The organism is Pseudomonas sp. Z4-7 (assembly GCF_051131965.1).
Classification (GTDB): Bacteria; Pseudomonadota; Gammaproteobacteria; order Pseudomonadales; family Pseudomonadaceae; genus Aquipseudomonas.
Window position 1 is genome coordinate 441,280 of record NZ_CP071642.1, and the last position, 230,686, is coordinate 671,965.

190 protein-coding genes, 2 tRNA genes, 1 pseudogene and 1 riboswitch (2 of these 194 running past the window's edge) are annotated in these 230,686 nt (G+C 61.9%); of the genes and pseudogenes, 107 read left to right on the plus strand and 86 right to left on the minus strand.

Annotated elements, in window-relative coordinates:
* Positions 1-296, minus strand: partial view of a bifunctional demethylmenaquinone methyltransferase/2-methoxy-6-polyprenyl-1,4-benzoquinol methylase UbiE gene (ubiE, locus tag J3P91_RS01920; RefSeq protein WP_434602576.1) — the beginning only. It extends 475 nt beyond the left edge of the window; the window shows 296 of its 771 coding nt (coding positions 1-296); the start codon lies at positions 294-296; its stop codon lies off the left edge, out of view.
* A 155-nt stretch (positions 297-451) separates the two neighbouring features.
* Between ubiE and J3P91_RS01925 the strand changes: the two genes are divergently transcribed.
* The 3 genes from J3P91_RS01925 (at position 452) to J3P91_RS01935 (ending at position 2,334) form a co-directional block, all read left to right on the plus strand.
* Entirely contained in the window at positions 452-727 is a 276-nt protein-coding gene (locus J3P91_RS01925; protein ID WP_434570176.1) for a polyhydroxyalkanoic acid system family protein, read from the plus strand.
* A gap of 271 nt (positions 728-998) precedes the next feature.
* On the plus strand, positions 999-1,421 hold the full coding sequence (locus tag J3P91_RS01930) for a phasin family protein (RefSeq protein ID WP_434602577.1): 423 nt from the start codon (positions 999-1,001) through the stop codon (positions 1,419-1,421).
* A gap of 10 nt (positions 1,422-1,431) precedes the next feature.
* The gene (locus J3P91_RS01935; RefSeq protein WP_434602578.1) at positions 1,432-2,334 is read left to right on the plus strand and encodes a phasin family protein; all 903 of its coding nucleotides are present in this window, start codon (positions 1,432-1,434) and stop codon (positions 2,332-2,334) included.
* Positions 2,335-2,525: 191 nt separating this feature from the next.
* Here the strand turns inward: J3P91_RS01935 and J3P91_RS01940 are convergent, their stop codons facing one another.
* The 10 genes from J3P91_RS01940 to J3P91_RS01985 form a co-directional block, all read right to left on the minus strand.
* The gene (locus J3P91_RS01940; RefSeq protein WP_434602579.1) at positions 2,526-3,146 is read right to left on the minus strand and encodes a TetR/AcrR family transcriptional regulator; all 621 of its coding nucleotides are present in this window, start codon (positions 3,144-3,146) and stop codon (positions 2,526-2,528) included.
* A gap of 61 nt (positions 3,147-3,207) precedes the next feature.
* A complete protein-coding gene (gene phaC, locus J3P91_RS01945; RefSeq protein WP_434602580.1) occupies positions 3,208-4,890 on the minus strand; it encodes a class II poly(R)-hydroxyalkanoic acid synthase in 1,683 nt (560 codons plus the stop codon).
* 112 nt (positions 4,891-5,002) lie between these two features.
* Positions 5,003-5,860, minus strand: coding sequence for a poly(3-hydroxyalkanoate) depolymerase (gene phaZ, locus J3P91_RS01950; protein WP_039592414.1), 858 nt, complete (start codon positions 5,858-5,860; stop codon positions 5,003-5,005).
* A 259-nt stretch (positions 5,861-6,119) separates the two neighbouring features.
* On the minus strand, positions 6,120-7,799 hold the full coding sequence (gene phaC / locus J3P91_RS01955; protein WP_434570167.1) for a class II poly(R)-hydroxyalkanoic acid synthase: 1,680 nt from the start codon (positions 7,797-7,799) through the stop codon (positions 6,120-6,122).
* 277 nt (positions 7,800-8,076) lie between these two features.
* On the minus strand, positions 8,077-8,454 hold the full coding sequence (locus J3P91_RS01960; RefSeq protein WP_434602581.1) for a gamma-butyrobetaine hydroxylase-like domain-containing protein: 378 nt from the start codon (positions 8,452-8,454) through the stop codon (positions 8,077-8,079).
* A 168-nt stretch (positions 8,455-8,622) separates the two neighbouring features.
* Positions 8,623-9,960, minus strand: coding sequence for an ATP-dependent protease ATPase subunit HslU (gene hslU / locus J3P91_RS01965; protein WP_305497360.1), 1,338 nt, complete (start codon positions 9,958-9,960; stop codon positions 8,623-8,625).
* Between the two features lie 43 nt (positions 9,961-10,003).
* Positions 10,004-10,534 carry an ATP-dependent protease subunit HslV gene (gene hslV / locus J3P91_RS01970; protein WP_003186641.1) on the minus strand — a complete coding sequence of 177 codons (531 nt, stop codon included), beginning with the start codon at positions 10,532-10,534 and terminating at the stop codon, positions 10,004-10,006.
* Between the two features lie 268 nt (positions 10,535-10,802).
* A complete protein-coding gene (locus J3P91_RS01975; protein ID WP_186639635.1) occupies positions 10,803-11,498 on the minus strand; it encodes an SPOR domain-containing protein in 696 nt (231 codons plus the stop codon).
* A 1-nt stretch (position 11,499) separates the two neighbouring features.
* A complete protein-coding gene (gene argS, locus J3P91_RS01980) occupies positions 11,500-13,236 on the minus strand; it encodes an arginine--tRNA ligase (protein ID WP_305497358.1) in 1,737 nt (578 codons plus the stop codon).
* 263 nt (positions 13,237-13,499) lie between these two features.
* On the minus strand, positions 13,500-15,719 hold the full coding sequence (locus J3P91_RS01985) for a primosomal protein N' (RefSeq protein WP_434602582.1): 2,220 nt from the start codon (positions 15,717-15,719) through the stop codon (positions 13,500-13,502).
* A 292-nt stretch (positions 15,720-16,011) separates the two neighbouring features.
* Here J3P91_RS01985 and rpmE point away from each other — a divergent pair, with 292 nt between their 5' ends.
* The 3 genes from rpmE (at position 16,012) to J3P91_RS02000 (ending at position 18,515) form a co-directional block, all read left to right on the plus strand.
* The gene (gene rpmE / locus J3P91_RS01990) at positions 16,012-16,236 is read left to right on the plus strand and encodes a 50S ribosomal protein L31 (RefSeq protein WP_305497356.1); all 225 of its coding nucleotides are present in this window, start codon (positions 16,012-16,014) and stop codon (positions 16,234-16,236) included.
* Between the two features lie 41 nt (positions 16,237-16,277).
* Complete coding sequence (locus J3P91_RS01995; RefSeq protein WP_434604970.1) at positions 16,278-17,069, plus strand: thermonuclease family protein; 792 nt, start codon at positions 16,278-16,280, stop codon at positions 17,067-17,069.
* Between the two features lie 177 nt (positions 17,070-17,246).
* Positions 17,247-18,515, plus strand: coding sequence for a malic enzyme-like NAD(P)-binding protein (locus J3P91_RS02000; RefSeq protein WP_434602583.1), 1,269 nt, complete (start codon positions 17,247-17,249; stop codon positions 18,513-18,515).
* 261 nt (positions 18,516-18,776) lie between these two features.
* Here the strand turns inward: J3P91_RS02000 and J3P91_RS02005 are convergent, their stop codons facing one another.
* The gene (locus J3P91_RS02005) at positions 18,777-21,221 is read right to left on the minus strand and encodes a penicillin-binding protein 1A (protein WP_434604972.1); all 2,445 of its coding nucleotides are present in this window, start codon (positions 21,219-21,221) and stop codon (positions 18,777-18,779) included.
* A 208-nt stretch (positions 21,222-21,429) separates the two neighbouring features.
* On the opposite strand from J3P91_RS02005, the gene J3P91_RS02010 reads away from it, so the two are divergent.
* The 12 genes from J3P91_RS02010 (at position 21,430) to J3P91_RS02065 (ending at position 38,115) form a co-directional block, all read left to right on the plus strand.
* Positions 21,430-22,494 (plus strand): pilus assembly protein PilM, encoded by a 1,065-nt coding sequence (locus J3P91_RS02010; protein ID WP_434570158.1) that lies wholly within the window; start codon positions 21,430-21,432, stop codon positions 22,492-22,494.
* Positions 22,494-23,060 carry a PilN domain-containing protein gene (locus J3P91_RS02015; RefSeq protein WP_434570156.1) on the plus strand — a complete coding sequence of 189 codons (567 nt, stop codon included), beginning with the start codon at positions 22,494-22,496 and terminating at the stop codon, positions 23,058-23,060. Before J3P91_RS02010 ends, J3P91_RS02015 begins: the two co-directional genes overlap by 1 nt.
* Positions 23,057-23,680: a type 4a pilus biogenesis protein PilO gene (gene pilO, locus J3P91_RS02020; RefSeq protein WP_434602584.1), complete on the plus strand. Its 624-nt coding sequence runs from the start codon at positions 23,057-23,059 to the stop codon at positions 23,678-23,680. The genes J3P91_RS02015 and pilO overlap by 4 nt, the downstream gene beginning before the upstream one ends.
* On the plus strand, positions 23,677-24,222 hold the full coding sequence (locus J3P91_RS02025) for a pilus assembly protein PilP (RefSeq protein ID WP_434602585.1): 546 nt from the start codon (positions 23,677-23,679) through the stop codon (positions 24,220-24,222). Before pilO ends, J3P91_RS02025 begins: the two co-directional genes overlap by 4 nt.
* Complete coding sequence (gene pilQ, locus J3P91_RS02030) at positions 24,219-26,291, plus strand: type IV pilus secretin PilQ (protein ID WP_434570151.1); 2,073 nt, start codon at positions 24,219-24,221, stop codon at positions 26,289-26,291. Before J3P91_RS02025 ends, pilQ begins: the two co-directional genes overlap by 4 nt.
* A 4-nt stretch (positions 26,292-26,295) precedes the next feature.
* Complete coding sequence (gene aroK / locus J3P91_RS02035) at positions 26,296-26,814, plus strand: shikimate kinase AroK (protein WP_181290818.1); 519 nt, start codon at positions 26,296-26,298, stop codon at positions 26,812-26,814.
* Between the two features lie 138 nt (positions 26,815-26,952).
* Positions 26,953-28,053: a 3-dehydroquinate synthase gene (aroB, locus tag J3P91_RS02040; protein WP_305497349.1), complete on the plus strand. Its 1,101-nt coding sequence runs from the start codon at positions 26,953-26,955 to the stop codon at positions 28,051-28,053.
* A gap of 10 nt (positions 28,054-28,063) precedes the next feature.
* Complete coding sequence (locus J3P91_RS02045; protein WP_434570149.1) at positions 28,064-29,650, plus strand: AAA family ATPase; 1,587 nt, start codon at positions 28,064-28,066, stop codon at positions 29,648-29,650.
* 350 nt (positions 29,651-30,000) lie between these two features.
* A complete protein-coding gene (gene gltB, locus J3P91_RS02050) occupies positions 30,001-34,449 on the plus strand; it encodes a glutamate synthase large subunit (RefSeq protein WP_434570147.1) in 4,449 nt (1,482 codons plus the stop codon).
* Positions 34,450-34,482: 33 nt separating this feature from the next.
* Positions 34,483-35,901: an FAD-dependent oxidoreductase gene (locus J3P91_RS02055; protein ID WP_305497346.1), complete on the plus strand. Its 1,419-nt coding sequence runs from the start codon at positions 34,483-34,485 to the stop codon at positions 35,899-35,901.
* 252 nt (positions 35,902-36,153) lie between these two features.
* Positions 36,154-37,221 (plus strand): uroporphyrinogen decarboxylase, encoded by a 1,068-nt coding sequence (gene hemE, locus J3P91_RS02060; RefSeq protein ID WP_434602586.1) that lies wholly within the window; start codon positions 36,154-36,156, stop codon positions 37,219-37,221.
* A 279-nt stretch (positions 37,222-37,500) separates the two neighbouring features.
* Positions 37,501-38,115, plus strand: coding sequence for a cytochrome b (locus J3P91_RS02065; protein WP_434602587.1), 615 nt, complete (start codon positions 37,501-37,503; stop codon positions 38,113-38,115).
* A 26-nt stretch (positions 38,116-38,141) separates the two neighbouring features.
* On the opposite strand, the gene J3P91_RS02070 is transcribed toward J3P91_RS02065, so the two are convergent.
* The gene (locus J3P91_RS02070) at positions 38,142-39,419 is read right to left on the minus strand and encodes an MFS transporter (RefSeq protein WP_434602588.1); all 1,278 of its coding nucleotides are present in this window, start codon (positions 39,417-39,419) and stop codon (positions 38,142-38,144) included.
* A 123-nt stretch (positions 39,420-39,542) separates the two neighbouring features.
* Here J3P91_RS02070 and J3P91_RS02075 point away from each other — a divergent pair, with 123 nt between their 5' ends.
* Complete coding sequence (locus J3P91_RS02075; protein ID WP_434602589.1) at positions 39,543-40,436, plus strand: LysR substrate-binding domain-containing protein; 894 nt, start codon at positions 39,543-39,545, stop codon at positions 40,434-40,436.
* 20 nt (positions 40,437-40,456) lie between these two features.
* Positions 40,457-40,723 carry a hypothetical protein gene (locus J3P91_RS02080; RefSeq protein WP_434602590.1) on the plus strand — a complete coding sequence of 89 codons (267 nt, stop codon included), beginning with the start codon at positions 40,457-40,459 and terminating at the stop codon, positions 40,721-40,723.
* A gap of 75 nt (positions 40,724-40,798) precedes the next feature.
* On the opposite strand, the gene J3P91_RS02085 is transcribed toward J3P91_RS02080, so the two are convergent.
* From J3P91_RS02085 to J3P91_RS02180, 20 genes are all read right to left on the minus strand, one after another.
* The gene (locus J3P91_RS02085) at positions 40,799-42,025 is read right to left on the minus strand and encodes a beta-ketoacyl-ACP synthase (RefSeq protein WP_434602591.1); all 1,227 of its coding nucleotides are present in this window, start codon (positions 42,023-42,025) and stop codon (positions 40,799-40,801) included.
* On the minus strand, positions 42,025-42,753 hold the full coding sequence (gene fabG / locus J3P91_RS02090) for a 3-oxoacyl-ACP reductase FabG (protein WP_434602592.1): 729 nt from the start codon (positions 42,751-42,753) through the stop codon (positions 42,025-42,027). Before fabG ends, J3P91_RS02085 begins: the two co-directional genes overlap by 1 nt.
* Positions 42,750-43,217 (minus strand): hotdog family protein, encoded by a 468-nt coding sequence (locus tag J3P91_RS02095; protein WP_434570133.1) that lies wholly within the window; start codon positions 43,215-43,217, stop codon positions 42,750-42,752. The genes fabG and J3P91_RS02095 overlap by 4 nt, the downstream gene beginning before the upstream one ends.
* On the minus strand, positions 43,214-44,410 hold the full coding sequence (locus tag J3P91_RS02100; protein WP_434602593.1) for a beta-ketoacyl-[acyl-carrier-protein] synthase family protein: 1,197 nt from the start codon (positions 44,408-44,410) through the stop codon (positions 43,214-43,216). Before J3P91_RS02100 ends, J3P91_RS02095 begins: the two co-directional genes overlap by 4 nt.
* A complete protein-coding gene (locus J3P91_RS02105; protein ID WP_434570129.1) occupies positions 44,407-44,889 on the minus strand; it encodes a DUF3261 domain-containing protein in 483 nt (160 codons plus the stop codon). Before J3P91_RS02105 ends, J3P91_RS02100 begins: the two co-directional genes overlap by 4 nt.
* Positions 44,886-45,614, minus strand: a complete 729-nt coding sequence (locus J3P91_RS02110; protein WP_434602594.1) for a class I SAM-dependent methyltransferase — start codon at positions 45,612-45,614, stop codon at positions 44,886-44,888. Before J3P91_RS02110 ends, J3P91_RS02105 begins: the two co-directional genes overlap by 4 nt.
* A 10-nt stretch (positions 45,615-45,624) precedes the next feature.
* The gene (locus tag J3P91_RS02115; RefSeq protein ID WP_434602595.1) at positions 45,625-46,872 is read right to left on the minus strand and encodes an NAD(P)/FAD-dependent oxidoreductase; all 1,248 of its coding nucleotides are present in this window, start codon (positions 46,870-46,872) and stop codon (positions 45,625-45,627) included.
* Complete coding sequence (locus J3P91_RS02120; protein ID WP_434602596.1) at positions 46,859-48,016, minus strand: sodium:proton antiporter; 1,158 nt, start codon at positions 48,014-48,016, stop codon at positions 46,859-46,861. Before J3P91_RS02120 ends, J3P91_RS02115 begins: the two co-directional genes overlap by 14 nt.
* The gene (locus J3P91_RS02125) at positions 48,013-50,352 is read right to left on the minus strand and encodes an MMPL family transporter (protein WP_434602597.1); all 2,340 of its coding nucleotides are present in this window, start codon (positions 50,350-50,352) and stop codon (positions 48,013-48,015) included. The genes J3P91_RS02120 and J3P91_RS02125 overlap by 4 nt, the downstream gene beginning before the upstream one ends.
* Complete coding sequence (locus tag J3P91_RS02130) at positions 50,336-50,929, minus strand: outer membrane lipoprotein carrier protein LolA (RefSeq protein ID WP_434602598.1); 594 nt, start codon at positions 50,927-50,929, stop codon at positions 50,336-50,338. The genes J3P91_RS02125 and J3P91_RS02130 overlap by 17 nt, the downstream gene beginning before the upstream one ends.
* Positions 50,926-51,351, minus strand: a complete 426-nt coding sequence (locus tag J3P91_RS02135) for an acyl-CoA thioesterase (RefSeq protein ID WP_434570118.1) — start codon at positions 51,349-51,351, stop codon at positions 50,926-50,928. Before J3P91_RS02135 ends, J3P91_RS02130 begins: the two co-directional genes overlap by 4 nt.
* Positions 51,344-52,888, minus strand: a complete 1,545-nt coding sequence (locus J3P91_RS02140; protein WP_434602599.1) for an HAL/PAL/TAL family ammonia-lyase — start codon at positions 52,886-52,888, stop codon at positions 51,344-51,346. The genes J3P91_RS02135 and J3P91_RS02140 overlap by 8 nt, the downstream gene beginning before the upstream one ends.
* Positions 52,869-53,807 (minus strand): glycosyl transferase, encoded by a 939-nt coding sequence (locus tag J3P91_RS02145; RefSeq protein WP_434602600.1) that lies wholly within the window; start codon positions 53,805-53,807, stop codon positions 52,869-52,871. Before J3P91_RS02145 ends, J3P91_RS02140 begins: the two co-directional genes overlap by 20 nt.
* Positions 53,804-54,538 (minus strand): glycosyltransferase family 2 protein, encoded by a 735-nt coding sequence (locus J3P91_RS02150; protein WP_434602601.1) that lies wholly within the window; start codon positions 54,536-54,538, stop codon positions 53,804-53,806. The genes J3P91_RS02145 and J3P91_RS02150 overlap by 4 nt, the downstream gene beginning before the upstream one ends.
* A gap of 143 nt (positions 54,539-54,681) precedes the next feature.
* Positions 54,682-56,364, minus strand: a complete 1,683-nt coding sequence (locus tag J3P91_RS02155) for an AMP-binding protein (protein WP_434602602.1) — start codon at positions 56,362-56,364, stop codon at positions 54,682-54,684.
* A complete protein-coding gene (locus tag J3P91_RS02160; RefSeq protein WP_434602603.1) occupies positions 56,361-56,906 on the minus strand; it encodes a hypothetical protein in 546 nt (181 codons plus the stop codon). Before J3P91_RS02160 ends, J3P91_RS02155 begins: the two co-directional genes overlap by 4 nt.
* Positions 56,903-57,157 (minus strand): acyl carrier protein, encoded by a 255-nt coding sequence (locus J3P91_RS02165; protein ID WP_434570106.1) that lies wholly within the window; start codon positions 57,155-57,157, stop codon positions 56,903-56,905. Before J3P91_RS02165 ends, J3P91_RS02160 begins: the two co-directional genes overlap by 4 nt.
* Before the next feature lie 9 nt (positions 57,158-57,166).
* Positions 57,167-57,424: a phosphopantetheine-binding protein gene (locus tag J3P91_RS02170; protein ID WP_434570104.1), complete on the minus strand. Its 258-nt coding sequence runs from the start codon at positions 57,422-57,424 to the stop codon at positions 57,167-57,169.
* Positions 57,405-58,214 (minus strand): lysophospholipid acyltransferase family protein, encoded by an 810-nt coding sequence (locus tag J3P91_RS02175; RefSeq protein ID WP_434602604.1) that lies wholly within the window; start codon positions 58,212-58,214, stop codon positions 57,405-57,407. The genes J3P91_RS02170 and J3P91_RS02175 overlap by 20 nt, the downstream gene beginning before the upstream one ends.
* A complete protein-coding gene (locus J3P91_RS02180; RefSeq protein WP_434570100.1) occupies positions 58,190-58,909 on the minus strand; it encodes a beta-ketoacyl synthase chain length factor in 720 nt (239 codons plus the stop codon). The genes J3P91_RS02175 and J3P91_RS02180 overlap by 25 nt, the downstream gene beginning before the upstream one ends.
* A gap of 358 nt (positions 58,910-59,267) precedes the next feature.
* On the opposite strand from J3P91_RS02180, the gene J3P91_RS02185 reads away from it, so the two are divergent.
* On the plus strand, positions 59,268-60,041 hold the full coding sequence (locus J3P91_RS02185; RefSeq protein ID WP_434602605.1) for a ParA family protein: 774 nt from the start codon (positions 59,268-59,270) through the stop codon (positions 60,039-60,041).
* 118 nt (positions 60,042-60,159) lie between these two features.
* Here J3P91_RS02185 and trxC read toward each other — a convergent pair whose 3' ends face one another.
* Both trxC and ycaC read right to left on the minus strand, forming a co-directional pair.
* Positions 60,160-60,582: a thioredoxin TrxC gene (trxC, locus tag J3P91_RS02190; RefSeq protein ID WP_434602606.1), complete on the minus strand. Its 423-nt coding sequence runs from the start codon at positions 60,580-60,582 to the stop codon at positions 60,160-60,162.
* A gap of 164 nt (positions 60,583-60,746) precedes the next feature.
* Entirely contained in the window at positions 60,747-61,373 is a 627-nt protein-coding gene (ycaC, locus tag J3P91_RS02195; RefSeq protein ID WP_018603387.1) for an isochorismate family cysteine hydrolase YcaC, read from the minus strand.
* A gap of 285 nt (positions 61,374-61,658) precedes the next feature.
* Here ycaC and J3P91_RS02200 point away from each other — a divergent pair, with 285 nt between their 5' ends.
* Positions 61,659-61,928, plus strand: coding sequence for a hypothetical protein (locus J3P91_RS02200; protein ID WP_434602607.1), 270 nt, complete (start codon positions 61,659-61,661; stop codon positions 61,926-61,928).
* 295 nt (positions 61,929-62,223) lie between these two features.
* On the opposite strand, the gene selO is transcribed toward J3P91_RS02200, so the two are convergent.
* From selO to J3P91_RS02225, 5 genes and pseudogenes are all read right to left on the minus strand, one after another.
* Positions 62,224-63,687: a protein adenylyltransferase SelO gene (selO, locus tag J3P91_RS02205; RefSeq protein WP_434602608.1), complete on the minus strand. Its 1,464-nt coding sequence runs from the start codon at positions 63,685-63,687 to the stop codon at positions 62,224-62,226.
* A 37-nt stretch (positions 63,688-63,724) separates the two neighbouring features.
* Positions 63,725-67,087, minus strand: a complete 3,363-nt coding sequence (mscK, locus tag J3P91_RS02210) for a mechanosensitive channel MscK (RefSeq protein WP_434602609.1) — start codon at positions 67,085-67,087, stop codon at positions 63,725-63,727.
* A 34-nt stretch (positions 67,088-67,121) separates the two neighbouring features.
* A complete protein-coding gene (locus tag J3P91_RS02215) occupies positions 67,122-68,864 on the minus strand; it encodes a potassium/proton antiporter (RefSeq protein WP_434602610.1) in 1,743 nt (580 codons plus the stop codon).
* Positions 68,865-69,147: 283 nt separating this feature from the next.
* A complete protein-coding gene (locus J3P91_RS02220) occupies positions 69,148-70,020 on the minus strand; it encodes a methyl-accepting chemotaxis protein (RefSeq protein WP_434604974.1) in 873 nt (290 codons plus the stop codon).
* A 30-nt stretch (positions 70,021-70,050) separates the two neighbouring features.
* A pseudogene (locus J3P91_RS02225) lies at positions 70,051-70,923 on the minus strand (MCP four helix bundle domain-containing protein); the annotation flags it as partial.
* A gap of 107 nt (positions 70,924-71,030) precedes the next feature.
* Between J3P91_RS02225 and J3P91_RS02230 the strand changes: the two are divergent.
* Complete coding sequence (locus J3P91_RS02230) at positions 71,031-71,261, plus strand: hypothetical protein (RefSeq protein WP_305497293.1); 231 nt, start codon at positions 71,031-71,033, stop codon at positions 71,259-71,261.
* Positions 71,258-71,560, plus strand: coding sequence for a cell division protein ZapA (locus J3P91_RS02235; RefSeq protein ID WP_305497292.1), 303 nt, complete (start codon positions 71,258-71,260; stop codon positions 71,558-71,560). The genes J3P91_RS02230 and J3P91_RS02235 overlap by 4 nt, the downstream gene beginning before the upstream one ends.
* A gap of 216 nt (positions 71,561-71,776) precedes the next feature.
* Here the strand turns inward: J3P91_RS02235 and J3P91_RS02240 are convergent, their stop codons facing one another.
* Positions 71,777-73,579: an acyl-CoA dehydrogenase gene (locus tag J3P91_RS02240; RefSeq protein ID WP_434602611.1), complete on the minus strand. Its 1,803-nt coding sequence runs from the start codon at positions 73,577-73,579 to the stop codon at positions 71,777-71,779.
* Positions 73,580-73,835: 256 nt separating this feature from the next.
* Positions 73,836-77,789, minus strand: coding sequence for a trifunctional transcriptional regulator/proline dehydrogenase/L-glutamate gamma-semialdehyde dehydrogenase (gene putA, locus J3P91_RS02245; protein ID WP_434602612.1), 3,954 nt, complete (start codon positions 77,787-77,789; stop codon positions 73,836-73,838).
* 462 nt (positions 77,790-78,251) lie between these two features.
* Here putA and putP point away from each other — a divergent pair, with 462 nt between their 5' ends.
* The 3 genes from putP (at position 78,252) to J3P91_RS02260 (ending at position 83,023) form a co-directional block, all read left to right on the plus strand.
* Positions 78,252-79,736 carry a sodium/proline symporter PutP gene (putP, locus tag J3P91_RS02250; RefSeq protein WP_434570081.1) on the plus strand — a complete coding sequence of 495 codons (1,485 nt, stop codon included), beginning with the start codon at positions 78,252-78,254 and terminating at the stop codon, positions 79,734-79,736.
* Positions 79,737-80,023: 287 nt separating this feature from the next.
* Positions 80,024-82,048, plus strand: a complete 2,025-nt coding sequence (locus J3P91_RS02255) for a type VI secretion system tip protein VgrG (protein WP_434602613.1) — start codon at positions 80,024-80,026, stop codon at positions 82,046-82,048.
* A gap of 135 nt (positions 82,049-82,183) precedes the next feature.
* Entirely contained in the window at positions 82,184-83,023 is an 840-nt protein-coding gene (locus J3P91_RS02260) for a 23S rRNA (adenine(2030)-N(6))-methyltransferase RlmJ (RefSeq protein ID WP_434602614.1), read from the plus strand.
* 245 nt (positions 83,024-83,268) lie between these two features.
* Here J3P91_RS02260 and msrA read toward each other — a convergent pair whose 3' ends face one another.
* The 5 genes from msrA to aceE form a co-directional block, all read right to left on the minus strand.
* Positions 83,269-83,916: a peptide-methionine (S)-S-oxide reductase MsrA gene (gene msrA / locus J3P91_RS02265; protein ID WP_434574299.1), complete on the minus strand. Its 648-nt coding sequence runs from the start codon at positions 83,914-83,916 to the stop codon at positions 83,269-83,271.
* 84 nt (positions 83,917-84,000) lie between these two features.
* Entirely contained in the window at positions 84,001-86,694 is a 2,694-nt protein-coding gene (locus J3P91_RS02270; RefSeq protein ID WP_434602615.1) for a putative bifunctional diguanylate cyclase/phosphodiesterase, read from the minus strand.
* A 194-nt stretch (positions 86,695-86,888) separates the two neighbouring features.
* Positions 86,889-88,280, minus strand: a complete 1,392-nt coding sequence (locus tag J3P91_RS02275; RefSeq protein WP_434602616.1) for an alkaline phosphatase D family protein — start codon at positions 88,278-88,280, stop codon at positions 86,889-86,891.
* A gap of 419 nt (positions 88,281-88,699) precedes the next feature.
* A complete protein-coding gene (aceF, locus tag J3P91_RS02280; RefSeq protein WP_434602617.1) occupies positions 88,700-90,346 on the minus strand; it encodes a dihydrolipoyllysine-residue acetyltransferase in 1,647 nt (548 codons plus the stop codon).
* Between the two features lie 11 nt (positions 90,347-90,357).
* On the minus strand, positions 90,358-93,003 hold the full coding sequence (gene aceE / locus J3P91_RS02285; protein ID WP_434570069.1) for a pyruvate dehydrogenase (acetyl-transferring), homodimeric type: 2,646 nt from the start codon (positions 93,001-93,003) through the stop codon (positions 90,358-90,360).
* Between the two features lie 382 nt (positions 93,004-93,385).
* On the opposite strand from aceE, the gene glnE reads away from it, so the two are divergent.
* The 11 genes from glnE (at position 93,386) to J3P91_RS02340 (ending at position 108,475) form a co-directional block, all read left to right on the plus strand.
* On the plus strand, positions 93,386-96,325 hold the full coding sequence (gene glnE, locus J3P91_RS02290) for a bifunctional [glutamate--ammonia ligase]-adenylyl-L-tyrosine phosphorylase/[glutamate--ammonia-ligase] adenylyltransferase (protein ID WP_434602618.1): 2,940 nt from the start codon (positions 93,386-93,388) through the stop codon (positions 96,323-96,325).
* A gap of 627 nt (positions 96,326-96,952) precedes the next feature.
* Positions 96,953-97,987, plus strand: a complete 1,035-nt coding sequence (gene waaF, locus J3P91_RS02295; RefSeq protein WP_305497279.1) for a lipopolysaccharide heptosyltransferase II — start codon at positions 96,953-96,955, stop codon at positions 97,985-97,987.
* Between the two features lies 1 nt (position 97,988).
* Complete coding sequence (gene waaC / locus J3P91_RS02300) at positions 97,989-99,047, plus strand: lipopolysaccharide heptosyltransferase I (protein ID WP_434602619.1); 1,059 nt, start codon at positions 97,989-97,991, stop codon at positions 99,045-99,047.
* Positions 99,047-100,168: a glycosyltransferase family 4 protein gene (locus J3P91_RS02305; RefSeq protein ID WP_434602620.1), complete on the plus strand. Its 1,122-nt coding sequence runs from the start codon at positions 99,047-99,049 to the stop codon at positions 100,166-100,168. The genes waaC and J3P91_RS02305 overlap by 1 nt, the downstream gene beginning before the upstream one ends.
* Complete coding sequence (gene rfaP / locus J3P91_RS02310) at positions 100,168-100,974, plus strand: lipopolysaccharide core heptose(I) kinase RfaP (protein WP_434602621.1); 807 nt, start codon at positions 100,168-100,170, stop codon at positions 100,972-100,974. Before J3P91_RS02305 ends, rfaP begins: the two co-directional genes overlap by 1 nt.
* On the plus strand, positions 100,974-101,708 hold the full coding sequence (locus J3P91_RS02315; RefSeq protein WP_434602622.1) for a lipopolysaccharide kinase InaA family protein: 735 nt from the start codon (positions 100,974-100,976) through the stop codon (positions 101,706-101,708). Before rfaP ends, J3P91_RS02315 begins: the two co-directional genes overlap by 1 nt.
* The gene (locus J3P91_RS02320) at positions 101,705-102,457 is read left to right on the plus strand and encodes a lipopolysaccharide kinase InaA family protein (RefSeq protein ID WP_434602623.1); all 753 of its coding nucleotides are present in this window, start codon (positions 101,705-101,707) and stop codon (positions 102,455-102,457) included. The genes J3P91_RS02315 and J3P91_RS02320 overlap by 4 nt, the downstream gene beginning before the upstream one ends.
* The gene (locus J3P91_RS02325; RefSeq protein WP_434602624.1) at positions 102,457-103,917 is read left to right on the plus strand and encodes a lipopolysaccharide kinase InaA family protein; all 1,461 of its coding nucleotides are present in this window, start codon (positions 102,457-102,459) and stop codon (positions 103,915-103,917) included. Before J3P91_RS02320 ends, J3P91_RS02325 begins: the two co-directional genes overlap by 1 nt.
* A gap of 628 nt (positions 103,918-104,545) precedes the next feature.
* Positions 104,546-106,294, plus strand: coding sequence for a carbamoyltransferase family protein (locus tag J3P91_RS02330; protein ID WP_434602625.1), 1,749 nt, complete (start codon positions 104,546-104,548; stop codon positions 106,292-106,294).
* Positions 106,287-107,192, plus strand: a complete 906-nt coding sequence (locus J3P91_RS02335; RefSeq protein WP_434602626.1) for a glycosyltransferase family 2 protein — start codon at positions 106,287-106,289, stop codon at positions 107,190-107,192. Before J3P91_RS02330 ends, J3P91_RS02335 begins: the two co-directional genes overlap by 8 nt.
* Before the next feature lie 23 nt (positions 107,193-107,215).
* Positions 107,216-108,475, plus strand: a complete 1,260-nt coding sequence (locus J3P91_RS02340) for a capsule biosynthesis protein (RefSeq protein ID WP_434602627.1) — start codon at positions 107,216-107,218, stop codon at positions 108,473-108,475.
* 16 nt (positions 108,476-108,491) lie between these two features.
* On the opposite strand, the gene J3P91_RS02345 is transcribed toward J3P91_RS02340, so the two are convergent.
* Positions 108,492-109,124 (minus strand): toluene tolerance protein, encoded by a 633-nt coding sequence (locus tag J3P91_RS02345; protein ID WP_434602628.1) that lies wholly within the window; start codon positions 109,122-109,124, stop codon positions 108,492-108,494.
* Between the two features lie 154 nt (positions 109,125-109,278).
* Here J3P91_RS02345 and J3P91_RS02350 point away from each other — a divergent pair, with 154 nt between their 5' ends.
* The 6 genes from J3P91_RS02350 to hldE all read left to right on the plus strand — a co-directional run bounded on the left by J3P91_RS02350 (position 109,279) and on the right by hldE (position 117,328).
* Positions 109,279-110,400 (plus strand): capsular polysaccharide export protein, LipB/KpsS family, encoded by a 1,122-nt coding sequence (locus J3P91_RS02350; protein WP_434602629.1) that lies wholly within the window; start codon positions 109,279-109,281, stop codon positions 110,398-110,400.
* Positions 110,401-110,477: 77 nt separating this feature from the next.
* The gene (locus J3P91_RS02355) at positions 110,478-111,560 is read left to right on the plus strand and encodes an O-antigen ligase family protein (protein WP_434602630.1); all 1,083 of its coding nucleotides are present in this window, start codon (positions 110,478-110,480) and stop codon (positions 111,558-111,560) included.
* 73 nt (positions 111,561-111,633) lie between these two features.
* Positions 111,634-113,424, plus strand: a complete 1,791-nt coding sequence (msbA, locus tag J3P91_RS02360) for a lipid A export permease/ATP-binding protein MsbA (RefSeq protein ID WP_434602631.1) — start codon at positions 111,634-111,636, stop codon at positions 113,422-113,424.
* Positions 113,424-114,320, plus strand: coding sequence for a GNAT family N-acetyltransferase (locus J3P91_RS02365; protein WP_434574297.1), 897 nt, complete (start codon positions 113,424-113,426; stop codon positions 114,318-114,320). The genes msbA and J3P91_RS02365 overlap by 1 nt, the downstream gene beginning before the upstream one ends.
* Positions 114,321-114,357: 37 nt before the next feature.
* Positions 114,358-115,791: a PIG-L deacetylase family protein gene (locus J3P91_RS02370; RefSeq protein WP_434602632.1), complete on the plus strand. Its 1,434-nt coding sequence runs from the start codon at positions 114,358-114,360 to the stop codon at positions 115,789-115,791.
* A gap of 115 nt (positions 115,792-115,906) precedes the next feature.
* On the plus strand, positions 115,907-117,328 hold the full coding sequence (gene hldE, locus J3P91_RS02375) for a bifunctional D-glycero-beta-D-manno-heptose-7-phosphate kinase/D-glycero-beta-D-manno-heptose 1-phosphate adenylyltransferase HldE (RefSeq protein WP_434570040.1): 1,422 nt from the start codon (positions 115,907-115,909) through the stop codon (positions 117,326-117,328).
* A 155-nt stretch (positions 117,329-117,483) separates the two neighbouring features.
* Here the strand turns inward: hldE and J3P91_RS02380 are convergent, their stop codons facing one another.
* The 4 genes from J3P91_RS02380 to J3P91_RS02395 all read right to left on the minus strand — a co-directional run bounded on the left by J3P91_RS02380 (position 117,484) and on the right by J3P91_RS02395 (position 121,017).
* Entirely contained in the window at positions 117,484-118,449 is a 966-nt protein-coding gene (locus J3P91_RS02380; RefSeq protein WP_305497250.1) for a metal ABC transporter ATPase, read from the minus strand.
* A 33-nt stretch (positions 118,450-118,482) separates the two neighbouring features.
* Positions 118,483-119,295 (minus strand): aldo/keto reductase, encoded by an 813-nt coding sequence (locus J3P91_RS02385; RefSeq protein ID WP_434602633.1) that lies wholly within the window; start codon positions 119,293-119,295, stop codon positions 118,483-118,485.
* A complete protein-coding gene (locus J3P91_RS02390; RefSeq protein ID WP_434602634.1) occupies positions 119,292-120,467 on the minus strand; it encodes an NAD(P)/FAD-dependent oxidoreductase in 1,176 nt (391 codons plus the stop codon). Before J3P91_RS02390 ends, J3P91_RS02385 begins: the two co-directional genes overlap by 4 nt.
* Before the next feature lie 217 nt (positions 120,468-120,684).
* Positions 120,685-121,017: a DMT family transporter gene (locus J3P91_RS02395; RefSeq protein WP_434602635.1), complete on the minus strand. Its 333-nt coding sequence runs from the start codon at positions 121,015-121,017 to the stop codon at positions 120,685-120,687.
* Positions 121,018-121,121: 104 nt separating this feature from the next.
* Here J3P91_RS02395 and J3P91_RS02400 point away from each other — a divergent pair, with 104 nt between their 5' ends.
* Together J3P91_RS02400 and waaA are read left to right on the plus strand one after the other, a co-directional pair.
* The gene (locus J3P91_RS02400) at positions 121,122-122,012 is read left to right on the plus strand and encodes a LysR family transcriptional regulator (protein ID WP_434602636.1); all 891 of its coding nucleotides are present in this window, start codon (positions 121,122-121,124) and stop codon (positions 122,010-122,012) included.
* Between the two features lie 22 nt (positions 122,013-122,034).
* Positions 122,035-123,309 (plus strand): lipid IV(A) 3-deoxy-D-manno-octulosonic acid transferase, encoded by a 1,275-nt coding sequence (waaA, locus tag J3P91_RS02405; protein ID WP_434602637.1) that lies wholly within the window; start codon positions 122,035-122,037, stop codon positions 123,307-123,309.
* A gap of 159 nt (positions 123,310-123,468) precedes the next feature.
* Here waaA and J3P91_RS02410 read toward each other — a convergent pair whose 3' ends face one another.
* A complete protein-coding gene (locus J3P91_RS02410) occupies positions 123,469-124,908 on the minus strand; it encodes a TolC family outer membrane protein (protein ID WP_434602638.1) in 1,440 nt (479 codons plus the stop codon).
* A gap of 157 nt (positions 124,909-125,065) precedes the next feature.
* Positions 125,066-125,172, plus strand: a riboswitch (TPP riboswitch).
* 175 nt (positions 125,173-125,347) lie between these two features.
* On the opposite strand from J3P91_RS02410, the gene thiC reads away from it, so the two are divergent.
* Together thiC and cytX are read left to right on the plus strand one after the other, a co-directional pair.
* Positions 125,348-127,237, plus strand: a complete 1,890-nt coding sequence (gene thiC, locus J3P91_RS02415) for a phosphomethylpyrimidine synthase ThiC (protein ID WP_434570031.1) — start codon at positions 125,348-125,350, stop codon at positions 127,235-127,237.
* 171 nt (positions 127,238-127,408) lie between these two features.
* Positions 127,409-128,701: a putative hydroxymethylpyrimidine transporter CytX gene (gene cytX, locus J3P91_RS02420; RefSeq protein WP_434602639.1), complete on the plus strand. Its 1,293-nt coding sequence runs from the start codon at positions 127,409-127,411 to the stop codon at positions 128,699-128,701.
* Here cytX and J3P91_RS02425 read toward each other — a convergent pair.
* Positions 128,670-129,416, minus strand: a complete 747-nt coding sequence (locus tag J3P91_RS02425; protein WP_434602640.1) for a DUF3298 domain-containing protein — start codon at positions 129,414-129,416, stop codon at positions 128,670-128,672. The two genes, cytX and J3P91_RS02425, sit on opposite strands and share 32 nt — an antisense overlap.
* A gap of 214 nt (positions 129,417-129,630) precedes the next feature.
* On the opposite strand from J3P91_RS02425, the gene J3P91_RS02430 reads away from it, so the two are divergent.
* From J3P91_RS02430 to cpdA, 3 genes are all read left to right on the plus strand, one after another.
* Positions 129,631-130,248 carry an NUDIX domain-containing protein gene (locus J3P91_RS02430; RefSeq protein WP_434570025.1) on the plus strand — a complete coding sequence of 206 codons (618 nt, stop codon included), beginning with the start codon at positions 129,631-129,633 and terminating at the stop codon, positions 130,246-130,248.
* Positions 130,239-130,691: a DUF1249 domain-containing protein gene (locus tag J3P91_RS02435; protein WP_003186471.1), complete on the plus strand. Its 453-nt coding sequence runs from the start codon at positions 130,239-130,241 to the stop codon at positions 130,689-130,691. Before J3P91_RS02430 ends, J3P91_RS02435 begins: the two co-directional genes overlap by 10 nt.
* A 98-nt stretch (positions 130,692-130,789) precedes the next feature.
* Positions 130,790-131,605, plus strand: coding sequence for a 3',5'-cyclic-AMP phosphodiesterase (cpdA, locus tag J3P91_RS02440; protein WP_434602641.1), 816 nt, complete (start codon positions 130,790-130,792; stop codon positions 131,603-131,605).
* A gap of 137 nt (positions 131,606-131,742) precedes the next feature.
* Here the strand turns inward: cpdA and J3P91_RS02445 are convergent, their stop codons facing one another.
* Entirely contained in the window at positions 131,743-132,675 is a 933-nt protein-coding gene (locus tag J3P91_RS02445; protein ID WP_434602642.1) for an IS110 family transposase, read from the minus strand.
* 1,076 nt (positions 132,676-133,751) lie between these two features.
* Here J3P91_RS02445 and J3P91_RS02450 point away from each other — a divergent pair.
* The 7 genes from J3P91_RS02450 to J3P91_RS02480 all read left to right on the plus strand — a co-directional run bounded on the left by J3P91_RS02450 (position 133,752) and on the right by J3P91_RS02480 (position 141,567).
* Positions 133,752-134,108, plus strand: coding sequence for a DUF6124 family protein (locus J3P91_RS02450; protein ID WP_434602643.1), 357 nt, complete (start codon positions 133,752-133,754; stop codon positions 134,106-134,108).
* A 243-nt stretch (positions 134,109-134,351) separates the two neighbouring features.
* On the plus strand, positions 134,352-134,960 hold the full coding sequence (locus tag J3P91_RS02455; protein WP_434602644.1) for a YqiA/YcfP family alpha/beta fold hydrolase: 609 nt from the start codon (positions 134,352-134,354) through the stop codon (positions 134,958-134,960).
* 41 nt (positions 134,961-135,001) lie between these two features.
* On the plus strand, positions 135,002-136,906 hold the full coding sequence (parE, locus tag J3P91_RS02460) for a DNA topoisomerase IV subunit B (protein ID WP_434602645.1): 1,905 nt from the start codon (positions 135,002-135,004) through the stop codon (positions 136,904-136,906).
* Positions 136,906-137,892: an esterase-like activity of phytase family protein gene (locus tag J3P91_RS02465; protein ID WP_434602646.1), complete on the plus strand. Its 987-nt coding sequence runs from the start codon at positions 136,906-136,908 to the stop codon at positions 137,890-137,892. Before parE ends, J3P91_RS02465 begins: the two co-directional genes overlap by 1 nt.
* Positions 137,889-138,410, plus strand: coding sequence for a retropepsin-like aspartic protease family protein (locus tag J3P91_RS02470; RefSeq protein WP_434570018.1), 522 nt, complete (start codon positions 137,889-137,891; stop codon positions 138,408-138,410). The genes J3P91_RS02465 and J3P91_RS02470 overlap by 4 nt, the downstream gene beginning before the upstream one ends.
* A gap of 10 nt (positions 138,411-138,420) precedes the next feature.
* Entirely contained in the window at positions 138,421-140,685 is a 2,265-nt protein-coding gene (parC, locus tag J3P91_RS02475; RefSeq protein WP_305497226.1) for a DNA topoisomerase IV subunit A, read from the plus strand.
* Positions 140,686-140,862: 177 nt separating this feature from the next.
* Positions 140,863-141,567 (plus strand): PqiC family protein, encoded by a 705-nt coding sequence (locus tag J3P91_RS02480; RefSeq protein ID WP_305497225.1) that lies wholly within the window; start codon positions 140,863-140,865, stop codon positions 141,565-141,567.
* Positions 141,568-141,804: 237 nt separating this feature from the next.
* Here the strand turns inward: J3P91_RS02480 and J3P91_RS02485 are convergent, their stop codons facing one another.
* A complete protein-coding gene (locus J3P91_RS02485) occupies positions 141,805-143,322 on the minus strand; it encodes an AhpA/YtjB family protein (protein WP_434602647.1) in 1,518 nt (505 codons plus the stop codon).
* Between the two features lie 133 nt (positions 143,323-143,455).
* Here J3P91_RS02485 and serB point away from each other — a divergent pair, with 133 nt between their 5' ends.
* Positions 143,456-144,670, plus strand: a complete 1,215-nt coding sequence (gene serB, locus J3P91_RS02490) for a phosphoserine phosphatase SerB (protein ID WP_305497223.1) — start codon at positions 143,456-143,458, stop codon at positions 144,668-144,670.
* 177 nt (positions 144,671-144,847) lie between these two features.
* Here serB and J3P91_RS02495 read toward each other — a convergent pair whose 3' ends face one another.
* The 6 genes from J3P91_RS02495 to J3P91_RS02520 all read right to left on the minus strand — a co-directional run bounded on the left by J3P91_RS02495 (position 144,848) and on the right by J3P91_RS02520 (position 151,900).
* On the minus strand, positions 144,848-146,608 hold the full coding sequence (locus J3P91_RS02495) for a molecular chaperone (protein ID WP_434602648.1): 1,761 nt from the start codon (positions 146,606-146,608) through the stop codon (positions 144,848-144,850).
* A gap of 129 nt (positions 146,609-146,737) precedes the next feature.
* Positions 146,738-147,316: a serine acetyltransferase gene (locus J3P91_RS02500; RefSeq protein ID WP_434570014.1), complete on the minus strand. Its 579-nt coding sequence runs from the start codon at positions 147,314-147,316 to the stop codon at positions 146,738-146,740.
* Positions 147,306-148,526, minus strand: a complete 1,221-nt coding sequence (locus J3P91_RS02505) for an O-antigen ligase family protein (protein ID WP_434602649.1) — start codon at positions 148,524-148,526, stop codon at positions 147,306-147,308. The genes J3P91_RS02500 and J3P91_RS02505 overlap by 11 nt, the downstream gene beginning before the upstream one ends.
* Positions 148,527-148,623: 97 nt before the next feature.
* The gene (gene asd / locus J3P91_RS02510; RefSeq protein WP_434570012.1) at positions 148,624-149,484 is read right to left on the minus strand and encodes an archaetidylserine decarboxylase; all 861 of its coding nucleotides are present in this window, start codon (positions 149,482-149,484) and stop codon (positions 148,624-148,626) included.
* 19 nt (positions 149,485-149,503) lie between these two features.
* On the minus strand, positions 149,504-150,319 hold the full coding sequence (locus J3P91_RS02515) for a rhodanese-like domain-containing protein (RefSeq protein ID WP_434602650.1): 816 nt from the start codon (positions 150,317-150,319) through the stop codon (positions 149,504-149,506).
* Between the two features lie 42 nt (positions 150,320-150,361).
* Positions 150,362-151,900, minus strand: a complete 1,539-nt coding sequence (locus J3P91_RS02520) for an HDOD domain-containing protein (protein ID WP_434570010.1) — start codon at positions 151,898-151,900, stop codon at positions 150,362-150,364.
* Positions 151,901-152,067: 167 nt separating this feature from the next.
* Between J3P91_RS02520 and motA the strand changes: the two genes are divergently transcribed.
* Both motA and motB read left to right on the plus strand, forming a co-directional pair.
* Positions 152,068-152,919, plus strand: a complete 852-nt coding sequence (motA, locus tag J3P91_RS02525) for a flagellar motor stator protein MotA (protein WP_305497215.1) — start codon at positions 152,068-152,070, stop codon at positions 152,917-152,919.
* Positions 152,920-152,922: 3 nt separating this feature from the next.
* Entirely contained in the window at positions 152,923-153,969 is a 1,047-nt protein-coding gene (gene motB / locus J3P91_RS02530) for a flagellar motor protein MotB (RefSeq protein ID WP_434602651.1), read from the plus strand.
* Between the two features lie 219 nt (positions 153,970-154,188).
* Here motB and rsgA read toward each other — a convergent pair whose 3' ends face one another.
* Positions 154,189-155,220, minus strand: coding sequence for a small ribosomal subunit biogenesis GTPase RsgA (rsgA, locus tag J3P91_RS02535; protein ID WP_217861119.1), 1,032 nt, complete (start codon positions 155,218-155,220; stop codon positions 154,189-154,191).
* Between the two features lie 109 nt (positions 155,221-155,329).
* Here rsgA and orn point away from each other — a divergent pair, with 109 nt between their 5' ends.
* Both orn and J3P91_RS02545 read left to right on the plus strand, forming a co-directional pair.
* On the plus strand, positions 155,330-155,872 hold the full coding sequence (orn, locus tag J3P91_RS02540) for an oligoribonuclease (RefSeq protein ID WP_305497212.1): 543 nt from the start codon (positions 155,330-155,332) through the stop codon (positions 155,870-155,872).
* 245 nt (positions 155,873-156,117) lie between these two features.
* Positions 156,118-156,729 carry a trimeric intracellular cation channel family protein gene (locus J3P91_RS02545; RefSeq protein WP_305497211.1) on the plus strand — a complete coding sequence of 204 codons (612 nt, stop codon included), beginning with the start codon at positions 156,118-156,120 and terminating at the stop codon, positions 156,727-156,729.
* Here the strand turns inward: J3P91_RS02545 and queG are convergent.
* Positions 156,711-157,790: a tRNA epoxyqueuosine(34) reductase QueG gene (gene queG, locus J3P91_RS02550; protein WP_434602652.1), complete on the minus strand. Its 1,080-nt coding sequence runs from the start codon at positions 157,788-157,790 to the stop codon at positions 156,711-156,713. The genes J3P91_RS02545 and queG overlap by 19 nt on opposite strands.
* Positions 157,791-157,853: 63 nt before the next feature.
* Here queG and J3P91_RS02555 point away from each other — a divergent pair, with 63 nt between their 5' ends.
* From J3P91_RS02555 to J3P91_RS02610, 12 genes are all read left to right on the plus strand, one after another.
* On the plus strand, positions 157,854-159,353 hold the full coding sequence (locus tag J3P91_RS02555; RefSeq protein ID WP_434602653.1) for an NAD(P)H-hydrate dehydratase: 1,500 nt from the start codon (positions 157,854-157,856) through the stop codon (positions 159,351-159,353).
* On the plus strand, positions 159,341-159,808 hold the full coding sequence (gene tsaE, locus J3P91_RS02560) for a tRNA (adenosine(37)-N6)-threonylcarbamoyltransferase complex ATPase subunit type 1 TsaE (protein ID WP_434602654.1): 468 nt from the start codon (positions 159,341-159,343) through the stop codon (positions 159,806-159,808). The genes J3P91_RS02555 and tsaE overlap by 13 nt, the downstream gene beginning before the upstream one ends.
* A gap of 3 nt (positions 159,809-159,811) precedes the next feature.
* Positions 159,812-161,242, plus strand: coding sequence for an N-acetylmuramoyl-L-alanine amidase (locus J3P91_RS02565; RefSeq protein ID WP_370871022.1), 1,431 nt, complete (start codon positions 159,812-159,814; stop codon positions 161,240-161,242).
* Positions 161,239-163,152 carry a DNA mismatch repair endonuclease MutL gene (gene mutL, locus J3P91_RS02570; RefSeq protein ID WP_434602655.1) on the plus strand — a complete coding sequence of 638 codons (1,914 nt, stop codon included), beginning with the start codon at positions 161,239-161,241 and terminating at the stop codon, positions 163,150-163,152. Before J3P91_RS02565 ends, mutL begins: the two co-directional genes overlap by 4 nt.
* Complete coding sequence (gene miaA / locus J3P91_RS02575) at positions 163,152-164,123, plus strand: tRNA (adenosine(37)-N6)-dimethylallyltransferase MiaA (RefSeq protein WP_434602656.1); 972 nt, start codon at positions 163,152-163,154, stop codon at positions 164,121-164,123. The genes mutL and miaA overlap by 1 nt, the downstream gene beginning before the upstream one ends.
* 91 nt (positions 164,124-164,214) lie before the next feature.
* Positions 164,215-164,475, plus strand: a complete 261-nt coding sequence (hfq, locus tag J3P91_RS02580) for an RNA chaperone Hfq (protein WP_058546527.1) — start codon at positions 164,215-164,217, stop codon at positions 164,473-164,475.
* Positions 164,476-164,487: 12 nt separating this feature from the next.
* Entirely contained in the window at positions 164,488-165,789 is a 1,302-nt protein-coding gene (hflX, locus tag J3P91_RS02585) for a ribosome rescue GTPase HflX (RefSeq protein WP_434602657.1), read from the plus strand.
* Between the two features lie 85 nt (positions 165,790-165,874).
* Positions 165,875-167,050 (plus strand): FtsH protease activity modulator HflK, encoded by a 1,176-nt coding sequence (hflK, locus tag J3P91_RS02590; protein ID WP_434570002.1) that lies wholly within the window; start codon positions 165,875-165,877, stop codon positions 167,048-167,050.
* On the plus strand, positions 167,050-167,919 hold the full coding sequence (hflC, locus tag J3P91_RS02595; protein WP_305497195.1) for a protease modulator HflC: 870 nt from the start codon (positions 167,050-167,052) through the stop codon (positions 167,917-167,919). The genes hflK and hflC overlap by 1 nt, the downstream gene beginning before the upstream one ends.
* Positions 167,920-168,238: 319 nt before the next feature.
* Complete coding sequence (locus J3P91_RS02600) at positions 168,239-169,426, plus strand: ATP phosphoribosyltransferase regulatory subunit (protein WP_305497194.1); 1,188 nt, start codon at positions 168,239-168,241, stop codon at positions 169,424-169,426.
* 54 nt (positions 169,427-169,480) lie between these two features.
* A complete protein-coding gene (locus tag J3P91_RS02605) occupies positions 169,481-170,773 on the plus strand; it encodes an adenylosuccinate synthase (protein ID WP_003186407.1) in 1,293 nt (430 codons plus the stop codon).
* A 151-nt stretch (positions 170,774-170,924) separates the two neighbouring features.
* Entirely contained in the window at positions 170,925-172,859 is a 1,935-nt protein-coding gene (locus J3P91_RS02610) for a methyl-accepting chemotaxis protein (protein WP_434602658.1), read from the plus strand.
* Between the two features lie 104 nt (positions 172,860-172,963).
* Here the strand turns inward: J3P91_RS02610 and J3P91_RS02615 are convergent, their stop codons facing one another.
* From J3P91_RS02615 to J3P91_RS02630, 4 genes are all read right to left on the minus strand, one after another.
* The gene (locus tag J3P91_RS02615) at positions 172,964-174,529 is read right to left on the minus strand and encodes an ABC transporter permease (protein ID WP_434602659.1); all 1,566 of its coding nucleotides are present in this window, start codon (positions 174,527-174,529) and stop codon (positions 172,964-172,966) included.
* On the minus strand, positions 174,529-175,539 hold the full coding sequence (locus tag J3P91_RS02620) for an extracellular solute-binding protein (RefSeq protein ID WP_434602660.1): 1,011 nt from the start codon (positions 175,537-175,539) through the stop codon (positions 174,529-174,531). Before J3P91_RS02620 ends, J3P91_RS02615 begins: the two co-directional genes overlap by 1 nt.
* 284 nt (positions 175,540-175,823) lie before the next feature.
* Positions 175,824-175,910, minus strand: a tRNA-Leu gene (locus J3P91_RS02625).
* 175 nt (positions 175,911-176,085) lie between these two features.
* A tRNA-Leu gene (locus tag J3P91_RS02630) sits at positions 176,086-176,172 on the minus strand.
* 226 nt (positions 176,173-176,398) lie between these two features.
* Between J3P91_RS02630 and rnr the strand changes: the two genes are divergently transcribed.
* From rnr to J3P91_RS02700, 14 genes are all read left to right on the plus strand, one after another.
* The gene (rnr, locus tag J3P91_RS02635; protein ID WP_434602661.1) at positions 176,399-179,017 is read left to right on the plus strand and encodes a ribonuclease R; all 2,619 of its coding nucleotides are present in this window, start codon (positions 176,399-176,401) and stop codon (positions 179,015-179,017) included.
* Positions 179,014-179,775 carry a 23S rRNA (guanosine(2251)-2'-O)-methyltransferase RlmB gene (gene rlmB, locus J3P91_RS02640; protein ID WP_434602662.1) on the plus strand — a complete coding sequence of 254 codons (762 nt, stop codon included), beginning with the start codon at positions 179,014-179,016 and terminating at the stop codon, positions 179,773-179,775. The genes rnr and rlmB overlap by 4 nt, the downstream gene beginning before the upstream one ends.
* Before the next feature lie 304 nt (positions 179,776-180,079).
* Complete coding sequence (rpsF, locus tag J3P91_RS02645) at positions 180,080-180,508, plus strand: 30S ribosomal protein S6 (protein WP_003186395.1); 429 nt, start codon at positions 180,080-180,082, stop codon at positions 180,506-180,508.
* A gap of 28 nt (positions 180,509-180,536) precedes the next feature.
* Positions 180,537-180,767 (plus strand): 30S ribosomal protein S18, encoded by a 231-nt coding sequence (gene rpsR, locus J3P91_RS02650; protein ID WP_002551829.1) that lies wholly within the window; start codon positions 180,537-180,539, stop codon positions 180,765-180,767.
* A 36-nt stretch (positions 180,768-180,803) separates the two neighbouring features.
* The gene (locus tag J3P91_RS02655) at positions 180,804-181,697 is read left to right on the plus strand and encodes a hypothetical protein (protein WP_305497181.1); all 894 of its coding nucleotides are present in this window, start codon (positions 180,804-180,806) and stop codon (positions 181,695-181,697) included.
* A gap of 18 nt (positions 181,698-181,715) precedes the next feature.
* Complete coding sequence (gene rplI, locus J3P91_RS02660; protein WP_003186385.1) at positions 181,716-182,162, plus strand: 50S ribosomal protein L9; 447 nt, start codon at positions 181,716-181,718, stop codon at positions 182,160-182,162.
* A gap of 117 nt (positions 182,163-182,279) precedes the next feature.
* On the plus strand, positions 182,280-183,677 hold the full coding sequence (gene dnaB / locus J3P91_RS02665; protein WP_014336312.1) for a replicative DNA helicase: 1,398 nt from the start codon (positions 182,280-182,282) through the stop codon (positions 183,675-183,677).
* Between the two features lie 207 nt (positions 183,678-183,884).
* A complete protein-coding gene (locus J3P91_RS02670) occupies positions 183,885-186,185 on the plus strand; it encodes a YgiQ family radical SAM protein (RefSeq protein ID WP_434569995.1) in 2,301 nt (766 codons plus the stop codon).
* A gap of 303 nt (positions 186,186-186,488) precedes the next feature.
* On the plus strand, positions 186,489-187,409 hold the full coding sequence (locus tag J3P91_RS02675; protein ID WP_434569994.1) for an NAD synthetase: 921 nt from the start codon (positions 186,489-186,491) through the stop codon (positions 187,407-187,409).
* A complete protein-coding gene (locus J3P91_RS02680; protein ID WP_434602663.1) occupies positions 187,406-187,867 on the plus strand; it encodes a hypothetical protein in 462 nt (153 codons plus the stop codon). The genes J3P91_RS02675 and J3P91_RS02680 overlap by 4 nt, the downstream gene beginning before the upstream one ends.
* Before the next feature lie 175 nt (positions 187,868-188,042).
* A complete protein-coding gene (locus tag J3P91_RS02685) occupies positions 188,043-191,336 on the plus strand; it encodes a DUF2126 domain-containing protein (protein WP_434602664.1) in 3,294 nt (1,097 codons plus the stop codon).
* A 207-nt stretch (positions 191,337-191,543) separates the two neighbouring features.
* Complete coding sequence (locus J3P91_RS02690; RefSeq protein WP_434602665.1) at positions 191,544-194,030, plus strand: circularly permuted type 2 ATP-grasp protein; 2,487 nt, start codon at positions 191,544-191,546, stop codon at positions 194,028-194,030.
* Positions 194,030-194,923, plus strand: coding sequence for a transglutaminase family protein (locus J3P91_RS02695; protein WP_434602666.1), 894 nt, complete (start codon positions 194,030-194,032; stop codon positions 194,921-194,923). The genes J3P91_RS02690 and J3P91_RS02695 overlap by 1 nt, the downstream gene beginning before the upstream one ends.
* Before the next feature lie 144 nt (positions 194,924-195,067).
* Positions 195,068-195,445 carry an NUDIX hydrolase gene (locus tag J3P91_RS02700; RefSeq protein ID WP_305497168.1) on the plus strand — a complete coding sequence of 126 codons (378 nt, stop codon included), beginning with the start codon at positions 195,068-195,070 and terminating at the stop codon, positions 195,443-195,445.
* A 73-nt stretch (positions 195,446-195,518) separates the two neighbouring features.
* On the opposite strand, the gene J3P91_RS02705 is transcribed toward J3P91_RS02700, so the two are convergent.
* A complete protein-coding gene (locus J3P91_RS02705) occupies positions 195,519-195,704 on the minus strand; it encodes a hypothetical protein (protein WP_434602667.1) in 186 nt (61 codons plus the stop codon).
* Between the two features lie 68 nt (positions 195,705-195,772).
* Complete coding sequence (locus J3P91_RS02710; protein WP_434569989.1) at positions 195,773-196,360, minus strand: TIGR00730 family Rossman fold protein; 588 nt, start codon at positions 196,358-196,360, stop codon at positions 195,773-195,775.
* A 340-nt stretch (positions 196,361-196,700) separates the two neighbouring features.
* Here J3P91_RS02710 and azu point away from each other — a divergent pair, with 340 nt between their 5' ends.
* Positions 196,701-197,147 carry an azurin gene (gene azu, locus J3P91_RS02715; RefSeq protein WP_434574295.1) on the plus strand — a complete coding sequence of 149 codons (447 nt, stop codon included), beginning with the start codon at positions 196,701-196,703 and terminating at the stop codon, positions 197,145-197,147.
* Positions 197,148-197,331: 184 nt separating this feature from the next.
* On the opposite strand, the gene nadE is transcribed toward azu, so the two are convergent.
* The 3 genes from nadE to J3P91_RS02730 all read right to left on the minus strand — a co-directional run bounded on the left by nadE (position 197,332) and on the right by J3P91_RS02730 (position 200,535).
* A complete protein-coding gene (gene nadE / locus J3P91_RS02720) occupies positions 197,332-198,159 on the minus strand; it encodes an ammonia-dependent NAD(+) synthetase (protein ID WP_434602668.1) in 828 nt (275 codons plus the stop codon).
* Positions 198,160-198,163: 4 nt separating this feature from the next.
* The gene (pncB, locus tag J3P91_RS02725; protein WP_305497159.1) at positions 198,164-199,390 is read right to left on the minus strand and encodes a nicotinate phosphoribosyltransferase; all 1,227 of its coding nucleotides are present in this window, start codon (positions 199,388-199,390) and stop codon (positions 198,164-198,166) included.
* A gap of 236 nt (positions 199,391-199,626) precedes the next feature.
* The gene (locus tag J3P91_RS02730) at positions 199,627-200,535 is read right to left on the minus strand and encodes a LysR family transcriptional regulator (RefSeq protein WP_434602669.1); all 909 of its coding nucleotides are present in this window, start codon (positions 200,533-200,535) and stop codon (positions 199,627-199,629) included.
* A 179-nt stretch (positions 200,536-200,714) separates the two neighbouring features.
* Between J3P91_RS02730 and amaB the strand changes: the two genes are divergently transcribed.
* The 8 genes from amaB to J3P91_RS02770 all read left to right on the plus strand — a co-directional run bounded on the left by amaB (position 200,715) and on the right by J3P91_RS02770 (position 210,718).
* A complete protein-coding gene (amaB, locus tag J3P91_RS02735; protein ID WP_434602670.1) occupies positions 200,715-202,205 on the plus strand; it encodes an L-piperidine-6-carboxylate dehydrogenase in 1,491 nt (496 codons plus the stop codon).
* Positions 202,206-202,373: 168 nt separating this feature from the next.
* Entirely contained in the window at positions 202,374-203,657 is a 1,284-nt protein-coding gene (gene amaA / locus J3P91_RS02740; RefSeq protein WP_434602671.1) for an L-pipecolate oxidase, read from the plus strand.
* A gap of 370 nt (positions 203,658-204,027) precedes the next feature.
* A complete protein-coding gene (locus J3P91_RS02745) occupies positions 204,028-205,164 on the plus strand; it encodes a branched-chain amino acid ABC transporter substrate-binding protein (RefSeq protein WP_434569984.1) in 1,137 nt (378 codons plus the stop codon).
* Positions 205,165-205,326: 162 nt separating this feature from the next.
* The gene (locus J3P91_RS02750; RefSeq protein ID WP_039592565.1) at positions 205,327-206,241 is read left to right on the plus strand and encodes an ABC transporter permease subunit; all 915 of its coding nucleotides are present in this window, start codon (positions 205,327-205,329) and stop codon (positions 206,239-206,241) included.
* A gap of 2 nt (positions 206,242-206,243) precedes the next feature.
* Positions 206,244-207,524 (plus strand): high-affinity branched-chain amino acid ABC transporter permease LivM, encoded by a 1,281-nt coding sequence (gene livM / locus J3P91_RS02755; protein WP_434602672.1) that lies wholly within the window; start codon positions 206,244-206,246, stop codon positions 207,522-207,524.
* Positions 207,521-208,393 carry an ABC transporter ATP-binding protein gene (locus tag J3P91_RS02760; protein ID WP_434569982.1) on the plus strand — a complete coding sequence of 291 codons (873 nt, stop codon included), beginning with the start codon at positions 207,521-207,523 and terminating at the stop codon, positions 208,391-208,393. Before livM ends, J3P91_RS02760 begins: the two co-directional genes overlap by 4 nt.
* Positions 208,390-209,106 (plus strand): ABC transporter ATP-binding protein, encoded by a 717-nt coding sequence (locus J3P91_RS02765; protein ID WP_305497148.1) that lies wholly within the window; start codon positions 208,390-208,392, stop codon positions 209,104-209,106. The genes J3P91_RS02760 and J3P91_RS02765 overlap by 4 nt, the downstream gene beginning before the upstream one ends.
* 847 nt (positions 209,107-209,953) lie before the next feature.
* Complete coding sequence (locus J3P91_RS02770) at positions 209,954-210,718, plus strand: SDR family oxidoreductase (protein ID WP_434569981.1); 765 nt, start codon at positions 209,954-209,956, stop codon at positions 210,716-210,718.
* A 59-nt stretch (positions 210,719-210,777) separates the two neighbouring features.
* Here J3P91_RS02770 and J3P91_RS02775 read toward each other — a convergent pair whose 3' ends face one another.
* From J3P91_RS02775 to J3P91_RS02805, 7 genes are all read right to left on the minus strand, one after another.
* Entirely contained in the window at positions 210,778-211,911 is a 1,134-nt protein-coding gene (locus tag J3P91_RS02775) for an AGE family epimerase/isomerase (protein WP_434602673.1), read from the minus strand.
* 179 nt (positions 211,912-212,090) lie between these two features.
* Positions 212,091-212,663, minus strand: coding sequence for a HupE/UreJ family protein (locus tag J3P91_RS02780; RefSeq protein ID WP_434602674.1), 573 nt, complete (start codon positions 212,661-212,663; stop codon positions 212,091-212,093).
* A gap of 30 nt (positions 212,664-212,693) precedes the next feature.
* Positions 212,694-213,308: an urease accessory protein UreG gene (gene ureG, locus J3P91_RS02785; RefSeq protein WP_434569978.1), complete on the minus strand. Its 615-nt coding sequence runs from the start codon at positions 213,306-213,308 to the stop codon at positions 212,694-212,696.
* A gap of 9 nt (positions 213,309-213,317) precedes the next feature.
* On the minus strand, positions 213,318-213,992 hold the full coding sequence (locus J3P91_RS02790; RefSeq protein WP_434602675.1) for an urease accessory protein UreF: 675 nt from the start codon (positions 213,990-213,992) through the stop codon (positions 213,318-213,320).
* Positions 213,989-214,489, minus strand: coding sequence for an urease accessory protein UreE (gene ureE / locus J3P91_RS02795; protein ID WP_434569976.1), 501 nt, complete (start codon positions 214,487-214,489; stop codon positions 213,989-213,991). The genes J3P91_RS02790 and ureE overlap by 4 nt, the downstream gene beginning before the upstream one ends.
* Before the next feature lie 256 nt (positions 214,490-214,745).
* The gene (locus J3P91_RS02800) at positions 214,746-215,378 is read right to left on the minus strand and encodes a TetR family transcriptional regulator (protein WP_305497134.1); all 633 of its coding nucleotides are present in this window, start codon (positions 215,376-215,378) and stop codon (positions 214,746-214,748) included.
* 155 nt (positions 215,379-215,533) lie between these two features.
* Entirely contained in the window at positions 215,534-216,043 is a 510-nt protein-coding gene (locus J3P91_RS02805) for a hypothetical protein (protein WP_434602676.1), read from the minus strand.
* Positions 216,044-216,431: 388 nt separating this feature from the next.
* Here J3P91_RS02805 and J3P91_RS02810 point away from each other — a divergent pair, with 388 nt between their 5' ends.
* The 3 genes from J3P91_RS02810 to J3P91_RS02820 all read left to right on the plus strand — a co-directional run bounded on the left by J3P91_RS02810 (position 216,432) and on the right by J3P91_RS02820 (position 220,342).
* Positions 216,432-218,501 carry an AsmA family protein gene (locus tag J3P91_RS02810; protein WP_434602677.1) on the plus strand — a complete coding sequence of 690 codons (2,070 nt, stop codon included), beginning with the start codon at positions 216,432-216,434 and terminating at the stop codon, positions 218,499-218,501.
* A gap of 272 nt (positions 218,502-218,773) precedes the next feature.
* The gene (locus tag J3P91_RS02815; RefSeq protein WP_434602678.1) at positions 218,774-219,580 is read left to right on the plus strand and encodes a hypothetical protein; all 807 of its coding nucleotides are present in this window, start codon (positions 218,774-218,776) and stop codon (positions 219,578-219,580) included.
* A gap of 51 nt (positions 219,581-219,631) precedes the next feature.
* Positions 219,632-220,342 carry a hypothetical protein gene (locus J3P91_RS02820; protein WP_434602679.1) on the plus strand — a complete coding sequence of 237 codons (711 nt, stop codon included), beginning with the start codon at positions 219,632-219,634 and terminating at the stop codon, positions 220,340-220,342.
* Here the strand turns inward: J3P91_RS02820 and J3P91_RS02825 are convergent.
* Entirely contained in the window at positions 220,324-221,292 is a 969-nt protein-coding gene (locus J3P91_RS02825) for a LysR substrate-binding domain-containing protein (protein WP_434602680.1), read from the minus strand. The genes J3P91_RS02820 and J3P91_RS02825 overlap by 19 nt on opposite strands.
* Before the next feature lie 128 nt (positions 221,293-221,420).
* Between J3P91_RS02825 and J3P91_RS02830 the strand changes: the two genes are divergently transcribed.
* The 4 genes from J3P91_RS02830 to J3P91_RS02845 all read left to right on the plus strand — a co-directional run bounded on the left by J3P91_RS02830 (position 221,421) and on the right by J3P91_RS02845 (position 224,816).
* Positions 221,421-222,059, plus strand: coding sequence for an FMN-dependent NADH-azoreductase (locus tag J3P91_RS02830; RefSeq protein ID WP_434602681.1), 639 nt, complete (start codon positions 221,421-221,423; stop codon positions 222,057-222,059).
* Between the two features lie 133 nt (positions 222,060-222,192).
* On the plus strand, positions 222,193-223,083 hold the full coding sequence (locus tag J3P91_RS02835) for an alpha/beta fold hydrolase (RefSeq protein ID WP_434569970.1): 891 nt from the start codon (positions 222,193-222,195) through the stop codon (positions 223,081-223,083).
* A 199-nt stretch (positions 223,084-223,282) separates the two neighbouring features.
* Positions 223,283-223,579, plus strand: a complete 297-nt coding sequence (locus J3P91_RS02840; RefSeq protein WP_305497125.1) for a PsiF family protein — start codon at positions 223,283-223,285, stop codon at positions 223,577-223,579.
* 223 nt (positions 223,580-223,802) lie between these two features.
* Positions 223,803-224,816, plus strand: coding sequence for an AI-2E family transporter (locus tag J3P91_RS02845; protein ID WP_305497122.1), 1,014 nt, complete (start codon positions 223,803-223,805; stop codon positions 224,814-224,816).
* 114 nt (positions 224,817-224,930) lie between these two features.
* Here J3P91_RS02845 and J3P91_RS02850 read toward each other — a convergent pair whose 3' ends face one another.
* Positions 224,931-226,205, minus strand: coding sequence for an Hsp70 family protein (locus J3P91_RS02850; RefSeq protein WP_305497121.1), 1,275 nt, complete (start codon positions 226,203-226,205; stop codon positions 224,931-224,933).
* Between the two features lie 292 nt (positions 226,206-226,497).
* On the opposite strand from J3P91_RS02850, the gene J3P91_RS02855 reads away from it, so the two are divergent.
* Entirely contained in the window at positions 226,498-227,436 is a 939-nt protein-coding gene (locus J3P91_RS02855; protein WP_434569968.1) for a DnaJ C-terminal domain-containing protein, read from the plus strand.
* Positions 227,437-227,487: 51 nt separating this feature from the next.
* On the plus strand, positions 227,488-227,787 hold the full coding sequence (locus J3P91_RS02860) for a chaperone modulator CbpM (RefSeq protein WP_264433249.1): 300 nt from the start codon (positions 227,488-227,490) through the stop codon (positions 227,785-227,787).
* 142 nt (positions 227,788-227,929) lie between these two features.
* Here J3P91_RS02860 and ureC read toward each other — a convergent pair whose 3' ends face one another.
* The 4 genes from ureC to J3P91_RS02880 all read right to left on the minus strand — a co-directional run.
* On the minus strand, positions 227,930-229,630 hold the full coding sequence (ureC, locus tag J3P91_RS02865; RefSeq protein WP_434602682.1) for an urease subunit alpha: 1,701 nt from the start codon (positions 229,628-229,630) through the stop codon (positions 227,930-227,932).
* 141 nt (positions 229,631-229,771) lie between these two features.
* Entirely contained in the window at positions 229,772-230,077 is a 306-nt protein-coding gene (locus J3P91_RS02870; protein ID WP_434602683.1) for an urease subunit beta, read from the minus strand.
* Positions 230,074-230,607, minus strand: coding sequence for a GNAT family N-acetyltransferase (locus tag J3P91_RS02875; RefSeq protein ID WP_305497115.1), 534 nt, complete (start codon positions 230,605-230,607; stop codon positions 230,074-230,076). Before J3P91_RS02875 ends, J3P91_RS02870 begins: the two co-directional genes overlap by 4 nt.
* 5 nt (positions 230,608-230,612) lie before the next feature.
* On the minus strand, positions 230,613-230,686 hold the 3' end of the coding sequence (locus J3P91_RS02880; RefSeq protein WP_434569965.1) for a GNAT family N-acetyltransferase. It continues 460 nt past the right edge of the window; 74 of the gene's 534 nt are visible here — the last part of the coding sequence; its start codon lies off the right edge, out of view — the gene reads right to left on this strand; the stop codon is at positions 230,613-230,615.

The window sequence follows — 230,686 nt, forward strand, 5'->3', positions numbered from 1 at the left end:
GCGAGCACCACATGGCCGGTGGGGCCGACGATGTGGGAGAACTTCTTGGTCAGGTCACCGGTACCGCCGGCAATGTCCAGCACGCGGTTGCCGCTGCGCACGCCCGACAGCTCGATCGCGAAACGCTTCCAGAGGCGATGCATGCCGCCCGAGAGCAGGTCGTTCATCAAGTCGTACTTGGCGGCCACCGAGTGGAAAACCTCGGCGACTTTCTCCGCTTTGTGGCTTTCCGGCACGTTCTTGAAGCCGAAGTGTGTGGTGGGTTCGGCATCGCTGCCTTTGCGCTGATCAGTCATATCGCGGTCACCAAAAAAGAATGCGGGACATTCTAATCCCGGTGGAGGGCTTTGTCTTGGCAAGGCTGCAGGTAAGATGAGCCACCGCCCGGACGTTTTGACGCAGGCAGGGTCGCAAACGTTCAGGCAAGTCTCGATCAAGCAGGAGTTAACAGATGGCCCGTATTACTGTTGAGCGTGCCCATGACCTGGGCAAGGAAGCGGCCCGCGAAAAGGCCGACAAGCTGGCCCGGAAACTGTCCGACAGCTACGGCCTGGAACCCAAGTGGGAGGGCGACACGCTGAAGCTCAAGCGTTCCGGGGTCAAGGGTGAAGTGCATGTGGGCGAGGATTCGATCCGCGTCGAAGTGGAGCTGGGCATGTTGATGTCGGCCATGAGCGGGACAATCAAGACGGAAATCGAAAAGGCGCTGGACAAGGCGTTGGCTTGATTGATTGGAAGGGTGGGTGGAATGCAGATTTAACTTCACCACCTAACTTACTGTGGGAGCGAGCTTGCTCGCGATGGCGGCATGTCAGCCAACCTTGATGCGACTGACACAATGCAAATCGCGAGCAAGCTCGCTCCCACAGGTGCGTGCCAATGGCTTCGGATTTTATGTCAGTTGTTAGGGTGCCCTTTCTAATTATTCTCACTACTTTGTGCCTGAGCCCGACCGTGTGCGGGCAGTTGCTCAAACCTGTCTTCGAGTGAGGTGCACCATGGCCAAAGTTATTCTGAAGAAAAAAACCGACGTTGAATCTTCCACGCTGGGCGACGTGAAAACGTACGCGCGCAAGATCTGGCTGGCGGGCCTGGGCGCTTATATCAAGGTCGGTCAGGAGGGCAGCGACTACTTCAAGGAGCTGGTCAAGGCCGGTGAAGTTGTTGAAACCAAAGGCAAAAAGAACATCGCCGGGAAACTTGAAGCGGCGAACAGCGAACTGATCGAAGCCAAGACCGACGTCAATACTTTCAAGGCCCGCGTCGAAGTTCAACTCGACAAAGTCGAGAAGGTATTCGACGCGCGTGTTGCAAGTGCCTTGAATCGTATCGGCATTCCGTCTAAACATGACGTTGAGACACTCTCTGCTAAGCTCGATGAGCTGACGGCATTGCTCGAACGTGTCGCGCGTAAACATTAAGGAGAACGGGATGGCTGGCAAGAAAATCACCGAAAAAGAAGGCAGCTCGTGGGCCGGGAAGATTGAAAAGTACTCCCGCAAAATCTGGCTTGCTGGTTTAGGCGTGTACTCGAAGATCGACACTGACGGCAGCAAACTCTTCGAGTCCCTGGTCAAGGACGGCGAGAAGGCCGAAAAACTCACCAAGACGGCGGTCGGCAAACAAGTCGATGCCGCCAAGGATTCTGCCGAGTCCACCAAGTCGCGCATGGGCGGCGTGAAGGATCGTGCACTGGGCAAGTGGGATGAGCTGGAAGGGGCTTTCGACAAGCGTCTGAACAGTGCAATTTCCCGCCTGGGCGTGCCGAGCCGCAATGAAGTCAAGGAACTGCACAGCAAGGTCGACACCCTCACCAGGCAGATCGAAAAACTCACCGGGGCCAAGGTCACGCCGGTCGCGACCAAGCCTGCTGCGACCAGGACGGCGGCGGCCAAGCCTGCAGCGAAGACGGCAGCCAAGCCACTGGTCAAGGCGGCGGCAAAAACCGTCGCCAAGCCTGCGGCCAAAGCAGCGGCCAAGCCAGTAGCCAAAACCGCAGCGGCCAAGCCTGCAGCCAAGGCGGCGGCCAAACCGGTCGCGGCAAAAACTGCAGCCAAACCTGCCGCCAAGCCAGCGGCCAAGACGGCGGCGGCTAAACCAGCTGCGGCCAAACCGGCTGCCAAGCCAGCGGCAAAAGCCGCAGCAAAACCGGCCGCGGCGAAAAAGCCCGCAGTGAAAAAACCGTCCGCGCCAAAAGCAGCCGCACCCAAGGCGCCGGCCGCGGCCGCCAAACCGGCCACCCCGACGAGCACGGCAAACTCTGCCTCGGCTCCAACCCCGGTAGCCACTCCGACTCCAGCGCCGGCTCCGTCGACGCCTACCAGCCAGTCCTGAGTTTCCGGGACATGCAAAAACGCCCGGCCTGTGAAGGTCGGGCGTTTTTTTTTGCGGTAGACCCAAATTGTGTGCGAGCCGGGTGGGAGCGAGCCTGCTCGCGAAAGCGCCGGGTCAGTCGATATCTCTTCTACTGACACTCCGTCTTCGCGAGCAGGCTCGCTCCCACATGGGGCTGCCGCAGTTGGCCGTTAGCCGTGCTCTTCCAGATACCGCAACGCCATCTGCTCGGTCGCGACCTTGATCGCTGGCGGCAAGTGCGGCGCCACCAGCATCATGATCTGATAGACCACCAGGCGAACCTCGCCCTCGCGATCGAGGATCCGCTGATAATCCAGCGAAAACAGCAACGTCATGGTGATCTGCTCCACCAGTTGCCCGAGTGCCTGGGTGTCGCTCACCAGCAGGCCTTGGGCCTTGAGTTGCGCCAGCAATGAGGCCAGGGTCCGTTTCAACGCGTTGAGCAACTGGCGGATACCCTTGGCCAGTTTCGGCAGGCGCCCCGCCAGGTTCGAGAGGTCCTGGAAGAGGAACCGGTATTGGGCCAGGCGCTCGACGATCAAATGCAGGAACAACCAGTAGTCCTCCGGCGCCAGTTGCGCATCGGCGGGCGGATCCAGCAGCGGTGCAAGCTCGGCCTGGAATCGCTCGAACAATCCGAGTATCAGCGGTTCCTTGCCATGGAAGTGGTAGTAGAGGTTGCCGGGGCTGATGCCCATCTCGTTGGCGACTTCGAGGGTGGAAACATTCGGCTCGCCCTTCTCGTTGAATAATTGCAGGGCACACTCGAGGATTCGGTCGCGGGTTTTCATCCGGTCTTCTTGGTCGGTGGAGTCTTTCCACGGCCCGCAGTGCGACCGTGGGACGAGGCGTTCAGCGTACCCGTACGTAATTCCCGGGTGCCGCTTCCAGGGCCGGGTATTTCGCGTTGCCCAGCGTCATCAGCGTTTCGTGTTGGGCGCCGGAGCGCTCCTGGATCCAACCCAGCCATTGGGTCCACCAACTGCCCTCGATGTGCTTGGCGTCGTAGTACCAGGCGCGCGGGTCGCTGCTCAGTTTCGGATTTTCAATGTAGTTGGCCTTGGGGTTGCCTGGCGGGTTGAGGATGCTCTGGACGTGTCCGCTGTTGGACAGCACGAAACGTCGTTCGCCGCCCAGCAGCAACGTCGAACGGTACACCGCATCCCACGGCGTGATGTGGTCGTTGATGCCGGCCACGCTGAAGCTGTCCACGGTGACTTTCTGCAAGTCGATAGGCGTGCCGCACACCTCCAGGGCGCCCGGCCGTGTCAGCGGGTTGTGCTTGAAAAAATCCAGCAGGTCGCCGTGATAGGCCGCCGGAAGCCGCGTGCAGTCGTTGTTCCAGTAGAGAATATCGAATGCCGGCGGCTCCTTGCCCAGCAGGTAGTTGTTGACGAAGTAGGTCCAGATCAAGTCGTTGGGCCGCATCCAGGCGAAGACCCGAGCCATGTCGCGGCCATCGAGAATGCCTTTCTGATAGGAGCGGCGCTTGGCGGCTTCGAGGGTCTGTTCGTCGATGAACAGCGTGGCCGGGCTCTCGACCTCGCTGTCCAGCAAGCTCACCAGGTAGGTGGCGCTGGCCACCCGGCGCAGTTGGCGCTTGGCTTGCAGATGGCCCTGCAGGGCGGCGATGGTCATGCCACCGGCGCAGGCGCCCATCAGGTTGACTTCGCGGGCGCCGGTGATCGTCCGGCAGACGTTCATGGCCTCTTCCGTCGCCTCGACATAACTGGACAGGCCCCATTCCCGATGGCGCACGTCCGGGTTGCGCCAACTGATGATGAACACCTGCAAGCCGTTTTTCAGAGCGTACTGGACGAAGCTGTTGGAAGGGCTCAGGTCGAAGATGTAGAACTTGTTGATCTGCGGCGGCACGATCAGCAGCGGCGTGGCGTATTGCTTTTCGCTCATAGGCTTGTACTGGATCAGTTCCAGCAGCTCGTTGCGAAACACCACTGCGCCGGGCGTACTCGCCAGGGTCTTGCCGACTTCAAAGGCGTGTGGCGTGACTTGCCGGGGCAAGCCGTCGTTGTGCAGCAGGTCGTCGACCAGATGGCTGATCCCGCGAATCAGGCTGCTGCCTCCGGAATTGAACAGCTCCTTGATCGCCAGCGGGTTGAGCAGGGTATTGGACGGCGATACCGCGTCGTTAAGCAGGGAGAAGGCGAAATGCGCACGGGCCTGATCATCCGGGCTCATGCCGCCCTCATCGATCCACTGGCGGACTTCCTTCTGCCAGCTCAGGTAGGCCTGCAGGCTGCGGCGGTAGAACGGGTTGAGCTGCCAGGTGGGGTCGGCGAAGCGTTTGTCGTCGGGGTTGGTCGGGTGCAGGGTGTCCCCCAGCAGGACGCGCCCCAGCTGGCCGCCGAGCCTCAACGCATGTCGGGCACTGTGGACCGGGTTGCGCAGGCCATGGGCGGCAACGTTGCGCAGGGTCGACAGCAGGTCCCTGCCGCGCAGGCCGGTGACCGCACTCTGTGCATTGATGAAGCTGGCAGGGGCGGGCATGGAACCCTTCGCCGGTTTGTCGCGCATGAGTCAACTCCTTCATCATCAGGCTGAAAACAAACACACCGAACCAGACAACATAGTCGCTGTTTCGGGTAGTTGCGCGATCCGGCGTCCTGCCAGGCGCAAATGGGCGGTGTCAGCCGCCACCCAGCGGCGCGGGATGCGGGTGCATGACCGCGCGCTGCCGTTCTTCCTCGAGGAACTTCATGATGATCGGCGCCACGGCCTCGGCCCGGGTGATCAGGAACAGGTGGCCGTCATCGATGATGTGCAACTGCGAATTGGGGATGCGCCAGGCCAGCATGCGCATGTTGATCAGGGGGATCAGCGGGTCGTCATCCCCGGCCAGGATCAAGGTCGGCTGGTGGATCTTGTGCAGCCAATGGATGCTGGTCCAGCCGAGGCCCGCGAACAGTTGCCAGTAATAACCGAGCTTGCCCGCCGAACGCACCTTGGCCGCGTGACGAGCCGCCAGGCTTGGGTCGCGGCGGAACGAGCCGCCGTAGATCAGCGGCGCGATGCGCATCACATGGGACGGCTGCACGTAGCGTCGGGGACTGGCCATCATCCACAGCACCTTCGGCTTGCCCGGCACCATCACCGCGCCAGCGGCCGTGGCGGCGAGCACCAGCTTCTTGCAGCGCTCCGGATAATCATGGGCGAACTGCTGGGCCAGGGCACCGCCCCAGGACACACCGATCACGTTGACCTGCCCATAGTCGAGGTAATCAAGCATCCGCGCGGTAAGCTTGGCCAGGCCCGGAAAACGATACGGCCGGCTCGGCGTCGACGAACCGCCGACCCCGGGCACATCGAAGGCGATCACTTCCAGGTCCGGGTCCAGGGCCTCGATGAACGGGAAGACCAGCTCCAGGTTGGCGCCGATGCCGTTGAAAATCAGCAACGGCGTCAAGTGAGGCTTGCCGGGACGTACCGCGGTGCGCAAGGTCTGGCCATCCAGATCGACGGTACGGAAAATGTACGGTTGCGGCATGCTTCAAGCCCTGTGGGTTGGGTCGCGGTCTTTCATTTTTCCCCGATCCCCTGTGGGAGCGAGCTTGCTCGCGATTACGGTGTGTCAGTACATACAAACTTTGACTGTGCCGCCGCCATCGCGAGCAAGCTCGCTCCCACATTGGATCTGCTGTGAACCTGAGTCTGTGTTCACCAACGCTGTGGGCCTTGCATTCAGTGTCGGCTGCCGGGGGGCATTCGTGAGCAAACCCAGTCCTGCAGCGGACGAACAGCATTCTTTACCGCTCATGCACATAAGTGCCCGGCGCCGCTTCCCCGGCCACATACGTCTTGTTGCCCAGCACGGTAGGGGCCTTCTTCAGCTTGCCCGAGCGTTCGGCCTGCCAGGCTTGCCAGTGCAGCCACCAGGAGTCGGTGTGCTTGGTGGAGTTTTCCATCCAGTCCTCGGCCTTGGCCGGCATGTCTTCACTGGTCATGTAGCGTGACTTGGGATTGCCCGGCGGGTTGAGAATGCTCTGGATGTGACCGCTGCTCGACAGCACGAATTCAACCTTGCCTCCGAACAGCTGCGCCGATTTGTAGCAGGACTTCCACGGGGTTATGTGGTCGTTGGTGCCGGCCAGGGAAAAGATATCGGCGCTGACCTGCTTGAGGTCGATCGGCGTGCCGCACACTTCCAGTGCGTTGGGACGGATCAGCGGGTTGTTCTTGAACATCTCGATGAGGTCGCCATGGAACGCCGCCGGGAGTCGCGTGGTGTCGTTGTTCCAGAACAGGATGTCGAACACCGGCGGCTCGTTGCCCAGCAGGTAATTGTTCACCCAGTAGTTCCAGATCAGGTCATTGGGCCGCATCCAGGCGAACACCTTGGCCATGTCGCGGCCTTCCAGCACGCCGGCCTGGTAGGAATGGCGCTTGGCCGTTTCCAGGGTCTGCTCGTCGACGAACAGCGCCACGTCGGTGTCCAGGGTGGTGTCCAAAACACTCACCAGCAGGGTCAGGGCATTGACCTTTTTCTCCCCCAGCGCGGCGTAATGGCCGAGCAGGGCGGTGCAGGTGATGCCGCCCGAGCAGGCGCCCAGCATGTTCACGTCCTTGCTGCCGGTGATGGCCGTGACCACGTCCACCGCTTCCTTGAGCGCTTCGATGTAGGTCGACAGGCCCCACTCGCGCTGCGCCTTGGTGGGGTTGCGCCAGCTGATGATGAAGGTCTGCACGTTGCTGCGCAGGCAGAAGCGCGCCAGGCTCTTGTCCGGGCTCAGGTCGAATACGTAGAACTTGTTGATTTGCGGCGGCACCACCAGCAACGGTCGCTCATGGACCTGCTCGGTGATGGGGCGGTACTGGATCAGCTCCAGCACGTCATTGCGAAAGACTACCGCGCCTTCGGTCACGCCCAGGCTCTTGCCGACTTCGAATGCGCCCATGTCGACCTGGCTCGGCATCCCGCCGTTGTGCACCAGGTCCTTGGCCAGGTGGGACAGGCCATCGAGCAGGCTCTTGCCACCGGTTTCGAAGAAGCGCTTGACCGCCGCCGGGTTGGCCGCCGAGTTGGTCGGGGCCATGGCTTCGGTCATCAGGTTGATCACGAAGTGCCCACGGCTGATGTCCTGGGGCGAAAGGCTGCTGTCGTCGATCCAGGCGTGCAGCTCCTTGCGCCACGCCAGATAGGTTTGCAGATAACGTCTGTAGAGCGGGTTCTGGCTCCACGCCGGGTCGTTGAAACGACGGTCATCACTGGCGGGCTGCAACTCGGATTTGCCGAACAGGACTTTCCTCAGTTCAGCGCCGAAATGGGCGACGTGCTTGACGCTGTGCAGCGGTTGTTTGATGGTCTGGGTCAGCACCATCCGGGCAGAGGCCAGCAGGTCTTTCCTGCGCAAGCCGACGACGGGATTCAAGCCCAGGGTGTTTTCCGAAGCTTGGTACTTCAACTCATCGTTGTTCTTGTTGCTCATCTACGACGCTCCATTGTCCTTCAGACGAGTACCGGGGACCGTGCCAGAAGCGCAAGGCCAATACCAGGTACGCTGCTCGGGGTGACCATTAATTCCGCATCGAGGGCAATGAGGAAACGTGTGCCAGGAACTCGCCGGTTCCTTTGCAGGGAACTTGCCAGCTCCATTGGTTACCCGAGTTTAATTTTTTTCGCAAGCAGGCCAGTCATTGACGTTGCCGCGCAGGCATTCAAGCAGATGAGTCTAGAAAATTCGCCCTAATGCGCCAGCCCTTGAGCTAGAGCATCAGCTTGACGACGGACGCATTCGGGTCGCGGGTTTTTCCGGCCGCCTTGAGTTCGGCGAGATAATCGTTCCACAGGTCTTCCTGGCGCACCGCCAGCTGGTACAGATAGTCCCAGGTGAACAATCCGCTGTCATGGCCATCGTCGAAGGTCAGTTTCAGTGCGTATTGGCCGGCCGGTTCGACCTTGGTCAGGCCGACGCCGAGCTTGCCGTATTGCAGGATAGGTTTGCCGTGGCCCTGGACCTCGGCCGAAGGCGAGTGCACCCGCAGGAATTCCGCGGGCAGGTGATACTCCTCGTCCGGCGCGTATTTGAGCGTCAGGGTCTTGGAGGCTTTGTGCAGGTTGATGGCGGTGGGGAGTCTGGTCATGGCCTGTGATCCGTCTCTGAAGGACGCGTTGATCTCCAAAACGACGCGGTCCATGTGGGAGCGAGCTTGCTCGCGATAGCGGTTTGACAGTCAACACAAGGGTTGAATGTTATGCCGCCATCGCGAGCAAGCTCGCTCCCACAGGTTCCGGGGAAACCTGTCGGTGGCCTACAGGATATACCGCGACAGGTCTTCGTTCTGCGCCAGCTCGCCGAGGTGGCTGTTGACGTATTCGGCGTCGATGATGATCGGCGCTTCGTTGTGGGCGCTGGCCAGGTCGCCGGCGCTGAACGAGACTTCCTCGAGCAGGCGTTCAAGCAGCGTGTGCAGGCGCCGGGCACCGATGTTCTCGGTCTTCTCGTTGACCTGCCAGGCGATCTGCGCCAGGCGCTTGATGCCTTCCGGCGCGAACTCGATGTTCAGGCCTTCGGTCTTGAGCAGCGCGCAGTATTGTTCGGTCAGCGACGCATGGGGCTCGCTCAGGATGCGCTCGAAGTCTTCCGGCGACAGCGCCTTGAGTTCGACCCGGATCGGCAAGCGGCCTTGCAGCTCAGGCACCAGGTCGCTCGGCTTGCTCAGGTGGAACGCACCGGAGGCAATGAACAGGATGTGGTCGGTCTTGACCATGCCCAGCTTGGTATTCACCGTGCAGCCTTCGATCAACGGCAGCAGGTCGCGTTGCACGCCTTCGCGGGAAACGTCGGCGCCGCCGACATTGCCGCGCTTGGCGACCTTGTCGATTTCGTCGATGAACACGATGCCGTGCTGCTCGACCGCTTCCAGGGCCTTGGCCTTCAGTTCCTCTTCGTTGACCAGGCGACTGGCTTCTTCATCGCGCACCAGCTTCAGCGCTTCCTTGACCTTGAGCTTGCGGCTTTTCTTCTTGCCCTTGCCCATGTTGGCGAACAGGCTCTGCAACTGGTTGGTCATTTCTTCCATGCCTGGCGGCGCGGAAATGTCGACACCGGCCATTTCGGCCACCTCGATCTCGATCTCCTTGTCGTCCAGCTGGCCTTCGCGCAGGCGTTTGCGGAACAGTTGGCGGGTATTGGAGTCCTGGGTCGTGGCGGCGTCGGCGTTGAAGCCCATGCGCGCCGGTGGCAGCAGGGCATCGAGAATGCGCTCTTCAGCGGCGTCTTCGGCGCGATGGCGAACCTTGGTGATTTCCTGTTCGCGCAGCAGCTTGATCGCCGCATCGGCCAGGTCACGAATGATCGACTCGACGTCGCGGCCCACGTAGCCGACTTCGGTGAACTTGGTGGCTTCGACCTTGATGAATGGCGCGTTGGCGAGCTTGGCCAGGCGCCGGGCGATCTCGGTCTTGCCGACACCGGTCGGGCCGATCATCAAGATGTTCTTGGGGGTCACTTCGACGCGCAGTTCTTCCGGCAGTTGCATCCGGCGCCAGCGGTTACGCAAGGCGATGGCGACGGCGCGCTTGGCATCGTCCTGGCCGATGATGTGGCGATTGAGTTCGTGGACGATTTCGCGGGGAGTCATGGACATAATAATTGGCGGTCCTCAAGCGGGAGTCTGGGCCTGGAAGGGCTTACTCCGCGAGGTCCTGCTCCTCAATGGTCTGGGTGTGGTTGGTGAAAACGCAGATGTCGCCGGCGATGCCCAGGGCAGTCTCGACGATCTCGCGAGCCGACAGGTCGGTCTTTTTCAGCAGGGCGCTGGCGGCAGCCTGGGCGTAGGCGCCACCGGAACCCATGGCGATCAGGCCGTCTTCCGGTTCAACCACGTCGCCGTTGCCGGTAATGATCAAGGAAGCATCCTTGTTGGCTACCGCAAGCATGGCTTCGAGGCGGCTCAGGGAACGGTCGGTGCGCCATTCCTTGGCCAGCTCGACGGCTGCGCGGACCAAGTGACCCTGATGCTTTTCAAGTTGCCCTTCGAAACGCTCGAACAGGGTGAAGGCGTCGGCGGTGGCCCCGGCGAAACCGGCGATGACCTGGCCGTGATACAGGCGGCGGACTTTCTTCGCGTTGCCTTTCATCACGGTGTTGCCCAATGAAACCTGGCCGTCGCCGCCCATGACGACTTTGCCGTGACGGCGGACTGAAACGATGGTGGTCAAGGGAAGAGTCTCCACGCAGCGGGGCGAAAATGCCCGGATGGAACTCATATGGGGGTGGCGTGGGGTTTTTCAACTGCGGGGAGGGGGAAGGGATGAGTGGTCCCCGGCTTCTTGCGCAGCGCTTTTGTGGCGAGGGAGCTTGCTCCCGCTGGACCGCGCAGCGGTCCCAAGCTTTTGGGGCTGCTACGCCCGAGGCGTCGGACCGACCCAGCGGGAGCAAGCGCCCTCGCCACGAAAAGCCCCGCAGCCACAGATGCCTTCGTTAGAATCAGCGGCTTTGGCGTTGTTGTAACAACAGGTTGCTGAAACCGCTGCCGGCTAGTTGTTTCTGGGCCTTGGTCAGCTCTTCGCGGTTGCTGAACGGTCCGACCAGTACGCGATACCAGGTTTCGTCCTTCACGGTTCCGGACTCCACCGACACCGACTGGCCCAGCAGAATGATCTGCGCCCGGACCTTGTCGGCGTCGGCTTCCTTGCGGAACGAGCCAGCCTGCAGGAAGAATTTTGTCACCGGCGCGGCCTTCTGCACCGGCGGGGCCGGTGGCGGCGTAATGCCGGCCAGGGCGGCCTGGGCGCGGGCGGTGTCGATCTTCGCCGCTTCGGCTGGGGTCACTGGCGTGGTCGGCACCTGCGGCGTCGGCAGGGTTTTCTCCGGCACCGCATCGGGCGGCACGATGACCTCCGATTCCGGCAGCAAGGTGTAGAAGTCGTATTTCGGCTTCACCGGTTGTGTCGGGCTCGGCGGGGTCTTGTTGGCCTCGGCGATCCGCGTGGCTTTCTGCTGCTCTTGCCGAACACGCTTGACGTCATCGCCCTGGCCCGGTTCCAGCTTCATCAGGAATACGATGAATGCGCCGACAGTCAGGCCGATCGCCATCCACAACCAGCCCGGAATCGGCTGTTTGGCCGGAGGCTGGTAACGACTGGCGCCGCGTTTGGGTGCAGGTTTTTTCTTGGCGGCCAAGTTACATGCGCTCCAGCGTTTCCAGGCCCAGCAGTTCCAGGCCTTGCTTGAGCGTGCGCCCGGTCAGCGCGGCGAGGCGCAGGCGGCTCTGCATTTGTGCCGGGGTCTCGGCGTTGAGGATCGGGCAATTCTCGTAGAAGCTGGAAAACAGCCCGGCGACGTCGTACAGGTAGGCGCACAAGGTGTGCGGCGTGCCCTTGTCGGCCACATTGTTAAGGACTTCACCGAATTGCGCCAGCCTGGCCGCCAGCTCCTGCTCGTGGGCGGCTTCGAGGACGATCTGGCCCTCGATTTCGTCGAAGCCCTTGCCGAGTTTGCGGAACACGCCCGCCACGCGGGTATAGGCGTACAGCAGGTACGGTGCGGTGTTGCCTTCGAAGTTGAGCATCAGGTCGAAGTTGAAGCTGTAGTCGCTGGTGCGGTGCTTCGACAGGTCGGCGTATTTCACCGCGTCGATGCCGACCACCTTGGCGATCTTGCGCAGTTCGTCTTCGGCCAGCTCCGGGTTCTTGCCCTTGACCAGGGTGTACGCACGGTCCTGGGCTTCGGTGAGCAGGTCGATCAGCTTCACCGTGCCGCCATCGCGGGTCTTGAACGGGCGGCCATCGGCGCCGTTCATGGTGCCGAACCCCATGTGTTCCATTTCCATCGGATGGGTCACGAAACCGGCCAGGCGGGCCACTTCGAACACCTGCTGGAAGTGCAGGGCCTGGCGCTGGTCGACGAAATACAGGACCCGATCGGCCTTCAGCACGCCGTTGCGATAACGCACGGCCGCCAGGTCAGTGGTGGCGTAGAGGTAGCCACCGTCAGCCTTGACGATGATCACCGGCAGCGGCTCGCCATCGGCGGTCTTGAACTGGTCGAGGAACACGCACTGGGCGCCGTTGCTTTCCACCAGCATGCCTTTGGCCCGGAGGTCGTTGACCACGTTGATCAGGTCGTCGTTGTAGGCGCTTTCGCCCATCACGTCGGCCATGCTCAGCTTGACGTTCAGCAGCTCGTAGATCTTCTGGCAGTGGGACAGCGAGATGTCCTTGAACTTTGTCCACAGCGCCAGGCACTCGGCATCGCCGGCCTGCAGCTTGACCACCAGGCCACGGGCGCGGTCGGCGAACTCGGGCGACTCGTCGAAGCGTTGCTTGGCGGCGCGGTAGAAGTTTTCCAGGTCCGACAGCTCATCGCTGGTGATCGGGTTTTCCTGCAGGTAGGCCATCAGCATGCCGAACTGGGTGCCCCAGTCGCCGACGTGGTTCTGGCGGATCACCGTGTCACCGAGAAACTCCAGGACGCGCGCCACGCCATCGCCAATGATGGTCGAGCGCAGGTGACCGACGTGCATTTCCTTGGCGAGGTTGGGGGCCGACAGGTCAACCACGGTGCGCTGCAACGGGCCGGCCTTGCGTACGCCGAGGCGCTCGTCGGCCAGGGCCGCGTCCAGCCGCGAGGCCAGCGCCTGGGTATTCTGGAAGAAGTTGATGAACCCGGGGCCGGCAATTTCGGCCTTGGTGACGTTTTCGTCGGCCGGCAATGCGGCGATGATCTTTTCCGCCAGGTCGCGAGGTTTCATGCCGGCCGGTTTGGCGAGCATCATCGCGATGTTGCTGGCAAAGTCACCGTGGGTCTTGTCGCGGGTGTTCTCGACCTGAATCGCCGGCGACAGGCCTTCTGGCAGCACACCTTCAGTGACGAGTTGGGTGATGGCTTGCTGGATAAGCTGGCGAATGGTGTCTTTCATGGTCTTCTCTTTCAACCGCAGGCGCGGCGGCGCTTCGATGCGCTGGTGGAAAAACTGGGCATTATCCGTGGCGCGGGCGAGCTTGCCAACTGTAGCGGGTCGGGCGGGTATGTGCGGCGACTATTCTTGCTGGCCTGGATGTACGCAATCCCCTGTGGGAGCGAGCTTGCTCGCGATAGCGGTCTGGCATTCAATATTCATGCAAGCTGATCCGCCGCCATCGCGAGCAAGCTCGCTCCCACAAGGGCCAGGTTAGCGATCCATTAATACAAATCCACCGGATCCACATCCAGCGACCAGCGCACCGCCCGCCCGCTGGGCAGTTGTTCCAGTACCAGCAACCAGGCGCTCAGCAACCGATGCAGCGGTGCGCGGGCATTGGCCTGTAATAAAAGCTGTGCGCGATAACGTCCCGCCCGCCGTTCCATCGGAGCCGGCACCGGGCCCAATAGTTCGATCCCGCTGAGGCTCTGTTCCGCCAGCAGGCGCTCGGCCTCGCTGCACGCTTCGTCCAGGAAGCCTTCGGCCTGTCCTGGCTTGTGGGCCTCGGCCCGCAGCAGCGCCAGATGGGCGAACGGCGGCAGCCCGGCGGCGCGACGTTCGCTCAAGGCCTGCTCGGCGAAGGCGAAGTAGCCCTGCTCGGTCAATTGGATCAGCAGCGGGTGGTCGGCCAGGTGGGTCTGGATAATCACTTTGCCCGGTTCCTCGGCCCGTCCGGCGCGGCCCGCGACCTGGACGATCAACTGCGCCATGCGCTCGCTCGCGCGGAAGTCACCGGAAAACAACCCACCGTCGGCATCCAGGATCGATACCAGCGTCACGCGCGGGAAATGATGCCCCTTGGCGAGCATCTGCGTGCCCACCAGGATGCACGGCTGGCCTTTCTGGATCGTGGCGAACAGCTGATTCATCGCATCCTTGCGCGAGGTGCTGTCGCGATCCACCCGCAGCACCGGGTAATCGGGAAACAGGATGCCCAGGCGCTCTTCGGCGCGCTCGGTGCCGGCGCCTACCGGGCGCAGGTCCACTTTCCCGCACTGCGGGCAGTGCCTCGGCACTCGCTCGGAATGTCCGCAATGGTGGCAGCGCAGTTCGCCGTAGCGCTGATGCACGGTCATTCGCGCGTCGCAGCGTTCGCAGCCGGACATCCAGCCGCAGTCATGGCACAGCAGGGTCGGGGCGAACCCTCGGCGGTTGAGAAACACCAGCACCTGCTGCCCAGCGGCCAGGGTCTGGCCGATGGCTTGCTGCATCGGTCCGGAAATGCCGCTGTCCAGCGGGCGGCTTTTCACATCCAGGCGCAGGAAGCGCGGCTGCTTGGCGCCGCCGGCCCGCTCGTTGAGGCGCAGCAGGCCGTAGCGACCGGTGTAGGCGTTGTGCAGGCTTTCCAGGGAGGGCGTAGCCGAGCCGAGCACGATCGGGATGTTTTCCTGGCGAGCCCGCACCAGCGCCAGGTCACGGGCGTGGTAGCGCAGGCCTTCCTGCTGTTTATAGGAGCCGTCGTGTTCTTCATCGATGATGATCAAGCCGGGGTTTTTCATCGGCGTGAACAGCGCCGAGCGGGTGCCGATGATGATGTCTGCCTCGCCGTCGCGCGCGGCGAGCCAGGCTTCCAGGCGCTCGCGGTCGTTGACCGCCGAATGCACCAGGGCGATGCGCGCATTGAAGCGCTGCTCGAAGCGCGCCAGGGTCTGTGGGCCCAGGTTGATTTCCGGAATCAGCACCAAAGCCTGCTTGCCGGCTTCGAGGGTCTGACGGATCAGTTGCAGGTAGACCTCGGTCTTGCCGCTGCCGGTGACGCCCGCCAGCAGAAAGGCGTGATAACTGTCGAAACCCGCGCGAATCGCCTCGCAAGCGGTCCGCTGTTCGGCGTTGAGCGGCAGTTCCGGCTGGGCCAGCCAGTGTTCGTGGCGGGCGTCGGGGGCGTGCCGGCGGACTTCTACCTGGACGAGATTCTTGGCCAGCAGCAGGTCAAGGCTGTCCTTGCTGAGCATCAACTTGCTCAACAGCTGGTGCGCTACCCCATGGGGATGCTGGGCCAGGGTCGCCAGGGCCTCGCGTTGGCGCGGTGCGCGGGCGATGCGCGGGTCATCCAGCGAAGCGCCCGGCGTCACCGACCAGAATCGCTCCTGGCGTGCCTCGGCCGGTTCGCCCTGGCGCAACAGCACCGGTAACGCCCAGCTCAGGGTGTCGCCCAGGCTGTGCTGATAATACTGTGCGGTCCACAGGCACAGTTTGAACAGCGCCGCGGGCAGCGGTGGCGTGGCGTCGAGCAGCGCCAGGGCCGGTTTGAGCTTGTCGACCGGCACTTCGCTGTGATCGGTGACTTCCACCAGGATCCCGATCATTTCCCGCCGGCCGAACGGCACCCGCAGGCGCATGCCCGGCTGCAACTCGGCGCGTGTTACCCCGGCCGGGGCACGGTAGTCGAACAGGCGGCGCAGGGGCGATGGCAGGGCGAGGCGCAGGATGGCGTCGGGCACGCGGGAGGGTCTCGATAGACAAGCAAATTCAGAAAACCTGGCGCGATCCTTGTGGGAGCGAGCCTGCTCGCGAAAGCGGAGCGTCAAGCAATACTCATGCGACGGGTCCACCGCCTTCGCGAGCAGGCTCGCTCCCACAGAGGAGCTGGCGCATGAGGCGGGGAGCCTAGCAGACGGTTGGTACAAGTTGTAGCTTGCGTGATTAATCTTGTCTGGTAGAATCCGCGGCCTAATTACGTGCGGTATTCAACAATAGTGTTGGGTGGCGGCACGCTAGCCTGAGGAAAACACCATGAAAACCGATATCCATCCGGACTACCCAGTTGTGGCCGTAACCTGCAGCTGCGGCAACAAGTTCGAAACGCGTTCGACCTACGGCAAAGCCCTGGCGATCGACGTTTGCAACGAATGCCACCCGTTCTACACCGGTAAGCAAAAGACTCTGGATACCGGCGGCCGTGTTCAGAAGTTCGCCGATCGTTTCGGTGCTTTCGGCAAAGTTACTCCAAAAGCCTGAGGCTGATCATCTTGGAAAGTCGTTCCGGCTATTCCAGGCTGATGAAAAAGGCGTCCCTAGCGGGCGCCTTTTTTGTGTCCGCGATTTGGCTCTGTGGTGCCCAGGCGGCGTGCCCGTCCCCGGTTGGACTGCCCGACGTGGCCGTGCAACGGGTAGTCGATGGCGACACCTTGTACCTCAGCGACGGTCGTCGCATCCGCATGATCGGTCTCAACAGTCCGGAACTGGGAAAGCGCGGGCGTGCTGACGAGCCGTTTGCCGTGGTGGCGCGGCAGCGGCTCGAGGCGCTGGTGGCTGCCAGCGCCGGTCGGGTCAGGGTGTCGCCTGGCAAGGACGACCGGGACGACTACGGGCGCACGCTGGCCCATGTCTATGACCAGCAAGGTCGCAACCTGGAAGAGCAGTTGATTGCCGAGGGGCTGGGTTACCTGGTCGCGGTTGCGCCGAATGTCGACCTGGTCGAATGCCAGCAGGCGGCGGAGCGCAAGGCGCGGCAAGCCGGCCTGGGGCTATGGAAGAAGTCACCCGTCGTGCGCGCGGAGCAGATCAAGGCGCCCGGTTTTGCGCTGGTCAGCGGCCGCGTAGACAGTGTGCAACGCAATCGCGGCGGGATCTGGATCGAGCTGCAAGGCTCGGTTGTCCTGCATATTGCCGCCAATTTGCAGCGAAGCTTTGACGCTTCGATGCTCAAGGGCCTGGAAGGCCGGACCATCGAGGCCCGTGGTTGGGTTGTCGATCGCTCTCGGCGCGGTGCGGCCAGGCCCGGGCAGGCGCGGTGGATGTTGCCTCTGACTGATCCGGCAATGTTGCAGGCAGTGCTCAGGCGGAAATAATTGTAGACATTTTTTGACGTTATTGTATCCATGAAGCCCTTGTGTTTCCTGGCTCTTGGCCCAAAGTCGTAGGGCAGGGCGCTTGACAGCAGTGACTGGTCAGTCTTGTAGGGACTTTGCGAGGCGCGTATCCTCGGCGGTCCGTCTGTCCAACACAGTAAAAAGCGGAATGCCCACATGTCTGATCTGAAAACTGCCGCTCTCGAATATCACGCTAATCCTCGTCCAGGAAAGCTGAGTGTCGAGCTCACCAAGGCCACCGCCACTGCCCGCGACCTGTCGCTGGCCTACAGCCCCGGCGTAGCCGAGCCAGTACGCGAGATCGCTCGCGACCCTGAGCTGGCCTACAAATACACCGGCAAGGGCAACCTGGTTGCAGTCATTTCCGATGGCACCGCGATTCTCGGCCTGGGTAACCTCGGCCCACTGGCCTCCAAGCCGGTCATGGAAGGCAAGGGCGTGCTGTTCAAGCGCTTCGCCGGTATCGACGTGTTCGACATCGAAGTCGATTCCGAAAGCCCGCAGGCCTTCATCGACACCGTCAAGCGCATCTCCATCACCTTCGGCGGCATCAACCTGGAAGACATCAAGGCACCTGAGTGCTTCGAGATCGAGCGCGCCCTGATCGAACAGTGCGACATTCCGGTTTTCCACGATGACCAGCACGGCACCGCGATCGTGACCGCCGCCGGCATGATCAACGCCCTGGAAATTGCCGGCAAGACCCTGCCGGAAGCCAAGATCGTCTGCCTGGGCGCCGGCGCCGCGGCCATCTCCTGCATGAAGTTGCTGGTGAGCATGGGCGCCAAAATTGAAAACATTTTCATGGTCGACCGTACCGGCGTGATCCACTCCGGCCGTGACGATCTGAACCAGTACAAGGCCGTGTTCGCCCACGCGACCGACAAGCGCTCCCTGGCGGACGCGCTGGACGGTGCAGACGTGTTCGTCGGCCTGTCGGGGCCGAACCTGCTGAGCCCGGAAAACCTGCTGCGCATGGCGCCGAACCCGATCGTGTTCGCCTGCTCGAACCCGGACCCGGAAATCTCCCCGGAACTGGCTCACGCCACCCGCAGCGACGTGATCATGGCCACCGGCCGTTCGGACTATCCGAACCAGGTCAACAACGTACTGGGCTTCCCGTTCATCTTCCGTGGTGCCCTGGACGTTCGCGCCAAGCGCATCAACGAAGAAATGAAAGTCGCCGCCGCCAACGCCCTGCGCGAACTGGCCAAGCTGCCGGTGCCTCAGGATGTGTGTGACGCCTACGGCGGCATCAAACTGGAATTCGGTCGTGAGTACATCATTCCGAAGCCAATGGATGCGCGCCTGATCACCCTGATCTCCGACGCCGTGGCCAAGGCCGCGATCGAGACTGGGGTGGCCACCCTGCCATATCCGAAGAACTACCCGCTCAAGAGCGTGGATGACGTGTTCAACGGCTAAGCCGTTGTAGCGCTTCAACAAAAAGCCCCGGCTCGTGTGAGCCGGGGCTTTTTATAGGGATAGGAATAACCCCTTCGAGAAAACCACAGAACCCGTGGCGATGGAGCTTGCTCCCGCTGGGCTGCGCAGCAGCCCCAAAAGAGGCGGTCGCTGCGCAACCGAGCGGGAGCAAGCTCCCTCGCCACAGGTTATCTACACAATGTCCGATTGAAAAAAAGCCCCGCGCTTCTCTCGAAGGCGGGGCTTTTCGGTGGCGTCCGGTCAGAACAGATCGATCGGCGCTGCCTCATCCGCCGGCAGCGGGCTGCCCGGCGCTACACCGTTGCCCAGCTCATTGACCGACGGCGGCGTGTCTTCGCTCTTGAACAGCTCGAAGTACGCGCCAGGCGTGCCTGGGGTGGCGGCGCGACCGCTGACCGGGTCGACCCGCAGGCTGAGGATGCCTTCCGGTTCCGGCTGGGTGTGGGGTGGCCGGTCCTTGAGGGCGGCGCCCATGTAGGTCATCCAGATCGGCAGCGCCACGGTACCGCCGAATTCGCGACGACCCAGGCTCTCGGGCTGATCGAAACCGGTCCAGACGGTGGTCACATAATCGCCGTTGTAGCCCGAGAACCACGCATCCTTCGATTCGTTGGTGGTACCGGTCTTGCCGGCCAGGTCGGTGCGACCCAGTGCCAATGCGCGCCGGCCGGTGCCGAGCTTGATCACATCCTGCAGCATGCTGTTGAGGATGTAGGTGGTACGGCCGTCAACGATGCGTTCGGCGATTGCCGGCGCTTGCGGTACGCCAGGGGCGGTGGTGGCTTCGCCGCCAGTTGCGTTGACTGTGAAGGTCTCGGCGGCGGGGGCGGCGACGCCGTCGCTGGCCTGCTCGCCTGTCGGCACTCGTGGCGGGTTGGCGACAAACAGCGTTTCGCCGTTGCGGCTTTCGATCCTGTCGATGATGTACGGAGTGATCTTGTAGCCGCCGTTGGCAAAGGTGCTCCAACCCGTGGCGATTTCCATTGGCGTCAGGGTCGCGGTGCCCAGGGCCAGGGACAGATTGCGCGGCAGGTCCTGCTTGTTGAAGCCGAACTTGCTGATGTAATCGATGGTGCGGTCCACGCCCAGCGCTTGCAGCAGGCGGATCGAGACAAGGTTGCGGGACTTGTAAAGTGCTTCGCGCAGGCGAATCGGGCCGAGGAAGGTATTGGTGTCGTTCTTCGGTCGCCAGACCTTGTCGAGGTACTCGTCGACAAACACGATCGGCGCATCGTTGACCAGGCTGGCGGCGGTGTAGCCGTTATCCAGCGCAGCGCTGTAGACGAACGGCTTGAAGCTCGAGCCCGGTTGACGCTTGGCCTGCAAGGCGCGGTTGTAATTGCTCTGCTCGAAGGCGAAGCCACCCACCAGCGAGCGGATCGCGCCATTCTGCGGGTCCAGCGACACCAGCGCGCCTTGGGCGGCAGGTATCTGACTGAACTTGAGGGAGTTGTCCGGCTGGCGCTGTACGCGGATCAGGTCGCCGACCTGAGCGACGTCCGATGGCTGCCGCGGGTTGGCGCCCATGCTGTTGGTATTGAGGAACGGACGGGCCCATTTCATGGTGTCCCAGGCCACGTGCTCTTCGGACTCGCCATTGCGGGTCAGGACCTTGATGCCGTCCTTGTCCACCTGAGTGACGATCGCCGGCTCCAGGCTGCTGATGGTGCGCTGCTTGGTCAGCTCCAGGGCCCAGGCTTCCTTGGTCTTGCCTGGCAGGCGCGATTCCGGCCCACGGTAGCCGTGGCGCTGGTCGTAGGTCATCAGGCCTTCATGGAGCGCGGTATTGGCCATTTCCTGCAGGTTGCTCGGCACCGTGGTGGTGACCCGGAAACCTTCGGTGTAGGCGTCGCTGCCATAGCGCCCGACCATCTCGGCCCGGGCCATTTCGGCGATGTACGGGGCGTTCACTTCCGGCGTCGGCACGTGGTAGCTGGCGTTGAGCGGCTCATTGATTGCGGCGGTGTAGTCGGATTCGCTGATCTTGCCGAGCTTGTACATGCGCCCCAGGATCCAGTCGCGACGTTCCTTGCTGCGTGCCGGGTTGGCCAGCGGGTTGAAGCGCGACGGTGCCTTGGGCAGGCCAGCGATCATCGCCATCTGCGCCAGGCTCACATCGCGGATCGACTTGCCGTAATACACCTGCGCCGCCGCTTCGATGCCGTAGGCGCGGTTGCCCAGGTAAATCTTGTTCACGTACAGCTCGAGGATTTCATCCTTGGTCAGTTGCCGCTCGATCTGCAGGGCCAGGAGGATCTCGGTGGTCTTGCGCGAGAAGCTGCGCTCGCTGGTCAGAAAGAAGTTCTTGGCGACCTGCATGGTGATGGTGCTGCCGCCGGACTGGATGTGGCCACTCTTGACCAGCTGGCTGGCGGCGCGCATCAGGCTACCCGGATCGACGCCATAGTGGTTGGCGAAGTTGTCGTCTTCAGCACTTAGTAACGCATTGATGAAATTGGGCGGAATGTCGGCGAAACGGATGGGTGTGCGGCGCATTTCGCCAAATTCGGCGATCAATTTATTGTCGCTGCTGTAGACCCGCAGAGGAATCTGCAACTGAATACTTCTCAGCGCCTCCACGGACGGCAATCCCGGACTAAGGTAAAGAAAGGCACCACTCAGACCCAGGAGCAGTCCGCAGAAAACCGCGACGATGGACCATCCGAAAAATTTCAGCAGACGAATCAAGGCTTTTGGATATCCAGGCAAAGAATGAAAAAGGCGCCAGGTTCAGGGAAGGACCCATGCCAGCAACAAAGCGAAAAAAAACGCTGGGCATTATAAGCATTTTTTTTCGTCGGAAACGCCATCCGGACGTCCGTCGGACCGGGGGGATTGAACGCAATTCATATTAGAGAGTCCGTAACTCACGGATAGTCATAGGGAATTGGTAGTGCTACGACTCTTCAATAAAAAAGCCCACACACTTCTGGGGATCGACATCAGCTCGACGTCGGTGAAGCTGCTCGAATTGAGCCGTCAGGGCGATCGTCTGCGTGTCGAGTCCTACGCTGTCGAGCCGTTGCCAGCCAATGCCGTGGTGGAAAAGAACATCGCCGAGCTGGAAGGGGTGGGCCAGGCGCTTTCACGAGTGCTGGCCAAGGCCAGGACACCCTTGCGCAACGTGGCGGTGGCCGTGGCGGGGTCGGCGGTTATCACCAAGACCATCGAGATGGATGCCGGGCTGTCCGATGACGACATGGAGAACCAGCTCAAGATCGAGGCCGACCAGTACATTCCTTATCCACTGGACGAAGTGGCGATCGATTTCGAGGTGGTCGGCGTATCGCCTCGCAGCGCCGAGCGTGTCGAGGTGCTGCTGGCGGCTTGTCGCAAAGAGAATGTCGAGGTGCGCGAGGCGGCGCTGGCGCTTGCCGGGCTGACGGCCCGGGTGGTCGATGTGGAAGCTTACGCGCTGGAGCGCGCGTTCGGCCTGCTCGCCACTCAGCTGGCGGCATCCCAGGAACGCCTGACCGTGGCGGTCATCGACATCGGAGCCACGATGACTACGCTCAGCGTGTTGCACAACGGGCGCATCATTTATACCCGCGAGCAGTTGTTCGGTGGGCGCCAGCTTACCGAGGAAATCCAGCGCCGTTATGGCCTGACGCCGGAGCAGGCCGGCCTGGCAAAAAAGCAGGGCGGCCTGCCGGACGACTATCTCGGCGAAGTGCTGCAACCGTTTCGTGAAGCGCTGGTGCAGCAAGTGTCGCGTTCCCTGCAGTTTTTCTTCGCTTCAGGTCAGTACAGCGCAGTGGACCACATCCTGCTGGCGGGAGGGACGGCCTCGGTCGCGGGCCTCGACCGTTTGATCGAGCAGCGCCTGGGCACACCTACCCAGGTGGCCAACCCGTTTACCAATATGGCCTTGAGCAGCAAGGTCAATGCCGGTGCCCTGGCCAGTGATGCACCAGCCCTGATGATTGCCTGCGGGCTGGCCCTCAGGAGTTTCGACTGATGGCGCGGATCAACCTGCTTCCCTGGCGCGAAGAACTGCGCGAAGAGCGGCGCAAGCGCTTCTTGCTGGCATTGGTGGGGGCGCTGGTCGGTGCGGTGGGGTTAACGCTGCTGGCGGCACAGTACCTGAGCAACGAGATCGACTACCAAATGGCGCGCAACGCCCATCTGACCGGGGAAATCGCCGTGCTGGACGAGCGCATCAAGCAGATCAGCGAGCTGAAGGCCCGGCGTCAGCAACTGTTGGAGCGCATGCGGATCATCCAGGACTTGCAGGGCAACCGGCCGGTCAGTGCGCGCATTTTCGATCAACTGGCGCGGACCCTGCCGGACGGGGTGTTTTTCACTGAAGTGAAAATGGAAGAGGGCACGCTCTCCATCAAAGGGGCCGCGACGTCAAACAACCGGGTCTCGGACCTGATGCGCAACCTCGACTCGTCGGAGCTGTTCGATGCGCCCAGCCTGACGGAGGTCAAGGCCACCACGGCGGGCCAGCTCGACCAGGCCAATGTCTTCCAGCTGACGGTTCGCCAGACCCGTCCGGCCGATGCGGAGGACGCCCAATGAAGCCGGCGGAGTGGTTCGACGCGCTGCGCAAGATCGATCTCAGTGACCTGGACACCAACAACGTCGGTTCATGGCCGACGCCGGTCAAGTGGCTGGCCGGCATCATGCTAGTGATCCTGGTGCTCGGCCTGGGCTACAACTTTGCCCTCAGTGACCTGGAAAACCAGCTGCAGCAGGTCCGTGAGGAGGAGAACACCCTCAAGGCGCAATTCGCCGGCAAGGCGCACATGGCGGCGAACCTGGAGCGCTACACCGAGCAGATGAAACAGATGGAAACTTCCTTTGGCGTATTGTTGCGGCAATTGCCCAGTGACACCGAAGTGCCGGGCCTGCTGGAGGACATCACGCGCACCGGCCTGGGCAGCGGCCTGGAGTTCGAGGAGATCAAGTTGCTGCCGGAGGTCACCCAGCCGTTCTACATCGAGTTGCCGATCCAGATCACTGTGACCGGCGGCTACCATGACCTGGCGACCTTCGTCAGTGGCGTAGCCGGGTTGCCCCGGATCGTCACCCTGCACGATTTCGAGATCGCGCCGATGGAGCCGGAGGCGGGAACGAAGCTGCGCATGAACATCCAGGCCAAGACCTACCGGTACAACGAGCAGGAGGCGCAGCCATGACGCCGGTCTGCCGCCTGGGTCTGCTGGTCGGGCTGGTTGCGCTGGCCGGGTGCAACAACAACAACGGTTTCAGTGACCTGGATGCCTACATGAACGAGATGCGCCTGCGCCCGCCCGGCAAGATCGAGCCAATGCCGACGTTCAGGCCTCACGAAACCTTTACCTACAGCGCGGCCAACCTGCGCAGCCCTTTTTCCCGGCAGGTTCCAGTCGATCAGGCTGGTCGACAGCAGGGCTCGCGCAACGTCCGCCCCGACCCGAACCGAGTCAAGCAATACCTGGAAGGCTTCAACATCGAGCAATTCGAGATGGTCGGTACGATCTCCAATGCCAGTGGCTCTTTTGCGCTGTTGCGTGGCGCGGGTGGGGTACACCGGCTGAAGGTCGGAGATTACCTGGGGCGTAACGACGGGCGGATCATCGCTATCAGCGCCACCCAGGTTGAAGTGGTCGAAATCGTTCCCGATGGCCAGGGCGCCTGGCTGGAGCGGCCGCGGACCATTCCCTTGAAAGAGCACTCAATAGTGGAACTCCAACAATGAACAGGATTTTTTCAGCCCTCGGTATTTCGCTATGGATAGCGTTGTTGTCGCCGGTGGTTCATGGCGCCAGCCTGAAAGCGCTGGACGTGGCGGCGCTACCGGGGGACCGGGTCGAGTTGAAGTTGACCTTCGACGGGCCGCCGCCCAAGCCCCGTGGTTATACCACCGAGCAACCGGCCCGGATTGCGCTTGATCTGCAGGGGGTGACCAGCCAACTGGCCAGCAAGAGCCGCGACCTGGGCAGCGGCAATGCCCGCAGCGCCACCGTGGTCGAGGCGGGGGATCGGACCCGGTTGATCATCGGCCTTACGCAATTGGCACCCTATGACACGCGCGTGGAGGGCAACAACCTGTTTGTGGTGGTTGGCAAGGGCGCGACCCCGAGGAGCCCAACCCAACCCGCTCGCCCGGCAGCCCCCGTCCCTGCGCCTGCCAGGGCTCGCGCCCCGGCGGGCAAGGCCATTCGCGGGGTGGATTTCCAGCGCGGGACCCAGGGCGAAGGCAATGTGGTGATCGATTTGTCCGATCCGTCGATCGCCCCGGACATCCAGGAGCGCGAAGGCAAGATCATCCTCGATTTCGCCAGGACCCAGTTGCCCGAGCCGCTGAGGGTGCGCCTGGACGTCAAGGATTTCGCCACCCCGGTGCAGTTCATCAATGCCAGCGCCGGCTCCGATCGCGCCACCATCAGCATCGAACCCAGCGGAACCTTCGATTACTCGACCTACCAGACCGACAACAAGCTGACCGTCAGTGTCCGGCCGATGACCGTCGAGGACCTGCAAAAACGCGATACCGATCGAGCCGCCTATAACGGCGAAAAACTGTCCCTGAACTTCCAGGACATCGAGGTGCGTTCGGTGCTGCAGCTGATTGCCGATTTCACCAACCTCAACCTGGTGGCCAGCGATACGGTGCAGGGCGGTATCACCCTGCGGTTGCAGAACGTGCCGTGGGATCAGGCGCTGGACCTTGTGCTCAAGACCAAGGGGCTCGACAAGCGCAAAGTGGGTAACGTGCTGTTGGTGGCGCCGGCCGACGAGATCGCCGCCCGCGAACGCCAGGAGCTGGAATCGCAGAAGCAGATTGCCGACCTCGCCCCGTTGCGCCGCGAACTGCTGCAGGTCAACTACGCGAAGGCGGCGGACATCGCCAAGCTCTTCCAGTCGGTGACCAGTGCCGAGGCCAAGGCCGATGAGCGCGGCACGATCACGGTGGATGAGCGGACCAACAACATCATCGCCTACCAGACCCAGGACCGGCTCGACGAACTGCGGCGGATCGTGGCGCAGCTGGATATCCCGGTGCGCCAGGTGATGATCGAGGCGCGTATCGTCGAGGCCAACGTCGACTACGACAAAAGCCTGGGCGTGCGCTGGGGGGGGTCGATACAGAACAAGGGCAACTGGAACTCTTCCGGGGTGACCACCGGTGATTCCACCACCATCGGTACGCCGGGCAGCACCAGCACCAACCAGCCATTCGTCGACCTCGGCGCCTCAGGCAACACCTCGGGGATCGGTATCGCGTTCATCACCGACAACGTACTGCTCGACCTTGAGCTGACGGCCATGGAGAAGACCGGCAACGGTGAAATCGTCTCACAGCCCAAGGTGGTGACCTCCGACAAGGAGACGGCAAAAATCCTCAAGGGCACGGAGATTCCCTACCAGGAGGCCAGCTCCAGCGGCGCCACCTCGGTGTCGTTCAAGGAGGCCTCGTTGTCGCTTGAGGTCACGCCGCAGATAACCCCGGACAACCGCATCATCATGGAGGTCAAGGTCACCAAGGATGAGCCGGACTACCTGAACAAGGTCCAGGATGTACCGCCGATCAAGAAAAACGAGGTCAACGCCAAGGTGCTGGTCAATGACGGCGAGACCATTGTGATTGGGGGCGTTTTCTCAAATACTCAGAGCAAGGTTGTAGATAAGGTGCCATTTCTTGGCGATGTGCCGTATCTTGGCCGCCTTTTCCGGCGTGATGTGGTTTCGGAGAAAAAATCCGAGCTGCTGGTATTTCTCACTCCGCGTATCATGAACAACCAGGCGATTGCTGTGAGTCGTTGATTCTGTGCGAAATTTGATTCTTGTTGGGCCGATGGGGGCTGGAAAAAGCACCATCGGTCGTTTGCTGGCCAAAGAGCTGCGCCTGCCATTCAAAGATTCCGACAAGGAAATTGAATTGCGCACGGGCGCCAATATCCCATGGATCTTCGATAAGGAAGGCGAACCGGGCTTTCGCGACCGCGAGCAGGCGATGATTGCCGAGCTGTGCGGTTTCGAAGGCGTGGTGCTGGCCACCGGTGGCGGCGCGGTCATGCGCGAGGCCAATCGTCGGGCGCTGCATGCCGGCGGACGGGTGGTCTACCTGCACGCGTCAGTCGAACAGCAGGTGGGTCGCACCGCCCGTGATCGCAACCGGCCGCTGTTGCGCACCGCCGACCCGGCCAAGACGCTGCGGGACCTGCTGGAATTGCGTGATCCGCTGTATCGGGAAATTGCCGACCTGGTCATCGAAACCGATGAACGGCCGCCACGGATGGTGGTGCTGGAAATTCTCGATCGCCTTCAGCAACTGCCACCCCGTTAATGCGCCGAGCGAAATGCGCTATCCTCGACGTCCCGTTTTGGCTCGACTGGGTTGTGGCGGATGGCCATTAACTGAGACACCGTGGACTTCGTTAATTGCAGGTAGGGATGCCTGATTTCATCTTCACTGTGGGGACACATGCAGACACTTAAGGTCGACCTGGGCGAGCGCAGCTACCCGATTCATATTGGCGAAGGCTTGCTCGACCAGCCCGAACTGCTGGCGCCGCATATCGCCGGACGGCAAGTCGCAATCATCACCAACGAAACCGTCGCTCCTTTATATCTGGAACGCTTGACTCGCAGCCTGTCGGCTTTTTCCGTCATTTCCGTCGTACTGCCCGACGGTGAAGCGTTCAAGAACTGGGAAACCCTGCAATTGATCTTCGACGGCCTGCTGACTGCGCGTCATGATCGTCGCACCACGGTGGTAGCCCTGGGCGGCGGCGTGATCGGCGACATGGCCGGGTTCGCCGCAGCGTGCTATCAACGCGGTGTGGATTTCATCCAGATTCCTACCACGCTGCTATCGCAGGTCGATTCGTCCGTGGGCGGAAAGACCGGCATCAACCATCCGCTGGGCAAGAACATGGTGGGCGCGTTCTATCAGCCCAACGTGGTGCTTATCGACACCGCCTCCCTCAAGACGTTGCCGGCCCGTGAACTGTCCGCAGGCCTGGCTGAAGTGATCAAGTACGGGCTGATCTGCGACGAGCCGTTCCTGGGCTGGCTCGAAGAAAACGTCGACCGCCTGCGTGCGCTGGATCAGCAGGCCCTGACTTACGCGATCGAGCGCTCTTGCGCAGCCAAGGCTGCCGTGGTCGGTGCCGATGAGCGCGAATCGGGTGTGCGTGCCACGCTCAACCTCGGCCATACCTTCGGTCATGCCATCGAAACCCATATGGGCTATGGCGTCTGGCTGCACGGTGAGGCCGTTGCCGCAGGGACGGTCATGGCCCTGGAAATGTCCGCGCGCCTGGGTTGGATCAGCCAGCAGGAACGCGATCGTGGTATTCGCCTGTTTCAACGTGCCGGGTTGCCGGTGGTTCCGCCGGAAGAAATGACCGAGGCGGATTTTCTTGAACACATGGCAATCGACAAAAAAGTGATCGACGGTCGTCTGCGTCTGGTGCTGCTGCGCCGCATGGGCGAAGCGGTAGTGACCGACGATTATCCGAAAGAGGTTCTACAGGCCACGCTGGGAGCGGATTACCGCGCCCTGGCTCAGCTTAAAGGTTAATAAGATTCCGATGACTAGTCTGCATGCCGACGAGGCGTTCCTCGGCCATTTCCAATTGAGTCATGACCCTTTCGCTCCGCGGGTCCCGGGCTTCAAGTTTTTCCCTGCCCAACGCAAGCCAGTGCTGGGCCAGTTGCACCATCTGGCCCGCTACAGCCAATTGCTGCTGGTGGTCACCGGCCCCCAGGGCAGTGGCAAGACCTTGCTGCGCCAGGCCCTGGTGGCCAGTACCAACAAGCAGTCGGTGCAAAGCGTGGTGGTATCGGCCCGTGGTGCGGGTGATGCCGCGGGTGTGCTGCGCCAGGTGGCCCAGGCTCTGAATGTCGCCCAGGCGGAAATCGGCGCGATTCTGGACCAGATCGTACAATTGGCGCTCACCGGACAGGAAGTCTACCTGCTGGTGGACGATGCCGAACAACTCGACGAATCGGCCCTGGAGGCACTGCTGGCCCTGGCTGCCGGCGCGCCGGAAGGCCGTCCTCATGTGTTCCTGTTCGGTGAGTCGTCGCTGATCGCCGAGCTGGACCAGTTGGAGCTCGAGGAAGAGCGTTTCCACGTTATCGAACTGGCGCCCTACACCGAGGAAGAAACCCGTGAATACCTGGCCCAGCGGCTGGAGGGGGCTGGCCGGGGTATCGAACTTTTCACCGCGGATCAGATCTCTGAGATTCACGAAAGCTCCGACGGCTGGCCTGGCAACATCAACCAGGTGGCCCGAGATGCTCTGATCGAAATCATGATCGCCAGCCGCTCAGCGGTGAAGCGTCCAAGTATGGGGTTCAACATGCCGAAGAAACACGTATTGGCGATTTCCGCCGTTGTCGTGGTTGCGGTGGCCGCCGCCTGGCTGATGCCAGGTCGCAACAAGGCACCGACCACCGGCGCACCTGCCAACGAACAGGCACAGCTGCCTCTCGGTCAGGGCACGCCGCAACCCAACGGTGGTGCGCCGGCGGTGGAGTTTGCCGGCAATACCCAGCCGATGCCGCTGCCGTTGGTCGGCCAGTCGCAACCGGTCATGCGCGGTCCCTTGGCAGAGGCCGCGGGGGGCATCACCGAAGGCGATGATGGCGCGCCGCCGCCGATCGATGACAGCAGCGACGTGCCGCCAACCGTGACCACCACGGCACCACCTGCGGGCGTGCCGGCCGGTCCGGCACCGACGCCGACACCTGCCCCGGCCGCCAAACCGACCCCTGCGCCAACCCAGGTCGCCACCGCCAAGCCGGCCCCGACCCCGGCCGCCCCAGCGGCCAAGCCAGCACCGGCGCCTGCGGCCAAGCCTGCCGCCGCCCCGGCCAAAGCCACGGGCGGTAGCTGGTACGCAGGTCAGGCACCGGGCAACTACGTGGTGCAGATCCTCGGCACCAGCTCCGAAGCCACTGCGCAGAACTTCGTCAAGGAGCAGGGCGGCGAGTACCGTTATTTCAAGAAAGTGCTCAACGGCAAGCCGCTTTATGTCATCACCTACGGCAGCTTTGCCAATCGTGACGCAGCCGTTTCCGCCATCAAGGCCTTGCCAGCGAAGGTTCAGGCTGGTAAACCTTGGCCTCGCACTGTCGCCAGCGTCCAACAGGAATTGGCAGCAACTCGCTGATGATTCGGCGGCCTTACCCAGGCCGCCTCTCCCGGCAACCTCAAAATTTCCGCAAGGGCGGGCGACCTTTCAGGCCGCGCGCCTTGTGGTGTCTGCGTCACAGTAGCGTTTGAGTCGTAGCGGTCGAACCCAAAAAAGTTTTGACTAGCACAGCATATAGCTTTAAACCTTTCACAAATGCGACATGGATTTGCGACAGTTCGTCGTCAAATTTGTGAGCCTCTGTGTCGGTGTGTACAATGACCTCCCTTTTGCCCCCGCAAAGCTGGCGTACGTTCGGCGCGGCACGCAACTGGCTGAATTGAAAAGAAATTTGCCTCGCTAAGAGGCAGCCTGGTGAGAAAGTGTCTATGAAAGCAGGTCTGTACCAACCAGATGAATTCAAGGATAACTGCGGTTTCGGCCTGATAGCCCATATGCAGGGCGAGCCCAGTCATACCCTTTTGCAAACGGCCATTGAGGCCCTGACCTGCATGACCCACCGTGGTGGGATCAACGCCGATGGCAAGACCGGCGACGGCTGTGGCTTGCTGATTCAAAAGCCTGACGAGTTCCTGCGTGCCATCGCCCAGGAAACGTTTGGCGTGACCCTGCCCAAGCAGTACGCCGTGGGCATGGTGTTTTTCAACCAGGACCCGGTAAAGGCACAAGCCGCTCGCGAGAACATGAACCGCGAGATCCTCGCCGCCGGCCTGCAACTGGTCGGTTGGCGCAAAGTGCCGATCGACACCAGCGTCCTCGGCCGCCTGGCCCTTGAGCGCCTGCCGTTGATCGAGCAAGTGTTCATTGCCGGTGAAGGTTTGAGCGACCAGGAAATGTCGATCAAGCTGTTCAGCTCCCGTCGTCGTTCGTCCGTGGCCAACGCCGCTGACACCGACCACTACATCTGCAGCTTTTCCCACAAGACCATCATTTACAAAGGCCTGATGATGCCGGCGGACCTCACCGCCTTTTATCCGGACCTGAGCGATGAGCGCCTGAAAACCGCGATCTGCGTATTCCACCAGCGCTTCTCCACCAACACCCTGCCGAAATGGCCGCTGGCCCAGCCCTTCCGTTTCCTCGCCCACAACGGCGAGATCAACACCATCACCGGCAACCGCAACTGGGCCCTGGCCCGTCGCACCAAGTTCGCCAATGACCTGATGCCGGACCTCGAAGAGCTCGGCCCGCTGGTCAACCGCGTGGGCTCTGACTCCTCGAGCATGGACAACATGCTCGAACTGATGGTGACCGGCGGCATCGACCTGTTCCGTGGCGTGCGCATGCTTGTTCCGCCAGCCTGGCAGAACGTCGAAACCATGGACCCGGACCTGCGCGCCTTCTACGAATACAACTCCATGCACATGGAGCCGTGGGACGGCCCGGCCGGTATCGTCATGACCGACGGTCGCTACGCGGTGTGCCTGCTCGACCGTAACGGCCTGCGTCCGGCGCGCTGGGTCACCACCACCAATGGTTTCATCACCCTGGCGTCGGAAATCGGCGTGTGGAACTACCAGCCCGAAGACGTCATCGCCAAAGGCCGCGTGGGCCCTGGGCAGATTTTCGCCGTGGACACCGAGACCGGGCAGATCCTCGACACCGACGCGATCGACAACCGTCTCAAGTCCCGTCATCCGTACAAGCAATGGCTGCGCAAGAATGCCTTGCGCATCCAGGCGACCATGGAAGACAACGACCACGGCTCGGCTTTCTACGACGTCGACCAGCTCAAGCAGTACATGAAGATGTACCAGGTGACGTTCGAAGAGCGTGACCAGGTGTTGCGTCCGCTGGGCGAGCAGGGCTACGAAGCGGTCGGCTCCATGGGCGATGACACGCCGATGGCCGTGCTGTCCCAGCGCGTGCGCACGCCATATGACTATTTCCGCCAGCAGTTCGCCCAGGTGACGAACCCGCCGATCGACCCGCTGCGCGAAGCGATCGTGATGTCCCTGGAAATCTGCCTCGGTGCCGAGCGCAACATTTTCCAGGAGTCGCCGGAACACGCTTCGCGGGTGATCCTCAGCTCGCCGGTCATCTCCCCGGCCAAGTGGCGCTCGCTGACCAACCTTGATCGCCCGGGCTTCGAACGTCAGGTCATCGACCTGAACTACGACGAAAGCGTCGGCCTGGAAGCGGCGATCCGCAACGTCGCCGATCAGGCTGAAGAAGCCGCGCGTGCCGGTCGTACCCAGATCGTCCTGACCGACCGTCATATCGCGCCCGGCAAGCTGCCGATCCACGCCTCGCTGGCCACCGGCGCGGTGCACCATCGCCTGACCGAAAAAGGCCTGCGCTGCGATTCCAACATCCTCGTGGAAACCGCCACGGCTCGCGACCCGCATCACTTTGCGGTGCTGATCGGCTTTGGCGCCTCGGCGGTGTACCCGTTCCTGGCCTACGAAGTGCTGGGCGACCTGATCCGTACCGGTGAAGTGCTGGGCGACCTCTACGAGGTGTTCAAGAACTACCGCAAAGGCATCACCAAGGGCCTGCTCAAGATCCTCTCGAAGATGGGTATCTCGACTATCGCCTCGTACCGTGGCGCGCAGTTGTTCGAGGCTATCGGCCTGTCCGAAGAGGTCTGCGAGCTGAGCTTCCGTGGTGTCCCGAGTCGCATCAAGGGCGCCCGTTTCGTCGACATCGAAGCCGAGCAGAAAGCCCTGGCCGCCGAAGCCTGGAGCCCGCGCAAGCCGATCCAGCAGGGCGGCCTGCTGAAGTTCGTCCACGGTGGCGAATACCACGCCTACAACCCGGACGTGGTCAACACCCTGCAAGCCGCCGTGCAACAGGGCGACTACGGCAAGTTCAAGGAGTACACGGCGCTGGTGGATAACCGCCCGGTGTCGATGATCCGCGACCTGCTCAAGGTCAAGACCCTCGACACGCCGCTGGATATCAGCGAAGTGGAGCCGCTGGAGTCGGTACTCAAGCGTTTCGACTCCGCCGGCATCTCCTTGGGCGCCTTGTCTCCGGAAGCCCACGAAGCCCTGGCCGAAGCCATGAACCGCCTCGGTGCGCGTTCGAACTCCGGCGAAGGCGGCGAAGACCCGGCGCGCTACGGCACCATCAAGAGTTCGAAAATCAAGCAGGTGGCCACCGGCCGCTTCGGTGTGACCCCGGAATACCTGGTCAACGCTGAAGTGCTGCAGATCAAGGTTGCCCAGGGCGCCAAGCCCGGCGAAGGCGGCCAGTTGCCTGGCGGCAAGGTCAACGGCCTGATCGCCAAGCTGCGCTACGCGGTGCCCGGCGTGACGCTGATTTCGCCGCCGCCGCACCACGACATCTACTCGATCGAAGACTTGTCGCAACTGATCTTCGACCTCAAGCAGGTGAACCCGAAGGCCCTGGTCTCGGTAAAACTGGTGGCGGAAGCCGGCGTCGGCACGATTGCCGCCGGCGTGGCAAAAGCCTATGCCGACCTGATCACCATCTCCGGCTACGACGGCGGCACCGGTGCCTCGCCGCTGACCTCGATCAAGTACGCTGGCGCGCCGTGGGAACTGGGCCTGGCCGAAACCCACCAGACCCTGCGCGGCAACGACCTGCGCGGCAAGGTGCGGGTGCAGACCGACGGGGGCCTGAAGACCGGCCTCGACGTGATCAAGGCCGCCATTCTCGGTGCCGAGAGCTTCGGCTTCGGTACCGCGCCGATGATCGCCCTGGGCTGCAAATACCTGCGCATCTGCCATCTGAACAACTGCGCCACCGGCGTGGCGACCCAGAACGAGAAGTTGCGAAAGGATCACTACATCGGCACCGTCGACATGGTGGTGAACTTCTTCACCTACGTGGCCGAAGAGACCCGTGAGTGGCTGGCCAAGCTGGGCGTACGCTCGCTGGAAGAGCTGATCGGCCGCACCGATCTGCTCGAAGTGCTCGAAGGCCAGACCGCCAAGCAGCATCACCTGGACCTGACCCCGTTGCTGGGCAGCGACCTGATCCCGGCGGACAAGCCACAATTCTGCCAGGTCGATCGCAACCCGCCGTTCGACAAGGGCGAGCTGGCCGAGAAGATGGTCGACATGGCCGCTTCGGCGATCAATGACCTGAGCGGTGCCCAGTTCGAGCTGAATATCTGCAACTGCGACCGCTCCATCGGCGCGCGGATTTCCGGCGAGATCGCCCGCAAACACGGCAACCAGGGCATGGCTCACGCGCCGATCACGTTCCGCTTCAAGGGCACGGCCGGGCAAAGCTTCGGCGTCTGGAACGCCGGCGGCTTGAACATGTACCTGGAAGGTGACGCGAACGACTACGTGGGCAAGGGCATGACCGGCGGCAAACTGGTCATCGTTCCGCCCAAGGGCAGTGTCTACCGGACCCAGGACAGTGCGATCATCGGCAACACCTGCCTTTACGGCGCCACGGGCGGCAAGCTGTTCGCCGCCGGCACCGCGGGTGAGCGTTTCGCCGTGCGTAACTCCGGCGCCCACACCGTGGTGGAAGGCACCGGCGATCACTGCTGCGAGTACATGACCGGTGGTTTCGTCTGCGTACTGGGCAAGACCGGTTACAACTTCGGCTCAGGCATGACCGGCGGTTTCGCCTATGTGCTCGACCAGGACAACAGCTTCGTCGACCGGGTCAACCACGAACTGGTGGAAATCCAGCGGATCAGCGGCGAGGCGATGGAAGCCTACCGCAGCCACCTGCAACGCGTGCTGAACGAATACGTCGAGGAAACCGACAGTGAGTGGGGTCGTGAACTCGCCGAGAACCTCGATGACTACGTACGTCGTTTCTGGCTGGTCAAGCCGAAAGCGGCCAACCTGAAGTCGTTGCTTTCCAGCACCCGTGCCAACCCGCAGTGATATGCGCCTGAAGAGTTTGATGAGGTTTTAACAATGGCTGAACGTCTGAATAACGACTTCCAGTTCATCGATGTCGGGCGCAAGGATCCGAAGAAGAAACTGTTGCGTCAACGCAAGAAAGAGTTCGTGGAAATCTACGAGCCCTTCAAACCCCAGCAGTCGGCTGACCAGGCCCACCGCTGCCTGGGTTGCGGTAACCCGTACTGCGAATGGAAGTGCCCGGTGCACAACTTCATTCCCAACTGGCTGAAGCTGGTGGCCGAGGGCAACATCCTCCAAGCCGCCGAACTGTCCCACCAGACCAACACCTTGCCGGAAGTCTGCGGCCGGGTGTGCCCGCAGGATCGCCTGTGCGAGGGTGCCTGCACCCTCAACGACGGTTTTGGCGCGGTGACCATCGGTTCGGTGGAGAAGTACATCACCGACACCGCATTCGCCATGGGCTGGCGCCCGGACATGTCCAAGGTCAAGCCGACCGGCAAGCGTGTCGCGATCATCGGCGCCGGTCCGGCGGGCCTGGGCTGTGCCGACGTATTGGTGCGCGGTGGCGTGACTCCGGTGGTGTTCGACAAGAACCCGGAAATCGGTGGCCTGCTGACCTTCGGCATTCCCGAGTTCAAGCTGGAAAAGAGCGTGTTGAGCAATCGTCGCGAAGTCTTCACCGGCATGGGCATCGAGTTCCGCCTGAACACCGAGGTGGGCAAGGACGTCACCATGGAGCAACTGCTTGAGGAATACGACGCGGTTTTCATGGGCATGGGCACCTACACCTACATGAAGGGCGGGTTTGCCGGCGAGGACCTGCCAGGCGTCTACGACGCGCTGGACTTCCTGATCGCCAACGTCAACCGCAACCTGGGCTTTGAAAAGTCGCCGGAAGATTTCGTCGACATGAAAGGCAAGAAAGTCGTGGTACTCGGTGGTGGCGACACGGCGATGGACTGCAACCGCACCTCGATTCGCCAGGGCGCCAAGTCGGTGACCTGCGCCTATCGTCGTGACGAAGCGAACATGCCGGGCTCGCGCAAAGAGGTGAAGAACGCCAAGGAAGAGGGCGTGAAATTCCTCTACAACCGCCAGCCGATCGCGATTGTCGGGGAAGACAAGGTCGAAGGCGTGAAGGTAGTCGAGACCCGTCTTGGCGAACCGGATGCCCGTGGCCGCCGCAGCCCCGAGCCGATCCCCGGTTCCGAAGAGATCATCCCGGCCGACGCCGTGGTCATCGCCTTCGGCTTCCGTCCAAGTCCGGCGCCGTGGTTCGAGCAGTTCAGCATCCAGACCGACAGCCAGGGCCGCGTCGTTGCCCCGGAACAAGGCCAGTACAAGCACCAGACCAGCAACCCGAAGATCTTCGCCGGTGGCGACATGGTCCGCGGTTCGGACCTGGTGGTGACGGCGATCTTCGAAGGCCGCAATGCGGCGGAAGGGATTCTGGATTACTTGCAGGTCTGACCCGCCTCCAGGCCTCAAATGCAGTAACCCTTGTGGGAGCGAGCCTGCTCGCGAAAGCGGCCTGTCAGCTAACTTCAATGTTGGATGTGCCGGCCTCTTCGCGAGCAGGCTCGCTCCCACAGTTGTTTTGTGGTGTTAGACGACTGTGTTCCACCGCGACAAATTGCCCCGATAGATAAAAGGCACGGCTCTTGCCGTGCCTTTTGCGTCGCGCTCTGAGAAAATGCCCGCACTTTTTTTCCGGATGCCGACATGACTGCCCTGAAGAACGACCGTTTCCTTCGCGCCCTGCTCAAGCAACCTGTAGACGTCACCCCGGTGTGGATGATGCGCCAGGCCGGTCGCTATCTGCCGGAGTACCGCGCCAGCCGCGCCAAGGCCGGCGACTTCATGAGCCTGTGCATGAACCCGCAGTTCGCCTGTGAAGTCACGATGCAGCCGCTGGATCGCTACCCGCAGCTGGACGCGGCGATTCTGTTCTCCGACATCCTCACCATCCCTGACGCCATGGGCCAAGGCTTGTACTTCGAGACTGGCGAAGGCCCGCGCTTCAGGAAAGTCGTCAGCAGCCTGGCCGACATCGAGGCGTTGCCGATTCCCGATCCGCAGAAAGACCTCGGCTATGTCATGGACGCCGTCAGCACCATTCGCCGCGAACTGAACGGCCGCGTCCCGTTGATCGGTTTCTCTGGCAGCCCGTGGACGCTTGCGACCTACATGGTCGAAGGCGGCTCGTCGAAAGACTTCCGCAAGACCAAGGCCATGCTCTACGACAACCCCGAGGCCATGCACTTGCTGCTGGACAAGCTGGCGCAATCGGTCACGTCCTACCTCAACGGCCAGATCATGGCCGGTGCGCAAGCGGTGCAGATCTTCGACACCTGGGGTGGCAACCTGTCGGCGGCGGCGTACCAGGAGTTTTCCCTGGCCTACATGCGCAAGATTGTCAGCGGCCTGATTCGCGAACACGAAGGTCGCAAAGTCCCGGTCATCCTTTTCACCAAGAACGGCGGGCTGTGGCTGGAAAGCATCGCCGATGCCGGCGCCGACGCCCTGGGCCTGGACTGGACCTGTGACATCGGCAATGCCCGCGAGCGCGTCGGTAACAGAGTCGCGCTGCAAGGCAACATGGATCCGACCGTGCTGTATGCCAAGCCAGAAGCCATCCGTGCCGAAGTCGGGCGCATCCTCGCCAGTTATGGCAAGGGCAGCGGGCACGTGTTCAACCTCGGTCACGGGATCACCCCGGAAGTCGACCCGGAACACGCCGGGGCCTTCCTGCGGGCGGTGCATGAGTTGTCGGCGCAATATCACGGGTAATTATCGCGGCATCCTGAAACCTGTCCGGACTTGTGCCGGGCAGGTTTTTTATGCCGATTGTGTTTTAGTTTCGTCACAACTTTTTCAAGGTTAAGGGTTTCTATTTTTTAACGAAGTTCAAACAAGGAAAAATCCTTTAGCTAGTGCAGATTTTTCCTACAGAGAATACGTCAATGTCTCTGTAAGGTTTCGCCTCCCGTGATAGGACGCGTAGAACAATCTACGCGACTCCAAGAACGACTTGATTGTCGTTCTTCTTGACGAGTGGTCTGAAACTTTATGAAAACCAGAATTTTAAAGGGAAGCGCGATCGCAGGATTTGATTCTTCGTTGCCCTTGTTTCCCGAATGCCCGCAGAAAAGCCCTCCGAGCTATTCCAAACCGCGGATACTACTGCACTGGATATCGGCCTTCATTATCCTGTGGACGCTGGTATCCGGTTTTTATGTGGCCTATGTCCCGGTGCCCGTCTTGATCAAACAATGGGTTGGGTCGCTTAATGTTTCACTGACAACGGTATTGATTCCGTTGTTTACCTGGCGACTCTGGTTGTTTTTCTCCAACCTTGAAATCCGGGCTGCGGCATCGACCATCAATAAAAGCCTGGCGCTGGCGGTACATGCAGTGATCTACCTGGTCACCAGCGTCGTGCTGGTCACCGGCGTGCTGATGATGACAACGCCGATCAGCCTGTTCGGGCTCGTCCAGATCCCCCAGCCGCTGGATGACGAGCGACTGAACGACCTGGCGTTTACCCTCCACATTCTGTCCTGCCTGGCGCTTGCGCTGCTCGTCGCATTGCATATTTGCGCAGTGGTCTGGCATGAGTCTTCTGGCCGCAGGGTGCTACGGCGGATGACATTCAAGAAATCTGTAGGCGTGCTCATTCAGTGAGCGTAGGCGGTATTGCGTCAGTGAAGCTAGCCCTGGACGTTGCCGGGGAGCGGCGGCAGCTTCGCCAGTTTCACGGCTACCAGCAATGCCACCAAGAGCAGTGCGCCGATGAACAACCCGGTTCCGTTCCATCCTCCCAGGTGCCACGCGACCCCGCCCGCCGTACCGGCAATACTCGAACCGGCGTAATAGCTGAACAGGTACAACGACGAAGCCTGCCCCTTGGCCTTGAGGGCGCGGCGGCCGATCCAGCTGCTGGCCACCGAGTGCGCGCCGAAGAAGCCGAAGGTGAACACCAGCATGCCGATGATCACCAGCCAGAGCGGCGTGAACAGCGTCAACAGCAGGCCCGCCAGCATCAACGCGATGGTCGCCCAGAGCATTTTCCGCCGACCGAGCTTGTCAGCCATGGCCCCGACCTTGGCCGAACTGTAGATGCCGGACAGGTACACGACCGACAGCAACCCGACGAATGCCTGGTCCATATGGTAAGGCGCGGCCAGCAGGCGGTAGCCGATGTAGTTGAACAGCGTGACGAACGCCCCCATCAGTACGAAGGCTTCAAGAAACAGCAGGGGTAGCCCGGCGTCGCGAAAGTGCAGGGTGAAACCGTCCAGCAGGCTGCGTGGATGCAACGAGCGTGGGCGGAAGTTGCGCGATTCGGGAAGGATCCGCCAGAACACCGCCGCCGCAACCAGGGCCAGGCCACCGATCACCAGCATCGCGGTATGCCAGCTGACAAAGTCGATCAATACGCCGGTGATCAACCGCCCGCACATGCCGCCGATGGCGTTGCCGGCGATGTACAGCCCCATTGCCAGGCCGATGTGCCTGGGATGGATTTCTTCGCTCAGGTAGGTCATCGCCACGGCCGCCAATCCGCTTAACGACAGCCCCACCAAGGCGCGCAAGACCAGCACGCCTTGCCAGGTGGGCATCATCGCACTGGCGATCGTGCACAGCGCCGCTGCGAACAGCGCAGCGACCATCACCGATTTGCGGCCGATGCGGTCGGAAATCGGACCGGTGACCAACAGGCCGACGGCAAGCAGGCCGGTCGCCACCGACAGGATCAAGCTGCTCTGGGCGGCGTTGATGGAAAATTCCGCCGACAGCAGCGGCATCATCGGTTGCACGCAATACAACAGCGCGAAGGTTGCAAAACCGCCGCAAAACAACGCCAGCACCGTACGCATGAACAACGGCGTGCCTTTTTCGATATAGATATCTTTCAGCTCGGCAGCGGCATCATCCTGGGGGCGGGGCGGGATTTCATGGGCCAGTGGAGCGGCAGCGGTTTTCACGATGGACCTCGGAGGGGAGCACGGCCTGGCAGGCAATGAAAAAAGCATATAGCCGGCTAATGTTTCTATCCAATATATTGTTCGACCTGTTTAAGACGTTGTAAGACTTATTGAGTAAGGTCCATGGAACTGCGTCATCTGCGTTACTTCATCGCCGTCGCCGAAGAGCTGCACTTCGGCCGCGCCGCCTTGGTGCTTGGGATCTCCCAGCCGCCACTGAGCCAACAGATCCAGGCGCTGGAGCAAGAGATTGGTGCACGCCTGTTCGAGCGCACCAACCGTCGCGTCGAACTGAGCGAGGCCGGAAGGCTGTTTCTCGAAGAGGCGCGCCGGGTCCTGGCCCAGGTCGACAAGGCTGCCGACGTAGCCCGCCGCGCCCAGTTGGGGGAATTGGGCGAGCTGAAAATCGGCTTCACCTCCTCAGCCCCCTTCAATTCCACCATTCCCCAGGCGATCTTCACCTTTCGCCAGCGCTTTCCCGCAGTCCACCTGAACCTGCGGGAAATGAGCAGCACCCAAGTGGCCGATGCGTTGCTCGACGAGGCCATCGACGTGGGCATCATGCGTCCGCTGCCACTTCCCGACGCCTTGAGCGAAATCGAACTCAGCCGCGAGCCCCTGGTGGCTGTGCTCAGCTCCAAGCACCCGTTAGCCCAGGGCAGTGACAAAGGCCTGTTTCTCGCTTCGCTGGCCGAGGAACCGTTCGTGTTTTTCCCCCGCAGCTACGGCAGCGGTCTCTACGCCCAACTCCTGACGCTGGCCCGCGATGCCGGTTTCAGCCCGCACTTCGCCCAGGAAGCGGGCGAAGCCATGACCATCATCGGCCTGGTGGCGGCGGGGCTGGGCGTCTCGGTCTTGCCGGCGTCTTACCAGCGCATGCGTATCGACGGCGTGGTCTACCGGTCATTGCTCGACCCGGCGGCGGTCTCGGCGGTGTGGCTGGTCCAGCGCAAGGACCAGCGTTCGCCGATGGCAAAGGCGTTTGTGGCGCTGTTGACAAGCAATCCCTTGAGTTGACTTCTGCGCGCGGAACCGCGGTGGCGCAGACGCTCAACGGCAAGGCTGTCGGGCAGACTGTTGCCAAGTCGTACTTCATGCTGTCGGTGCCGGCTGGTCAACAAACCCTGGTTTCGTCTGCGGAAAATGACTCAGAGCTCAAGCTCAGCACCGAACCAGGCAAGAATTATTTCGTCTGGCAGGAAGTGAAAGTGGGTTTCATCAAGGCTCGTAACAACCTGCAGGTTGTTGATGACAAAACCGGTCGCGCCGGGGTGTCTGAAAGCAAGCTGATCCAAGCCGAGTAGCCCGACTGTCTTTGAGCCGGACTGTTTAGAGGGCACCCAAGGGTGCCCTTTTTCTTTCCAGTCCCTGCGACTGCTTCAACGCCAGCGCCGGAAAACCAGCGAGGTGTTGACCCCGCCGAAAGCGAAGTTGTTGTTCATCACGTACTCGTTGCTCATGCTGCGGAACTCGTTGCGCAGGTAATCGAGACGGCCGCATTCGGGGTCGACCTCGTCGAGGTTGAAGGTATGCACGTAGCGGTCGCGATTGAGCATTTCGATGCTGAACCAGGATTCCAGGGCTCCGCAGGCGCCCAGGGTGTGGCCGAGGAAGCTTTTTTGCGAACTGATGGGCATGTGTTCGCCAAACAGGCTGCTGGTGGCCAGAGTTTCGGCAATGTCGCCCTGCTCGGTGGCGGTGCCGTGGCCGTTGACGTAGCCAATGGCGGACGGCTCCAGGCCAGCGTCTTCCAAGGCCAGTTCCATGGCGCGCCGCATGGTGCTCAATTCGGGACGGGTGGCGTGCTGGCCGTCGGCATTGCTGCCGAAGCCGACGATCTCGGCGTGGATCCGCGCGCCACGAGCCAGCGCGTGCTCAAGTTCTTCGAGCACCAGCATTCCGGCGCCCTCGCCGATCACCAAGCCATCGCGGCCCTTGTCGTAGGGTCGCGGGCTGGTTTGTGGGGCATCGTTTTTCAGGCTGGTGGCGTAGAGCGCATCGAAGACCATTGCTTCGGTCGGGCACAGTTCCTCGGCGCCGCCGGCGAGCATCAACGGCAGGCGGCCGAACTTGATCGCCTCGTAGGCATAGCCGATGCCATGGCTGCCGCTGGTGCAGGCGCTGGACGTGGGAATCAGGCGCCCGGTCAGCCCGAAGAAGATGCTGATATTGGCCGCCGTGGTGTGCGGCATCATCCGCACGTAGGAGTTGGCGTTCAAACCTTCGGCGACGCTGTTGAGCAGCATGTTGCCGAAGGCCTTGATTTCATCGGTGCTTCCCGTGGAGGAGCCGCACGACACACCCATGCGTCCATCCTTGATCGACGGGTCGTCCAACAGTCCGGCGTCGGCCAGGGCTTGTTCCGCCGAGCCCACCGCCAGGCGGGAAACCCGGCCCATGCTGCGCAGTTGCTTGCGGGTCCAGTGGGCCGGGACCTGAAAGTCGTCCACGGGCCCGGCCAGGCGGGTGTTCAATTCGCTGAAGCGGTCCCACTCGTGCATGCGCCGGATGCCGCTGCGGTTGGCGGCGAAGTTGGCCGCGATGGTCTCCCAATCGCTGCCCAGGGAGGTGATGCCGGCCATGCCGGTGACAACGACGCGCTTCATCAGCACAGGCCTCCGTTGACGGCCAGGACCTGCCGGGTGATATAGCCGGCTTCGGCGGACATCAGGAAATTCACCGCGCTGGCCACTTCTTCAGGCGTGCCCATGCGCTGGGCTGGGATCATTTTCATCAGTTCTTCCACGGGGACGTTTTCATCGAGCATGGCGGTATCGATCAACCCCGGCGCGACGCAGTTGACGGTGATCTTGCGCTTGCCCAGCTCGATTGCCAACGCCTTGGCCGCACCGATCAGGCCCGCCTTCGAGGCGCTGTAGTTGACCTGGCCACGGTTGCCGATCAGGCCGGACACCGATGTGATGCAAACGATTCGTCCGGCGGCGCGACGGCGAATCATCGGCATCATCACCGGGTGGAGCACGTTGTAGAAACCGTCGAGATTGGTGCGCATCACACTGTCCCAGTCGTCCTCGCTCAGGGCGGGGAACGCGCCGTCGCGGGTCAGGCCAGCGTTGAGCACCACGCCGTAATAGGCGCCGTGGGTTTCCACGTCGGCCTCGAGGATGGTCTTGCAGGCGGCGCGATCGGAGACGTCGAATTGCAGCACCCGGGCATTGCGGCCCAAGGCCTGGATTTGCGCCTGTACGGCTTCGGCCTCGGCGCGACCGCTGCGGCAGTGCAAGACGATATCGTGCCCGGCCTGGGCCAGGCGCAAGGCGATGGCGCGGCCGATGCCACGGCTGGAGCCGGTGACCAGTATGGATTCAGTCATGGCTGGTTTCCTGTTGCGGACGGTTCATTGAGGTACTGGGCGGCATGGGGCGGGCGGAACACATTCAACCGTGCGCTGGCATGGATACCGGGCGCGCGGATGTGGCATTCGAACACACCCATGCCGTTGTCGTCTTCCAGCGATCGGATGCCGTGCAAGATCAGCTCGGTGCCGAGGGGGAAATATTCGACGTTGCATTCGAACTTGCGGGTACCGAGCAAAAAGCCCAGCTCCACGGCATCGCCGCGTTGGCGTGCGTGGCAACCGGCAAACGCCGCGACGCTCTGGGCCATCAGCTCGATGCCGACCCAGGCCGGCAGCGCGCCGTCGTCGCGGTTGAACAGACCGCCGGGCCTGACGGTGGCGAGAGTGTGGATCTGCTCGTCATCAAAGGACAGGATCCGGTCGATGAGAATCATGTCGCCGGCGTGGGGCAGCAGTTCGGCGAGCGGCCAGTCAATCATTGCGCGTCTCCGATAATCAGGCTGACGTTGTTGCCGCCGAAAGCAAACGAGTTGCTCATCAGGCGACGGGGCAGGTTCGGGTGCAAGCGGGTGTCGGACGTTACCCAGTCCAATGCCGGCAACTCGGGGTCGGCCTGGCCGTCCCAGACGTGCGGCGGCAGGGCCTGTGCGGTATTTTCACCGGACAGGGCCAACCAGCAGAACGCAGCCTCCAATGCACCCGCCGCGCCGAGGGTGTGGCCGGTCATCGGCTTGGTCGACGAGCAGGACACGCCCGCCGGGAACAGGCCGGCCACCGCGTGGCTTTCCATGGCGTCGTTATGTTGCGTGGCGGTGCCATGCAGGTTCAGGTAGTCGATCTGGCTGGCGTCCAGGCCGGCGCAGCGCAAGGCTTTTTCCATGGCCTGGCGGGCACCCCGGCCGCTGGGTTCCGGCGCAGAGATGTGGTGCGCATCGGAACTGGCGCCGTCGCCGAGCAGGGCAATCGAGTGCCCATCCGACGGCGTCTTGCTCATGAGAAACAGCACCGCCGCTTCGCCGATGTTGATGCCGCTGCGGTTCACCGAGAACGGATTGCAGCGCTCGCCGGAGACCGCTTCCAATGCTGAAAAGCCGTTGAGGGTCAGCTTGCACAAGCTGTCCACGCCACCGCAAAGCACCGCGTCGCACAACCCCAGGTCGAGCAGGCGACGAGCGCTCATCAAGGCCCGAGCGCTGGAGGTGCAAGCGGTCGAGATCACGTAGGACGGGCCGCTCAGGCCAAGCCAGTCGGAGAGAAAGTTGGCGGGCGCGCTGAGTTCCTGCTGCTGGTAGTCGTAACCTTCGGGGAATCGTTGTTCGCGCAGATAGTGGGCAATGCCCTGGCTGGCCTCGTCGATGCCCGAAGTGCTGGTCCCCAGCACGATGCCGATGCGCGCACGACCGTAAGCCTGGATGGCCTGATCGATCTCGGGACGAATCTGCAACCCTGCTTCGAGCAGCAGCTGATTGTTGCGGCTGCGTTGCGCCGCCATGGATTCAGGGATAGCGGCGAGCTCTCCGGTTACGCAAGCCACCGGCAATGCCCGTTCGGCCACCCAGCCGGCTTCGACGCGCACGCCTGAGCAGTCGCCGGCAAACAGGTTGCGGGCAACGTTTTGTTTGCCTCGACCCAGGGCGCAAACCACGCCCAAGGCGTTCAAATAAGCGGTCATCGTGCGCTCTCGCTCAACGGTGTAATGCGATAATTCGGCCCCTGCGGCAGGCTCAATTGAAAATCCAGCGGTTGCCTGTAGCGCACCTGCCAGCGGGTATCGAGCGTTCGTCGGGCGTCTTGCTGCCGGGCGGCCGGGTAACGGCCGGCCAGTTCCGCCTCGGGAGTCAGGGCAAACAGCAGGGCGGCGAACAATTCCCGGGCTTCGGCATTGGGCGGCAGCAGGCCGTCGGCTTGCCATTGGCTGTCGACCAGGCGCTGGCGAGCGACGGGAATGCCCAGCGGATCCATCATCGACCAGCGGATGCCGGCGCTTTCGCGCTGGATCACCAGCAGCCAATCCTGGCGCTGGCCGTCCAGTTGCCGTTCGACGTGCAATTGCAGCGGCAGCGCCAGGGTCGGCATGCGCTCGGGCAGTGGTGCCTGGCTGGCGCAGGCGCTGAGCAGCAATAGAAAACCTGCAAGCAGACCACGGATCATCCGGCTACCCCTTCGAGCGGCTTGCGGGCCACCACGTTGACCAGGGTTTCCTCGCGCTCGCCAAACGGCCTGGGCCGGCGCAGGCCCCAGCGTTCCAGCAGGCCGAAGTCCCTGGCGCGGCTCCACCACAGGTACGGATAGGAGATGTTGCAGTCTTCGAAGCGGAACCCTTGATTGGCGATCATCGCCAGGTATTGCGCCGCGCTTTTCTGCACCTGCATCGGGTGGCGGAACAGCCAGCGGATCACCCAGGTATCGATGTAGGCCTTGGTGGATTCGGCAAACAGGAGGTAGCCGCCGGGCTTGAGCACGCGATAGAACTCGGCGAGGGCTTTTTCCTGTTCCACCAGGTGATGGAAGGTCTGGTGGCAGAACAGCAAATCGACGCTGGCATCGGGCACCGCCAATGTCGCGCAGTCGCTGCCGATCAGCTCCACGGCCATGCCCTGGCGAGCCGCTTCCGCGGCGCTCAGATTCAGGCTGTGAGGGTCGGCGTCGACGCCAATCAGGCGTTGCGGTGCGAACACCTGGCGCAGATACCGGAACGATTTGCCCTGGCCGCAACCGGCATCCAGCAGCACCGGATTTGCCGGCGGCGAGGAACTGAACAGGCTGCGTAAATCGTCGGTGGCCACGCGCAGCACATGGTGCTGCCAGGTGTGGCTGCGCAGGAACCAGAAACCGAAGCGGGTTTCTTCGACGTAGTTGTCGCTCAGGTAGCTCATGGTTGCTTGCTCATGGCGCCGGGCTCGCGCAGATTTCCGAAAGCATGCGCAAGCGCCGTTTGGGTTCGCTGACGAACGGGTTGCGCTGGTCCCAGGCATAGCCCGCGAGGATCGCGCTGATCATGCGACGAATGTCGGCGGAGCCTTCGCTGTAGAAAATCACATCCTGGAAAGTACCGGCGTACCAGCCCTCGACGTAGCAGCGGAAGGTATCGACGCCGCGCTTGAGCGGTTCGGCGAACTCGCTCTGCCAATCCACCTGTTCACCTTGCAGCTGGCGATGCAGCACGCCGGCGGCCATGCTTGCCGAGCGCATGGCGATGGTCACGCCGGAAGAAAACACCGGGTCGAGGAATTCCGCGGCGTTGCCCAGCAGGGCGAAGCCAGGGCCGTGGAGAGTCTTGACGTTGGCCGAGTAGCCGCCGATGGTCCGTGCCGGCGTGTCCCACACGGCATTGCCCAGTACGCTGGCCAGGCTTGGGGTTTCGTTGATAAAGCCGCGCAGGCAGGCATCGAGGTCGTCGGTGCGGCCTTCGAAATGCTCCGCCGCGGCGACCACGCCGACCGAGCAACGACCGCCGCTGAACGGAATGGTCCAGAACCACACGTCACGCTGGGTCGGATGCGTGGTGATGAGGATTTTCTCCCGATCAAATGCCGGGCTGTCGATGCGGTCTTCGATGTGGGTGAACACCGCCTGGCGCGGCGGGAAGTTCGACGGCGCCTCAAGGTCCAGCAGGCGCGGCAGGACCCGGCCGTAGCCGCTGGCGTCAAGGACGAAGCCTGCCTCGACGCGGTACTCGCTGCCGTCTTCGCGCTGCACGCCCAGTTGCGGTTTGCCCCGGCTGAAATCGGCGCTGGCGATGGCCTGGCCGTAGCGGATTTCCACGCCTTGCAGCGCCGCCTGATCAGCCAGCAACTTGTCGAAGTCGGCGCGCTGGACCTGGAACGTGGTGGGCTTGCCTTTGCTGAAGGTGTCGCCGAAATCGAAGGCGCTGTAGCGCTCGCCCCAGGCGAATGCCGCGCCATTCTTGCGCTGGAACCCGGCGGCGTTGACCGCCTCGAGCATGCCGGCTTCTTCGACGAAATCCAGGCAATGGGACAGCAGGCTTTCGCCAATGGAGAACCGTGGGAAATGCTGGCGCTCGATGACCAGCACATCGTGGCCCTTGCGCTTGAGCAGTGCGGCGGCGATGGCGCCGGAAGGGCCTGCGCCGATAATGACGACCTGTCGACGTTCCATTTCAACTGTTGACACGGGGGCTCCTCGCCGGGACGGCAATCGAGGGAATACGGTGAAAGCCGGCCAGGGCCGGCAGCAATGTGGCGAACAACCCCATCAGCATCAGCGCGAAATACAGCGCCGGGCTGATGAGTTGTTGTTGCAGCAACAGATTGAGAAAGACGATTTCACTCAAGCCGCGAATATTCAGCAGGATGCTTTCCCGAAAGCGGCTGGCACCGGCGAACGAGGCTCCGGCCCAACCCAGCCCCAGCCAGTTGCCCAGCAGTTTGCTGGCAATCGGCAACAGCAGCAACGCCGCCAGCTGGACCCAGCCGAGGCTGTCCAGGGCGCTGTGCACATTGATCTGCACAATGCCGAACGTCAGGATCAACGGAATGGCCAGGTAGGTCTGCAACCTGTGCATCCACGCGGCGCCGAGCGGCAATACCAGCGGCACTTTGAGCGCCGCCATGCACAGCAGATAGCCGATGCCGGTGATCAGCGCGTTGAGCCGGTAATGTTCGGCCACCACCAGCAGGGCAAAGAACAGGCCACTGTGCAGCAAGGGTTGGCGCAGGCCCGCCAGGCGCAGCAGCAACGGCACGCCGGCGGCGGCCAGCGGCAGCAGCAGGCTGGCCAGGTGCAGGCTGCCCTGGGCCAGGGCGAACAGGCTCCAGCAGATCAGGTCGATCAGGATCGCGGTCTGCACCAGGCGGCGGGTCGCGTCGGGCGGGTAGGCGATGTGGCGCAGATACAGATACAGCACAGGTATCGCCGTGATCGCGAATAGCAGCCCCACCGCCAGCGAGCTGATCCACGGTTGCGGCGGCAGCAGCCAGAACGCGGTCGCCAGGCCGCAGGCAAACGGCACGCCAAAGCTCGGCAGGGCGATCTTCACGCTCTGGCGGTCGAGGCGCAGGTCGATGACATCGCTGAGGATATGCCCCAACAAGAGGGCGAACGCCAGGCTGTAGAGGTTCTTCAACCACACCGGGGAGACCAGTTGCGCACCGCTGAGGTGCCAGCCCGGTTCGATCCAGAAATACATCAGCAAGGGCAGGCCGAACGTCGCCAGCAGCAACTGGCTGACGATCGGGATCAGTCCGCAGCGCCGCCCGACAATCGTCGCCAGGGCAAACAGCGCCAGGGCCATCAACCAGAACAGCGGGGTCATCATTGCACCGGCTCCGTAGCGGCGTTCGCATGGGCTTGCTGCCCAGCCCACGGCGCCAGCATGAAGCTGAACGCCAGCCCCAGGCTCACCGCGAGACCGAAGTTGCTCACGGCCGGCGTGCTGGACAACGCCAGCAGGCCGAACGACAGCCAGGTGGTGATCGCCGCCAGCAGCGTGCCCAGCAGGCTCACGGCGGCCCCGCCGATCCGTTCACGCATGAGGATGGCGTAGTCGACCCCGATGGCCGTCACCAGCAACAGGCCGAACAGACTGAACAGCGTCAACGGTTGCCCCAGCCAGCCGAGGCTCGCCAGGCTGCACAGCGCGGCCAGGAGCGGCAGGGCGACGACGCGTAGGGCCCCGCCGACGCCGAACGGCCAGATCAGCACCAGCACGATCAGCACGCAGGACGCCAGCTTGAGTTCGGCGGCGCTGACCTGCGTGGCGGCGAAGACGCGGTTGAGGTCGCCGAGGCGATCCACCAATTGCACGCCGGGCAGATCCACCGCCTGCACGCGGAGCAACGCGGCATCGTTCAAGCCTTGCAGGCTGACCACCGCCGCCACGCCTTGGCCCGTCGGGCCGAGCCAGAGCATGCGGTAGGGTTCGGCCAGCGGCCCGCTCAATGCGGCATCGATGTCGGCGGTTGGCAAGGCCTGCAACTGCTTCAACTCCGCTTGCAGCGCGGCGAGCGGCACGCCCAAGTCCAGCAGCGGTTGCCAGAACGCGGGCAACCGCGCCAGGGCCGCGCGCAGTTTTTCCTGTTCGGCGGGCGGGCTGACCAGTTGATTGAGGGACAGGTAGCCCTGGAGTTTTTCCAGGCCGATCAACTGGTCGAGCCGCTCGTTGAGGGCGGTCTGGCGTTCGAGCAACTGCGCTTGATCATCGGCACGGATCAGGAAGAACTGGCTGGTCGGCTGGAAACCGGTAATGCGCGCGACATCGCGGGCTTCGTCGGTCAGGTGCTGGGGCGTGCCGATCCACTGGCGGATGTCGTTCTTGCTGGTCAGTTGCCAGAGACCGCCACCACAGAAGGCCAGCAACAAGGCCAGCAGAATCGGCGTGCGCACCCGCGCCAGCAGCACTTCGCGACACCTGAGCAGGTTATCGCAGAGGCGTAGCGGCCATTGCGCTGGGCGCAGGTCGGCGTGCTTGAGCAGGGCCGGCAACAGGCAGACCGCCGATAGATAGGCGCCGACCAGGCCGGCGGCAGAGAAGATAGCAATCTGGGTCAAGGCCGGGAAGGGCGTCCAGGCCAGCGCCAGATAGCCGATGCAAGTGGTTGCCAGGCTCAGGCTCAGCCCCGGCAGGGTCAGGCGCAGGGCCGGCCAGCTGCGCCATGGCTTGAGGCTCCAGCTTTTGGACAGGTAGTGCAGCGGGTAATCCACCGCCACGCCGATCAGGCTCGAACCCAGGACCAGGGTCATCACATGCATGCGCCCGAACAGCGCCACGCACGCCACTGCGCCGAACAATATGCCGACCAGCACCGGCACGAACGCCAGCCACACGGCAAAGCGTCGGAACGCCAGCAACAGTAGCATCAGGATGCCGACCGTCGCGCCGCCGCCGACCCAGGTGATCTCGCGCGAAGCCTGTCGCTGGCCACTGGCGGCATACAACAGGCCGCTGGCCGCCAGCAATTGGCCCTGGGCCTGGCTGGCTTGATCACGGCTGCGTTGCAGCAGATCGGCGACTTGCAGCGGCAGCTGCATGTCGAAGGCGTTACCCTGGGTACGCGCTCGCAGCATTACCCAATGCTTGCCATCGGCTTCGGCAACCAGCGCGCCGCTGCCCACGTCCAGTTGTATCGCACCGCGTTGTGGCTGGCTGTTCTGGATGCGCCCGGTCAGGCCGAGCCAGTCGTCCTGGCTGGGCACCAGGCTGAAGCCGCTGAACGGGTCGAACAGGGCCTGTACCCGCTGCTGGATAAACGCCTGGGGCTGCTCGATCAACTGTTGCCGGTCGACTGCCGAGAGCATCGCCAAGCGGCCATCCAGCAACTGCGAACGAAGCGCCGGCAAGTCGGCCTGGAGCGTCCATTGGACCTTGTCGAACAGCCCGCTGGCCTGCCATTGCTCGCCGAGGGCTTGCGCCAGGGCGATGGCCTGCTGGCGATCGGCGTGGCCGACCAGCACCAGGATCTCGCGATTGAGCGGCTCCTGCATGCGCTGTTCAGCGACAAGCTCCAAGGCGTCCGGGGATGTGCCCGGGACCAGTTCCATGAGATTGGCCGACAGCGGCGCACCGTTGCGCCATTGCCAACCGGCGAGCGCGAGCACCGCCAGCAGCAGGACCAGGAACAGCCTCGGTAGCCTGCGTTCACTCGGCAAAGTCATGTTGCTCCGCTTCGCTCAAGGGTTGCGCGCCGGTAGCGTCTTGCATCCGCAGTACGGTGCTGTCGCCCTGGGTTTCCAGCAGTTCGATGCGCTGGACCAGTTCGCCGCCGTCGATATTGATCTGCTTGAAGACTTGTTTAAGCAATACCGAGCGTGGAGTCAGGGTGAGTTTCCACTGCTGTGGCTGGCCCGACAGGCTCAGCTCGAAATCCCGCTGCAAGCCGCTGCTGTCGCCCTGCAATACCGCCAGGAACAGGCGGTTCTGCTCGGCGCCGGCGCTCTTGTTCGGCAGCATCTGCCAGGCGTTGCCATCGCGCCGGGCGATACCTTTGGCCGTGATGCGGTAGTCCTGTTGCAGCGGCGTTTGCAGCAGCCACAGCAGGCCGTGGTTTTTCGCCAGCACGAAACGGCCCTTGCTGATCAGCGGCTGGGGCAGGGCGCGCAGATGTTTTTCCTGGATGAACTGGCCGTGGATCACCTCCGGGCGGGCCAGTTGCCCGCTCAATTGCTGCAGGTCGAACGCCTGGGCCAGCGGCGGCAAGCCACACAGGAGCAGCCAGATGAACAGGCGTTTCATGACAGTTTCCTCTCGACGGCTTCGACAAATACCCGAGGCGAGGCCAGCAGCATTTCACGGCTGGCCATGTCCACGGCGACCTGCACCGAACTTGCCCGGGTCAGGCGTTCGTCGGTGGCGGCGTCGCTGATCAGGTAATTGATCTTCAGCCGGTTTTCCCACTCCACCAGGCTGGCGCGCACGGTCAGGGTCTGGCCGAACACCGCGCTGCGCACATAGCGTAACTGCAGGTCGATGATCGGCCAGGCATGGCCGGACTCGAGCATGTCGTTGTAGTTGTGGCCGATCAGGTCGAGCAAGGCGCAGCGGGCCACTTCGAGGTATTTAACGTAGTGGCCGTGCCAGACCACGTTCATCGAGTCGACGTCGAAAAACGGCACCACGATCCGGGTGTCAACGTGCAGAACGCCCTGGCTACGCATGCAGCCTCCAGTGTTGCTCGGCGATGCGTTGCAGGCACAAGCGCAATTCGCCTTCCAGGGCGCGATCTTCGATGACCGGCGGGAAGTCTTCGGCCAGTTGCCGGTGCATGGCGGCCAGCGCTGGCGGCAACGGTCGCGCGTCGTCGACACGGCTGCGCAGCCACACGCCTTGGTTGGCCGCCAGCAAGGTCGCGGCGGCCACCTGTTCGGTCAGCTCCAGCACACGGATCGCGTCCCGGGCGGCGATGGTGCCCATGCTGACCTTGTCCTGGTTGTGGCATTCGGTGGAGCGCGAGAACACGCTGGCCGGCATGGTGTTCTTCAAGGCTTCGGCGGTCCAGGCGCTGGTGCCGATCTGCACGGCCTTGAAGCCATGGTTGAGCATCGCCCGCTCGGCGCTGGCGCCGGACAGGTTGCTCGGCAGGCCATGGTTGTAGCGCTCATCCACCAGCAGTGCGAGCTGGCGGTCGAGCAGGTCGGCGACGTTGGCCACCAGGTTTTTCAGACTGTCCATGGCAAAGGCGATGTGCCCGCCGTAGAAATGCCCGCCATGCAGCACGCGCTCGGCTTCGGCATCGATGATCGGGTTGTCGTTGGCGCTGTTGAGCTCGGTTTCGATGAACGAACGCAGCCAGCCCAGGCTGTCCGCCAACACCCCTAGTACGTGGGGGGCGCAGCGCAGGGAGTAGCGATCCTGCAGGCGATGCAGCGGCGCTGTCGGTGCGTCGATGGCCAGGTCCTTGCGCAGCCACGCGGCGACTTGCATCTGGCCCGGGTGTGGCTTGGCGGCGAACAGGCGCTCGTCGAAATGCTCCGGGTTGCCTTGCAGGGCGACGACATTCAGCGCGGTGATCCGGGTCGCCAGTTGCAACAGGTAATCGGCGCGGGCGAAGGCCAGGCAGGCGAGGCCGGTCATCACTGCGGTGCCGTTCATCAGCGCCAGGGCTTCCTTGGGCCGCAGCACCAGCGGCGTCCAGCCCAGCTCGCGGTGCACGTCGGCGGCCAGCCGGCGCTCGCCACGGAACATGACCTCCCGTTCACCAGACAGCGTGGCGGCGACGTAGGACAGCGGCGTCAAATCGCCGCTGGCGCCCACCGAGCCTTCTTCCGGTATCAGCGGCAGGATGTCGTGTTCGAGAAAGGCCTGGAGCCGTTCCAGCAGTTCCACTCGCACCCCTGACACGCCGTGGCACAGCGACTGCAATCGCGCGGCCAGCACGGCGCGGGTAGCCTGGGCATCGAGCAGCTTGCCCAGCCCGCAGCCGTGGAAGGTGTACAAGTGTCGCGGCAAGGCTTCGACATGGTGCAACGGCACGGCCACCACGCAAGAGTCGCCGTAGCCGGTGGTCACGCCATAGATGACGCCTTCCTTGTCCAGCAACGAGTCGAGGAATTGCGCACCCTTGGCAATGCGCTGGCGGAACGCCGGGTCAGCCTGCAGTTGCGTCGGCGCCTGACGGTTGGCCAGGGCCAGCACGTCTTCGATGCGCAAGGCGTGTTCGCCGAAGGTTACCGGCTCAGGAATGGGCTTGGTCATCGGTCTTCCAGAAAGGGTAAAAGTTGAACCACTGTTGTGGCGCCTGGAGGCAATATTGCGCCAGACGGGCGGCGTACAGGCCGGCCCAATGGGCGATCACCTGTTCGCGCTCGTTGCGTTTCCAAACCACGGCATCGGCGAACGGTTCGAGGGTGACGCGATAACGTCCCTCGTGCTTGAGGCACATCAGCAGGTTGACCGGGCATTTCAACAGACCGGCCAGCAGCCAGGGCCCTTGCGGGAAGGCGGCCGGGTGCCCCATGAAATCCACCGTCACGCTGCGCCCGCCATGCAGCGGCACGCGGTCGCCGGCGATCGCCAGCCATTCGCCGCGCTCCAGGCGTTCGCTCAGTTGCAGCATGATCAGCGGGTCCAGCTCGCTGACCTGGATCAACCGCAGGTGCGTGGCGCCGGCTTCGCCGAGCAAGCGATTGAACTGCTCGGCGTGCTTGGTGTGCACCAGCACGTTCATGGTGACTTTCTCGCCCAGTTCGGCCAGGGCCCGGCACATTTCCAGATTGCCCAGGTGCGCGCCCACCAGCATTTGCCCACGGCTGTCGCGCAGGTGATTGCGCAGCAGCGCCGGGTCGACGATTTCGATCTGGTCGATGCTCAGTTTGCCGTTCCAGACGTCGAGTTTGTCCAGCAGCGAGTCGGCAAAAGCCATGAACTGTCCGAACACTCGCCGGTGCGTCGGGCGCAGCTCGGGCTGGCGGCTCCAGTCGGCGAGCCGCTGCTGGTATTGCCACGCCGCTTGCCGGGCACTGCGGCCGAAAACGAAGAAATACAGGACGATGCCGTACAGCACCGGCGTGAGAAGCCTTCGGCCAAGGACCTTCGCAGCCAACGCGGTGAGTTTCATCAGCCAGAAACTGCCGCGTTCCTGGCGGTCTGCCCAGTGCTGTTTGTCTGTGCTCATGCTCGCCACCGCCGCCAGAGGATAGCCGGCAAGCGCACCAGCATGCCGAAGAACAACCGAGTGTGCATGCGTGAAATCAGCACGTTGTCGTGGAACAGGCGAAAGTGCGAAACCCCGTCCAGAGGGTAGTGCACGCGGGTGCGCAACCAGTGCATTGGCTGGTTGCGCCAGGACAGGCGCACCAGGATGTCCGAATCGAAGTCCATGCGCTTGCCGATGTTCGCAGAGTCGATCAGTGCGAGGGTGGGGGCCAGGGGATAGACCCGGAAGCCGCACATCGAATCGCGGATCTGCAGCGACAGGCTGTTGATCCAGACCATCACGTGAGTCAGGTAGCGCGCGTACAGACGGCCCTTCGGCACGCTGGCGTCGTACAGCGGATAGCCGCAGATCAGCGCGTCCGGGTGGGCGCGGGATTGCTCGATGAAGGTGCGCACGTCGCCAAGGTCGTGTTGCCCGTCGGCGTCGACCTGCAAGGCGTGGCTGAAGCCCAGGCGCGAAGCCTCCCGCAGGCCGGTCATCACCGCGCCGCCCTTGCCCTGGTTCACCGCCAGCCGGACCAGGTGAACCCGCTCATGCCCGGCCAGTTGCTCCAGCACCGCCGCGCAGGCCGGGCTGCTGGCGTCGTCCACCAGCACGCAGGGCAAACCGTTGCCAAGCAACGTCTGGACCACCGTCGCGATGGCGGTTTCGTGGTTGTAGACCGGGATGACGGCGCAGGGGTTATGCATGCGGTATGTCTCGGCGGCTGAGGAGCATTTTGTGGCGAGGGAGCTTGCTCCCGCTGAGCTGCGAAGCAGCCCCTGATTTTTCAAGAGCGAGCGCTTCGCACTCGAGCGGGAGCAAGCTCCCTCGCCACAGGACAGCGGTGCGGTTAGTCATCGGCCACCCCCAGAACAATCCGCCCACTGGAGCACGCCGCGGTGTCGTTGCGATAGGTGAAATACAACTTGCCGCGCTCGCGATCGAAGCGCAGGTGTAGCTGGATTTCATCGCCGGGGCGCACCAGTTGCTGGAATTTCAGCACTTCCATGCCGACGAACCGTGGCGGCAACTCCATGAGTTGGCGGCCCAGGTTCAAGGCCCAGTCCACTTGCACCACGCCAGGCAGGACCGGCGCGGTGGGAAAGTGACCGCTGAAGTACGCCAGGTCTGGAGGCACGGCCAGACGCAGGTTCCATTCGCCGTCGGTCTCGCCTTGGTCGAGCACTTCAGGCGCCTTCGGACGTGGCGCCATCAGCAAAGTTTCGACCTCGGCCTGGGCCAGTTTGCCCTGGGCGTTGAATGGCAGTTGCCGCAGCCAGCGCCAGCGTCGTGGCAGGGCCAGGGTTTCGCAGTGTCCGCTCAGGTGCTGTCGCAGGGCCTCGGTCATGGCTCGTCGGCCCAGGTTGCGCAAGGCATGCAGGCCGGTTTCGCTGAGCACCAGCAGTGCGCCGAGAGAAGCACGATTTTCCTGGACCACCCCCAGCCGTGCTTCGCTGACCCAGTCGTGGGCCGTCAGCGCCTGCTCCAGCATTGGCAAAGAGATACGTTTTTCTTCAAGCTTGACGATGCGATCCAGGCGGCCGAGCAATTCGAAGCGCCCGTCCTCAGTGATACGCGCCGCGTCGGCGGTGTGCTCGACATGGCCGCTTGGGAGATAAGGCGAAGCAATCAGCAGGGCGCCGTCACTGTCCTGGCCCAGTTCGACGCCGGCAAAGGGTTGCCAGAGGTCGCCGCCCTGACGCCAGGCGATACCGCCGGTTTCCGAGCTGCCGAACACTTCCGTTGGCCATTGTCCCAGGCGTTGCCGAAGGCTGCGGGCTGCTTCGGCCGGCAGTGCGCCGCCGGAGGAGAACACCCGGCGCACGCTGCTCAAGGCCGGCCAATCGAGATTGTCGCCCATGCGCTTGAGCAGCGCCGGGCTGGCGACCCAGGCAAATGCCGGATGCTCGCGACTGGCGCGCTGAAGGTCTTCCGGGAAAGCCAACTGCCGGCGCACAAAGGTGCGTCCGGCGCATAACGGCCACAGCACCCGGAACAGCAGACCGTAGATATGCTGGGTGGCGACGCTGCCGATCATGCAGGCCTGCGGACCGAGGTCGGCGCCCCACAATTGCTCCAGCGCCTGGACTTCATTGCTCAGCTGGCGCAGGGTTTTCTCGATGCGCTTGGGCTCGCCACTGGAGCCGGAGGTGCACAGGGTCAACCAGCACTGATCGAGGTCCAGTTCGGCAGCCTCCAGCGGCGCCTGGCGGATCTCGTCGAGCCGGGCGTCTACGGGCAGGTCGGTCAGCCACAAGTCGACGTCGGCCGACCAGCGCTGGCGGGTTTGCGCTTGCAGGTCGGCGGGTAGCAGCACATGCGCCCCGGCGCGCCAGGCGCCGAGCAGGGCTACCGCGAGGTCGGCGGCATCTTCGAAATGCACGGCCACGCGCCGGATGCCCCGGGCTTGCAGGCCCGCGGCCAGGCACAGCGCGTCGTCGCGCAGTTGCGCGTGATTTATAGCCGGGGCGACTGCAACAACGCGGTCCGGCTGGGCCTTGAGCAGCATCTGCTCAAGTGTTATCCAATTCATGGGCGGCCTCTTACCCGTTGTCGTATGAGCCATTCAATGGCAAACATCAGGCCCATCAGTCCGTAGGAAATCAGGCCGGTGTACAACATCCACCAGCTCAGCGGCGCCCAAAGCGTCAGGATCGCAGCAAGCACACCGTTACACAGGAAAAACACACTCCAGGCCACTGTCACCTGGCGGGTATAGATCACCGCCCTGGCCGGCAATTGCGGTTCCCGCAGGCGGGCCAGGCGTTCAACCATCGGCGGGCCATATTTCAGGCTCAGGGTGAACAGCCCGAGCATGAACGCGCTGATCAGCACCGGATACCAGCGCAGCAGGAGCGGGCTGTCGAACACCGCGAGCAATACACAAAAGGTAATCGCCGATGCCGCCATCCAGCGATTGCCGGGGTTGCCTTTGCCGAGCAACGCCCGGGCCAGCCACAGGCCACCCAATAACAGCCCGAACTGCCATGGAGCAAAGTGCTCCATGCCGAAATACACCGCGAAGGGGTACAGCAGGCCCGCCAGCAGCAGGCCGAGGCCAATCAGCCGGCTCATGCGGCCGGTTGGACCAGTCGATAGACCGCCTCGACCACGTCGTTGACGGTGCGCACCGACTTGAATTCTTCGGCGGCAATCTTCTTGCCGGTCTGGCGCTTGATGTGGTCGATCAGGTCGACCGCATCGATGCTGTCGATTTCCAGATCCTGGTACAGGTTGGCTTCCAGCGTCACGCGATCGGGCTCCAGCTCGAAGAGCTCGACCAGGGCAGCACGCAGAATGTTGAAAATGTCGTCGCGAGTTTGCATGGTCCGGTCTCAGGGGCGTTTTGCAGTGACGAAGGCCGCAAGGCTTGCCACATTGCTGAAATGGTTACGGGTGTCCTTGGCGTCGGCGTCGATCTTGATGCCGTACTGCTTCTGAATCGCCAGGCCGAGCTCCAGGGCATCCACCGAATCCAGGCCCAGGCCTTCGCCGAACAGGGTCTGGTCGTCGCCGATGTCCTCGACGGCGATGTCTTCCAGGCCAAGGGCGTCGATGATCAGCTGTTTGATGTCACGGTGCAGATCGCTCATCTTCGGCGAGCTCCTTGATGTAATAGTGATGCAGAAAATCGTTGAGCCGGCGCGAAGCCTGCGGCGGGGGGCCAAGCGCGGTGAAGGCTTGTGGGTCTATATCGGCCCCAACGCGAAAACTGAAGTGCACGCGCCGCTGGGGGATGCGATACCAGGGTTCGGCCTTGGTCAGGGTGGTGGGGCTGACCTTGATCGTCACGGGTGTGAGGATCTTCGCGCCCCGCAGGGCGATGGCCGCGGCCCCGCGATGAAAGGCCGGGGCCTGGCCTGGGTGGGTGCGCGTACCTTCGGGAAAGACGATCAGGCACTGGCCGTCTTGCAGCGCGTCACTGGCAGCATCGAGCATGTCCATGCTGCCATCGTTGCTGATGTATTGAGTGGAGCGCAGCGGGCCACGGGTGAAGGGGTTGGTCCAGAGACTCTGCTTGACCACGCAGTTGGCGTCGCGCACCAGCCCGATCAGGAACACCACGTCGATCAGCGAGGGGTGGTTGGCGATGATCATCTGCCCGGGCCGGCCGAGTTTCTCCGCGCCGTCGATTCGATAGGTGAGCACGCCGGTACGGGCCATGAACCGGATGAAGAACCAGAACAGACGTCCAACCGTGCGGCGTGCCCGTTGCCGATGGGCCGTGGGATCGCCGGGTAACGCACTGAGCAACGGGAACACCACCAATCGCAGGCACAGCCCGCCCAGCCCGAAGAGGGCGAAGCTTGCAGCGGTCGCGAGCAGGCGCCAATAGTAGGCGTCGCGATGTTTACCGGTCACCGGTTGCGTTGCCAGGTCCATAGACGATTCTTCCAGGCATGTTGGCAGGTGGTGTCGTTTTCCAGCAGCTTACGCAGCAGATCCAGGGCATGGGGCCAGTCGCTGCCGGGCATGGGTGCCGGCGGGCTGGATAATTCAAGTTGCCAGTCGTCGCCCGAAGTCAGCAGGAGCCCCAGTGCGTAGGGAAACGGCACGTCGTTGACCCACGGCGCGTACACCTGCGGTGGTTGCTCTTCAGTGATCACCAGCAGTACCGCCGGCGCCCCCTCGTTCAGCAGTGCGGCGGCCTCCAGCATGCCGTGCTCCAGGCCGTCGCCGGTAGCGGCGAGGGCGGTCATCTCGCTGGTTTCGCCGCGCATGATCGACCACAGGCCGATGACGGCGTTATGCACCGACAGGCTGAACTGTGTCGGTGATAAAGGCTGATCGGCTGCCAGGTCCTTGAGAATCTCAAAAGTGCGCGGGGTTTCGCCGTGACGGGAAATAAAGACCAACGGCAGGTCCGGTCGACCTTCGGCCAGTGGCCAGGCGACGCTGAACGCCATGCGCGCCAGGCGGCTGAGTCGGCGGCGCTGCATGGCGGGCAGGAAAGACACGTCAGGGGCCGCATCGCTGATGGGCGGCACAGCCGGTTGTCGGCTCCATGCCTGCCAATCGTCCACGCTTTCGAGCCCAGGGGCCCATGCGCGCCATTGGGCGATGTTGAAATTGATCACAGACTCATCCCACCCCTGCGGGCTTTTTCTTGTCACGGTTCAGTGGCTTGACCCGCGTCCAACCCTGCATGGCCTTGCGACCCAAGTGGCGCGCATTATCCCGGTGCGGTTGGCTTGTAGCAAATGCTGGTTACATTTTGTCCAGGGAAATCCGTCGGCTGGTCAGGCCCTGCTCGGGCATGGCCGTTATCGCGCTTGTAACGACGCTGTCTGCTGGGCGCTTCGGCTACTTGATGAGCAAATTGACGCTCGGTTCCGCGAAAAAGCCACCGACACTGTAATCCGTCCATGACCGAGGTAGCGAAGCGGCGCCTTGGCCTACTACACTCGGGAATCTTTGATACACGGAGGTTTTGTCATGCGGCGTGTGGTGTTCAATCAGAAAGGTGGCGTGGGCAAGTCCAGCATCGCCTGCAATCTGGCGGCGGTCAGCGCCAGTGAGGGTTATCGCACGCTGCTGGTGGACCTGGATGCCCAGGCCAACTCCACTCAATACCTGACTGGCCTGACGGGCGAAGACATTCCCATGGGAATCGCCGACTTCTTCAAGCAGACCCTGTCGTCGGGGCCCTTCTCGAAGAAGAACAAGGTCGATATCTACGAGACGCCGTTTGACAACCTGCATGTCATCACCGCCACGGCGGAATTGACGGATCTGCAGCCCAAGCTTGAGGCGAAACACAAGATCAACAAGCTGCGCAAGCTGCTCGAAGAGCTCGACGAGGACTACGACCGGATCTACCTGGATACTCCGCCAGCCCTCAATTTCTATGCGGTTTCAGCGCTGATCGCGGCTGATCGGGTACTGATTCCTTTCGATTGCGACAGCTTCTCTCGCCAGGCACTGTATGGCCTGATGGCGGAAATCGAAGAGCTGAAGGACGACCATAACGAAGGCCTGGAAGTCGAAGGCATCGTCGTCAACCAGTTCCAGGCCCGCGCCAGCCTGCCGCAGCAGATCCTCGACGAATTGATTGCCGAAGGCCTGCCGGTGTTACCGGTGTACCTGAGCAGTTCGGTGCGCATGCGTGAGTCGCACCAGGCGAGCCTGCCGCTGATCCACCTGGACCCGCGGCATAAGCTGACCCAGCAGTTTGTGGAGTTGCATAATCTGCTGGAAAACGCCGACTGACTGGCTTGCACAAATCCACTGTGGAAGCGAGCCTGCTCGCGAAATCGGTGGCACATTCAACATTGGAGCTGCCTGACAGTCCGCTTTCGCGAGCAGGCTCGCTCCTACGGTGCTGAGGTCAGATCCCCTGGCCGCGCAACCAATTCATCAGCTGCGGCAAAGGAAACGCCCCGCTCTGCCGGGCAACCTCCCGGCCATCCTTGAACAGAATCAGGCTGGGAATCGAGCGAATCCCCAGCTGGGCCGACAGTTGTTGATTGGCCTCGCTGTCGAGCTTGGCCAGTCGGCATTTACCCGCCAGCTGCGCGGCGGCCTGTTCGAAGACCGGCGCGAAGGACTTGCACGGACCGCACCAGTCTGCCCAGACATCCACCAACAGCGGCAGGTCGCCCTTGATCTGGCTGGCGTAGTCGCCTTGCTTGAGTTCGAACGGTTCGCTCAATAACACCTGGGCCTTGCAACGTCCGCACTTGGGCTGGTCGCCCAGGCGTTCGGCGGGGATGCGATTGAGGCCGTTGCAATGAGGGCAGGGGATCAGCATCGGGTCGGTCTCCTGTAAGTCGTTGGCACAACACTATACGCAAATCACAAAAAAACCTGTGGGAGCGAGCCTGCTCGCGAAGGCGAAGGATCAGTCAAGAATAATCGACTGTCGGACCGCTTTCGCGAGCAGGCTCGCTCCCACAGGGTATATCGGTGTGGCCGTTACTTCGCGTTGGTCAGCGTGTTGTAGCTGGTCATGAGGTTGCGATAGTCCGGGATGTGGTTGGAGAACAGGGTCGCCAGACCTTCCACATCGTTGCGCCAGTCGCGGTGCAGTTCGCAGGCCAGGCCGAACCACGTCATCAATTGCGCGCCCGAGGAGGACATGCGGTCCCACGCCGATTGGCGGGTCAGTTCGTTGAACGTACCGGACGCATCGGTCACTACGAACACCTCGAAACCTTCGGCCAGGGCCGACAGGGCCGGGAAGGCTACGCAGACTTCAGTCACGACACCGGCGATGATCAATTGCTTCTTGCCGGTGGCCTTGATCGCCTTGACGAAATCTTCGTTGTCCCAGGCGTTGATCTGGCCAGGACGAGCAATGTAGGGAGCGTCCGGGAACAGCGTCTTGAGTTCTGGCATCAGTGGGCCGTTGGGGCCGGTTTCGAAGCTGGTGGTGAGGATGGTCGGCAGTTGGAAGTACTTGGCCAGGTCAGCCAGGGCCAGCACGTTGTTCTTGAAACGGTCCGGGTCGATGTCGCGCACCAGCGACAGCAGGCCAGCCTGGTGGTCCACCAGCAGAACGGCGGCGTTATCTTTGTCGAGACGGTTGTAGGAAGTAGTCATGGCGTAGTCCTCTAAGTTTTGGTGGCCGAACGTTTCGGCGTGAGTAGGGGTTTCTAGATATCGGTAAATCGGTGATCCATCTGGCCGAAGCGCCGGCTTCAATCCGTGTTGCGTTTCGATGGGTAAAGATTAAAACCGACACCTTTTTCGCGCCAGACTGCAAAAATCAGCCTTAGCGTTCTATTTGAGGAACGATGCGCTGCGCCATTCATCAGATGAGCCGCACCCCGAGCCCGCCAGACCCTCAAAACACCACAACGTAATTTTTGCGAACCCGGAGGTCCCATGAGCAATCCTCAAGACCCAACCCTTCCCCAGACGCTGGACAACCCCAACGACGACGGCTTCGTGCTTGGCACCGCCGGCCGCGACGAAGACCCGAACGCCGCCACGGCCTATGCGACCGATGACCGCCATGATCGCGATGAGCTGACCCCGGAAGACGCCCGCGGCATGCCGGGGTATCCCAACGAAAAAAAACCGGCGGAACCGGCGGCGGAAGAAGCGGAATCGGGAATCGAGACGCCTGAGCAGGGGAACGATAAGGCGGGGTGAGCGGGTAGTCTGGAGGTCGGCGGTTGATTGAAGATCGCCATCGCGAGCAGGCTCGCTCCCACAGGAGTTTGGTGTTGTGGTCTATATCGCGATCACATCGCTCCCAATGTGGGAGCGAGCCAGCTCGCGAACTCTCTCTCCCGGACAATCTGAACCCGTGGCGAGGGAGCTTGCTCCCGCTCGGCGGCGTAGCCGTCGTGGTTTACCTGGAAGACCGCGTCAGTCTTTCAGGACTGCTTCGCAGCCCAGCGGGAGCAAGCTCCCTCGCCACGGGGTCCATGTGTCTCGCAGGTCGTTACGACGAGCAGCTGATCTCCAGGTGCTTGCCCCATTCCGGCGGCCTTTCGGCGTAGCTGTCCATGCCCGGTTGTTCCTCGAACGGACGGGACAGTACGCCGTGGAGGCGGCGGACTTCTTCGTAGTCGCCTGATTCGGCGGCGTCGATGGCTTTCTGCGCCAGGTAGTTGCGTAATACATACAACGGATTGACCGCGTGCATGCGGGCTCTGCGCTGGGCTTGATCGATAACGCCCTCTCGATTGACCCGAGCGAGGTAAAGCTCGCCCCAGGCATCGAAACCCTTGAGATCAACAAAATCATCGCGCAAGCGGGCGACGGCCTGTTCGGGCGCCTGTTCGCCCAGGCGACGGAAAAACAGGCTGTAGTCGACGCCGCTGTTCTGCATCAGTTGCAGCAGGCGCTCCACCAGTTTCTGGTCATCGTCCTCGGCGCGGGTCAGGCCGAGGCGGCGGCGCATCAGGTCCAGGTAGTGGGCCTGGTACAGCGGCAGATACAGACCCAGGGTCTCGCGCAGGGCGTCGACGCTGATGAAGGGGGTCAGGGCCTGGGCCAGGGCGCTGAGGTTCCACTGGCCGATGGGCACCTGGTTGCTGAATGAATAGCGGCCCTGGTCGTCGGAGTGGTTGCAGATGAAGTTGGCGTCGAAGTCATCGAGGAAGGCGAAAGGGCCGAAGTCGAAGGTGATACCCAATATCGACATGTTGTCGGTATTCATTACCCCGTGACAGAAGCCGTAGGCCTGCCATTTGGCAATCAACTCGGCGTTGCGTTCGACAATCTCCCGATACATCGCCAGGTACGGTTCCGGCTGCTCCCGGCATTCAGGGAAATGCAGGTTCAGCACGTGCTCGGCCAGGGCCGCGTGCAACTCCGGTTTCTTGGTGTAGTAGAAGTATTCGAAATGTCCGAAGCGCACATGGCTCGGCGCCAGGCGCAGCACCATGGCGGCGCGCTCCTGCTTTTCGCGCCATACCGGGGTGTCGGAGCCGATCACACACAGCGCGCGCGTGGTCGGGATGCCCAACGCATGCAAGGCTTCGGAGGCGAGGAATTCGCGGATCGAGGAGCGCAGTACCGCCCGGCCATCGCCCATCCGCGAAAACGGCGTCTGGCCGGCGCCCTTGAGGTGCAGGTCCCAATGCTCGCCGGCCTCGTTGTACACCTCGCCCAGCAGCAACCCGCGGCCATCGCCCAATTGCGGATTGTAGTGGCCGAACTGATGCCCGGAATACACCATGGCCCGAGGCTCGGTTTCGGCCCAGAGTTTGTGGCCGCCGAAAATTTCGGCAAACAGTGGCGTCTGTGCTTCGGCCGGATCCAGGTCAAGCAGCGCCATCGCGGCCGGGCTGGCAACCACCAGGCGCGGATTGTCGATGGGCTCCGGCAGCACGTGGGCCGAGAAACCGTCGCCCAGGCGGGCGAAGCGGTTATCGAAAGTCAGCGTTTCCAGTGTTTTCATGGCCATCTCCGACGGGGCGCCCGCAGGCATCCCGCGATCAGTCGAGTGTCTGTTGCGGTGGCTCCGGAACGGGCTTGATGCTGGCTACGGTCGAGGGCACAGGCCCGAGGGTCTTGTGGTCGGGCTCGGCGGGCACCAGTTTGTATTCCTGGCCTTGCAGGTTCTTCAGATAGATCTCCATCTGACGGAACGAGATGTTGATATGTTCCTTCTTGAATTCCCGGTTGATGAACCGGTTGATCTCGTCCAGCACCGGGTTGCGGTCGCCGAGGTCGCGCACGTGCATGCGCAACTCGTGGTCCAGGGTGCTCTCACCGAAGTTCAGGAAGTACACGATCGGCTCCGGCTCCTTCAACACACGCGGGTTGTCGCGGGCAGCCTTGAGCAGCAGTTCGCGAACCCGATCCAGGTCCGAGCCGTAGTCCACGCCGAGTTTCAGGGTTACCCGAGTCACGGTGTCGGTCAGCGACCAGTTGATCAATTGTCCGGTGATGAAGGTCTTATTCGGGACGATGATGTCCTTGCGATCGAAGTCGGTGATGGTGGTCGCGCGAATGCGGATCTTGCTGACCGTGCCCGACAGGTTGCCGATGGTGATGGTGTCGCCGATCCGTACCGGGCGCTCGAACAGGATCATGATGCCGGAGATGAAGTTGGCGAAGATCTCCTGCATGCCGAAGCCCAGGCCCACCGACAGCGCGGCCACCAGCCATTGCAGCTTGTCCCAGCTCACGCCCAGTGTGGACAACGTCGTGACAAAGCCGACGCCGGCGATGACATAGGACAGCAGCGTGGTGGTGGCGTAGGCGCTGCCCTGGGCCAGGTTCAGCTTCGACAGCACGAACACTTCCAGCAGGCCAGGCAGGTTGCGGGCCAGGGCGAAGGTGATACCGATGATGATCAGGGCGCCAAGCATGTCGCCGATGCTGATGGGCACCATGCTCATGTTCACGCCGGTGCCGCTGGTGTATTCGTAGAGGGTGATGTTGTCCAGGTAGGAGAACACGCTGATCAGGTCCGACCAGACCCAGTACAGCGCGGCCATGAAACCGCCCAGCAGGGCCAGGCGGATCAGGCGCAGGGACTGTTCGTTGACCTTCTCGATGTCCAGGGTCGGCTCCTCGACCACCGTTTCACCGTCGCCGACCTCCTTGGCCGCCTGACGTTTGGCCAGGGCGCGCTGGTAGGCCAGTCGCCGGGCCGCGACCGACAGGCCGCGCACGAATGTGGCTTCGATTACCAGCCAGAACATCAGCAGGTACAGGGTATTGATCAAGCGATCGCTGAGTTTCAACGCGGTGTAGTAGTAGCCGAAGCAGACAGCGACGAACAATGCGATCGGCAGCGCGGTGAACAGCACGCCGACGGCCTTGCGAAACAGCGAGGCGTTGGTGTGCGTCGGGCTGCTGAGCAGCAGTCGGCTGAGCAGCCAGGCCATCGAGGCGTAGCAGGTCAACACCACCGGCATGCCGAGTACGTCGTCGGCCAGGGCCGACGGCTGCAACTCCGCCACGGCAACCACCGCCACCAGGGCCAGCACCACCAGGCCAAGTCGACGGATCCAGGCCTGGAGGAATTCCACCTGGGGTTTTTCCCAGCGGAAATGCAGCTCGGCGACGCCTCCGGGAGAGAGGATTCGATAGGCGGTATAGAACACCAGCCAGGCTTGGCCGATCTGCAGTAGCGCGGCGCCGAGGTTGGTGTTCTGGCCGCGGGCGTCGATCTGCAAGGCATAGCCGCACAGCGCGAGTGCCAGGGCCACCGGCATCGCCAGCAGAATGTTGATCAGGATCGCCTGTGGGGTGTGCCACTGGCTGTCGCGCTTGAAGTGGCCGACATCCTGGTGAACCTTGTTCAAGCGCGCATAAAGATTCTTGCGTCGCCACAGCAGCGCACCGATCAGCAGGGCCAGGGGCAGGAACAGCAGCGGCCGCTGGGTCAGGCCGTCAGCCAGCTCACTGAGGCTCGACGCCCAGGGCAGCGAGTCGACCTGCTTCTCCAGGCGGGCCGGCACGCCACGCATCCATTCGAAATCCAGCGGTTTGTTGCTGGGAATCCAGAACATCTGTTCTTCGAGCGTTGCCCGCAGGTTCTGGGCGGTACTGAGCAGTTGCTTCTGGTTGAGCTGCAAGGTGATGGATTCGTTGAGCACCGCGCTCAACTCACGGTTCAGCCGTTCCAACAGGTCGACCCGAGTCAGCGCCAGCTCCAGCAGCGTCTTGCGCAGTTGCGGCGTGACTTGCTCCGACGGCTGGGACGCCAGCAGGCTGTCGACATAGGCGCCGGGATTGTTCAACAGCTCGCGTTGCTGGCTGACCTCGAACTGGTACAGGCGGATGTCGGCGATCTGGTCGGCGAGGTTCTGGTCCAGTTTCAGGTGTGGCAGGGTCTGGCGCTGCTTGTAGAGAATCTTGGAGAGCAGCAGGCTGCCCTTGAGCACGCTGATCTGCTCATCCAGGGCGGCGTCGGTCTGGGTGACGCTATCGAGCAACTGCTTGGTTTGCAGGTTCTGCTGGGTGACCTCGTTGAGCCGATCGGTGCTTTTGAGCAGGTAATCGGAGAGCTTCAGGTTGGCCGAACTTTCGGTCGCCAGCAGGCTGCTGCCGCCGGCCTTCTGCGCTTCGATGGATTGCTGGGTCACCGTTTCCTGGGACTGGGCCAGGCGCTTCTGGTTGATCAGGTTCTGCAGATCCTGGATCTCTCGCTCCATGCGGTCGATCTTTTCCGACAGCAAATCATGCTGGCTATTGCCCAGGTCTTGCAGCTGGCTGTTGCCGGCCAGCTCCTGGCGGCGCAATGGAATCAGCGCATTGAGGGCCGCCAGTTCAGCGTTGAGCTGGTCGCGCTGTTCGGCGCTGAGGGCCTTGCCGGCGTCGCGGCCGGCCTTGAGGATGGTGTTGATCTGCTGGATGCGGGTCTGGCTGGCGGAGATTTCCGCCTGGGCGCGCTCGGGGCGGGTCTGGGCGGTGATCACCAGGCTGTTGGCGTCGGCCAGGGCCTTTTGCAGGTCGCTCTGCTGGGTGGAGCGCTCCGTCAGCATCTGTTCGAGCTGAGGGATGGGCAGGTTAGCGTAGCGCTGCGCCACCGGCACCACATTGGTGCCCTTGAGCCGCGCCAGCTCGCGCTGGTTCTCGATGTTCTGCTTGGGGGCGTTGGCCAGTTGCTGCTTGAGGGCTTGCAGCTTCTGTTCGTAGTCGGCCTTGTTGCTGAGCTGGGTCAGGGTGTTCTGCAACACGGCCTGCAAGGCTTTCTGGTCGGCCTCCGGCAGTTTGCGGTCGGCGATCTTGTCCAGGCTGGCCTGGACCGAGGCGCTGGTAGGCGGTTCGGCGGCGTGCACCGTGCAGATGGAAAGACTCAGGCCGAGCAGGGCAATGGCGAAAAAGGAGCGCAGGGTAGGCATAAAGACCGGTCAAGCAAGTGAGAGTGGGAGCAGTTTAGAGGAACAAGCCGGGGCCCGGGCGACTTCCTTCGGGGAATCTGACGCCCACTTTGCCGATCTTGTTCCCGTCCATGGCCGCGACGGTCCACAGGGTACTGTTCCACTCCACCTGGTCGCCGACCACCGGAGCCCCCCCGACTTTCTGGGCAATGAAGCGGCCCAGGGACATGTCCGGATCGATGCCGTCGAGTTGCAGCCCGTACAGCGCCGCGACCGCGGCCAGCTGGGCGTCTCCTTCGAGTACGAAGTCGCCGAAAAAGCGCAGATCGAGGCCCCGTTGCGGCGCTTGGCTGAACAGTTTTCCCAGGGCTGGCAGGTCGTGTTCATGGCCGATTACACACAGCAGATCACCGACTTCCAGGACCGTACTACCCGACGGATGGAGCAGTTGCTGGCCACGAAACAAGGCCGCAATACGGGTTCCGTCAGGCATTTTCAGATCCCGAAGCGGCGAGCCGATGCACCACTTTTCCGCACCGAGGCGATAGATGAACAGCTCCCACTCACTGGTGACGTGAACCTCCAGCGCTGCCCGGGAAATCGGCAGAGGTTGTGGCGGGACGGTCACGTGCAGAAGCTTGGCGACCCACGGCAGGCTTGTGCCTTGCACCAGCAGCGACACCAGCACGATAAAGAATGCCAGGTTGAAATAGAGCTGTGCGTGAGGCAAACCGGCCATCAGCGGGAACACCGCGAGGATGATCGGTACCGCGCCACGCAGGCCGACCCAGGAAATGAACACCTTCTCGCGACCGTGGAAAGCCTTGAACGGCAGCAGCCCGACCATGACCGACAGCGGGCGCGCGAACAGGATCATCCACAGGGCCAGGCCCAGGGCGGGAAGGGCGATCGGCAGCAGGTCATGGGGCGTGACCAGCAGGCCCAACACCAGGAACATGCCGATCTGCGCCAGCCAGGCCATGCCATCGAGCATATGCAGGATGCCGTGGCGACTGCGTATCGGGCGGTTGCCGATTACCAGGCCACACAGGTACACGGCCAGGAAGCCGCTGCCGTGCAGGGCGTTGGTCAGGGCAAACACGGCCAGGCCGCCGCTGATCACCAGGATCGGGTAGAGGCCGTTGGCGAGGTTGATGCGGTTGACCAGTTGCAGCATCAGCCAGCCGCCACCCAGGCCGATCACGGCGCCGATACCGAACTCGCGCATCAGATGGCCCAACAGGCTCCACTGCAGGCCGGTTTCGCCGCTGGCGAGCATGCCGATCAGGGTAACGGTAAGAAACACCGCCATCGGGTCGTTGCTGCCGGACTCGATTTCCAGAGTGGCGCTGACCCGTTCGTTGAGGCCTTTGCCGCCCAACAGCGAAAACACCGCCGCAGCGTCGGTGGAGCCGACGATCGCACCGATCAGCAGACCCTGGATCAGGTTCAGGTCGAATAGCCACGCCGCCGCCAGGCCGGTCAGCCCGGTGGTGATCAGCACGCCGACGGTGGCCAGCGACAACGCCGGCCACAATGCCACGCGAAAGCTTGAGACTCGCGTGCGCAAGCCGCCGTCGAGCAGGATGACCGCCAACGCGAGGTTGCCGACCAGGTAGGCAGTGGCGTAGTTGTCAAAAAGAATACCGGCACCGTCCACGCCGGCGACCATGCCCACGGCGAGGATGATCACCAGGATCGGGATGCCCAGGCGCGACGAAAGAGAACTGACCAGAATGCTCGCACTCACCAGCAACGCGCCGATCAAGAACAGGCTGTTGATGGTCGTCGCAGTCAAAGGCAGTACTCCGGAATCTTGAGGGGGCAGGCGCAAACTGACCATGCAGTCTGCGTGCCAGCGATTCTAACCTGTTGAAATGTGATGCTGTCAAAAAAGGTTGGGATCGGCGTATGTGCACCGGATCCAGAGAGGGAAACACCGTGGCGAGGGAGCTTGCTCCCGCTCGGCTGCGAAGCAGTCGTCGCTTTTAAAGACGGGGCCGCTGCGCAGTCCAGCGGGAGCAAGCTCGCTCACCACAAAAGCGTGGGTCGCGCACAGTCTGTGAGCGACCCACGGGCGGTCAGAGGCTGAACCGCCCGACCATGCTGTTCAGGTCCACGGCCAGGCGCGACAGTTCGGCGCTGGCGGCGGTGGTCTGGTTGGCGCCGGTGGCCGATTGCACCGACAGGTCGCGGATGTTCACCAGGTTGCGGTCGACTTCGCGGGCCACCTGAGCCTGTTCCTCGGCGGCGCTGGCGATCACCAGGTTGCGTTCGTTGATCTCGACGATGGCGGTGTTGATGGTGTCCAGGGACATCCCGGCGCCGCGGGCGATGTTCAATGTCGACTCGGCGCGCTCGGTACTGTTGCGCATCGAATCCACGGCCTGTTCGGTGCCGCTCTGGATGCTGCCGATCATGCGCTCGATCTCGCTGGTCGACTGCTGGGTGCGATGGGCGAGGGCGCGTACTTCATCGGCTACCACCGCAAAACCACGACCGGCTTCACCGGCACGGGCCGCTTCAATGGCGGCGTTCAGTGCCAGCAGGTTGGTCTGGTCGGCCAGGCCACGGATCACGTCGAGCACTTTGCCGATATCGCGGGACTCATCGGCCAGGTTGCCGATCAGCGTGGCGGTGCTCTGTACGTCGGCGCTCATGCGTTCGATGGCGCTGACGGTTTCCTGCACCAGGTCGCGACCGTCACCCGCCGAAGTGGTGGCGTTCTTCGACGCTTCGGAGGTGCTGACCGCGTTGCGGGCCACCTCTTCCACGGCGCTGGTCATCTCGTTGACCGCCGTGGCGGCCTGTTCGATTTCGTTGTTCTGCTGGGTCAGGCCACGGGCACTTTCGTCGGTGACGCTGTTGAGCTCTTCGGCGGCGGAGGCCAGTTGGGTGGCCGAGCCGGAGATCCGCTGCAGCGTGTCGCGCAGTTTCTCCTGCATGGTCGCCATTGCTCGCAACAAACGGCCGGCTTCGTCGCTGCCATCCACGACGATCGGCCGGGTCAGGTTGCCCTTGGCGATTTCTTCGGCGGCATCCAGGGCGTTGGCGATTGGCTTGGTGATGCTGTTGGTCAGCAGCCAGGCGAACAGCAAAGTCAGGCCGGTGGCGATGACCAGTAGGGTAACGACCCAGTTGAACGCGGTTGAGGCCTGTTGCGCAGCACTTTGATTGAAGGCTTCTGCCTGCTTGTTGTTAATGTCAGTCAGGCGAGCCAGGACCGCGTTGACAGCTTCCGAATTGGTTTGCAGATCGTTACCGAGCAAGGTCCGCAGTTCATCGACCTGGTTATTGCGCGAAAGGGTCTTCATGCGCTCTTCAAGCTGACGGTACTGATTCAGCAACTGCACGTACTGGTCATAGGCGGCCCGTTCTTCCGGAGCGCTGATGAGCTTTTCATAAGCGCTTTGAGCCGTGCGGATCTGCTGGTTGCGTTGCTCGAACAACTCGAAGGTTTTTTGCTGGGTGTCCGGTTCGCGGTTGGTCAGCAAGCGATAGGACAGCACGCGCAGGCGCAGGGTCAGTTGGGTGAATTCGTCCAGGGCCTTGATGCTCGGCACGCTGTTTACAACGATGTTTTCGCCGGACGTGCGGATCTTGCTCATCTGGCTCAAGGCAAATACGCCCAAGGCCAGCATCAGGGCGCCGATCAGGGCAAACCCCAGGAACGCCCGCGGCGCGATGTTCATATTACGTAGGGACATGGAAGTTACCGTGAAAAAGCGCGTCCGTGCGGAGCTGTGACTGGTTTCCTGGCTTATCGGTCTGGCGACTGAAGTCTTGAGGGCGCTGCGTGCTTTTGTCGCACGCCATCGGGGTTGGTGCGACGAAGGGTCGGAACCAGATTTCCCCATCACAGTCTTTACAGCTCGCGAGCGGGATACCGCTGCCTTCTGAGTCGTGGCGCCGACGGTGAGTTTTCTTTATCGTACGCGCCCCCTTGAAAAGCCTGGAATTCAATATGTTGGAAACATCCCTCAGCCAGCTGGAGCAACTGGTCAACGACCTGGTGCAACAGAACCGCCACCTGACCGGCCTGAATGAAAGCCTGAGCGCCGAACTGGCCAAGGCCAAGGATGAAAACGAAAGCCTGCAACTGAACCTGATGGAACAGGAAGAATTGCACGGCACCACCGCCGCACGGATCCAGGCCCTGATCGAGCGCGCCAGCACCGCAACGGTCGGCGCATGAAGCAGGGTGCCGATGGGGTGACGGTCGTCTCGATTCTTGGAGAGGAATACTCGATCAAGGCGCCGGCCGGGCAGGAACAGGCGCTGCTGGACGCCGCCTCGATGCTCAAGGCGGCCCTGGCCGATACCAAGCGTAAATTCCCGACGTTGATCGGCGACCGCCTGCTGGTGCTGGCGGCCATGAATCTGTGCTCGCAACAAATAGAAATGCAAAAGCAGCACCGCGCGGAGCTCGACCGCTACGAGGAGCAGGTAAGCGCCACGGTCGAGGTTATTGCCAAGACGATCCAGCAGGCTTGAACCTTTATCGAATGTTGGCTGTGGTGCCTGTGTAGGAGCGAGCCTGCTCGCGAAAGCGTCGGATCAGGCAATTCAGCTTTAATTGACAGACCGCTTTCGCGAGCAGGCTCGCTCCCACAGTAGATCTATGGTGAACGCAGATGTTGCGTTCACTTGAGCCCCCTGTGGGAGCGAGCCTGCTCGCGAATGGATTTCAGCCGCGCAGCAAGCTCCGGCTCAAAACCATTCATCCCGCATCCCCAGGCACGTATCATCCCGCGCTTCAAGCAACGCCAGTTCATGCTGGCAACCCGGTACTTCCCAGGTCAGGAAATAGCGCGCCGCTTGCAGCTTGCCCCTGTAGAAGTCCACATCCGCCGCATTGCCCCTGGCCAGCCCTTCCTCGGCACGAATCGCCTGTTCCAGCCAGCGCCAGCCAATCACCATATGACCAAACACCTTCAGGTACAGCGCCGAATTGGCCAGGCTGCTGTTGACCTTGCCCTGGGCCAGGTCGGTCAACAGCCCGAGGGTGACGGATTGCAGGCGCGCCACCAGGGCTTCCAGCGGCTGGCTCAGGGGCGTCAACGAATCGTACGCCTGGGCGCGCTCGCTGGTATCGGCCACCAGACGGATCAGTTGCTTGAGACCGGCCCCGCCGTTCTGTGCCAGTTTGCGTCCGAGCAGATCCAGCGACTGGATGCCATGGGTGCCTTCATGGATCGGGTTCAGGCGGTTGTCGCGGTAATACTGCTCCACCGGATATTCACGGGTGTAACCATGGCCGCCGAGAATCTGGATCGCCAGTTCGTTGGCTTTCAGGCAGAACTCCGAGGGCCAGGATTTGACGATGGGGGTCAGCAGGTCCAGCAACTCATGGGCGCGGCGGCGCTCGGCTTCGCTCTCAAGCGTAGTGGTGTCGTCGAACAGCCGCGCCGCGTACAGGCCCAGGTCGAACGAACCTTCCACGTAGGCTTTCTGGGTCAGCAACATGCGGCGTACATCGGCGTGCTGGATGATCGGTACGGGCGCGGTGTCTGGATCCTTGCTGTCGGGCACTCGTCCCTGCGGGCGCTCGCGGGCGTATTCAAGGGAATACAGGTAACCGGCGTAGCCCAGCATGACGGCGCCCATGCCGACGCCGATCCGCGCCTCGTTCATCATCTGGAACATGTAACTCAGACCGTGGTGCGGTTTGCCGACGAGGTAACCGACACACTCACCGTTATCACCGAAGTTCAGCGCCGTAGACGTAGTGCCGCGCCAGCCCATCTTGTGAAACAGCCCGGCCAGCAGCACGTCGTTGCGCTTGCCCAGGCTGCCGTCTTCGTTCACCAGGAACTTGGGCACGATAAACAGCGAAATGCCCTTCACGCCCGGCGGCGCGTCCGGCAGTTTGGCCAGGACCATGTGCACGATGTTTTCCGACAGCGGATGGTCGCCACCGGAAATAAAGATCTTGTTGCCCTTGAGTCGATAAGTGCCGTCGGACGCCGGTTCCGCGCGCGTACGAATATCCGACAGCGATGAGCCAGCATGGGGCTCGGTCAGGGCCATGGTGCCGAAGAAGCGACCATCGATCATCGGTTGTAGGAAGCGCTGCTTCTGCTCGTCGCTGCCGAAGCTTTCGATCAGGTTCGCCGCGCCCATGGTCAGGAACGGGTAAGAAGTCGAAGCAGCATTGGCCGACTGGAAATGCGCGAAGCACGCCTGGGACAGCAGCGTCGGCAGTTGCATGCCGCCGGCGTCGAAGCTGCGGGCGGCGTTGAGAAAGCCCGCCTCCAGGAACGCATCCACTGCAGGTTTCACCTCGGGAATCAGGATCGCCTCGCCGTTCTCGTAGCGCGGTTCGTTTTCATCATTCTTGCGGTTGTGCGGCGCGAAATATTTTTCGGCAATGCTGCGGGCCGTACCGATGGCCGCGTCGAAGGTTTCGCGATTGTGCTCGGCAAACCGTTCGCGCTGGGTCAGGCCTTCGGCATCAAGGACTTCATACAGCTCGAAAGCCAGATTGCGGGAACTGAGCAGCGTCTCGGACATGGCGGCCTACCTTTTCTTGGAATGGGCCGAGTCTAGGTGTGAGGCGGGAGGGTGAACAGCAAGATTGATTTGGGTGATGGAGCGGCAGAACGCAGGGGGTGATCTGACGCGGATAAAATGTGGGAGCGAGCTTGCTCGCGATAGCTATCTCACATACAACAAAGATGTTGGCTGTTAGGCCGCTATCGCGAGCAAGCTCGCTCCCACAGGTTCGGTGGGCTGAGCATCTATTGCCGATGCTCAGCGAACGTCGCGCTTAACCGATCGTCATCAGACTGGCGTTACCACCCGCCGCGGCGGTGTTGACGCTCAGCGCGCGTTCGATCACCAGGCGTTCCAGGGCGATATTGGTTTCGCCCTGGGACAAGCCATGCACCCCGACGATCGCCCCGGCGCGCTTGGCCACTTGCTGGCACACGCTGCGCAACTGGTCCGAGTCGCCGTGGTGCAGGACTGCGTCGAACAACACGTCGTCCTTGGTCCAATCGGCAACCCGCTGGATGCGCGCCTGAATGTCCTTCGGCAAGCGTGCGAACAACGCCTTGCTGGTGTCGGTTTCCGGCCACACGGCCGAGCCGCCTACGGCCAATACGGCCGCCAGCTGCGTCAGCAGGTCGCCTTCCACGTCCGCCAGGCACAACACGTGCTCGCGGGGCAGGATGGCGTAGCTGTTGCGTTCGCCGGTCGGGCCGGTCAGCTGGCGGGTGATGCCGCTTTGCGACTGGGCCGCGAACTGCACGCACAGGGCGCTCAGTTCGGCGAGCTTGTGGCTGTCGGCCCAGGCTTGCAGCGCGGTCAGCGGTTTGCTCATGGCGTCGCGCAAGCGCAGGTCCGGTGCCGACAGGGCATCGCCCCGTACGAAGGACTGCTGGATCGCATCGGTAGGACGAGTCGACAACAAGCGGTACAGGTACAGCGGGCCGCCGGCCTTCGGACCGGTGCCCGACAGGCCTTCGCCGCCGAATGGCTGCACGCCGACCACGGCACCGACGATGTTGCGGTTTACATAGACGTTACCGGCATGGACGTTGTCGATCACCTTGGCGATGGTTTCATCGATGCGCGTGTGCACGCCCAGGGTCAGGCCGTAGCCGGAGGCGTTGATCTGACCGATCAACTGGTCCAGCTCCTTGCGCTTGTAGCGCACCACGTGCAGCACCGGGCCGAAGATCTCGCGTTGCAGCTCGTCGAAGCTTTCCAGCTCGATCAGGGTCGGCATCACGAAGGTGCCGCGCTTGCACTCGTCGCTGTCGGCGATTGCCATCTGATACACGGTGCGACCTTTGTCGCGCATGGCCTGGATGTGTTTCTCGATGCCGGCCTTGGCTTCGGCGTCGATCACCGGGCCGATGTCCACCGACAGGCGCTCGGGGTTGCCGAGGCGCGATTCGGCCATGGCGCCCTTGAGCATTTCGATGACGCGGTCGGCGGAATCTTCCTGCAGGCACAGAACACGCAGGGCCGAGCAACGCTGGCCGGCGCTGTCGAAAGCCGAGGACACCACGTCGATGACCACTTGTTCAGTCAGGGCCGAAGAGTCGACGATCATCGCGTTCTGGCCGCCGGTTTCGGCGATCAGCGGGATCGGCCGGCCCTGGTTGTCCAGGCGTCCGGCGATATTGCGTTGCAGCAGGCGCGCGACTTCGGTTGAACCGGTGAACATCACGCCTTTGACCCGATCGTCACCCACCAGGCGTGCACCAACGGTTTCGCCACGGCCTGGCAGCAATTGCAGGACGCCTTCCGGAATGCCGGCTTCAAGCATCAGGCGCACTGCCTGGGCAGCCACCAGAGGCGTCTGCTCGGCGGGCTTGGCCAGTACCGGGTTGCCGGCGGCCAGTGCGGCGGCGACCTGGCCGCTGAAAATCGCCAGCGGGAAGTTCCACGGGCTGATGCAGACCACCGGGCCCAATGGACGGTGGGCATCGTTGGTGAAATCGTTGCGCGCCTGCACCGCGTAGTAGCGCAGGAAGTCCACGGCCTCGCGTACCTCGGCGATGGCGTTGGCGAAGGTCTTGCCGGCTTCGCGGGCCAGCAGGCCCATCAGCGGCTGGATCTCGCCTTCCATCAGGTCGGCGGCGCGCTCCAGGATCGCGGCGCGTTCGGCCGGTGGCGTGGCTTGCCAGATCGGCGCGGCGTTGAGGGCGCACTGGATGGCGTTGTCGACATCGGCGACGGTAGCCTCCTGCACGTGGCCCACCACGTCACGGTGATCGGCCGGGTTCAGCACCGGTGCCGGGGCTTCTTCACTGGCGGCGCAGCCGAGCATCGGCGCAGCTTTCCAGTCGTTGTGGGCGGTGGCCAGCAAAGCGCAGGACAACGAGGCCAGGCGATGTTCGTTGGCCAGGTCGATGCCACTGGAGTTGGCGCGTTCGCTGCCATACAAATCGCGTGGCAACGGAATGCGCGGGTGCGGCAGGCCGAAACCGCCTTCCAGCGTCGCCATCTGCTCGATGCTCGCCACTGGATCGGCGACCAGTTCCTGGATGGAAATCGACTGGTCGGCGATGCGGTTGACGAACGAAGTGTTCGCGCCGTTTTCCAGCAAGCGACGCACCAGGTAGGCCAGCAGCGTTTCGTGGGTGCCGACCGGCGCGTACACGCGGCACGGACGGTTCAGCTTGCCTTCGGAAACCTTGCCTACAACCTGTTCGTACAGCGGTTCGCCCATGCCGTGCAGGCACTGAAATTCATACTGGCCCGGGTAATAGTTCTGGCCGGCGATGTGGTAAATCGCCGACAAAGTGTGGGCGTTGTGCGTGGCGAATTGCGGATAGATGACTTCCGGCACCGACAGCAGCTTGCGGGCGCAGGCGATGTAGGAAACGTCGGTGTACACCTTGCGGGTGTACACCGGATAGCCTTCCAGGCCTTCGACCTGGGCGCGCTTGATCTCGCTGTCCCAGTAGGCGCCTTTCACCAGGCGGATCATCAGGCGGTGACGGCTGCGACGAGCCAGGTCGATCACATAGTCGATGACGTACGGGCAACGCTTCTGGTAGGCCTGGATCACGAAGCCGATGCCGTTCCAGCCGGTCAGCTGCGGCTCGAAGCACAGGCGCTCGAGCAGGTCCAGGGACAGTTCGAGGCGGTCGGCCTCTTCGGCGTCGATGTTCAGGCCGATGTCGTATTGCTTGGCGAGCAGGGTCAGCGACAGCAGGCGCGGGTACAGCTCGTCCATGACGCGCTCGTACTGGGCGCGGCTGTAACGCGGATGCAGGGCCGAAAGCTTGATGGAAATGCCCGGGCCTTCGTAAATCCCACGACCGTGAGAGGCTTTGCCGATCGAATGGATGGCTTGTTCGTACGAGGCCAGGTACTTCTGGGCGTCATGTTCGGTGAGCGCGGCTTCACCGAGCATGTCGTAGGAATAACGGAAACCCTTGGCTTCGAACTTGCTGGCGTTGGCCAGGGCTTCGGCGATGGTTTCGCCGGTGACGAACTGCTCGCCCATCAGGCGCATGGCCATGTCGACGCCCTTGCGGATCATCGGCTCGCCGCTCTTGCCAATGATGCGGCTCAGCGACGAAGTCAGGCCGGCTTCATTATGAGTGGCGACCAACTTGCCGGTCAGCAGCAGGCCCCAGGTGGCGGCGTTGACGAACAGCGACGGACTGTTGCCTAGGTGCGGCTGCCAGTTGCCGGTGCTGATCTTGTCGCGAATCAGTGCGTCGCGGGTGCCTTTGTCCGGGATGCGCAGCAGCGCCTCCGCCAGGCACATCAGCGCTACGCCTTCCTGGGACGACAGGGAAAATTCCTGCAGCAAGCCCTGAACGATACCGGCACGACCGCCGGCACTCTTCTGGTTACGCAGTTTTTCAGCAATGGAAGCCGCCAGCTTGTTGGTGGCTTCGGCCATCTCAGCCGGCAGGCGGGCCTGCTCGATCAGCATCGGTACCACTTCCGGCTCAGGGCGACGGTAGGCGGCGGTGATGGAGGCGCGCAGGACCGATTGCGGCAGAATGCTTTCGGCGAATTCCAGGAAGCACTGGTGAGCGTGGTCGGGCTGGACTTCACCGGCATCATCGCTGTCGGCGCGGGTCGAACCGTTCAGCTCGGTCAGGGTTGCACCACCCTCGAGTTTTTCCAGGTAATTGAAAATTGCCTGCTTGATCAGCCAGTGCGGCGTGCGATCAATCGAGGTTGCGGCCGCCTTCAGGCGTTCGCGGGTCGGGTCGTCGAGTTTGACCCCAAGGGTGGTGGTAGCCATATTTTTATCCTCATGTTTACCACGTATGGCGTGGCATCAGCTGGCGGCAAGATTAGCTGCGAGCCGATAGAGGTGCAACCGGGTGCAACCTATTTTTTGTCGAAATATTGAGCAGCTCATCAGGTTGCATTGGACCCTAAACAGGTCCTGCACTTTATTGGTGCGCGGGAAAGTCGAAAAGCAATCTCATTTGCACCAATAGCGTGCGGAAAGTCGCCTTGCGTACGAATATTCCGACTAGGTGCAACTTATTTGAACGAAACTGGTTGCACCTTATTTGATTTGTTGAATAGCATTCGCGGCCAAGGTGCAACCGGCTTCGCGCCGAGCTGCATCGGCTGGTGGCTTTCCTGGGGAAACATCAGTCATAAATTCGCGGGTCCACAAAACGTCGGTACAACGTCTGCGTTGTCCGGGTTTTCAACTGCCACCGCACCATAAAAACAAAGCCAGGGCGTACTCATGAGTTTCAGCAATCCTACCCTGATCACTTTCGTGATCTACATCGCAGCCATGGTCCTGATCGGCCTGATGGCTTATCGCTCCACCAACAACCTTTCCGACTACATCCTGGGCGGTCGCAGCCTGGGCAGTGTCGTGACAGCGCTCTCTGCCGGTGCCTCCGACATGAGCGGCTGGCTATTGATGGGTTTGCCCGGCGCCATCTATATGTCCGGCCTGTCGGAAAGCTGGATCGCCATCGGCCTGATCATCGGTGCCTACCTGAACTGGCTGTTCGTCGCTGGTCGCCTGCGGGTCCAGACCGAGCACAACGGTGATGCGCTGACGCTGCCGGATTATTTCTCCAGCCGTTTCGAGGATACCAGCGGCTTGCTGCGGATCATCTCCGCGGTGGTGATCCTGGTGTTCTTCACCATCTATTGCGCTTCCGGCATCGTGGCCGGTGCCCGTCTGTTCGAAAGCACCTTCGGCATGTCCTACGAGACTGCCTTGTGGGCCGGCGCTGCCGCGACCATTGCCTACACCTTCATTGGTGGTTTCCTGGCCGTGAGCTGGACCGACACCGTACAAGCGACCCTGATGATCTTCGCGTTGATCCTCACGCCGATCATCGTGCTGCTGGCCACCGGCGGCGTCGATACCACGTTCCTGGCTATCGAAGCGAAAGACCCTACGTCGTTCGACATGCTGAAAAACACCACCTTCATCGGCATCATCTCGCTGATGGGCTGGGGCCTGGGCTACTTCGGCCAGCCGCATATCCTGGCGCGCTTCATGGCGGCGGATTCGGTCAAGTCGATTGCCAAGGCGCGTCGTATTTCCATGGCCTGGATGATCCTGTGCCTGGGCGGCACCGTTGCCGTCGGTTTCTTCGGTATCGCCTACTTCTCGGCGCACCCTGAAGTGGCCGGTCCGGTAACCGAAAACCCTGAGCGTGTGTTCATCGAACTGGCGAAACTGCTGTTCAATCCATGGGTTGCCGGTGTCCTGCTGTCGGCCATCCTGGCGGCGGTCATGAGCACCTTGAGCTGCCAATTGCTGGTGTGCTCCAGTTCCCTGACCGAAGACTTCTACAAGACGTTCCTGCGCAAGAGCGCTTCCCAGCTGGAACTGGTCTGGGTAGGTCGTTTCATGGTGCTGTTGGTAGCGGTCATCGCCATCGCCCTGGCCGCCAACCCGGAAAACCGTGTTCTGGGCCTGGTGAGCTACGCCTGGGCCGGTTTCGGTGCGGCATTCGGTCCTGTGGTACTGATTTCGGTGATCTGGAAAGACATGACCCGTAACGGCGCGTTGGCCGGGATCCTGGTGGGTGCGATCACCGTAATCGTCTGGAAGCATTTCGAGCTGTTGGGCCTGTACGAAATCATCCCTGGCTTCATCTTTGCCAGCCTGGCGATCTACGTGGTCAGCAAGATGGGTTCGCCAACCGCCGGCATGCTGCAGCGCTTCGAAGCGGCCGAGAAGGATTTCCGCTTGAATCAATAAGCCACTCGGCGAGGCCCCATGGCTCGTCTGAAGGTTTGAAAAACGGCTCGTCTCTCATGGAGGCGGGCCGTTTTTTTTGGCGGCGCCCGGCCCGATTGTTGGAGAGACTCCGCCGTTACCTCACTTTGCCTGCCAGGCTCTGCCAAACCGCGATGTCAGGCGATACGTTTGTTTTGTGCAACTTTTGCCCCGTCGTCTGTAAGGCAAATCTGTTTTTTCCGCTGATCGGTCCAATCCGCCATGGCTCATGCAGAATCGTTTGCCTCCCTTTCGCAGAGGCACATCGGATGTTCGCGCCTGCCAACTCGCCACGTTTTACGCTGACATTCGACAGCGGCCCGAATGAATTGCAGGTCCTTGAGTTCAAGGGCACGGAAGCCGTCAGCCAGCCCTATCGCTTTGATCTGGAGCTCGTCAGCGAGCGGCCCGACCTGGTGCTTGAAGATCTGTTGCATCGTCAGGCTTATCTGTGCTTCGGTCACCAAGGTGGCGGGATACATGGCCAGGTCTATAGCGTCGCCCAAGGCGATTCGGGCGAGCGGCTGAGCCGTTATCAGGTCAGCCTGGTGCCTCGCCTGGCTTACTTGCGCCATCGCATCAACCAGCGGATTTTCCAGCACTTGAGCGTGCCGGAAATCATCGCCCGCGTATTGAAGGACCACGGTATCCTCGCCGATGCCTGCCAGTTCAGTCTTGGCGGGCAATATCCCGAGCGTGAATATTGCGTGCAGTACCACGAAAGCGATCTGGTTTTTATCGAACGGATTTGCGCCGAAGTCGGCATCCACTATCACTTCCGACACAGCCCTGACGGCCACCTGCTGATATTTGGCGACGACCAGACGGTGTTCCTGCGCCTGCCCGAGTCCACTTTGTATCTGCCCGGCAGCGGCATGGCTGCCGCCGAGCCGGCTATCAAGCGCCTGGCCGTGCGGTTGCAGACCCACACCAACGCCGTGATGTTGCGCGACTACGATTTTCGCAAGCCGGGCCTCTCGTTGCAGGCGGACATCGACAATCAGCAACTTCCCGTTCTGGAGAGTTATCTCTACCCCGGCCAGTTCACCGACCGCGACGATGGCCAGCATCTGGCCCAGCATGCTCTCGAACGGCAGGCGGGCGATGGGTGCCTGGCGGAGGGTGGCAGCGATGACAGCGCCTTTGCCAGCGGACATTTCATGTGTATCAAGGAGCATCCCCGGGCGCAATGGAACGACCTCTGGTTGCTGACGCAGGTTGACCACCATGGCCGCCAGCCGCAGGTGCTGGAAGAAAACGCTTCTGTCGGCGCGGATGAGTTCCAAGGCTACTGCAATAGCTTCCTCGCGACGCCGTGGGGAGTGTTCTTTCGACCGCCGTTGCAGCACAGGAAGCCGTCCGTCAACGGCTACCAGCCCGCGGTGGTGACCGGCCCGGCGGACAGCGAGATCCATTGCGACGCGTTCGGGCGGGTCAAGGTGCAACTGGTCTGGGATCGCGACGGTAAGCGTGACGAGCATTCCAGTTGCTGGCTGAGGGTGGCGAGCGGCTGGGCACACGATCACTACGGCGGCGTGATGATTCCCCGAGTCGGCATGGAAGTGCTGGTGGGGTTCATGGAGGGCGACGTGGACAAGCCGCTGGTGGTGGGCTGTCTGCCGAACGGCGCCAACCCGGTACCGCTGGACCTGCCGGCGGACAAGACCCGCAGCATATTGCGCAGCCAGAGCAGTCCCGGTGGCGGTGGCTACAACGAGTTGCGCATCGAGGACCGCAAGGGTGCCGAGGAAATCTACCTGAGGGCCCAGCGCAACTGGACGCAGCACGTGTTGCACGACCAGCGCGTGCAGGTCGATCACGAGCGCAGCATCGTGGTCTCCGGCTTGTCGCGGCATGAACTGCAGGATGACGAGCAGCGCATCACCGCAGGTCGGCGTCAGGTCGAGGTCCGCCAGGACGATCACCTGCTGGTCACGGGCGATCGGCATATCCGCGTGGCCAACCAAGCCATCAGCGCCGTGGGAGGCTTTCATGTCAGTGCCGGCCGGCAGATCGTGCTGGAGGGTGGCGCCAGCGCGACCATCCAGGCCGGTGGGCACTGGATCAACATCAGTCCGGGCGGAATCTTCAGCAGCGTGCCGATCCAGGTCGGTGGCGCGCCGATGGCAGTCATGGGGGCCGAAGCCATTGCGCCCGGCGCGGCGGAAAAACTCGCCGCCGCGCCGGTCTCGCCCCTTACCTATGCGCAAATCGTCAGCCTGAAAAGCCCCGCGCCGTTCTGCGAGGAATGCGAGCGCTGCAAGGAGGGCGCCTGCGATCTGTTGGCGTATTGAGGCTCGTTGTAAGGGGCTGCTGCGCAGCCCAGCGGGAGCAAGCTCCCTCGCCACGGTCTGTTCGTCCGCTCGGCTGCGAACCCCTGACGTTCGGCACGCTTCAAGGTAAACTCGTCGGCCTTCGCAGGAGCCGCCATGAATTATCGCCATGCCTTCCACGCCGGCAATCACGCCGATGTGTTCAAACACCTGACCTTGACCCGCCTCATTGCCCTGATGTCGCGCAAGGAGCAGCCCTTCGCTTACCTGGATACCCACGCGGGCATCGGGCTGTACGACTTGCAGGGCGACCAGGCCAATCGCACCGGCGAATACCTGGAAGGCATCGCGCGGTTGTGGGGCCAGGATGACCTGCCGCCGCTGACCGCCGAGTATATGAATGTGCTGCACGAGATGAACCCGGACGGCCAGTTGCGTTATTACCCGGGCTCACCGGAACTGGCGCGGCGCCTGACCCGGGCGCAGGACCGGGTGCTGCTCAACGAGAAACATCCCGAAGACGGCGTTCTGCTCAAGGACAACATGAAGGGTGACCGTCGCGTGGCGGTGCACCTGGGCGAAGGCTGGCATGTGCCGCGGGCTCTGCTGCCGGTGAGCGAGAAGCGCGGGCTGATGCTCATCGATCCGCCCTTTGAACAGCTCGACGAGATGCAGCGCTGCGCCGCTTCGCTCAAGGAAGCCATCGGCCGGATGCGCCAGACGGTTGCGGCAATCTGGTACCCGGTGAAGGACCAGCGCATGTTGCGTCGCTTCTATCAGGACCTGGCCGGCACCGGCGCGCCGAAGCTGTTGCGGGTGGAATTGCTGGTGCATCCGCTGGCCACGCCGAACAGCCTGAACGGTTCCGGCCTGGCGATTGCCAACCCCCCGTGGGGACTGGAAGAAGAGTTGCGTGAGCTGCTGCCGTGGCTGTCGAAAAAGCTCGGGCAGACCCAAGGTGGGTGGCAGATGGATTGGTTGATCGCTGAGAGCTGAGGTTTGAGGGCGTCATCGCGAGCAAGCTCGCTCCCACACGGGTTCTGAGGTGTGCCCAATATTTCTGTTCGCCCCGAACCCTGTGGGAGCGAGCTTGCTCGCGATGGCGGCGGCACATTCAGCATTACCGCTCCAGACCCACCGCTATCGCGAGCAGGCTCGCTCCCACATTGGCCCTGGTGTGCATGCAACATTTGGGTATGCCGCTGGACCTGTGGGAGCGAGCCTGCTCGCGAAGCTTGTAGTCAGATCGGGCAAGTCACGCCCGTACCGCCAATCCCGCAATAACCTTCAGGGTTTTTCGCCAGGTATTGCTGGTGATACGCCTCGGCAAAGTAGAAGGTCGGCGCTTCGTCGATTTCGGTGGTGATTTCTCCCAGCCCGGCCTTGGTCAGTTCAGCCTGGAATAGTTCCTTGCTCTTTTTCGCCGCTTCCAGCTGCTCGGGCGTGGTGCAGTAGACCACCGAGCGGTACTGGGTGCCGATGTCGTTGCCCTGGCGCATGCCCTGGGTCGGGTTGTGCAGTTCCCAGAACATCGCCAGCAGTTCGTTGTAGCTGACTTTCGCCGGCTCGTAGACCACCAGCACCACTTCGCTGTGGCCGGTCAGGCCCGAGCAGACCTCTTCGTAAGTCGGGTTTGGCGTAAAGCCGCCCGCGTAACCCACCGCCGTGCTGACCACGCCTTCACGTTGCCAGAACTTGCGCTCCGCACCCCAGAAGCAACCCAGGCCGAAGATCGCGAAGTCCACGTCCATGGCAAACGGGCCCAGCAGCGGCGCGTCATGGACGAAGTGTTTTTCCGGCACGGTCATCGGGGTTTCACGGCCAGGCAGAGCTTGTTCTTGAGTAGGAAGCACGTTTTTGTTCACCAGGATTTCCGAGCGCAAGACCATCATCAGTCCTCTCAGTCAGATTGAATTGAGCGAAATAGACCGTCAGTGTGCCTCAGAAAAGCCGCTGCTCGCTATAAGCGGCTGTCAGACAAGAGGGCCGCGCGGGTAGCGCTTGAGCTTCTCGACAAGCTCTGCCCCGGGAATCGGCCGGTCGAACAGGTAGCCCTGGCCGACGTCGCAGCGGTGGCGACGCAGGAACGCCAGCTGCTGGGCGGTCTCGATGCCTTCGGCGACAACCTTGAGTTTCAGGTTGTGGGCCATGGCGATCACGGCGGAGGTGATTTCCATGTCGTCCTGGTTGTCCGGGATCTCATGGATGAAGCTGCGATCGATCTTGATGATGTCGATCGGGAATTTCTTCAGATAGCTCAGGGATGAATAACCGGTACCGAAATCGTCCATGGCCAGGGTCAGGCCCAGGCGCTTGAGCTGGTCGAGTTGCAGGTGCGTGTCTTCGGTGGCTTCGAGCAGCAAGCCTTCGGTCAGCTCCAGTTCCAGCAAGCGGGCCGGCAGTTGCTCTTCCTTGAGGATGCTGGCGATCGAGGCCACCAGGTCCGGGTCGGAGAACTGCTTGGGCGATAGGTTGATCGCCACCTGCAGGTTGCCCAGGCCGGCTGCGGTCAATTGCTTGCTCATGCGGCAAGCCTGGCGGGCGATCCATTTGCCGATGGGGATGATCAGGCCGGTTTCCTCGGCCACGCTGATGAACTGGTCCGGACGGATCATGCCTTTTTCCGGGTGGTTCCAGCGCAGCAGCGCCTCCATACCCAGCAGGCGACCGCTGCGCAGGCACAGCTTGGGCTGATAGAAAACGTCCAGTTCATTCTGGGTCAGGGCGCGGCGCAGGTTGTTTTCCACGAACAGCTTGTAGCTGGCCTCGGCGTTCAGCGCCTCGGTGAACACCTGGACCTGATGCTTGCCGTTGGCCTTGGCCTTGTGCAGGGCGAGGCCGGCGTTGCGCATCAGCGTCTGCGGGTCACGCCCATGCAACGGTGCGCAGGCCAGGCCGACCGAACCGGTCACGCTGATCAACTGGTTGTCGACGAACATCGGCTTGTCGAGCGTCATCAGCAATTGGCTGGCGATCTGCTGGCCGGCTTCCAGGCCGGTGTCATCCAGCAGCACGGCGAACTCGTTACTGGCGAACCGCGCCAGGCTGCCGCTTGGGCTCAGGCTGTTGCGCAGGCGTCGGGCCAGGCTGATCAGCAGCTTGTCGCCGGTCTGGTGGCCGAGGCTGTCGTTGATGCGCTTGAAGTTGTCGATGTCCACCAGCAACAGGCTGATAGGCGAGTCGCTGTCCCGGGCGAAGCGTTCATCGAGATTGCGAATGAACGCCGGGCGGTTGCCCAGGTTGGTCAGGTTGTCGGTGTAGGCCAGGCGTTCGATGCGCTGCTGGGCCAGTTTGGTCTGGGTGATGTCTTCGTAGATGCCGATGTAGTGGGTCAGTTCGCGGTTGTCGCCATAGACCTTGGAAATCGACAGTTGGCCCCAGTAGGGCTCGAGATTTTTGCGCCGGCTCTTGAATTCGCCCTGCCAGCTGTTGCTCTGGGCCAGGGCCGACGGCGCGTCGAAGAGCAGTTCGCTGAGATTCTCCAGGGCCGGCAGCTCGGACAGGCGCTGACCATGGACTTCTTCAGTGGTGTACTGAGTGATGGCGGTGAAGCTCGGGTTGACGTATTCCACCACGCCGTCGCAGTTGACCAGCAGGAACGCGTTGGCGCTCTGTTCCACCGCGCGCTGGAACAAGTGCAGGGCGCTGGTGGCGGTGCGCCGGTTGTGGTTGTTGATGACCTGGGCGAACTGGTCCGCCAGTTCGCCGGCAAAGGCGATTTCATCCGATTGCCAGGCGCGGGTGGCGCCCACTTGCTCCAGGCAAAGGACGCCTACCACCTGGCCGTCGATACGGATACTGGCGTCGAGAATTGCGTTGACGTCGCGGATGCGCAGGTTCTCGGCCATCTCGCGGGTGCGCGGGTCGCGCATCGCATTGTGGGCATCAATGGCGCGGCAGGTCTGCAACGCTTCCATGTAGGTTGGGAAGTCGCTGGCGTTGATTACCCCTGGAAGGAAATATCCCTGGGAGGCGCGGTTATAGGCCGAGATCGGCAGCAGTTTGCCGTCCTCCAGATTCCAGATGCTGGCGCTGTCGATCTGGTAGATATCGCAGGCGCTACGGGTAATCAGCTCGGCGGCTTCCTGCAACGAATTGTTGGCGCTATAGCGCTGGCGGGTCAGCAGCAGAATCAGGTCTTGTTGGGCGCGCACCCGGTCAAGGTGCTGGAGCTGCTCCTGCTGGGCGCGCTGGTTCAGTTCCAGGGCGATCTGCAGGCGCGAGTTCTGGGTTTCCAGATCGAGCGCCGGCACGGAGGGCTCGGTTGGCACCAGGCTGTCCACCACTAGCAGATAGCCGCGCAGCAAATGGCGGTTGTGCTGTTTGTAGGTTTCACCCGTTTCCAGGAGGTTCAACGGGCCCCTGGCGGTGTGCAGCGTGTAGCGGATCTGGTAATGAGGGGCCTGGGTCAACTGCTGCTGGATCGCGTCGTGCAGCTGGTAGCGTGCTTCCGGCTCCATGAGGCTGGCATAGGGCGAACTCACCAGCGAGCACAGCTCGACGGCCGGCAGGCCAAAGTAACGTTCGCAGTTGGGATCGAGAAACAGTAGCGCCCAGCTTGCTTCATTCAGCCGTTCGAAACGCAGCATACCGAGCCGCGAGGGCACCGGTAACTGCGTCACTACCTCGGCCGCCATACGGCTGGCGGCATCGGGTTGGCTTTTCATGAGGGAAACTCGCTTCGAAGATGCTGATCGCGCCGGGCTGACGCCCTCGTTATTACGGATTGCCGCAAGGTTGCATCATTGCGGCACTAGCTGACAAGAGACATGAAGGCCAAGTGCTATAAACCTTTTATCGGCCGATCAGCGGATTTCTCCAGTGGCCGGCCGATCAGAGGCATTCGTTGTGCCACCGCAGGTCAGCGCAACGGTATATCGACGACCTCCAAGGGGCCGCCGTCACGGTCATGAAAGGTCACTTGAATGCTCTGGGGCGTTACTCGCAGCTGAGCGAAATTGTCCTGGCTGATGACCTTGCTGGTCAGTTCATATCGATACTCGCCGCCCGCTGCCTTGGCCATGGGCTCGCCGATGATAAAACTCGAGGCTGTGGCGTAGGGCAGCAGCAGGCTGTTGCACAGCGGCGAGGAAACGATGGTGTGGACTGCGAAATCAGGATCCTGGTTATGAACCAGGCGGCTGGTCAGGGAGCCGTGCACGTCGCCGGACACAAAAATCACGTTTTTGATCCGGTGCGTGCGGATGGCTTCGATCAGGCGCAGGCGTTGGTTCGGGAAAGCTTGCCAGGCGTCTCCGTCATCCAGTTTGCGATCGGGATAGAACATGACGCTGGTCACGACAAGCTTGACCCGGGCAGTGCTACCGATGAGCCATTCGAGCAGCGCCTGCTCCTGTTCCTGATCAAGGATGCGCCGGTCAGCCGCCGACAGGTTGCGTCGGGTCCGGCTGTCGGTGACGAACCATTGGATATCGCCGTGAGCGAACAGGTACCAGTATCGTCGCGGCGGTCGGCCTGGGCTTGCGTCGTCCAGGTCTTCGCCAGCCGGGCCATGGCTGGCCTGATACAGCGCGTAGGCATCCAGGGCGTTGGCGTATAGACGCTCATCGTCCGGTTCTTTATTGGCGGGCCAGTTGTCCTCGATTTCATGGTCATCGAGGATCATGTAGGTCGGTACGCTGGACATCAACCGCCTGATGTGCGGCTGGGAAAAGGCCGTGCGGTACTTGAACAGAATGTCCCGGGCGCTGCGGTCCGGGGCGACCTTGTTCAGGTCATCGAGGTAGACCTGGTCACCCGCCATCAACACGGCACTGATCGGCGGATCAGCCCGCTTCACGAGGTGGCTGATGCTCGCGAAGATGCGGTCACCGAGCCCGGGCAGCAACGGCACGTCGCCGGCAATCTGCAGATAACGACAGGAGCCCACGATATAGCTGCGCGCAGCGTTATCCGTGCCGGACGGCGTGCGCAAGTGGTAAACCTCCCCAGGCCATGGCAATGGCAGCTGCTGCACGGTCGCCGTGGTATGGGTCGGGCGCAGGGGGCTGAACCAGCCCGCCTGGTATTCGTAGGCGGTATCGGCGCGAAGACCCTTGAGCACGATCACAGCGGTCATGTCGCGGTAAGCCTTCAATTGCACGAACTGGCCTTGCGACCAGCGGGTGTCACCTTGGCGCCTGTGGCGAATCCCGGCGAAGACCCTGTTGTTGGCGTGGTCGCCGCGCAGGAATATCCGGGCGTGATGGGGCGTGGTGTGGCCGACGATAGGGCCGACGGTAGGTTTGAACATATTCGAATCCATTCGAAGTTTTGATGGGGCACGCATCAAGATGCCTTGGCGGTTCGATGCTAAGGCTTGGCGTGTCATAAATATCCATAGGGAAGGGGGCGCACGTTGTAGGCAATGACTACAGGGGGTGTAGTTATTTGAATCTTGCGCAGTAGGGAATTACCGCGTCGCCTGACCTGCCGCTATCGCGAGCAGGCTCGCTCCCACAGGGGTCTTCATCAGTTTCAAATGCTGGGCAGCGCCGCAAATCCATTGTGGGAGCGAGCTTGCTCGCGATGAGGTCGGCACATCCTGCACCGATGTACCTGACTTGAATCGCAGACAAAAAAAAGCCCCGCCAGACGGGCGGGGTTGAGGTACGAGCGTGGCGCTCGGAAAACGAATCCCGAATGGCCCTCCGTGAGGAGGGCCATTCAGTGTTACAGCAGGATGGTGCGGATGTCGCCCAGCAGGTCGCTCAAGCGCTTGGTGAAGCGTGCAGCGGCCGCACCATTGATCACACGGTGATCGTAGGACAGCGATAGCGGCAGCATCAGCTTGGGCTGGAAGGCTTTACCGTCCCAGACCGGCTGGATGGTGGCCTTGGAGACACCCAGGATCGCCACTTCCGGCGCGTTGACAATCGGCGTGAAGCCGGTGCCGCCAATGTGACCGAGGCTGGAGATGGTGAAGCAGGCGCCCTGCATGTCGTCGGCGGTGAGCTTCTTGTTCCGGGCTTTTTCGGCCAGGGCAGCGGCTTCGCCAGCCAGTTGCAGCAGGCTCTTCTGGTCGACGTTACGGATGACCGGTACCAGCAGGCCTTCCGGGGTGTCGACGGCAAAGCCGATGTGCACGTACTTCTTGCGGATCACAGCCTTGCCGCTTGGGGCAAGGGAGCTGTTGAAGTCCGGCAGTTCCTTTAGCAGGTGCGCGCAAGCCTTGAGCAGCAGCGGCAACACGGTCAGCTTCACGCCGGCCTTTTCGGCCACGGCTTTCTGTGCGACGCGGAAGGCTTCCAGTTCGGTGATGTCAGCCTGGTCGAACTGAGTCACGTGTGGGATGTTCAGCCAGCTGCGATGCAGGCTCGACGCGCCGATCTGCATCAGGCGGGTCATCGCGACTTCTTCGGTTTCGCCGAAGCGGCTGAAGTCCACTGCCGGAATCGGCGGGATACCCGCGCCGCCGGTGGCGCCTTCGGCCGGTGCGTTCTTGGCCTTCTGCATCATGGCCTTGACGTACGCCTGCACGTCTTCCTTCAGCACGCGGCCGTGAGGACCGCTTGGACCAACGGCCGACAGCTCGACGCCGAACTCACGGGCCAGCTGACGCACGGCTGGGCCGGCGTGCACCTTGGCACCGCTTGGCGCAGGCGCAGCGGCGACAGGGGCAGGAGCCGCTTCGGCCTTGGCGGCAGGCGCGGCGGCTGGCGCCGGAGCCGGGGCCGACTCAGCCTTGGCAGCAGGCGCAGCTGCCGGGGCTGGCGCGGCAGGTGCCGAGGCACCGGCTACTTTCAGCTTGAGGATCAAGTCACCGGTGCCGACTTCGTCGTCCAGCTTGACCTCGACGCTTTCCACCACGCCGGCAGCCGGCGAAGGGATCTCCATGCTGGCCTTGTCGGACTCCAGGGTGATCAGCGACTGGTCGGCTTCGACGGTGTCGCCGGCCTTGACCAGTACTTCGATGATCTTGGCCTTGCCCGACGAACCGATGTCCGGGACATGAATGTCCTGGACAGGGGCCGCAGCAGGCGCCGCAGCGGGCGCGGGAGCCGCTTCGGCAGCCGGCGCGGCGGCAGGCTTTTCAGCCGCTGCCGGGGCAGCAGCGGGCGCTGGCGCTTCAGGTGCCGCAGCGGCGCCTTCGACTTCCAGCTCCAGCAGCTCGTCGCCCTCTTTCAGGCGATCACCCAGTTTCACTTTCAGGCTCTTGATGATACCGGCCTTCGGCGCGGGCACTTCCATGCTGGCCTTGTCCGATTCAAGCGTCAGGATGCTCTGGTCGGCTTCGATACGGTCGCCGACCTTCACAAACAGTTCAATTACTTCACCTTCACCGCTGCCGATGTCAGGTACGCGAATGAGTTCGCTCACGAAAATTCTCCTCAGCAGTCCAGTGGGTTGCGTTTTTCCGGATCGATGCCGAACTTGACGATGGCCTCGGCCACCACCTTGGGTTCGATATCGCCGCGGTCAGCCAGTGCTTCCAGGGCTGCCAACACAACGAACTTACGGTCGACTTCGAAGAAGTGACGCAGCTTCTTGCGGCTGTCGCTACGGCCGAAACCGTCGGTGCCCAGCACCTTGAACTCCTTGGAGGGAACCCACTGGCGGATCTGTTCGGCGAACAGCTTCATGTAGTCGGTAGAGGCGATGACCGGACCTTTGCGACCGTTCAGGCATTCTTCGACGTAGCTCAGTTTCGGCTTCTGGCCAGGGTGCAGGCGGTTGCTGCGCTCTACAGCGAGGCCGTCGCGACGCAATTCGTTGAAGCTGGTGACGCTCCAGACGTCGGCGCCGACGTTGAATTCTTCGCGCAGGATCTTCGCCGCTTCACGCACTTCGCGCAGGATGGTGCCGGAGCCCATCAGCTGGACGTGGTGCGCCGCTTCGCGAGTGTCTTCCTCGAGCAGGTACATACCCTTGACGATACCTGCCTCGACACCGGCCGGCATGGCTGGCTGCTGGTAGGACTCGTTCATCACGGTGATGTAGTAGAAGACGTCCTGTTGCTCTTCGGTCATCTTCTTCATGCCGTCCTGGATGATCACCGCCAGCTCGTAGCCGTAGGTCGGATCATAGGTGCGGCAGTTCGGGATGGTCCCGGCGAGCATGTGGCTGTGGCCGTCTTCGTGTTGCAGGCCTTCGCCGTTCAGCGTGGTCCGGCCGGCGGTACCGCCGATCAGGAAGCCACGGGTGCGGCTGTCGCCGGCGGCCCAGGCCAGGTCGCCGATACGCTGGAAGCCGAACATCGAATAGAAGATGTAGAACGGCAGCATCGGCTGGTTGTGGCTGGAGTACGAAGTACCGGCGGCAATGAACGAGCTCATGGCGCCCGCTTCGTTGATGCCTTCTTCGAGGATCTGGCCCTTCTTGTCTTCGCGGTAGAACATCACCTGGTCTTTATCGACTGGCTCGTAGAGCTGGCCGACGGACGAGTAGATGCCCAACTGGCGGAACATGCCTTCCATACCGAAGGTACGGGCTTCGTCCGGGATGATCGGAACGATGCGCTGGCCGATCTCCTTGTCCTTGACCAGCTGCGCGAGGATCCGCACGAAGGCCATGGTGGTGGAGATTTCACGGTCGCCCGAGCCGTCCAGGATCGCCTTGAGGGTTTCCAGTGGTGGGGTCGGGATACTGAAGCTCTTGGCGCGGCGCTGCGGCACGAAACCGCCCAGTGCGGCACGGCGCTCGGCCAGGTAACGGGCCTCGGCGCTGCCTTCTTCGGGCTTGAAGAACGGCAGGTTTTCCAGCTCGCTGTCCTTGACCGGAATGTCGAAGCGATCGCGGAACAGCTTCAGGCTGTCGACATCGACCTTCTTGGTGTTGTGCGCGGTGTTCTTCGCTTCACCGGCACCGGTGCCATAACCCTTGATGGTCTTGGCCAGGATAACGGTTGGCTGTTCTTTGTGGTTGACCGCCTGGTGGTAGGCCGCATAGACCTTGTACGGGTCGTGGCCGCCACGGTTGAGCTTCCAGATCTCGTCGTCGGACAGGTCGGCGACCATCGCCTTGAGTTCAGGCGAGTTGAAGAAGTGCTCGCGGACGAACGCGCCGTCCTTGGCCTTGTAGTTCTGGTACTCGCCGTCGATGACTTCGTCCATGCGACGCTGCAGGATGCCGTCGACGTCCTTGGCCAGCAGTGGGTCCCAGAAACGGCCCCAGATGACTTTGTTGACGTTCCACTGGGCGCCACGGAACACGCCTTCGAGTTCCTGGATGATCTTGGCGTTGCCGCGAACCGGGCCGTCGAGGCGCTGCAGGTTGCAGTTGATGACGAAGATCAGGTTGTCCAGCTTCTCGCGGCCGGCCAGGGAGATTGCGCCCAGGGATTCCGGCTCGTCGCACTCGCCGTCACCCATGAAGCACCAGACTTTCTGCTTGCCTGGCTGGATGAAGCCACGAGCTTCCAGGTACTTCATGAAGCGTGCCTGGTAGATCGCCTGGATCGGGCCCAGGCCCATGGATACGGTCGGGAACTGCCAGAAGTCCGGCATCAGCCAAGGGTGCGGGTACGAGGACAGGCCGTTGCCGTCCACTTCCTGGCGGAAATTGTTCATCTGGTCTTCGGTGATGCGGCCTTCCATGAACGCACGGGCGTAGACGCCGGGCGATGCGTGACCCTGGAAGTAGATCAGGTCGCCGCCGTGTTCGTCGGTCGGGGCCTGGAAGAAGTAGTTGAAGCCGATGTCATACAGTGTCGCGCTGGAGGCGAAGCTGGAGATGTGACCGCCCAGGTCAGAATCTTTCAGGTTGGTCCGCACGACCATGGCCAACGCGTTCCAACGCACCAGCGAGCGAATGCGGCGTTCCATGAACAGGTCGCCAGGCATGCGTGCTTCGTGGGTAACGGGGATCGTGTTGCGGTACGGCGTGGTGATGGCGTAGGGCAGTTGCGAACCGCTGCGGGTTGCGAGTTCGCCCATACGGGTCATCAGGTAATGAGCACGGTCTTCGCCTTCTTTGTCGAGAACCGATTCCAGGGCGTCCAGCCATTCCTGGGTTTCGACGGGATCGAGGTCTTGCATGGCTTGCTCCAGGGCGGAAAGGCTACCAGAATCGGTTGCCTGAGTTTGCGACTGGCCTTGTGGGCAGACGATATAAATTCTTGGATTGCCGAAGGTTGTTTCGGCGGCGTGTAGTTTTACTACAAATCGTTGGCCGTTTCAGCCTTTCGAATGTATAGACGAGTAGTAAAACTACACATGAGCGGCTTATGGCCCCTCGTTTCGTTGTGAGAATAATCGTTACTGTTGGTCTTTAGCCAACTCGAACAGGTAAAAACTTGATGCCGGCTGCCAATAAAATCAGAAAATCAGCTATTTATCATCTTTGTTCGACAGTCGATCAGGTAGTGGCTTTGCAAAAAACACTACATCCAGCCTTTCCCGCGCCGATCAAGGATAGACCATGAGCCTGCCCTCGCTTGCCGAAATTCCGGCAATTCTCCAGTCATTGGTCAGTCGCGCCGAGCAGTCGTTCCGCGCGGCGGTTGCTTCGCTGGACGACGATCACGGGCTGTCCGCCTGGACGCCGCAGCGTTGGGCCGAGTTCAACCGCGTCGCCGCTGCCAGTGACTTTGTCATCGAACAAAGTGTACGGGATCCTGCGATGCTGCTGGAACTGGTGCGCAGCGGTGAGCTGGACCGCAGCCTGGCGGCGGGTGAAATGTGCGGGCAGATCGCCGCTGCCGTACGAGCCGCCGAGAGCGAGGACGAACTGGGTCGCGTGCTGCGTCGCCAGCGCACCCGTCAGCAGGTGCGGATCATCTGGCGCGACCTGACCCGCCAGGCCGATCTGGTACAGACCTGTCGTGATCTCTCGGACATGGCCGACACCTGCATCGACCAGGCGTATCAGTGGTTGTACCAGCGCCTGAGCCAGCAGTTCGGCACCCCCACCGGCCGGCGCAGTGGCGAGCCGCAGCAGATGGTCATCCTGGGCATGGGCAAGCTGGGGGCGGTGGAACTGAACCTGTCGTCGGACATCGACCTGATCTTCGCCTACCCCGAAGGCGGCGAAACCGTTGGCGCGAAGCGGCCGCTGGATAACCAGGAGTTTTTCATCCGCGTCGGCCAGCGGCTGATCAAGGCCCTCGACCCGATGACCGTCGACGGGTTCGTGTTCCGCGTCGACATGCGCTTGCGCCCCTACGGCTCGGCCGGTGCTCTGGTATTGAGCTTCAATGCCCTGGAACAGTATTACCAGGATCAGGGGCGCGACTGGGAACGCTACGCCATGATCAAGGCGCGGGTGGTGGCCGGCGACCAGGTGGCCGGCGCGCAATTGCTCGACATGCTGCGCCCGTTCGTCTATCGCCGTTACCTCGATTTCTCTGCCATCGAAGCGCTGCGCACCATGAAGCAGCTGATCCAGCAGGAGGTGCGGCGCAAAGGCATGGCCGACAACATCAAGCTGGGCTCGGGCGGCATTCGCGAGGTGGAGTTCATTGCCCAGGCGTTCCAGCTGATCCACGGCGGTCGTGACCTGAGCTTGCAGCAACGGCCGTTGTTGAAGGTGTTGGGTACCCTGGAAGGCCAGGGCTATCTGCCGGCCAAGGTCATTGATGAATTGCGCCAGGGGTATGAATTCCTGCGATACACCGAGCACGCGATCCAGGCCATTGCCGATCGCCAGACCCAGATGCTGCCGGATAACCCGCAAGACCAGGCGCGCATTGCGTTCATGCTGGGCTTCGTCGATTGGACGGCGTTCCACGAGCAGTTGATGTACTGGCGCGGCCGGGTGGCGTGGCATTTTGGCCAGGTCATCGCGGACCCGGATGAGGACGAGGGCGGCGAAGGCGAAGTGGTGGTTGGCGGCGAATGGTTGCCATTGTGGGAAGACAGCCAGGACGAGGAAGCGGCGTGTCGTCAGTTGGAGGAGGCCGGTTTTGCCGACGCACCCAAGGCGCTCAAGGCCCTTGCTGTCTTGCGTGCCAGCCCGCAGCTGCGCGCCATGCAGCGCCTGGGGCGCGAGCGCCTGGACGCGTTCATTCCGCGCCTGCTCGCCCAGGCGGTGGAACATGCCGACCCGGACCTGGTGCTCGAACGGGTATTGCCGCTGGTAGAGGCCGTCGCCCGCCGTTCGGCCTATCTGGTGCTGTTGACCGAGAACCCCGGCGCCCTGCGGCGTTTGTTGACGCTGTGCGCGGCGAGTCCGTGGATCGCCGAGCAGATCACCCGGTTCCCGCTGTTGCTCGATGAATTGCTCAATGAAGGCCGTTTGTTCAAGCCGCCCCTGGCGCCTGAGCTCGCGGCGGAGTTGCGCGAGCGTCTGACACGAATTCCCGAGGACGATCTTGAGCAGCAGATGGAAGCCTTGCGGCATTTCAAACTGGCGCACCGCTTGCGGGTGGCCGCCTCGGAAATCGCCGGCAGCCTGCCGCTGATGAAAGTCAGCGATTACCTGACCTGGCTGGCCGAAGCGATTCTCGAACAGGTGCTGGCCCTGGCCTGGCGCCAGACGACGGCCAAGCATGGGGTGCCACTGCGCACCGACGGCAGCCTGTGCGATCCAGGCTTCATTATTGTCGGTTATGGAAAAGTCGGGGGGCTGGAACTGGGGCATGGTTCCGACCTGGACCTGGTGTTTATCCACGACGGTGACCCGCAGGCCGAAACCGACGGTCCGAAACCCATCGATGGCGCGCAGTTTTTCACCCGGCTTGGTCAGCGGATCATTCATTTGCTGACGGCCCAGACCAACTCCGGGCAGCTTTATGAGGTGGACATGCGCCTGCGACCTTCCGGGGCCTCGGGCTTGCTGGTCAGTTCCCTGGGGGCGTTTGCCCGTTACCAGGAAAACGAAGCCTGGACCTGGGAACATCAGGCGCTGTTACGTGCCCGGGTGCTGGTGGGCAGCCAGGATGTGGGCCAGGCGTTCGAAAAAGTCCGCGTTCAGGTGCTGGGACGTTCGCGTGACTTGCCGACTTTGCGCCAGGAGGTCGGCGAGATGCGCGCCAAGATGCGCGATAATCTCGGCAGCAAGGCCACCGCCGCCGGAACCGCGCCAAATGCCTTCGAAGCCACGGCACCCTTCGATCTCAAGCAGGATGCCGGAGGTATCGTCGATATTGAATTTATGGTGCAATACGCGGCCCTGGCGTGGTCCGAGGAACATCCATCGCTGGTCCGCTATACCGACAACATCCGCATCCTGGACGGGCTGCAGGAGGTCGGGTTGCTGCCCGCCGAGGACGCCACGCTGTTGCGCGAAGCCTACAAGGCCTACCGCTCCGCCGCCCACCGCCAGGCTCTGCAGAAAGACGCCGGGGTGATCGCAGGCGACCAGTTCGTCGAGGAGCGTCGACAAGTGATGCGAATCTGGCGGGAGTTGGGGCTGAGCTGAAGGTATAAGAGCTGAAGATATAAATGTGGGAGCGAGCCTGCTCGCGAAGGCGGAGTGTCAGGCGCCATGGATGTTGGAAGTGCCGGCCTCTTCGCGAGCAGGCTCGCTCCCACAATGGATGTGTGGTGCTGCGCAGTAATTGAAACTTGTGCAGGACCCTGTGGGAGCGAGCCTGCTCGCGAAGGCGGAGTGCCAGGCGCCATGGATGCTGGATGTGCCGGCCTCTTCGCGAGCAGGCTCGCTCCCACATTGGATTTGTGGTGCTGCGCAGTAATTGAAACTTGTGCAGGACCCTGTGGGAGCGAGCTTGCTCGCGATGGCGGAGTGTCAGGCGACATTGATATTGATGTGCCGGCCTCTTCGCGAGCAGGCTCGCTCCCACATTGGATTTGTGGTGCTGCGCAGTAATTGAAACTTGTGCAGGACCCTGTGGGAGCGAGCTTGCTCGCGAAGGCGGAGTGCCAGGCGACATTGATATTGATGTGCCGGCCTCTTCGCGAGCAGGCTCACTCCCACAGTTTTGATTGGTGGTGTGTTGTAGATTGAAGGCAACAGGTAACGACCTAAGCCACAGTGATTCTCGAGGCGGGGAGGCGTAGGCCTCCCCGTAGCGTTTTTGGAAAGCTCATGAATATTCTGATCGTTGGACCCAGTTGGGTCGGTGACATGGTGATGGCGCAGACACTGTTCCAGTGCCTCAAGCAGCGTCATCCGCAATGCGAAATCGATGTCCTGGCCCCCGAGTGGAGCCGGCCGATTCTTGAGCGCATGCCGCAAGTGCGCAAGGCCTTGAGCTTCCCGCTCGGTCATGGCGTGCTTGAGCTGGCTACCCGCCGGCGCATCGGCAAATCCCTGGCCGGTCAGTACGACCAGGCGATCCTGCTGCCCAATTCGCTGAAATCGGCGTTGGTGCCGTTTTTCGCCGGCATCCCCAAGCGCACCGGTTGGCGTGGCGAATTTCGCTATGGCTTGCTCAACGATGTGCGCACGCTGGATAAAGATCGCTATCCGCTGATGATCGAGCGCTTCATGGCCCTGGCCTACGAGCCGGGCGCCGAGTTGCCCAAGCCTTATCCGCGACCGAGCCTGCAGATCGACCCGGTCACGCGCGAAACGGCCCTGGCCAAGTTCGGCCTGACCCTGGACCGGCCGGTATTGGCGCTGTGCCCGGGTGCCGAGTTTGGTGAGTCCAAGCGCTGGCCGGCCGAGCATTACGCCCAGGTGGCCGAGGCGAAGATTCGCGAAGGCTGGCAAGTCTGGCTGTTCGGTTCGAAAAACGATCACTCCGTGGGCGAGGACATCCGCTCGCGGCTGATCCCCGGCCTGCGGGAGGAATCGACCAATCTTAGCGGCGACACGTCCCTGGCCGAGGCCATTGATCTGTTGTCCTGCGCTGATTCCGTGGTGTCCAACGACTCCGGCCTGATGCACGTCGCGGCGGCGTTGAACCGCCCTCTGGTGGCGGTCTACGGTTCCACCTCGCCGGGCTTCACGCCGCCGTTGGCCGACAAAGTCGAAGTCGTGCGCCTGGGCATCGAATGCAGCCCTTGCTTCGATCGCACCTGCCGCTTCGGCCACTACAATTGCCTGCGCCAGCTCATGCCGCCGTCGGTGAACGAGGCCCTGGAGCGATTGCAGGGCTCACCCGTGGAGGTCCGGTAACTTGCGGGTATTGCTGATCAAGACCTCCTCCCTGGGGGATGTGGTCCACACCCTGCCGGCGCTGACCGATGCGGCGCGGGCGATTCCCGGCATCCGCTTCGACTGGGTAGTGGAAGAGGGGTTCGCCGAAATCCCTACCTGGCACCCCGCGGTGGGCAAAGTCATCCCGGTGGCGATCCGGCGCTGGCGCAAGAATATCTGGCAAACCATCAAGAGCGGCGAGTGGCGGCGATTCAAGCAGAGCATGCGGGCCGAGAAGTATGACTTGGTGATTGACGCCCAAGGCTTGCTGAAAAGCGCTTGGCTGACTCGCTACGTCAAGGCCCCGGTGGCTGGCCTGGATAAGGATTCGGCGCGCGAACCCCTGGCGGCGCGGTTTTACTCCCGGCGCCTGGCGGTGGCCCGTGGTCAGCATGCGGTCGAGCGCGTGCGCCAGCTGTTTGCCGTGGCGCTGGGCTACGACTTGCCGCAGACCCAGGGCAACTATGGCCTCGACATCGACCGCCTGGTGGAACTGCCGCGCCCCTATCCCTATGTGGTTTTCCTGCATGGTACGACCTGGGACTCCAAGCACTGGCCCGAGCTTTACTGGCGCCAGCTCACCGAGCGCATGGGCCAGTACGGCGTGGTGGTGAAACTGCCGTGGGGCAACCCTGCCGAAAAGGCCCGCGCCGAGCGCATCGCCAGCGGGCTGCGCAACGCGCTGGTACTGCCGAAACTGAACCTTGGCGGCATGGGCAAGGTGCTCGCCGGTGCCCAGGCCTGCGTGGCCGTGGACACTGGCCTCGGACACCTGGCCGCGGCCCTGGACGTGCCGACCGTTTCGCTGCTCGGCCCGACCAACCCGGTACTGACCGGTGCCTACGGCAAAGGGCAGATTCACCTCGCCAGTGATTTCCCCTGCGCGCCCTGCATGCAGAAACAGTGTACTTATCCACCGACCGCCGAAGATGCCCGTCGGTTTGACCTTAAACGCGAGCAGCCCCTGTGCTTCACGCGTGTAAACCCCGAGCGTGTTGCCAGCCACCTGAGCACGTTATTGGCTGAGGAGCCGCGCTGATGCAATTGGCTTTTGTCCTTTACAAATACTTTCCTTTCGGTGGCCTGCAGCGTGACTTCATGCGCATCGCCCTGGAATGCCAGCGCCGCGGCCACCAGATCCGCGTCTACACGCTGATCTGGGAGGGCGACGTGCCGCCCGGCTTCGAGGTCCTGGTGGCGCCGGTCAAGGCGCTGTTCAATCACCGTCGCAACGAGAAACTCAGCGCCTGGATGGAGGCCGACCTGGCCCAGCGCCCGGTGGATCGTCTGATCGGTTTCAACAAGATGCCAGGCCTGGACGTGTATTACGCCGCCGACGGCTGCTTCGAAGACAAAGCACAGAATCTGCGCAATTCGCTGTACCGGCGCTGGGGCCGCTACCGGCATTTCGCCGAATACGAACGGGCGGTGTTCGCCAAGGATGCCAAGACCGAAGTCCTGATGATTTCCGAAGTCCAGCAGCCGCTGTTCATCAAGCACTACGACACGCCGCTGGAACGCTTCCATCTGCTGCCGCCCGGCATCGCCCAGGACCGTCGCCGGCCCGCTGATGCCGACGAGATCCGCGCCGCGTTCCGGGCCGAATTCCAGTTGGCCGACGATGACCTGCTACTGGTGCAGATCGGCTCCGGCTTCAAGACCAAGGGTGTGGATCGCAGCCTCAAGGCCCTGGCCGCGCTGCCGGCCAAATTGAGAAAACGCACCCGGCTGTTTGTAATCGGCCAGGACGACCCCAAGGTATTCCAATTGCAGAGTGCCGCGCTGGGTCTGGGCGACAATGTGCGGTTCCTCAAGGGCCGCAGCGATATCCCGCGTTTCCTGCTGGGCGCCGACCTGTTGATCCACCCGGCCTACAACGAAAACACCGGCACGGTACTGCTCGAAGCGCTGGTGGCCGGGTTGCCGGTGTTGGTCAGCGCGGTGTGCGGGTACGCCCATTACATCGCCGAGGCCGATAGCGGCCTGGTACTGGATGAGCCGTTCGAGCAGACGCAACTGACCGAATACCTGGGGCGGATGCTCGGTGATTCCGAGGCAAGGGCGGCCTGGAGCCGCAACGGTCTGGCCTTCGCCGAGACGGCCGACCTCTACAGCATGCCGCAGCACGCGGCCGATGTGATATTGGCGGAGCACGCTTGATGAAATTGATGCTGGCCGAACCGTTCAAGAGCCTTTGGGCCGGACGCGATGCGTTCACCGAGGTCGAGGCGCTCAAGGGCGAGGTCTACCGTGAACTCGAAGCCCGGCGCACCTTGCGTACCGAGGTGGACGGTCGCGGCTTTTTCGTGAAGATCCACCGTGGCATCGGTTGGGGCGAGATTTTCAAGAACCTGCTGACCGCCAAGCTGCCGGTACTTGGCGCGGGACAGGAATGGAAAGCCATCCAGCGTCTGCAGGAAGTCGGCGTGCCGACCATGACGGCCGTCGCGTATGGCGAGAAGGGCAGCAACCCGGCCGACCAGCATTCGTTCATCGTCACCGAAGAACTGGCGCCCACCATCAGCCTTGAAGATTACAGCATCGACTGGGTCAGGCAGCCGCCGCAGCCCAGGCTCAAGCGGGCACTGATCGCTGAAGTGGCGCGCATGACCGGCATGATGCACCGCGCCGGGGTCAACCACCGCGACTGCTACATCTGCCATTTCCTGCTGCATACCGACACACCGGTGACGGCCGACGGTTTCAAGCTCTCGGTGATCGACCTGCACCGCGCCCAGACCCGCCCGGCCATCACCACGCGCTGGCGCAACAAAGACCTGGCCGCGCTGTATTTTTCGGCGCTGGACATCGGCCTGACGCGCCGCGACAAGCTGCGTTTCCTCAAAGGATATTTCCAGCAGCCGTTGCGCCAGGTACTGGCTGAAGAAGCGTCGCTGCTGGCCTGGCTCGAAGGCAAGGCCAACAAGCTGTATGCGCGCAAGCAGCGGTATGGGGACGCGCTCTGATGTCAGGTTGGACACTGGAACCGGCCTACGCCGAACTGGCGGCGGATTTCGGTAGCCTGGACGCGGTGTTCGCCCTCCAGGGCGAGCGCCTGACGCGCGACCCTCTGTCGGAGGTGATTCGTGTGCAGCGCAACGGCGTAAATTATTACGTCAAGCGCTACACCGGCGCCGGCAAGGGCTTGCGGCGTTACCTGGGCAGGCCGCGGGTCAAGTCCGAATGGCAGAACCTCAAGCGCTTCGCCAAATGGGGGATCCCGACCGCGCAAATCATTGCCTGGGGACTGGAGCGAAACGGCGCGGCGTTCGCCCGTGGTGCGATGATCACCCGCGAATTGCCTCGCACCGAAGACCTCTCGGCCCTGGCCGAACGTCGCGACCGCAGGCTGGCGGATCGCGCCTGGGTCGACGGTGTGAGCCGGCAATTGGCGGGTTACACGCGGACCATGCACGAGCAGCGCTTTACCCATAACGATTTGAAGTGGCGCAACCTGCTGATCGACGATCAGTCGCGGTTGTTCCTGATCGATTGTCCGAACGGTGATTTCTGGCGCGGCTTCTGGCTCAAGTACCGGATCATCAAGGACCTGGCGTGCCTGGACAAGGTCGCCAAATATCACCTGTCGGCCACTCAGCGCCTACGTTTTTACCTGCAATACCGGCAGCGCGACCGGCTGGATGCCCTGGACAAGAAGCGTATCCGGCACGTGGTGAAATTTTTCGAGGGGCGTGAATGACTGATTTTCTGGCCGATGAAGACCGCGCGTTGCTGCAACGCCATGGCCTGGACAGCTTCGAGGCCTTGTGGGCACGACAACTGGAAGCGGTGGACGAACCCAACACCTCGGGGGAAGGCTGGAGCAGCGTGTTCCGCCTGGAACTGGAAGGGCAGGGGTACTACCTCAAGCGTCAGAGCAATTACCTGACCCGAACCTTGTCGCATCCGTTCGGCGAGCCGAGTTTTTCCCGTGAATTTCGTAATATCAGCCGTTATCGGCAACTGCGCATCCCCGCGCTGCAGGCCGTGTTCTATGGCCAGCGCAAGGTGAACGGCGAGGCCCGTGCGGTTCTGCTGACGCGTGCGCTGGACGGCTGGGATGACCTCGATTCATTGCTGCAGCGCTGGTCGATGCTGAGTGGCGCGCAGCGCACGGGCATCCTGCAGGCCTGCGGGCACCTGGCGCGGCGCCTGCACGATGCGCATCAGATGCATGGTTGTTTTTATCCCAAGCACATTTTTCTGCAAGCCGGCGACAGCGGCTACCAGGCGCAGTTGATCGACCTGGAGAAGACCCGGCCGCTGCTGTTCGGCCAACGTGACCGGATCAAGGACCTGGAACCGCTGTTGCGCCGGGCAGGTGCCTGGAAGGGTGACGACGTGCGCCAGTTGTTGGCTACTTATCTGGAGCAGCCGCTGGACAGCGCTCTGGTCGACAGCTGGATGACACGCGTGGCCGCCCGCCGTACCGATAAGGAGGCGCGTTGATGCTTTTGTCCGAACTGAAAAATGCCGGCCGCAGCCCTGGCCTGCCCTTGAGCCTGGAGCTGGCGGACGCCGCCGGACCGGCGCAATTGCAATTGCTGACGCTTCTGCGCGTATTGCCGGGGCAGCGTTACGTGGGCGCGGGTGTCTGGCGCGGTCGCCCGGTATTGGCGAAATTGTTGGTTGGCGCCAAGGCGGCTCGTCACTTCCAGCGTGAGCTGCAAGGCGTGCGTCTGCTGGCGGAGCAGGGCCTGACCACACCGCTGTTGCTGGTGGACGGTTTGAAGGACGGCGAGGGTGGCTGGCTGCTGTTCGAATTGCTCGAAGGAGCCCAAAGCCTGGGCGACGCCTGGAGGCAAGTCGAGCAATTGCCACCGTTGGCCGATGAGCAGGCCGCAGTGCTGGCGGAGGCCCTGGGTGCCATTGCACAACTGCACGCCAAGGGCCTGTGGCAAGAGGATCTGCACCTGGACAACCTGCTGCGCCACGATGGGAAACTGTACCTGATCGATGGCGCCGGTATTCGGGTCGAAACCGCAGGGCAGCCGTTGTCGCGGCAAAAAGTGCTGGAGAATCTCGGTGTGTTTTTCGCCCAGTTGCCCAAGTCCCTGGCGCCGTTCACCGAAGAGTTGCTGGTGCATTATCTGCTTGGCAATGCCGAACATGCGTTGCCGATGGAGGCGTTGCAAAAACAGATCGACAAGGTGCGTTCCTGGCGCCTGAAGGATTTCCTCGAAAAGGTCGGGCGAGAATGCAGCCTGTTCAGCGTCAAGCGTGGGGCCTTCGGCCTGCGGGCTATCCGCCGTGATGAAGAGGCCGCGATAGCGCCCGTGCTTGAGCAGGCCGATGCCCTGCTTGACCAGGGACATCTGTTCAAGACCGGCGGCGCGGCGAGTGTCGGCAGGGTGGTGGCGGACGGCCGTACGCTGATCATCAAGCGCTACAACATCAAGGGCTTCGCCCATTGGCTCAAGCGCTTCTGGCGTCCGAGCCGTGCCTGGCATGCCTGGCGCGAAGGTCATCGCCTGGCCTTTCTCGGCATTGCCACGCCCAAGCCGCTGGCGCTGCTGGAAAAGCGTTTCCTGTGGCTGCGCCGTGGTGCGTATCTGGTCACCGAGTACTTGCCGGGCCCGGACATCATCGAACGCTTCGCCCCATACGTGGAGACCGGTGAGGCGCCCGAAACAGAATTGCTGGCGCTGGATCGCTTGTTCGCCGACCTCATCCGCGAACGGATCAGCCATGGCGACTTCAAGGGCCACAACCTGTTCTGGCAACAGGACCGCTGGGCGTTGATCGACCTCGACTCCATGTGCCAACACCGCACCCAGGCCAGCTTCGCCCAGGCCTACGCCCGGGATCGCGCGCGGTTCATGCGCAACTGGCCGCAGGATAGCGCGTTGTATCGGGTGATTGATGAGCGCTTGCCAAAGGATGTCGAAAACACCCTCTCGGCCTTGTGACCGATCAACGTGGCGAGGGAGCTTGCTCCCGCTGGGCTGCGCAGTGGCCCCAAAGCCATTCAGCGCGGTGTGCCAGGAAAACATAGTTGCCAAGTTTACGACTGCTGCGCAGCCGAGCGGGAGCAAGCTCCCTCGCCACGGATCGGGTAAATCTTGGGGTTAGGTGTAGATTCGTTGCCGCCTTCGCGAGCAGGCTCGCTCCCACACTACCCTGAGCCCCAATGTTTCCTGGCCACAGGGGGATTGCCAGGCCATCCCTCACCGTGGCGAGGGAGCTTGCTCCCGCTGGGCTGCGCAGCGGCCCCAAAACCATTCAATGCGGTGTGCCAGGAAAAAACAGTTGCCGGGTTTACGACTGCTGCGCAGCCGAGCGGGAGCAAGCTCCCTCGCCATGGATCGGGTAAATCTTGGGGTTAGGTGTAGATTCGTTGCCGCCTTCGCGAGCAGGCTCGCTCCCACGGGTGTTCAGGTCCTTCAGGTAAGCTTCGTCACTTGCTCGCCGCTAGAGGTTTGCCGGCGCTTTTAAGCTATAATCCCGCCCTTTAGCTGCCCAGCGCCCTTGGCGCGCGGCGCATCAATTCTTCGCGGCGCTTGTCGCCCGTATGCAGACATAAGAGGCTAGACCCCTGTGGCATTGACGATTCTTGGCCTGTCCGGCGCCCTTAGCCATGATCCTTCCGCAGCGCTGTACATTGACGGCAAGCTGATCGCGGCGGCCGAGGAAGAGCGCTTCGTACGCGATAAACATGCAAAGAACCGCATGCCCTACGAGTCGGCAAAGTTCTGCCTGGAGCAGGCCGGCATCAAGCCGTCCGATGTAGATGTGGTGGCGATCCCGTTCGCCCCGATCAGCCTGTTCGGCGAAGCGCGCTGGCACTACGCCAAGCGTTACTGGTACGCCCCGGATCGCGCCCTTGATGCGATCCTGATGGGCAACCGTCGCTACAAGCGTTATCGCCGCAAGATCGTCTGGTGCCTGGAGCAACTGGGCTTCGATCCGAAAAAAATCAAGATCGAACCGGTCGAACACCACTTGGCTCATGCCTCCAGCGCCTACCATTGCTCGGGTTTCCAGGAAAAAACCGCGATCCTGGGTATCGATGGCAAGGGTGAATACGCCACGACGTTCTTTGGCTACGGCGAAAACGGCAAGATCCACAAGATCAAGGAATTCTACGATCCGGACTCCCTGGGTGGTCTGTATGGCGCGATCACCGAGTTCCTCGGCTTTGAAATGCTCGACGGCGAATTCAAGGTCATGGGCATGGCGCCGTATGGCGATGCCAGCAAGTACGATTTCTCGCGCCTGGCCTCGTTCGAAAACGGCGAACTGGTGATCAACACCGACTACGCCAACGTGATCGGCCTGCGTCGCTATAAAGAGAAAGGCAAGGGCTTCTACTTCTCGCCGAAGCTGATCGAATGGCTCGGCCCGAAGCGTGAAGGCGACATCGCCGACGAGCCGTACATCCACTACGCCGCCAGCATGCAGGCGCTGTTCGAGAAGCTCGCGCTGCAGATGATCGACCACTACCTGGGCGACGTGCTCAAGGAAACAGGCAAGCTGGCCTTCGCCGGCGGCTGCGCACTGAACGTCAAGCTCAACCAGAAAATCATCGCCCGTGACGACGTCAAGGAACTGTTCGTGCAGCCGGCCTCCGGCGACGCCGGCACCGCGGTAGGCGCGGCGGCTTATGTGTCCCATGCCCGTGGCGTGCCGGTGGAGAAGATGGAACACGTCTACCTCGGCCCGGCCTACAGCAACGAAGACGTGATCGCCGCGTGCGCCCGCCATCCGAGCAAGCCGGTATGGCGCAAGATCGGCAACACCCCCGAGCGCATCGCCAGGATCATGGTCGACGGCAACCCGGTGGCCTGGTTCCAGGGGCGCATGGAGTTCGGCCCGCGCGCCTTGGGCGGTCGTTCGATCATCGGTTGCCCGAGCGCCAGTGGCGTGGCCGATCGCATCAACGAGCAGATCAAGTTCCGCGAGCGCTGGAGGCCTTTCTGCCCGTCGATGCTCGACACTGTTGCCCCACAGATGATCAAGGTCGATCACCCGGCGCCATTCATGACCTTTACCTTCGAAGTGGCCGAGGAATGGAAGACCCGCGTGCCGGAAGTGGTCCATGAAGACGGCACTTCCCGGGCCCAGGTGCTCAAGCGTGAATACAACCCGCGCTACTACGACATGATGAAGGCGCTGGAAGTCCTGACCGGCAATGGCGTGTCGCTGAACACTTCGCTCAACCGTCGTGGCGAGCCGATGATCTGCTCGCCGACCGACGCGCTGAACATGTTCTTCGGCTCCGACCTGCAGTACCTGATCATGGAAGACATTCTGGTCGTCAAGGACGGTGTGGACGCTTATGACTGAGGTGCTGATCAGTGTCGTCATCCCGGCCTACAACTACGCCGAGACCTTGCCGCGCGCGGTGAACTCGGTCATAGCGCAGTTGGGCGAAGCCCGGGCCGAGCTGTTGGTGATCGACGATGGTTCCACCGATGCAACGCCGCAGGTCCTGGCGCAATTGCAGGCCGAACATGCCGGGCTCTTCCGGGCCCTGCGCAAACCCAATGGTGGTTTGTCGTCGGTACGCAATCGCGGGATCGAAGAGGCTCGGGGGCAATACCTGATCTTCCTGGATGCTGATGACGAGATGGCGCCGGGCGCGCTTGCCGCCGTGACCCGGCATGTTGCCAGTCATCCCGAAACTCGCCTGGTCATCGGCGGCCATTGGTCGGTGTTTCCTGACGGGCGTCGCGTTCAGCATGCGGTAAAGCCGTTGCCGGCCACGCCGCGTGAGCGCGTCCGGGGCTACCTGCTGGACAAGACGGTGACCCTGTCCAACGGCGCCTGTGCCATGCACCGCGAGGTGTTCGGGCCGGGTAACTATCCCGAGCATCTGCGTAACGTCGAAGACATTCCGGTGTTTGCCCAGGTACTGGCGCGCTTTCCATGCACCGTGCTCGATCAGCCGCTGGCGCTGATCTACAAGCATGGCGACAGCATGCGGCATGACCTCAGGCAAAGCCTGGCGGCGGGCGTGGGCATGGTCGACGAGGTGTTTTCCCCTGCGCGCATGCCGCAGTCGTTGCGAGATTTGCGCAAGGCCTTCATGGCCCAGCGTTGCCTGTCGTTGTTCCGCGATTGCTACAGCGCCGGTGACTATGCCAATGCCAAGGCTTTTTATGCCCAGGCCGTGCGTACCGATGTTCGCTCGCTCACGCGCTGGTCCTATACGCGCAAGGCTATCCGGTTGTTGTTCAAGTGAACGCCGCAAGGTCTGACGACAGCATGTTCCAGGCCGACGGAAGCTGGGCTCGAAAGGCTCGTGAACTGGACCGCTACCGCTGGAAACTGCTGCGCGAGCGCCACGGTCGCCTGGGCAGCCTGTTGCGCCTGGTTCGTGACGTGGTGGTGGATGTAACGATTGGTTTGCGCGCCAAGGCGTGCTTGGAGCATTCGACCGACGCGGTACCTTGCGAAGTGCTGCTGCTGCATTCAGCGCCCAAGTCCATGGCGCTGCAGCGCAAGAACATCCTGATCGATGCCCTGCGCAAGCGCGGTCATCACCTGACGGAAGCTGCGCTGCGCGCTCCCGCCGATGCCTGTGCCCAGCGCATGCTGGCGCCGCCGCCACAGTCCGTGCCGCTGCGTTACCTGGTCTATGCCGCCCACGCCCAATGGCTGGTGATGACCTATCAGCCCAAAGTACTGATCAACGAGCGCAATGGCAGTCTCCACGCTCCGTTCCTGCGCCTGGCGCTGGCTGCGCGTGGGGCCCGCCTGCTGCACCTGGCGCATGCCACGACACTGGAGTCGTCCCGCCGGCTGGGAATGAACGACTACGATTATTACGGCGTCTTCGGCCGCAGTTCGCTGGAAGCACTGCAAGAGCGGACGCTGCGGTTCGGTGAGTCGACGGTGGTGCTGGTCGGTTCCTATCTCGCCGACGAAACCTATGACCTGCCCGTCGCTGATCCAACTATCAAAACGCTGCTGGTGCTGGGGGTAGGGCCTGATCGGGAGAAAGAAACCGGTTACCAGGACACTTACCAGTTGCTGCGCGATTGGGCCGGGCGCAACCCGGATTATCGCGTGCTGTTCAAGCGCCATCCGCGCAGCAAGGCGCAGTTCTGGCGCGACGCGGCGACGCGGTTCGCCAACATCGAGTTGCTGGATGTGGAGTGCTCGCTGGCACAGGCGCTCGCCCAGGCCAGCGCGGTCATCAATATCATGTCCAACGCCGGCATCGAGGCAGGGCTGGCGGGGCGTCCGGTAATTCACGTGAATGCCGGCCGCGATGTGGATATCTTTTCCCACGCGTTGTTCTTCGGGCCGCAAGTGCGCGATGAACAGGCGTTTTCCCAGCAGTTGCACGCGCTTGAGCAGGACTATCCGCAGTGCGTGGCCAAGGCTCGGGGCTTCGCCGACTACCATCTGGTGCACGGCTCCAGAGGGTTGGCAAAAACCGTCGAGCTGGTCGATGACTTGCTGCGCGGCAGAGACCCGGCAGAAAATTTCGAAACTTACAGGCTGCCTGCCGTCGGCTGACGTCGCAGCCTGCCGCTCAAATGCCGAGCGCGAGCCTCAGTTCCCGCTCGTTGCACACCTTCTGATGACTGAGATAATGCTCCAGGAACTGGTTGTCCTGGAGTAGCCATTCGCGGTCCTGTCGATAGCGCAACATGTGTTTGAAATTGCGCAGGCGCAGCCCTTTGCGCAGCGGCTTGCGATAGGCCTTCAGGTCGGCGACATCGATCAGTCCCAAGGTGTTTTCAGGCGTCAGCACCACGTTGCCCAGGTGCGCGGAGCGAAAATAGATGCCGTTCTGATGCAGGCGAGCGATGAACTCACCCAGTCGTGACCGAAGGTCGATAGAGGTGTCCGCGCCGAGCAATTGACGAAGGGTGCTGCCGGGCAGCGGGTCGTAATGCACGGCATCACGCTCGATGGCGGGAATGCGGTAGACCTGGCGAATGCGCGGGCATTCGATGCCGCGCGCCTGCAAGGTCTGGCAGTTGTCGGCAAAGCGCTTGGCATACGGTGACCAGAGCGCGGAGGTCAGCAGGCGTTTGCGGCGAAACAGCTTGAGCATCGAGCCATCGGCCAGGCGCAGCACCTTATCCCCTTGGCGATCGGCCTCAAGGACATCGGCACCTTCGCGCAGGCTGAGGTAAACAGTAGGGTCGAGCGTTTGCATCGAGGCTCCAAGGCTTGGCCCGCTGGGAGGGGCAGCCGGGTATGTTAGCGCAGTGTGCAGGCGGCAAAAACCGCTGTGGTATAGTCGCGTCAATTTTTCCCAGGGTGTTCGCCCTGTTTGCGGGCCTGCCTGGCGCCGTCTTTCTGGACATTCCATGACAAAAACGCTGTTCATTTCCCTGGCCAAGCACCAAGGCCTTTATTTCAACCGCTTGCTCAACGAAACCGAGCTGCAGGGTAAGGTCGTTTCTCCTCAACAAATGCCTTGGCCCGGGTTCCGACGGATCTCCAAGGTTGTTTCGCGCATCGATTGGCCGAGTCTGATCGAGGAAAAGTGCGCGGAACGTCGGGTCAAGAACAAGAACAATGGCGCGCTGTATCGCCTGTTGCTGCGCCTCGAACTTCTCTGGATGGCCCTGCGCGCCCAGGCCTTGCTTGACCGGGAACGCCCCGATGCGTTGGCGTTCTGGAACGGTTCCCATCGTTACTGCCGGTTGCTCACGGCGCTGGCACCGAGTGGCTGCAAGACGTTCTTTTTCGAGAACGGCCTGTTGCCCGACACCACCACAGTGGACCCGCGCGGGGTGAACTACCTGAACGCGGTTCCTCGCGATGCCGGTTTCTACCTCGACTACCCGTATCCGGTGCCGGAAAACCAGGCTGCACCGGTGCTGATTCCCCGTGCGCCACGCAGCGCCGGCCCGGCGCCGATCGAGCTGCCGGCGCAATTCGTGTTCATTCCGTTCCAGGACGATCGTGACAGCCAGGTCCGGCTGTTCTCGCCCTGGATCAGGAACATGCGCGATATGTTTGCCTTGGGCGAGCGACTCGCCGAGGAGACGGGCCTGACGGTGGTGTTCAAGGAGCACCCGTCCAGCCGCGAGACGTACCCCGAGCTGCACGAGCGGACCCATGAGCGCCTGCTCTTCGCCAACGGCAATGCCACGCAGCAGTTGATCGAGGCCAGTCAGTTCGTGATCACGATCAATTCGACCGTGGGCCTGGAGAGCTTGTTGTTGGGCAAGCCGGTGCTGACCCTGGGCCAGGCATTTTTTAATATTGACGGGCTGGTGATGCACGCCGACGATGCCGATCAGGTCGTGTCATTGGCTCGTGCATTCCCGCAATGGCCGCTTGATGAGCGCTTGCGCCGCAACTTCTTCCATTACCTTTCCGAGTGCTATTGCATCAAGGGTGGCTGGAAGAATGCCGATCAGGCTCAGTTGCAACGGGTCGCCGACAGGCTGTTGGGTAAAGACCAATGCCCATCTGCCTGAGGCGGCTGGTCGATAGAGACAATCTGACGATATGGGCATCCATCGGCTTCCTTGTGCTGTTGTGTGGAGCATGGGTGTTGCCCAGCAACAAGCTGTACCACCAGTTGTTGATTTTCCTGTTGTGGTTGCCCGCTTTGTTGGGGCTGCTGCATCGGGATTTCCGCTCGATGCTCAAGTTGCCCGAATGCGCACTTTTCGCCGTGCTAGTGGCCTGGACGCTGGCAGTGCTGATGGTCGAGGGCGGCGATAACGCCTTGGGCAAGAGCAAGGTGGTTCTCTACGTGACGCTGACCCTGGCAGGCGTGCTGCTGGCTGCGCAGAATCGCCACTGGCGGCTGGAGTCCATGGTGCTGGGGGCGTCAATTCTCGGCGGGTTATTCGCAGCCGCGTCCTGGGTGTATTTCTACGGGCTCAGTGCCCGGCTTTTGAGCGACCGGTTGATTGCCATCGGCCTGTGGGATACGCCGATCATGGCTGCCCATGCGGTGGGGAGCCTGGCGATCATGGGCGTTTTCACCTGGCGATCCAGGCACCTGAAACCTGCTTTGATGGCGCTGCTGATGGTCGCGGCGCTGGGCTACCTGTTATTTCTGGGTTCCAACCAGACCCGTGGGGTGTGGATCGGGCTGGGCGCCTGTCTACTGGTGATGGCCATGGCGCGACCTTCGCGCCTGGGCGGCGCGCTGGTTGCCCTGGTCGTGGCGGGGGTGGCCCTGGTTGCCGCATTCGAGCCGGAAATCCTGCTGCAGCGGGGCCTGTCTTATCGTCCCCAGCTGTGGCAGGGCGGTGTTCACTTGATGCTCGATCACTGGACGATGGGCGTGGGGTTCCATTCCTACCTGATTCCCGTCCCTGAAATTGGCCAGGCTTTCAAGCATCCGCACAATCTGTTCCTGGATACCGGTGTGCGCCTTGGCGTGCCTGGCCTGCTGCTGTTTGGCGGGCTGTGGCTGGTCGCAGGCTGGAGAGGCTGGATGTGCCGCGCGCAACCGCTGGGCCAGGTGTTGTTGGCGCTCTGGGTCTTCGCATCGGTTTCCTTGATGACCGACGGCATTGGCTTGTGGCTCAAACCCAATGCGGACTGGTTGGTCACCTGGCTGCCCATTGCGTTGAGCATCGTGCTGGCTGCCCGAGGTCGCGCTGCAGGGACTTCCTCCTGACTGAACCGATGTAATTGGTTCGCTGTTACAATCCGCAGCTTGTCTGTCTTTTCAAACGTGCGAGGCGCACCGAATGGCCAATTCCGACCAGCAATCGAGCATGAAGATTTACTTGCGATTGCTGAAATACGTTCTCCCGTATTGGGGCGCTTTCGCCGTCAGTATCGTTGGCTTCGTGTTGTTTGCATCCAGCCAGCCGATGCTGGCGGACATGCTCAAGCATTTTCTCGACGCGCTGCAAAAGCCCAATGACACCCGCTTCATGGGGGTCTCGCTGGTGCTCGGGGTGCCGCTGCTGATCGTGCTGATCGCGGTTTACCAGGGGATCGGTTCGTTCCTGGGCAACTACTACCTGGCCAAGGTCGCCCGGGGCGTCGTCCATGACTTGCGTTGCGCGCTGTTCGACAACCTGTTGACCTTGCCCAACCGTTATTTCGACAACCATAACTCCGGCCACCTGATTTCCCGTATCACCTACAACGTGACCATGGTCACCGGCGCCGCCACCGATGCCATCAAGGTTGTCATCCGGGAAGGCCTGACCGTGGTGTTCCTGTTCGGCTACCTGCTTTACAGCAACTGGAAAATGACCCTGGTATTGCTGGCGATCCTGCCGGTCATTGCCGTGCTGGTGAGTAGCGCCAGCAAGAAATTCCGTAAGCAGAGCAAGAAGATCCAGGTGGCGATGGGCGATGTGACCCACGTGGCGTCGGAAACCATCCAGGGCTACCGCGTGGTACGCAGCTTCGGCGGCGAACACTACGAAATCGAGCGGTTTCACAAGGCCAGCGCCGACAACATGAACCGCAGCCTGGGCATGACGCGGACCCAGTCGATCTACACGCCGATGCTGCAACTGGTGATCTATATCGGCATGGCCGTGTTGATGTACCTGGTGCTTTACCTGCGTGGCGACGCCTCGGCAGGGGAACTGGTCGCCTACATCACCGCCGCCGGTCTGCTACCCAAGCCTATCCGCCAGTTGTCGGAAGTCAGCGCCACGATCCAGAAAGGACTGGCCGCGGCGGAAAGCATTTTCGAGCAGCTCGACGAAGAGCCCGAAATCGATACCGGCACCCAGGAAATGGTCCGGGTCAACGGTCGCCTGGAAGTGCGCAACCTGAGCTTCCAATACCCGGGTACGGAAAAGCTGGTGCTCGACGATATCTCCTTCACCGCCGAAGAGGGCCAGATGATCGCCCTGGTAGGGCGCTCGGGCAGCGGCAAGTCGACCCTTGCCAACCTCATCCCACGGTTCTATCACCACGACAAGGGCCAGATATTGCTCGACGGCGTGGATGTCGAGCAGTACCGGTTGACCAACCTGCGTCGGCACATCGCCCTGGTGAACCAGCAGGTCACGCTGTTCAACGACAGTGTCACCAACAACATCGCCTATGGCGATCTTGCCGGCGCACCGTTTGAAGACGTCCGCAGGGCTGCCGAAGATGCCTACGCGGCTGAGTTCATCGAGCAAATGCCCCAGGGTTACGACACCCTGGTGGGCGAGAATGGCGTGCTGCTGTCCGGCGGCCAGCGCCAGCGCCTGGCGATTGCCCGGGCGTTGCTCAAGAACGCTCCGCTGCTGATCCTCGATGAAGCTACCTCGGCGCTGGACACCGAGTCCGAGCGGCACATCCAGGCAGCCCTCGACCAGGTAATGAAAGGGCGCACCACGTTGGTCATCGCCCACCGGTTGTCGACGATCGAGAAAGCCGATCTCATCCTGCTGATGGACAAGGGTCGTATTGTCGAGCGCGGTACCCACGCCGAGTTGCTGGCGCTGAATGGCTTCTACGCACGCTTGCACGAGAAGGACTTCGTCGAGGCTACCGACGAGGTGGCGAAGGAGACCTTCGTTTGATCCTGAGTTACTGGCGGGCCTGGCGCGAAAACGGTTGGACCCCCATAGACGCCGTGGCTTACGCCCAAGCCTGGCATCAATTCGGTGGCAGCGTGGCGACACACCCTGATGTGGTCGAGCGCCTGGCCGGGCTGGTGGGCATTCCGGTGCGCTACCTGGGCTGGCTCGTTGACGGCCAGCTGTGTGCCGCCGTGCCTACCTGGGGCCGGCATGTGGCGCTGTCCAAGGATGTGCTCAAGCGTGAAGGCAAGCGTGGCATGCTCGACCTCGGCAATGCCGAGGTCATCCTGCCCGTCAGCCAAGGCGCCCAGGTTCGCCTGCGGCACCGCATGCGGTATGTGTCCGAACTGAATGCACCGCACATCATCGGTCTCGCCGAACAACCCGAAGGCCTGGCGCTGGCGCGTGAGCCCGAGGACTACAGCAAGAAGTTTCGCTACAACCAGCGCCGCGAGCAGCGTCTGCTGGAAGACGCCGGTGGCAGTATCCGGCCAATGCTCGACCTGAGCCCCGGCGAGCAGGCTGCGGTGTATGCCGACCTGTTCCAGCGTCGCTGGAACTTCGAAGCCCCCGGCAAGACCCATCTGGCCGAGGTGTTCAGCCTGATGCGCGAATTCATGACCGGCTCGCTGATCTATTTGAATGACGAACCGGTGGCGATCCAGATTCTGTATCGGGTCGAGGCGCCCGGCTGGTTCAGCCTGGAATATATCAATGGCGGGGTTGACCCGCAGAGCCGCGATTTCAGCCCGGGCAGCGTACTCAGCTTCGTCAACACCCAGGCACAATGGGAGCACGCCCGGGCGGCGGGCAAACCGTTGCGCTACTCGTTCGGCCGCGCCGATCGCGAATACAAGGATCGCTGGTGCAACCGGGTTCCGGTCTACCAGGTTTGAGCGAGGACACGCAGCTGATGAACGAGGGAACAGCACCGTGAGCGCACGCAAGCAGCAACTGCTCAAACGCCATCGTCAACGCAAGCGCCTGGTTCTGACCGGCGCGCTGCTGGCGGCGCTGGTGCTCGGCTTCACGGTCTCGTGGTGGTCGTTGCCGGTGTTTCTCCTGTTGGGCTGGGTGGCTCATGAAGCGTGGTTCTCGGATCATCTGTTCTATGCCCCGAGTGACGATTATCGCTATGACTTTCCGCCAGGCACCCCGCAATTTCCCGTCACGCTGAGCGGCGGACGCCTGCAGGTCGCGGGTGAGTTCGATGCCCGGCAGACGCTGATCCTCCAGGTGCGGGTAAAAAGTCATTGGCTGGGGCGCTTCCTCGACCCGCGGGTGTGGATCGGTGAGGATCGCCAGGATCTTGAACGGGGCGTCTGTGGCGAGCGCTTCCTCAATTTGTCCGGGCAAGAGGCGGCGCTGTCGGCCGGAACCCTGGCCTTGCGCGGACGTTTTTGCAGCCTGGCTCCCCAGGCTATGTTGCATGTACTGAGCAACCCGGATTTCGCCCGGCAGCGCCTGCTGATCGTCGCGCCCCATGCCGATGACGCCGAACTCGCGGCGTTCGGGCTGTACAGCCGTGCCAGCGAAGTTGCGATCGTTACGCTGACCCAGGGTGAAATCGAGGCCGAGCGTTATCGCGACATGGGCCTGGATCCCGCCGAGGCCGCTCGTCTCAAGGGTCGCCTGCGCAGTTGGGACAGCCTGGCCGTGCCATTGTGGGGGGGCGTGGCGCAACAGCAGTGCGTGCAGCTGGGTTACTACTGCCTGCAATTGGAGGCCATGGCCAAGACGCCGGACCAGGCCCTTGGCTCGCGGGAGTCGGGCGAGAGCGATATCCGCGAAGCCCGGCGGTTCAATGCCTTGAACCTGCCGGGTGACGCGGATGGCCTGCCGACGTGGCGCAACCTGGTGGCCGACCTTGCGCGGCTGCTCGAACATCACCGGCCCGAGGTGGTGCTGACGCCGCACCCCGAGCTGGACCCGCACAGCGATCATGTCGCCAGTACCCGGGCGCTGATGGAGGCGATCGAACTCAGCACCTGGCGGCCACAGACATTGCTGCTCTATGCCAATCACCTGCACGACAACGACCGCTGGCCGATGGGCCCAGCGGGCCATGGCATTGCGCTGCCGCCGGCCATCGAACCGTTGCCGGCCGATGGGCTGTGGAGCCCGTCGCTGGACGCTTGCACCCGCATTGACAAGGCCATGGCCCTGGGCATGCAGCATGACTTGCAGGGCCGACCCCCATTCAAGCGACGGCTGCGCCGTATCATCCAGCGACTGCTGGCCGGGCGCCGCTGGCCCAGCACCGGAGAAGACGAATTTTTCCGCAAGGCGGTTCGGCGCCACGAGCTCTTCTGGGTCCGGCAGCTGAATGGGACGCCGCGGGAGGACGACCAGGCCCGTCGACCTTGAACCGTCGGGGTGCCTGGGCCAGCCCGTGCATCTCATCCGATAACCGCCATGGACGAGCCTTCCCCAACCCTGTGCTAATATCGCGCCCCTGTTCATTTTGTATGTGGGATGCTCCATGAAGTTGTCCATGCCGCGATTCGATCAAGCCCCTGTATTGGTGGTCGGCGATGTCATGCTCGACCGCTATTGGCATGGCGGTACATCACGGATTTCCCCCGAGGCACCGGTGCCGGTGGTCAGGGTCGAGCATATCGAGGATCGGCCAGGTGGCGCCGCCAACGTCGCCCTGAACATTGCCGCGCTCGGCGCACCGGCGTCCCTGGTCGGCGTGACCGGCGACGACGAAGCCGCCGACAGCCTGGCCAACAGCCTCAAGGGCGCGGGCGTGCGGGCGATATTCCAGCGCATTGCGCACCAGCCGACGATCGTCAAGTTGCGGGTCATCAGCCGCCATCAACAACTGTTGCGGATCGACTTCGAAGAACCGTTCGCCACCGATCCCCTGGCCCTTGGCGCCGAGGTCGATCAACTGCTCGAAGGTATCAAGGTGCTGGTGTTGTCGGACTACGGCAAGGGCGCCTTGAAAAATCACCAGACGCTGATCCAGGCGGCCCGGGCCCGGGGTATTCCGGTGTTGGCCGACCCCAAGGGCAAGGATTTTTCCATCTACCGTGGCGCGAGCCTGATCACCCCGAACCTCAGCGAATTCGAGACCATCGTCGGTGGCTGCGCCGACGAGCACGAGCTGGTGAGCAAAGGCGCACAGCTGATGCACGACCTGGAGCTCGGTGCGCTGCTGGTTACCCGGGGCGAACATGGCATGACCTTGTTGCGTCCCGATCATCCGGCGCTGCACCTGCCGGCCCGTGCCCGTGAGGTATTCGACGTGACGGGTGCCGGCGATACGGTGATTTCCACACTGGCGGCGGCCATCGCCGCTGGCGAGGAACTGCCCCATGCGGTGGCCCTGGCGAACCTGGCGGCGGGTATCGTGGTTGGCAAGCTGGGCACGGCGGCCATCAGCGCTCCGGAGCTGCGTCGCGCCATCCAGCGTGAAGAGGGTTCCGAGCGTGGCGTGCTCGGGCTGGAGCAGTTGCTGCTGGCCGTCGACGACGCCCGCGCGCACAACGAAACAATCGTGTTCACCAACGGTTGCTTTGACATCCTCCATGCCGGCCATGTGACGTACCTCGAACAGGCCAGAGCCCAAGGCGATCGTCTGATCGTCGCGGTCAACGACGATGCTTCCGTGAGCCGTCTCAAAGGGCCAGGCCGGCCAATCAACAGCGTTGACCGGCGCATGGCGGTGCTGGCCGGCCTTGGCGCGGTAGACTGGGTGATCAGCTTCAGCGAAGGCACGCCGGAAAACCTGCTGCGTCAGGTCAAGCCGGACGTGCTGGTCAAGGGCGGTGACTATGGCATCGACCAGGTCGTCGGCGCCGATATCGTCGCGGCTTATGGCGGCACCGTGAAGGTGCTGGGGCTGGTGGAGAACAGCTCGACGACGGCGATTGTGGAGAAGATCCGCAATAACTGAGCCTTTGCCGTCGAGCTAGCCCCGTGGCCGGGGAGCTTTTGTGGCGAGGGAGCTTGCTCCCGCTTGGGTGCGCAGCGCCCATGAAAATGGGGGTCGCTGCGCAACCCAGCGGGAGCAAGCTCCCTCGCCACAAGAGCATTTTCAGGTCACTTTGACTAACGCACCACCTTGCGTGGCACGATCTTCTTGAGCAACTGCCGGGCCTTGCCCTTCAATCGGGTCAGCCCGGATTCTTTTCCTGGTGGCGTCAGCCCTTGCTGGCGCAGCCAGTCCTTCCAGCGAATCCGCTCCTCGCGCACCAGCCAGCCGTCCTGCCGGGCGAAGCTCTCCGCCAGATACAAGCCTCGGGTGCTGGCCGGGTATAACTGGTCCTTCTTCAACGTATACAGCTCGGGCAAGGGTTGCCCGTCCTGCAGCGGCATCAGGTAGAGATCGGGCCGCTTGCGGTCCAGGCGCGCGACCAGTTGGTCGCCCTCCAGGCGTTCATCGACATGGAACAGGCTCAGGGACTTGGCTTCCTTGGGCACATCCAGGCGCAAGTCGTAGATCAACTGCAGCGATGCCGTGGGCAAATGGACGTAGGCTCTTGGGCGTTCGATCAATTGCAGGTTGGCGCAGCGCACCGGGCGAGCCGAGCCCGATAGCGGGGCCAGCCGAAACGGCAAGGCCTCACGGTAATGCAGGGCGCTTGAATAGGGCGCCGGCAACCACGTGTCGTTGAAACGTCCGCCGAGCCAGCCTTCAGGGGTTTCCAGCAGGCATTCTTCGGCAATTTCGTTGATCGCGGTGAGCAGCGGCAGGTTCAGTTCATGGGCCGGGACGTAGCCGGAAATCAGCTTGAGCACTACATCGCCGCGATCCTGTCGGCGTTGACGCACGAGCACCCAATAATCGCGGTTCTGCCAATGCAGCGTCAGGCGCACCGAGACGCCCAGGTTCGCCAGCTCCACGGAAAAACGCTCGGCATCGTCGACTGTCACGGGGCGGCGCCGCTGCAAAGTCTGGGCGAAATTCAGCGGCATGCCCACGCTCTGGTATGTCAGGCCTTCGGGCGTTGCTTCGACAGCGAGGGGCAGGGTCTTGAAGTTGCTCGGGTTTTTTCTGATGAGCGTACGCGGCATATCGGCTCCTTGCTTAAGACCGCGTAGGCGGCGTCAGTTTTTACGCAGGACCTTGGCTACGGTCGAGACGTTATGGGCGAGGTGCAGCGGATTGATGGTGCCGACAATAGCACTGGCAACCCCGGGATGCTCAAACAACAGTTCGAAGCTGGTGCGAACCGGGTCTTCGCCGGGGTTCAGGCAGACGTGACCGCTGGCCAGGGCTTTTTTTACCAGGATCGCCTTGCCGTGCTCGCTTGCGTAGTCAATGACCGCCTTTTCGCTTCGTTCGTTCAGATTGTAGGTGACCATCGCACAATCACCTTGCTCCAGGGCTTTCAAGCCACCGTCGACGGTCTTGCCGGAGAAACCGAAGCCACCGATCTTGCCCTCGCGCTTGAGGGCCGCCAGCGTCGGGTAGACCTCGCTGTCGTTGAGGATCGCCAGGTCGTTGCCGTCCGAGTGCACCAGTATCAGGTCGATATACTCGGTTTCCAGGCGTTTGAGACTGCGCTCCACCGAAAACCGCGTATGGGCGGCGCTGAAGTCGTGGCGCGACTGGCCATCACTAAATTCTTCACCGACCTTGCTGACGATCACCCAGTCGTGACGCTGGCCGCGCAGCAGTGGGCCGAGGCGTTCTTCGCTGTGCCCATAAGCCGGCGCGGTGTCGATCAGGTTGATGCCCAGCTCGCGGGCCAGCTTGAGCAGCATGCGCGCTTCGCTGTCATCCGGGATGCGAAAACCGTTGGGGTACTTGACGCCCTGGTCGCGGCCAAGCTTGACCGTGCCCAGGCCCAGGGGAGAAACCAGCGGGCCGTTATGGCCCAGCGGGCGATGCAGGTCGTGCAGGGTCGGTAGGCTCATGGCAGCAATTGCTCCCAGGCGGGGATGCCCATGGGCGGTTTCGGCAGGGCCGGCAGCGGCGCGGGGTGGCTGGGCTGGATGCCGTCGCGTTGCAGCGCGGTGATGACCCGGTCGGAAAAATCCGGGGCCAGTGCCAGCTTGGTCGGCCAACCCACCAGCAGGCGTCCCTGCTCGGCGACAAAGGCATTGTCCGGACGGGTCAGGCCCGATTGCAGCGGTTCGGCGCGCGAAACCCGCAGCGTGGCCCATTGCGCCGTACTGAGGTCGATCCACGGCAGCAACTGGCTGATTTCTTTCTGGGCGACGGCAATCTGCGCGGCGGGTTCGCGGGCGACGGCATCGCCCTCGGCGAGGTCGCCACCCAGGTACCAGACCCACTGGCCGTCGGCTGCCGGGTGGGTGGTCACGGTGACGCGTGGCTTCGGTCCGCCGCCCAGGCAGTGCGCATACAACGGCTTGAGGCTCGGCCCCTTGACCAGCACCATGTGCAGCGGCCGGGTCTGCATGGCCGGCTGATCCAGGCCAAGGGCCTTGAGCAAGTCGGCAGTACCTCCGCCAGCACTGAGGACAATGCGTTGGGCGCGGATCTCGCGGTCGTCGACTTTCAGCCCGACCAGCTCGCCCTGTTCGTGCAAGGGTTCGATGCGCTGTCCGGCCAGCAGGCTGTCGCCGGCCAGGTCGGCCAGGCGTGCAATCAGGCTGGGAACGTCCACCACCAGCTCGGCGAGGCGGTAGACCTTGCCCTTGAAGCGCTTGTCCTGCAGGGCCGGCGGCAGTTGCTCGCCCTTGACTTGGTCGACGCGACCGCGCACGGCCTTGCTGGCGAAGAAACTGGTCAGGTTGCCGGCCAGGGTGCCGGGAGACCAGAGGTAATGAGCGTCAGACAACATGCGTACGCCGGATAGATCCAGCTCACCGTCGCCCTTCAGGGCTTCGCGCCAGCGTCGCGGCATGTCGGCGATGGCTTCCGAGGCGCCGGTCAGGGCTCCGTGCAGCGCGTATTTGGCGCCCCCATGGATAATGCCCTGGGATTTGACACTCTGCCCGCCACCGAGGCTGGCGCTTTCCACCAGCACGGTTGAAAACCCCTGGCGGCGCAAGCGCGCGTTCAGCCAGAGGCCGGCGACTCCGGCGCCGACAATCAGGATGTCGGTGGAAATAACGGATGGCATGCAGCGACCTCAGTGTTCAAGACGAGGGCGCAGTATACAGACTCGGTGCGGGTGGAATTTGCTGATGGTCAACGTGACAAGTTGCGAAAGGCGTTTGTGGCGAGGGAGCTTGCTCCCGCTGGGCTGCGTAGCGGCCCTGAAGGCTTGGGACCGCTGCGCGATCCAGCGGGAGCAAGCTCCCTCGCCACGATGCATTCCAGTCCATAAACAATGTGTTTCAGTGCCCGGCGGTTTTGGAAAACAACTGAATCACCACCACCCCCAGCACGATCAACGCCATTCCCAGCATCGCCGGTATGTCGAGTTTCTGGCCGTAGATGAACAGCGCCGCCACGCTGACCATGACGATGCCCATCCCGGCCCAGACCGCGTAGGCCACGCCTACCGGTACGGTGCGCACCACCAGCGTCAGCATCCAGAACGCAATGCCGTAACCGGCGACGACCAGCAGCAGGGGCAGCGGTGTGCTCAAGCCTTTGACCGCTTTCATCGAAACGGTGGCGATCACTTCGGCGCAGATGGCGATGGCCAGGTAGTAATAGGCGTTCATGGGCAGATCCTCATTGGCGGGTTGCGTGTTTCGATGGGGCCATTCTAGGGAACGAACAGATGCGGTAAAGTCATTACCTATCTGTAATTGAGATAGGTCGTGTCATGAATGTTCAATGGAATCTGGAGCAGTTGCGGCTGTTTGTCGGTGTGGCCGAGAAACGCTCGTTTTCCGCCGTGGCTCGGGACCAGCGCAAGGCGCAATCGGCCATCAGCAGCGCGATTGCCCTGCTCGAAGCCGACCTTGGCGTGAACCTGTTCGAGCGCAGCAGCGGTCGCCAGCCCCGGCTCACCGATGCGGGCGAGACGCTGCTGGAAGAGGCGCGGGAAGTTTTGCGCCAATGCGAGCGGCTCAACGGTCGAGCCCTGGCCTTGATGCGCGGGCAGGAGGCTTCGCTGCGCCTGGCCCAGGATGAAGCCATGCCCTATCAACCGGTAATCGACAGCCTGGTGGCGCTGGCCGAGCAGTTTCCAACGCTCGAAGTGCAGCTGGCCAGCGCCGCCCAGGGCGACGTGGCGCGCAAACTGGTGGAGCGTCGCGCCGATCTCGGCTTGCTGTTCTATCACGATCAGATCCCCGAGGCGCTGGAGCGGCGGGTGCTGGGCAGCGTCGAGATGGTCACGGTGTGCGGCCGGGACCATCCACTGGCGCACCATGGTTATGTGTCGTGCCGGGAAATGGCCCGGCACCGGCAGTTGCTGATGGCGACCCAGACCAGCGTCTACCCCGGCAGCGAGCAGGCCAGCCCGCAGGTCTGGCGCGCCGACAGCTTCTATGTGCTGGCCGAATGGCTGAGGAGTGGCCTGGGCTGGGCCTGGCTCCCTCGCCACGTTGTGCAATACCCGGCCTATCTGGGAGAGATGGTCGAGCTGAGCAGCGAATGGACCCCGCCGGCCCTGGTGGTGGAGCTGGTCTGGCGTCGCGATGAACCGCTCGGCCCGGCCGCGCGCTGGCTGGCGGAACGTTTTGCCGTGCAGTTGCAGGCGATTGGCTGAAAAACCGATAAACTCCGCCGCCATGAACAGAACTCTCTATAGCGCATTGTTTTATCTGGGGCTGCCGCTGGTGGCGATTCGGCTGTGGTTGCGGGCGCGTAAGGCCCCGGCGTATGCCAGCCGCATCGGCGAGCGGTTTGCGTGGGGCTTGCCGACGCTGGTGCCGGGCGGCATCTGGGTACATGCGGTGTCGGTGGGCGAGAGCATTGCCGCCGCGCCGATGATCCGCGCCTTGCTGCAACGTTATCCACAGCTGCCGATCACGGTGACGTGCATGACGCCCACCGGTTCGGAGCGGATCAAAGCGTTGTTCGCCGAGGAGCCGCGCGTCCAGCACTGCTATCTGCCTTATGACCTGCCTTGCGCGGCCAGGCGTTTTCTCGATCAGGTTCGCCCGAAACTGGCGGTGATCATGGAAACCGAGCTGTGGCCCAACCACATCCATCAGTGCGCCAGGCGCGGTATCCCGGTGGCGTTGGCCAATGCCCGGCTGTCGGAGCGTTCGGCGCGCGGTTATGCGCGCTTCCCCAGTCTCACCCGGCCAATGCTCGGCGAAATGAGCCTGTTTGCCGTGCAGACCGAAGCCGAGGCCGAGCGGTTTCGCCAACTCGGTGCCCGAGCCGAAACCGTCGAGGTGACGGGCTCGATCAAGTTCGACTTGACCGTCGACCCGCAACTGCTCGAAAGCGCCAGCGCCTTGCGCCGCCAATGGCAAGCCGTGGACCGCCCGGTGTGGATCGCCGCCAGCACCCATGACGGCGAGGATGAAGTGGTATTGGCAGCCCACCAACGGCTGCTCGCCAGTTATCCCGATGCGTTGTTGATCCTGGTGCCGCGGCATCCGGAACGCTTCGATTCGGTGGCGCAGTTGTGTGAGCGTGAAGGTTTCGCCACGGTTCGGCGTTCCAGTGCGCAACCGGTTACTGCGCAGACGTCAGTATTGCTGGGCGACACCATGGGCGAGCTGCTGTTTCTCTACGCGCTGGCCGACAGCGCTTTTGTCGGCGGCAGCCTGGTGCCCAACGGCGGCCACAACCTGCTCGAACCGGCGGCGCTGGCAAAGCCGATCCTCAGTGGCCCACACCTGTTCAACTTCCTCGAAATCGCCGCGCAACTACGGGCGGCCGGGGCATTGCAGGAAGTCGAAGATGCCGAAAGCCTGGCCCTGGCGGTACAGCGCCTGTTCGAACTGCCCCGCGATGCCCAGCGCATGGCCGAGGCGGGGTTGAAGGTGATGCGCAGCAACCAGGGCGCGTTGCAGCGATTGCTGGACGGGTTGGGGCGGTTGCTCGATTGAGCCTTTGTGGCGAGGGAGCTTGCTCCCGCTCGGCTGCGAAGCAGTCGTAAAATCGGCACTACCGTTCTGGCTGGCGGAACGCGGTGACTGGCCTTGGGCCTGCTTGGCAGGCCAGCGGGAGCAAGCTCCCTCGCCACGGGGGGATTGCTTGCAGGTGTGCTACTGCGCCGGCCGCGAGCGCAACTGCTCTGCTGCCGCCTGTGCCAGGTCCGGCGGCAGGAAGTCCTTGTCCGGGTTGTAGTCGGGCTTGAGGTAGCGGGACAGGGCCTGCAGGTCTTCCGGGCTCAACGTCCCGGCGGCCTGTTTGAGGCGCAGATTGTCGAGGATGTAGTCGTACCGGGCGTTGTTGTAATCGCGCACCGAAGTGTACAGCTGGCGCTGGGCGTCGAGCACATCGACGATGTTGCGGGTACCCACCTGATAGCCGATTTCCGTGGCGTCCACCGCGCTCTGGTTGGAAATGATCGACTGGCGCCGGGCCTGGACCTGTTCCACATCGGTGTTCACCGCGCGGTGCAGGTTGCGGGTGTTCTCCACCACCTGGCGGCGCAGCCCTTCGCGCTGCTGCTCGGTCTGGGTGAGTTGCGAGTAGGACTCGCGCACCTGGGAGCTGGTCAGCCCGCCGCTGTAGATCGGAATACTCAATTGCAGGCCGATGGTCCGTTGCTCGGCGTCGCCACCGTAGCGCTGGCCGGTGGGGTTCGGGTTGGTAAAACCGAGGCCGTCGTTGTCACCTTTGCGGTATTGCGCGATGGCGTCGAGGGTTGGCGCGTGGCCGGCCTTGCGCTGGCGCAGGGTGTCTTCGGCGGCGGTGACGGCATAGTTGCTGGCCAGCAGATTGAGGTTTTGCCGGGCAGCGGTGTCGACCCAGGCCTTGGCGTCGTTGGGCGCCGGCGGCAGGATCGGCAGGGTGTGGACGACGCCCTGGATCGCATTGTATTGGCGGTTGGTCAGGGTGATCAGCGCTTCAAAGGCATCTTCGACCTGGCGCTGCGCGATGATCCGGTTGGCCCGGGCGGTATCGTAGCTGGCCTGGGATTGGAGCACGTCGGTCTTGTCCGACAGACCGACGTCGAAGCGTTCGTTGGACTGGTCGAGCTGGCGCCTGAACGCGGCTTCCTCGGCCTTGGTCGAGGCCAGGTTGTCCTGGCTGCGCAGCACATTGAAATAGGCTTCGGCGCTTTGCAGGATCAGGTTCTGCTCGGTGGCTGACAACTGCAACGACGCTTGTTCGTCGACCGATTTGGCGGCCTGCAACTGGAACCAGCGGTCGGCGCGGAAAATCGGCTGGGACAAGGTGGCCTGGTACACCGTCGAGCTGCGGGTGGCGGTCATCGCCGGCTGGTCGAGCTCGGTGCGGGTGTTGTTCAGGTCGGCTCCGGCCGAAAGATTGGGCAACAGCCCGGCGCGGGCCTGGGGCACCACTTCTTTCTGGGCGCCGTATTGGGCGCGGGCGGCGGCCAGGTCGGCGTTGTTGTCCACCGCTTCCTGGTACACGCTGACCAGGTCGGTTCGGGTGGATAACGGGGCTTCGGCGGCCCAGGCCATTCCATTGGTCGCACAAGACACGGCAAGGGCCAGTGAGAGTTTGCGCAGCATGAGGCGATCCCTACGTTCAAGATTGAATGCGCATAACAGGCGCGCGGCGTAGCGAGTGTAGTTGCGCCTACGCACGGCAACAATCCTGTATATGCGCCATTCATCACGGCTTTTGCCCTGGCGATGGCGTTCTGCGCCGGTTGTGTCTAGACTGGCCGGGTTCTTGTCGGGGTGCCTTGCTATGAGGCTGAGATCGAATAATTTTCGGATCCCGTTGAACCTGATCAGGTTAGCGCCTGCGTAGGGAACAAGATTTCTCGTCACCCGGCGAGTCCTCTTGTGCTTCGTCCGGGATGTTGTTCGACAATCGACTTTCGATCTTCGAACAGGCTCGAGCAGCAAGCACAGCGTTCGCACTTTCGTGCAGGGACGCGTCCATTCGCCACAGGTTCGCTCCGACAAAAATCCACTGCCTGGATGTGTGTCTGGAGAGCCCGTGATGACGACAAAATCAAAAAACGCGACCAACCTCAGTGAATCGGCCCAGGTCGATCAGCAATCGGTCCAACCGTTTACCCGCTCGCAAAAAATCTACGTCCAGGGCAGTCGCCCGGATATCCGCGTGCCGATGCGCGAAATCAGCCTCGACGTGACCCCCACCGACTTCGGCGGCGAAATCAACGCGCCAGTGGTGGTGTATGACACCTCGGGGCCCTACACCGACCCGAACGTGGCCATTGATGTGCGCAAGGGCCTGGCCGATGTGCGCTCGCCGTGGATCGAAGCCCGTGGCGACACCGAGCGTCTCGCCGGCCTGAGTTCCAATTTCGGCCAGGAACGCCTGGCCGATCCCGAGCTGACCAAGCTGCGCTTCGCCCATGTAAACAACCCGCGTCGCGCCAAGCCGGGCGCCAACGTCAGCCAGATGCACTACGCGCGCCAAGGCATCATCACCGCTGAGATGGAATACGTCGCCATCCGCGAAAACATGAAGCTGGAAGTGGCCCGCGCCGCCGGCCTGCTGGACCAGCAACATGCTGGTCACAGCTTCGGCGCCAGCGTGCCGAAAGTCATCACCCCGGAATTCGTCCGTGACGAAATCGCCCGTGGCCGCGCGATCATCCCGGCCAACATCAACCACACCGAACTGGAACCGATGATCATCGGCCGTAACTTCCTGGTGAAGATCAACGGCAACATCGGCAACAGCGCGCTGGGTTCGTCCATCGAAGAAGAAGTGGCGAAGCTGACATGGGGCATCCGCTGGGGTTCGGACACGGTCATGGACCTGTCCACCGGCAAGCACATCCATGAAACCCGCGAGTGGATCATCCGCAACTCGCCGGTGCCGATCGGTACCGTGCCGATCTACCAGGCTCTGGAAAAAGTCGGCGGCGTGGCCGAAGACCTGACCTGGGAGCTGTTCCGCGACACGCTGATCGAACAGGCCGAGCAGGGCGTCGACTACTTCACCATCCATGCCGGCGTGTTGCTGCGTTATGTGCCGATGACCGCCAAGCGCGTCACCGGTATCGTCAGCCGTGGCGGTTCGATCATGGCCAAGTGGTGCCTGGCGCACCACAAGGAAAATTTCCTCTACACCCACTTCGAAGACATCTGCGAAATCATGAAGGCCTACGACGTCAGCTTCTCGCTGGGCGACGGCCTGCGTCCGGGCTCGATTGCCGACGCCAACGACGAAGCGCAGTTCGGCGAGCTGGAAACCCTCGGCGAGCTGACCAAGATCGCCTGGAAGCACGACGTGCAGTGCATGATCGAAGGCCCCGGCCACGTGCCGATGCAGTTGATCAAGGAGAACATGGACAAGCAGCTGGAATGCTGTGACGAGGCGCCGTTCTACACCCTCGGCCCGCTGACCACCGACATTGCGCCGGGCTACGATCACATCACCTCCGGCATCGGCGCGGCGATGATCGGCTGGTTCGGGTGCGCGATGCTCTGCTACGTCACGCCGAAGGAACACCTCGGCTTGCCGAACAAGGATGACGTCAAGACCGGGATCATCACCTACAAGATCGCCGCCCATGCGGCCGACCTTGCCAAGGGCCACCCGGGCGCGCAGATCCGTGACAACGCCTTGAGCAAGGCGCGGTTCGAGTTCCGCTGGGAAGACCAGTTCAACCTCGGCCTCGACCCGGACACCGCCCGCTCGTACCACGACGAAACCCTGCCGAAGGACTCGGCCAAGGTCGCGCATTTCTGTTCGATGTGCGGGCCGAAATTCTGCTCGATGAAAATCACCCAGGAAGTGCGTGAGTACGCGGCCAACCAGCGCATTGAAGCGGTGGATGTCGAGGTCGCCCAAGGCCTGGCGGAGCAGGCGGAGCGGTTCAAGAAGGAAGGTAGTCAGCTTTACAAGAAAGTGTGATTTGAGCTGAGGAGGGCGGTGTTTTCACTGCCCTCATCGCGAGCAAGCTCGCTCCCACAAAGGATCTACTGTGGACACAAAATCTGTGCGCACCTGTGGTCCCTTGTGGGAGCGAGCTTGCTCGCGATAGCGGCCAAAAAAACAACAAATATTCCTCTGAGATAACAACCCTTGAACATCCAACCCAGCACCTATTCCCCAGACACCGCCGTGCCCCTGGACAAACGCGTCTTCGGCGCCCGCGATCTGTTTTCCCTGTGGTTCTCCCTGGGCATCGGCCTGATGGTCTTGCAGGTTGGCGCCTTGCTTGCGCCGGGCCTGGGCTTGAGCGGTTCGTTGCTGGCTATTTTCCTCGGCACGCTGGTGGGCGTCCTGCTATTGGCGGCGGTCGGGGTGATTGGCAGCGACACCGGCCTGTCGGCCATGGCCGCGCTCAAGCTCAGCCTTGGTGGCAAGGGCGCGAGCGTGCCAGCGCTGTTGAACCTGCTGCAATTGATCGGCTGGGGCTCGTTCGAAATCATCGTCATGCGCGATGCCGCCAGCCTGCTCGGCGCGCGGGCCTTCAGCGAAGGCAGCCTGGGCTCCAATCCATTGTTGTGGACGCTGTTCTTCGGCGCCCTGGCGACCCTGCTCGCGGTGAGCGGGCCGCTGACCTTCGTACGCAAAATCCTGCGCAAATGGGGCATCTGGTTGCTGCTGGCGGCGTGCATCTGGCTGACCTGGAACCTGTTCGCCAAGGCCGATCTGCCGGGGCTGTGGGCCCAGGCCGGCGACGGTTCAATGTCGCTGGCGGTGGGTTTTGACATCGCCATCGCCATGCCGCTGTCCTGGTTGCCGCTGATCGCCGACTACTCGCGCTTCGGCAAACGCGCCAGAAACGTCTTCGGCGGCACGGCCGTGGGCTTCTTCGTCGGTAACGTCTGGCTGATGAGCCTCGGCGTGGCCTACACCCTGGCGTTCGCGCCGAGCGGTGAAGTCAACGCGTTGCTGCTGGCCCTGGCCGGTGCCGGGTTGGGTATTCCGCTGTTGCTGATTCTTCTGGACGAGTCGGAAAACGCTTTCGCCGACATCCACTCGGCGGCGGTGTCGACGAGCATGTTGTCGGGGCTGAAGGTCGAGCACCTGGCCTTGGCGATTGGTGTCATCTGCACCGTGATCGCCTGCTTCGCGCCGCTGGCGCAGTACCAGAACTTCCTGTTGCTGATCGGCTCGGTGTTCGCGCCGCTGTTCGGCGTGGTACTGGTGGATCACTTCATCCTGCGCAAGCGCAGCAGCCAGGTGCGCTCAGTCGCGTTGCGCTGGCCGGCGTTGTTGGCCTGGCTGGGCGGGGTGAGTACCTACCACCTGCTGGCCAACTTCTATCCGGACATCGGCGCTACCCTGCCGTCGCTGATCCTGGCGGGGGTGCTGCAATTGTTGCTGGGCCGGGCTTTCAGCTACGGCCGGGAAACAGCTCGGGCTTGAGGATGCCGTTGAGGCGTGGGTAGGCGATCTTCAATTCTATGTGGCCCAGGGCGTACGGCGCGATGGTGCTCACTTCGTATTTGAGGATCACCCCACCGTAGGTCAGCGCGATGTGCGGGGTTTTCTGGAAAGACCACTGCTTCAGGAATTCGGGCTCCTGATCCAGCTTGGTGCTGATCAGCCAGCTGTTGTGGGCCACTTGCGCGGCTTTCCAGAAGGCTTCTTCCTGGCCCGGCAGCAGCATGTCCGACAGCGTCAGCACTTTTTGCTGCTGGCGCGAATAATTGATGAAACCGCGACCAGGGGTGCCGTGAGCGCCGCCGGTATCCAGATAGCTGGACAGTTCGATGATCACCAGGCCGTCATGTTGCTCACGTACCTTGGCCTGCAGATAGCTGCTGTTGCGCGGCGCTGCGCTGCGCAGAAACTGCTCGCGATAGGCGGCCAGCGTCGGCGCCACCGGGGCGTCCGGGGTGGTGCGGGTCATTTGCAGCAGACGTTTTTCGATGATGCCATCCAGCGCGGGCTCGGTAGGGAAATGCAGGGTGTCGATGTTGACCAACGGGCAATCGGCGCTGGCGCAGCCAGGCTGTAATTGCTCCGACGCATCGCGAGTGGTCTCCAGCGGGGCGCGGTAATTGGGTTGGAACAGGCTCTGGCAAGCACCCAGGATCAGGGCAATGGCGGCCAGCGAAGCAATCTTGAAAAGCGACATGGGCGTCCTTCGTGAAACAGGGAAAGGCAAAAAGTTACCCGCTTCGACTGTCGGCAGGGCAATCAGTTCGCCACTAAGCTCATTAGAGTTCTTTCACCTTCTGCCGTCCATCCCGATCAGTGGAAAGGGGCTGCATCAAACGGTACGGGCGCGTTAGGATGGCGCGAAGCCGAGGTTGGAACCTCGCATCGATCCGCTGTAAACGAGGACTGTCATGACTGATTTCACCAATGCCACACCGAGCGCCGTGGACATCGTCAAGCGCGAGAGCTGCTTTCAAGGTTTCTACAAACTCGATCGCATACACCTGCGTCACGAGTTGTTCGCCGGTGGCATGAGCCGTGAAATCAGCCGTGAGCTGTTCGTTCGCCACGATGCGGTGTGTGTGTTGCCCTACGACCCGCAGCGCGATGAAGTGGTACTCATCGAACAGTTTCGTGTGGGCGCCATGGGCAAGACGAGCAACCCGTGGCTGGTGGAACTGGTGGCGGGCCTGATCGACAAGGACGAGCAACCGGAAGAAGTTGCTCATCGCGAGGCGCAGGAGGAAGCTGGGCTTGTTTTCGCTGCGCTCTGGCCGATGACCAAATATTTCCCGTCGCCGGGCGGCAGCGATGAATTCGTGCATCTTTACCTGGGGCGTTGTGACAGCGCGGGGGCAAGTGGGCTGCATGGCCTGGAGGAGGAGGGCGAAGATATCCGGGTAAAAGTCTGGCCTTTCGAAGACGCCCTGCAAGCGGTGCGCGACGGACGTATCTGCAACGCGGCCAGCATCATTGCCTTGCAATGGCTGGCCTTGAATCGAGATGAAGTGAGGGGGCTATGGTCCTGAACAAGCTGCGCGATCGTTATCGCGTCGACCTGGTGGGGTTGCAGGCTGCCTGCGAGGCCAACTACGCCCGCCTGATGCGCTTGTTGCCGGACATGCGCAACGACCCGGCACCGCGCCGCATCGCCGTGACCCACGGCGACCAGATGCTCGGCGTACTGGCCCTGGAAGTACTGCAGACCTGTCCATACACCACCACATTGCAGGTGCGCCAGGAGCACAGCCTGCCCTGGCTGCCGGTGCCGCAGCTGGAAGTGCAGGTCTATCACGATGCACGCATGGCCGAAGTGGTCAGTGCCGAACATGCACGACGCTTTCGCGGCATCTATCCTTACCCCAATGCGTCAATGCACCAGCCGGACGAAAAGGCCCAGTTGAACCTGTTCCTGGGCGAGTGGCTGAGTCATTGCCTGGCGCTGGGCCACGAGTTCGAAGTCGTACGGTAGTTGTGAACCGGTTCCGGTTCGCGGGTTTCCCCTTTCGATCGTCCCCCAGCATAATTGCCGCTCATGCAACGGCGTGATTGCGCCTGGGAGAAAGCGATTTGCCGAGCGTATCCAGCTTGACCACTGCCGACGCGGCGCTGCTGGTCCAACTGTCTGACAGCCATTTGTTCGCCGAGGCCGATGCTTCGTTGCTGGGTATGAACACCCGTGACAGCTTGCGGGCGGTGGTTGACCTCGTACTCCGGCAGCAACCGGATATCGACCTGATGCTCGCCACGGGCGATTTGTCCCAGGACGGTACGCTGCAATCCTACGAGGCATTTCGGCAACTGACTGCGCGTATCGATGCGCCGGCGCGGTGGATTCCGGGCAATCATGATGAGCCGCAGGTGATGCTTGAGGCGGCGGTGCAGAGCACGTTGCTCGATCCGGTGGTGGACATCGGCAATTGGCGAGTCACTCTGTTGGATTCAGCCGTGCCAGGTTCGGTGCCGGGTTTTTTGGCCGAGGAGCAGTTGATTCTGTTGGCCAATGCCTTGAGCGAGGCGCCGGAGCGGCATCATCTGGTGTGTCTGCATCATCATCCGGTGTCGATTGGTTGTGCGTGGATGGAGCCGATCGGGTTGCGCAATCCAGAGGCGCTGTTTGCGGTGTTGGATCGGTTTCCGCAGGTGCGGGCGGTGTTGTGGGGGCATGTGCATCAGGAAATAGACCGGGTGCGCGAGGGGGTTCGTTTGTTGGCTTCGCCTTCGACCTGTATCCAGTTTGAGCCGGGGAGTGAGGATTTTGCGGTGGGCTCGCAGGCGCCAGGGTATCGGTGGTTGCGGTTGTTGCCGGATGGGCGATTGGAGACGGGGGTTGAGCGGTTGGTTGGGTTTGCGTTTACGCCTGACTACGGATCCAACGGCTATTGAGTTCGATCTAGCTGGACTGACCCCAAACTGTGGGAGCAACTGTCTTGGATGATTTATTTAGCCATCGTTTCCAGGGACAGCAAGACTCCCACAGCTCCAGGCCATGCAAAATCTGAGGGGATCTCCGTGATCGCACTTTAGGCGACAAGGCCCTTCCACTCAGAACCATCCCGGATCATTGCGTTTAGACGTACCAGCAAGACACGCATGCATGCGATGAGCGCAACCTTGGCGCATTTACCTTTCTCGCGAAGCGCCTTATACCGGGCATTGAAGTCAGGCTGATACCTGATCACTGACCAGCAGGCCATGTACAAAGCGCGCCTAGCGGCGAACCTACCTCCGCTGATGTAGCGTTTGCCTTTGTGCGTGCCGCTATCGTCGTTGTAGGGGGCGATGCCTGCCAATGCTGCGATCTGATGCCGGCCAACCTCGCCGAGCTCAGGAAGATAGGCCATTACACTGGCCGCCGTAACCAGACCGATCCCCTTAACCGAACGCAGATGAGTAACTTTTTCACGGTCCAGGCTTTCAGCGCTTTGACGGATCAATTTTTCTATCAACTTAACGGCTTCACACAGATAGTCGATATGACTCTGCAACGCGGGTTTGACTGCCTCAGACGACGCTGTCTTAAGCCTGCGCTTGTCGTCATCTCTCTGCTGAACAAAGTTTTCCCGTTGCTGGACCAGTGCGCGCAAGTCGTCCTGTTCGACACTTGTGATCCGGCTGTTAGCAGATTTGATAACCGCTGCAAATTGCGCCAGGAAGCGCGCATCTATCGGGTCGGTTTTAGCTTGTTGTCCCATTGCCTTGGCAAAGCTTTTGGCTCGGCACGGGTTGATCCGAATGACCTCAAACCCTGCTGCCTGAAGCGCTTTCATGACGTTTCGTTCGTAACTTCCTGTGGCTTCCAGCAACACGCGACCGACCTGATGGAGCAGCAGCCAACTAATTAATCCAGGAAAATCACCCTCGGCGTTAGGGCAACTCACCCCGACATCTAACAGATCAACCTGCACCTGAAGACTGTCTTTTGAAACATCAATACCTGCTGGATAGGAAAACATAGCCAAACCCTCTTACACTCAAGGTGAGAGCGCTCTGGCTTGGCCCACGCTTGTAACTGTTCGAGGTGGGCTCGTTCAACTGTTCGGGCTCAATGACCAGAGTGGAGAGGTGAGTGGCAGCATGGGCTCCCACACGTGCTTTAAGCACTTCGGGCGTTCAGCTTGCCACCCACCGCTCTCACCCTCAGTCTAATCGCGGTGCAAGACACAAGCGGGCTTGCTCGCGAAGGCGGCTTTACAACCGGCATATCTTTACCGGTCGTACTCCGATTCTATTGTGGGAGCGAGCTTGCTCGCGATGGCGGCCTGACAGTCGACCAGGGCTTTGTTGACCGGGTACATATCCATTGCTGCGGTAACGGCTGCTTAGGGTTCCGCCCTTACGGCGGCTCACTTTTGGAGAGCGCCAAAAGTAAGCAAAAGCGCTTTGCCCCACCACTCGGTGCCTCGCCAAGGCTCGGCATGCCCTCACTCCGGCATTGCTCCGTGGGCCCGCCGCGAAGGGCCGTCCCTGGCCCAGCGCGGCTGTCCCGGCATCCATGCCGGGATGCCCACTGCGCAACGCCTGCGTTCGGCCAGCGTGGTTAACGGGGCGTCTCAGATCAAGATCAAGATCAAGATCAAGATCAAGGTCCGCGCGAGGCGGCCTGGCAGCCGGCCTGATTCTCGCGGGGGTACGCCGGTTTCATTGTGGGAGCGAGCTTGCTCGCGATGGCGGGCGGCAGCCTGCCAGGGTTGTGGGAGCGGTCGGAAGACCTTTCTGACGCAAGCGGATTTTTCCGACGAGTGCTGGCGGTTGCCGGGTGGGAAGGGGCGTCGCTAGTCTTTTCCCGTCGCTGCAAAATTCAGCGGCCGGGCCTGGAAACCCGATAGTAAGGACGCTTCAGCGCGCCACATGAGATACTGCAGCGCTTTTTTTGCGTGTGCAGTTTTGCGTTATGGCGGCTGTGCGCGGGAGACTTTCGAGTCTGCCGGGTTTTGCTCCTTTACTCCGGTTTTCCAGCCCGCGCATAGCTGCCACCCTCTCGCCTGGAAACGGGAGATGGAGGTTCCCCTACGGAAAAAGGAACTGCATCATGTTCAAAGCCACGCCCAACCCCCCAGAAACAACCCCCTCGTCAGCCCACGCTGAAGACAATCCGCAAAATCTCGATAAAACCCCCGAACGCGCCCTCAACACCCATCCCGATCCAAAACCCGAAGCCAAACAGAAACCCTCCCCAGACCAGTTGTTCTCCGTCGTGCAAAGCGCTGACGCCGAGTGTGTACTGGCCAACCTCAGCGAAACCCTGGCTTCTGCCAACGCCATGCTCAGCGACCTGGCCTTCAATCTGGAAGGTTCGAACCGGCATTTCGCGTTCGGTATCCAGCAGATGATCGAGCTCAGTGAGTTGTTGGCGAATCGGGCGCTGGACATCGTCGAGCCACGCTAGAGCAGAGCAGGTTTTTGTGGCGAGGGGATTTATCCCCGCTGGGGTGCGAAGCAGCCCTAAGGCCAATCACCTTGGGGTGTCAGACTATCCTGCATTAGGCTTTTGGGCGCGCTTCGCGCCCCGGCGGGGATAAATCCCCTCGGCACAGGTTCTGTGTTTGTCCTAATAACCATCAGATCGTCCGCCAAACCCAGCAAACTCCCTGTAAACTCCGGCCTTTGCCCAGCACCCAGGGAGTTGCCCATGTCGGGTTCGATCCTTTATATCCATGGCTTCAACAGTGCCCCGGCATCGACCAAGGCCTGTCAACTGACCGAAGTGATGACGCGCCTCGGGCTGGGGGACCAGTTGCGGGTGCCGGCCTTGCATCACCATCCGCGCGAGGCGATTGCTCAGTTGGAGCAGGCGATCACAGAACTGGGGCGGCCGCTGCTGGTCGGCAGCTCGCTCGGCGGCTACTATGCGACTCACTTGGCCGAGCGCCACGGCCTCAAGGCCTTGTTGGTCAATCCGGCGGTCAGCCCGCATCGGATGTTCGACGGTTATCTGGGCACGCAGAAGAATTTGTACACCGACGAGACCTGGGAATTGACCCACGACCACGTGACGGCCCTGGCCGAGCTGGAAGTGCCGGCGCCCCGGGATCCGCAGCGGTTTCAGGTATGGTTGCAAACCGGTGACGAAACGCTGGATTATCGCCACGCCCAGCAGTATTACCGTGCCTGCGCGTTGCGTATCCAGGCCGGCGGCGACCACAGTTTCCAAGGGTTTGCCCAGCGGTTGCCGGCGCTTTTGAGTTTTGCCGGCATTGGCGCCGATTTGTACCAGGCGATCGACTTCACCTCGCTGTGAACCATTGCCTCTATTTCACTGAACACTGACGACGAGACCCCATGGCCACTCCCAGCGCTAGCTCCTATAACGCAGACGCCATCGAAGTCCTCTCGGGCCTCGACCCGGTGCGCAAGCGCCCCGGCATGTACACCGACACCAGTCGGCCGAATCACCTCGCCCAGGAAGTCATCGACAACAGCGTCGACGAAGCCTTGGCCGGGCACGCGAAATCGGTGCAGGTCATCCTGCACGCCGATCACTCGCTGGAAGTCAGCGATGACGGCCGCGGCATGCCGGTGGACATTCACCCTGAAGAAGGTGTGTCGGGCGTCGAGCTGATCCTCACCAAGCTCCACGCCGGCGGCAAGTTTTCCAACAAGAACTACCAGTTCTCCGGCGGTCTGCACGGGGTGGGTATTTCCGTGGTCAACGCCTTGTCGACCCAGGTGCGGGTGCGGGTCAAGCGTGACGGCAGTGAATACCAGATGACGTTCGCCGATGGCTACAAGGCCACCGAGCTGGAAGTGGTCGGTACCGTCGGCAAGCGCAACACCGGCACCAGCGTGTATTTCGCGCCGGACCCGAAGTACTTCGATTCACCGAAGTTTTCCGTCACTCGCCTCAAGCACGTCCTCAAGGCCAAGGCGGTGTTGTGCCCGGGGCTGCTGGTGAGTTTCGAGGACAAGGCCACCGGTGAGAAAGTCGAATGGCATTACGAGGACGGCCTGCGTTCGTACTTGGTCGATGCGGTCAACGGTTTCGAACGCCTGCCCAACGAGCCGTTCTGCGGCAGCCTGGCCGGTAATAAGGAAGCCGTGGACTGGGCGCTGCTGTGGCTGCCCGAGGGCGGCGAAAGCGTCCAGGAAAGCTACGTCAACCTGATCCCCACCGCCCAGGGCGGCACCCATGTCAACGGCTTGCGCCAGGGCCTGCTCGATGCGATCCGCGAGTTCTGCGAATTCCGTAACCTGCTGCCTCGTGGCGTCAAGCTGGCGCCGGAAGACGTCTGGGAGCGCATCGCTTTCGTATTGTCGATGAAGATGCAAGAGCCGCAATTCTCCGGCCAGACCAAGGAGCGCCTGTCGTCCCGCGAGGCGGCGGCGTTTGTCTCCGGGGTGGTCAAGGATGCGTTCAGCCTGTGGCTCAATGCCAATCCGGAAACCGGCCTGGCCCTCGCCGAACTGGCGATCAACAACGCCGGCCGTCGCCTCAAGGCAAGCAAGAAGGTCGAGCGCAAGCGCATCACCCAGGGGCCGGCACTGCCGGGCAAGCTCGCCGATTGTGCCGGGCAGGACCCGATGCGCTCCGAGCTGTTCCTGGTGGAAGGTGACTCCGCCGGCGGCTCGGCCAAGCAGGCGCGGGACAAGGAGTTCCAGGCGATCCTGCCGCTGCGGGGCAAGATCCTCAACACTTGGGAGGTCGACGGCAGCGAAGTGCTGGCCAGTCAGGAAGTGCATAACATCGCGGTGGCCATCGGCGTCGATCCGGGCGCCGAGGACATGAGCCAGCTGCGTTACGGCAAGATCTGCATCCTCGCCGACGCCGACTCCGACGGCTTGCACATCGCTACCTTGCTCTGCGCCTTGTTCGTCCAGCATTTCCGCCCGCTGGTGGATGCCGGTCACGTCTATGTGGCGATGCCGCCGTTGTACCGTATCGACCTGGGCAAGGAGATCTACTACGCCCTGGATGAAGCCGAGCGCGACGGCATCCTTGATCGGCTGGTGGCCGAGAAAAAACGCGGCAAGCCGCAGGTCACCCGATTCAAAGGCCTGGGCGAGATGAACCCGCCGCAGTTGCGCGAAACCACCATGGACCCGAACACCCGTCGGCTGGTGCAGTTGACCCTGGATGATTTCGAAGCGACGTCGGAAATGATGGACATGTTGCTGGCGAAAAAACGCGCCGGCGACCGCAAGAACTGGCTTGAATCCAAGGGTGATCTGGCTGAGGTCCTGGCCTGATGCGCAACGGTTTCGCCCTGGCGTTGTTGCTGTGGGCGGGGGTGGTAGTCGCAGGGCCGGTGCCGGAACTGAAGTTGCTGTCCGAGCATGTCGTCGATGGCATGCGCGGCGGCAATCTGTCCGGACTGGCCCTGTGTGGCAACGAGATGTGGACGGTATCCGATCGCGACGATGACCGGATTTATCGGCTCCAACCCTCCGATGCCCGGGCCTGGCAGGCCGAGGCTGTCGGTATCGAGGTGCCGGCCGTGCCGGAGAATGATTTGCCTTGGGGCTTGCAGTCGCGGACCTGGGCGGCATCGTTCGTGCGCGGGGGCGAACTGGACTACGAAGGCATCAGTTGCGACAGGGCCGGTCAGCGTTATGTGGTCAGTGAGTCCCACGCCGCCGTGCTGAGAATATCGCAGGCAGGCGAAGCGTCCTGGCTGAAAATCAGCCCGACCATGCTCCGCCAGGCCCGGGGCAGCGGCATGCTGCTGCATTTTAATGCCCTGTTCGAAGGCGTGGCGGTCAACCCGGCTGGCGATCAGCTATGGCTGGCCGCCGAACGGGAGCGTCGTGGCCTGGTGTTGCTCAAGCGCCAGCAAACGGTGTGGGACTGCGACGGCAATTGCGTATTGTTGAGCGAAGCGGGGCAGGAGATGCAGCCGGCGCAGTTTCCCAAGGCCAAGGCGGTTTCCCGGGACTTTGCCGATCTGTCGTTGTTCAACGGCAAGCTGTTTACCCTGGAGCGAAACGCCTATCAGATCTGCCGGCGTGACCCGCAGACCGCCAAGGTCGAGCGCTGCTGGTCGTTTGCGGGGGAGGCGTTGCAGGAAAATCGCCGTTATCCACAGCCCTTCGGCCTGGTCGAAGCGCTCATCGTCGACGCCGACGGCGCCTGGATCGGCGTGGACAACAACGACGGTGCGCGGGCTGACGGCGAGCAGCGGCCGGTTATCTGGCGCTTCGCCGCGCCCGAGGGTGGTTGGGGTGCCGCGCCATGAGCCAGCAACCACCGGGCAAGCGCGCCGGCCGGGTACTGATGATCCTGGCCTGGTGCGCGGCACTGTTTCTGGCAACGCGGTTTTTTGCCCAGTGGGAGCAGCGAGAGCTCAACCCCAATGCCGAGGTGCATTCGCAGAAGGGCGAAGGTTTTATCGAGGTAAAGCTGATCGGCAACCGGCAGGGACATTTTGTCGCCAGCGGCCAGATCAACGGCCAGCCGGTGGATTTCATGCTCGATACCGGGGCCACCGACGTGGCGATCCCGCAGGAATTGGCCGAGCGCCTCAAGCTGGAAAAAGGTCTTGGCGTGAGGTTGAGCACCGCCAATGGTTTGAGCGAAGGCTACCGCACCCGCATCGACCGGCTGCAATTGGGTGACATCGTGTTGCGTGATGTCCGTGCCCTGGTGGCGCCAGGCCTGGAAGGCACGCAAGTGCTGCTGGGCATGAGCGCCCTGAACAAACTTGAATTTACCCAGCGCGACGGCACCATGCTGCTGCGCCAGACAACGAACTGATGAGGCCCGCATGAGCGACATTCTTGCAGACAGCTTGGACGGCGTAGAACGCCGATCGCTGGCTGACTTCACCGAAAATGCCTACCTCAATTACTCCATGTACGTGATCATGGACCGCGCCTTGCCGCATATTGGCGACGGTCTGAAGCCGGTCCAACGGCGGATCATCTATGCCATGAGTGAGCTGGGGCTGGACGCTGATTCCAAGCACAAGAAGTCGGCGCGTACCGTTGGTGACGTGCTCGGCAAGTTCCATCCCCACGGCGACTCGGCCTGCTATGAAGCCATGGTGCTGATGGCCCAGCCGTTCAGCTATCGCTACACGCTGGTAGACGGCCAGGGTAACTGGGGTGCGCCGGACGACCCCAAGTCCTTCGCGGCCATGCGGTACACCGAGGCGCGCCTGTCACGCTATTCCGAAGTGCTGCTCAGCGAGCTGGGCCAAGGCACCGCGGACTGGGGACCGAACTTTGACGGCACCCTCGATGAACCCTTGGTTTTGCCGGCACGTTTGCCGAACATCCTGCTCAATGGCACCACCGGCATTGCCGTGGGCATGGCCACCGACGTGCCGCCGCACAACCTGCGGGAAGTCGCCACAGCGTGCGTGCGCTTGTTGGACGAGCCGAAAGCCACGGTAGAACAGCTCTGCGAACATATCCAGGGCCCGGACTATCCGACCGAAGCGGAAATCATCACGCCGCGTGCCGATCTGCTGAAAATCTATGAGACCGGTCGCGGTTCGGTGCGCATGCGCGCCGTCTATCACGTTGAAGACGGTGACATTATCGTCACCGCGCTGCCGCATCAGGTTTCCGGGGCTAAAGTCCTCGAGCAGATTGCCGCGATGATGCAGGCAAAACCGTCGAAAGCGCCGCAGGTTGCTGACTTGCGCGACGAATCCGACCACGAGAATCCCTGCCGCATCGTGATCATTCCGGTGAACAGCCGGGTCGATCACGACGCGCTGATGCAGCACTTGTTCGCCAGCACCGATCTGGAATCCAGCTATCGGGTGAACATCAACATCATCGGCCTGGACGGCAAGCCGCAGCTGAAAAACCTGCGGGCATTGCTCGTGGAATGGCTCGAGTTCCGGGTCAAGACGGTGCGTCGGCGCCTGCAGTTCCGCCTGGACAAGGTCGAGCGTCGCCTGCATCTGTTGGACGGCTTGCTGATTGCCTACCTCAACCTCGATGAAGTGATCCATATCATCCGCACCGAGGAGCATCCCAAGGCCAGCCTGATCGAGCGCTTCGCCCTCAGTGAAATCCAGGCCGACTACATCCTCGACACGCGCCTGCGCCAACTGGCCCGCCTGGAAGAAATGAAGCTGCGTGCCGAGCAGGATGAATTGCTCAAGGAACAGGCCAAGCTGCAAGCCTTGCTGGGCAGCGAAGCCAAACTGAAGAAACTGGTACGCACCGAGTTGCTCAAGGACGCCGAAACCTATGGCGATGACCGTCGTTCGCCGATTGTCGAGCGTGCCGAGGCCAAGGCCTTGAGCGAGCACGACCTGTTGCCGAACGAGAAAGTCACCGTTGTACTGTCGGAAAAAGGCTGGGTGCGCTCCGCCAAGGGCCATGACATCGACGCTGCCGGGCTTTCCTACAAGGCCGGGGACGGCTTCAAGGCCTTGGCGCCGGGCCGCTCGAACCAGTTCGCGGTGTTCATCGACTCCACCGGGCGCAGCTATTCGGTGCCGGCCCACACCTTGCCATCGGCGCGTGGCCAGGGTGAACCGCTGACCGGACGATTAACACCTCCGCCGGGTGCAACTTTTGAATGTGTGCTGATGCCTGATGATGACGGGCTGTACGTTATCGCGTCGGACGCCGGCTACGGGTTCGTCGTCAAGGGTGAAGACCTGCAAGCCAAGAACAAGGCGGGCAAGGCGTTGTTGAGCCTGCCGAACAACGCCAAGGTCATTGCCCCGCGCCCGGTCAGCGATCGCGATAACAACTGGCTGGCTTCGGTGACGACCGAAGGTCGGTTGCTGGTGTTCAAGATCAGCGACCTGCCACAGCTTGGGAAAGGCAAAGGCAACAAGATCATCGGGATTCCTGGCGAACGGGTGGCGAGTCGCGAGGAATTTGTCACGGATATTGCAGTGTTACCTGAAGGTGCCACGCTTGTGCTGCAGGCTGGAAAGCGTACGCTTTCACTGAAAGCGGACGATCTTGAGCATTACAAAGGTGAACGCGGTCGGCGGGGCAACAAGCTTCCAAGGGGTTTTCAACGGGTGGATGCACTGCTCGTCGAAAACCTCAATTGACCGTGCTAGAGGGCTCGGTCTGCGATTAAAAGCCGCAGATCGGAACTTTGGCGCTGGAGTCGGAACGCATATTCACGGATGATAGGCCCTTTCAAGCGCCGGCGTGGCCGAGCGTTCTTCATAATGACCGAGTATTTTCACTGTGGTAAGCCTTGTGGCTGCCACCTGGACGGAACGATGACTGCTCTGCGCCTACCTATTTTGTGGCTCGCCGGCCTGCTTGGCCTGGCGGGCTGCAGCATGCACCAGCCGGTGTCGCTGTATCAGCTGGACAGCGGTACCCCGGCCCAGCCTGCGCAAAGCACAGGCATGGCGGTTTTGCTGGGCCCTGTATTGATTGCCGACTACCTGCAACGCGAAACTCTCCTGCAACGCCAACCGGACGGCAGCCTGCAAGCCGCCACGGACGGTCGTTGGGCCGGCAGCCTGTCCTCGGACATCGACCAGCTGCTGCTGCGCCAGGTCGCCGGTCACCTGGACAGTCAGCGCGTGGTGCTGGCGCCGGCTACCCAAGGCTTCACCCCGGATGTGCAGGTCCTGCTGTCGATTACCCGCCTGGACTCGGGTGAATCACAACCGGCGGTACTCGATGCTCAATGGCGGTTGATTGACCGTCGCGGCAAGGTGCGTGAGAACCGCATCGTTCATCTTCAAGAGCAACACGCCGGCACCACGGCGGCGCAGGTTCAGGCCCAGGGTGTGCTGCTGCAACGACTGGCCGAACAGCTGTCCGTCTCGCTCAAGCCATTGGCCAACCAGCCTCCTATCGCTGAAGTTCCACGCAAGCCCGCTCCCGCCCCGGCCAAGCCGGCAGGAAAGGAAAAGGACAAGATTCCGATGGCCCTGCCGATTCGGACGGACATGGAAGTGTTCCGGTTCTGACGGTTGGTATGGATGCAAGACAAAGCCCGCGTTGATGCGGGCTTTGTTGTTTCTGCTCTTTGGATTTGTGGCGCCTTTCCCGGCCCTTTCGCGAGCAGGCTCGCTCCCACAGGGGGAGGGCGGCAAGCCACAGATCCGGTGTGGGAGCGAGCCTGCTCGCGAAGAGGCCATCGAAGACAACAAAAAAGCCCGCAGACAATCACTCATCTGCGGGCTTCGTTATCCAGGCAACGGGACTCAGGCCTGGCGCTCATGCATCCGCGCCAGTTGCCGTTCCAGCATCGACGGATAAGGCTCCATCAGTCGTTCCACGCAGCAGGCGCCCTCGGGGCTGGCGATCGGACGGATGCGTGCGCGTTGGCGGATCAGCGCGTCATCATTGATCTTGCGTTCCACCAGCAGCAGGTTGCGGCTGTGTTGGGAAAGGGCGAGGGCGTCCTGGGCGGTTTCGGTCAGCAGCAGGTCGATCTGGCTCAGGCCGAACAAGCCATCGCCCAAGGTCAGGCCCAGTTGCAATTGCAGGGTGATGCCGCTGTCGGCGACCTCGATCTGCAATTGATGACCCAGCGCCCGCAGCAATTCGCCGCAGCAGATGGCGTTGGTCAGGTAGTCGTCGCCGCTGTCCTCGGTGTGGAACAGCATCAGCGTGCTGCCGTCGTTCAGGGTGTGCAGCTCGCCCTGATAAAGCGATGCGGCCTGGTCGAGGCAGTCGCGATAGCGTTCAAGCAGCTCTTTCAGGCGGGCCTGGGGCAGGCGCCGCAGTTGGTCCTGAGCACCCAGTTGCACGGCCAGTACGGCGCTGTGCTGAGGCTGGTTCGAGGCGACAGGGCGGGCGAGCGGTTGTGGTTCGCCGACAATGGAATCGTCGCGCAAATCGGCAAAGGCCTCGTCGTCATCGTCGTCTTCGACAGTGCGCACCACATGTCGCGGCGCGGGGCGAGCAGCGGGCAGCGGCGCGCTTTCGTCGAACCCCGGGTCGCGCAGGTTGCGCACGTCGAAGCCCGGCTCCGCATCGTCCTCGTCAACGTAGTCGATGTCTTCAGGTTCCGGCACGGGTTCCGGCTCCGGCGCGAAGCTGGCGTGCAACTGCCGGGCCAGGTCGCCGATTTCATCCTGGCGCTGGGTGGCTGGCGTGTGTTCGTCGATGTCTCGCAGCCAGACGCGCAACTGCAACAGCGGCGTGGATATATGCCGCCCAAGGCGCAAGCTCAACGCCAGGGCCAATGCCAGCAGGATCGCGCTGAGGATGCCCATGCTTTGCAGGCTGATGGTCATGGGTTGCTGGAACTGGTCCATGTCCAGGCTGATGCGCAGTTGGCCGGCGGTCACGTCCTGGAAGGTGATCTTGCTCTGGTACATGCCGCCGGTTTCGCCGAGCAAGCCTGGCTTGGGACGCTGGCCGGCCTCGGCGAGGATGCGGTTGTCCACGCTGTAGATGGCGGCGTGGGCCACCAGCTTGTTCTTGGTCAGGTTGTTGAGCAGCACATTGAGACTGAGGATGTCGTTGGACACCAGCAGCTCGGTGGCGGACGTGGCGGTCTGGGTGGTCAGGCTTTCGCCCAGGGCATCCGCCTGCTCGTGCATGGCCTGCTTGAATTGCAGGCCCATCACGCAGGCATAGATGACCAGGGCCAAGGCGACCAGGATCACGTTATGGCTGGCAATGCGCAATGCGATCGGCACGCGGCGATGGCGCAATGCACGGAAGATCAGCAGGAAGAAGTTGTCGGTTTTGACTGGCGTGGGCCGGTTCACTGAGCTCGGCTCTTTGTCCGTGAAATTGACGCGCAGTATAGCGACAGCCCCATGACCGGCAAAGCACTGGCGGTGCCCGATGGTCACTGAATGTGGGTAGAATGCGGTTTTTTTCCACCTGCGGGGGTGCGCCTTGCGCGAAATCGTCCTGATAAACATCACTGGCAGCGACCGTCCGGGTCTGACTGCAGCCATTACCGGCGTTCTGGCCCAGGGTGGTGTGAACATTCTCGACATCGGTCAGGCGGTGATCCACGACACGCTGTCGTTTGGCATCCTGGTTGAAATCCCGGACGCCGAACACAGCAAATCGGTGCTCAAGGACATCCTGTTCACCGCATACAAGCTTGATCAGCAGGTGCGTTTCACCCCGGTGTCCGAGGAAGATTACCAACAGTGGGTGGCTGGCCAGGGCAAGAAACGCCATATCGTGACGCTGTTGACCCGCAAGGTGACCGCCGAGCAATTGCAGCGTGTCAGTTCGATCACTGCCCAATACGGCTTGAACATCGACCATATCGACCGACTGTCCGGGCGCATGCCGCTGGATACTCCGGCCGATCAAGGCAAGGGCTGCATCGAATTTTCCGTACGCGGCGAACCCGCCGATCCCCAGGCTTTGCGCGCCGAGTTCCTCAGCGTGGCGCAGGAGCTGAACGTTGACATCGCCTTCCAGGAGGATTCGCTGTTTCGCCGCAACCGTCGCCTGGCGGTGTTCGACATGGACTCGACGTTGATCGAAGCCGAGGTCATCGATGAGTTGGCCAAGGCTGCCGGCGTCGGCGACAAGGTGTCGGCGATTACCGAGCGGGCGATGGCCGGCGAGCTGGATTTCCGCGCCAGCTTCAAGGAGCGCCTGGCGTTGCTCAAAGGCCTGGATGTCAGTGTGCTCGACTCGATCGGTGCCTCGTTGCGCCTGACCGAAGGCGCCGAAACCTTGTTCGCCGAGCTCAAGCGCCTGGGTTACAAGACCGCCATCCTGTCCGGCGGCTTCACTTATTTTGCCAAACAGTTACAGGCCAGACTCGGCATCGACTACGTGTTCGCCAACGAACTGGAAGTAGTGGATGGCAAGGTCACCGGCGTGGCTGTCGAGCCGATCGTCGATGCCCAGCGCAAGGCGGACTTGCTGCGTGAGCTGGCCGCGAAAGAAGGCCTTCGCCTGGAGCAGACCATCGCGGTCGGTGACGGCGCCAACGACTTGCCGATGCTTGCGATCGCCGGGCTGGGCGTGGCGTTCCGGGCCAAACCGCTGGTCAAGCAATCAGCCAGGCAGGCCATTTCGACCTTGGGGCTGGATGGGGTGCTGTATTTGCTGGGTTTCAGGGATCGCGACGGGCAGGTTTGAGCCCTGCATCGATTTCCCAGGCATACGCTCTTGTGGCGAGGGAGCTTGCTCCCGCTCGGCTGCGAAGCAGCCGTAATCCAGGCGACGCGTTATTTCAGATGCACCGTGTCGCTCGGTTAGGGGCCGCTGCGCAGCCCAGCGGGAGCAAGCTCCCTCGCCACGGGAGCTGGTCGCTTCCTAGAGTGACTTCCACAGCGAATCAAAATCGCCTTCCTTGTCACTGCCATCCCCGCCGGTGCCTGAGTCTTCGGGGTGATAAGCAAACTGATTGAAGCTGTGGGTGCTGGTCACGCGCCGATCCAGCGAGGCCCGTCTTTCCTGTCCGTTGGTATTGATCAACACTCGCTGGCCTTCCTGAAAGGGCAGGCGCGGAGCGATCATCGTGGGCGGCAGGTCGATCGCGCTGATTTCCGGCAGCAGCAACCCCCGCAGGTAGTGGCCTTGCTCGTTCTGCTCGCGCGCCAATTGCACGCCGCAAGGCTGGGCATGGGGAGCTACCAGTTCAATGCCCATTTGCATCGCACCGTTGCGCACCTGCCGGATCCAGCGGACCACGGCGATGCTCCAGGCCTGGTCGCTGGTGTCACGAATCCCGACCATCTCCCCGGCCTGCAATTGCTCCGGCACTTCCTTCGGCCAGCCGAGGCAGTACCCACCCGGGCTGTGGTTGATGATCGGCAGCTCAAAGGTCGGGAAATGATGCTGGTTGTCGGAACTGGCGCCGTCGTCATCGGCCGGGTTGACCGGATACTCGATTTCCTCGTAGGGCAAGAGGTCGCTGTCGCCGGCTGGCGCGGCGTCGAACGCCTGGTTCCAGGTGTCGTTGGTTTTGGTCGGCGAGGCCTCGAATCGGGCCTTGCGCATGGCCGGGTTCTTCAGGATTTCGCTGAAGGATCGTTCGCCCCCAAGGTAATAGTGCAGCGCGCTCATGCCCACGCACAGGGTCAGCGTGCCGTTGCCTTCGGTGCGTTGGAAGCTGCGTTCGGCGGCTTCGCCCCAGGCCGCTTGCAGATGATGCAAGGTGTCGGCACTCATGCCGGCAGGTACCGCCAGGGACGAGTCGCCAGGTTGCGCCAGGTGAGCGCTGATGGCACGCACCAGGGGCTGGGGATCGAACCCCTGTAGGCTCGGTTGCTGTTCGGCGCGAAATTTGGAACGATAGCGCGGCCCTACATCCAGTTGCGGTGCGACGGCAAACAGGCTGCCGGCGGTGACGGCCGGGTCGAGCTTGACGCTCTGGCTCCACGGCTCCAGCACTTCGGCCAGCCGGGCGATCTGGCTCTGGCGTAACTGGTTGCTGCGCGACGCGCCCAGCAGCAGGGCGACGACGTAGGTCTGCTCGGCATTCAATTGAGGGACCTGGCTGGCCAGCTCATCGCCAACGCTGAGGTGCTGCAATCGGTGCTGACAGGCGATCCGGTACAGCTGGTGCAAATCGAGCCATAAACCTTCAGGCACGGGGCTGTATAGCTGGCTGGCTCGCAACAGCGTGCCGTCGAGGGCATGTATCGCCCGTTGCAGCGCTGTCGCCAGCAGGCGCGCCCGGTCCTTGGTGAATTTTGGCGAGATACGCGCAACGATTTGTTTGTATCCCATCGCCAAATGAGTCTGCAGGGCCTGGCTCAGGTTGACGATCTTGCGCGAGCGCTCATCCAGCACGATGGCCTGTTGCAGGAAGTGTCGCTCCAGGTGCTTGCAGACGTAATAAACCTCGGGCCGCAGCAGTTCGAGCAGCTGCAAGCGATTTTCACTCGGGGTGAGCAACTGGTTCAGTTCACCGAGGGCCTGGTACAGCAGGCGCGCGGTTTCACCGATGTTGGCCTTGGGCAGGTTGCCGATCCAGCGCTTGAGGTCGCGTGGCGTGGCATCGCAGAAGGACAGGCGCGACTGGGTCGGTGTCGAGACGCGCAGTAACTGGAGAGGGCTGGTCTCGTTCATGCCGTGGATGGGCTCCGGCGGGAAATGAAGGGAATGTTCCAACTCTAGCAGGTGTGGGCAAAAGATCATGCGGCGGCGACACCTGGCGCCATGCGGCGTACAAGACCGCCGCAGGGCCGGTCGGCCACGCTAGCTTTGCAGGCGGCCCATTGACTGGGGGTCGTAGGCTTTCATTTCGCCGACGCTGCGGGTGATATACAAGTGGTTGGCCGGGATACTTTTGTTGACGAAGGCGCCAGCGCCGACGATCACGTTGTCGCCCAGCTCCAGGTCGTCTGAAATGATGCAGGCATGGGCGTGTACCCTGACGCCGTCACCGATACGCAAGAGCGCAGTTTCGCTTTGGCCCTTGATGCCCAGCGTGCAGTTCTGCCAGATCCTGAAGTCTTTGCCGATAACGGCGTGCGAGGTGATGACGATTCCATTCGGGTGCGCGATCCACAGCCCTTCTCCGATGGTGGCGCCGAGCATGATTTCCACATTGAACTGGCGACTGATTCGCTCGTTCAGCAGCTTGCCGCGCCGTCTCCAGAACTTGCTGTCCTGCTGATGCATGGCGTAGGCCAGGCGAAACCAGAACAGGTAGCGGTACCGGTTGATGCGCTGGCACTTCTGGTAAAGCCGGCGCCATCTGAACGGTTTGTCCAGGCCACCAAGAATTTCGATATGCCAGTAGCGTTTGGCTGACCGGAAAATATCAATGAGCATCGACAGCCTCTTTGCAAGGTGCAGGGCCTGGTAAGAAACGCTGGGAAAGAATGATCCCGACAGGGAGCCAGAAGACGATCCAATAGACCCCAGGCCTGTTGAATACCGTGTGGTAGTCGAACATGGCCGTTACTATCCCGAAGATAAGCAGGGGCAAACCCGCCGAGCCTGTCGGATTTATCCAGGTTTTTCTGTCAACGGCGCATATGAAAACATGGATAACGGCCAGCAGTAGCAGTGCCGCCCCGAAGACCCCGAACTCATAAAAGAACTGCAGGAACAGGTTGTGTACCTGGTTGTAGCATTTGGTTTCCAAAACGCAGATATCAAAATTGCTCCCCGCACCGGCGCCGAATAGCCAGAACTCTTCGATGCGACTCAGCCAGCCAGCCCAGATCAGGTCGCGAAGGCTGAATCCACGACTTTGCTGATCGACGATGACTGGCCATAACCACGCAACTGCCACGAGAAAAAGAGCACCTGTGAGGTACAGCCATTTTCTTGTTCGTGGTGTGTGTTGGAGCACCACGCTGGTGCAGATGGCCAGGCCATACCCAAGCCAGACGGCCCTTGAAAGGGTGCAGAACAGGTACAGCGACAGGCCTGCCACGCATGCCATGTAAAAGACTCTGAGCCATGGCCCGCAGGGTTTGGTCAGCAGGAGGTGGAACCCGTAGATGCCAAAAAAGCCGTAGTACAGCGCAGCGATGATCGGGTTCTTGAAATTCGCGTAGTCGCCATACCCCAGGTTGAATAAGCGTCCGCCCATGAAAAAGATGTTCTGGTCTTGCTGTACGAAATGAATCAGCAGGCCTGCGATTGCAAAGAGTCCTGCCACGGCGAAGGCAAACGTGAGGCTTTTTTCAAGCAGCCCCTCTCGAGCCAGTATATGCACAGTGCCGAGGTACAAGGTCACGTACAGCACGGTTTTGAACTGCGAGAAGGCGGACGTCATCGAGCCGGAGTTCAGGAGCGCGATCAGCAATGAGAACGCCAGCATCAGCAGGACCGGCCAATAGCACTTCTGCACCAGGCTTTTGCGCAGGCGTGCGTCGACAATGCACAAAAGCAATGCAGGCAGGAACAGGCTCAGGTTGGAAATTGTCGTGTAGGTGCTGCCGTCGGTGATGAAAAGTAGCCCTGTCAGGTGTACGGTGAATCCGATCATCAGAACTAGCACGGTGTATCTGGTAAAAACCGAACGTGTCATACCTATTCCAGGGGCAGTGAATGGGAGCCAGGGCTGAGTTTCCAAGGCGTGGGGAGACCGCCGGCGATGGCAGCGACTCACGTCGCTGCCTCGGTTATCAAGCCTTGGGTAATGCCAGTCCTTGACCCATCTGTACCGGCGAGCCGGCTACAAGGTCTTCGGCCCACTTCACTTGATCCGGCCCGAACAGCACGATAGCGGTCGAACCCAGTTTGAAGCGGCCCAGCTCGGCACCCTTCTCCAAGTGAATCGGCGCACGGGCGGCTTCGTCATAACGGAAGGTCTTGAGTTCGCGCTTGGGCGGTGTCACCAGGCCGGCCCAGACCGTCTCGATGGACGCCACGATCATTGCACCCACCAGCACCACGGCCATCGGCCCGCGTTCGGTGTCGAAAATGCACGCTACGCGTTCGTTGCGGGCGAACAGCTCCGGAACGTTTTCGGCTGTGGTCTGGTTGACCGAGAAAATGCGCCCCGGGATATAGACCATTTCCCGCAGCGTGCCGGCCAACGGCATGTGCACGCGGTGGTAATCCTTGGGCGACAGGTAAATCGTTGCGAAGTCGCCGCCCATGAATGGCGCTGCGTTGGCCGCATCGCCGCCGAGCAGTTCCAGCACGCTGAAGCTGTGGCCCTTGGCCTGGAACACGCGGCCATGCTCGATCGGGCCGAGCTGGCTGACGGCGCCGTCGGCGGGGCTCAGAATCGCGCCTGGGGTTTGATCCAGGGGGCGGGCACCGTCTTTCAGCGCGCGGGTGAAGAAAGCGTTGAAGTGCTCGTAGGCGCTCAGGTCTTCTACCAGGGCCTGGGACATATCCACTTGGTAGCGCTTGGCGAACCAGGCCGTAAAGGCGTTCTTGAACCAGCGCACGCGGCATTCGGCGATGCAGCCGGCGAGGCGCGACAGCAAGTGGTGCGGCAGCAGGTATTGGGAAAGGATGAACAAGCGGTTCTTCATTAAATGTCCTTAGGAATCTTCAAAGCTCGATCGGGGTGTCAGGGTGGTTGCCCCATTCGCCCCAGGAACCGGCGTAGCCTTTGACTCGCGGATAACCGAGCGCCTTGGCCACCAGATAGGTGAAGCCAGAGCGGTGGTGAGTCTGGCAGTGGGTAATGATTTCCTTGTCGGGCGTGATGCCCAGCTGTTCGAGGATCTGGGGCATGTCCTTGCGAATGCGCAGGTTGCGCGTCGGGTCCATGCCGGCGGTCCATTCGAAGTTCACCGCGCCGGGGATGTGGCCGCCCCTGGCCGCGACGACTTTTTCGCCGGAGTATTCCAGCGGGCCGCGTGCATCCCAGATCGCCAGGTCGGCAGCGCCGAGGCGGCCTTGCAGGTATTCGCGGGTGGCAGTGGGTTCGTCGTGCAGCTCAAGGCTCACCGGGCCTGCGCCGGGCGCGGGCATTTCAATGGACACCGGCAGGCCCTCATCCAGCCAGGACAGCAAGCCACCGTCGAGGTAGTGATAATTCGAATGACCGATCACGTCCAACAGCCAGATGAAGCGCCCGGCCCAACCACCGCCTTCATCGTCATACATCACGTAGACGGCGTTGGGGTTGTGTCCGAGTTCGCCGAACAGCGCCTCAAGGTCGGCTTTTGCCGGCAACAGGCCTGGGGCCGGAGGCTGACCCAGTTGCGTGCGCTTGGGATCGACGAAACGCGCGCCGGGGATGTGCCCGCTGCTGTAGCGGACCGCGCTGGTGAGGTCCACCAGAATCAGCTCGGCAGCATCGAGGCGCGGCAGCAGTTCGCTCGGTTCGATTACCAGCGGCAAGCCAGAGAAGTCAGGCATGTGAGGTCTCCTGGGGCGCAAAGGGAAAGGATTGTAGCAAGTTCAGCGGCCGCGGTTGGTGAAGCTGTGCAGGGCGCGCTCGATGCACTGCACGGTTTTACCGAACGCTTGTACCGTCACATCCGAAAATGGTCCGCCGCCCTGGTCCACCACCACCAGCATAATTACTCGACCGTTACAGGTCAGAGAGCGCAGCAGCAGGTGTTCGCCGCGAAACAGGCTGCGCAGGCCCGCTGGCAGCAATGCCGAATATTGGGCGTTGTTTTGCGGGGTCAGGCGAACCTGGGCCTGCTGGGCAAGTAATCGTTGCAAGATTTTGCTTAGGCTGATGGAGAAGCTCATGGCCGCCGCTTCCTTGGGCAAACCAGCAGTCTGATGCACGCGTACGCTGGTCTGGCTGCGGTCGGCCATCAAGATCATGACCCGGCGCATGCCACATGCCGCTAGCGCATCCCGTGCCGAGGTGGTCAGGTGCATGGCGTTGCGGAACGGGCTCGGCTCCACCAGCAACGCGGCGCATTGTTTGCGCCATTGGCTCAGGTCCTGGGCGCTGGGCGGGGCGGCGGGCAGCAAACCTGGGTGGACCCGCTTGCTGCCCGGCGGCCAGATCAGCGCCACGGCGGGATGCCAGAGGTCCGGCATGGCGTGCTGGCGCGCGCTGTTGGCGGCCTGTTGATGAAGCTGTTGCTGAATGTCGTCCATCGGCATCTGCAGATACAGGCTGGTCAGGTATTGCCAGCGGGCGCTGTGCGGGCTGTCCCAGGCCTGCTGTGCCGAAAGTGCCAGGCCGTTGGCCAGCAGCACGGTGTTGGCTGGCTGATTGAGCCAGCGCCGCAGGGTCGGGTCGTCGTCCAGGCGATTCTGTTGGCGCAGCGGATGCTCACTGTCGCGCGCAATGCGCAGCACTTTAACCAGTTCGCGACGCTCGTTGAGCAGCAGGCGATAGCCCTGCGCTACCCAGACCGGCAGGCGCCAGGTCTCCACCAATGCCAGGCAGATTTTCAGCAGGCTGACGCCGAACAGTTCACGCTCCACTTCGCCGGCTGGCTGGCCTTTGTGAACGACGCGCAGCTCCCATTCCCCGAGCAATCGTGGATGAGTAAGGGCCAGCGGCCAGAGCGGTGACAGGAACAGCAGGCTGCCCCAATGGATGTCTTGCCACAGCCGCGCCAGGCGGCTGGCAAAAAAACCGTTGGCCTGTTGCGTGGCGTGCTGGCTGATCAATTGCAACTGGCGCAGGGCCAAGGGAATCTGCTGCCCCGGCAGTGAGGGCAGGCGAGCAAGCAGTTCTTCGGTGCGCTTGAGGCCGAGGCGGTTGATGGCCACCTCAAGGTTTTCCGCCGGTTCCGCCAGGGTGCCGTGCGTGTGGTGGTTGGCTTCGCGGATGACGCTCAGGGCCAGCGCGGGGCTGTCCTGCATCAATTCGGCGATGTCACGCAGCGAGCGGCGACTGTCGCCAATCGCCTTGCAGACCAGGTCGTGGCTGGCCTGGGGCACCGGCAGGTGCACGCCCTCGAGCAGCTTTACCCAGCCTTCGAGGGTGGTCGGTCTTGGAGTTGGGACGTTCGTTTCGTTAGCCATGGTTGGACGTGATCATCGCATGGGGTATCTACGCCCGGAACGGGGCAAAATTGGCTTTTCGCCGGAACTGGCTATAGTCTGGCGCAGTTTTGCCGATAAGTAGAAGAAGAGATTTTTCAGCTTCCGAATATGACCTTGAACCCGACTTAAATAAGTACTTTCTATCTATGGCTAAAATTATCGGCATCATCGTCGTGTTCGCGAGCGTGCTCGGCGGATACGTGCTCTCCCATGGCAAGATTGCCGCCCTGGTCCAGCCTTTCGAGGTGTTGATCATCGGCGGTGCAGCCCTTGGTGCATTCCTGCAGGCCAACCCTGGCTATATGACAATGCATGTGCTCAAGAAATCCTTGAGCATGTTCGGCTCGCGTTTCAGCCACACCTTCTATCTCGAGGTGCTGGGGCTGGTCTACGAGATCCTCAACAAGAGCCGCCGCGAAGGCATGATGGCGATCGAGGGTGACATCGAAGACGCCGCCGCCAGCCCGATCTTCGCCAAGTACCCCTCGGTGCTGAAAGACGAGCGCATGACGGCGTTCATCTGTGATTACCTGCGCATCATGTCGTCCGGCAACATGGCCCCCCATGAGCTTGAAGGTTTGTTCGACATGGAGCTGTACAGCCTCAAGGAAGACCTTGAGCACCCGTCTCATGCAGTCAACGGCATCGCCGACGGCATGCCCGGTTTCGGTATCGTTGCGGCGGTATTGGGCATCGTGGTGACCATGGCATCCCTGGGTGAAGGCGATCAGGCGTCCATCGGTCTGCACGTGGGCGCGGCATTGGTGGGTACTTTCTTCGGTATTCTGGCGGCGTACGGTTTCTTCGGCCCGCTGGCCCATTCCCTGGCGCATGACGCCAAGGAAGAACTCAACGTCTATGAGGCCATCAAGGCTTCCCTGGTGGCTTCGGCCTCGGGCATGCCGCCGTCGCTGGCGGTGGAGTTCGGTCGCAAGGTCCTGTACCCGGCGCACCGTCCAAGCTTCGCCGAGCTGGAACAAGCGGTTCGCGGTCGCTAAGCCATGGAAAATAACCAGCCCATTATAGTCAAGCGCGTCAAGCGCATTGCCGGCGGGCACCACGGGGGCGCCTGGAAAATTGCCTTCGCCGACTTCGCCACGGCGATGATGGCGTTCTTCCTGGTGCTGTGGCTGCTGTCCACCGCGACCCCGGAACAGAAAATCGCCATTGCCGGTTACTTCAAGGATCCGATCGGTTTTTCCGAGAGCGGCACGCCGTACATCATCGACCTGGGCGGCTCGCCGGTCCTGGCGCCGGAAAATACCCTCAACCCCGAGGTCAAATCCCAGCCTCAGCCTGACAAGGCGACTGTCGACGCCAATGAGGCCGAGGGCATGGCCGAGCAGGTCGAGCGCGAACGCCTGGAATTGCTCCTGCAGGAATTGCAGAACAAGGTTGAAGAAAATCCGGAACTACAGAAATTCAAGGACCAGATCCTTTTCGAGATCACACCGAACGGCCTGCGCATCCAGATCATGGACGCCGATAACCGTCCGATGTTCGACTCTGGCAGTGCGCGCCTGAAGCCGTATTTCGAAGACATCCTGCTGGCCATGGCCGATACCATCAAAGCGGTGCCGAACAAGATCAGCATCAGTGGCCACACCGATGCCAAGCCTTACGTCGGCAAAGGCGACTTCGGTAACTGGGAACTGTCGGCCAACCGGGCCAACGCGGCACGGCGTGCCCTGGTGGCGGGCAGCTATCCGGATGAGCAGGTGGCGCGGGTCGTCGGTTATGCGTCTTCGGCACTGTTCGATCGCAAGGATCCGTTCAACCCGGTCAACCGCCGCATCGACATCGTGGTGTTGACCAAGAAAGCCCAGAAAGCCATCGAAGGTTCGCAAACCGACGATCCGGCGCCAGACCCGGCCCCGGGCGAGGGCGCGCCGGGCGAAGTGCCTGCATCGCCCGCCACGCCTGGCGCGGCCGCCGATCCGAACGCGCTGCCGGCCGACCAGCAACCAGTGCCGGCCCATGAGTTGCGCGAGCGCCTGAACCTGTTCGACGACGCCGCGCCGAAACCGGCGGAGCCGCCAGCGCAGTGACCTAATGAAAAAGCCGACATCATTGTCGGCTTTTTCATGAGCACTGTTCACTAGAGACGTGCTCGCTTTTTGTGGCGAGGGAGCTTGCTCCCGCTCGGCTGCGCAGCAGTCGCAAACCGGACAATTGAGTCTTCCTGGAAAACTGCTGGGGCCTGCTTCGCAGGCCAGCGGGAACAAGCTCCCTCGCCACAAAATGATCGAGCCTACATTGCGTGCAGGTCAGTAACTGCTTTCCGGCAAGCTCGCAATGATCGAACGGTAGCTGTTCATCCGTTGTTGATGCACGCGGCCTTCTTCCAGCGCCTTGAGCAAGGCGCAGCCGGGTTCGCGGTCGTGCTTGCAGTCGCGGAATCGGCAGGTGCCGATCAGGTCGTTGAACTCGATGAATCCGGCTTCGACATCGGCCCGGCTGACGTGGCCCAGGCCAAACTCGCGGATGCCCGGCGAGTCGATCAGCTCACCGCCGCCGGGAAAGTGGAACAGTCGCGCGGTGGTGGTGGTGTGGGTGCCTTGGCCGGACAGCTCGGACAATGGCCCGACGCGGGTCTCGACTTCCGGCAGCAGGCTGTTGACCAGCGACGACTTGCCGACGCCGGACTGGCCGACGAACACGCTGATGCGCCCGTCGAGTTGCTGCTGCAATTGCTCCATGCCGTTGCCGTGGTGGGCCGAGACTTCCAGCACCGGGTAACCCAGATCCCGATAGACCGACAGCAGGGCGTTCAGCGCCGGGGCGTTGTGTTCGTCGATCAGGTCGAACTTGTTGAGCAACAGCAACGGGCGGATGCCGGCGTGTTCGGCCGCCACCAGGTAACGGTCGATCAGGTTGGCGTGGGGCTCAGGCAGCGGGGCGAAGACAATCACGATCATGTCGACGTTGGCCGCCACCGGCTTGAGCTGGCCCCGGCTGTCCGGGCGGCACAGCTCGGTGTGGCGCGGCAGTTGCGCGACGATCACGCCGATGCCCTGGTTGCCGGCCCGCCAGACCACCTGGTCGCCGGTCACCAGCGCCGGCAGGTTGGCCCGCAAATGGCAACGGAATACCTGGCCGGCCAACTCGCCTTCCTGGGCCTCGACCTCGACCTGGACGCCGAAATGCGCGATCACCAGTCCGGTCTGCTCAGGGCCCAGGTCTCCGCCCTCCAGGGCCTCGACGGCACTGGATTCACGTTTGGCTGCGCGGGCGGCGCGCTCGCCCTGGATCTTTTCGATGCGCCAGTTCTGACGACGATTGAGTTGGCGTTTGGCCATGGGTGTTCCGTATGAAGAAATGCAGCGAATAGGGTAAAACGGCGGCGAGTTTAGCACGCCCGACCGGTTGCCTAGGCTAAACTGCGCAGCTAAGCCGAGGAGCTCCCCCATGCAAAACCCGCAGAACCTGATCTGGATCGACCTGGAAATGACCGGTCTGAACCCTGACACCGACGTCATCATCGAAATGGCCACCATCGTCACCGACAGCGATCTCAACACCCTGGCCGAGGGTCCGGTGATTGCGATCCACCACAGTGATGAGGTGCTGGCCGGCATGGACGAGTGGAACACCCGCCAGCACGGCGGCTCGGGACTGACCCAACGGGTGCGCGAGAGCAGGATCAGCATGGCCGAGGCCGAAGCCCAGACCATCGCCTTCCTGGAACAATGGGTGCCAAGGGGCAAGTCGCCGATCTGTGGCAACAGCATCTGCCAGGACCGTCGCTTCCTTTATACCCACATGAAATCCCTGGAAAGCTATTTCCATTACCGCAACCTGGATGTCTCCACACTCAAGGAGCTGGCCGCTCGCTGGGCGCCAGAAGTGCGTGACAGTTTCCAGAAGGGCAGCACCCACCTGGCCCTGGACGACATCCGCGAATCCATCGCCGAGTTGCAGCATTATCGCAAGCACTTCATCAAGTTCTAAACGGCACCCCAGCGACTGGCGAGATTGCTTTTTGTGGCGAGGGAGCTTGCTCCCGCTGGCCTGCGAAGCAGGCCCCAGCAGTTTTCCAGGAATACTCAATTGTCTGGTTTGCGACTGCTGCGCAGCCGAGCGGGAGCAAGCTCCCTCGCCACAGGTGATCCTCTGAGCCAGGGTCGGCGCCGCGCCCCCTTTTGGTGCCTGCCCAAACTGGCTAGACTGCGCGCCTTCCCGCAAGGACTGCCACCATGTTGCTGATGCTGTATCTGATCGCCATTACCGCCGAAGCCATGACCGGCGCCTTGTCTGCCGGGCGGCGGGGCATGGACTGGTTCGGCGTGGTGCTGATCGCCTGTATCACGGCGCTGGGTGGCGGCTCGGTGCGCGACGTGCTGCTGGGGCATTACCCGCTGACCTGGGTCAAGCATCCGGAATACCTGGTGCTGACGACCGCGGCGGCCATGTTGACGGTATTCCTGGCGCGCTGGATGCGTCACCTGCGCTCGCTGTTCCTGGTGCTCGATGCCGTTGGGCTGGTGGCGTTTACCTTGATCGGCTGCATGACCGCGCTGGAAATGGGCCATGGCATGTTGGTGGCCTCGGTCAGTGGGGTGATTACCGGGGTTTTTGGCGGCATTCTGCGGGATATCTTCTGTAACGACATCCCGCTGATTTTCCGTCGCGAACTCTATGCCAGCGTCTCCTTCGCTGCCGCGTGGTGCTACCTGCTGTGTGTCTACCTGCAATTGCCCAGCGAGCAGGCGATCCTGATCACCCTGTTTGGTGGTTTCCTGCTGAGGCTCCTGGCGATCCGGTTTCACTGGGAAATGCCCAAGTTCGTCTATAACGACGAAGTCTGACGTTCGGCATGTTGGCGCAGCGCCCATTGCACATGTTCCTGCACCAGGGCTGACGGATAGTCCTGTCGCGCCTTCAACGCCTCCAGCACGGGAATCGTCGTCGGCGCATTGCCAAGCCCCACCGCCAGGTTACGCAGCCAGCGCTCATAACCGGCGCGGCGTAATGGCGAACCTTCGGTGCTGCTGAGAAACCTCTCCTCATCCCACATGAACAGCTCGGCCAGTTCGGCATTGTCCAGGTTGTGGCGTGGCTTGAAGTCGCCTTCCGCGGACGGCCGGGCGAAGCGATTCCACGGGCAGACGATCTGGCAGTCATCGCAACCGAACACCCGATTGCCGATCAGCGGCCGCAGCTCCTCGGGGATAGCGTTTTTCAGTTCGATCGTGAGGTAGGAGATGCAACGCCGGGCATCCAATACGTAGGGACCAACGAAGGCGTTGGTCGGGCAGATGTCCAGGCAGGCGGTGCATTTTCCGCAATGCTCTGTGCCGTGGGGCGGGTCCACCGGCAGCGGCAGGTCGACGAACAGCTCGCTGAGGAAAAAATAGCTGCCGGCCTTGCGGTTCAACACCAGGGTGTTTTTGCCGATCCATCCCAGCCCGGCCTGTTCGGCAATGGCTTTTTCCAGCACCGGTGCGCTGTCGACAAACGCGCGATAGCCGAAGGGGCCGATGGCTGCCTGGATTTTTTCTGCCAATTGCTGCACGCGTTTACGGATCAATTTGTGGTAATCGCGGCCCAACGCATAACGCGAGACGTAGGCTTTTTCCGGTTCGCCAAGCAATTGCGCCATTCGGGTGTCGCCCGGCAGGTAGTCCATGCGCAGGGACACCACCCGCAGCGTGCCCGGAACCAGTTCTTCCGGGTGCGAGCGTTTGCTGCCGTGGGCGCCCATGTAATCCATTTCGCCGTGGTAGCCGGCTTCGAGCCAGCGTTGCAAGTGCTGCTCATGCTCGCCAAGGTCCAGGCCGCTGATGCCGACTTGCTGGAAACCCAGCTCGCGGCCCCAGTCCTTGATGGATTGGGCGAGGGCGGGGAGGTCTGTGGGAATGGCAGGCATGAGGCGAGAGAAACCGGAGCTGAGATGCGTATAATTCTGCCAGACATCGGAGCCCGAAGACGCATGCCGCAGACTAAAGATGAATTTCCCGACGCGCTGTACAGTGCCGCGCAAGTCCGGGCCCTCGACGCACAACTGATCGCGGCGGGCACCAGCGGCTTCGAATTGATGCAGCGCGCCGCCCGCGCCACCTGGCGAGCGATCGTCCGGCGCTGGCCTGAAGCCGGCGAGTTGACCGTATTCGCCGGCCATGGCAACAACGCCGGCGATGGCTACCTGGTGGCGACTCTGGCCCGGCGTGCCGGCTGGGCGGTCCGGGTACTGGCGGTAGGCGAGCCCCGGCGGTTGCTGGGTGATGCCGCCAATGCCCATGCCGAAGCCGTGGCGGTCGGTGTGCCGGTGGAACCTTGGTCGGATGATTGCGAATTGCGCGGTGTTCTGCTCGACGCGTTGCTCGGCACCGGGGCGAGCGGTGACGTTCGAGAACCGTATGTCCGGGCAATCGACACCATCAATGTCAGTGGGTTACCGGTCGCTGCGGTGGATATCCCTTCCGGGTTGTGTGCCGACACCGGTCGGGTGCTGGGTACCGCAGTGACGGCGGACCTGACCGTGACCTTCATTGGCCTGAAGCTCGGTCTGTTCACCGGCGATGCGGCGGATCGGGTGGGAGAGTTGGTATTCAACGACCTGCACGCGGACCCGGACCTCGTTGACGCGGCGCCGGCCAACGCTCGATTGCTCTTGCCGCATAATTTGCCGCGTCTGCCGCCCCGTGCGCCTTCAGCCCACAAGGGCAGGTTTGGTCATGTGCTGTTGATTGGCGGCGACCGCGGTTTTGGCGGCGCCATCCAGATGAGCGCCGAAAGCGCCTTGCGCAGCGGTGCGGGGATGGTTTCGATGGCGACCCGCAGCGAGCATGTGGCCGCCGCGCTGGTGCGTTTGCCTGAGGTGATGGTGCAAGGCACCCATTCGGCTAACCAGTTGATGGGGCTGCTCAAACAGGCCAGCGTGCTGGTGGTGGGGCCGGGCCTGGGCCAGGCCGCTTGGGGGCGCAGCCTGTTGTCGGCGGCGGCCAATGCGTCGCTGCCGCAGGTGTGGGATGCCGATGCGCTGAATTTGTTGAGCCGTGGCGTGGTCAGTCTGCCGGAACAGTGCATCATCACCCCGCATCCAGGCGAGGCCGCGCGACTGCTGGGGATTTCCACCGTGCAGGTGCAGGCCGATCGTCCAGCGGCGGCCCACGCATTGAGCAAAAAATACCGAGCCAGCGTGATTCTCAAAGGCGCCGGTAGCCTGATCGCCAGCCCGGACGGGCGCCTGGCGGTTTGCGGTCAGGGTCATCCGGCGATGGCCACCGCTGGCCTGGGGGATGTACTCGCTGGCGTGGCCGGCGCTTTGCTGGCCCAGGGAATGGAAGGATTCGAAGCCGCGTGCCTGGCCGTCTGGCTGCATGCCAATGCCGGGGTGCAGGTCGGTCGCTCGGGCCGCGGATTGGCCGCGACCGATCTGATTCCGGCCATTCGTCAGTTGTTGGAGGAGCACTCACCGTGTCTGAAGTAACCCTGTACGTGGCGGACGAACAAGCCATGACACAATTTGGCGCCCGCATCGCGCAGATCACCGCAGGCCATGGTCTGATTTTTCTCGAAGGTGACCTCGGCGCGGGGAAAACCACCCTGTCCCGTGGCATCATTCGCGGCCTCGGGCATGTCGGCTCGGTCAAGAGCCCCACGTTCACGTTGGTCGAGCCCTACGAGATCGGTGATACCCGCGCCTTCCATTTCGACCTGTATCGACTGGTCGATCCTGAGGAGCTGGAGTTTCTCGGGATCCGTGATTATTTCGAAGATGACGCCTTGTGCCTGATTGAATGGCCTCAGAAGGGTGCAGGCTTTTTGCCAAAGCCCGACCTGACCATTACCATTGGCGCGCAGAACGGCGGGCGTTCGCTGAAACTGACGCCGCAAGGCTCGCGTGGCGAGTCGTGGTGTGCCGCTCTGGCACTGGAAAACTAATTGATGATGGGGTTTGGTATGCGCTTTCGCGCGGTGGTTGCTGTCGTAGGACTGTTGCTTACGGCACTGGCCGTCGATGCTGTGGCTGAGACAAAGGTCAACAGTGTTCGCCTCTGGCGGGCGCCGGACAACACCCGGCTGGTGTTCGACCTGACAGGCCCGGTGCAGCACAGCGTGTTCACCCTCGCGGCCCCGGATCGCCTGGTGATCGACATCAACGGTGCATCCCTGGGCGCGCCGCTGAACGTGCCCACGGCCAACACGCCGATTACCGCGATGCGTTCGGCCCAGCGCACGCCCACCGACCTGCGAGTGGTCATCGACCTGAAACAGGCCGTGACCCCGAAGAGTTTCACCCTCGCACCCAATGCCCAGTACGGTAACCGGTTGGTGGTGGATCTGTTCGATAACCCGGCCGACGCCGCGCCTGCGCCACCGCCCCCGACCAAGGTCGCGACGGTGCCTGCCGTTCCGGTCACACCCACCGAGCCTGCGCTCAAGCTGCCACCGGCGCCGGCCGGCAAACGCGACATCATCGTGGTCATCGATGCCGGCCACGGTGGCGAAGACCCTGGCGCCTCGGGCTCGCGCGGTCAGCGTGAGAAAGACGTGGTGCTGGCCATCGCCCGGGAGTTGCAGCGCCAGGTCAACGGCATGAAGGGCTTTCGCGCCGAGCTGACCCGCACCGGCGACTACTTCATTCCGTTGCGTGGCCGCACCGAGATCGCCCGCAAGAAAGGTGCGGACCTGTTCGTCTCGATCCACGCCGACGCCGCGCCTTCGAAGGCTGCGTTCGGCGCCTCGGTATTCGCCTTGTCCGATCGTGGCGCCACCTCCGAGACCGCGCGCTGGCTGGCCGACAGTGAAAACCGTTCCGACCTGATCGGTGGTGCCGGCAACGTCAGCCTCGACGACAAGGACCGGATGCTTGCCGGCGTGTTGCTGGATCTGTCGATGACCGCCTCGTTGACGTCCAGCCTCAACGTTGGGCAAAAGGTCCTGAGCAACATCGGCCGCGTTACCCCGCTGCACAAGCAACGCGTCGAACAGGCCGGATTCATGGTGCTCAAGTCGCCGGACATCCCGTCGATCCTCGTGGAAACCGGGTTTATTTCCAACGCCAACGAAGCCTCGAAACTGTCCTCCGCGAGCCACCAGCAGGCCCTGGCCCGTTCCATCAGCAGCGGCGTGCGGCAGTTCTTCCAGCAGAACCCGCCGCCGGGTACCTACATCGCCTGGCTGCGCGATTCGGGCAAGATTGCCCAGGGACCGCGGGATCATCGCGTCAGTCCTGGCGAAACCCTGGCGATGATCGCGGTGCGCTACCAGGTGTCGCCCGCTACCTTGCGCAGCGCCAATAACCTGCAGAGTGACGAGCTGAAGATCGGCCAGACCCTGACCATTCCCGGCAACGAAGTGGCGGTCAAGCAATGACGGATGAAGTGATTGGCGGCAACGCTCGCATCGAACTGCTCAGCCCGCGGCTGGCGAACCAGATCGCTGCCGGTGAGGTGGTCGAGCGCCCGGCGTCGGTCATCAAGGAACTGCTGGAAAACAGCCTCGACTCCGGGGCCAAGCGCATCGACGTCGATGTCGAGCAGGGCGGCGTCAAACTGTTGCGGGTGCGCGATGACGGTCGCGGCATTCCCGCCGACGACCTGCCGCTGGCGCTGGCTCGCCACGCCACCAGCAAGATTCGCGACCTGGAAGACCTCGAGCGGGTCATGAGCCTGGGGTTTCGTGGCGAGGCGCTGGCGTCCATCAGCTCGGTGTCGCGCCTGACGCTGACGTCCCGCACCCGCGATGCCGACCAGGCCTGGCAGGTCGAGACCGAAGGCCGCGACATGGCTTCTCGCGTCCAGCCCGCCGCCCATCCGGTGGGCACCTCGGTAGAAGTGCGCGACCTGTTCTTCAATACCCCGGCCCGGCGCAAGTTCCTCAAGGCCGAGAAGACCGAGTTCGATCATTTGCAGGAAGTCATCAAGCGCCTGGCCCTGGCGCGTTTTGACGTGGCGTTCCATTTGCGCCACAACGGCAAGACCATCCTCAGCCTGCACGAGGCCCACGATGATGCGGCCCGTGCCCGACGCGTGGGCGCGGTGTGCGGTGCGGGTTTCCTCGAGCAGGCATTGCCCATCGAGGTGGAGCGCAATGGCCTGCACCTGTGGGGCTGGGTCGGCTTGCCGACGTTCTCCCGCAGCCAGGCGGATTTGCAGTATTTCTATGTGAATGGCCGCGCGGTGCGCGACAAGCTCGTGGCCCACGCGGTGCGCCAGGCGTATCGCGATGTGCTGTTCAACGGTCGGCATCCGACCTTCGTGCTGTTTTTCGAGGTCGACCCTTCGGTGGTGGACGTCAACGTGCACCCGACCAAGCACGAAGTGCGGTTCCGTGACGGGCGCATGGTCCATGACTTCCTCTACGGCACTTTGCATCGCGCCCTGGGCGACGTGCGTCCTGAAGATCAATTGGCGGCCCCGGCGGCGTTGGCCGGCATGGTCCGGCCAAGCGGACTGGAAGCTGGCGAATTCGGTCCCCAGGGCGAAATGCGCCTTGCGGCCAACGCGCTGCTTGAGCAACCCCAGCCCCAGCCGGTCTATAACAAGGCCGGCAACGGTGCCGGCAGCGGCTATCAATACCAATACACGCCGCGTCCTCAGTCGAATGTGCCGGCGGCGGAGGCCCAGGCTGCCTATCGCGAATTTTTCAAGCCGCTGCCGGAGACCGGTGCGGCGGCATTGCCCGATGGCCAGGGCGATATCCCGCCGCTAGGCTATGCCCTGGCGCAGCTCAAAGGTATCTACATCCTCTCGGAAAATGCCCAGGGCCTGGTCCTGGTGGACATGCACGCCGCCCACGAGCGGATCATGTACGAACGATTGAAGATCGCCATGGCCAGCGAAGGCTTGAGCGGGCAACCGCTGCTGGTGCCCGAATCCCTGGCCGTCAGCCAGCGCGAAGCCGATTGCGCCGAAGAACATGTGAGCTGGTTCCAGCGCCTGGGCTTCGAGTTGCAGCGCCTGGGCCCGGAGACCCTGGCGATCCGGCAGATCCCGGCCTTGTTGAAACAGGCCGAGGCCAATCGCCTGGTCAGCGACGTGCTGGCGGACCTGATGGAGTACGGCACCAGTGACCGGATCCAGGCGCACCTGAACGAACTGCTCGGCACCATGGCCTGCCACGGCGCAATCCGCGCCAACCGGCGCCTGGCCCTGCCGGAAATGAACGGTCTGCTGCGGGATATGGAAAATACCGAACGCAGCGGTCAATGCAACCATGGCCGGCCGACCTGGACCCAATTGGGCCTGGACGACCTGGACAAACTGTTCCTGCGCGGTCGCTGATGAGCCAGCTCCCTCCGGCGATCTTCCTGATGGGGCCGACGGCCGCCGGCAAGACCGACCTGGCCATCGAACTGACCAAGGTGCTGCCCTGCGAGTTGATAAGCGTCGACTCGGCCTTGGTCTATCGGGGCATGGACATCGGCACCGCCAAGCCATCGAAGGAACTGCTGGCCGAATATCCGCACCGCCTGATCGATATCCTCGACCCGGCCGACGCCTACTCGGCAGCCGATTTCCGGCGTGATGCGCTCCAGGCCATGGCCGAGATCACCGCGCGGGGCAAGATTCCGCTGCTGGTGGGCGGCACCATGCTCTATTACAAGGCCTTGGTCGACGGGCTGGCGGACATGCCGGCGGCCGATCCCGAGGTGCGCGCGCAGATCGAAGAAGAGGCTGCGCGCCTTGGCTGGCAAGCGCTTCACGAGCAATTGGCGGTGATCGATCCCGAGTCGGCGGCGCGTATTCACCCCAACGACCCGCAGCGGCTCAGCCGGGCGCTGGAGGTTTATCGGGTCAGCGGCCAGAGCATGACGGCCCTGCGCCAGCGACAATCTGCGCAAAGTACTGAAGCAGCCGCTTCGGGACTGCAACAATTGCCCTATACTGTCGCGAATCTGGCCATCGCTCCGGCGAACCGGCAAGTGTTGCATCAGCGTATTGAACAAAGATTCACATTGATGTTGGAACAGGGGTTCATAGACGAGGTCGTAGCCCTGCGTGAGCGAAGTGACCTGCATGCCGGGTTGCCGTCTATACGTGCGGTAGGTTATCGACAAGTCTGGGATTACCTGGACGGCAAGCTGACGTCAGCCGAGATGCGCGAGCGTGGGATTATCGCCACGCGCCAATTGGCGAAGCGCCAGTTCACCTGGTTGCGCAGCTGGACTGACTTGCATTGGCTCGACAGCCTTGATTGCGACAATCTGCCACGCGCCTTGAAATACCTTGGGACCATCTCCATATTGAGCTGAGTCCTTGCAATTGCCGTCTATCCTTGGGGGTGTGACGGCCCAAGCCATCTGATTCCGATTTTTATAATTGATCCTTAAAGGAGTGCGGCACATGTCAAAAGGGCATTCGCTACAAGACCCTTACTTGAACACTTTACGTAAAGAAAAAGTTGGGGTGTCCATCTATCTGGTCAACGGGATCAAACTGCAAGGCACGATCGAGTCTTTCGACCAGTTCGTCATCCTGCTGAAAAACACCGTCAGCCAGATGGTCTACAAACACGCTATCTCGACAGTGGTGCCGGTTCGCCCAATTCGTCTGCCTAGCGCAACCGAATCCGAAGGCGCTGACGCTGAGCCGGGTAACGCTTGATAGGAGCCTCCTTTGTTCTTTGAGCGCCACGGTGGTGGTGAGCGGACTATTCTCGTTCACTTGGAAGGACAGGACCCTGAGGCGCGCGAAGATCCGCAGGAGTTTCAGGAATTGGCAATTTCGGCCGGCGCCGAGACCGTCGCGTTTTTCAACGTGCCGCGTCATCGGCCAACCGCCAAATTCCTGATCGGCAGTGGCAAGGTCGAGGAGTTGCGCGACCTGGTCAAGGCCGAGCACATCGATCTGGTGATTTTCAATCACATCCTTACGCCCAGTCAGGAACGTAACCTCGAACGTGTCTTCGAGTGTCGCGTGATCGACCGCACCGGGCTGATTCTCGATATCTTTGCCCAACGCGCGCGTACCCATGAAGGCAAGCTCCAGGTCGAACTGGCCCAGCTTGAGCACATGAGCACACGGCTGGTTCGCGGCTGGACTCACCTCGAGCGCCAGAAAGGCGGTATCGGCCTGCGTGGCCCGGGTGAAACCCAGCTGGAAACCGACCGGCGCCTGCTGCGGGTTCGCCTGCGCCAGATCAAGGGGCGGCTGGAGAAGGTCCGCAGCCAGCGCGAGCAGTCGCGACGCGGCCGCAAGCGGGCGGACATCCCGACGGTTTCACTGGTGGGGTATACCAACGCCGGCAAATCGACGCTGTTCAATCACGTTACCCAGTCCGACGTCTACGCGGCCGACCAGTTGTTCGCCACGCTCGACCCGACCCTGCGCCGGCTCGACCTGGACGACCTCGGGCCGATCGTGCTGGCCGACACCGTGGGCTTCATCCGGCACCTGCCGCATAAACTGGTCGAGGCTTTCCGGGCTACGCTCGAAGAGTCGAGCAACTCCGACCTGCTGCTGCATGTGATCGATGCTGCCGAGCCGGACCGGATGCTGCAGATCGAGCAGGTCATGGTGGTGCTGGGCGAGATCGGGGCGCAGGACTTGCCGATCCTCGAGGTATACAACAAACTCGATTTGCTCGAGGGCGTGGAACCGCAGATCCAGCGCGATGCCGACGGCAAGCCGCAGCGGGTCTGGCTGTCGGCGCGTGATGGCAGCGGCCTGGACCTGCTCAAGCAGGCCGTGGCGGAGCTGCTGGGCGACGACCTGTTTGTCGGCACCCTGAAGCTGCCACAGCGTTTTGCCCGGCTGCGTGCCCAGTTCTTCGAGCTGGGGGCGGTGCAGAAAGAAGAACACGACGAAGACGGTGTCTGCCTGCTGGCCGTTCGCCTGCCTCGGTCGGAACTGAACCGGCTGGTCAGTCGTGAAGGGCTGCAACCGATGGAATTCATCGAGCAACACACTTTGCAATAAAAGCCTGAGAAAGCTGTGTCAGGCATTCTGTAGCATTGGCCGGCGCGCCGTGGGTGCGTCTTTGCTTTATCAGATGGAGAGCGCTATGGCTTGGAATGAGCCGGGTGGCAACTCGAACAACCAGGATCCCTGGGGCGGCAAGCGTCGTAACAACGGCGACCGCAAGGGACCACCGGATCTCGACGAGGCCTTCCGCAAGCTGCAGGAAAGCCTGAACGGTTTGTTCGGTGGTGGTAAGAAACGCGGTGACGATGGCGGCAGCCGTCCGGGCAGAGGCGGTGGTTTCGGCCTGCTCGGCATCGGTCTTGTCGTGCTTGCGGCTGTCTGGCTGTACAGCGCGGTTTATGTCGTGGACGAGCAGGAGCAAGCCGTGGTGCTGCGCTTCGGCAAGTACTACGAAACCGTCGGCCCGGGCCTGAACATCTATTTCCCGCCGATCGACCAGAAGTACATGGAGAACGTCACGCGTGAGCGTGCCTACACCAAGCAGGGCCAGATGCTCACCGAGGACGAGAACATCGTCGAAGTGCCGCTGACCGTGCAGTACAAGATCACCAACCTGCAGGACTTCGTGCTGAACGTCGACCAGCCGGAAATCAGCCTGCAACACGCGACTGAGAGTGCCTTGCGCCATGTGGTGGGCTCCACCGCCATGGACCAGGTGCTGACCGAAGGTCGCGAGCTGATGGCCAGCGAAATCAAGGAGCGTCTGCAACGCTTCCTCGACACCTATCGCACCGGTATCACCGTGACCCAGGTCAACGTGCAGAGCGCAGCGGCACCGCGTGAAGTCCAGGAAGCCTTCGACGACGTGATCCGTGCCCGTGAAGACGAGCAGCGTTCGCGCAACCAGGCCGAAACCTACGCCAACGGCGTCGTGCCGGAAGCCCGTGGCCAGGCCCAGCGCATCATCGAGGATGCCAACGGCTATCGCGACGAAGTGGTTTCCCGCGCCAAGGGTGAGGCTGATCGCTTCACCAAGCTGGTGGCCGAGTATCGCAAGGCTCCTGAAGTGACCCGCCAGCGTCTGTACCTGGACACCATGCAGGAAGTCTTCAGCAACACCAGCAAGGTCCTCGTGACCGGCAACAAGAACGGCCAGAGCAATCTGCTGTACCTGCCGCTGGACAAGATGGTCGAGAGCGGTCGCAACACCGGCACGCCGTCAACCGGCGCGGCGGCAGCCGCCAGCAATGAAGCCAATGCCCGCGCGGCGGCGGACCTGCAGCAACAGCAAGCACGTACCAGGGAGAGTCGCTGATGAGCAATAAATCGCTGATCGCCCTTATTGTCGGTGTCGTCGTGGCGATCGCTGCCTGGAACTGCTTCTACATCGTGGCTCAGACCGAGCGTGCGGTGTTGCTGCAGTTCGGTCGCGTGGTCCAGGCTGATGTCCAGCCGGGGCTGCATGTGAAAGTGCCGTACGTCAACAAGGTGCGCAAGTTCGACGCCCGCCTGATGACGCTGGACGCGCCGACGCAGCGCTTCCTGACGCTGGAAAAGAAAGCCGTGATGGTCGATGCCTATGCCAAGTGGCGCGTGAAGGATGCGGAGCGCTTCTACACCGCGACGTCCGGCCTCAAGCAGATCGCTGACGAACGTCTGTCCCGTCGCCTGGAATCGGGTCTGCGTGACCAGTTCGGTAAGCGTACCCTGCATGAAGTGGTCTCCGGTGAGCGCGATGCGCTCATGTCCGACATCACCCGTTCGCTGAACACGATGGCGGAAAAAGAGCTGGGTATCGAAGTGGTCGATGTCCGCGTCAAGGCCATCGACCTGCCGAAGGAAGTGAACCGCAGCGTGTTCGAGCGCATGAGCACCGAGCGTGAGCGTGAAGCCCGCGAGCACCGTGCCAAGGGTAACGAGCTGGCTGAAGGCATCCGTGCCGACGCCGATCGCCAACGCCGTGTGCTGCTGGCCGAAGCCTATCGCGAATCGGAAGAAGTCCGTGGTGATGGCGATGCCCAGGCCGCTGCGATCTACGCCAAGGCCTACGGCCAGGACCAGGAGTTCTACGCGTTCTATCGTAGCCTGCGCGCCTACCGTGAAAGCTTCGCGAACAAGTCCGACGTTCTGGTCCTGGACCCAAGCAGCGACTTTTTCCACTACCTGGAAAAGGCCAAGCCTTGATGCGACGTTGACCTGAAGCACTCCGCCCGGCGGCTAAAACGTCGGGCGGGGTGATCCTTTGGGAAAACGTGTGTATGATGCGGCAGCCGGGAAATCCCCGGCTTTTTTGCGTCTGCACGTTCGATTGTGGTTGGTTGCAGGCGTCGGGTGAAATGACCCGACAGGTTTTTCGAGGAAAGTGCTTGGCGAGGCCGATTCAAGGCCATTCGTCACGTCGCCCTTGCGCGTGGTTTGCGGTTTTTCGCATGGCGCGGGCATTTTCTGCTTCACTCAAGGCCAGCCCGAAAGTTGGCCGCCCGGATCATAGGGGAATGGCGTAATGGCAACGGTAGACCGCTGGCTGCTGCCAGATGGCATCGAAGAAGTACTGCCACCGGAGGCCGCGCGTATCGAAGTAGCGCGTCGGCAGGTGTTGGATCTGTTCCAGAGCTGGGGTTACGAGTTTGTCGTGACCCCGCATATCGAGTACCTGGAATCCCTGCTGACCGGCGCGGGCCAGGACCTGGATCTGCGCACCTTCAAGGTCATCGATCCGCAGTCGGGTCGGCAGATGGGCTTTCGGGCCGACATCACGCCACAAGTGGCGCGCATCGATGCCCACACCCTGCGTCGTGAAGGTCCGAGCCGCCTGTGCTATGCCGGCAGTGTCCTGCATGCCTTGCCGCGTGCCTTGTCGTCTTCGCGCAGCCCGATCCAGCTGGGCGCCGAGCTGTATGGCGACGCGAGCCCGAGCAGCGACGTGGAAGTCATCAGTCTGATGCTGGCCATGCTGCAACTGGCTGACGTGCCGGATGTCCACATGGACCTGGGCCATGTCGGCATCTACCGCGGCCTGGCACGTGCGGCCGGCCTGTCCGGCGAAGTGGAACAGCAGTTGTTCGATGCGTTGCAGCGCAAGGCCATCGACGAAGTCATCAGCCTGACCGAAGGCCTGCCGACACAATTGTCTGGCATGCTGCGGGCATTGGTGGATCTGTGTGGCGGCCGTGAGGTGCTGGGCGCCGCTCGCGAGCGTCTGGCCGGTGCGCCGGCGCCTGTGCTGGCGGCCCTTGATGACTTGTTGGCGATTGCCGAGCGTCTGTCGGTGCGTTTCCCGGAGCTGCCGCTGTATTTCGACCTGGGTGAACTGCGCGGTTATCACTACCACACCGGCGTGGTGTTCGCCGTATTCGTACCGGGCGTCGGCCAGTCCATCGCCCAGGGCGGTCGCTACGACGACATCGGCGCCGATTTCGGTCGTGCCCGTCCGGCGACCGGCTTCTCTACCGATTTGAAAACCCTGGTGACCCTGGGGCGTGCTGAGATCGAGTTACCGTCTGGCGGTATCTGGATGCCTGACAGTACGGATGCGGCACTCTGGCAGATGGTCTGCCAGTTGCGCAGTGAGGGTCAGCGTGTCGTCCAGGCATTGCCTGGGCAACCTTTGGCCGCCGCCCGTGAAGCGGACTGCGACCGGCAATTGATTCAGCAGAACGGGCTTTGGCAAGTATTGCCGCTGGCTTCTTGAGTTTTCCTGCCGGCCATCGCCGGCACCAAGTTTGCGCGAATGAGGACAAGTGTTATGGGTAAGAATGTCGTAGTCCTGGGCACCCAGTGGGGTGATGAGGGCAAAGGCAAGATCGTTGATCTGCTGACCGAACATGCTGCCGCCGTAGTGCGCTACCAGGGTGGCCACAACGCAGGTCACACCTTGGTGATCGACGGTGAGAAAACCGTTCTGCACCTGATCCCCTCGGGCGTGCTGCGCGAAGGCGTGCAGTGCCTGATCGGCAACGGCGTGGTGGTTGCCCCCGACGCCCTGCTGCGGGAAATCATCAAGCTGGAAGAGAAGGGTGTGCCGGTGCGCGAACGCCTGCGCATCAGCCCGTCCTGCCCGCTGATCCTGTCCTATCACGTTGCGCTGGACCAGGCCCGTGAAAAGGCCCGTGGCGAGCTGAAGATCGGCACCACCGGTCGCGGCATCGGCCCGGCCTATGAAGACAAGGTCGCCCGTCGCGGCCTGCGCATCGGCGACCTGTTCCACCGCGAACGTTTCGCCGCCAAGCTGGGCGAGTTGCTGGACTACCACAACTTTGTCCTGGTCAATTATTACAAAGAGCCGGCCATCGACTTCCAGAAAACCCTCGACGAGTGCATGGAATACGCCGAGCTGCTCAAGCCGATGATGCTCGACGTCACCGCCGAGTTGCACGAGCTGCGCCGCGCCGGTAAGGACATCATGTTCGAAGGCGCCCAGGGTTCGCTGCTGGACATCGACCACGGCACCTACCCGTACGTCACCAGCTCCAACACCACCGCTGGCGGCATCGCCACCGGTTCGGGTTTTGGCCCGATGTACCTGGACTACATCCTCGGCATCACCAAGGCCTACACCACCCGCGTCGGTTCGGGCCCGTTCCCGACCGAGCTGTTCGACGACGTCGGTGCCTTCCTGGCCAAGCGCGGCCACGAGTTCGGTGCCACCACCGGTCGTGCCCGTCGTTGCGGCTGGTTCGATGCCGTCATCCTGCGTCGCGCCATTGACGTCAACAGCATCTCGGGCCTGTGCCTGACCAAGCTGGACGTGCTGGACGGCCTGGAAACCATCAACATCTGCGTGGGCTACAAGAACCAGGACGGCGCCGTCATCGACGCACCGACCGATGCAGACAGCTACATTGGCCTGGAGCCGGTGTACGAGCAGATGCCAGGCTGGACCGAATCGACCGTGGGCGCCAAGACCCTGGAAGAGCTGCCCGTGGCGGCCCGCAACTACATCAAGCGCGTCGAAGAGCTGGTCGGTGCGCCGATCGACATTATTTCGACGGGGCCGGACCGCAACGAAACCATCGTTCTGCGTCATCCTTTCGCCTGATAAGTCGTTGATGTAACTCACAAAGGACCCTCGTTTGGGTCCTTTGTCGTCTCTGTCTGTCAGACGGCACGACCTTTGCTACGCACCCTTGATAATAAGTACTTCTTGTGAAGTGCCATCAATTTAATGGCGTTAGTAGAGGGATTCCCCTGTGTCGGCCGTTCTCTCACTGTTACAAAGCCGTTTGCTGCGGCCTGTTTTCGTTACGCTCGGTATCGCCCTTTTGGTGCAGGTACTGGTCGCCGTTGCGCTGACCCGAAGCACGGTCACTGCGCTGGAGGCCGACCTGAACGCGCGCCTGGGGGCTGACAGCCAGAAACTCGCCGGTGAGCTGGAGCAGGCCGGGCGTGAAGTCACCTCGAGCCTTGATAACCTTTCCGCCAGCACCCGCCAACGGTTGAACGCCGGTTTGTCCTCGCGGCTGAAGGAGGAGCAGGCCCATCTGCGTGCGACTCTGGAAAAAGACCTGAGGGATTCCGCCAATGATATGGCGCAGCTTTTGGCCTCGGTGGCGCCTCGCGCCATGTGGGACAGCGACGTGCCGACCCTTTCCGAATTCGCCCGCCGCGCCCAGCGCAATCCCAACGTGTTGTTCGTCATCTATGACGACGCTGCCGGCGAACACCTGACTCGTTATCTGAACCGGGAAAACCCGATCAACAAGGCCCTGCTGGAAAAAGGCAAGGGCGAGCGGGCACTGGACAAGGTGCTGGACGCGGCGAAGAACGACCCGTCGGTCTATTACCTCGAAGCGTCGATCAACCCCAACGGTGTGGAAATTGGCAAAGTGCTGATGGGCGTTTCTACCGCCTCGGTAGAAACCGATCTGAAAGCGCTGGACCAGCGCTTCTCGGCCTTGATCGCCAGCAGTGACCAATTGGTCGGTGACAGCCTCAAGGGCGCAGCCGCCGACAGCGCCACCGCCATGCGTGGCCGCCTGGGCTCGGCGCAGGCAACCGCCACGCAAATGCAGACCAATACCGCCGCCACCGTGCAGGAGGCTGCGGGGACTTTGCGCTGGCGCATCGGTCTGGGCCTGGCGCTGGTCGGGTTCGGCGTGCTGGCATTGCTGGCCGTGGTGCTGGGGCGGCGGGTGGTCAATCGCTTGAAGCTGTTGATCGCAGCGATGAACGACCTGGCGGCGGGCGAGGGCGATCTGACCAAGCGTGTACAGATCAGCAGCAAGGATGAAATTGGCGACATGGCTTCGGCGGTCAATCGTTTTGTCGACAAGTTGCAACCTATCGTGCGTGAAGCGGGCGACGTGGCCCAGCGCACCGGCCAGGAAATCGGTGCGATGACCCTGCGCAACTCCGGCGCCGACGCGGCGGCCGGCATGCAGCGCGACGAAGTGGCCGAGAGCCTGCGGGCGTTGTCGCAGATGGCTGATGAGGCGCAGTCGGAAAGCCAGGCGATGCAGGCGGCCCTGCAGCAGGTGGTAGAGATTCGACAGGCCACCGATGAAACGACCCGCACCGCGGCCAAGGTCGGCGGCTTGATCGAAGCGCTGGCCGGACAGGTCGACACCGGGGCGAAGGTCATCGAGCGGCTGGCCCAGCAGAGCGAGCAGATCGAAGTGGTCCTGACGGTTATCCATGGCATCGCCGAGCAAACCAACCTGCTGGCGTTGAACGCGGCCATCGAAGCGGCGCGGGCAGGCGAAACCGGGCGCGGATTTGCGGTGGTGGCGGACGAGGTGCGGGCACTGGCGAGCAAGACCCAGAGTTCGACCGGCGACATCCAGGCGCATATCGTCGCCTTGCAACAAGGTGCGCGCGAAGCGGTGGCTGCGATTGGCCAGGCTGGACGACAAGCGAACGAGGGTCTGGCGGTGCTGCGAGACAGCGCCCGGCTGCAGCAATCAGTGCAGGCTTCGGTCGAGCAGGTCCACGCGGCCATCGGCCTGGCGACCCAGGCAGCGGCGCATCAGGCCCAGGGCGCCCAAGCGGTGCGCGGACGGGTGGAAACCATCCACGCCCAGGCCGAAAAAGCCGCCCAGGCGGTGGTCGAGACCACTGCCAGCGGCAAGGTGTTGGACAGTCTGGCGGCGCAGTTGAAGGCGAGCCTGGGGCAGTTCAGGGCCTGATCGAGATTGCGGCTGGCCCTTCGCGAGCAGGCTCGCTCCCACAGGGGTTCTGGCGTCTACAAGACCTGGTACCTGTGGGAGCGAGCCTGCTCGCGAAAGTGATTTCAGCGGCTCAGATACATCCGCGTCGTCAGCAAATAGACCGGTAACCCCGACACCAGGATAAGCAGCGCCGCGTAAGGCGCCGCTGCCGCAAACTCGATGTTCGAGGTATGTGCCCAGACCGCTGTCGCCAGGGTGTTGAGCCCGGTCGGGCTGAGCAGCAAAGTAGCAGTCAGTTCTTTCATCGCGTCCAGGAACACCAGCGCAAATGCCGCCCCCAGCGCCGGGAAGATAATCGGCAAGGTCACCCGGCAAAACGCACTGAAAGACGAAGCCCCCAGCGTGCGAGCCGCCTCTTCCAGCTGCGGCGCGGCCTTGTTCAGCGCCGTGCGCACCGGCGCCTGGGCCAGCGGCAGGAACAGCAGCGCGTAGGCAATCAGCAGCAAACCCGAGGTCTGATAGAGCGCCGGCACATAGTGCAGCGCGAAATACACCAGGCTCAGGGCAATCACCAGGCCTGGCAGTGCATGCAGCAAATACGGCAGGCGTTCTGCCCATAGCGCCAGGCGCCCCTTGTGACGCACCACCAGCAGGCCGACCGGCACCGCGAGTACAAGGCACAGCGCGGCGCCGCCCAGTGACAGCGCCAGGGATGACAGCAGGGCTTCGCCGATCTCGCCCACCGGGAAGGCGGCGGAAGTGCCCACCGCCAGCCAATACACGAGCATCCCCAGCGGAATACCGCTGCCAATAACCGTCAATGCCGCGCAATACAGCTGGCCGAGGAGCGCCCAGGGGCCGAGTCGTACCTGTTCCGCGCGGCGTGCCGCGCCTTGTCCGGTGCGTACGTGGCGGCCCTTGCCGCGCACGCGCAATTCCAGCCACAACAGTGCCAGGCAAAGCACCAACAGCACCGCCGACAGCATGGCGGCATTGGCGTTGCTGAACTCCAGCTCGAATTGTTGATAGATCGCGGTGGTAAACGTTTGCAGTCCGATGATCGACAACGCGCCGAACTCCACCAGCATGTGCAAGGCAATCAATAGTGAGCCGGCCAGCAGCGAAGGCCAGAGCAATGGCAGGGTGACGCGAAAAAACACGCCCCTGCGATTTTGCCCCAGGGTTCGTGCGGACTCCTCAAGAGAGGGATCGAGATTGCGTAGCGTTGCCGCCACCGGCAGGAAAATCAGCGGATATTTGGACAGCGTCATGACCAGGATGGCCCCGCCCAGTCCTTCGAATTGCGCGCTGAGCGATACCCAGGTGAAGCTGCTGACAAACGCCGGCACTGCGAATGGCAGGCAGAGGATCACGCCCCAGACCCTGCGTCCCGGCAGATTGCTGCGCTCCAAAAGCCAGGCCAGGGACAGGCCGATCACGCCACAGGCCAGCGTGACACCGATCATCAGCGCCAAGGTGTTGCGCAGCAGGCCGAATACATAAGGCCGCCAGAGCAAGTGCAATGCTTCTGTCCAACCGGCCTGCCAGGCCTTCGCGATGACATACAAGAGCGGCAACGCGCTCAGCAGCACCAGCAGCAGAACCGGGAGCAGCAGACCGATCGACGGGCGCTTGCGCCGGGGGATATAGCTCCCCGCGACACGGGGAGCGTTCAGCGACGGTGTCATCAGTTCAGGCCGACTTCACGTTCCAGCTCCAGGGCTTCTTCAGCATTGCCGAGGTCGGCCGGGGTGACCTTTGGCGGTTCAAGTTCACTGAACGGCTTGAGGCCACGGTCCGACACCATGCCTTTGTGCAGCGGGTACTCGGCGGACGTCTGGGTAATCACGCGCTGGCCTTCTTCACTGGCCATGTAGGCGAGCAGTTGTTGGGCTTCCTTGGGGTGCTTGCTGGATTTTAGCGCGGCGGCGCTGGACACGGTCACCAGGCCACCGGCATCGCCTCCGGTGAAATAGTGCAGCCTGGAGTCGAGCTGGCCTTTCTCTCGCTGCAGCGCGAACCAGTAGTAATTATTCACCAGGACCGTTGCCACTTCGCCGTTTTCCACGGCCTTGAGGGCAACCATGTTGTTGCTGTAGACCTTGCCGAACGCGCGCAGCCCGGTGAGCCATTCCTCGGCGGCGTCCATCCCGTGCAACTTGATGATGGCGACGGCTTGCTCCTGGAACGCGCCGCTGGTTGGTACAAAGCCGACCTTGCCCTGCCATTGCGGCTGGGCGAAATCGAGGACGGTTTTCGGCAGATCTTTCTCGTCGATCAGTTTGGGGTTGTAGGCAACCACACGCACGCGGGCGGTCACGCCCATCCAGGTGCCATTGCTCGCAACATAATCCTTGGGTAGTACGTTGAGCGTGGCGTCGTCGATCTTCGCCAGCAGCCCTTGCTCGCCGAGCTTGTTCAAGGGCGGCGACTCTTCGGTGTAGATCACGTCGGCAGGAGAGCGCTCGCCTTCTTCGACAACCTGGCTGGCAAGCTGGTTGCTGCTGCCCTTGCGCACGTTGACGTGGATGCCGGTCTTGGCCTCGAAGGCCTTGGCCAGTTCATCGCCAACTTCTTTGTGCTGGCCGTTGTAGAGAGTCAGTTCCACCTTGTCGGCGGCTTGGGTGAGGGGCGTTGCGAGGGTCAGGCCGAGCAGGGTGCAGGTCAGGGCGCGGCGCAGGGTGGTTCGAAACATCATTCGCGGGGGTTCCTCACTGTCGTGTAGCAAAAACTTGTAACAATGATAAACGATATTGTTTCTCATGTGCGTCTTGACGATAAGTGGGGGAGTCTGCATGGCGAGGGAGCTTGTCCCCGCTGGGCTACGCAGCAGCACCCAGGCGTCTGATGAATTGATGGGGAGGGCTATGCCCTCCAGCGGGAGCAAGCTCCCTCGCCACAGGGCCTCTAGCCCGGAAACGCAAAAACCCGCTTTCGCGGGTTTTTGTGAGGTTCAAGGTACGTAAACCTTGAAGCTTGAATTGGTGCCCAGAAGAAGACTCGAACTTCCACGACCTTGCGGTCACCAGCACCTGAAGCTGGCGTGTCTACCAATTTCACCATCTGGGCAGTATCTTCAGCGTTGCCGCTGTTGATGTCGCGCACTATACGGAGCGCATTTTGATCTGTAAACCCCTGTTTTTGTTTTGGTAATTGCCAAAACGAAACGGCGGGGGCAAAAATGCAAAAACCCGCTTTCGCGGGTTTCTGTAAAAGCTCGCAGACATTATCTGCTGCTTGAAATTGGTGCCCAGAAGAAGACTCGAACTTCCACGACCTTGCGGTCACCAGCACCTGAAGCTGGCGTGTCTACCAATTTCACCATCTGGGCAATATCGACAACGTGTGTGCGTCGTCGATGGCGCGCACTATACGGAGCGTGTTTTTAACTGTAAACCCCTCGGTGCAAAAAAAAAGCTAAATTTCACGAGCGGTGCAATCACAGGCTTTAAAGGCGTGTCAAAAGGCTTTAGAAAAGGCATCTGACGCTTGAAATTTCCCGTTTCATTACGCCTATGCCAAACTAACCCGCATATAGACAAGGTGAAAACTCTCTAATGGCCGATTGGCAGTCCCTCGATCCCGAGGCCGCTCGTGAAGCGGAAAAATATGAAAACCCTATTCCTAGCCGCGAACTGATCCTGGCGCATCTCGCCGATCGGGGTTCGCCTGCTAGCCGTGAGCAGTTGGTCGAAGAATTCGGTCTGACCACCGAGGACCAGCTCGAGGCCCTGCGCCGCCGTCTGCGCGCCATGGAGCGCGACGCTCAACTGATCTATACCCGCCGTGGCACTTATGCTCCGGTCGACAAGCTCGATCTGATCCTGGGTCGTATTGCCGGGCACCGCGACGGCTTTGGCTTCCTGATTCCGGATGACGGCAGTGACGACCTGTTCATGAGCCCGGCGCAGATGCGCCTGGTGTTCGACGGCGACCGCGCCCTGGCCCGTGTTTCCGGCCTGGATCGCCGTGGGCGTCGTGAGGGTGTGATCGTCGAAGTGGTGTCCCGTGCCCACGAGACCATTGTCGGTCGTTATTTCGAAGAGGGCGGCATCGGTTTTGTCGTCGCCGACAACCCGAAGATCCAGCAGGAAGTGCTGGTGACGCCGGGCCGCAACGCCAACGCCCAGGTCGGTCAGTTCGTCGAGGTGAAGATCACCCACTGGCCAACCCCGCGCTTCCAGCCGCAAGGCGACGTGGTGGAAGTGGTCGGCAACTACATGGCTCCGGGCATGGAAATCGACGTTGCCCTGCGCACTTACGATATCCCCCACGTCTGGCCTGAGGCGGTGCTCAAGGAAGCTGCCAAGCTCAAGCCGGAAGTCGAAGAGAAGGACAAAGAGAAGCGCATCGACCTGCGTCATCTGCCGTTCGTCACCATTGACGGCGAAGACGCCCGGGACTTCGACGACGCGGTCTACTGCGAAGCCAAGCCAGGCAAGTTGCGCTTGTTCTCCGGCGGCTGGAAGTTGTACGTGGCGATTGCCGACGTCTCCAGCTACGTGAAGCTCGGCTCTGCATTGGATGCCGAGGCCCAGGTGCGCGGCAACTCGGTGTATTTCCCCGAGCGCGTCGTGCCGATGCTGCCCGAGCAGTTGTCGAACGGCCTGTGTTCGCTCAATCCCCAAGTCGATCGCCTGGCCATGGTTTGCGAGATGGATATCTCCAAATCCGGCGAGATGACCAACTACTGCTTCTATGAAGCGGTGATCCATTCCCATGCCCGCCTGACCTACAACAAGGTCAGTGCGATGCTGGAAACGCCGAAACTCGCCGAATCGCGCAAGCTGCGCGGCGAGTACACCGACGTGGTGCCGCACCTCAAGCAGCTCTACGCGCTGTACAAGGTATTGCTGGCGGCGCGTCACGTGCGGGGCGCGATCGATTTCGAAACCCAGGAAACCCGGATCATCTTCGGTACCGAGCGCAAGATCGCCGAGATCCGTCCGACGATTCGCAACGACGCCCACAAGCTGATCGAGGAATGCATGCTGGCGGCCAACGTGGCCACTGCCGAGTTCCTGAAGAAGCATGAAATTCCTGCGCTGTACCGCGTCCACGACGGTCCGCCGCCAGAGCGTCTGGAAAAATTGCGGGCATTCCTGGGCGAGCTTGGGCTGTCGTTGCACAAGGGCAAGGAAGGTCCGTCGCCGAAGGATTACCAGGCCTTGCTGGCAAGCATCAAGGATCGTCCGGACTTCCACCTGATCCAGACCGTGATGCTGCGTTCGCTGAGCCAGGCAGTGTACAGCGCCGACAACCAGGGCCACTTCGGCCTGAATTACGAAGCCTACACCCACTTCACTTCGCCGATCCGTCGCTACCCCGACCTGCTCACGCACCGGGCGATTCGCAGCGTGATCCACTCGAAGATGGACACCCCGCACGTCAAGCGTGCCGGCGCGATGACCATCCCCAAGGCGCGTATCTACCCGTACGACGAGGCGGCCCTGGAGCAGCTCGGCGAGCAATGCTCGATGAGCGAGCGACGTGCCGACGAAGCGACCCGCGACGTGGTGAACTGGCTCAAGTGCGAGTACATGAAGGATCGCGTGGGTGAGTCTTTCCCGGGCGTGATCACCGCCGTGACCGGTTTCGGCCTGTTCGTCGAGCTGACCGACATCTACGTCGAAGGCCTGGTGCATGTCACCGCGCTGCCGGGCGACTACTACCACTTCGATCCTGTGCATCACCGCCTGGCGGGCGAGCGCACCGGTCGCAGCTTCCGTCTTGGCGATACCGTTGAAGTGCGGGTGATGCGCGTCGATCTGGACGAGCGCAAGATCGACTTCGAGATGGCCGAAAAAACCATCAGCGCGCCGATCGGTCGCAAGAAGCGCGGCACCGAAACGGCTGCGCCAGCAACCAAGACCGCCGCCGAGCCTGCCCCGGCCAAGGCGGGGCGCCGTGGTTCGGCCAAGGAGAAGGCTGTCGAGGCCTATCGCCCTAGCGATGCGGCGGCGAAAAATGCCGAGTTGCGCAAAAGCCGTGAAATGAAACAGGCGTTGCTGGCCGAAGCCAAGAACGGTGGTAAAGCGGCGTCTGGGGGAAAGACCGGAAGGTCGACCCCGGACAAGGCGACCAGCAAGCCGAGCAAGCACCGTAAAGGTCCGCCGAAAGCGGGCTCGTCCCCAGCCAAAAGTGGCGGGACGCGTAAACCCAAGGGCAAGTCATGAGTCAGCTGGAAAAAATCTACGGTGTGCATGCCGTGGAGGCGCTGTTGCGTCACCACCCCAAGCGGGTCAAGCAGATCTGGTTGGCGGAAGGACGCAGCGATCCGCGTGTCCAGACGTTGATCGAGCTGGCGGGCGAGAATCGCGTGGCGGTCGGCCAGGCCGAGCGGCGTGAGATGGACGCCTGGGTTGAAGGCGTGCACCAGGGTGTCGTGGCCGAAGTCAGCCCGAGCCAGGTCTGGGGCGAGGCGATGCTCGACGAGCTGCTCGATCGCACCGAGGGCGCGCCCTTGCTGCTGGTGCTGGACGGCGTGACCGACCCGCACAACCTCGGCGCCTGCCTGCGTTCGGCGGATGCCGCCGGGGCGTTGGCGGTGATCGTGCCAAAAGACAAGTCGGCCACCCTGACCCCGGTAGTGCGTAAAGTCGCCTGCGGCGCGGCGGAAGTGATCCCGCTGGTGGCCGTGACCAACCTGGCGCGCACCCTGGAAAAACTCCAGCAGCGCGGCTTGTGGGTCGTCGGCACGGCGGGCGAGGCCGAGGTCAGCATCTATGACCAGGACCTGACCGGCCCGACCATCCTGATCATGGGCGCCGAAGGCAAGGGCATGCGCCGCCTGACCCGCGAGCATTGCGACTACCTGGTCAAGCTGCCGATGGCCGGCAGTGTCAGCAGTCTCAACGTCTCGGTTGCCACCGGCGTGTGCCTGTTCGAAGCCCAGCGCCAGCGTGGGGCCAAGGCTGCCGCCAAAAGGCCCTGATCCAGACGCGGTCAGAATGTGGGAGCGAGCTTGCTCGCGATGAGGGCCTGCCAGTGATGGAAATGTCGCCTGGCACGCCGCTATCGCGAGCAAGCTCGCTCCCACAGTGTTTTGTGTAGGGCAAGGAACGGCGCTGTTCAAATAATCGCCAATTGCCTTGCGCCGCCCTCGACCCTTCTCTACAATTGCGCCCCTTGCTGTGATGGCAGGCACTTATGTGTCTAGCGTCCTCAAGTCCATAAGTGTCATTCACTCCTTGTCTGACCGTTTTTGAGCGGCAGGCTACAACCCGTAAGGAGCATTCATGCGTCATTACGAAATCATCTTTTTGGTCCACCCGGATCAAAGCGAGCAAGTCGGCGGCATGGTTGAGCGTTACACCAAGCTGATCGAAGAAGACGGCGGCAAAATCCACCGTCTGGAAGATTGGGGCCGTCGTCAACTGGCCTACGCAATCAACAATGTTCACAAGGCTCACTACGTGATGCTGAACGTTGAGTGCACCGGCAAGGCCCTGGCCGAGCTGGAAGACAACTTCCGCTACAACGATGCAGTGATCCGTAACCTGGTCATCCGTCGCGAAGAAGCCGTCACCGGCCAATCCGAGATGCTCAAGGCTGAAGAAAACCGCAGTGAGCGCCGTGAGCGTCGCGACCGTCCTGAGCACTCTGACAGCGCCGATGGCGATGACAGCGATAGCGACAGCGACAACAGCGATAACGCTGACGAGTAATCCACGGACCTTTTAAGGAGCCAATCACATGGCACGTTTCTTCCGTCGTCGTAAATTCTGCCGCTTCACCGCTGAAGACGTGAAAGAGATCGATTACAAAGATCTCAACACTCTGAAAGCCTACGTATCCGAGACCGGCAAAATCGTTCCAAGCCGTATCACCGGTACCAAAGCACGTTATCAGCGTCAGCTGGCCACCGCTATCAAGCGCGCCCGCTTCCTGGCCCTGCTGGCCTACACCGACAGCCACGGCCGCTGAGACCGGGCAGTCGATACGTAGCAAAGGATTGAATGCATGCGCGCCTTAGCTGAGTTCATCATGCGCGGTCGTATGCAGGCCACTCTCGTAGTGGCTGGATGCGCGGCATTGCCGTTGTTGTATTGGTTGGGTGCTGCCGCGGTGAGTCTCGTACTCCTGCGGCGCGGATTGAGGGACGCCCTTGGCGTTCTTGCTCTGGGACTGCTGCCGGCCTTGCTCTGGTGGTTGTATTCCGCTGACCCGCGGGCACTGATGGTGCTGCTGGGGTCTTCGGCGCTGGCGTTGGTGTTGCGCGCCAGCGAATCCTGGAACCGCGTGCTGCTGGTCAGCATAGCGATGGGAGTGGTGTTTTCAGTGGTGCTCGGGGTGGCTTTCGCACCCCAGATCGAGATGCTCTCGCAGGCTTTGATAAAAATCCTGCCCGAGGCCCTCGGTGATCTCTACCAACAGATGTCGGCAGAGGAGCAGGCGCGTTTCGCGTCCCTGATCGCACCGGTCCTGACCGGCCTGATTGCGGCCTTGTTGCAAATCGTCAGTGTGCTGAGCCTGATTATCGGGCGCTACTGGCAAGCGTTGTTGTACAACCCGGGTGGTTTTGGTCGCGAATTTCGCGCCATTCGTTTCCCGCTCGGGCTGGCGATGTTACTGCTGGCGGGCATGCTCCTGGGGCCGAATTTCGGTCCGCAGATGGCCATGCTCACGCCGTTGTGCAGTGTACCGCTGGTGTTTGCCGCCCTGGCCCTGATTCACGGGCTTGTGGCGCAAAAGCGACTGGCCAGGTTCTGGCTGGTCGGGTTGTACGTCACGTTGTTGCTGTTCATGCAGCTGATCTATCCGTTGCTGGTGGTCCTGGCCATCGTCGACAGCCTGATTGATTTTCGCGGTCGTATGGCGCCGAAAGACGCCGACAACGCGAACGGTGAAGGTTAAAAGTTAGAGGATTTTCACATGCAACTGATCCTTCTGGAAAAAATCGCCAACCTGGGCAACCTGGGCGACAAAGTAAACGTTAAGGCCGGTTACGGCCGTAACTACCTGCTGCCTTTCGGCAAAGCCACCGCTGCGACCGCTGCCAACCTGGCTGCGTTCGAAGAGCGTCGCGCTGAGCTGGAAAAAGCCGCCGCAGACCGTAAGGCATCGGCTGAAAGCCGTGCTGCCCAACTGGCCGAGCTGGAAGTGACCATCACTGCCACCGCTGGCGACGAAGGCAAGCTGTTCGGTTCGATCGGTACTCACGACATCGCTGACGCACTGACCGCCTCCGGCGTTGAAGTTGCGAAAAGCGAAGTTCGTCTGCCGAACGGCACCATCCGCAACGTAGGTGAATTCGACGTAGCCGTGCACCTGCACGCCGAAGTTGAAGCCACCGTACGCGTTGTCGTGGTAGCAGCCTAAGCAACACCTGTCGGTTGGCACCCTCGGGCGCCAACCGGTAACATCGGGCACGATCCTGTCTACAGGTCGTGCCCTTTGTCTTTCTGCAATTCCTGATTTTCATAACCTGACGTGGCCATGAACGAAATCACCGCCCCCGAGCAATACGATCTGCAAACCGCTGCCTTGAAGGTGCCTCCGCATTCCATCGAGGCCGAACAGGCCGTGCTCGGTGGTCTGATGCTGGACAACAACGCCTGGGAACGCGTGCTTGATCAAGTCTCCGACGGCGATTTCTATCGGCATGACCACCGCCTGATTTTCCGCGCGATCGCCAAGTTGGCAGATCAGAACATGCCGATCGACGTCGTGACCCTGGCCGAGCAATTGGACAAGGAAGGTCAGACATCCCAGGTCGGCGGCCTCGGTTACCTCGGCGAACTGGCGAAAAACACGCCGTCGGTCGCCAACATCAAGGCCTACGCCCAGATCGTGCGCGAGCGGGCGACCTTGCGCCAGTTGATCGGCATCAGCACTGAGATTGCCGACAGTGCGTTCAACCCGGAAGGTCGCACCGCCGCTGAGATTCTCGACGAAGCCGAGCGGCAGATCTTCCAGATCGCCGAGGCGCGGCCGAAGACCGGCGGCCCGGTGAGCGTCAACGACCTGCTGACAAAGGCCATCGACCGCATCGACACCTTGTTCAACACCGACAACGCCATTACCGGCCTGTCCACCGGCTACACCGACCTCGACGAGAAGACCAGCGGCCTGCAGCCGTCCGACTTGATCATCGTCGCCGGCCGTCCGTCCATGGGGAAGACCACCTTTGCGATGAACCTGGTGGAAAACGCCGTGCTACGCAGCGAAAAGGCTGTGCTGGTGTACTCCCTCGAGATGCCAGGCGAATCGCTGATCATGCGTATGCTTTCGTCCCTCGGGCGTATCGACCAGACCAAGGTCCGTTCCGGCCAGCTGGAAGACGACGATTGGCCGCGCCTCACCTCGGCGGTGAACCTGCTCAACGACCGCAAGCTGTTCATCGACGATACCGCCGGTATCAGCCCGTCGGAAATGCGCGCCCGAACCCGTCGCCTGGTGCGTGAGCACGGCGAGGTCGGGCTGATCATGATCGACTACCTGCAGTTGATGCAGATCCCCGGTTCCAGCGGCGACAACCGGACCAACGAGATTTCCGAGATCTCCCGTTCCCTCAAGGCCCTGGCCAAGGAATTCAACTGCCCAGTCGTTGCCCTTTCGCAGTTGAACCGTTCCCTGGAACAGCGCCCCAACAAGCGTCCAGTGAACTCGGACTTGCGGGAATCCGGAGCGATCGAGCAGGACGCCGACGTCATCATGTTCGTCTACCGCGACGAGGTGTATCACCCCGAGACGGAACACAAGGGCATTGCCGAAATCATCATCGGCAAGCAGCGGAACGGCCCGATCGGCTTTATCCGCCTGGCGTTTATCGGCAAATACACGCGCTTCGAAAACCTGGCGCCGGGTAGCTACAATTTTGATGATGACGAGTAGATCTGTTCGCTTGACCCGCCTTTGTGGCGAGGGAGCTTGCTCCCGCTGGGCTGCGTAGCAGCCCCCCAGTTTGCACATGTAATCCAGGTGTGCCGGGGATCCGGCTGCTGTGCAGCCGGGCGGGAGCAAGCTCCCTCGCCACAATTGGTTATTTTTTGTGCTATATTCCGCGCCCGCGATTTTTCATCTTCTATACCGGTCATCGACATGCAAGCAGCCAAGCCGTTATTTGACTATCCCAAGTACTGGGCCGAATGTTTCGGCCCAGCGCCGTTCCTGCCGATGAGCAGGGAGGAGATGGATCAGCTCGGCTGGGATTCGTGCGACATCATCATCGTGACCGGTGATGCCTACGTCGATCATCCGTCGTTCGGCATGGCGATCATTGGCCGCCTGCTGGAAGCCCAGGGCTTTCGCGTTGGCATCATTGCCCAGCCGAACTGGCAGTCCAAAGACGACTTCATGAAGCTCGGCGAGCCCAACCTGTTCTTCGGCGTCGCGGCCGGCAACATGGACTCGATGATCAACCGCTACACCGCCGACAAGAAAATCCGTTCCGATGACGCCTACACGCCGGGCGGTTTGGCGGGCAAGCGGCCGGACCGTGCGAGCCTGGTCTACAGCCAGCGCTGCAAGGAAGCCTACAAGCACGTGCCCATCGTACTCGGCGGTATCGAAGCGTCCCTGCGCCGCATCGCCCATTACGATTACTGGCAGGACCGGGTGCGCAATTCGATCCTGATCGACGCCTGCGCCGACATCCTGCTCTACGGCAACGCCGAGCGGGCGATTGTCGAAGTCGCCCAGCGCCTGTCCTACGGCCACAAGATCGAAGACATCACCGACGTGCGCGGCACCGCGTTCATCCGTCGCGACACGCCGCAAGGCTGGTACGAAGTCGATTCCACGCGCATCGACCGTCCGGGCAAGATCGACAAGATCATCAACCCGTACGTGAATACCCAGGATACGCAAGCCTGCGCCATCGAGCAGGAGAAAGGGCCGGTCGACGACCCGAGCGAAGCCAAGGTCGTACAGATCCTGGCGAGCCCGAAGATGACCCGCGACAAGACCGTGATCCGCCTGCCGTCGGTGGAAAAGGTCCGTGGCGACGCGGTGCTCTACGCCCACGCCAACCGCGTGTTGCACCTGGAAACCAACCCGGGCAACGCCCGTGCCCTGGTGCAGAAGCACGGCGACGTCGACGTCTGGTTCAACCCGCCGCCCATTCCGATGACCACTGAAGAAATGGACTACGTGTTTGGCATGCCTTACGCGCGTGTCCCGCATCCGGCGTATGGCAAGGAAAAAATCCCCGCCTACGACATGATCCGTTTCTCGGTGAACATCATGCGCGGCTGCTTTGGCGGCTGCACCTTCTGCTCGATCACCGAGCATGAAGGTCGAATCATCCAGAACCGTTCCGAAGAGTCGATCATTCGTGAGATCGAAGAGATCCGCGACAAGGTCCCTGGTTTCACCGGGGTCATTTCCGACCTCGGCGGCCCGACCGCGAACATGTACCGCATCGCCTGCAAGAGCCCGGAAATCGAATCCGCGTGCCGCAAGCCGTCCTGCGTGTTCCCAGGCATCTGCCCGAACCTCAATACCGACCACTCGTCGCTGATCCAGCTGTACCGCAGCGCCCGGGCGTTGCCTGGGGTGAAGAAGATCCTCATTGCCTCCGGCCTGCGTTACGACCTGGCGGTCGAGTCGCCGGAGTACGTCAAGGAGTTGGTGACCCACCACGTCGGCGGTTACCTGAAGATCGCCCCGGAGCACACCGAGGAAGGTCCGCTCAACCAGATGATGAAGCCGGGCATCGGCAGCTATGACAAATTCAAGCGGATGTTCGAGAAGTACACCAAGGAAGCCGGGAAAGAGCAGTACCTGATTCCGTACTTCATCGCGGCTCACCCGGGCACTACCGACGAAGACATGATGAACCTGGCGCTGTGGCTCAAGGGCAACGGCTTCCGGGCCGACCAGGTGCAGGCGTTCTATCCGTCGCCGATGGCCACGGCCACCGCGATGTACCACTCGGGCAAGAACCCGCTGCGCAAGGTCACCTACAAGAGCGACGCGGTGACCATCGTCAAGAGCGAAGAGCAGCGCCGCCTGCACAAGGCATTCCTGCGTTATCACGACCCGAAAGGCTGGCCGATGCTGCGCGAAGCGCTGACCCGCATGGGCCGCGCCGACCTGATCGGGCCGGGCAAGAACCAGTTGATCCCGCTGCACCAGCCGGCGACCGACAGCTACCAGAGCGCTCGTCGCAAGAACTCGACGCCGGCTGGCAGCCATAAGGTGGGCAAGGAAACCACCAAGATCCTGACCCAGCACACCGGTTTGCCACCGCGCGCGAGCGACGGCGGTAACGCCTGGGACAAACGCGAGCAAGCCAAGGCCGCTGCGTTCGCCCGTAATCAGAAGGCTGCCAAGGAGCGCAAGGATGCGGCCAAGGGCAAGGGACCGAAGCCTGCGCGCAAGCCGGTTGTGCCGCGCTGATCGCCCCGCCCGGTTGCAAGACGCCAGCCTGAGTGCTGGCGTTTTGCTTTCTAGCGGCAGTGCTGGCCGTTTGTTATCGTGGCGCCCGCCAAACGGCGTAACGGCGGATAACATAGCTTTTGTGGCGAGGGAGCTTGCTCCCGCTGGGCTGCGAAGCGGCCCCAAACAATCCCATGCAATGTTCCCAGGCAGACCGTGCCGGCCGGTTTACGACGGCTTCGCCGCCGAGCGGGAGCAAGCTCCCTCGCCACAGGTGTTCGATGTGGATAAAGGCCCACTTTCCGATTCTCAAGGACGATTCATATGAGTACCCCTTTGCCGGGCATCGGCATGGATAACAGCATTTCCCAGCGAATGGCTCGCCAGCGCATCGAAAGCCAGATCAACCTGCCACGATTGTTCGCCGCCATTGACGCCGATCCCGGCATCGTCGGTGCCGGTGTGGTGTATATCGACGCTGAGTTCAACGTGGTGACTTTGCGCGAGTTCAAGCCCATTTGCAGCATCAAGCCAAAGCGAATCATTTTGCGCGAGGCGCAGAAATATATTGCGCCGGCTCAGTTTGCTCAGCAGGTGCAGGACAATCCACGGGAATCACGACTGGTTGGCGAAGCGATCAATACCTCGTTGTCGTGCGCTGGGGCCGTTATCGGTTGGGTAGTGGTACTCAGCGGTTCCGTTGCTATTCCATTCTCTGCGGGGGCCAGCACTGCAATCGCTGTTCTGGGTTACACCGCCGCTGCGGCCAGCACGGCGCAGTGTTTTACCAGCGGTTATCGCATGCGCAATGAAATGGTTAACCCCGCCCGAAATGATCAGCTCGATAGTGAAGAGTGGTACCAGTACACCATGATCGCATTGGACGCTGCGTCGTTGGTTGGGGTTGGAGCATCGTCGCTGACGACGCTCAAACTGGTCAGATTGAACAAAGCTGCGACGGGCAAAAGTGTGCGGGAAGTACTTCGGGGATTGAATCGTCAGGAGCGAGCCAAACTCACCAAAGAATTGCTGAGTATCAATGACCCGCGCTTGACCTCCAAATTGCTCAAATTGAAACAACTGTCTGGCGAGCTACCCAAGCGTTTTACGTCCACTCAAATCAAGCATGCCACGGTCACGCAGATTCGGGATGCTTTGGGAGCTGCCATCGGCTTCACCGGAAGCGCGATTTCTGGGAATGTCCGGACTATTGCTGTAGGGCTGTATGAGGAGATTGAGGAGTGAGTGTCCAGCCCAGCATCCGCCAATTTCTGTCGCAATATTTTCCGGTCTTCATAGGCGCGATATTCGCATCGATTTTTTCTTTGGTTTTTGCTGTTCCACTGTTTTTTGATAGCTATTTTGGGACGCTATCAATGGCGGATAACGTGAAGTGGTCTTTCTGGGGGGGCATCACGCTTACGCTTGTTGTGGTGCATTGCAACTTCATGATTGCGCGCGGACGTCCATTCTGGGTATGGCCGTTGGTAGGGGTGTCTGGGTTGTGTTTTTTATGTGTATTACCCACTATCGAATATCGACCTGATTCGCTGATCTACAGTTTGAGTTTATTTTTTCCATCGGTTGCTCTGTTGCTGCTCAACAGCAAACGCCACCGGGAAATGCGCCGCAAGCTCGTCGAAATCCGCCACCAGCGTGAACGCATCATCCAATCCGCCAAGGCCTCGCGTCCGCGCCGTTGAGTCGATTCGCTACCGCCCGCGCCGCATTTATGTGCGGCCGTTGCAGATCAATACAGGCATCGCGCGGTTTTAGTGCTCTACTGCCCTGAGTAGACGTAGAAAGTGTCCGACCTGCCTGCATGGCATAAGTCTTGCGCCGCTTTCGATAACGCCCAGGCTCCGCAGGAGGCACGCCGTGTCGATCCATGTCGCTTTGCACCATGTCACACACTATCGCTACGAGCGCGCTGTCGAACTCGGTCCGCAGATCGTGCGGCTGCGCCCGGCCGCCCATAGCCGTACGCGCATTCTTTCGTATGCGCTGAAAGTCTCGCCCGATCAGCACTTCATCAATTGGCAACAAGACCCTCAGGGCAATTACCTGGCGCGGCTGGTGTTCCCGGAAAAGACCGATGAGCTGCGGGTCGAGGTCGATCTGGTCGCCGAGATGGCGGTGTTCAATCCATTCGATTTTTTCCTTGAGCCCTACGCCGAGAAGATTCCGTTTGCCTATGCCGCCGACGAAAAACACGAGCTGATGCCCTATCTGGAAAAGCTGCCGCTGACGCCGAGATTCAAGGCTTATCTGGACGGCATCGACCGCACGCCACTGCCGGCGGTGGACTTCCTGGTGGCGTTGAACCAGCGCCTGAGCGAAGACATCAGTTACCTGATCCGCATGGAGCCCGGCGTGCAGACGCCGGAGCACACCCTGGAACATGCGTCCGGTTCCTGCCGGGATTCGGCCTGGCTGCTGGTGCAACTGTTGCGTCATCTGGGCCTGGCGGCGCGGTTTGTCTCCGGTTACCTGATCCAGTTGACCGCCGATGTGAAAAGCCTCGACGGTCCGTCCGGTACGGAAGTGGACTTCACCGACCTGCACGCCTGGTGCGAGGTGTACCTGCCCGGCGCCGGCTGGATCGGTCTGGACGCCACGTCCGGGTTGTTCGCCGGCGAAGGGCATATCCCCTTGGCGTGTAGTCCCGATCCGTCCTCGGCAGCGCCGATCAGCGGCCTGGTGGAACCTTGCGAGTGCCAGTTCAGCCACGAAATGTCCGTCGAGCGAATCTGGGAGGCGCCACGGGTCACCAAGCCATACACCGAAGAGCAATGGCAGGCGATCCAGGCGTTGGGCCGGCAGATCGACAGCGACCTGCTGGAGGGCGACGTGCGCCTGACCATGGGCGGCGAGCCGACCTTCGTTTCCATCGACGATCCGGACGGCGCCGAGTGGAATACCGCAGCGCTCGGCCCGGACAAGCGTCGCCTCTCCGCCGAGTTGTTCCAGCGCATGCGCAAGCACTACGCGCCCGAGGGGTTGGTGCACTTCGGCCAGGGCAAGTGGTACCCCGGCGAGCAATTGCCGCGGTGGTCGCTCAACTGTTATTGGCGGCGTGACGGCGTGCCGATCTGGCGCGACAACGCGCTGATCGCCGATGAACAGCAGGACTACGGCGCCGATGGCGAACTGGCCGGGCGCTTCCTGGCGAGTGTCGCCGAACGCCTGAATATTCCCGCGCGGTTCGTCTTCGCGGCCTACGAAGATAATTTCCATTACCTCTGGCGCGAGGGTAATTTGCCTTCGAACGTGACAGCCGAGGACCCTCGGCTCGAGGATCCCCTGGAGCGGGCGCGGTTGCGCAAGGTCTTCAGCCAGGGCCTGGACAAAGTGGTCGGCCAGGTCCTGCCATTGGCGCGCACCGCCAAGGGCGATCAATGGCAAAGCGGCCGCTGGTATTTGCGCGACAGCCATTGTCGGCTGGTGCCGGGCGATTCGCCGCTGGGCTATCGCTTGCCGCTGGCGTCGCAGCCATGGGTAACGGCAGCCGAGTATCCGTTCATCCATCCCACCGACCCGAACCAGGACTTGCCCGAGTTGCCTGGCACCGAGCAGCTCACCCATCACGGCGAGCCGGCCCTGGAACAGGAGTGCGCGCCGAAAATCGACGAATCGGCCGATTGGCTGACGCGCACTGCGTTCTGTGCCGAGGCCAGGGAAGGGCGGCTCTATCTGTTCATGCCGCCGCTGGAGCGGGTCGAGGATTACCTGGAACTGGTCAGCGCCATCGAGGCAACAGCCGAAGAACTGGGCTGCCCTGTGCTGCTGGAAGGCTACGAGCCGCCGAGCGATCCGCGCCTGAGCAATTTTCGCATCACGCCTGACCCGGGCGTCATCGAGGTCAACGTGCAACCGTCGGCGACCTGGGATGAGCTGGTCGAGCGCACCGAGTTTCTTTACGAGCAGGCGCGGCTGAACCGGCTGACCACCGAAAAATTCATGATCGACGGTCGACACACCGGCACCGGTGGCGGCAACCATTTCGTCCTGGGCGGCGCGACGCCGGCTGACTCGCCCTTCCTGCGTCGTCCCGACTTGCTGCGCAGCCTGATCAGCTACTGGCATAACCATCCGTCGTTGTCCTACCTGTTTTCCGGACTGTTCATCGGCCCGACGTCCCAGGCGCCCCGCGTGGACGAGGCGCGCAACGACGCGTTATATGAACTGGAGATCGCCTTCGCGCAAATGCCCGAGCCTGGCGAAGCGTGCCCGCCCTGGCTGGTGGACCGATTGCTGCGCAACCTGTTGATCGACGTGACCGGTAATACCCACCGCGCCGAGTTCTGCATCGACAAGCTCTATTCACCGGACGGCGCCACCGGGCGTCTCGGCTTGCTGGAGCTGCGCGCTTTCGAAATGCCGCCCCACGCCCGCATGAGCCTGGCCCAGCAGTTGCTGCTGCGGGCGCTGGTGGCGCGGTTCTGGCGTGAACCCTACGCGCCGGCGAAACTGGCGCGCTGGGGTACTGAGCTGCACGATCGCTTCTTGCTGCCGCATTTCATCGAGCAGGATTTTGCCGATGTCATCGACGATCTCAATGTCGCCGGTTATCCGCTGCGGGCCGAGTGGTTCGCCGCGCACCTGGAGTTCCGCTTTCCCAAGGTCGGCGATTACGCGGTCAATGGTATTGAGCTGCAGTTGCGTCAGGCGCTGGAACCCTGGCATGTGCTGGGAGAGGAGGGCACGGCGGGCGGCACCGTACGCTACGTGGACTCGTCCCTGGAGCGCTTGCAGGTCAAGCTCAGCGGCCTGGCTCCACAACGTTATCTGCTGACTTGCAACGGCGTACCGGTGCCCTTGCAACCCACCGGTCGAGTCGGTGAGTTCGTCGCCGGGGTACGTTTCCGCGCCTGGCAACCGGCCAACTGCCTGCAACCGACCATCCCGGTCCATGCACCGCTGGTATTCGATGTGCTCGACACCTGGATGCAACGTTCGCTGGGCGGCTGCCAGTACCACGTGGCGCATCCGGGCGGGCGCAACTATGACAGCCTGCCGGTCAACGCCAACGAAGCGGAGAGCCGGCGGATGGCGCGTTTCTTCCGGATCGGACACACGCCTGGGAAACTTCCGATACCGAACCTGGCAACGGATGACGAATTTCCCTTCACTCTTGATCTGCGACGCTTCCAAGGGGCATTGAAACGATAGATTTACCCTGTGGCGAGGGAGCTTGCTCCCGCCGGGCTGCGCAGCGGCCCCAGGATTTTACGGTCGCTGCGCAACCGAGCGGGAGCAAGCTCCCTTTCCACAATGATTGCCCTGAGGCCTCTTGCCGGATTCAGCTCAAACATACCTATCCGGGTGTCATCTGCCTGCGCTAGTCTCACCTTTCATTGCCGTCCTGCCGAGCTTTCCATGCCTGACCTGCTTGACCGTTACCCGTTGACGACGGGCACCTATCACGAATTGCTGGATGACAGCGGTGCGGTGCGTGCGCATTGGCGGCGGCTGTTCGACCAATTGCAGCGCAGCACGCCGGCTCAGTTGATCCAGCGCCAGGCATTGCTCGCCCGGCAGATCCAGGAAAACGGCGTCACCTATAACGTCTATGCAGACCCCAAGGGAGCTGATCGGCCTTGGGAGCTGGACCTGTTGCCCCATGTCATCGACGCTCGGGAGTGGACGCAACTGTCGGCCGGCATCGCCCAGCGGGCACGCTTGCTTAATGCCGTGCTGGCCGACCTGTACGGGCCGCAGCTGCTGATCAGCGAGGGGCTGTTGCCGGCAGAGCTGGTGTTTGGGCACAACAATTTTCTTTGGCCCTGCCAGGGCATCACACCGCCAGACGGCAACTACCTGCACTTGTATGCCGTGGATCTGGCGCGCGCGCCCGACGGCCGCTGGTGGGTGACTGCGGATCGGACCCAGGCGCCCTCGGGCGCCGGTTATGCGTTGGAAAATCGCACCATCGTGTCGCGGGCCTTCCCCGACCTTTATCGCGACCTCAAGGTGCAGCACCTGTCCGGTTTCTTCCGCACGTTGCAAGAGACCCTGGCGCGACAGGCTCCCAGCAACGGCGAGCCGCCGCTGGTGGTACTGCTGACGCCTGGTCGGTTCAACGAAAGCTACTTCGAACACCTCTATCTGGCGCGCCAGCTCGGCTATCCGCTGGTGGAAGGCGGCGACCTGACCGTCCGCGACGCCACGGTCTATCTGAAGACTCTCAGCGGGCTGCGTCGGGTCCACGCGATCATGCGTCGGCTCGACGATGATTTCTGCGACCCGCTGGAGTTGCGCACCGATTCGGCCCTGGGCGTGCCGGGATTGCTGGAGGCGGTGCGTCAGGGGCGGGTGCTGGTGGCCAATGCGCTGGGTAGCGGAGTCCTGGAGTCTCCCGGGCTCTTGGGATTCCTGCCGAAAATAAGTCAGTTTCTTTTCGGTGAAGAGCTGATGCTGCCCTCCATCGCTACCTGGTGGTGCGGAGAGCCGCCGGTGCTGGCCCAGGCCCTGGAGAAATTGCCGCAGTTGTTGATCAAGCCGGCGTTTCCATCCCAGAGCTTCACGCCGGTATTCGGTCGTGACCTGGACGAAGACCAGCGCGCTCAATTGGCCGCACGCATGCAGGCGCGGCCCTATGCCTATGTTGCTCAGGAACTGGCGCAACTGTCCCAGGCGCCGGTATGGCAGGCCGAAGACGGCCAGATCCAGCCCCGAGCCATTGGCATGCGGGTTTATGCGGTGTCCGGCAAAGACGATTATCGAGTGCTGCCGGGAGGCCTGACCCGCGTGGCCGCCGAGGCTGATGCCGAAGTGGTGTCGATGCAGCGCGGAGGCGCCAGCAAGGACACTTGGGTACTTGGCGAGCAGGCGCCCGGCGGTGAGCAATGGAAGGCCCAGCGAACCGTGGGCGTGCATGATCTGGTGCGCCGCGATCCCTATCTGCCGTCTCGTGTGGTGGAAAACCTGTTCTGGTTTGGCCGCTACTGCGAACGTTGCGATGACAGCGCCCGTCTGCTGCGGATCATGCTGGCGCGCTATGTCGATGGCGATGATCCGCAGGCCTTGCAATCGGCGGTTGCCCTGGGCGAGAGCCTGATGTTGTTGCCGGAGGAGGGCGAGTTGCCCGAGCGCCTGCTGGCGGCCATGCTCGGGGATGACTGGTCGTTCAGCCTGCGCTCCAATCTGCAGCGCTTGCAGTGGGCGGCCTCGCAGGTCCGTGGCAAGCTGTCCCGGGAGAACTGGCAGGCACTGGTGGAACTGCAACGCGAAGCCGTGGAGCTGGAAACCAGCGAGCCGGACTTCGGTGAGCTGCTGGATTTTCTCAATCGACTGGTGATGTCCCTGGCCGCGTTGTCCGGGTTCGCCCTGGACGACATGACCCGCGACGAGGGCTGGCGTTTCCTGATGATCGGACGGCGCCTGGAGCGTCTGCAATTTCTCAGCAGCAGCCTGGCGGCATTCCTGCGCGGCGAGGCGGTTTTCGATCAGGCCGGGCTGGAATGGTTGCTGGAGTTGGGCAACAGCAGCATCACCTACCGTTCGCGATACCTGGCGGTGGCGCAGCTGATCCCGGTGCTCGATCTTCTGTTGCTGGACGAACAGAACCCTCACGCAGTGCTCTTCCAGTTGAAACTGGTGGCGCGCACCGTCAAGCGTCTGAACGACGATTTTGGCGCGCCGAGAGAAACCGCCCTGCCGGAACTGGTGGCGCGACTGTCGCGCTTTGACCTGCGCTGCCTGGAGAGTCTTTTGTTTGGCGAAGCCAGCCTGCGCGCGGCGCTCGACGGTCTGGCCGATCTGCTGCAGGAAGTCGCCGATGTCAGCGGGCAGGTGTCCGATCGCCTGGCCTTGCGCCATTTCGCCCATGTTGACGACGTCAGCCAGCGCACGGTATCCGTCTGATGAATGCCCGTTACCAGATCCTTCACGACACCCACTATCATTACGACAGCCCGGTGTCCCTCGCCCAGCAACTGGCGCATCTATGGCCGCGGCCCTGTGAATGGCAGCGCTGTACCGAACGACAACTGACCATCAGCCCGGAGCCCACGACCCGTCGCGATGAACAGGATGTGTTCGGCAATCCGCTGACCCGCCTGGCCTTCGAGCGGCCCCACGATGAGCTGTTGGTCAATGCCCGCCTGAGCGTCGAGGTGCTGGCGCGCCCGCCACTGGATTTCGGTTCATCGCCCGCCTGGGAATCCACTCGTCATGCATTGACCTACAGCGGCCGGCCGCTGACGGCGCAGTTGCTGGATGCATGCCGCTATCGTTTCGAGTCACCCTATGTGCACCTCAAGCGCAGCTTCGTCGAGTTTTCCGAAAGTTGTTTCCCGGTTGGTCGTCCGTTGATGCTCGGCGTCCAGGCGCTGATGGAAAAAATCTTCGAGGAGTTCACTTTCGACGCGGAGGCCACCCAGGTCGCGACACCGCTGGTGGAAGTGCTGGAGCGACGCCGGGGCGTCTGCCAGGATTTTGCCCACTTGATGCTGGCCTGCGTACGTTCTCGCGGATTGGCGGCGCGTTACGTCAGCGGCTATCTGTTGACCCAGCCACCCCCCGGCCAGGCTCGATTGATTGGTGCCGATGCGTCTCACGCCTGGATTTCGGTGTTTTGCCCGGTGCTGGGATGGGTGGATTTCGATCCGACCAACAACGTGCAACCGTCCCTGGAGCACATCACCCTGGCCTGGGGCCGGGATTTTTCCGATGTGTCGCCTTTGCGCGGGGTGATTCTGGGGGGCGGTACCCATGACCCGGAAGTACGGGTGACGGTGATGCCGTTGGAACAGTGACCTGATGTTCCAATGAACACCTGTGGCGAGGGAGCTTGCTCCCGCTCGGTTGCGCAGCGACCGTAAAGTCTTTGGACCGCTTCGCGGCCCAGCGGGAGCAAGCTCCCTCGCCACAGGGGAACTGACTGACAATGAGACTTTTATATGTTCCCGGTTTCCATCAAAGGCGTACTGCAATCTCCCGACGGCCTAGTCGTGCTGATGCTCAACGAACGGGACGAATGGGAGTTGCCCGGTGGGCGGATCGAGCTGGGCGAAACGCCGCCGCAGTGCCTGGCACGGGAAATCGCCGAGGAGCTGGCGGTCGAGGTCAGCGTGGGCGAACCGCTGGATTCGTATCTGTTCGAGGTGATTCCCGGCAAGCACGTGTTCATCTCCACTTACCGCTGCCAGTTGCTGGGCGGTTTCGTGCCGACGATCAGTCATGAGCACAAGGAGATCGGGCTGTTCGAGCCAAGCCAGTTGCCAGCGAACCTGCCTGCGGGTTATCGCTTGTCGATTATCAACGCGCTGGGGTTGTGAGGGCCGGCAGCGAGGCTGCCGGCCCTGGACACAAAACCGTGGGGCCGGATCGGATCATCGGGCCCTGGAGGAGTCAGGCGTCGGGGGCCTGGTCTTTCGGTGCATCTGCATCATCGTCTGCCGCCACTTCACCTTCAGCATCGAGGTTCAGTGCTGCTTCATCGGCGGTGGCTTTCTTGCGCTGGAGCTTTTCCTCTTTCTTCTGCTCCTTGGCCAGGTCTCTCTGACGTTTGGCGAAGGAATAATTGGGTTTGGCCATGGGCGATCCTCTGGGGTCGAAGGTGAGGTTGAGCGGCGCGTATTCTGCCCTGTATCGGGGTCGAGCCGTTAGCTGGGTTTTTGCTCGGCCCATTTCGGCGGTACCGAGGGTTGCCATTCATCCAGCGCATCGAGCAGGTCATGGGCCGAGTCGCTCACTTGCAGCATGTCACGATGCGGCGCGCGGACGAAGCCTTCACCGACGATGTGATCGAGGAAACCGGTGAGTTTGCTGTAGAAACCATTCACTTCCAGCAGCCCCAGCGGTTTAGCGTGGTAGCCGAGCTGGCCCCAGGTCCACACTTCGAAAAGTTCTTCCAGGGTGCCGAGGCCGCCGGGAAGGGCGATGAATGCGTCGCTGAGTTCAGCCATGCGGGCCTTGCGCGCATGCATGCCGTCCACCACTTCCAGGCGGGTCAGGCCACTGTGGCCGATTTCCTTGTCTTTCAGGCTTTGCGGGATGATGCCTATCACTTCGCCGCCAGCCGCGAGGGCTGCATCGGCGACGATTCCCATCAGGCCGACCGCGCCGCCGCCGTAGACCAGGGTCAGTTTTCGCTCCGCCAGTGCCTGCCCCAGGGCCTGAGCCGCTTCGCGATAGGCCGGATGGCTGCCGGTGCTGGCGCCGCAAAATACACAAACAGACGATATGGACATGCTTTACTCCGTGATCGCTAACCGGTCCAGAGTAAAGCCTGCCCCTTGTTGCGCAAAGAATTAAACCTCGCGCCGGGGTTTTTCGTAGGTGCCGCTGGCGCCGCAAGCGTAGGCGGCGAGCAGGCTGCATAACAGGCTGTTGAGGTTCATGACGGTTGCTCCAGAGGTGATGGAGCCGATCGTAACGGGCGAGTCATACTTGTGGCTGGTTGATTCTGTCCATCAGGCTGATAGTCTTAAGTTGTATACAATCTTAGACACGGGTCATAGGAACTTGCTGGAAAATCAGGCAGTCTTCCCCTTTGACGGATTTTTGTTAACCATGCCTTGGAGATTCATGATGTTCGCCAAACTTGTAGCAGTATCCCTGTTGACACTGGCCAGCAGCCAACTGATGGCAGCGGAGTGCAAGACCACCATCGATTCCACCGACCAGATGTCCTTCAATACCAAGGCCATCGAAATCGACAAGAGCTGCAAGACCTTCACCGTTGAGCTGACTCATTCCGGCAACCTGCCAAAAAACGTCATGGGTCATAACTGGGTGCTGAGCAAAGAGGCTGACATGCAGCCGATCGCCACGGACGGTCTGGCCGCTGGCATTGACAAGGATTACCTGAAGGAAGGTGATGCTCGCATCATCGCCCACACCAAAATCATCGGCGCCAAGGAAACCGACTCGGTGACCTTTGATGTTTCGAAATTGAGTGCTTCCGAGAAGTACGGTTTCTTCTGCTCGTTCCCGGGCCACATCTCGATGATGAAAGGCACGGTCACTCTGAAGTAATCAAATTTCCGGCACAAAAAAAGCGCCCCCGTGCAGGGCGCTTTTTTTATACTTGGTAAATACCCGACCCCTGTGGGAGCGAGCCTGCTCGCGAAAGCGGTGTGTCAGTCAGCAACGATGTCGCTGATGCGACGCCTTCGCGAGCAGGCTCGCTCCCACAGGTGATATCAGACCACCGTGGTGATCACGGAGCGTACGGCAACACTCGCTTGTGCTCGGTCTTGCGGTAGGTTTCGCAAATGATCCTGGCCGCCTCTTCGCGAATCGGTTGGCCCTGCAGGAAGGCGTCGATCTCGCCGTAGGTCACCCCATGGGCGGCTTCATCCGGCTTGCCCGGCGACAGGTCTTCCAGATCAGCGGTGGGGACTTTTTCCACCAGCGACTCCGGCGCGCCGAAGTCCCGGGCGATGGCCCGGACCTGGTTTTTCACCAAGCCGCTCAGCGGGGCCAGGTCACAGGCGCCGTCACCGAACTTGGTGAAGAAGCCCATGACCGCTTCGGCCGCGTGATCGGTGCCGATCACCAGGCCTTGCTCCGCGCCTGCGATGGTGTATTGCGCCACCATGCGCATCCGTGCCTTGGTATTGCCCAACACGAAATCCCGCGAACCCGGCGCCTTGCCTTCGAATGCCAGGACTTCCTTCGCCAATGCCTTGACCGCCGGACCGATGTTGACGGTATGGCGCTCGTCCGGCTCGATGAAATCGACGCAGGCCTGGGCTTCGTGCTCATCGAACTGGGTTTCGTACGGCAGGCGCACGGCGATGAAGCGGTACGCCGAATTGCCGGTTTTTTCCCGCAGCTCGCGCACGGCACGTTGGGCCAGCAGGCCGGCGGTCAACGAGTCGACCCCACCGCTGATACCCAGCACCAGGCTCTTGAGACCCGAGTTGACGAGGCAGTCTTGAATGAAGCTCACCCGGCGCGCGATTTCGGCCTTGAGGGCGGCGTCATCGGCGAACGGTGGCTGGACCTTGAGCTGTTCAGCAATCTCACGCTGTACGGCTTGCATGAATTCACTCCTTGCTTGATGTGCCAGAAAGGGCGGCAGGTACTTGGAAAACATGTCGCATATAGGCGACGAAATTCGGGTCCTTGCAGTGGGTCTTGCCGGGCTCGTCGGAAATCTTGGCCACGGGTTGCCCGTCACAGCTGATCATTTTAAGCACGATGCTCATCGGCTCCACGCCTGGAATGTCGCAGGTCAGGTTGGTCCCGATACCGAAGCTCACATTAATGCGACCACGCAAGGCGCGGAAAATATCCAGGCATTTGGGCAATGTCAGGCTGTCGGAGAACACCAGGGTCTTGCTCATCGGGTCGATGCCCAGTTTGTGGTAGTGGGCAATGGCCTTTTCAGCCCAGATGACCGGATCCCCCGAATCATGGCGCAAACCGTCGAACAGCTTGGCGAAGAACAGATCGAAGTCCTTGAGGAACGCATCCATGGTGATGCAGTCGGTCAGCGCGATGCCCAGCAGGCCTCGGTATTCACGAACCCAGCAGTCGAGCGCGGCGATCTGGCTGTCGATCAGTCGCGGGCCCAGCTGCTGGTGGGCCATGATCCATTCGTGAGCCATGGTGCCCAAGGGCTTCATGTCCAGCTCTCGGGACAGGTGCACATTGCTGGTGCCGACGAAGCGGCCGGGGAAGTCGTGCTTGAGCACGTTCACCACTTCTTCCTGGACACGGTAGGAAAACCGGCGGCGAGTACCGAAGTCGGCCACTTGCAGTTCGGACAATTCGTCGGCACTGGCGTTGGCCGTCAGCCAGTCGAACTTGCGATAAAGCTGCTCTCGCGCCTGTTCCAGGACGACTTCACGGTAGCGATAACGGTTGCGCACCTCGCTGACGATGGCCAGCAGCGGTACTTCGAACAGGATGACGTGCAGCCAGGGCCCGCGCAGACGGATAAACAGCTCGCCGTTATCGATGCCGGTGTGCACATAGCGCAGGTTGAAGCGAAACAAGCCCAGGAAGCGCAGGAAATCCGGCTTGAGGAAGCTGATACGCTCGAGAAAGCCCAGCTGGTCGGCGCTCAGGCTCAGCTCGGCGAGGCGTTCGATCTGGAAACGAATTTCCGCGAGGTAAGGGCGCAGGTCTTCGCTGTTGCGGCAACGAAACTCCCATTCCACCTCGACGTTGGGGTAGTTGTGCAGCACCGCCTGCATCATCGTCAGCTTGTAGAAGTCGGTGTCGAGCAGGTTCTGCACGATGCGATCGGCAAACACGCTCTCGCTCATAATGGGAATCTCCAGACGGGTGCTGCGGCGTGCGGCAGTTCGTGTTCAAAGGTCTAGTGGCGCATAACCGTGATGGTTATTGCCAGTATTTTTTAGCGTCCGCAGATCTTTTGTGGTGAGGGAGCTTGCTCCCGCTCGGCTGCGAAGCAGACGCAGAATTTTTCATCTGACAGATTTTTAGGGCCGCTGCGCAGCCCAGCGGGAGCAAGCTCCCTCGCCACGGGGGGCAACTGTCGCTATGGCGGCGCATCAGGGCTATCGATCTGCTCCAGCATCCATTCCACGAACATCCGCACCTTGGGCACCTCCGCCGAATGTTCCGGGTACGCCAGGTAATAGGCATTGGTGCTGGGCATTGCATGTTGCCAGGGAATGACCAGTTTGCCGTCGGCCAGTTCTTCTTCCACAAGGAATCTGGGCAGCAGTGCAACGCCGCAGCCGACCTGCGCGGCGCGGATGCACATGTAAAAAGTTTCGAAGCGCGGCCCGTGATAGCTGTGTTCGGTGTGGTAGCCCTGGTCATCGAACCAGTCGTGCCAGGCCTGGGGGCGCGAGGCGTTTTGCAGCAGGACCAGATCGGCCAGTTGCGTCGGGTCGGTAAAAGGCTGGTCCGGCAGGCTGCCCGGTGCGCAGACGGGTACCAGTTCTTCACCGAACAGCTTCAAGGATTCAGTCCCGGGCCGTGAGGCCTGGCCGAAATAGAACGCCAGGTCGCTGCGTCCCTGCTGCAAGTCGTCGGCCTCCTGCTCGCTGCAGAGATCCAGATGAATGCTCGGATGGCGCAGGCGCCAGCCCTTGAGGCGTGGGACCAGCCAGCGGGCGCCGAAGGTCGGAGGCGTAGAGACTCGCAGGACTTCGGTGTCGCCACCGTAGGAACGCAGGTAATGGGTCGACATCTCTACCTGAGAAAGGATTTTTCGCACCTCCCCCAGATACAGATCCCCGGCGGGCGTCAGCTGCAAGCGTCGGCGAACGCGGCGAAACAGCAGGTGTTGCAGCAATTCTTCAAGCTGCGCGACCTGTTTGCTGACGGCGCTCTGGGTCAGGTTCAATTCTTCGGCGGCGCGGGTGAAGCTCAGGTGACGGGTCACCGCTTCGAAGCACTGCAGCGCCGTGATCGACGGCAAATAACGTTTATTGAGCATGACGGGGCCTTGGTTCTGGTCGCTCTGCTTGTCCTGTAATCAGGTCAGCATGAATAAACGGAATGATATCTCGCTTAAAGGTCGTTTGTTGGCAAGTCTCGGGCCAGCTACAACTACAGGTCTGATCAGCCGTGATTGCCCGGCTGCAACATCTTTGTCTTTCGCATGAGGAATTACCCATGGTTGCTGCATTGCTTGATCGTCTGGGCGTCAACCCGGCCCTGTACCAGAACGGCAAACAGCCCGTGCATTCGCCCATCGACGGCAGTCGCATCGGCGCGGTGAACTGGGAAGGCGCCGCTGAAGTCGAGCAACAGGTCAGCCGTGCCGAACATGCCTTCGATTTGTGGCGCAAGGTGCCGGCGCCCCGTCGCGGCGAACTGGTGCGTCAGTTTGGCGACCTGCTGCGTGAATACAAGGCCGACCTCGGCGAACTGGTGTCGTGGGAAGCCGGCAAGATCACCCAGGAAGGCCTGGGTGAAGTGCAGGAGATGATCGACATCTGTGATTTCGCCGTCGGTCTGTCCCGCCAGTTGTATGGCCTGACCATCGCCTCCGAGCGACCGGGCCATCACATGCGGGAAACCTGGCACCCGCTGGGGGTGGTCGGGGTGATCAGCGCCTTCAACTTCCCGGTGGCGGTGTGGGCCTGGAACACCACGCTGGCCTTGGTGTGCGGCAATTCGGTGATCTGGAAACCGTCGGAGAAAACCCCGCTGACTGCCCTGGCCTGCCAGGCATTGTTCGAGCGCGTACTGGAGAATTTCAGTGATGCGCCGCCGTACCTGAGCCAAGTGATCATCGGTGGCCGCGATGCCGGCGAAGCCTTGGTGGATGACCCGCGCGTGGCGTTGATCAGCGCCACCGGCAGCACCCGGATGGGGCGCGAAGTCGCACCGAAAGTCGCGGCGCGTTTTGCCCGCAGCATCCTCGAACTGGGTGGCAACAACGCCATGATCCTGGCCCCGAGCGCCGACCTGGACATGGCCGTGCGGGCGATCCTGTTCAGCGCCGTCGGAACCGCCGGCCAGCGCTGCACCACCCTGCGCCGTTTGATCGCCCATGACTCGGTGAAGGAGGAGATCGTCACCCGCCTCAAGGCCGCCTACTCGAAAGTGCGCATCGGTCATCCGCTGGAAGGCAACCTGGTAGGGCCGCTGATCGACAAGCAGAGCTTCGACAACATGCAGGATGCGCTGGAACAGGCGCTGAGCGAAGGCGGTCGGGTGTTTGGCGGCAAGCGCCAGCTCGAAGAACAGTTCCCGAACGCTTACTACGTTTCGCCGGCCATCGTCGAAATGCCGGAGCAAAGCGACGTGGTGCGCCACGAAACGTTCGCGCCGATCCTCTACGTGGTCGGTTACAAGGATTTTGCTGAAGCGCTGGATTTGAACAATTCCGTGCCCCAAGGCTTGTCGTCGTGCATCTTCACCACCGACGTGCGTGAGGCCGAGCAGTTCATGTCGGCGGTGGGCAGCGATTGCGGCATCGCCAACGTCAACATCGGCCCGAGCGGCGCGGAGATCGGCGGTGCCTTTGGTGGCGAAAAGGAAACCGGCGGCGGTCGCGAGTCCGGCTCCGATGCATGGCGCGGCTATATGCGTCGTCAGACCAATACTGTGAATTATTCGCTGGAACTGCCTTTGGCCCAGGGGATTACTTTCGACTGAGAACCGGTCAGCGAAAGCTCTCTGTGGAAATAGTCCCCCTGTGGGAGCGAGCCTGCTCGCGAAAGCGCCGGATCAGCCAATATGAAGGTTGGCAGATGAACCGCTTCGCGAGCAGGCTCGCTCCCACATTGAATTCTGTGTTTGTTAGGTTTCTGTTGGAGTCTGGCAATGCCGTTACGCGAAGAATGTCTGTGGGAAAAGCTGACGCCACAACGGCCCGAAAACACCGTGCTCACAGGCGAGGTCACGGTAGATGTCTGTGTGATCGGCGCCGGTTTCACCGGTCTGTCAGCGGCGGTGCACTTGCTCGAGCAGGGCAAACGCGTGGCAGTGCTGGAAGCCCATCGGGCCGGACATGGCGGCTCGGGGCGTAACGTCGGGCTGGTGAACGCCGGCCTGTGGATCCCGCCGGATGATATCGAGGCCGGTTTTGGCGAGGCGGTGGGCAGCCAGCTCAACCGCATGCTCGGGGCCGCGCCGGCCTTGGTATTCAGCCTCGTCGACAAATACAACATCGATTGCCAGCTGCGCCGCGAAGGCACCCTGCATATGGCCCACAACGCCCGGGGCGAGGCGGACCTGCGCAGCCGCGAAGAACAATGGAAACGCCGTGGCGCGCCAGTGGAACTGCTGACCGGCCAAGCCTGTGCCGAGGCTACCGGCACCGACAGGATCGCCGCGGCATTGCTCGATCGCCGCGCCGGCACGCTCAACCCGATGGCCTATACCAGCGGGCTGGCCAAGGCCGCCAAGGACCTTGGCGGCCAGTTGTTCGATCATTCGAAGGTCACGCGCCTGGAACGCCAAGGCCAGCGCTGGTCAGTGCAGACTGCCCAGGGCTCGGTGCTGGCCGAGCAAGTCGTGATCGCGTCCAACGCCTATACCGAAGGCGACTGGACCGAACTGCGGCGCAATTTCTTTCCCGGATATTACTATCAGGTCGCTTCGGTCCCACTGACCGACGCGGCCGCCCACCGCATTCTGCCGGGCGGGCAAGGTTCCTGGGATACTCGCCAGGTATTGAGCAGCATTCGCCGGGACAAGGACGGGCGCTTGCTGCTCGGCAGCCTGGGCAATGGCAACCGTAAGCCAACCTGGTTTCTCAAGGCCTGGGCGGACCGGGTGCAGCAGCATTACTTCCCTTACCTCAAACCCGTGGAGTGGGAGTGCACCTGGACCGGTTGCATCGCGTTCACGCCCGATCATCTGATGCGCCTGTTCGAGCCGGCGCCAGGCCTGGTGGCAGTCACCGGCTACAACGGTCGAGGCGTGACCACCGGCACCGTGGTCGGCAAGGCATTCGCCGATTATCTGTGCCACGGCGATGCCAAGGCATTGCCGATCCCTTTCGCGCCCATGGAACCCTTGGCCGGCGTGGGCCTGCGCAGTTGCCTGTATGAGGCGGGCTTTTCCCTGTATCACGCGGGCCAGTGCCTGCGGATCGTCATCTGATTGTTGAAAAGTGTTACGGGCAGCGGCGTTTTTCAACACAGCGGCTAGCCTGTTATGGTGCGGGCTGTAGCAGCCGCGCACCGGCAGTGTGCAGTTAGGTGACGCAGGTTGTTACACAGTGGTTGCACGCCGTTTCGTATGGCGGTTGCAATGATGGCTCATGGAGGGTTTCACCTACTTGTAAAAACGGTTGCACCTCGTCCGGTTTAGACGGTTGCACGCCCTGTGAAAAAGGGCCCGAAACAGTCGAAATAACAATAAAGCAGCGACTTTTTTAAGAATAAAAAACCGATGGCACGGCCCTTGCTCTTAGCTTTTCAGTGAAGTGAAGTCGCAGTGCCAACTAAAAAAAACCTTGGAGCACCACCTCATGTCCCAGACGTTTTACAAGAAAGGCTTTCTGGCCCTCGCAGTGGCAGCTGCGCTGGGTGTTTCTGCGTTTGCCCAGGCTGATGTGAAATTTGGTGTGGCGGGGCCGATGACCGGCGCCAACGCCGCGTTTGGCGAGCAGTACATGAAAGGTGCGCAGGCCGCGGCCGATGTCATCAACAAGGCAGGTGGCGTCAATGGCGAGAAAATCGTTCTGGTCGCCGGTGACGATGCCTGCGAACCGAAGCAGGCCGTGGCCGTGGCCAACCGACTGGTTGACCAGGACAAAGTGATCGGCGTGGTCGGGCACTTCTGCTCGTCCAACACCATCCCGGCCTCCGAGGTCTATGACGAAGCAGGCATCATTGCCATCACCCCAGGCTCGACCAACCCGGCCGTTACCGAACGTGGCCTGAGCGCGATGTTCCGCATGTGCGGTCGTGACGACCAGCAAGGCATCGTGGCTGGCGACTACATCGTCGACGTGCTCAAGGGCAAGAAAGTCGTCGTCCTGCACGACAAGGACACCTACGGCCAAGGCCTGGCGGATGCTACCAAGGCACAACTGGCCAAGCGTGGCGTGACCCCTGTGTTGTACGAAGGCCTGACCCGTGGCGAAAAAGACTTCAGCGCCGTGGTGACCAAGATCCGTTCGGCCGGTGCCGACGTGGTCTACTTCGGCGGCCTGCACCCGGAAGCCGGCCCGCTGGTTCGCCAGCTGCGTGAGCAAGGCCTCAAGGACGTCAAGTTCATGTCCGACGACGGCATCGTCACCGATGAACTGGTCACTACCGCTGGTGGCGCGCAATACGTCGACGGCGTGTACATGACCTTCGGCGCCGACCCGCGCCTGCTGCCGGACAGCAAGGCCGTGGTGGACGCTTTCCGTGCCCAGGGCGTCGAGCCTGAGGGCTACACTCTGTACGCCTATGCCTCGGTGCAGGCACTGGCCGCCGGTTTCAATGGTGCCAAGTCCAACAAGGGCGAAGACGCCGCCAAGTGGCTGAAAGCCAACCCGGTGAAAACCGTCATGGGCGAAAAAGCCTGGGACTCCAAGGGAGACCTGAAAGTCTCCGACTATGTGGTCTACCAGTGGGACAAGGACGGCAAATACCACCAGTTGGAAAAACAGAAGTAAGGGCTGAAGCGACCGTCCAGGCCCTTCTGGAAGCCGGCCAAACTCCGGTTTCCAGAAGGTGCGCGCTGGTCGCGCCTGACATTGCTCCGACGTAAATCTGTATTTTCCTTAGAAGAGCCGCACGCCCTGGGTGTGCAGGTTCTCACTGCGTGAGATTGCGTTATGGATGGTATTTTCCTGCAGCAACTGATCAATGGCCTGACCCTCGGGTCGGTCTATGGTCTGATCGCCATCGGCTACACAATGGTCTATGGCATCATCGGCATGATCAACTTCGCCCACGGCGAGGTTTACATGATTTCCGCTTACCTCGCGGCAATCAGTCTGGCTCTGCTGGCTTACTTCGGTATCGAATCCTTTCCGCTGATGATCCTTGGCACTCTGGTGTTCACGATCGTGGTCACCGGGGTATACGGCTGGGTCATCGAACGCGTCGCCTACAAACCCCTGCGCAACTCCACCCGACTGGCACCGCTGATCAGCGCCATCGGCATCTCGCTGATCCTGCAGAACTACGCGCAGATTAGCCAGGGCGCCCGCCAACAGGGTGTGCCGACACTGCTCGAAGGCGCCATGCGCGTCGATATCGGTACCGGCTTCGTGCAGCTCACCTACACCAAGATATTCATCCTGATTGCCGCATTCGCCGGCATGGCGCTGCTGACCTACATCATCAAATACACCAAGCTCGGCCGCATGTGCCGTGCCACCCAGCAAGACCGCAAGATGGCCTCCATCCTTGGCATCAACACCGACCGGGTGATTTCCTACGTGTTCATCATCGGTGCGGCCATGGCGGCCCTGGCCGGTGTGCTGATTACCATGAACTACGGCACCTTCGACTTCTATGCCGGCTTCATCATCGGCATCAAGGCGTTCACCGCGGCGGTACTCGGCGGCATCGGCTCCCTGCCTGGGGCAATGCTCGGCGGGATCATCCTCGGGATCTCCGAGTCGCTGTTCGCCGGTCTGATCAACTCCGACTACAAAGACGTGTTCAGTTTCTCGCTGTTGGTGCTGATTCTGATTTTCCGTCCCCAAGGCCTGTTGGGTCGCCCACTCGTGGCGAAGGTATAAGTATGTCTGCTGCCAATAAACCGCTTGATATCAAAAAGAGCGTCATCGACACGATCCTGGCCGGCCTGATCTCGCTGATCGTATTCGGGCCGATCGTCGGCGTAGTGCTCGACGGCTACAGCTTCAACCTGCAACCGGCCCGCGTCGGCTGGCTGGTGGCGATCGTGATGGTCGGGCGCTTTGCCCTGAGCCTGTTCCTGCAAACCCCGAAGGGGCTGAAGATCCTCCAGGGGTTCGAGAGCACCGGTTCCGGCGTGCATGTGCTGCCACCCGACTACAAATCGCGGCTGCGCTGGATCATCCCGGCCCTGATCGTGATTGCCATCGTGTTCCCGTTCTTCGCTAACAAGTACGTGCTTACCGTAGTGATCCTCGGGCTGATCTACGTGCTGCTGGGCCTGGGCCTGAACATTGTGGTCGGCCTGGCCGGGTTGCTCGATCTGGGTTACGTGGCGTTCTACGCCATCGGCGCCTACGGCCTGGCGCTGGGTTACCAATACTTGGGGCTGGGTTTCTGGACCGTGCTGCCGCTGGCGGCCATCGCAGCGGCGATGGCGGGGTGTATTTTAGGATTCCCCGTGTTACGAATGCACGGTGACTACCTGGCCATCGTGACCCTGGGTTTCGGCGAGATCATCCGGCTGGTGCTGAACAACTGGTTGTCGTTCACTGGCGGGCCGAATGGCATGCCGGTTCCTGCGCCAACCTTCCTGGGCCTGGAGTTCGGCAGGCGAGCGAAGGACGGCGGGGTGCCGTTCCATGAGTTCTTCGGCATCGACTACAACCCCAACATCAAATTCCTGTTCATCTACATCGTGTTGTTCATCACCGTACTGCTGGTGCTCTACGTCAAGCATCGCCTGACCCGCATGCCGGTCGGCCGCGCTTGGGAGGCCCTGCGCGAGGACGAGATCGCCTGTCGCTCCATGGGCTTGAACCATGTGCTGGTCAAGCTTTCCGCGTTCACTATCGGTGCTTCCACCGCTGGCCTGGCAGGTGTGTTCTTCGCCAGTTACCAGGGTTTCGTCAATCCGTCCTCGTTCACCTTCTTCGAGTCGGCGTTGATCCTGGCAATCGTGGTGCTGGGTGGCATGGGCTCGACGGTTGGTGTGGTGATCGCGGCATTCGTGCTCACCGTGGCGCCGGAGCTGCTGCGCAGTTTCTCCGAGTACCGCGTGCTGCTGTTCGGCGTGTTGATGGTATTGATGATGATCTGGCGCCCACGCGGCCTGATCCGCATCAGCCGTACCGGTGTGACGCCGCGCAAGGGGGTAGCGCCATGAGCGAAGTCGTACTCAAAGTCGAAAACCTGATGATGCAGTTCGGTGGCATCAAGGCCCTCAGCGACGTCAGCCTGCAAGTCAAGCGCAACTCGATCTTCGCCCTGATCGGCCCCAACGGCGCGGGCAAGACCACGGTGTTCAACTGTCTGACCGGTTTCTACAAGGCTTCGGGCGGCAAGATCGAACTCAACGTGCGTGGCGAGCAGACCAACGTGATCAAGTTGTTGGGCGAAGCGTTCCGCCCGACGGACTTTGTCTCGCCAAAGTCTTTCGCCAGCCGGCTGTACTACAAGATGTTCGGCGGCACCCACCTGGTAAACCGCGCCGGCCTGGCGCGAACGTTCCAGAACATTCGCCTGTTCAAGGAAATGTCGGTGCTGGAAAACCTGCTGGTGGCCCAGCACATGTGGGTCAATCGCAGCCTGGTGGCGGGCATCCTAAATACCAAGGGGTATCGCCAGGCTGAAAGCGATGCTCTGGACCACGCTTTCTACTGGCTGGAAGTTGTGGACCTGGTGGACTGTGCCAACCGCCTGGCTGGTGAGCTTTCCTACGGCCAGCAGCGCCGCCTGGAAATCGCTCGGGCGATGTGCACGCGTCCGCAGATCATCTGCCTCGACGAACCGGCCGCCGGCCTCAATCCCCAGGAAACCGAAGCGCTGAGCGCGATGATCCGGCTGCTGCGCGACGAGCACGATCTGACCGTGGTGCTGATCGAACACGACATGGGCATGGTGATGAGTATTTCCGATCACATCGTAGTGCTGGATCACGGCAACGTGATTGCCGAGGGCGGTCCCGAGGCGATTCGCAACGATCCGAAGGTGATCGCGGCTTATCTGGGCGCCGATGAAGAGGAATTGGTATGAGTGGGCCTATCCTCGAACTCAAGGAGCTGGACGTGTTCTACGGGCCGATCCAGGCCCTGAAGAAAGTCTCGATGCACATCGGCGAAGGCGAAACCGTGAGCCTGATCGGCTCCAACGGTGCCGGCAAGTCCACGCTGCTGATGTCGATCTTCGGCCAGCCCCGCGCTGCGGGTGGGCAGATCATCTACCAGGGCGTGGACATCACCCACAAGTCGTCGCACTACATCGCCTCCAACGGCATCGCTCAATCGCCGGAAGGGCGCCGGGTGTTCCCCGACATGACCGTTGAGGAAAACCTGCTGATGGGCACCATTCCTATCGGTGACAAATACGCCAGCGAAGACATGCAGCGCATGTTCGAGCTGTTCCCGCGGCTCAAGGAGCGCCGCAACCAGCGAGCCATGACCATGTCCGGCGGCGAGCAGCAAATGCTCGCCATCGCCCGGGCCTTGATGAGCCGGCCGAAGTTGTTGCTGCTCGACGAGCCGAGCCTGGGGCTGGCGCCGATCGTGGTGAAGCAGATCTTCGCCACCCTGCGGGAGCTGGCGTCCACCGGCATGACTATCTTCCTGGTGGAGCAGAACGCCAACCACGCGCTCAAGCTGTCGGACCGGGCCTACGTGATGGTCAACGGAGAAATCCGCCTGACCGGCAGCGGCAAGGAACTGCTCGCCAACGAAGAGGTGCGCAACGCGTATCTTGGCGGGCATTGAGGCGGCAGCTGCAATGAAAAAAACCGGCGAGTGATCGCCGGTTTTTTTATCTCTCCAAACCACCATCGTCCCCTGTGGGAGCGAGCCTGCTCGCGAATGCGCCGGATCAGTTGTCGCTCATGTATTTGACTCGCCGCCTTCGCGAGCAGGCTCGCTCCCACAGGGGGATATATACAGTTTTCAGAATTGTGGACAACAATCTCGAAGCCCTGCGAAACCGCGACATAAAGTCGCCGCAAACAGTTGTTTTGTCACGGTTTTGACTTGTCCCCGTTTGCTGTGGAACTGGCTGTGGGTAACGTGGGTGTACTTGCCTGGAGCCCTTTGATTACGAGGCTTTCAGCGAGGTGAGCGTTTTTTGATCAGGCGGTTTTGGTCATTCGGAAGTGGCAGTTGTCAACAGTTTTTTGAGCGTCATAGGCGTTCGGAAAACGGTGAGCAAGCCTGTGGATAAGTCTGTGACTAAACTCTGGAAAGACCGCGCTGAGCAGCGTCGTTGCTGGCTTGGCGCCATCGTCTATCTAGACTCGGCTTATAGCAGATAACTTCTGCTGCACAAGCTCAGTTGGTGGGTCAAGCGAAAAAAATTTCCAAATGTCCCGCAAAGCCTTATACACAGCGGCTTCCGGTGTTCGTACTTGCCCCCGATTATTGTGGACGTGCCTGTGGATAAGATGCGCGCAACCCGCTGCAGCCCTTGTTTGGCAAGGCCTGGGCTCGATTGGTTGTTTTATGAGCAGCCGTGCAGGCAAAAACGCGTCCTCAAGCCTTGCCCACGGCGTGTCAGGGCGGGCATGCTGTGGGCCGATTTCCATTAATGGCTTGAAGCCCAAGCAAGGAGAACACGATGTCCGACACCCTGTTTATCACCGGCGCTACGTCCGGTTTTGGTGAAGCCTGTGCCCGTCGTTTTGCCGAGGCCGGTTGGAAACTGGTGCTGACCGGTCGTCGTGAAGAGCGCCTCAGCGCCCTCTGTGCCGAGTTATCGAAGCAGACCGAGGTCCATGGCCTGGTTCTGGACGTGCGTGATCGCAAGGCAATGGAAGAGGCCATCGCCAGCCTGCCGCCTTCGTTCGCCAAATTGCGTGGGCTGATCAATAACGCCGGCCTGGCCCTGGGCGTCGACCCCGCGCCCAAGTGCGACCTCGATGACTGGGACACCATGGTCGACACCAATGTCAAGGGCCTGATCTACAGCACTCGCCTGCTGTTGCCGCGGCTGATTGCCCATGGCCGTGGCGCCGGGATCGTCAACCTGGGCTCCATCGCCGGCAACTACCCATATCCGGGCAGTCACGTGTATGGCGCGAGCAAGGCTTTCGTCAAACAGTTCTCGCTGAACCTGCGCTGTGACCTGCAGGGCACCGGCGTGCGGGTGAGCAATATCGAGCCGGGGCTGTGCGAGAGCGAATTTTCCCTGGTGCGCTTCGGTGGTGACCAGGAGCGCTACAACGCGACTTACGCCGGCGCCGAGCCGATCCAGCCGCAGGACATCGCCGACACCATTTTCTGGGTGCTCAACACCCCGGCGCACATCAACATCAACAGCCTGGAGCTGATGCCGGTGAGCCAGACCTGGGCCGGCTTCGCCATCGAGCGCAACAAGGCCTGACAGGGTTCTGGAGATGAGCTTTTGTGGCGCGGGAGCAAGCTCCCTCGCCACAGGGGGGATCAGGCCAGATATTCGGCCAGCCCGCGATAGCAGGTCAGCAGGTGATAAGGCGTAGTGGACGGCATGTCCCGGCGGCTGATATTGCCGTTGGCATCAAGGCATTCGTTCCAGCCCAAGGGGTGCAGGAAATGTTGCTGCAACGCCCGTAGCTGGCGCAGCAACGTCCCTTCGCTGCCAGGGCGCAACGTGAGTGCCCGCAGGTATTCCGCCTGGGCCCAGATGCGTGGGGTTGCATCGCGCGGAGCCGTCTGCGGCTCCAAGGCCAGCATGGCGCAAACGCCAGCGGTATCCGGATCGACGCCTTGTTGTTCGGTATCGCCGAAGCTGCGTTCCAGGGCCAGGTGCAGTTTGCCGCCACGCAACAAGGGCGATGAGGCCAGCAGGAAATACCACTCGAACTGATGCCCCGGCTCGAACCAGTTATCCACAGCCTTGAGCGGTTTCTCCATCATGACTTGTCGCTGCGGATCAACGAAGCACTTGAACATCCCCTCGCACAGGCTCAGCAACGCTTGGCGAACAGCGGTATCGTCGCGAACCGCAAGGGTCGCGAGAAAAGCTTCTGCCAGATGCATCAACGGGTTCTGCAGCGGGCCGGTCTCGGCTGTCGACCAGTCGCGGCCGAGGCTGGCTTCGTAGAGACCGTCGCCAGTGGCGAAGCGTCGCGCGATGATTTCCAGGGCCGCGTTGAGCACCGACTCCACCAGCGGTTCGCGAACCTTGCCCCAGTAGTGGGCGCAGGCGAACAGGATGAAGGCGTGGGTGTACAGATCCTTGCCGGTATCCAGCGGTATCCCCTGCGGGTCGATGCTGTAGAACCAGCCGCCATGTTCGGCATCGTGGAAGTGCCGTTGCAGCGAGCGAAACAGCGCGGCGGCCCGTTCCTCGGCCTGCGGCACTTCGCCGATCAGGCTGGCGAACACATACAACTGCCGCGCACAGGCCATGGCGCGATAACGCTGGGGCGGCAGCGGCTTGTGCTGGGTATCCAGGGACTCGTAGGGCAACGCCAGCTCGGCATTCCAGCCCGGACCTTGCCACATTGGCACGATCACATCGTGAAACTGCTGATGCACCGTGGCGAACAGCGTGGTCAATTCGGGTAGAAGGGCGGAGCGGGAGGCTTCAGGCATTGGCGGACGTCGTCACGGCGGGGGCGTTTGCGCGACATGGTAGCAGAGTGGCAGGTTCTGGCGATGCGGTGCCTGTCAGGCCGCTTTCGCGAGCAGGCTCGCTCCCACATGGACGGTGGACGCCAATCCATGTGGGAGCGAGCCTGCTCGCGAAGAGGTTTTGAATAAAACAGAAAAGGTCAGCTGGCCAACAACCAGACCCCAGCCGCCGCCGAAGCAGCCCCGGCCAACCTGATCACCGGCGCCGCCGCGCGTGGCAACACACGAACCAGCGCGAAGCCCGCGCCATGCAACGCCGCCGTTGCGGCGACGAACCCCACCGCATAGGCCCACGGACTCGACATATCCGGCAGCTCCAAGCCATGGGCCACGCCATGGAACAGCGCAAATATCGCCGTCGCACCGACTGCCAGGCTTAGCGGCGGACGCACCGCCAGGGCCACCGCCAGGCCAAGAGCGAGCACCGAGGCGGCGATGCCGCTTTCCAGCGCAGGCAGGTCCAGGCCTTCGAAGCCCAGCAAACCACCGAGCAGCATCGTCCCGACGAAAGTGCATGGCAGTGCCCAGCGCGCGGCGCCTTGTTGTTGGGCCGCCCACAAGCCGACCGCCAACATCGCGAGCAGATGGTCGAGCCCGCCGATGGGGTGGCCCAGGCCGGCGATCAGGCCGTTATCGCCGTGACCGGGATGGGCGAAGGCCAGAGCTGGGGTCAGCAGCAAGGCGAGGGTTCCGAGGATACGTTTGAATGTCATGGATAAGCTTCCTTGTTCGAATGGGGAAAGTCACGCCGCGCTCAGCAGGCCCTGACGCTCGATGAAGGCGATGATGTCGTCCAGGCCCTGGCCAGTCTTCTGGTTGCTGAACACGAAGGGCTTGCCGTTGCGCATCCGCTGGGTATCGCTGTTCATCATTTCCAGGGAGGCACCCACCAATGGCGCCAGGTCAATCTTGTTGATCACCAGCAGGTCGGATTTGCAGATGCCCGGCCCGCCCTTGCGCGGCAGCTTGTCGCCAGCCGAAACGTCGATCACGTAAATGGTCAGGTCCGATAGCTCGGGGCTGAAGGTTGCGGACAGGTTGTCGCCACCGGACTCGACCAGGATCAGGTCGAGGCCCGGGAACCGCCGGTTCAACTGGTCCACCGCTTCAAGGTTGATCGAGGCGTCTTCGCGAATCGCCGTGTGCGGGCACCCACCGGTTTCCACGCCGATGATCCGCTCCGGCGCCAGGGCTTCGTTGCGCACCAGGAAATCAGCGTCTTCACGGGTGTAGATATCGTTGGTGACCACGGCCAGGTTGTAGCGCTCGCGCAAGGCCAGGCAGAGAGCCAGGGTCAGTGCAGTCTTGCCGGAGCCTACCGGGCCGCCAATACCGACGCGCAAAGGTTGTGTATTCATGTATCTCTCCTAGGAACGGAACAGGCGGCTGTACTGGCGCTCATGGGCCATGCACGCCAGGGACAGGCCAAACGCGGCGCTGCCGTAATGGTCGGGGTCGATGTTCGAGGCGATCTGCTGGGCCTGTTGCAGCAACGCCAGCAGTTCGCTGGTCAACCTCTGCGCGGCTTGCTGGCCCAAGGGCAGGGTTTTCATCAGCACCGCCAGTTGGTTTTCCAACCAGCTCCACAACCAGGCGGTGAGGGCATCCTCTGGCTTGATGCCCCAGGCACGGGCCGCCAGGGCCCAGCCCAACGCCAGGTGCGGTTCGCTACGCTGTTCAAGGAAGCTGCGCGCGGCGCTGTCGAGCTCCGGCAGGCCCGCCAGCAATTGTTGCAACGAGTAGCCCATCTGCCGGCTCTCCTGGTACAGCTCGCGGGTTTCCCGGCTGGCACGGTGTTGTTCACAAAGTTCCAGCAGCGCGTGCCAATCGTCGGCAGCGGCCGCCCTGCAATGAGCCAGCAGCAAGGGCGCTTCGAAACGCGCCAGGTTCAGTAGCATTTGATCGCTGATCCAGCGGCGCGCGTCGTCCGGCGTCTTGACCAGGCCGTTGTCCACAGCCATTTCCAGGCCCTGGGAGTAGCTGTAGCCGCCAATCGGCAGTTGCGGACTGGCCAGGCGCAGCAGTGCCCATGCCGGGTTCATGAACGCACGCCGAACTGGTGCAGGCGCGGTGCGTAATTGAAATCTTCGTCGCCGTGCCGGGAATGATGATGGCCGCCGCCATAAGCGCCGTGTTCCGGCTGGAACGGCGCTTCAATGGATTCGGCGCTGGCGCCCAGTTGCTCAAGCATCGCCTTGAGCACGTAATCATCCAGCAGGCGCAACCAGCCATCGCCCACCTGCAGGGCAACGTGGCGATTGCCCAAGTGGTAGGCAGCACGGGTCAGTTCGAACGCATTGGCGCAGGTAACGTGGAGCAATTGTTCAGGACGGGCGCAGACACGCACGATGCGCCCATCTTCGGCCTGAAGGCATTCACCGTCGTACAGCGGCGGCTGGCCTCGCTCCAAGAACAATCCCACGTCTTCACCCTCGGCACTGAAACAGCGCAGACGGCTTTTGCTGCGGGCGTCAAAGGTCAGGTGCAGCTCGGCGTCCCAGCGCGGTTGAGTGTCGATTCTGCGGTGGATAACCAGCATCGGAGTGCTTCCGGCAATAAACGGTGCTGTGTTTAGAGCAAGGGGCTTGCCAATCGAAGGGGATGTAGGAAATGGCGGGGATGGCGTTCCTGGATGGGGCGGGCTTCGTGCCGTTATGGTGCGCTTCGGGAAAACTCGCACCACTTTGAATCGCACGCCTGCTCGCGAAGCGGTGCATCAGGAAAATCAATGCTGGCTGACCCGGCGCTTTCGCGAGCAGGCTCGCTCCCACATGGAGGGTTGGGGGGGCAGGCAGTTACTCGGTGCTACCCAACCCGTGCCAATGCTTGAGGCCGATGAAGATGAACCGTAGTTGCTGGGTAATCTTCGCCTGGGGGGTGAGATGTTCGGGAAGCGCTTTGGCGGGCGGGTCGATGATATCCGGCAGGGTGGCGAAGACACTCTTGACTACGAGGTCGGCCATCACGCTCAGTCCCGCAAGGTCCAGGTGTTGCAACTTGGGCATCAATGCCAGGTCGGCAGCCAGGTCCGAGCTGATGTCTTCGCGCAGCTTCGCGATGGCCTGGCGTACTGGCAGGGAGCCGCCGTACTGCTCGCGGGCCAGGAACAGAAACTGCGATCGGTTGGCATGCACCACGTCGAGAAAAATCCGCACAGACGCATCAATGATGCCGCCCATGACAAATTCGTTGTGGCGCACCAGCCGGATGGTTTCGCGAAACGTCTGCCCGACTTCGCTGACGAGCGCCAGGCCAAGCTGGTCCATGTCGTCGAAATGTCGATAGAACCCGGTGGGTACGATGCCGGCTGTCTTGGCGACTTCGCGCAGGCTCAGGCTGCCGAATCCCCTGCCGCACTCCATCAAATGGCGCGCTGCATCCATCAGGGCATTTCGGGTCTGTTGTTTCTGTTCGGCGCGGGGAAGCATTGCAGGGCTGACTTCCAGGTCATGGGAGCGATGCACTCTAGCAAATCGTCTTTGGCGGCGTCGAACGGTAGGGACGGATCAGTCGGGAAACGAGGGGCTTGAAAAGTCAAAAGCCCGATTCAGGGAATCGGGCTTTTTTACGGGCCACCATGGGCTCAGCTCACTGCACTGTTGCGTTCGATTACGCGGTCACCACCGCCTTCGGCAAGGGTCTGGCCTTGTGGAGTGCGATCGGAACCGTCAGCGGCCAGGGTTTCGCCCAGTGGGGTGCGGTCGGAACCGTCAGCCGCCAGGGTTTCGCCCAGTGGGGTGCGGTCGGAGCCGTCAGATGCCAGGGTCTGGCCTTGTGGAGTGCGGTCGGAACCGTCAGCCGCCAGGGTCTGGCCTTGTGGGGTGCGGTCGGAACCGTCAGCCGCCAGGGTCTGGCCTTGTGGGGTGCGGTCGGAACCGTCAGCCGCCAGGGTTTGGCCTTGTGGGGTGCGGTCGGAACCACCTTCGACCAGGCCTTTTTCTTCCAGGCGGTCACGGCCACCTTCGGCTACGGTCTGGCTATAGACAGAATGGATGTCCTTGACTTGCGGCGTGGCCTGTTCGGAAGCTGGCAAGGCGAAAGCGGTAGAGGTCAGCAGGGAAAGGGAAAGACTCATCAGTAGTTGGCGTTTCATGATCGTTGCTCCTCGAGAGGGCTGAAAAGTGGGTACGAGGGCAATGCTACTCTCGATAAGTCGATATAAAAGTTCATAAACACAATGGTAATAATCAACGGAATTGATTGTTCTGCGAGAAGGCTCTAGAACGGGCCTTTCAGAGGGGCAGTTTTGCCCTGGAGTGGGTAGTTTGTACCCACTCGCGCCCCGCAAAAGTGCGGGCGCGGTAACAGGTAGCTGTCGAAACGGTCAGGTTCCGAGGCGTTTTTTCGTGCCGGTCGTCGCGCTTGGTGGTAAACCTGTCAGCCGTTTCGGCAGTCCAATCGTTTATCGGCAGTGAGCCAGTAGCGGTTCGCGCTGCCTCAGGCGTCGCGGTCCGCACGCCAAATTGTCAGGAGCCTTGTGCATGACGCGCACCTCAAAAATTTTCGCCTGGGGCTTTGCCTGCCTCATCGCACTGCTGGCCGCGCTTGTGCTGGTCATCGCTTTCTTCGACTGGAACCGCCTCAAGCCCACGCTCAACGCGAAGGTTTCCGAGGAGTTGCATCGTCCATTCGCAATCAATGGCAACCTGGCGGTGATCTGGCAGCGCGAACCGCAGGAAGGCGGCTGGCGCGCCTTTGTGCCATGGCCCCATGTCGTGGCCGAAGATTTGAGCCTGGGAAACCCGGACTGGTCGAAAATCCCGCAAATGGTCACGCTCAAGCGCGTCGAGCTACGTATTTCGCCCTTGGCCCTGTTGGCCCGGCGGGTGGCGATCCCGCGCATCGACCTGACCGAACCCAACGCCAGCCTGCAGCGCCTGGCTGATGGGCGCGCCAACTGGACCTTCCAGTTCGATCCGAAGGACCCGGACGCCGAACCGTCCAGTTGGTCGGTCGATATCGGTGCCATCGGCTTTGACAAGGGGCATGTCACGCTGGATGACCAGACGCTCAAGACCAGGCTCGAGGTGTTGATCGACCCGTTGGGCAAACCCATTCCGTTCAGCGATATCGTCGGTGAGAAGACTGCGAACAAAGCCCGGGAACAAGGTGCGGCACCACAGGACTACGCCTTTGCCTTCAAGGCTGACGGGCAGTATCAGGGACAGAACCTGAGCGGCTCTGGCAAGGTCGGTGGCTTGCTGGCCTTGCAGGATCCATCGCAACCCTTTCCCCTGCAGGCCCAGGCGAAGATTGCCGACACCCGCATCGAGTTGGCCGGCACGCTTACCGACCCGAAGAACCTTGGTGCCCTGGACCTGCGTCTGAAACTGGCCGGTAAAAGCCTGGCCAATCTTTACCCGTTGACTGGCGTGACGCTGCCGGATTCGCCGCCCTATGCCACCGATGGTCGCCTGATCGCCAAGCTTCACGAACCGGAGGGGGCGCAGTTCCGCTACGAGGCGTTCAACGGCAAGATTGGCGAAAGCGATATTCATGGCGACCTGGCTTATGTTTCCAGCCAGCCGAGACCGAAACTCACTGGCGCGCTGGTATCCGATCAGCTGTTGTTCAGCGACCTGGCGCCGCTTATCGGCGCCGACTCCAACACGCAACAGAAGGCTCGCGGCGGTGCCAGCAAACAACCGTCCGACAAGGTCTTGCCGGTGGAAGAATTCCGCACTGAGCGCTGGAGCGTAATGGATGCCGACGTGGAGTTCACCGGCAAGCGCATCGTCCACAGCGAGCAGTTGCCCTTCACCGACCTCTACACTCATTTGCTGCTGAACAATGGCCAGTTGAGTCTTGAACCCTTGCGCTTTGGCGTGGCCGGTGGCCGTCTCGATGCGCAGATTCGCCTCAATGGACAGACTCGGCCCCTCGAAGGCCAGGCGAAACTGACCGCGCGAGGCTTCAAGCTCAAGCAGCTTTTCCCGGGTTTCGAACCGATGAAAACCAGTTTCGGCGAGCTCAATGGCGATGCCGATCTGTCCGGCCGAGGTAATTCGGTAGCGGCGTTGCTGGGCACCGCCAATGGCAACTTGAAGATGCTCATCAACGACGGTGCTATCAGTCGGGAGTTGATGGAGCTGGCAGGGTTGAACGTTGGCAACTATGTGGTAGGAAAAATCTTCGGCGACAAGGAAGTGAAGATCAATTGCGCGGCGGCTGATTTCGGCATCAAGACCGGTCTGGCGACCACTCGCCTGTTTGTATTCGATACCGAGAACGCGATCATCTATATCGATGGCACGGCGAATTTGGCCACTGAACAACTGGACCTGACTGTTACGCCGGAGTCCAAGGGCTGGCGATTGATTTCCCTGCGTTCGCCGCTGTACGTACGAGGCGCCTTCGCCAAGCCCGCCGCCGGGGTGAAGGCCGTGCCGCTGATGTTGCGTGGGGCCGGAATGGTCGCGCTGGGTGTCATCGCCGCGCCGGCCGCGGGGTTGCTCGCGTTGGTCGCTCCCAGCGGCGGTGAGCCCAACCAATGTGCACCGCTGCTCGAACAGATGAAGGCCGGCAAGGCGCCGAAGACGGTAAAGGACTGATCGCGTTTGCGAAGTGGGCGGATGTTTGCTGGGTAGCAGAAAGTTAATGGGCTGTTTGTTCTATTAGTTTCTGAGTGGGTGAGTGTTATTGGTCGAATTGTAACGCCGTCTTGGTTTTTAACGAATCGGACAGGGTTGCATGCGGCCGCTTGGATGGTGGTAATAAGCGGTCATGGATGTACTGTGGAAAGTCCGGGCTTATGTGATTAAGTTGGCGCTTGCCGTCATGCGGCTGAACAAGAAACAACAATCACTTATTAAAAGGAAATATCATGAGTATTTTATTGCCCAGCATCGACGAGAGTATGCGCTTTTTTGAAACGGTAAGGCTTGCGCCCGTCAGTGTTGCTGATTTCTCTGCAGGTGCACCAAAGAGTTCCCGTTTAACGGCTATGGCTGAAAAGTCGGAGAGTCAGTCAGTTGCCCAGGCAGACGTATTATTAGCCAACGAGAATCCTGCCATTATCGGCTTTGCCGATAATTTGGACGGAGATACAAAACACGCGGCGGCGGACAGTGTTCACTTTGCTGAACGTGTTGCCACTTTCAAATTTGACAAGAACAAGCAGCCCCTCGAGTGGCACGCACTGTACAGTGATGCAATGAGGCATTGCGGATGGACGATGACCAGCAACAAGTATCAGGAGTTTACAACTTCACATACAAGTCTGACGATGGATTCCATCGTTCTGGAAATTGTCCAGGCGGTGGCAGGCCGAAACGCTCCGGCGATGCTTGATTTATTGTTCGGCGTCTTTGATCGGCTGCGATCCGACGAGAAGCTGGTAAATCTTTTTGATAGCACCAGTAAAAAAGGTGCGGATAAGGACTTCAGAATCGTGCCCTGCATCCAATCCCCAGGGGGAACTCCAATAACGGCTTTCCTGGCGGTCGACTGCACTCTCTCTTCAAGCCAAGGTGGGGCTTGGTTCTGGAAATGGAAAGTGTCGCGGCTTCGAATGAAGCGCGTGGCTACGATGGCCGAGCTCAATATGCGCATACATGATCGGAACAGGGACATGATCTACCAGAAACTGGATAAGAGCTCTGACGATTTTTTCAACAGTATCGAGTTATAAGCGCTCACCGGGTTGTTCGAATGAGCAACCCATCTTGGAAGGTGGTCTGTCATGTTGAATGAGGAAATACTGCTGTTTCCGGAAGGGCTGTTGTCTATTTCGGAAGGCGTGCCGAAGGAGTGGCGGCAGAAACTTAAATATTCGTTGCTCTATTCGCATCTGCACGCTCGCTCGACCGGTGACAAGTTTGATGCCTTGGCGAAGTGGCGCGCAGGTTATTCCCGCGCCATGGAAAATCTGGAATGGACAACCCTGGCGAATAAAGCGTCCAGTTTCGAGCCGAAGAACGGGGTTGTCATTGTGCTGAGCGACTTGCTCGGGGAAAAATTGATATCAGATGTCAAGCTGCAGGCGCAGCTTGATCGGCTGATAGCCAGTGTTGAGGAAGCGCTGGGTTCAGAGGCGTTGGGTGCTGCAATCAGGGAGCAGTTGCTTTCACCTGCTCAGGCGAAGGACAAGTCCGATACGACTGTTTTCGTGCATGTCAGCCTGATAGGCGTGGGCCCCGTTGTTTATACGGTATCTGTGAGGTTTCGGACTTCGCAACGTATTGATGAGCTTTTTTTCAAGCAGCGTTTCACGGGCAAGCATGTAGTGGGACAGGTCAGTGTGAATGTTTCCACAAGGCAACTCAGCACAGCCCGTTACGAAAGAAACGGTATTGAACAAAAGGTGCGGCGCGGCCTACCGGCCAACGCGGACTCATTGCTCGTCGAGCTTTCTTCGGCAGGCTGTCCAGAGCCTCATGCTCTGCCAGCATGATCGCTCTGGCTCTGGGCGACCCGATCCTGAAACAGTTTTAACGAACTCGTCAGTGCGTGCCCGGACTGCCGCGCCTCTTCCTCCAGCCATTTGAAAAACGCTCGTACTGGCGGATGGCGTTCCCGGCCCGGAACGCATAAGGCGCTGTAGCCCGCGCCATTGACCTGGACGTGCGGGTGGTAAGCGACCAGTAGGCCGCTGGCGACGCTCTCGGAGGCCAGCACGTTGCTCGCCAGGACCAGGCCTTGCCCGGCAATTGCCGCTTGCAGGGCGTAATGCTCCTCGTCGTATTCGCGTATGCAGGGCTGACGGGTCAGCCAGGTTTCTCCCGCCCGCGCGCACCAGGCTTCCCAGCCATGGGCATAAAGCTTGGTGTTGTGCCACCGTACACTGATCAACGTCGTCGGTTGTCGGGTCGCCAGAGCGGCTATTTGCTCCGGTGACCCGTATACACCGAAGTACTCATCGAACAGGCACATGCCATATAGGTTCGGGTAGTTCTCCAGGCTATAGCGCACCACCATGTCCACGCTGGCGTCCTGGTGCAGGTCGATCACTTCGCAGTGCGTGTCCAGGCGGACATTAATGGTGGGATGGCGCGCGTAGAACCGACCCAGGCGCGGCACCAGCCAAAGCGCCGCAAACGCTGCGGTGGTGGAAATCGTCAGATGCGCGGTGCTGCGTTGCGGGCGCAGGGTATCGACGCTTTGCGCCACTTCCAGCAAGGCACCGTGCAGGCTGTGGAACAAGCGTTGGCCACCTTCGGTCAGCCTCACCTGGCGAGGCAGGCGCTCAAAGAGTTGCACACCCAGCCAGGTTTCCAGTGAGCGGATCTGGTGGGAAATCGCCGTGGGCGTTACCGACAGCTCAGCCGCCGCGGCCTTGAAACTGAGCAATCGTGCCGCGGATTCGAAGGCACGCAACGCGTTGAGTGGCAGGGCAGCAAACATCTGGAATCTCCAATGGATGAGAACAGTTCATCCCGGTCAACTAACGCTCATTTGAGCTGATACAGGCTTTGGCTTCAGTCTGAGAGCCATACATGGTTTCCAGTGTAGTCACAGTCCAGGAGTTTCAGATGAGCAATATTCTTGTGGTACATGGCAGCCCTCGCGGCGAGCGTTCCCATTCCCGACGTTTGACGGAGGCTTTCATAGCGGCTTGGCAGGCCGCCAATCCACATACCCAACCGACCCGCCGCGAGGTCGGCCGGACCGTTATTCCTCCGGTCAACGAAGCCTTCATCGCCGCGGCGTTCCACCCCGAGCCTCAGGCAAGGCCGTTGACCATGCAGGCCGACCTGGCCTTGAGCGATGCGTTGGTGGCGGAGCTGCAGGACCATGACCGGCTGGTGATTTCCGCACCCATGCATAATTTCGGCGTGCCCAGCGGCGTGAAGGCCTGGATCGACCAGATCGTGCGCATTGGCGTGACGTTCAACCACAGCCTGGATAACGGTGTCTCGCAATATGAGCCGTTGGTGCTGGGCAAAAAGGCCCTGATCGTGACCAGCCGTGGCGATTTCGGCTTCGGCCCCGGAGGCTCGCTGGAATCCATGAACCACGCCGATACGCTGCTGCGCACGGTCCTGGAGTTTATCGGCATCAGCGACGTGACGGTGGTGGCCGCTGAAGGAGAGGAGTCGGCCGAGCACAGCTTCGCGCGGTCCTACGCCGAGGCCGAGCGGCGTTTGCTGGCGCTGGCGCGAACATTCTGAACGGGCTCGATCGCTACAACGGGGCTGGCGTCGGCGCCTTCGATTGACGACGCGGGCCGAAGTGGCGGGTGTGTCATAGACTGGTCATCATCGGTACCGATGCTGACCACCTCTTGATCACAAGGACGTCGCCATGTCGCAACGCTGCGCCACTCGCTACCCGCTGGTGCTGGTCCCGGGCATGCTTGGGTTCATTCGCCTGGTGTTGTATCCGTATTGGTATGGCATTGTCGAGGCGTTGCGCCGGGGTGGAGCCGTGGTGGTCGCGGTGAAGGTTTCGCCATTGCATTCGTCCGAAGTTCGCGGCGAGCAATTGTTGGCACGGATCGAGGAGATTCTCAGGGAAACCGGCGCGCAAAAGGTCAACCTGATCGGCCACAGCCAGGGCGCCCTCACTGCCCGCTACGCAGCCGCCCTGCGACCGGATCTGGTCGCCTCGGTCACATCGGTGGCCGGCACCAACCACGGGTCCGAACTGGCCGATTACCTGCAAGACCATTATCCGGCCGACAGCGCCAAAGGGCGGTTGCTCAGCGCTTTTCTGCGGCTGATCAACGCGTTGATGAGCCTGCTCGACACCGGTTATCACGGGCCGAAATTGCCGGTGGACATCCGCGCCTCCCATGCTTCGCTGACGACCGCCGGCGTGGCGTTGTTCAACGAGCGTTATCCACAAGGGCTGCCGCAGACCTGGGGCGGGCAGGGGCCGGAAGAAGTCAATGGGGTGCGTTATTACTCGTGGTCCGGGACTCTGCAGCCGGGCAAGACCGACAGGGGCCGCAACCTGTTCGACGGCACCAATCGCAGCTGCCGGCTGTTCGCGCGCACCTTCGTGCGCGAAGCCGGGCAGTGCGACGGCATGGTGGGGCGCTACAGCTCGCACCTGGGCACGGTGATTCGTGATGATTATCCGCTGGACCATTTCGACGTGGTCAATCAGTCGCTGGGACTGGTGGGCAGGGGAGCGGAGCCGATCCGGCTGTTTGTCGAGCATGCGCAGCGGTTGAAGGATGCCGGGGTGTAGGGCATCAGTTGGACCGCGTTATCGTTCTTCGCGAGCAGGCTCGCTCCCACAATGGAGCGGTCGCTGAAACCTGTGGGAGCGAGCCTGCTCGCGAAAGCGGTAGATCAAGCAATGAAGATCTGGCGATGAAGGTGTAACAGGCTTTGTCTACACTGCACTTCATCGCCGTCCTTCTCGGGCGGCAACCAGGAGAATCACCATGAAGATGCTGCGTGTCCCTTTGTTGATGATCGGCCTGCTGCTGTGTTCCCAGGGCTTCGCCGCCACCGCCCAACAGACCAAGATGACCACCTGCAACGCCGACGCCACCGCCAAGGCCCTCAAGGGTGACGAACGCAAGGCTTTCATGAGCAACTGCCTGAAGGCCACTCCGGCCGCCGCTGAACCCAGTACACCGCAGGAACGCATGAAGACCTGCAACGCCACGGCGACGACCCAGGCCTTGAAGGGCGATGCGCGCAAGGCGTTCATGAGTGATTGCCTGAAGAAAAAGTAAGCGTTGAATCTGAGGAGGCTTCATCGCGAGCAGGCTCGCTCCCACAGTGGCTTTGCAGTGCTCGGTCTGATGTGGGAGCGAGCCTGCTCGCGAAGAGGCCGGTGCGAGAAACAAAAAAACGCCTGAACCAGGACCCAGGTCGGCCGATACAATCCCTAGTGCTGCCAGCGGAACGCTGGCAGACTGCCGATCCTTTCATGTCGTTTTTTTGTCCTGGGGCTGTATGCCAACGTTTTCTCAGCGTCATGTGTTGTTGGTGATCAGTTGGGTGATCATTTTTGGTGGGTTGTTGCTGGTGTTGCCGCTGCGCCTGTTGCCGAGCCTGCTGGCCGGGCTGCTGGTGTTCGAGCTGGTCAACATGCTCACCCCGCAGCTGCAACGACTGATCGAAGGCCGGCGTGCCCGCTGGCTGGCGGTAGCATTGTTGGGCACGCTGGTGGTCAGTGTGCTGAGCCTGATTTTCGCCGGGGCCTTCAGTTTCCTGCTGCACGAAGCGGAAAACCCGGGCGCATCCCTGGATAAATTCATGGGCGTGGTCGACCGCGCCCGTGGGCAATTGCCGCCGTTCATCGACGCCTACCTGCCGGCCAGCGCCGCCGAGTTCCGGGTGGCGATCGGCGACTGGGTGAGCAAGCACCTGAGCGACCTGCAACTGGTGGGCAAGGACGCGGCGCACATGTTCGTGACGTTGCTGATCGGCATGGTGCTGGGCGCCATCATCGCCTTGCAGCGCATCCCCGACCTGACCAAGCGCAAGCCCCTGGCCGCCGCGCTGTTCGACCGCTTGAACCTGCTGGTGAAGGCGTTTCGCAACATCGTTTTTGCCCAGATCAAGATATCCCTGCTCAACACCTTCTTCACCGGGATTTTCCTGGCGGTGGTGCTGCCGCTGTTCGGCATTCAACTGCCGTTGACCAAGACCCTGATCGTGATGACGTTCCTGCTGGGGCTGTTGCCGGTGATCGGCAACCTGATGTCGAACACCCTGATCACCATCGTCGCCCTGTCGCTGTCGATCTGGGTGGCCGTGGCGGCGCTGGGTTACCTGATCGTGATCCACAAGCTCGAATACTTCCTCAACGCCCGCATCGTCGGCGGGCAGATCAGTGCCAAGTCGTGGGAACTGCTGATGGCGATGCTGGTGTTCGAAGCCGCGTTCGGCCTGCCGGGTGTGGTGGCGGGGCCGATCTACTATGCGTATCTCAAGAGCGAGTTGAAGCAGGTGGGGATGGTTTGATCGGGTAGTTGTATTGCCTGGTCCAGCGCTTTCGCGAGCAGGCTCGCTCCCACAGTAGGATGCGGTTGACTGTGGGAGCGAGCCTGCTCGCGAAGGACGCGCCTCGGTCCTGGATCAGACCTGGCTGCCATACCGCTTCATCGCCTCGATCGCCAACCCGCTGCCAATACTGCCGAAGATATTACCTTCCACATGGCGCGCCTGGGGCAGCATCGCCGCGACGCTGTTGCGCAGCGCCGGAATGCCGCTGGAGCCGCCGGTGAAGAACACCGTGTCGACTTGATCAACCCGCACGTTGGCATCGTTGAGCAGTTGCGTGACGCTGTTGCGCACTCGCTCCAGCAGGCCGTCGATCGCCGATTCGAACAAGGCGCGGCTCAGGTCCACGCTCAGGCCCGGCTCGATCCGGTCCAGAGCCACGTGGCGCTGGTCGGCGTGGGTCAGCTGAATCTTGGTTTCCTCCACTTCCATCGCCAGCCAATGCCCCGCACGCTGTTCGATCAGCTTGAACAGCCGGTCGATACCGCCGGTGTCTTCGATGTCGTAGCGCATGCTGCCCAGGGCCAGCGTGGACTTTTGCGAATACACCGCGTTGATGGTGTGCCAGGTCGCCAGGTTCATGTGATGGCTGGTGGGCATGTAGGCGCCGCTTTTCATCCGGCTGCCGTAGCCGAACAGCGGCATCAGGCCTTGCAGGCTGAGCTGCTTGTCGAAATCGGTGCCGCCGATGTGCACGCCGCCGGTGGCGAGGATGTCGGCGTGACGGTTGTCGTGCATGCGGCGCTCGGGAGACAGGCGCACCAGGGAGAAGTCCGAAGTACCGCCGCCGATGTCGACGATCAGCACCAGCTCTTCTTTTTCGATGGTCGATTCATAATCGAACGCCGCCGCAATGGGTTCGTACTGGAAGGAGACTTCCTTGAAACCGATGGCCCGCGCCACGTCCACCAAAGTGTTCTCGGCTTCCTGATCGGCCATTTCATCGTCATCAACGAAAAACACCGGACGCCCCAGCACCACTTCTTCGAATTCCCGCCCGGCGGTGGCTTCGGCACGCTTCTTCAACTGACCGATGAACAACCCCAGCAGATCCTTGAACGGCATCGCCGTGCCGAGCACGCTGGTATCGTGCTTGATCAGCTTGGAACCCAGCAGGCTCTTTAGCGAGCGCATCAGCCGGCCTTCGTAGCCTTCCAGGTATTCGTGCAGTGCCAGGCGACCGTAGACCGGGCGACGTTCTTCAAGATTGAAAAAGACCACCGAGGGCAAGGTGATCTTGTCATCCTCCAGCGCGATCAACGTTTCCATGCCAGGACGCAGCCAGCCGACGGTGGAGTTGGACGTGCCGAAGTCGATACCGCAGGCACGCGCCGGGGATGGGTTTTTCATGTCTTTCAGTTCCGGTCGTAAAAACGGCCGCGCAGTGTATGCCAGTGCGACGCGGATTCGAAGGCCGGTTGTCCACTAATTCGCAAACCCCGGCCTTGAAAGACCGCGTCGGCCCCCCAAACTTGCTGGCACGGGTCTGGTGGCACAGGGCGGTACAAGATCCGCCGCCAGCTGCCGATAAACTTCTGATGCACCGTCCGGTCACAATCTTGAGGCCGGTCAACCCGCTGTCCGGTCATCCGGGCATGCCGTGCGTGGCGGTGCGACATCGATAACGGATGGTGATGCTTAGATGGATTTCAAAGACTATTACAAGATCCTGGGTGTGGAGCCGACGGCCGACGACGCCACGATCAAGGCCGCCTATCGCAAACTGGCGCGCAAGTACCACCCGGATGTAAGCAAAGAGAAAGACGCTGAGACCAAGTTCAAGGATGTCTCCGAGGCGTATGAAGCGCTGAAGAGTGCGGACAAACGCGCTGAATACGATGACTTGCGCCGCTATGGCCAGCACGGCCAGCCGTTCCAGGGGCCGCCGGGGTGGCAGAGCCGTGGTGGTTTTGGCGGGCAGGACACTGGCGATTTCTCGGATTTCTTCAGTTCGATCTTTGGCAATCGCGGGCCGGGTTTCGGTGGCGGACAATCGGGTCGCAGCGCCGGCCGTCGGGGGCAAGACGTGGAAATGGAATTACCGATCTTCCTGGAAGAGACCCTGTCGAACGAATCGAAGAAGGTCAGCTTCCAGGTGCCGCAGTACAACGCCGCGGGCCAGCATGTGAGCAATACCAGCAGAAGCCTGAACGTGAAGATCCCGCTGGGAGTGACCGATGGCGAGCGCATCCGCCTCAAGGGCCAGGGCGCGCCCGGCATCGGTGGCGGCGCCAATGGCGACTTGTACCTGACCATTCGTTTCGCCCCGCACCCCAAGTTCGATGTCGAAGGCCAGGACCTGATCATCACTTTGCCCCTGGCGCCGTGGGAACTGGCGTTGGGCACCGAGGTGGCGGTGCCGACCCTCACCGGCAAGATCAACCTCAAGGTGCCGGCCGGCAGCCAGAACGGCCAGCGCATGCGCGCCAAGGGCCACGGCCTGCGCAACAAGGCCGGCGAGCGCGGTTACCTGTTCGTGCAGCTCAAGGCCGTGATGCCCAAGGCCAGCGACGAATCGGTCAAGGCGCTGTGGGCGGAGTTGGCGAAGAAAGCCGCATTTGATCCGCGGGAGAACTTCTGAACCGAGGATCATGGCTAGACTCGACAGTTGAAGCATTGGGAGAAGCAGACCATGAGCAACCCGATCATTGAACTGAACCTGATGGAATTCTGTGAGGCCGCTGCGTTGGCCGATGTACATGTGATCGAAATTATCGAGCATGGCATTCTCGAACCTCACGGCACGGCCCCCACGGACTGGCGTTTCACTGATTACGAACTGGTCCTGGCCCGGCGTGCAGCGAAGCTGCGCCGCGAGTTGGAGCTGGAATGGGAGGGCGTCGCCCTGGCGCTGGACCTGCTGGAAGAGGTGCAGCAGCTGCGCAGCGAAAACCGCATGCTCAAGCAGCGGCTGGGGCGGTTGGTCGAATGAGGCAGGCTGGACATAAAACCCTGTGGCGAGGGAGCTTGCTCCCGCTCGGTTGCGCAGCAACCGCCAAAAAGCGAGGGCTGCTTCGCACCCCAGCGGGAGCAAGCTCCCTCGCCACGGAGTTTGCGTTCGGCCAGTTATCCACTCAAAACAGAAAATACCGCTGCGCCATCGGCAGCACATCCGCCGGTTCACACCACAACAGCACGCCATCGGCCTTGACCTGATAGGTTTGCGGGTCGACGTCGATGCTCGGCAGGTAGTCGTTGTGGATCAGGTCGGTCTTCTGCACATCGCGACAACCTTTCACCACGGCGATCCGTTTCTTCAAGCCCAATTGCTCCGGCAGGCCCGCCTCGGCGGCGGCCTGGCTGATGAAGGTCAGGCTGGTGGCGTGTCGTGAGCCGCCGTAGCTGGCGAACATCGGCCGGTAGTGCACCGGTTGCGGTGTCGGAATCGAGGCGTTGGCATCGCCCATCAGGCTGGCGGCAATCGCCCCGCCCTTGAGAATCAAGGTCGGTTTGACGCCGAAGAACGCCGGGCGCCACAACACCAGGTCGGCCCATTTGCCGACTTCGATGGAGCCCACCTCATGGCTGATGCCATGGGTGATCGCCGGGTTGATGGTGTACTTGGCGATGTAGCGCTTGATGCGGAAATTGTCGTTATCGGCGCCATCGCCGGGCAGGGCGCCGCGCTGCTTTTTCATCTTGTCGGCGGTTTGCCAGGTGCGGGTGATGACCTCGCCGACGCGACCCATGGCCTGGCTGTCGGAGCTGATCATCGAGAACGCGCCGAGGTCATGGAGGATGTCTTCGGCAGCGATGGTTTCGCGGCGGATGCGGCTTTCGGCGAAGGCCACGTCTTCGGCGATGCTCGGGTCCAGGTGGTGGCAGACCATCAGCATGTCGAGATGCTCGTCGATGGTGTTGCGGGTGAATGGCCGGGTCGGGTTGGTGGAGCTGGGCAACACGTTAGGAAAACCGCAGGCCTTGATGATGTCCGGTGCATGACCGCCACCGGCACCTTCGGTGTGGTAGGTGTGGATGGTGCGGCCCTTGAACGCCGCCAGGGTGGTTTCGACGAAGCCGGATTCGTTGAGGGTGTCGGTGTGGATCGCCACCTGCACATCGTACTGGTCGGCCACGCTCAGGCAGTTGTCGATGGCCGCCGGCGTGGTACCCCAGTCTTCATGCAGCTTCAGGCCGATGGCCCCGGCCTTGACCTGCTCGACCAGCGGCTCCGGCAGGCTGGCGTTGCCCTTGCCGGTGAAACCGATGTTCATCGGGAACGCGTCGGCGGCCTGGAGCATGCGCGCCAGGTGCCACGGCCCGGAGGTGCAGGTGGTGGCGTTGGTCCCGGTAGCCGGGCCCGTGCCGCCGCCGATCATGGTGGTGACACCGCTCATCAGCGCTTCTTCGATCTGTTGCGGGCAGATGAAGTGGATATGGGTGTCGATGCCGCCGGCGGTGAGGATCATGCCTTCGCCGGCGATCACTTCGGTGCTCGCCCCGATGGCGATGGTCACGTCGGGCTGGATGTCCGGGTTGCCGGCCTTGCCGATCGCCGCGATGCGCCCGTGCTTGAGGCCGACATCGGCCTTGACGATGCCCCAGTGGTCAATGATCAGTGCGTTGGTGATCAACGTGTCGACCACCTCGGCGGCCAGCAGTTGGCTCTGGCCCATGCCATCGCGAATCACCTTGCCGCCGCCGAACTTCACTTCTTCGCCGTAGGTGGTGAAGTCCTTTTCCACTTCGATCCACAACTCGGTATCGGCCAGGCGAACCTTGTCGCCGACGGTGGGGCCGAACATGTCGGCGTAGGCTTGTCTCGAAATCTTCATGTGCTCGCCTTGAAACTCAATTGAATATTGGAACCGTTCGCTGCGCTCACTCATCGCGAGCAAGCTCGCTCCCACATTTGATCGCGTTTCCCTGTGGGAGCGAGCTTGCTCGCGATGAGGCCAGTGCAGGCACCCTCTGACTTACAGGTCGCCCATGACCCGCCCGGCAAACCCGAACACCCGCCGGTGCCCGGCCAGGTCCACCAGTTCCACCTCGCGGCTCTGGCCCGGTTCGAAGCGCACCGCCGTGCCGGCCGGGATGTTCAGGCGCATGCCTCGGCTGGCGGCGCGGTCGAAGGCCAGGGCGTCGTTGGTTTCGAAAAAATGAAAATGCGAGCCGACCTGGATCGGCCGGTCGCCGCTGTTGGCGACGTTCAGCTTGAGGGTACGGCGGCCGACGTTGAGCTCGATGTCGCCGGGCTGGACCTGGTACTGGCCTGGAATCATTGCGGTTGCCCCAAAGTCTTGTAGTAGATGGCGGTCGGGCTGTAGGTCCCGTCCGGGCTCTGGCAGTAGTCGGGCAGTTCGCCGACGCGGGTGTAGCCCATGGCGCGGTAGAACGCCTCGGCCTCGGAACCGGCCTCGGTGTCGAGGTACAGCAGGCCGCGCTTGTGCTGGCGCGCACCGAGCTCCAAGGCATTCATCAACTGCTGGCCGAGGCCGCGGCGGCGGGCATCGCCGCGCACAAGCAGCTTTTGCACTTCGGCGCGGTTGAGGCCGTTGGGCTTCTGGCACAGCGCGAGCTGGACGCTGGCTTGCACCTGCTCGTCCTTGACCACCACCCACAGCAGCAGATGGCCCTGGTTGAGGCTGGCCTGGACCTCGTCGAAATAGGCGCGGGCCTGGACGGCATCGAGGTCAGCCATGAACCCCACGCTGGCGCCATAACCCACGGCGTCAAGCAGCAGATCAATCAAGCCCTGGCGGTAATGCGCGAAGCTTTCAGCGTGGACTCGGCGCAACTGGGCGGCGTTCATCGGTATCACTCCTTGTCGATGGTGGGCGGTAGCGCCCCGGGATTGAGGACCAACTGCATGAAGGTCAGGTCCAGCCAGC

Excerpts from the sequence above, each read along its gene's own strand:
- J3P91_RS01925 (WP_434570176.1), top strand. The coding sequence starts at position 452 with ATGGCCCGTATTACTGTTGAGCGTGCCCATGACCTGGGCAAGGAAGCG.
- J3P91_RS01930 (WP_434602577.1), top strand. The coding sequence starts at position 999 with ATGGCCAAAGTTATTCTGAAGAAAAAAACCGACGTTGAATCTTCCACG.
- J3P91_RS01935 (WP_434602578.1), top strand. The coding sequence starts at position 1,432 with ATGGCTGGCAAGAAAATCACCGAAAAAGAAGGCAGCTCGTGGGCCGGG.
- J3P91_RS01940 (WP_434602579.1), bottom strand. The coding sequence starts at position 3,146 with ATGAAAACCCGCGACCGAATCCTCGAGTGTGCCCTGCAATTATTCAAC.
- phaC (WP_434602580.1), bottom strand. The coding sequence starts at position 4,890 with ATGCGCGACAAACCGGCGAAGGGTTCCATGCCCGCCCCTGCCAGCTTC.
- phaZ (WP_039592414.1), bottom strand. The coding sequence starts at position 5,860 with ATGCCGCAACCGTACATTTTCCGTACCGTCGATCTGGATGGCCAGACC.
- phaC (WP_434570167.1), bottom strand. The coding sequence starts at position 7,799 with ATGAGCAACAAGAACAACGATGAGTTGAAGTACCAAGCTTCGGAAAAC.
- J3P91_RS01960 (WP_434602581.1), bottom strand. The coding sequence starts at position 8,454 with ATGACCAGACTCCCCACCGCCATCAACCTGCACAAAGCCTCCAAGACC.
- hslU (WP_305497360.1), bottom strand. The coding sequence starts at position 9,960 with ATGTCCATGACTCCCCGCGAAATCGTCCACGAACTCAATCGCCACATC.
- argS (WP_305497358.1), bottom strand. The coding sequence starts at position 13,236 with ATGAAAGACACCATTCGCCAGCTTATCCAGCAAGCCATCACCCAACTC.
- rpmE (WP_305497356.1), top strand. The coding sequence starts at position 16,012 with ATGAAAACCGATATCCATCCGGACTACCCAGTTGTGGCCGTAACCTGC.
- J3P91_RS01995 (WP_434604970.1), top strand. The coding sequence starts at position 16,278 with ATGAAAAAGGCGTCCCTAGCGGGCGCCTTTTTTGTGTCCGCGATTTGG.
- J3P91_RS02000 (WP_434602583.1), top strand. The coding sequence starts at position 17,247 with ATGTCTGATCTGAAAACTGCCGCTCTCGAATATCACGCTAATCCTCGT.
- J3P91_RS02015 (WP_434570156.1), top strand. The coding sequence starts at position 22,494 with ATGGCGCGGATCAACCTGCTTCCCTGGCGCGAAGAACTGCGCGAAGAG.
- pilO (WP_434602584.1), top strand. The coding sequence starts at position 23,057 with ATGAAGCCGGCGGAGTGGTTCGACGCGCTGCGCAAGATCGATCTCAGT.
- J3P91_RS02025 (WP_434602585.1), top strand. The coding sequence starts at position 23,677 with ATGACGCCGGTCTGCCGCCTGGGTCTGCTGGTCGGGCTGGTTGCGCTG.
- pilQ (WP_434570151.1), top strand. The coding sequence starts at position 24,219 with ATGAACAGGATTTTTTCAGCCCTCGGTATTTCGCTATGGATAGCGTTG.
- aroB (WP_305497349.1), top strand. The coding sequence starts at position 26,953 with ATGCAGACACTTAAGGTCGACCTGGGCGAGCGCAGCTACCCGATTCAT.
- J3P91_RS02045 (WP_434570149.1), top strand. The coding sequence starts at position 28,064 with ATGACTAGTCTGCATGCCGACGAGGCGTTCCTCGGCCATTTCCAATTG.
- gltB (WP_434570147.1), top strand. The coding sequence starts at position 30,001 with ATGAAAGCAGGTCTGTACCAACCAGATGAATTCAAGGATAACTGCGGT.
- J3P91_RS02055 (WP_305497346.1), top strand. The coding sequence starts at position 34,483 with ATGGCTGAACGTCTGAATAACGACTTCCAGTTCATCGATGTCGGGCGC.
- hemE (WP_434602586.1), top strand. The coding sequence starts at position 36,154 with ATGACTGCCCTGAAGAACGACCGTTTCCTTCGCGCCCTGCTCAAGCAA.
- J3P91_RS02065 (WP_434602587.1), top strand. The coding sequence starts at position 37,501 with ATGAAAACCAGAATTTTAAAGGGAAGCGCGATCGCAGGATTTGATTCT.
- J3P91_RS02075 (WP_434602589.1), top strand. The coding sequence starts at position 39,543 with ATGGAACTGCGTCATCTGCGTTACTTCATCGCCGTCGCCGAAGAGCTG.
- J3P91_RS02085 (WP_434602591.1), bottom strand. The coding sequence starts at position 42,025 with ATGAAGCGCGTCGTTGTCACCGGCATGGCCGGCATCACCTCCCTGGGC.
- fabG (WP_434602592.1), bottom strand. The coding sequence starts at position 42,753 with ATGACTGAATCCATACTGGTCACCGGCTCCAGCCGTGGCATCGGCCGC.
- J3P91_RS02095 (WP_434570133.1), bottom strand. The coding sequence starts at position 43,217 with ATGATTGACTGGCCGCTCGCCGAACTGCTGCCCCACGCCGGCGACATG.
- J3P91_RS02100 (WP_434602593.1), bottom strand. The coding sequence starts at position 44,410 with ATGACCGCTTATTTGAACGCCTTGGGCGTGGTTTGCGCCCTGGGTCGA.
- J3P91_RS02105 (WP_434570129.1), bottom strand. The coding sequence starts at position 44,889 with ATGATCCGTGGTCTGCTTGCAGGTTTTCTATTGCTGCTCAGCGCCTGC.
- J3P91_RS02110 (WP_434602594.1), bottom strand. The coding sequence starts at position 45,614 with ATGAGCTACCTGAGCGACAACTACGTCGAAGAAACCCGCTTCGGTTTC.
- J3P91_RS02120 (WP_434602596.1), bottom strand. The coding sequence starts at position 48,016 with ATGATGACCCCGCTGTTCTGGTTGATGGCCCTGGCGCTGTTTGCCCTG.
- J3P91_RS02125 (WP_434602597.1), bottom strand. The coding sequence starts at position 50,352 with ATGACTTTGCCGAGTGAACGCAGGCTACCGAGGCTGTTCCTGGTCCTG.
- J3P91_RS02130 (WP_434602598.1), bottom strand. The coding sequence starts at position 50,929 with ATGAAACGCCTGTTCATCTGGCTGCTCCTGTGTGGCTTGCCGCCGCTG.
- J3P91_RS02135 (WP_434570118.1), bottom strand. The coding sequence starts at position 51,351 with ATGCGTAGCCAGGGCGTTCTGCACGTTGACACCCGGATCGTGGTGCCG.
- J3P91_RS02140 (WP_434602599.1), bottom strand. The coding sequence starts at position 52,888 with ATGACCAAGCCCATTCCTGAGCCGGTAACCTTCGGCGAACACGCCTTG.
- J3P91_RS02145 (WP_434602600.1), bottom strand. The coding sequence starts at position 53,807 with ATGAGCACAGACAAACAGCACTGGGCAGACCGCCAGGAACGCGGCAGT.
- J3P91_RS02150 (WP_434602601.1), bottom strand. The coding sequence starts at position 54,538 with ATGCATAACCCCTGCGCCGTCATCCCGGTCTACAACCACGAAACCGCC.
- J3P91_RS02155 (WP_434602602.1), bottom strand. The coding sequence starts at position 56,364 with ATGAATTGGATAACACTTGAGCAGATGCTGCTCAAGGCCCAGCCGGAC.
- J3P91_RS02160 (WP_434602603.1), bottom strand. The coding sequence starts at position 56,906 with ATGAGCCGGCTGATTGGCCTCGGCCTGCTGCTGGCGGGCCTGCTGTAC.
- J3P91_RS02165 (WP_434570106.1), bottom strand. The coding sequence starts at position 57,157 with ATGCAAACTCGCGACGACATTTTCAACATTCTGCGTGCTGCCCTGGTC.
- J3P91_RS02170 (WP_434570104.1), bottom strand. The coding sequence starts at position 57,424 with ATGAGCGATCTGCACCGTGACATCAAACAGCTGATCATCGACGCCCTT.
- J3P91_RS02175 (WP_434602604.1), bottom strand. The coding sequence starts at position 58,214 with ATGGACCTGGCAACGCAACCGGTGACCGGTAAACATCGCGACGCCTAC.
- J3P91_RS02185 (WP_434602605.1), top strand. The coding sequence starts at position 59,268 with ATGCGGCGTGTGGTGTTCAATCAGAAAGGTGGCGTGGGCAAGTCCAGC.
- trxC (WP_434602606.1), bottom strand. The coding sequence starts at position 60,582 with ATGCTGATCCCCTGCCCTCATTGCAACGGCCTCAATCGCATCCCCGCC.
- ycaC (WP_018603387.1), bottom strand. The coding sequence starts at position 61,373 with ATGACTACTTCCTACAACCGTCTCGACAAAGATAACGCCGCCGTTCTG.
- J3P91_RS02200 (WP_434602607.1), top strand. The coding sequence starts at position 61,659 with ATGAGCAATCCTCAAGACCCAACCCTTCCCCAGACGCTGGACAACCCC.
- selO (WP_434602608.1), bottom strand. The coding sequence starts at position 63,687 with ATGAAAACACTGGAAACGCTGACTTTCGATAACCGCTTCGCCCGCCTG.
- mscK (WP_434602609.1), bottom strand. The coding sequence starts at position 67,087 with ATGCCTACCCTGCGCTCCTTTTTCGCCATTGCCCTGCTCGGCCTGAGT.
- J3P91_RS02220 (WP_434604974.1), bottom strand. The coding sequence starts at position 70,020 with ATGGCGACCATGCAGGAGAAACTGCGCGACACGCTGCAGCGGATCTCC.
- J3P91_RS02230 (WP_305497293.1), top strand. The coding sequence starts at position 71,031 with ATGTTGGAAACATCCCTCAGCCAGCTGGAGCAACTGGTCAACGACCTG.
- J3P91_RS02235 (WP_305497292.1), top strand. The coding sequence starts at position 71,258 with ATGAAGCAGGGTGCCGATGGGGTGACGGTCGTCTCGATTCTTGGAGAG.
- J3P91_RS02240 (WP_434602611.1), bottom strand. The coding sequence starts at position 73,579 with ATGTCCGAGACGCTGCTCAGTTCCCGCAATCTGGCTTTCGAGCTGTAT.
- putA (WP_434602612.1), bottom strand. The coding sequence starts at position 77,789 with ATGGCTACCACCACCCTTGGGGTCAAACTCGACGACCCGACCCGCGAA.
- putP (WP_434570081.1), top strand. The coding sequence starts at position 78,252 with ATGAGTTTCAGCAATCCTACCCTGATCACTTTCGTGATCTACATCGCA.
- J3P91_RS02255 (WP_434602613.1), top strand. The coding sequence starts at position 80,024 with ATGTTCGCGCCTGCCAACTCGCCACGTTTTACGCTGACATTCGACAGC.
- J3P91_RS02260 (WP_434602614.1), top strand. The coding sequence starts at position 82,184 with ATGAATTATCGCCATGCCTTCCACGCCGGCAATCACGCCGATGTGTTC.
- msrA (WP_434574299.1), bottom strand. The coding sequence starts at position 83,916 with ATGGTCTTGCGCTCGGAAATCCTGGTGAACAAAAACGTGCTTCCTACT.
- J3P91_RS02270 (WP_434602615.1), bottom strand. The coding sequence starts at position 86,694 with ATGAAAAGCCAACCCGATGCCGCCAGCCGTATGGCGGCCGAGGTAGTG.
- J3P91_RS02275 (WP_434602616.1), bottom strand. The coding sequence starts at position 88,280 with ATGTTCAAACCTACCGTCGGCCCTATCGTCGGCCACACCACGCCCCAT.
- aceE (WP_434570069.1), bottom strand. The coding sequence starts at position 93,003 with ATGCAAGACCTCGATCCCGTCGAAACCCAGGAATGGCTGGACGCCCTG.
- glnE (WP_434602618.1), top strand. The coding sequence starts at position 93,386 with ATGAGCCTGCCCTCGCTTGCCGAAATTCCGGCAATTCTCCAGTCATTG.
- waaF (WP_305497279.1), top strand. The coding sequence starts at position 96,953 with ATGAATATTCTGATCGTTGGACCCAGTTGGGTCGGTGACATGGTGATG.
- J3P91_RS02305 (WP_434602620.1), top strand. The coding sequence starts at position 99,047 with ATGCAATTGGCTTTTGTCCTTTACAAATACTTTCCTTTCGGTGGCCTG.
- rfaP (WP_434602621.1), top strand. The coding sequence starts at position 100,168 with ATGAAATTGATGCTGGCCGAACCGTTCAAGAGCCTTTGGGCCGGACGC.
- J3P91_RS02315 (WP_434602622.1), top strand. The coding sequence starts at position 100,974 with ATGTCAGGTTGGACACTGGAACCGGCCTACGCCGAACTGGCGGCGGAT.
- J3P91_RS02320 (WP_434602623.1), top strand. The coding sequence starts at position 101,705 with ATGACTGATTTTCTGGCCGATGAAGACCGCGCGTTGCTGCAACGCCAT.
- J3P91_RS02325 (WP_434602624.1), top strand. The coding sequence starts at position 102,457 with ATGCTTTTGTCCGAACTGAAAAATGCCGGCCGCAGCCCTGGCCTGCCC.
- J3P91_RS02335 (WP_434602626.1), top strand. The coding sequence starts at position 106,287 with ATGACTGAGGTGCTGATCAGTGTCGTCATCCCGGCCTACAACTACGCC.
- J3P91_RS02340 (WP_434602627.1), top strand. The coding sequence starts at position 107,216 with ATGTTCCAGGCCGACGGAAGCTGGGCTCGAAAGGCTCGTGAACTGGAC.
- J3P91_RS02345 (WP_434602628.1), bottom strand. The coding sequence starts at position 109,124 with ATGCAAACGCTCGACCCTACTGTTTACCTCAGCCTGCGCGAAGGTGCC.
- J3P91_RS02350 (WP_434602629.1), top strand. The coding sequence starts at position 109,279 with ATGACAAAAACGCTGTTCATTTCCCTGGCCAAGCACCAAGGCCTTTAT.
- msbA (WP_434602631.1), top strand. The coding sequence starts at position 111,634 with ATGGCCAATTCCGACCAGCAATCGAGCATGAAGATTTACTTGCGATTG.
- hldE (WP_434570040.1), top strand. The coding sequence starts at position 115,907 with ATGAAGTTGTCCATGCCGCGATTCGATCAAGCCCCTGTATTGGTGGTC.
- J3P91_RS02380 (WP_305497250.1), bottom strand. The coding sequence starts at position 118,449 with ATGCCGCGTACGCTCATCAGAAAAAACCCGAGCAACTTCAAGACCCTG.
- J3P91_RS02385 (WP_434602633.1), bottom strand. The coding sequence starts at position 119,295 with ATGAGCCTACCGACCCTGCACGACCTGCATCGCCCGCTGGGCCATAAC.
- J3P91_RS02390 (WP_434602634.1), bottom strand. The coding sequence starts at position 120,467 with ATGCCATCCGTTATTTCCACCGACATCCTGATTGTCGGCGCCGGAGTC.
- J3P91_RS02395 (WP_434602635.1), bottom strand. The coding sequence starts at position 121,017 with ATGAACGCCTATTACTACCTGGCCATCGCCATCTGCGCCGAAGTGATC.
- J3P91_RS02400 (WP_434602636.1), top strand. The coding sequence starts at position 121,122 with ATGAATGTTCAATGGAATCTGGAGCAGTTGCGGCTGTTTGTCGGTGTG.
- waaA (WP_434602637.1), top strand. The coding sequence starts at position 122,035 with ATGAACAGAACTCTCTATAGCGCATTGTTTTATCTGGGGCTGCCGCTG.
- J3P91_RS02410 (WP_434602638.1), bottom strand. The coding sequence starts at position 124,908 with ATGCTGCGCAAACTCTCACTGGCCCTTGCCGTGTCTTGTGCGACCAAT.
- thiC (WP_434570031.1), top strand. The coding sequence starts at position 125,348 with ATGACGACAAAATCAAAAAACGCGACCAACCTCAGTGAATCGGCCCAG.
- J3P91_RS02425 (WP_434602640.1), bottom strand. The coding sequence starts at position 129,416 with ATGTCGCTTTTCAAGATTGCTTCGCTGGCCGCCATTGCCCTGATCCTG.
- J3P91_RS02430 (WP_434570025.1), top strand. The coding sequence starts at position 129,631 with ATGACTGATTTCACCAATGCCACACCGAGCGCCGTGGACATCGTCAAG.
- J3P91_RS02435 (WP_003186471.1), top strand. The coding sequence starts at position 130,239 with ATGGTCCTGAACAAGCTGCGCGATCGTTATCGCGTCGACCTGGTGGGG.
- J3P91_RS02445 (WP_434602642.1), bottom strand. The coding sequence starts at position 132,675 with ATGTTTTCCTATCCAGCAGGTATTGATGTTTCAAAAGACAGTCTTCAG.
- J3P91_RS02450 (WP_434602643.1), top strand. The coding sequence starts at position 133,752 with ATGTTCAAAGCCACGCCCAACCCCCCAGAAACAACCCCCTCGTCAGCC.
- J3P91_RS02455 (WP_434602644.1), top strand. The coding sequence starts at position 134,352 with ATGTCGGGTTCGATCCTTTATATCCATGGCTTCAACAGTGCCCCGGCA.
- parE (WP_434602645.1), top strand. The coding sequence starts at position 135,002 with ATGGCCACTCCCAGCGCTAGCTCCTATAACGCAGACGCCATCGAAGTC.
- J3P91_RS02465 (WP_434602646.1), top strand. The coding sequence starts at position 136,906 with ATGCGCAACGGTTTCGCCCTGGCGTTGTTGCTGTGGGCGGGGGTGGTA.
- J3P91_RS02470 (WP_434570018.1), top strand. The coding sequence starts at position 137,889 with ATGAGCCAGCAACCACCGGGCAAGCGCGCCGGCCGGGTACTGATGATC.
- parC (WP_305497226.1), top strand. The coding sequence starts at position 138,421 with ATGAGCGACATTCTTGCAGACAGCTTGGACGGCGTAGAACGCCGATCG.
- J3P91_RS02480 (WP_305497225.1), top strand. The coding sequence starts at position 140,863 with ATGACTGCTCTGCGCCTACCTATTTTGTGGCTCGCCGGCCTGCTTGGC.
- J3P91_RS02495 (WP_434602648.1), bottom strand. The coding sequence starts at position 146,608 with ATGAACGAGACCAGCCCTCTCCAGTTACTGCGCGTCTCGACACCGACC.
- J3P91_RS02500 (WP_434570014.1), bottom strand. The coding sequence starts at position 147,316 with ATGCTCATTGATATTTTCCGGTCAGCCAAACGCTACTGGCATATCGAA.
- J3P91_RS02505 (WP_434602649.1), bottom strand. The coding sequence starts at position 148,526 with ATGACACGTTCGGTTTTTACCAGATACACCGTGCTAGTTCTGATGATC.
- asd (WP_434570012.1), bottom strand. The coding sequence starts at position 149,484 with ATGAAGAACCGCTTGTTCATCCTTTCCCAATACCTGCTGCCGCACCAC.
- J3P91_RS02515 (WP_434602650.1), bottom strand. The coding sequence starts at position 150,319 with ATGCCTGACTTCTCTGGCTTGCCGCTGGTAATCGAACCGAGCGAACTG.
- J3P91_RS02520 (WP_434570010.1), bottom strand. The coding sequence starts at position 151,900 with ATGGCTAACGAAACGAACGTCCCAACTCCAAGACCGACCACCCTCGAA.
- motA (WP_305497215.1), top strand. The coding sequence starts at position 152,068 with ATGGCTAAAATTATCGGCATCATCGTCGTGTTCGCGAGCGTGCTCGGC.
- motB (WP_434602651.1), top strand. The coding sequence starts at position 152,923 with ATGGAAAATAACCAGCCCATTATAGTCAAGCGCGTCAAGCGCATTGCC.
- rsgA (WP_217861119.1), bottom strand. The coding sequence starts at position 155,220 with ATGGCCAAACGCCAACTCAATCGTCGTCAGAACTGGCGCATCGAAAAG.
- orn (WP_305497212.1), top strand. The coding sequence starts at position 155,330 with ATGCAAAACCCGCAGAACCTGATCTGGATCGACCTGGAAATGACCGGT.
- J3P91_RS02545 (WP_305497211.1), top strand. The coding sequence starts at position 156,118 with ATGTTGCTGATGCTGTATCTGATCGCCATTACCGCCGAAGCCATGACC.
- queG (WP_434602652.1), bottom strand. The coding sequence starts at position 157,790 with ATGCCTGCCATTCCCACAGACCTCCCCGCCCTCGCCCAATCCATCAAG.
- J3P91_RS02555 (WP_434602653.1), top strand. The coding sequence starts at position 157,854 with ATGCCGCAGACTAAAGATGAATTTCCCGACGCGCTGTACAGTGCCGCG.
- J3P91_RS02565 (WP_370871022.1), top strand. The coding sequence starts at position 159,812 with ATGATGGGGTTTGGTATGCGCTTTCGCGCGGTGGTTGCTGTCGTAGGA.
- mutL (WP_434602655.1), top strand. The coding sequence starts at position 161,239 with ATGACGGATGAAGTGATTGGCGGCAACGCTCGCATCGAACTGCTCAGC.
- miaA (WP_434602656.1), top strand. The coding sequence starts at position 163,152 with ATGAGCCAGCTCCCTCCGGCGATCTTCCTGATGGGGCCGACGGCCGCC.
- hfq (WP_058546527.1), top strand. The coding sequence starts at position 164,215 with ATGTCAAAAGGGCATTCGCTACAAGACCCTTACTTGAACACTTTACGT.
- hflK (WP_434570002.1), top strand. The coding sequence starts at position 165,875 with ATGGCTTGGAATGAGCCGGGTGGCAACTCGAACAACCAGGATCCCTGG.
- hflC (WP_305497195.1), top strand. The coding sequence starts at position 167,050 with ATGAGCAATAAATCGCTGATCGCCCTTATTGTCGGTGTCGTCGTGGCG.
- J3P91_RS02600 (WP_305497194.1), top strand. The coding sequence starts at position 168,239 with ATGGCAACGGTAGACCGCTGGCTGCTGCCAGATGGCATCGAAGAAGTA.
- J3P91_RS02605 (WP_003186407.1), top strand. The coding sequence starts at position 169,481 with ATGGGTAAGAATGTCGTAGTCCTGGGCACCCAGTGGGGTGATGAGGGC.
- J3P91_RS02615 (WP_434602659.1), bottom strand. The coding sequence starts at position 174,529 with ATGACACCGTCGCTGAACGCTCCCCGTGTCGCGGGGAGCTATATCCCC.
- J3P91_RS02620 (WP_434602660.1), bottom strand. The coding sequence starts at position 175,539 with ATGATGTTTCGAACCACCCTGCGCCGCGCCCTGACCTGCACCCTGCTC.
- rnr (WP_434602661.1), top strand. The coding sequence starts at position 176,399 with ATGGCCGATTGGCAGTCCCTCGATCCCGAGGCCGCTCGTGAAGCGGAA.
- rlmB (WP_434602662.1), top strand. The coding sequence starts at position 179,014 with ATGAGTCAGCTGGAAAAAATCTACGGTGTGCATGCCGTGGAGGCGCTG.
- rpsF (WP_003186395.1), top strand. The coding sequence starts at position 180,080 with ATGCGTCATTACGAAATCATCTTTTTGGTCCACCCGGATCAAAGCGAG.
- rpsR (WP_002551829.1), top strand. The coding sequence starts at position 180,537 with ATGGCACGTTTCTTCCGTCGTCGTAAATTCTGCCGCTTCACCGCTGAA.
- J3P91_RS02655 (WP_305497181.1), top strand. The coding sequence starts at position 180,804 with ATGCGCGCCTTAGCTGAGTTCATCATGCGCGGTCGTATGCAGGCCACT.
- rplI (WP_003186385.1), top strand. The coding sequence starts at position 181,716 with ATGCAACTGATCCTTCTGGAAAAAATCGCCAACCTGGGCAACCTGGGC.
- dnaB (WP_014336312.1), top strand. The coding sequence starts at position 182,280 with ATGAACGAAATCACCGCCCCCGAGCAATACGATCTGCAAACCGCTGCC.
- J3P91_RS02670 (WP_434569995.1), top strand. The coding sequence starts at position 183,885 with ATGCAAGCAGCCAAGCCGTTATTTGACTATCCCAAGTACTGGGCCGAA.
- J3P91_RS02675 (WP_434569994.1), top strand. The coding sequence starts at position 186,489 with ATGAGTACCCCTTTGCCGGGCATCGGCATGGATAACAGCATTTCCCAG.
- J3P91_RS02690 (WP_434602665.1), top strand. The coding sequence starts at position 191,544 with ATGCCTGACCTGCTTGACCGTTACCCGTTGACGACGGGCACCTATCAC.
- J3P91_RS02695 (WP_434602666.1), top strand. The coding sequence starts at position 194,030 with ATGAATGCCCGTTACCAGATCCTTCACGACACCCACTATCATTACGAC.
- J3P91_RS02700 (WP_305497168.1), top strand. The coding sequence starts at position 195,068 with ATGTTCCCGGTTTCCATCAAAGGCGTACTGCAATCTCCCGACGGCCTA.
- J3P91_RS02705 (WP_434602667.1), bottom strand. The coding sequence starts at position 195,704 with ATGGCCAAACCCAATTATTCCTTCGCCAAACGTCAGAGAGACCTGGCC.
- J3P91_RS02710 (WP_434569989.1), bottom strand. The coding sequence starts at position 196,360 with ATGTCCATATCGTCTGTTTGTGTATTTTGCGGCGCCAGCACCGGCAGC.
- azu (WP_434574295.1), top strand. The coding sequence starts at position 196,701 with ATGTTCGCCAAACTTGTAGCAGTATCCCTGTTGACACTGGCCAGCAGC.
- nadE (WP_434602668.1), bottom strand. The coding sequence starts at position 198,159 with ATGCAAGCCGTACAGCGTGAGATTGCTGAACAGCTCAAGGTCCAGCCA.
- pncB (WP_305497159.1), bottom strand. The coding sequence starts at position 199,390 with ATGAGCGAGAGCGTGTTTGCCGATCGCATCGTGCAGAACCTGCTCGAC.
- J3P91_RS02730 (WP_434602669.1), bottom strand. The coding sequence starts at position 200,535 with ATGCTCAATAAACGTTATTTGCCGTCGATCACGGCGCTGCAGTGCTTC.
- amaB (WP_434602670.1), top strand. The coding sequence starts at position 200,715 with ATGGTTGCTGCATTGCTTGATCGTCTGGGCGTCAACCCGGCCCTGTAC.
- amaA (WP_434602671.1), top strand. The coding sequence starts at position 202,374 with ATGCCGTTACGCGAAGAATGTCTGTGGGAAAAGCTGACGCCACAACGG.
- J3P91_RS02745 (WP_434569984.1), top strand. The coding sequence starts at position 204,028 with ATGTCCCAGACGTTTTACAAGAAAGGCTTTCTGGCCCTCGCAGTGGCA.
- J3P91_RS02750 (WP_039592565.1), top strand. The coding sequence starts at position 205,327 with ATGGATGGTATTTTCCTGCAGCAACTGATCAATGGCCTGACCCTCGGG.
- livM (WP_434602672.1), top strand. The coding sequence starts at position 206,244 with ATGTCTGCTGCCAATAAACCGCTTGATATCAAAAAGAGCGTCATCGAC.
- J3P91_RS02760 (WP_434569982.1), top strand. The coding sequence starts at position 207,521 with ATGAGCGAAGTCGTACTCAAAGTCGAAAACCTGATGATGCAGTTCGGT.
- J3P91_RS02765 (WP_305497148.1), top strand. The coding sequence starts at position 208,390 with ATGAGTGGGCCTATCCTCGAACTCAAGGAGCTGGACGTGTTCTACGGG.
- J3P91_RS02770 (WP_434569981.1), top strand. The coding sequence starts at position 209,954 with ATGTCCGACACCCTGTTTATCACCGGCGCTACGTCCGGTTTTGGTGAA.
- J3P91_RS02775 (WP_434602673.1), bottom strand. The coding sequence starts at position 211,911 with ATGCCTGAAGCCTCCCGCTCCGCCCTTCTACCCGAATTGACCACGCTG.
- J3P91_RS02780 (WP_434602674.1), bottom strand. The coding sequence starts at position 212,663 with ATGACATTCAAACGTATCCTCGGAACCCTCGCCTTGCTGCTGACCCCA.
- ureG (WP_434569978.1), bottom strand. The coding sequence starts at position 213,308 with ATGAATACACAACCTTTGCGCGTCGGTATTGGCGGCCCGGTAGGCTCC.
- J3P91_RS02790 (WP_434602675.1), bottom strand. The coding sequence starts at position 213,992 with ATGAACCCGGCATGGGCACTGCTGCGCCTGGCCAGTCCGCAACTGCCG.
- ureE (WP_434569976.1), bottom strand. The coding sequence starts at position 214,489 with ATGCTGGTTATCCACCGCAGAATCGACACTCAACCGCGCTGGGACGCC.
- J3P91_RS02800 (WP_305497134.1), bottom strand. The coding sequence starts at position 215,378 with ATGCTTCCCCGCGCCGAACAGAAACAACAGACCCGAAATGCCCTGATG.
- J3P91_RS02805 (WP_434602676.1), bottom strand. The coding sequence starts at position 216,043 with ATGAAACGCCAACTACTGATGAGTCTTTCCCTTTCCCTGCTGACCTCT.
- J3P91_RS02810 (WP_434602677.1), top strand. The coding sequence starts at position 216,432 with ATGACGCGCACCTCAAAAATTTTCGCCTGGGGCTTTGCCTGCCTCATC.
- J3P91_RS02815 (WP_434602678.1), top strand. The coding sequence starts at position 218,774 with ATGAGTATTTTATTGCCCAGCATCGACGAGAGTATGCGCTTTTTTGAA.
- J3P91_RS02820 (WP_434602679.1), top strand. The coding sequence starts at position 219,632 with ATGTTGAATGAGGAAATACTGCTGTTTCCGGAAGGGCTGTTGTCTATT.
- J3P91_RS02825 (WP_434602680.1), bottom strand. The coding sequence starts at position 221,292 with ATGTTTGCTGCCCTGCCACTCAACGCGTTGCGTGCCTTCGAATCCGCG.
- J3P91_RS02830 (WP_434602681.1), top strand. The coding sequence starts at position 221,421 with ATGAGCAATATTCTTGTGGTACATGGCAGCCCTCGCGGCGAGCGTTCC.
- J3P91_RS02835 (WP_434569970.1), top strand. The coding sequence starts at position 222,193 with ATGTCGCAACGCTGCGCCACTCGCTACCCGCTGGTGCTGGTCCCGGGC.
- J3P91_RS02840 (WP_305497125.1), top strand. The coding sequence starts at position 223,283 with ATGAAGATGCTGCGTGTCCCTTTGTTGATGATCGGCCTGCTGCTGTGT.
- J3P91_RS02845 (WP_305497122.1), top strand. The coding sequence starts at position 223,803 with ATGCCAACGTTTTCTCAGCGTCATGTGTTGTTGGTGATCAGTTGGGTG.
- J3P91_RS02850 (WP_305497121.1), bottom strand. The coding sequence starts at position 226,205 with ATGAAAAACCCATCCCCGGCGCGTGCCTGCGGTATCGACTTCGGCACG.
- J3P91_RS02855 (WP_434569968.1), top strand. The coding sequence starts at position 226,498 with ATGGATTTCAAAGACTATTACAAGATCCTGGGTGTGGAGCCGACGGCC.
- J3P91_RS02860 (WP_264433249.1), top strand. The coding sequence starts at position 227,488 with ATGAGCAACCCGATCATTGAACTGAACCTGATGGAATTCTGTGAGGCC.
- ureC (WP_434602682.1), bottom strand. The coding sequence starts at position 229,630 with ATGAAGATTTCGAGACAAGCCTACGCCGACATGTTCGGCCCCACCGTC.
- J3P91_RS02870 (WP_434602683.1), bottom strand. The coding sequence starts at position 230,077 with ATGATTCCAGGCCAGTACCAGGTCCAGCCCGGCGACATCGAGCTCAAC.
- J3P91_RS02875 (WP_305497115.1), bottom strand. The coding sequence starts at position 230,607 with ATGAACGCCGCCCAGTTGCGCCGAGTCCACGCTGAAAGCTTCGCGCAT.